168 protein-coding genes, 1 tRNA gene and 3 pseudogenes are annotated in these 175456 nt (G+C 67.9%); 76 read left to right on the forward strand and 96 right to left on the reverse strand.

Annotation, left to right across the window (positions count from 1 at the left end):
* The 5 genes from ACSHSS_RS03725 to ACSHSS_RS03745 form a co-directional block, all read right to left on the reverse strand.
* The coding region (locus ACSHSS_RS03725) for a transposase (RefSeq protein ID WP_445544605.1) at positions 1–308 on the reverse strand (308 nt) is incomplete at its 3' end.
* Between the two features lie 401 nt (positions 309–709).
* The gene (locus ACSHSS_RS03730; RefSeq protein WP_261512221.1) at positions 710–1474 is read right to left on the reverse strand and encodes a ParA family protein; all 765 of its coding nucleotides are present in this window, start codon (positions 1472–1474) and stop codon (positions 710–712) included.
* 49 nt (positions 1475–1523) lie between these two features.
* The gene (locus ACSHSS_RS03735) at positions 1524–1724 is read right to left on the reverse strand and encodes a hypothetical protein (protein ID WP_217060178.1); all 201 of its coding nucleotides are present in this window, start codon (positions 1722–1724) and stop codon (positions 1524–1526) included.
* Positions 1725–2351 carry a DNA-3-methyladenine glycosylase gene (locus ACSHSS_RS03740; RefSeq protein WP_059874660.1) on the reverse strand — a complete coding sequence of 209 codons (627 nt, stop codon included), beginning with the start codon at positions 2349–2351 and terminating at the stop codon, positions 1725–1727.
* Between the two features lie 267 nt (positions 2352–2618).
* Complete coding sequence (locus tag ACSHSS_RS03745; protein WP_146122282.1) at positions 2619–2900, reverse strand: hypothetical protein; 282 nt, start codon at positions 2898–2900, stop codon at positions 2619–2621.
* Here ACSHSS_RS03745 and ACSHSS_RS03750 point away from each other — a divergent pair.
* A complete protein-coding gene (locus ACSHSS_RS03750) occupies positions 2886–3185 on the forward strand; it encodes a hypothetical protein (protein WP_217060176.1) in 300 nt (99 codons plus the stop codon). The two genes, ACSHSS_RS03745 and ACSHSS_RS03750, sit on opposite strands and share 15 nt — an antisense overlap.
* 349 nt (positions 3186–3534) lie before the next feature.
* Here the strand turns inward: ACSHSS_RS03750 and ACSHSS_RS03755 are convergent, their stop codons facing one another.
* A complete protein-coding gene (locus tag ACSHSS_RS03755) occupies positions 3535–4086 on the reverse strand; it encodes a single-stranded DNA-binding protein (RefSeq protein ID WP_059782485.1) in 552 nt (183 codons plus the stop codon).
* A gap of 102 nt (positions 4087–4188) precedes the next feature.
* The gene (locus ACSHSS_RS03760; RefSeq protein WP_261512216.1) at positions 4189–5376 is read right to left on the reverse strand and encodes an MFS transporter; all 1188 of its coding nucleotides are present in this window, start codon (positions 5374–5376) and stop codon (positions 4189–4191) included.
* 278 nt (positions 5377–5654) lie between these two features.
* On the opposite strand from ACSHSS_RS03760, the gene uvrA reads away from it, so the two are divergent.
* Together uvrA and ACSHSS_RS03770 are read left to right on the forward strand one after the other, a co-directional pair.
* The gene (gene uvrA, locus ACSHSS_RS03765) at positions 5655–8540 is read left to right on the forward strand and encodes an excinuclease ABC subunit UvrA (RefSeq protein ID WP_105782017.1); all 2886 of its coding nucleotides are present in this window, start codon (positions 5655–5657) and stop codon (positions 8538–8540) included.
* 260 nt (positions 8541–8800) lie between these two features.
* Entirely contained in the window at positions 8801–9886 is a 1086-nt protein-coding gene (locus ACSHSS_RS03770) for an AI-2E family transporter (RefSeq protein WP_043279192.1), read from the forward strand.
* An 89-nt stretch (positions 9887–9975) separates the two neighbouring features.
* Here the strand turns inward: ACSHSS_RS03770 and purU are convergent, their stop codons facing one another.
* The 5 genes from purU to ACSHSS_RS03795 all read right to left on the reverse strand — a co-directional run bounded on the left by purU (position 9976) and on the right by ACSHSS_RS03795 (position 15079).
* A complete protein-coding gene (purU, locus tag ACSHSS_RS03775; RefSeq protein WP_105846341.1) occupies positions 9976–10860 on the reverse strand; it encodes a formyltetrahydrofolate deformylase in 885 nt (294 codons plus the stop codon).
* A 64-nt stretch (positions 10861–10924) separates the two neighbouring features.
* Complete coding sequence (locus ACSHSS_RS03780; RefSeq protein ID WP_261512211.1) at positions 10925–11782, reverse strand: NUDIX hydrolase; 858 nt, start codon at positions 11780–11782, stop codon at positions 10925–10927.
* Positions 11783–11787: 5 nt separating this feature from the next.
* Positions 11788–12402 (reverse strand): LysE family translocator, encoded by a 615-nt coding sequence (locus tag ACSHSS_RS03785; RefSeq protein WP_006398263.1) that lies wholly within the window; start codon positions 12400–12402, stop codon positions 11788–11790.
* 26 nt (positions 12403–12428) lie between these two features.
* On the reverse strand, positions 12429–12995 hold the full coding sequence (locus ACSHSS_RS03790) for an adenine phosphoribosyltransferase (protein WP_012212706.1): 567 nt from the start codon (positions 12993–12995) through the stop codon (positions 12429–12431).
* 77 nt (positions 12996–13072) lie between these two features.
* Positions 13073–15079 carry a monovalent cation:proton antiporter family protein gene (locus ACSHSS_RS03795; protein WP_006398261.1) on the reverse strand — a complete coding sequence of 669 codons (2007 nt, stop codon included), beginning with the start codon at positions 15077–15079 and terminating at the stop codon, positions 13073–13075.
* Between the two features lie 126 nt (positions 15080–15205).
* Here ACSHSS_RS03795 and kdsD point away from each other — a divergent pair, with 126 nt between their 5' ends.
* The 11 genes from kdsD (at position 15206) to ACSHSS_RS03850 (ending at position 24432) form a co-directional block, all read left to right on the forward strand.
* Entirely contained in the window at positions 15206–16189 is a 984-nt protein-coding gene (gene kdsD, locus ACSHSS_RS03800; protein ID WP_445544606.1) for an arabinose 5-phosphate isomerase KdsD, read from the forward strand.
* Positions 16189–16725 (forward strand): KdsC family phosphatase, encoded by a 537-nt coding sequence (locus ACSHSS_RS03805; RefSeq protein ID WP_006398259.1) that lies wholly within the window; start codon positions 16189–16191, stop codon positions 16723–16725. The genes kdsD and ACSHSS_RS03805 overlap by 1 nt, the downstream gene beginning before the upstream one ends.
* Positions 16726–16728: 3 nt before the next feature.
* Complete coding sequence (gene lptC / locus ACSHSS_RS03810; RefSeq protein WP_006398258.1) at positions 16729–17343, forward strand: LPS export ABC transporter periplasmic protein LptC; 615 nt, start codon at positions 16729–16731, stop codon at positions 17341–17343.
* A gap of 20 nt (positions 17344–17363) precedes the next feature.
* On the forward strand, positions 17364–18029 hold the full coding sequence (gene lptA, locus ACSHSS_RS03815) for a lipopolysaccharide transport periplasmic protein LptA (RefSeq protein WP_006398257.1): 666 nt from the start codon (positions 17364–17366) through the stop codon (positions 18027–18029).
* On the forward strand, positions 18026–18802 hold the full coding sequence (gene lptB / locus ACSHSS_RS03820) for an LPS export ABC transporter ATP-binding protein (RefSeq protein WP_006398256.1): 777 nt from the start codon (positions 18026–18028) through the stop codon (positions 18800–18802). The genes lptA and lptB overlap by 4 nt, the downstream gene beginning before the upstream one ends.
* 152 nt (positions 18803–18954) lie before the next feature.
* Positions 18955–20460 (forward strand): RNA polymerase factor sigma-54, encoded by a 1506-nt coding sequence (locus ACSHSS_RS03825; RefSeq protein ID WP_006398255.1) that lies wholly within the window; start codon positions 18955–18957, stop codon positions 20458–20460.
* A 158-nt stretch (positions 20461–20618) separates the two neighbouring features.
* On the forward strand, positions 20619–20978 hold the full coding sequence (hpf, locus tag ACSHSS_RS03830; RefSeq protein WP_006398254.1) for a ribosome hibernation-promoting factor, HPF/YfiA family: 360 nt from the start codon (positions 20619–20621) through the stop codon (positions 20976–20978).
* 194 nt (positions 20979–21172) lie between these two features.
* Positions 21173–21685, forward strand: a complete 513-nt coding sequence (locus ACSHSS_RS03835) for a PTS sugar transporter subunit IIA (RefSeq protein WP_035488861.1) — start codon at positions 21173–21175, stop codon at positions 21683–21685.
* 128 nt (positions 21686–21813) lie between these two features.
* Positions 21814–22782, forward strand: a complete 969-nt coding sequence (gene hprK / locus ACSHSS_RS03840; protein WP_445544607.1) for an HPr(Ser) kinase/phosphatase — start codon at positions 21814–21816, stop codon at positions 22780–22782.
* Positions 22783–22860: 78 nt separating this feature from the next.
* A complete protein-coding gene (gene rapZ / locus ACSHSS_RS03845; protein ID WP_006409809.1) occupies positions 22861–23769 on the forward strand; it encodes an RNase adapter RapZ in 909 nt (302 codons plus the stop codon).
* A gap of 27 nt (positions 23770–23796) precedes the next feature.
* Positions 23797–24432: an LON peptidase substrate-binding domain-containing protein gene (locus tag ACSHSS_RS03850; RefSeq protein ID WP_253574662.1), complete on the forward strand. Its 636-nt coding sequence runs from the start codon at positions 23797–23799 to the stop codon at positions 24430–24432.
* Positions 24433–24462: 30 nt separating this feature from the next.
* On the opposite strand, the gene mutY is transcribed toward ACSHSS_RS03850, so the two are convergent.
* Both mutY and mutM read right to left on the reverse strand, forming a co-directional pair.
* On the reverse strand, positions 24463–25575 hold the full coding sequence (mutY, locus tag ACSHSS_RS03855; protein ID WP_261512205.1) for an A/G-specific adenine glycosylase: 1113 nt from the start codon (positions 25573–25575) through the stop codon (positions 24463–24465).
* Between the two features lie 25 nt (positions 25576–25600).
* Positions 25601–26428, reverse strand: a complete 828-nt coding sequence (gene mutM, locus ACSHSS_RS03860; protein ID WP_105764406.1) for a bifunctional DNA-formamidopyrimidine glycosylase/DNA-(apurinic or apyrimidinic site) lyase — start codon at positions 26426–26428, stop codon at positions 25601–25603.
* A gap of 88 nt (positions 26429–26516) precedes the next feature.
* Here mutM and ACSHSS_RS03865 point away from each other — a divergent pair, with 88 nt between their 5' ends.
* From ACSHSS_RS03865 to hisC, 8 genes are all read left to right on the forward strand, one after another.
* Positions 26517–28340: a tetratricopeptide repeat protein gene (locus tag ACSHSS_RS03865; RefSeq protein WP_059874646.1), complete on the forward strand. Its 1824-nt coding sequence runs from the start codon at positions 26517–26519 to the stop codon at positions 28338–28340.
* Positions 28340–28960, forward strand: coding sequence for a lipoprotein insertase outer membrane protein LolB (gene lolB, locus ACSHSS_RS03870; RefSeq protein ID WP_006398246.1), 621 nt, complete (start codon positions 28340–28342; stop codon positions 28958–28960). Before ACSHSS_RS03865 ends, lolB begins: the two co-directional genes overlap by 1 nt.
* A gap of 26 nt (positions 28961–28986) precedes the next feature.
* Entirely contained in the window at positions 28987–29868 is an 882-nt protein-coding gene (gene ispE / locus ACSHSS_RS03875) for a 4-(cytidine 5'-diphospho)-2-C-methyl-D-erythritol kinase (RefSeq protein ID WP_445544608.1), read from the forward strand.
* A 52-nt stretch (positions 29869–29920) separates the two neighbouring features.
* A tRNA-Gln gene (locus ACSHSS_RS03880) sits at positions 29921–29997 on the forward strand.
* Positions 29998–30041: 44 nt separating this feature from the next.
* Positions 30042–30998 carry a ribose-phosphate pyrophosphokinase gene (locus ACSHSS_RS03885; RefSeq protein WP_006398244.1) on the forward strand — a complete coding sequence of 319 codons (957 nt, stop codon included), beginning with the start codon at positions 30042–30044 and terminating at the stop codon, positions 30996–30998.
* 161 nt (positions 30999–31159) lie between these two features.
* Positions 31160–31765: a 50S ribosomal protein L25/general stress protein Ctc gene (locus tag ACSHSS_RS03890; protein WP_012212698.1), complete on the forward strand. Its 606-nt coding sequence runs from the start codon at positions 31160–31162 to the stop codon at positions 31763–31765.
* A gap of 108 nt (positions 31766–31873) precedes the next feature.
* A complete protein-coding gene (gene pth, locus ACSHSS_RS03895) occupies positions 31874–32473 on the forward strand; it encodes an aminoacyl-tRNA hydrolase (protein WP_261512201.1) in 600 nt (199 codons plus the stop codon).
* 136 nt (positions 32474–32609) lie between these two features.
* Positions 32610–33677 (forward strand): histidinol-phosphate transaminase, encoded by a 1068-nt coding sequence (gene hisC / locus ACSHSS_RS03900; protein WP_445544609.1) that lies wholly within the window; start codon positions 32610–32612, stop codon positions 33675–33677.
* A gap of 68 nt (positions 33678–33745) precedes the next feature.
* Here the strand turns inward: hisC and ACSHSS_RS03905 are convergent, their stop codons facing one another.
* From ACSHSS_RS03905 to rsmD, 3 genes are all read right to left on the reverse strand, one after another.
* Positions 33746–34009: a YfhL family 4Fe-4S dicluster ferredoxin gene (locus tag ACSHSS_RS03905; protein WP_006406632.1), complete on the reverse strand. Its 264-nt coding sequence runs from the start codon at positions 34007–34009 to the stop codon at positions 33746–33748.
* 321 nt (positions 34010–34330) lie between these two features.
* Positions 34331–34828: a pantetheine-phosphate adenylyltransferase gene (gene coaD, locus ACSHSS_RS03910; RefSeq protein ID WP_006398238.1), complete on the reverse strand. Its 498-nt coding sequence runs from the start codon at positions 34826–34828 to the stop codon at positions 34331–34333.
* A 111-nt stretch (positions 34829–34939) separates the two neighbouring features.
* Positions 34940–35554 carry a 16S rRNA (guanine(966)-N(2))-methyltransferase RsmD gene (gene rsmD / locus ACSHSS_RS03915; RefSeq protein ID WP_261512197.1) on the reverse strand — a complete coding sequence of 205 codons (615 nt, stop codon included), beginning with the start codon at positions 35552–35554 and terminating at the stop codon, positions 34940–34942.
* A gap of 213 nt (positions 35555–35767) precedes the next feature.
* Between rsmD and ftsY the strand changes: the two genes are divergently transcribed.
* Positions 35768–36910 carry a signal recognition particle-docking protein FtsY gene (gene ftsY / locus ACSHSS_RS03920; RefSeq protein ID WP_217262180.1) on the forward strand — a complete coding sequence of 381 codons (1143 nt, stop codon included), beginning with the start codon at positions 35768–35770 and terminating at the stop codon, positions 36908–36910.
* Between the two features lie 70 nt (positions 36911–36980).
* Here ftsY and maiA read toward each other — a convergent pair whose 3' ends face one another.
* Positions 36981–37625, reverse strand: a complete 645-nt coding sequence (gene maiA, locus ACSHSS_RS03925; protein ID WP_261512194.1) for a maleylacetoacetate isomerase — start codon at positions 37623–37625, stop codon at positions 36981–36983.
* A 173-nt stretch (positions 37626–37798) separates the two neighbouring features.
* On the opposite strand from maiA, the gene ybiB reads away from it, so the two are divergent.
* Positions 37799–38770: a DNA-binding protein YbiB gene (gene ybiB, locus ACSHSS_RS03930; protein ID WP_175794570.1), complete on the forward strand. Its 972-nt coding sequence runs from the start codon at positions 37799–37801 to the stop codon at positions 38768–38770.
* A 392-nt stretch (positions 38771–39162) separates the two neighbouring features.
* Entirely contained in the window at positions 39163–40809 is a 1647-nt protein-coding gene (gene leuA / locus ACSHSS_RS03935; protein ID WP_012212682.1) for a 2-isopropylmalate synthase, read from the forward strand.
* A gap of 135 nt (positions 40810–40944) precedes the next feature.
* On the opposite strand, the gene ACSHSS_RS03940 is transcribed toward leuA, so the two are convergent.
* Entirely contained in the window at positions 40945–41328 is a 384-nt protein-coding gene (locus ACSHSS_RS03940; protein WP_006398232.1) for a nuclear transport factor 2 family protein, read from the reverse strand.
* A gap of 45 nt (positions 41329–41373) precedes the next feature.
* Positions 41374–41943, reverse strand: a complete 570-nt coding sequence (locus tag ACSHSS_RS03945; RefSeq protein ID WP_253574675.1) for an acyloxyacyl hydrolase — start codon at positions 41941–41943, stop codon at positions 41374–41376.
* Positions 41944–42299: 356 nt separating this feature from the next.
* Between ACSHSS_RS03945 and rpoH the strand changes: the two genes are divergently transcribed.
* The 5 genes from rpoH to cydX all read left to right on the forward strand — a co-directional run bounded on the left by rpoH (position 42300) and on the right by cydX (position 46722).
* A complete protein-coding gene (rpoH, locus tag ACSHSS_RS03950) occupies positions 42300–43235 on the forward strand; it encodes an RNA polymerase sigma factor RpoH (RefSeq protein WP_006406641.1) in 936 nt (311 codons plus the stop codon).
* Between the two features lie 308 nt (positions 43236–43543).
* Complete coding sequence (gene cydP / locus ACSHSS_RS03955; protein WP_006398227.1) at positions 43544–43801, forward strand: cytochrome oxidase putative small subunit CydP; 258 nt, start codon at positions 43544–43546, stop codon at positions 43799–43801.
* Positions 43791–45371, forward strand: coding sequence for a cytochrome ubiquinol oxidase subunit I (locus ACSHSS_RS03960; protein WP_039220128.1), 1581 nt, complete (start codon positions 43791–43793; stop codon positions 45369–45371). The genes cydP and ACSHSS_RS03960 overlap by 11 nt, the downstream gene beginning before the upstream one ends.
* A gap of 31 nt (positions 45372–45402) precedes the next feature.
* Complete coding sequence (gene cydB, locus ACSHSS_RS03965; RefSeq protein WP_261512193.1) at positions 45403–46539, forward strand: cytochrome d ubiquinol oxidase subunit II; 1137 nt, start codon at positions 45403–45405, stop codon at positions 46537–46539.
* Between the two features lie 60 nt (positions 46540–46599).
* Complete coding sequence (gene cydX / locus ACSHSS_RS03970; protein ID WP_006398224.1) at positions 46600–46722, forward strand: cytochrome bd-I oxidase subunit CydX; 123 nt, start codon at positions 46600–46602, stop codon at positions 46720–46722.
* Positions 46723–46870: 148 nt separating this feature from the next.
* Here cydX and nagE read toward each other — a convergent pair whose 3' ends face one another.
* The 11 genes from nagE to ACSHSS_RS04025 all read right to left on the reverse strand — a co-directional run bounded on the left by nagE (position 46871) and on the right by ACSHSS_RS04025 (position 62917).
* Positions 46871–48661 carry an N-acetylglucosamine-specific PTS transporter subunit IIBC gene (nagE, locus tag ACSHSS_RS03975; protein ID WP_012212677.1) on the reverse strand — a complete coding sequence of 597 codons (1791 nt, stop codon included), beginning with the start codon at positions 48659–48661 and terminating at the stop codon, positions 46871–46873.
* A gap of 79 nt (positions 48662–48740) precedes the next feature.
* A complete protein-coding gene (gene ptsP / locus ACSHSS_RS03980; RefSeq protein ID WP_261512192.1) occupies positions 48741–51323 on the reverse strand; it encodes a phosphoenolpyruvate--protein phosphotransferase in 2583 nt (860 codons plus the stop codon).
* Between the two features lie 15 nt (positions 51324–51338).
* Entirely contained in the window at positions 51339–52346 is a 1008-nt protein-coding gene (locus ACSHSS_RS03985; RefSeq protein WP_039220140.1) for an SIS domain-containing protein, read from the reverse strand.
* Positions 52339–53442 (reverse strand): N-acetylglucosamine-6-phosphate deacetylase, encoded by a 1104-nt coding sequence (gene nagA, locus ACSHSS_RS03990; RefSeq protein WP_006398220.1) that lies wholly within the window; start codon positions 53440–53442, stop codon positions 52339–52341. Before nagA ends, ACSHSS_RS03985 begins: the two co-directional genes overlap by 8 nt.
* Positions 53443–53525: 83 nt before the next feature.
* Complete coding sequence (locus tag ACSHSS_RS03995; RefSeq protein ID WP_261512191.1) at positions 53526–54260, reverse strand: GntR family transcriptional regulator; 735 nt, start codon at positions 54258–54260, stop codon at positions 53526–53528.
* 319 nt (positions 54261–54579) lie between these two features.
* Entirely contained in the window at positions 54580–57795 is a 3216-nt protein-coding gene (locus ACSHSS_RS04000; protein WP_261512190.1) for an error-prone DNA polymerase, read from the reverse strand.
* 6 nt (positions 57796–57801) lie between these two features.
* Entirely contained in the window at positions 57802–59289 is a 1488-nt protein-coding gene (locus ACSHSS_RS04005; RefSeq protein ID WP_060111893.1) for a Y-family DNA polymerase, read from the reverse strand.
* Positions 59222–59929, reverse strand: a complete 708-nt coding sequence (imuA, locus tag ACSHSS_RS04010) for a translesion DNA synthesis-associated protein ImuA (RefSeq protein ID WP_039220701.1) — start codon at positions 59927–59929, stop codon at positions 59222–59224. The genes ACSHSS_RS04005 and imuA overlap by 68 nt, the downstream gene beginning before the upstream one ends.
* 194 nt (positions 59930–60123) lie before the next feature.
* Positions 60124–60918, reverse strand: a complete 795-nt coding sequence (locus tag ACSHSS_RS04015; RefSeq protein ID WP_217104145.1) for an ABC transporter ATP-binding protein — start codon at positions 60916–60918, stop codon at positions 60124–60126.
* 1 nt (position 60919) lies between these two features.
* The gene (locus ACSHSS_RS04020; RefSeq protein WP_445544610.1) at positions 60920–61816 is read right to left on the reverse strand and encodes an ABC transporter permease; all 897 of its coding nucleotides are present in this window, start codon (positions 61814–61816) and stop codon (positions 60920–60922) included.
* Between the two features lie 135 nt (positions 61817–61951).
* Positions 61952–62917 carry an ABC transporter substrate-binding protein gene (locus tag ACSHSS_RS04025; protein WP_261512185.1) on the reverse strand — a complete coding sequence of 322 codons (966 nt, stop codon included), beginning with the start codon at positions 62915–62917 and terminating at the stop codon, positions 61952–61954.
* Between the two features lie 264 nt (positions 62918–63181).
* Here ACSHSS_RS04025 and ACSHSS_RS04030 point away from each other — a divergent pair, with 264 nt between their 5' ends.
* Positions 63182–63508 carry a VF_A0006 family four-cysteine protein gene (locus ACSHSS_RS04030; RefSeq protein ID WP_006407023.1) on the forward strand — a complete coding sequence of 109 codons (327 nt, stop codon included), beginning with the start codon at positions 63182–63184 and terminating at the stop codon, positions 63506–63508.
* 207 nt (positions 63509–63715) lie between these two features.
* Here ACSHSS_RS04030 and ACSHSS_RS04035 read toward each other — a convergent pair whose 3' ends face one another.
* Positions 63716–64531, reverse strand: coding sequence for a MetQ/NlpA family ABC transporter substrate-binding protein (locus tag ACSHSS_RS04035; RefSeq protein ID WP_006398211.1), 816 nt, complete (start codon positions 64529–64531; stop codon positions 63716–63718).
* Positions 64532–64772: 241 nt separating this feature from the next.
* Complete coding sequence (locus ACSHSS_RS04040; RefSeq protein ID WP_445544611.1) at positions 64773–66416, reverse strand: methyl-accepting chemotaxis protein; 1644 nt, start codon at positions 66414–66416, stop codon at positions 64773–64775.
* Positions 66417–66611: 195 nt separating this feature from the next.
* On the opposite strand from ACSHSS_RS04040, the gene ACSHSS_RS04045 reads away from it, so the two are divergent.
* On the forward strand, positions 66612–66902 hold the full coding sequence (locus tag ACSHSS_RS04045; protein WP_006398209.1) for a YciI family protein: 291 nt from the start codon (positions 66612–66614) through the stop codon (positions 66900–66902).
* Between the two features lie 169 nt (positions 66903–67071).
* Here ACSHSS_RS04045 and ACSHSS_RS04050 read toward each other — a convergent pair whose 3' ends face one another.
* Genes ACSHSS_RS04050 through ACSHSS_RS04070 form a run of 5 tightly spaced genes read right to left on the reverse strand, consistent with a single transcriptional unit; the run spans position 67072 to position 71148 of the window.
* The gene (locus tag ACSHSS_RS04050; RefSeq protein ID WP_261512182.1) at positions 67072–67689 is read right to left on the reverse strand and encodes an SCO family protein; all 618 of its coding nucleotides are present in this window, start codon (positions 67687–67689) and stop codon (positions 67072–67074) included.
* A gap of 18 nt (positions 67690–67707) precedes the next feature.
* Positions 67708–68610, reverse strand: a complete 903-nt coding sequence (cyoE, locus tag ACSHSS_RS04055) for a heme o synthase (protein ID WP_012212666.1) — start codon at positions 68608–68610, stop codon at positions 67708–67710.
* 8 nt (positions 68611–68618) lie between these two features.
* A complete protein-coding gene (locus ACSHSS_RS04060) occupies positions 68619–69731 on the reverse strand; it encodes a COX15/CtaA family protein (protein WP_006398206.1) in 1113 nt (370 codons plus the stop codon).
* A 19-nt stretch (positions 69732–69750) separates the two neighbouring features.
* Positions 69751–70377 (reverse strand): SCO family protein, encoded by a 627-nt coding sequence (locus ACSHSS_RS04065; RefSeq protein WP_253604457.1) that lies wholly within the window; start codon positions 70375–70377, stop codon positions 69751–69753.
* Between the two features lie 60 nt (positions 70378–70437).
* A complete protein-coding gene (locus ACSHSS_RS04070) occupies positions 70438–71148 on the reverse strand; it encodes an SURF1 family protein (protein ID WP_261512181.1) in 711 nt (236 codons plus the stop codon).
* 84 nt (positions 71149–71232) lie between these two features.
* On the opposite strand from ACSHSS_RS04070, the gene ACSHSS_RS04075 reads away from it, so the two are divergent.
* Entirely contained in the window at positions 71233–71442 is a 210-nt protein-coding gene (locus ACSHSS_RS04075; RefSeq protein ID WP_006763330.1) for a twin transmembrane helix small protein, read from the forward strand.
* A 170-nt stretch (positions 71443–71612) separates the two neighbouring features.
* Here ACSHSS_RS04075 and ACSHSS_RS04080 read toward each other — a convergent pair whose 3' ends face one another.
* The 8 genes from ACSHSS_RS04080 to ACSHSS_RS04115 all read right to left on the reverse strand — a co-directional run bounded on the left by ACSHSS_RS04080 (position 71613) and on the right by ACSHSS_RS04115 (position 78665).
* Entirely contained in the window at positions 71613–72470 is an 858-nt protein-coding gene (locus ACSHSS_RS04080; RefSeq protein ID WP_006398202.1) for a cytochrome c oxidase subunit 3, read from the reverse strand.
* A 130-nt stretch (positions 72471–72600) separates the two neighbouring features.
* A complete protein-coding gene (locus tag ACSHSS_RS04085; RefSeq protein WP_006398201.1) occupies positions 72601–72801 on the reverse strand; it encodes a DUF2970 domain-containing protein in 201 nt (66 codons plus the stop codon).
* 16 nt (positions 72802–72817) lie between these two features.
* The gene (locus tag ACSHSS_RS04090) at positions 72818–73429 is read right to left on the reverse strand and encodes a cytochrome c oxidase assembly protein (protein ID WP_261512180.1); all 612 of its coding nucleotides are present in this window, start codon (positions 73427–73429) and stop codon (positions 72818–72820) included.
* Between the two features lie 35 nt (positions 73430–73464).
* Positions 73465–73605 (reverse strand): cytochrome oxidase small assembly protein, encoded by a 141-nt coding sequence (locus ACSHSS_RS04095; protein ID WP_006398199.1) that lies wholly within the window; start codon positions 73603–73605, stop codon positions 73465–73467.
* 70 nt (positions 73606–73675) lie between these two features.
* A complete protein-coding gene (gene ctaD, locus ACSHSS_RS04100) occupies positions 73676–75283 on the reverse strand; it encodes a cytochrome c oxidase subunit I (protein WP_006398198.1) in 1608 nt (535 codons plus the stop codon).
* Positions 75284–75326: 43 nt separating this feature from the next.
* The gene (gene coxB, locus ACSHSS_RS04105; protein WP_105840917.1) at positions 75327–76925 is read right to left on the reverse strand and encodes a cytochrome c oxidase subunit II; all 1599 of its coding nucleotides are present in this window, start codon (positions 76923–76925) and stop codon (positions 75327–75329) included.
* Positions 76926–76979: 54 nt separating this feature from the next.
* Complete coding sequence (locus ACSHSS_RS04110) at positions 76980–77504, reverse strand: DUF2244 domain-containing protein (protein ID WP_012467715.1); 525 nt, start codon at positions 77502–77504, stop codon at positions 76980–76982.
* A gap of 195 nt (positions 77505–77699) precedes the next feature.
* Positions 77700–78665: a methyltransferase domain-containing protein gene (locus ACSHSS_RS04115; RefSeq protein ID WP_105781998.1), complete on the reverse strand. Its 966-nt coding sequence runs from the start codon at positions 78663–78665 to the stop codon at positions 77700–77702.
* Between the two features lie 83 nt (positions 78666–78748).
* Here ACSHSS_RS04115 and ACSHSS_RS04120 point away from each other — a divergent pair, with 83 nt between their 5' ends.
* Positions 78749–79522 (forward strand): ComF family protein, encoded by a 774-nt coding sequence (locus ACSHSS_RS04120; RefSeq protein WP_217060169.1) that lies wholly within the window; start codon positions 78749–78751, stop codon positions 79520–79522.
* 110 nt (positions 79523–79632) lie between these two features.
* Entirely contained in the window at positions 79633–80103 is a 471-nt protein-coding gene (trmL, locus tag ACSHSS_RS04125) for a tRNA (uridine(34)/cytosine(34)/5-carboxymethylaminomethyluridine(34)-2'-O)-methyltransferase TrmL (protein WP_006398192.1), read from the forward strand.
* Positions 80104–80125: 22 nt separating this feature from the next.
* Here trmL and ACSHSS_RS04130 read toward each other — a convergent pair whose 3' ends face one another.
* The 5 genes from ACSHSS_RS04130 to ACSHSS_RS04150 form a co-directional block, all read right to left on the reverse strand.
* Positions 80126–80650, reverse strand: a complete 525-nt coding sequence (locus tag ACSHSS_RS04130; protein WP_006398191.1) for an O-acetyl-ADP-ribose deacetylase — start codon at positions 80648–80650, stop codon at positions 80126–80128.
* Between the two features lie 94 nt (positions 80651–80744).
* Positions 80745–81743 carry an NAD(P)H-dependent glycerol-3-phosphate dehydrogenase gene (locus tag ACSHSS_RS04135; protein ID WP_006398190.1) on the reverse strand — a complete coding sequence of 333 codons (999 nt, stop codon included), beginning with the start codon at positions 81741–81743 and terminating at the stop codon, positions 80745–80747.
* Positions 81744–81769: 26 nt separating this feature from the next.
* Entirely contained in the window at positions 81770–82252 is a 483-nt protein-coding gene (secB, locus tag ACSHSS_RS04140) for a protein-export chaperone SecB (RefSeq protein WP_006398189.1), read from the reverse strand.
* 101 nt (positions 82253–82353) lie between these two features.
* The gene (gene grxC, locus ACSHSS_RS04145) at positions 82354–82614 is read right to left on the reverse strand and encodes a glutaredoxin 3 (RefSeq protein WP_006398188.1); all 261 of its coding nucleotides are present in this window, start codon (positions 82612–82614) and stop codon (positions 82354–82356) included.
* On the reverse strand, positions 82611–83033 hold the full coding sequence (locus ACSHSS_RS04150) for a rhodanese-like domain-containing protein (RefSeq protein ID WP_006398187.1): 423 nt from the start codon (positions 83031–83033) through the stop codon (positions 82611–82613). Before ACSHSS_RS04150 ends, grxC begins: the two co-directional genes overlap by 4 nt.
* Positions 83034–83168: 135 nt before the next feature.
* On the opposite strand from ACSHSS_RS04150, the gene gpmA reads away from it, so the two are divergent.
* The 3 genes from gpmA (at position 83169) to ACSHSS_RS04165 (ending at position 86594) form a co-directional block, all read left to right on the forward strand.
* The gene (gene gpmA, locus ACSHSS_RS04155) at positions 83169–83915 is read left to right on the forward strand and encodes a 2,3-diphosphoglycerate-dependent phosphoglycerate mutase (RefSeq protein WP_006398185.1); all 747 of its coding nucleotides are present in this window, start codon (positions 83169–83171) and stop codon (positions 83913–83915) included.
* Positions 83916–84172: 257 nt separating this feature from the next.
* The gene (locus tag ACSHSS_RS04160; RefSeq protein ID WP_006415073.1) at positions 84173–85720 is read left to right on the forward strand and encodes a S41 family peptidase; all 1548 of its coding nucleotides are present in this window, start codon (positions 84173–84175) and stop codon (positions 85718–85720) included.
* Between the two features lie 121 nt (positions 85721–85841).
* A complete protein-coding gene (locus tag ACSHSS_RS04165) occupies positions 85842–86594 on the forward strand; it encodes a HesA/MoeB/ThiF family protein (RefSeq protein WP_105789256.1) in 753 nt (250 codons plus the stop codon).
* A gap of 52 nt (positions 86595–86646) precedes the next feature.
* On the opposite strand, the gene ptsP (ACSHSS_RS04170) is transcribed toward ACSHSS_RS04165, so the two are convergent.
* The 7 genes from ptsP (ACSHSS_RS04170) to ACSHSS_RS04200 all read right to left on the reverse strand — a co-directional run bounded on the left by ptsP (ACSHSS_RS04170) (position 86647) and on the right by ACSHSS_RS04200 (position 94056).
* The gene (gene ptsP, locus ACSHSS_RS04170; RefSeq protein ID WP_006398182.1) at positions 86647–88419 is read right to left on the reverse strand and encodes a phosphoenolpyruvate--protein phosphotransferase; all 1773 of its coding nucleotides are present in this window, start codon (positions 88417–88419) and stop codon (positions 86647–86649) included.
* 202 nt (positions 88420–88621) lie between these two features.
* Positions 88622–88891 carry an HPr family phosphocarrier protein gene (locus ACSHSS_RS04175; protein WP_006398181.1) on the reverse strand — a complete coding sequence of 90 codons (270 nt, stop codon included), beginning with the start codon at positions 88889–88891 and terminating at the stop codon, positions 88622–88624.
* 75 nt (positions 88892–88966) lie between these two features.
* Positions 88967–89437: a PTS sugar transporter subunit IIA gene (locus ACSHSS_RS04180; protein ID WP_006398180.1), complete on the reverse strand. Its 471-nt coding sequence runs from the start codon at positions 89435–89437 to the stop codon at positions 88967–88969.
* A 230-nt stretch (positions 89438–89667) separates the two neighbouring features.
* Entirely contained in the window at positions 89668–90624 is a 957-nt protein-coding gene (gene gshB, locus ACSHSS_RS04185) for a glutathione synthase (protein ID WP_048805638.1), read from the reverse strand.
* Between the two features lie 27 nt (positions 90625–90651).
* Complete coding sequence (gene gshA, locus ACSHSS_RS04190; protein ID WP_006398178.1) at positions 90652–91941, reverse strand: glutamate--cysteine ligase; 1290 nt, start codon at positions 91939–91941, stop codon at positions 90652–90654.
* 241 nt (positions 91942–92182) lie between these two features.
* Complete coding sequence (locus ACSHSS_RS04195) at positions 92183–93685, reverse strand: ammonium transporter (protein ID WP_012212654.1); 1503 nt, start codon at positions 93683–93685, stop codon at positions 92183–92185.
* Between the two features lie 32 nt (positions 93686–93717).
* The gene (locus tag ACSHSS_RS04200; RefSeq protein WP_006398175.1) at positions 93718–94056 is read right to left on the reverse strand and encodes a P-II family nitrogen regulator; all 339 of its coding nucleotides are present in this window, start codon (positions 94054–94056) and stop codon (positions 93718–93720) included.
* A 353-nt stretch (positions 94057–94409) separates the two neighbouring features.
* Between ACSHSS_RS04200 and ACSHSS_RS04205 the strand changes: the two genes are divergently transcribed.
* Together ACSHSS_RS04205 and ACSHSS_RS04210 are read left to right on the forward strand one after the other, a co-directional pair.
* The gene (locus tag ACSHSS_RS04205) at positions 94410–94661 is read left to right on the forward strand and encodes an accessory factor UbiK family protein (protein WP_006398174.1); all 252 of its coding nucleotides are present in this window, start codon (positions 94410–94412) and stop codon (positions 94659–94661) included.
* 220 nt (positions 94662–94881) lie between these two features.
* A complete protein-coding gene (locus tag ACSHSS_RS04210) occupies positions 94882–96498 on the forward strand; it encodes a YifB family Mg chelatase-like AAA ATPase (RefSeq protein WP_261512174.1) in 1617 nt (538 codons plus the stop codon).
* A 322-nt stretch (positions 96499–96820) separates the two neighbouring features.
* Here the strand turns inward: ACSHSS_RS04210 and ACSHSS_RS04215 are convergent, their stop codons facing one another.
* Positions 96821–97396: a hypothetical protein gene (locus ACSHSS_RS04215; RefSeq protein WP_006398171.1), complete on the reverse strand. Its 576-nt coding sequence runs from the start codon at positions 97394–97396 to the stop codon at positions 96821–96823.
* A gap of 159 nt (positions 97397–97555) precedes the next feature.
* Here ACSHSS_RS04215 and ACSHSS_RS04220 point away from each other — a divergent pair, with 159 nt between their 5' ends.
* Complete coding sequence (locus tag ACSHSS_RS04220; RefSeq protein WP_006398170.1) at positions 97556–98095, forward strand: TlpA disulfide reductase family protein; 540 nt, start codon at positions 97556–97558, stop codon at positions 98093–98095.
* A gap of 98 nt (positions 98096–98193) precedes the next feature.
* On the opposite strand, the gene ACSHSS_RS04225 is transcribed toward ACSHSS_RS04220, so the two are convergent.
* The 10 genes from ACSHSS_RS04225 to ACSHSS_RS04270 form a co-directional block, all read right to left on the reverse strand.
* Positions 98194–99546, reverse strand: coding sequence for a sigma-54-dependent transcriptional regulator (locus ACSHSS_RS04225; RefSeq protein ID WP_006407050.1), 1353 nt, complete (start codon positions 99544–99546; stop codon positions 98194–98196).
* Positions 99547–99635: 89 nt separating this feature from the next.
* Positions 99636–101642, reverse strand: coding sequence for a sensor histidine kinase (locus tag ACSHSS_RS04230; protein WP_105840909.1), 2007 nt, complete (start codon positions 101640–101642; stop codon positions 99636–99638).
* Between the two features lie 4 nt (positions 101643–101646).
* The gene (locus ACSHSS_RS04235) at positions 101647–102936 is read right to left on the reverse strand and encodes a dicarboxylate/amino acid:cation symporter (protein WP_105756912.1); all 1290 of its coding nucleotides are present in this window, start codon (positions 102934–102936) and stop codon (positions 101647–101649) included.
* A 368-nt stretch (positions 102937–103304) separates the two neighbouring features.
* Positions 103305–104990, reverse strand: a complete 1686-nt coding sequence (locus tag ACSHSS_RS04240; RefSeq protein ID WP_006398165.1) for a cation acetate symporter — start codon at positions 104988–104990, stop codon at positions 103305–103307.
* A gap of 11 nt (positions 104991–105001) precedes the next feature.
* A complete protein-coding gene (locus ACSHSS_RS04245; RefSeq protein WP_175794545.1) occupies positions 105002–105307 on the reverse strand; it encodes a DUF485 domain-containing protein in 306 nt (101 codons plus the stop codon).
* A gap of 87 nt (positions 105308–105394) precedes the next feature.
* Positions 105395–106600: a CaiB/BaiF CoA transferase family protein gene (locus ACSHSS_RS04250; RefSeq protein WP_006398163.1), complete on the reverse strand. Its 1206-nt coding sequence runs from the start codon at positions 106598–106600 to the stop codon at positions 105395–105397.
* A gap of 28 nt (positions 106601–106628) precedes the next feature.
* The gene (locus ACSHSS_RS04255; RefSeq protein ID WP_261512168.1) at positions 106629–107765 is read right to left on the reverse strand and encodes an acyl-CoA dehydrogenase family protein; all 1137 of its coding nucleotides are present in this window, start codon (positions 107763–107765) and stop codon (positions 106629–106631) included.
* Between the two features lie 15 nt (positions 107766–107780).
* Positions 107781–108983, reverse strand: coding sequence for an acyl-CoA dehydrogenase family protein (locus tag ACSHSS_RS04260; protein WP_261512167.1), 1203 nt, complete (start codon positions 108981–108983; stop codon positions 107781–107783).
* 61 nt (positions 108984–109044) lie between these two features.
* On the reverse strand, positions 109045–111177 hold the full coding sequence (locus ACSHSS_RS04265) for a 3-hydroxyacyl-CoA dehydrogenase NAD-binding domain-containing protein (protein ID WP_006411006.1): 2133 nt from the start codon (positions 111175–111177) through the stop codon (positions 109045–109047).
* Positions 111174–111326 carry a hypothetical protein gene (locus ACSHSS_RS04270; protein ID WP_217101711.1) on the reverse strand — a complete coding sequence of 51 codons (153 nt, stop codon included), beginning with the start codon at positions 111324–111326 and terminating at the stop codon, positions 111174–111176. Before ACSHSS_RS04270 ends, ACSHSS_RS04265 begins: the two co-directional genes overlap by 4 nt.
* A gap of 92 nt (positions 111327–111418) precedes the next feature.
* Here ACSHSS_RS04270 and ACSHSS_RS04275 point away from each other — a divergent pair, with 92 nt between their 5' ends.
* Positions 111419–112345 (forward strand): LysR family transcriptional regulator, encoded by a 927-nt coding sequence (locus ACSHSS_RS04275; RefSeq protein WP_006398158.1) that lies wholly within the window; start codon positions 111419–111421, stop codon positions 112343–112345.
* 78 nt (positions 112346–112423) lie between these two features.
* A complete protein-coding gene (gene ggt / locus ACSHSS_RS04280; RefSeq protein ID WP_261512165.1) occupies positions 112424–114295 on the forward strand; it encodes a gamma-glutamyltransferase in 1872 nt (623 codons plus the stop codon).
* 21 nt (positions 114296–114316) lie between these two features.
* Here ggt and ACSHSS_RS04285 read toward each other — a convergent pair whose 3' ends face one another.
* The 6 genes from ACSHSS_RS04285 to ACSHSS_RS04310 all read right to left on the reverse strand — a co-directional run bounded on the left by ACSHSS_RS04285 (position 114317) and on the right by ACSHSS_RS04310 (position 119525).
* Positions 114317–115282: an ABC transporter permease subunit gene (locus tag ACSHSS_RS04285; protein ID WP_261512164.1), complete on the reverse strand. Its 966-nt coding sequence runs from the start codon at positions 115280–115282 to the stop codon at positions 114317–114319.
* Positions 115282–116079: a taurine ABC transporter ATP-binding protein gene (locus ACSHSS_RS04290; RefSeq protein WP_261512160.1), complete on the reverse strand. Its 798-nt coding sequence runs from the start codon at positions 116077–116079 to the stop codon at positions 115282–115284. Before ACSHSS_RS04290 ends, ACSHSS_RS04285 begins: the two co-directional genes overlap by 1 nt.
* Before the next feature lie 31 nt (positions 116080–116110).
* Positions 116111–117127 carry a taurine ABC transporter substrate-binding protein gene (gene tauA / locus ACSHSS_RS04295; protein WP_261512159.1) on the reverse strand — a complete coding sequence of 339 codons (1017 nt, stop codon included), beginning with the start codon at positions 117125–117127 and terminating at the stop codon, positions 116111–116113.
* A 255-nt stretch (positions 117128–117382) separates the two neighbouring features.
* Complete coding sequence (gene lipA / locus ACSHSS_RS04300) at positions 117383–118375, reverse strand: lipoyl synthase (RefSeq protein WP_006407064.1); 993 nt, start codon at positions 118373–118375, stop codon at positions 117383–117385.
* Positions 118368–119114, reverse strand: a complete 747-nt coding sequence (lipB, locus tag ACSHSS_RS04305) for a lipoyl(octanoyl) transferase LipB (RefSeq protein WP_212160106.1) — start codon at positions 119112–119114, stop codon at positions 118368–118370. The genes lipA and lipB overlap by 8 nt, the downstream gene beginning before the upstream one ends.
* Positions 119115–119198: 84 nt before the next feature.
* Complete coding sequence (locus ACSHSS_RS04310; RefSeq protein ID WP_012212640.1) at positions 119199–119525, reverse strand: DUF2917 domain-containing protein; 327 nt, start codon at positions 119523–119525, stop codon at positions 119199–119201.
* A gap of 102 nt (positions 119526–119627) precedes the next feature.
* Here ACSHSS_RS04310 and ACSHSS_RS04315 point away from each other — a divergent pair, with 102 nt between their 5' ends.
* Positions 119628–120674, forward strand: coding sequence for a transcriptional regulator GcvA (locus ACSHSS_RS04315; RefSeq protein ID WP_445544612.1), 1047 nt, complete (start codon positions 119628–119630; stop codon positions 120672–120674).
* Here the strand turns inward: ACSHSS_RS04315 and ACSHSS_RS04320 are convergent.
* From ACSHSS_RS04320 to ACSHSS_RS04365, 10 genes are all read right to left on the reverse strand, one after another.
* On the reverse strand, positions 120658–120966 hold the full coding sequence (locus tag ACSHSS_RS04320) for an HP0495 family protein (RefSeq protein WP_006398148.1): 309 nt from the start codon (positions 120964–120966) through the stop codon (positions 120658–120660). The genes ACSHSS_RS04315 and ACSHSS_RS04320 overlap by 17 nt on opposite strands.
* Positions 120966–121892 (reverse strand): D-amino acid aminotransferase, encoded by a 927-nt coding sequence (locus tag ACSHSS_RS04325; protein ID WP_212160108.1) that lies wholly within the window; start codon positions 121890–121892, stop codon positions 120966–120968. The genes ACSHSS_RS04320 and ACSHSS_RS04325 overlap by 1 nt, the downstream gene beginning before the upstream one ends.
* A gap of 49 nt (positions 121893–121941) precedes the next feature.
* On the reverse strand, positions 121942–123258 hold the full coding sequence (locus ACSHSS_RS04330) for a D-alanyl-D-alanine carboxypeptidase family protein (RefSeq protein WP_006407069.1): 1317 nt from the start codon (positions 123256–123258) through the stop codon (positions 121942–121944).
* A gap of 609 nt (positions 123259–123867) precedes the next feature.
* Positions 123868–124512 (reverse strand): alpha/beta hydrolase, encoded by a 645-nt coding sequence (locus tag ACSHSS_RS04335; RefSeq protein ID WP_060042244.1) that lies wholly within the window; start codon positions 124510–124512, stop codon positions 123868–123870.
* Positions 124513–124525: 13 nt separating this feature from the next.
* A complete protein-coding gene (locus ACSHSS_RS04340) occupies positions 124526–124843 on the reverse strand; it encodes a (2Fe-2S) ferredoxin domain-containing protein (protein WP_006407072.1) in 318 nt (105 codons plus the stop codon).
* A 191-nt stretch (positions 124844–125034) separates the two neighbouring features.
* Positions 125035–126186 carry a VanZ family protein gene (locus tag ACSHSS_RS04345; RefSeq protein WP_212160112.1) on the reverse strand — a complete coding sequence of 384 codons (1152 nt, stop codon included), beginning with the start codon at positions 126184–126186 and terminating at the stop codon, positions 125035–125037.
* A gap of 19 nt (positions 126187–126205) precedes the next feature.
* Positions 126206–126844: an ABC-type transport auxiliary lipoprotein family protein gene (locus ACSHSS_RS04350; protein WP_404995736.1), complete on the reverse strand. Its 639-nt coding sequence runs from the start codon at positions 126842–126844 to the stop codon at positions 126206–126208.
* 40 nt (positions 126845–126884) lie between these two features.
* Positions 126885–127814: an MlaD family protein gene (locus ACSHSS_RS04355; RefSeq protein ID WP_212160116.1), complete on the reverse strand. Its 930-nt coding sequence runs from the start codon at positions 127812–127814 to the stop codon at positions 126885–126887.
* Between the two features lie 23 nt (positions 127815–127837).
* Complete coding sequence (locus ACSHSS_RS04360; protein WP_212160122.1) at positions 127838–128716, reverse strand: ABC transporter ATP-binding protein; 879 nt, start codon at positions 128714–128716, stop codon at positions 127838–127840.
* On the reverse strand, positions 128713–129837 hold the full coding sequence (locus tag ACSHSS_RS04365; protein WP_012212635.1) for an MlaE family ABC transporter permease: 1125 nt from the start codon (positions 129835–129837) through the stop codon (positions 128713–128715). The genes ACSHSS_RS04360 and ACSHSS_RS04365 overlap by 4 nt, the downstream gene beginning before the upstream one ends.
* 330 nt (positions 129838–130167) lie before the next feature.
* Between ACSHSS_RS04365 and ACSHSS_RS04370 the strand changes: the two genes are divergently transcribed.
* The 5 genes from ACSHSS_RS04370 to ACSHSS_RS04390 all read left to right on the forward strand — a co-directional run bounded on the left by ACSHSS_RS04370 (position 130168) and on the right by ACSHSS_RS04390 (position 135422).
* Positions 130168–132237, forward strand: a complete 2070-nt coding sequence (locus ACSHSS_RS04370; RefSeq protein WP_212160127.1) for a bifunctional 2',3'-cyclic-nucleotide 2'-phosphodiesterase/3'-nucleotidase — start codon at positions 130168–130170, stop codon at positions 132235–132237.
* Positions 132238–132245: 8 nt separating this feature from the next.
* Complete coding sequence (locus ACSHSS_RS04375) at positions 132246–133094, forward strand: tetratricopeptide repeat protein (protein WP_212160131.1); 849 nt, start codon at positions 132246–132248, stop codon at positions 133092–133094.
* A 283-nt stretch (positions 133095–133377) separates the two neighbouring features.
* Positions 133378–134301, forward strand: coding sequence for a biotin--[acetyl-CoA-carboxylase] ligase (locus ACSHSS_RS04380; protein WP_006409904.1), 924 nt, complete (start codon positions 133378–133380; stop codon positions 134299–134301).
* Positions 134298–135086, forward strand: a complete 789-nt coding sequence (locus ACSHSS_RS04385) for a type III pantothenate kinase (protein WP_105796721.1) — start codon at positions 134298–134300, stop codon at positions 135084–135086. Before ACSHSS_RS04380 ends, ACSHSS_RS04385 begins: the two co-directional genes overlap by 4 nt.
* 90 nt (positions 135087–135176) lie before the next feature.
* Positions 135177–135422, forward strand: a complete 246-nt coding sequence (locus ACSHSS_RS04390; RefSeq protein WP_006409905.1) for a hypothetical protein — start codon at positions 135177–135179, stop codon at positions 135420–135422.
* A 10-nt stretch (positions 135423–135432) separates the two neighbouring features.
* Here ACSHSS_RS04390 and rfaE2 read toward each other — a convergent pair whose 3' ends face one another.
* The 6 genes from rfaE2 to ACSHSS_RS04420 all read right to left on the reverse strand — a co-directional run bounded on the left by rfaE2 (position 135433) and on the right by ACSHSS_RS04420 (position 141632).
* Positions 135433–135915: a D-glycero-beta-D-manno-heptose 1-phosphate adenylyltransferase gene (gene rfaE2 / locus ACSHSS_RS04395; RefSeq protein WP_006398130.1), complete on the reverse strand. Its 483-nt coding sequence runs from the start codon at positions 135913–135915 to the stop codon at positions 135433–135435.
* Positions 135916–136090: 175 nt separating this feature from the next.
* The gene (locus ACSHSS_RS04400) at positions 136091–136966 is read right to left on the reverse strand and encodes a ferritin-like domain-containing protein (RefSeq protein ID WP_012212630.1); all 876 of its coding nucleotides are present in this window, start codon (positions 136964–136966) and stop codon (positions 136091–136093) included.
* Positions 136967–137416: 450 nt separating this feature from the next.
* Positions 137417–138808: a patatin-like phospholipase family protein gene (locus tag ACSHSS_RS04405; RefSeq protein WP_212160135.1), complete on the reverse strand. Its 1392-nt coding sequence runs from the start codon at positions 138806–138808 to the stop codon at positions 137417–137419.
* A 21-nt stretch (positions 138809–138829) separates the two neighbouring features.
* On the reverse strand, positions 138830–139618 hold the full coding sequence (locus ACSHSS_RS04410; protein WP_088925175.1) for a PhaM family polyhydroxyalkanoate granule multifunctional regulatory protein: 789 nt from the start codon (positions 139616–139618) through the stop codon (positions 138830–138832).
* Positions 139619–139693: 75 nt separating this feature from the next.
* Positions 139694–140521, reverse strand: coding sequence for an enoyl-CoA hydratase/isomerase family protein (locus ACSHSS_RS04415; RefSeq protein ID WP_006398125.1), 828 nt, complete (start codon positions 140519–140521; stop codon positions 139694–139696).
* 118 nt (positions 140522–140639) lie between these two features.
* Positions 140640–141632 carry a fumarylacetoacetate hydrolase family protein gene (locus ACSHSS_RS04420; protein WP_053296785.1) on the reverse strand — a complete coding sequence of 331 codons (993 nt, stop codon included), beginning with the start codon at positions 141630–141632 and terminating at the stop codon, positions 140640–140642.
* Between the two features lie 127 nt (positions 141633–141759).
* Here ACSHSS_RS04420 and ACSHSS_RS04425 point away from each other — a divergent pair, with 127 nt between their 5' ends.
* From ACSHSS_RS04425 to metH, 5 genes are all read left to right on the forward strand, one after another.
* The gene (locus tag ACSHSS_RS04425) at positions 141760–142626 is read left to right on the forward strand and encodes an IclR family transcriptional regulator (protein WP_012212625.1); all 867 of its coding nucleotides are present in this window, start codon (positions 141760–141762) and stop codon (positions 142624–142626) included.
* A 92-nt stretch (positions 142627–142718) separates the two neighbouring features.
* Positions 142719–143993: a DUF3108 domain-containing protein gene (locus ACSHSS_RS04430; RefSeq protein WP_212160140.1), complete on the forward strand. Its 1275-nt coding sequence runs from the start codon at positions 142719–142721 to the stop codon at positions 143991–143993.
* Positions 143994–144235: 242 nt separating this feature from the next.
* Positions 144236–144493, forward strand: coding sequence for a BTH_I0359 family protein (locus ACSHSS_RS04435; RefSeq protein ID WP_006398119.1), 258 nt, complete (start codon positions 144236–144238; stop codon positions 144491–144493).
* 365 nt (positions 144494–144858) lie between these two features.
* A complete protein-coding gene (locus tag ACSHSS_RS04440) occupies positions 144859–145929 on the forward strand; it encodes a homocysteine S-methyltransferase family protein (protein WP_006398117.1) in 1071 nt (356 codons plus the stop codon).
* A gap of 46 nt (positions 145930–145975) precedes the next feature.
* A complete protein-coding gene (metH, locus tag ACSHSS_RS04445) occupies positions 145976–148693 on the forward strand; it encodes a methionine synthase (RefSeq protein WP_060146529.1) in 2718 nt (905 codons plus the stop codon).
* Positions 148694–148796: 103 nt separating this feature from the next.
* Here metH and ACSHSS_RS04450 read toward each other — a convergent pair whose 3' ends face one another.
* Positions 148797–149120 (reverse strand): DUF1840 domain-containing protein, encoded by a 324-nt coding sequence (locus tag ACSHSS_RS04450; RefSeq protein ID WP_006407093.1) that lies wholly within the window; start codon positions 149118–149120, stop codon positions 148797–148799.
* A gap of 201 nt (positions 149121–149321) precedes the next feature.
* On the opposite strand from ACSHSS_RS04450, the gene argS reads away from it, so the two are divergent.
* The 5 genes from argS (at position 149322) to ACSHSS_RS04475 (ending at position 155626) form a co-directional block, all read left to right on the forward strand.
* Entirely contained in the window at positions 149322–151118 is a 1797-nt protein-coding gene (gene argS / locus ACSHSS_RS04455; RefSeq protein WP_212160142.1) for an arginine--tRNA ligase, read from the forward strand.
* Between the two features lie 138 nt (positions 151119–151256).
* Positions 151257–152138: an SPOR domain-containing protein gene (locus ACSHSS_RS04460; RefSeq protein WP_105778807.1), complete on the forward strand. Its 882-nt coding sequence runs from the start codon at positions 151257–151259 to the stop codon at positions 152136–152138.
* Positions 152139–152207: 69 nt separating this feature from the next.
* Positions 152208–152846, forward strand: coding sequence for a thiol:disulfide interchange protein DsbA/DsbL (locus ACSHSS_RS04465; protein ID WP_006398112.1), 639 nt, complete (start codon positions 152208–152210; stop codon positions 152844–152846).
* A 19-nt stretch (positions 152847–152865) separates the two neighbouring features.
* Positions 152866–153639, forward strand: a complete 774-nt coding sequence (locus ACSHSS_RS04470) for an SDR family oxidoreductase (RefSeq protein ID WP_212160145.1) — start codon at positions 152866–152868, stop codon at positions 153637–153639.
* 391 nt (positions 153640–154030) lie between these two features.
* Positions 154031–155626, forward strand: coding sequence for an ABC transporter substrate-binding protein (locus tag ACSHSS_RS04475; RefSeq protein WP_006398110.1), 1596 nt, complete (start codon positions 154031–154033; stop codon positions 155624–155626).
* 82 nt (positions 155627–155708) lie between these two features.
* Here the strand turns inward: ACSHSS_RS04475 and ACSHSS_RS04480 are convergent, their stop codons facing one another.
* Entirely contained in the window at positions 155709–156788 is a 1080-nt protein-coding gene (locus ACSHSS_RS04480; protein ID WP_212160147.1) for an MBL fold metallo-hydrolase, read from the reverse strand.
* A 315-nt stretch (positions 156789–157103) separates the two neighbouring features.
* Here ACSHSS_RS04480 and aceK point away from each other — a divergent pair, with 315 nt between their 5' ends.
* From aceK to bioB, 9 genes and pseudogenes are all read left to right on the forward strand, one after another.
* Complete coding sequence (gene aceK, locus ACSHSS_RS04485) at positions 157104–158921, forward strand: bifunctional isocitrate dehydrogenase kinase/phosphatase (RefSeq protein WP_012212617.1); 1818 nt, start codon at positions 157104–157106, stop codon at positions 158919–158921.
* Positions 158922–158975: 54 nt separating this feature from the next.
* A complete protein-coding gene (gene can, locus ACSHSS_RS04490; RefSeq protein WP_212160149.1) occupies positions 158976–159743 on the forward strand; it encodes a carbonate dehydratase in 768 nt (255 codons plus the stop codon).
* A 94-nt stretch (positions 159744–159837) separates the two neighbouring features.
* Positions 159838–160515, forward strand: a complete 678-nt coding sequence (locus ACSHSS_RS04495; protein ID WP_212160150.1) for an SDR family oxidoreductase — start codon at positions 159838–159840, stop codon at positions 160513–160515.
* A 39-nt stretch (positions 160516–160554) separates the two neighbouring features.
* A pseudogene (locus ACSHSS_RS04500) lies at positions 160555–160991 on the forward strand (YchJ family protein).
* Between the two features lie 106 nt (positions 160992–161097).
* The gene (locus tag ACSHSS_RS04505; RefSeq protein ID WP_212160155.1) at positions 161098–162369 is read left to right on the forward strand and encodes a dienelactone hydrolase family protein; all 1272 of its coding nucleotides are present in this window, start codon (positions 161098–161100) and stop codon (positions 162367–162369) included.
* A gap of 521 nt (positions 162370–162890) precedes the next feature.
* Complete coding sequence (gene bioA, locus ACSHSS_RS04510) at positions 162891–164237, forward strand: adenosylmethionine--8-amino-7-oxononanoate transaminase (protein ID WP_039220273.1); 1347 nt, start codon at positions 162891–162893, stop codon at positions 164235–164237.
* Entirely contained in the window at positions 164234–165418 is a 1185-nt protein-coding gene (gene bioF / locus ACSHSS_RS04515; RefSeq protein WP_212160159.1) for an 8-amino-7-oxononanoate synthase, read from the forward strand. The genes bioA and bioF overlap by 4 nt, the downstream gene beginning before the upstream one ends.
* Positions 165415–166134, forward strand: a complete 720-nt coding sequence (gene bioD, locus ACSHSS_RS04520) for a dethiobiotin synthase (protein WP_006398099.1) — start codon at positions 165415–165417, stop codon at positions 166132–166134. The genes bioF and bioD overlap by 4 nt, the downstream gene beginning before the upstream one ends.
* Before the next feature lie 40 nt (positions 166135–166174).
* Positions 166175–167194, forward strand: coding sequence for a biotin synthase BioB (gene bioB / locus ACSHSS_RS04525; RefSeq protein ID WP_006407107.1), 1020 nt, complete (start codon positions 166175–166177; stop codon positions 167192–167194).
* A gap of 103 nt (positions 167195–167297) precedes the next feature.
* Here the strand turns inward: bioB and ACSHSS_RS04530 are convergent, their stop codons facing one another.
* Entirely contained in the window at positions 167298–168215 is a 918-nt protein-coding gene (locus tag ACSHSS_RS04530; protein WP_006407108.1) for a LysR family transcriptional regulator, read from the reverse strand.
* 70 nt (positions 168216–168285) lie between these two features.
* On the opposite strand from ACSHSS_RS04530, the gene ACSHSS_RS04535 reads away from it, so the two are divergent.
* The 7 genes from ACSHSS_RS04535 to ACSHSS_RS04565 all read left to right on the forward strand — a co-directional run bounded on the left by ACSHSS_RS04535 (position 168286) and on the right by ACSHSS_RS04565 (position 174460).
* Complete coding sequence (locus ACSHSS_RS04535; RefSeq protein ID WP_175794516.1) at positions 168286–168477, forward strand: hypothetical protein; 192 nt, start codon at positions 168286–168288, stop codon at positions 168475–168477.
* On the forward strand, positions 168474–169256 hold the full coding sequence (locus ACSHSS_RS04540; protein ID WP_059782382.1) for a 5-oxoprolinase subunit PxpA: 783 nt from the start codon (positions 168474–168476) through the stop codon (positions 169254–169256). Before ACSHSS_RS04535 ends, ACSHSS_RS04540 begins: the two co-directional genes overlap by 4 nt.
* A gap of 17 nt (positions 169257–169273) precedes the next feature.
* Entirely contained in the window at positions 169274–169516 is a 243-nt protein-coding gene (locus ACSHSS_RS04545) for an acetyl-CoA carboxylase (RefSeq protein WP_006407110.1), read from the forward strand.
* A 4-nt stretch (positions 169517–169520) separates the two neighbouring features.
* Positions 169521–171011, forward strand: a complete 1491-nt coding sequence (locus ACSHSS_RS04550) for an acetyl-CoA carboxylase biotin carboxylase subunit (protein WP_105756884.1) — start codon at positions 169521–169523, stop codon at positions 171009–171011.
* Entirely contained in the window at positions 171008–171883 is an 876-nt protein-coding gene (locus ACSHSS_RS04555) for a 5-oxoprolinase subunit B family protein (RefSeq protein ID WP_012212608.1), read from the forward strand. Before ACSHSS_RS04550 ends, ACSHSS_RS04555 begins: the two co-directional genes overlap by 4 nt.
* Complete coding sequence (locus tag ACSHSS_RS04560; protein ID WP_212160163.1) at positions 171873–172868, forward strand: 5-oxoprolinase subunit C family protein; 996 nt, start codon at positions 171873–171875, stop codon at positions 172866–172868. The genes ACSHSS_RS04555 and ACSHSS_RS04560 overlap by 11 nt, the downstream gene beginning before the upstream one ends.
* Before the next feature lie 236 nt (positions 172869–173104).
* Positions 173105–174460: a purine-cytosine permease family protein gene (locus ACSHSS_RS04565; RefSeq protein ID WP_212160164.1), complete on the forward strand. Its 1356-nt coding sequence runs from the start codon at positions 173105–173107 to the stop codon at positions 174458–174460.
* A 19-nt stretch (positions 174461–174479) separates the two neighbouring features.
* Here ACSHSS_RS04565 and ACSHSS_RS04570 read toward each other — a convergent pair.
* Positions 174480–174614, reverse strand: a pseudogene (locus ACSHSS_RS04570) (copper homeostasis protein CutC); the annotation flags it as partial.
* A 270-nt stretch (positions 174615–174884) separates the two neighbouring features.
* Between ACSHSS_RS04570 and ACSHSS_RS04575 the strand changes: the two are divergent.
* Complete coding sequence (locus tag ACSHSS_RS04575; RefSeq protein ID WP_006398097.1) at positions 174885–175286, forward strand: hypothetical protein; 402 nt, start codon at positions 174885–174887, stop codon at positions 175284–175286.
* A gap of 38 nt (positions 175287–175324) precedes the next feature.
* Here the strand turns inward: ACSHSS_RS04575 and ACSHSS_RS04580 are convergent.
* A pseudogene (locus ACSHSS_RS04580) lies at positions 175325–175456 on the reverse strand (copper homeostasis protein CutC); the annotation flags it as partial.

Here is a 175456-nt window from a genome sequence, read left to right on the forward strand (position 1 = left end):
GCATCAGGCACGTTCTCGATCGCCAGATCGATGCCGGCGAAGGCTCGCAGCGTGATGCTGTCATACAGCGCGTCTTCCAGTCCTTCGTCCGACAGTCCGTACCACTGTTGCACGAAGTAGATTCGCAGCATCCGCTCAAGGCCAATCGGCGGGCGACCTCGCGTGCCCTTCGGATAGTGCGGTTCGATGGCCGACAGCAAGCGCTGCCACGGAACGACCTTCTCCATCTCTTCCAGGAAGCGTTGGCGCCTCGTCACTCGCTTCTTGCCTGCAATTTCCGCTTCCGCGAAGCCGATCTGCCTCTTCATCGTCGTGGGTCCGTTCCGTGAGCTGTCTTCTAAACGTCCTCGGCTACGTCTGCGATGACCGCCGAGCCGAATAAATCAGCGTTTCCTAAGTGGCATTAATGATAGGTATAAACCCTTACCCACTCATCGAGATCCGTCGATGCCGGTGTTCCGCCCCAGGCTTGGGCCCGCGCCACTACGGGCGGCGCGGCACACTCTTACCTTTTTACTGGGTCAGCCATATGAATATCCAGCAAGTTTTACCCAGTCATTATTTCCACTATTAGAAACAAGTACAGCCATCGAGCGATGAAGCAGTCGCTTATGTAATCGTTTTTTTGGAATTTACATTGAAACCGTTTTCTCGTTTATTAATGAAAGTTTCAATGATCGGATCAAATGACAAATACTTGCCGGTTTATTCAGCCGACTAATTCGCGGTGCAGCGCGCGAAATTCGTGCGCGAGCTTGTGAGTCGGTTCGAGATGGATGAGAGGAGTCGACTGCTGATGCGATTCACCGATTTTCACCGACGACGACAGCCGCGACGCGAGCACCGGCAGCCCTTCTTCCACGAGCTCGTCGACGAGCCGCTGAGGCAGGCTCGCCCGCGGCTGGAACTGGTTGATGACGATCCCTTCGACTTCGAGCGCCGCGTTGTGGTCCTGCCGGATCTCCTTCACGTTCTCGAGCAGCGTATACAGCGCCCGACGCGAAAAGTCGTCGCAGTCGAACGGAATCAGGCAACGCTCGACCGCGATCAGCGCGGAGCGCGTGTAGAAGTTCAGCGCGGGCGGCGTGTCGATGTAGACGGCGTCGTACGCGTGCAGTTCGTTCAGCGCGTCGCGCAGCTTGTAGATCTTGTAGCGCGATTCAAGCTTGCCGTGCAGCGTGTCGAGATCGGGGTGCGCCGGCATGACGTCGAGCTGAGCGAACGGCGTGGGATGAATGAACGACGCGACGTCGACCGGCCGGAAGCTGAACGTGAGCGCGGTGTCGAAGAAGTCCGCGACGCCCGGACGCACGTCGGTCGCTCGTTCGCCGAGGAGATAGCGTGTCGAATTCGCCTGCGCGTCGAGATCGACGACGAGCGTGCGCAGCCCTTCGCTCGCGCTGACCGCCGCGAGATTGCAGACGATCGTCGACTTGCCCACCCCGCCCTTCTGGTTGAATACGACTCGCCGCATCGTGTCCCCTGTCGATCGAGCTATCGAAACGGACAGCATACGCACGCGATTATGGCGATTGCGTGAACGCGGTGCGGGGTGCGGGTTGGGAGATGCTGCCAATGCAGCCGATGACGCGGATGCGGCTGATGAGCGCGATGCCGCCGATGAACCCGACGCCGGTCATGTTGCCTGCAATTGCCGATGTTATACGTGCGCGCTGCATGCGAGTCGCATCGCCGATGCGCGCGGCATGCGCGCCGCGTCCCACCTACCGCTCGACTGCACGCGGTCCCGATACGTAAGGATTGCCCGGCACGCTCCATCGCCACGGCAGCTCCGTGCCGACGCGGATACCGATGCGCGGGCCGCCCTTCGCGCGCGCCGGCGGTGCCGTGCCGTCGTCGACGATCGCGAAGCCGTCGCACGCGCGTACGAGGTCGGCGCCATCCTGCGCACCTGTGATGCCCATCGCCTGCGTGAGCCGCGCCGGGCCGCGACACAGGTCGCGATCGCGCGTCTGCGGCGGACGCGCGGCGCGCATCCGCTCGATGCCGAACAGCGGTTCGAGGGCCCGGATCAGCACGCCGGTGCCGGCGCCGTCCGGGCCGCAGACGCAGTTGCAGCACCAGTGCATGCCGTACGTGAAATACACGTACATGTGCCCGGGCGGCCCGAACATCGTCGCGTTGCGCGGCGTCTTGCCGCGATAGGTATGCGCGGCCGGGTCGATCGCGCCGGCATAGGCTTCAACCTCCACGATCCGCCCTGCACGACCGTCCGCGGACGCGAGAATCTTGTTCAGCAGCAGCGGCGCGACCGTCGGCGCCGCGCGATCGAAGAACGCACGCGGCAGCAGGGTGCCGGGCCAGCCCGGTGTGCGCCTATTTCGCGTCATGAGGTAGCTCCGGTCGATGGCGGCAGCGCCGAGCGCCGCCATGCGAAGCATAAGACAGACATCGATCGACGTGACGGTCGCTCGCGGCGGCCGTCATGTGCGGATTGATTCTGGAGAACAGCATGTCGAGATGCGGGACGATGAGATCGGGCAGTGTGTCGGTCACGTGCCGGACAGGCCGTACAACGCTCGTGGGCCGTCGTCAGGCACCGTGATCGTATCACCGCTCGTGACGCGGAATCGGCATGCTGCCCACGTGCCGGCCGACTATTGCGCTTCGCGTCGGGAGCGGCGAATCAAGTGCCATTCCAGAAACGCGTTGTACGCGAAAAGAATCGTTGTCGTGAACGCCAGCCCTCCCGTCGTGAGCGCGCCGGGCGCAACGACGCAGCTCAGCGCGGCTATCCCGACCGACATGGGCAGCGTTCTGCCGAACGCCCCGAGCAGGATGGCAAACCATCCATCTCCATATTCCTTGCTGAACCGATCGGGATAGATGCCGTACATCAAAAACTTCACAAGCGGTTTTTGCGAATGACGAGTACGCATGAGGACTCCGGACGTCTGAATCCATTGCAAGATGCCGGCGTGCGAGCATCCAAAATGCTCGCACACTGCCGAGCGAAAATTGCCGATCAGGCGTTAGAACCTGCAGATCCAGGCTTGTCCGAGAAAGGCTCCGGCGCCGCTCAACAACGCCGATTGCGGACCACGGGCCGCCCCGATCAGGGCTGCGCCGCCGACTGCAGCCCAGTTGATGGGCGCTGGATTCCGCTGACAGGAAAAGGCACCGCCGACTCGTTGCAGTTCATTTCGATCGAGTACACGCATTGATTCGGTCTCCATAAAAAGTGAGCTATTGCCGGCGACATCGCTCCTCACAGCCACCGCCGACGATTCACTCTATCCGCAAACCCGCAGACGAAAAATATCGAGTTCCTCATGGTTACGGGGAAATTCTCTCGCTGCCACCGGCCGCACGGACATGAAGTCAGACCGCAATGTGGGCGAATGTAAAAAGCAGCCTTCGAACAGGATCTGTCCGAGGTCGAAACACCGTGCCGACCGGCACGGCACGCCGCGGCCAATGACGCGGTTGCCGGGAGTGGAGAAATCGCGGCGACAAAAAGAAAAACCCCACCGAAAGGTGGGGTCGATCGTTACGGTTTCCGTATGCGGGAAATCAGAACGGAATATCGTCGTCCATCTCGTCGAAGCCGCCGCCAGCCGGCGCGCTCGGACGGCTCTGGCCGCCACCGCCACCGCCACGCGCCGCGCCGCTTGCACGACCGCCACCGCCGCCGCGCTCCATCTGCTCGCCGCGACCGCCGCCGCCACCACCACCACCGTAGCCGCCGCCGTAACCGCCTTCGTCACCGCCGCCGCCACCGCCCGAGCCGCCGCGGCCGCCGAGCATCTGCATCTGGTCGGCGACGATTTCGGTCGAATAGCGATCCTGGCCGTCCTGGCCTTGCCACTTGCGCGTGCGGATCCGGCCTTCGATGTAGACCGACGAGCCCTTCTTCAGGTATTCGCTGACGATTTCGGCGAGACGGCCGAAGAATGCGACGCGATGCCACTCGGTCATTTCCTTGAACTCGCCGCTCGCCTTGTCCTTGTAGCGGTCGGTGGTCGCGAGACGGATGTTCGCAACCGCGTCGCCGCTCGGCAGGTAACGGACTTCAGGATCGGCGCCGAGATTGCCGACGAGGATGACCTTGTTGACGGATGCCATGTGTTTCTCCAATAGATTCGATGCCGGGCCGCCCGCGGATCCAGTCGCGAGCGCCCGCCGGGCACGCCGGCAAGCACCGCCCGTGCCCGCCCGGATGAAGGATCAGGCCTTGCGCGGCGGCGCTTTCATGCTGGCCGCGATTATAAGCCACGCTGCGACGAGCCCCGAGCAGGCGTAGAAGACGGTGTCTGCGCCGCCGTGCTTCAGCAGCCAGCCGCCCGCGATGCCGCCGAGCGCGAGCCCGACCGACTGCGTGGTGTTGTACACGCCCGTGGCCGCGCCCTTGCGCGAACCGGGCGCGAGCTTCGACACGAGCGACGGCTGCGATGCTTCCAGGATGTTGAAACCCAGGAAGTACACGAACAGGATCGCCGCCACAATCAGGATGGTATGCGGCGCGCTGCCGAGCAGCAATTGGCCGATCAGGATAGCGAGAATGCCGCCGAGCAGCACCGGTTTCATCTTGCCCCGCTTTTCGGCGACGATGATCGCCGGCACCATCATCACGAACGCGAGCGCCATCACCGGCAGATAGACCTTCCAGTGCGAGGCGACGGGCAGCCCGCCGTCGACGAGCAGGCGCGGCACGACGAGAAACAGCGCCGTCTGCGTCGCATGCAGCACGAGCACGCCGAAGTTCAGGCGCAGCAGTTCGACGTTGTGCAGCACCTCGGCGAACGGCGCGGGCACGTGCACGGGCTTCGCGGCGTCGGGCACGACCCACAGCACGACGCCGATCGCCAGAATCGACAGCACGCCGACGATCGCGAACAGCCCGCTCATGCCGACCCAGTGGAACACGATCGGCGCGCCGACGATCGCGATCGCGAACGACACGCCGATCGAGCCGCCGACCATCGCCATCGCTTTCGTGCGGTTCTGCTCGGAGGTCAGATCGGCGATGAACGCGAGCACCGCCGACGACACGGCGCCCATCCCCTGGATCACGCGGCCGACGATGATCCACGTGATGTCGTGCGCGAACGCGGCGACGAAGCTGCCGAGCGCGAAGATCAGCAGCCCCGTCGCGATCACCGGCTTGCGGCCGAACCGGTCGGACGCCCAGCCGTAGAAGATGTACAGCAACGATTGCGTGACGCCGTACGCGCCGAGCGCGATCCCGACGAGCACCACGTTGTCGCCGCCCGGAATGGTTTTCGCGTAGACCGAGAACACCGGCATGATCATGAACAGCCCGAGCATGCGCAGCGCGAAGATCGCCGCGAGCGACGTGGTCGCGCGCACTTCGGGCGCGCTCATGCGGGAGGACGTGGCGGACGGATTGGACATCTGAATGAATTTCGAATGATCGGAGTGTCCGCCCGGCGGCAGGGGCGGAAAGATCAGGGCCGGGCAATCGGCGGGGCGTGATGCGGCGCCGTGCCGGCCGCCGGAGCGCCGGAGCGCCGGCCGCCGGAACGCCGGCCGCCGGAACCGCGCGGTGCGGCTGCTTTCCCGACGCGGAAGACGCCTTGCTGCCACCTGCTGCAAAGGCCGGAGGCCCCCGACGACGGTCTCGAAAAGCCGTTATAGTAGCAGGTTTGGTTTCCTCCATTTTCGCCAGGTTCATGGAACAGATTCGTATCCGTGGGGCGCGCACCCACAACCTGAAAAACGTCAATCTCGACCTGCCGCGACACAAGCTGATCGTGATTACCGGGTTGTCCGGCTCGGGCAAGTCCTCGCTCGCGTTCGACACCCTTTATGCCGAAGGCCAGCGCCGCTACGTGGAAAGCCTGTCCGCGTACGCCCGCCAGTTCCTGCAGCTGATGGAGAAACCGGACGTCGACCTGATCGAGGGGCTGTCGCCCGCGATCTCGATCGAGCAGAAGGCGACGTCGCACAACCCGCGTTCGACCGTCGGCACGGTCACGGAAATCCACGACTACCTGCGACTTTTGTACGCACGTGTCGGCACGCCGTACTGCCCCGACCACGATATTCCGCTCGAAGCGCAGAGCGTGTCGCAGATGGTCGATGCGGCGCTCGCGCTGCCCGAGGAAACCAAGCTGATGATCCTCGCGCCGGTCGTCGCGAACCGCAAGGGCGAGCACGTCGAGCTGTTCGAGGACATGCAGGCGCAGGGCTTCGTGCGCTTTCGCGTGCGCTCGGGCGGCGGCACCGCGAACGAGGGCGTCGCGAAGATTTACGACGTCGATTCGCTGCCGAAGCTGAAGAAGAACGACAAGCACACGATCGACGTCGTCGTCGATCGCCTGAAGGTGCGCCCCGACATGAAGCAGCGTCTCGCCGAATCGTTCGAGACGGCGCTGCGCCTTGCCGACGGCCGCGCGATCGCGCTCGAAATGGACACCGACCGCGAGCACCTGTTCAGCTCGAAGTTCGCGTGCCCGATCTGCTCGTACTCGCTGCAGGAGCTCGAGCCGCGCCTGTTCTCGTTCAACAACCCGATGGGCGCGTGCCCGGAATGCGACGGCCTCGGCCAGATCACGTTCTTCGATCCGAAGCGCGTCGTCGCGCATCCGTCGCTGTCGCTCGCGGCCGGCGCGGTGAAAGGCTGGGATCGCCGCAACCAGTTCTACTTCCAGATGCTGCAGAGCCTCGCGGCGTTCTACGAGTTCGACATCGACACCGCGTTCGAGGATCTGCCCGAGAAGATCCGCAAGGTGCTGCTGTTCGGCTCCGGCAAGCAGACGATCCCGTTCTCGTACATCAACGAGCGCGGCCGCACGACGGTGCGCGAGCACGTCTTCGAAGGCATCATCCCGAACCTCGAGCGGCGCTACCGCGAGACCGATTCGGTCGCGGTGCGTGAAGAGCTGTCGAAATACCAGAACAACCAGCCGTGCCCGTCGTGCGACGGCACGCGCCTGCGCCGCGAGGCGCGCTTCGTGCGGATCGGCACGGGCGACCACGCGCGGGCGATCTACGAGATCAGCGGCTGGCCGCTGCGCGACGCGCTCGGCTATTTCGACGGGCTGACGCTCGAAGGCGCGAAGCGCGAAATCGCCGACAAGGTGATCAAGGAAATCGTCGCGCGCCTGACGTTCCTGAACAACGTCGGCCTCGACTATCTGTCGCTCGAGCGCAGCGCCGAAACGCTGTCGGGCGGCGAAGCGCAGCGCATCCGGCTCGCGTCGCAGATCGGCTCCGGCCTGACCGGCGTGATGTACGTGCTCGACGAGCCGTCGATCGGTCTGCACCAGCGCGACAACGACCGGCTGATCGCGACGCTCAAGCATCTGCGCGATCTCGGCAATTCGGTGATCGTCGTCGAGCACGACGAGGACATGATCCGCACCGCCGACTACGTCGTCGACATGGGCCCCGGCGCCGGCGAGCACGGCGGCGTGGTCGTCGCCGAAGGCACGCCGAAGCAGGTGCAGGCGAATCCGCAGTCGCTGACGGGCCAGTATCTCGTCGGCGCACGCACGATCGACTATCCGGACGAGCGCATCGCGCCCGATCCCGAGCGCATGCTGCGCATCGTCGACGCGCACGGCAACAACCTGAAGCACGTGAACCTGGATCTGCCGGTCGGCCTGCTGACCTGCATCACCGGCGTGTCGGGCTCCGGCAAGTCGACGCTGATCAACGACACGCTCTATCACGCGGTCGCACGGCACCTCTACGGCTCGTCCGCCGAGCCGGCCGCGCACGAAGCGATCGAAGGGCTCGAGCATTTCGACAAGGTGATCAACGTCGACCAGTCGCCGATCGGCCGCACGCCGCGCTCGAACCCGGCTACCTACACGGGCGTGTTCACGCCGATCCGCGAGCTGTTCGCGGGCGTGCCGACCGCGAAGGAGCGCGGCTACGATCCGGGCCGCTTCTCGTTCAACGTGAAGGGCGGCCGCTGCGAGGCGTGCCAGGGCGACGGCGTGCTGAAGGTGGAAATGCACTTCCTGCCGGACGTCTACGTGCCGTGCGACGTCTGCCACGGCAAGCGCTACAACCGCGAGACGCTCGACGTGCAGTACAAGGGCAAGAACATCAGCGAAGTGCTCGACATGACCGTCGAGCATGCGTACGAGTTCTTCAGCGCGGTGCCGGTCGTCGCGCGCAAGCTGAAGACGCTGCTCGACGTCGGCCTCGGCTACATCCGCCTCGGCCAGTCGGCCACCACGCTGTCGGGCGGCGAAGCGCAGCGCGTCAAGCTGTCGCTCGAGCTGTCGAAGCGCGACACGGGCCGCACGCTGTACATCCTCGACGAGCCGACGACGGGCCTGCATTTCCACGACATCGCGCTGCTGCTCGAAGTGATCCACCGGCTGCGCGACCAGGGCAACACGGTCGTGATCATCGAGCACAACCTCGACGTCATCAAGACGGCCGACTGGGTGATCGACCTCGGCCCCGAAGGCGGCGCCGGCGGCGGGCAGATCATCGCGCAGGGCACGCCCGAGCAGGTCGCGAAGACGAAAGCGAGCTTCACCGGCAAGTACCTCGCGCCGCTGCTCAAGCGCCCGACGCGCAAGGTCGCCGCAGGCTAAGCGCCCCGCTCGCCCGGCGCGCAGCGGCCGGGCAACGCTGGCGCCACGACGGGCGGCCGCCGCGCCGCCCGTCGTCATTTCCGTCTCGTGTCATTCCGCGCACGCCAAACGGCCCGTTCGAGCCCATAATGGCGGCTATACTTTACGGCCGTAAGCTTGGTAATCCGCACCAGGCCGGTGCATCGGCGGCGATCGGCCGCCCGGGATGGCTCGGAGCCGCTGCGCAGCCCGCACGCGCTCCTGCCGACAAGGAATTGACGATGGAGAAGCAACAAGAGCCGGCGCGCGATGCGCAAAGCCGCGAGCCGCACCTGCGCAGCGTGCGGCTCACGAGCGACTTCAGTCTGCCGAAGCTGTCGGCGATCGAGATCGGCAGCTACGTGTTCGCGCTCGCCGCGATGTGGCTCGTCCTCGATCTGAAGCTGCTCGGCGGGCTGCTCGCCGGGCTGCTCGTCTATCAACTGATCCACACGATCGCGCCGGTGATCGAGCGTCACACGACGAGCATGCGCGCGCGCTGGGTCGCGGTCGTGTTGCTCGCGATCGCGATCGTCGGCGCGCTGACCGGCCTGTCGATCGCCGTCGTCGAGCACTTCGAGCATACGGTGCCGAACCTGCAGGCGCTGCTCGGCCAGCTGATGCAGATCGTCGAACAGACGCGCGCGCGCACACCGGCCTGGATCGCGAACGTGCTGCCGGTCGACGTCGAGCAGATGAAGGCGAAAGCCGCGGTGCTGATGACCGCGCACATGGATCAACTGCAGCAAAGCGGCAAGAACGTCGCGCGCGGCTTCGGCCACGTGCTGTTCGGGATGATCATCGGCGCGATGATCGCGATCGGCGTCGAGCACGGCAAGGTGCGCCGGCCGCTGTCGACCGCGCTCGTCACGCGCGTGTCGCGCTTCGCCGACGCGTTCCGCCGGATCGTGTTCGCGCAGATCAAGATCTCGGCGATCAATGCCGCGTTCACGGGCCTCTACCTGCTCGTCGCGCTGCCGATCTTCCACGAGCGGCTGCCTTTGTCGAAAACGCTCGTGCTCCTCACCTTCATCGTCGGGCTGCTGCCCGTGATCGGCAACCTCGTGTCGAACACGCTGATCGTCGCCGTGTCGCTGTCGGTCAGCATGGGCACCGCGATCGCGTCGCTCGCGTTCCTCGTGATCATCCACAAGCTCGAGTATTTCCTGAACGCGAAGATCATCGGCGGCCAGATCGAATCGCGCGCGTGGGAGCTGCTGCTCGCGATGCTGGTCATGGAAGCCGCGTTCGGGCTGCCGGGCATCATCGCCGCGCCGATCTTCTATGCGTACATCAAGCGCGAACTGCAGATGCTGCGGATGATCTGACGCCGCGCCGCACGCAAAAAAAAACGCCGCGCCACCGAATGTCGGGGCGCGGCGTTTCTCGTTTGGGCGACGCGTGCCGAAGCGGCCGCTCAGCGGAACACGACCGTCTTCGTACCGTTGAGCACGATGCGGTGCTCGACGTGCCACTTCACGGCGCGCGCGAGCGTCACGCATTCGACGTCGCGGCCGATCGCGGTCAGCTGGTCCGGCGTCATGCTGTGATCGACGCGCTCGACCTCCTGTTCGATGATCGGCCCTTCGTCGAGATCCGTCGTCACGTAGTGCGCGGTCGCGCCGATCAGCTTCACGCCGCGGTCGAACGCCTGATAGTAAGGCTTCGCGCCCTTGAAGCTCGGCAGGAACGAGTGATGGATGTTGATCGCGCGCCCGGCGAGCCGCTCGCACATGTTCGGCGACAGGATCTGCATGTAGCGCGCGAGCACGACGAGGTCGGCCTGATGCCCGTCGATCACGTCGAGCACGCGCGCTTCCTGCGCGGCCTTCGCTGCGTCGGACGAACCGCCGACCAGCGGGAAGTGATGGAACGGGATGTCGTAGCTCGCCGCGAGCTGGTAGAAGTCCTTGTGGTTCGACACGATCGCCGGAATCTCGATCGGCAGCTGGCCCGTGCGATAGCGGAACAGCAGGTCGTTCAGGCAATGGCCGATCTTCGACACCATGATCACGACGCGCGGTTTCACCGACGCATCGTGCAGTTCCCAACGCATCGCGAACTGCTCGGCGAGCGGCGCGAAATCGTCGCGCAGCGTGTCGAGCGCCGAGGCGGCATCCCGGCCCGCGCCGTCCTGTTCGAAATGCACGCGCATGAAGAACTCGCCGGTGCGGCTGTCGCCGAACTGCGCGGAATCGAGAATGTTGCTGTTGCGCTCGAACAGAAAGCCCGAGACCGCGTGGACGATGCCGTGCCGGTCGGGGCACGACAGTTTCAAGATAAAGCTGTGATCGGTCGACATGACCGTACTCCCTTCGTTTCCGTATTCGTCAAATGGCTCGTGTGCGCCGCGGCCGCGAGCCGCATCAGGCGGCCGGCGCGAACAGCGCATCGAGGCCCGCCGCGTCGGCGGCCGGCAACCAGCCGTGGCGCAGCAGCGTGTCGAGCGTCGCGAGGCTCGCGTCCATCGTCGCGCGCCCGTCGCGCAGCCAGCCGATCACCTCGGGCACGCCGGCCAGCAGATGTTCGGCCACTTCGCCGTCCTGGTTGTGCGGCGCGAAGTCGTGCGGCAACGGCAGGTCGTACACGAAGATCAGTTCGGACTGCGTGCCCTCCGGCAGCGAGCACAGCACCTGCACCGCGCGGCCCGCGATCGCGCGCGCCGCGAGTTCGGCCGGGATGCCGGCCTCTTCCCAGCATTCCTTCACGAGCGTCTCGCGTACGCCGAGCCCCCAGCCGATGCCGCCGGCGACCACGTTGTCCAGCATGCCGGGATCGGTCGCCTTCGTCGCGCTGCGGCGGCCGAGCCACAGCTGCGGCGTGCGCGCCGCGTCGGGCGAAACCGCATATTCTACGATGCCGTTCAGATGCACCGCATAAGTCTGCGTGCCGAAGAAGCGCGACGCCGCGCGCTCGATGTAGGCGAGCGGCGGATCGTCGAAGCGGTTGCGGATCGCGTAGATCTCGTCGCGCCAGCCCGGAATCGCGCCTTCGGCCGCCAGCGCGCCGATCGCGCTCGCGAGCGCCATGCTGCGCGCGTCGACGGTGTCGTAGCGGTCGGACAGCACGACGCGCGCGTCGGACAGTTCGAACACGTCGGGCCAGCGCGCAAGCCGCGCGACGTCGCGGCGGCGAATCCAGCCGACCGCCGCCCCGGCGATTTCGAAGCGCACGTGCGCGGACGGATCGAAGCGGCGCGCGGCCGCGATGCACGGAAAAGTCATCGTCGTCAGTCCTTCAGCGCCACGCGGATGCCGATCGCGATGAAGGTCGCGCCGGCCAGACGGTCGAGCCAGACGCCGGCCTTCGGACGGCGCTTCAGCCACGCGCCGATCGCGCCCGCGCCGACGCCGAACAGCGAGAAGATCGCGGCCGTCTGCAGCATGAAGAGCGCACCGAGTTCGAACATCTGCAGCGTCACGCTCTGCGCGCCGTGCGGATCGACGAACTGCGGCAGGAACACGACGAAGAACAGCGTGACCTTCGGGTTCATCAGATTGCCGATCACGCTCTGCCGGAAAATCGCGCCGAGCGGCTGCGGCGGCCGCGCATGCGCGTTCGCGAGGCCGTGGCTGCGCAGCGCCTTGATGCCGATCCAGACGAGATACGCGGCGCCCGCGAGCTTCAGGATCTGAAACGCGAGCGGCGACGAACGCAGCACGGCCGCGACGCCGAGCGCCGCGAGCGTCGTGTGGAACAGGATGCCGGCCGTGAAGCCGAGCGCGGCGACGAAGCCGGCCGCGCGGCCCTGCGAGATGCCGCGCGCGAGCACCTGCAGGTTGTCGGGACCCGGCGCGAACGTGATCGCGATCGACGTGGCGAGAAACAGCATGAAGTTCGGCATCGTGGCCTCGCTGCGTGAGCCGGCGCTCAGTGGCCGGCGAATTCGGTGACGGTATAGACGGGCAGCCCTGCGTTGCGCAGCAGCGCCGAGCCGCCGAGATCGGGCAGATCGATGATCGCCGCGCCTTCGACGACGACGGCGCCGAGCCGTTCCAGCAGGTTGCGTCCGGCCATCATCGTGCCGCCGGTCGCGATCAGGTCGTCCATGATGATCACGCGGTCGCCCGGCTTGCACGCGTCCTCGTGGATCTCGACGGTCGCGCTGCCGTACTCGAGCTCGTACGATTCCGAACGCGTCTTGTACGGCAGCTTGCCGACCTTGCGGATCGGCACGAAGCCGACGCTGAGCTCGTACGCGACGATCGGCGCGATGATGAAGCCGCGCGCGTCGAGCCCCGCGACGTAGTCGAGCTTCGCGTCGACATAGCGCTCGACGAACAGGTCGACGAGGATGCGCAGCGCCTTCGGGCTCTGCAGCAGCGTCGTGATGTCGCGGAACATCACGCCCGGCTGCGGCCAGTCGGGCACGGTGCGGATCTGGCTGTGAATGAAGGCGACCGGATCGAGCGGTGCGCCCGACGACGAATGCGACATGAAACTCTCCGAAAAAAACGGTGCGCGAAGATCGGGCACCGTTTCGAAAAAATACGGGTCGGGTAATGAATCGCGGCTCACGCGGCCACGGCCGGCGGATCGCGGCGATGGCGCGAGAGCCGCTCCTCCGCGAGCGCGAGCGCCTCGGGCAGCCCGCGCAGCACGACGATGTCGCTCGCACGCAGCTTCGTCTGCGGATCGGGTTCGACGCCGCGAATGCCATGCCGGCGGATCGCGGTGACCTCGAGCCCGAGCGCGTAGAGCCCGAGCTCCTCCAGCGAGCGCCCGACCGCGTCGGCGCGCGCGTCGACCGGCACCGATTGTAGCCGTACCTGCTCGTGATCGTCGTCGTCCGCGTCGTCGGCGCCGTGGAAGTAGCCGCGCAGCAGGCTGTAGCGCTCGTCGCGCATCTCCTCGACGCGCCGCACGACCTTGCGCATCGGCACGCCGACGAGCACCAGCGTATGCGACGCGAGCATCAGGCTGCCTTCGACGATCTCCGGAATCACCTCGGTCGCGCCGGCCGCGAGCAGCTTCTCGAGATCGGCGTCGTCGACGGTGCGCACGATCGCGGGCAGCGTCGGCTCGAGTTCGTGCACGTGGTGCAGCACGCGCAGCGCGGACGGCGTGTTCGCGTACGTGATGGCGACGGCCGCCGCGCGATGGATACCGGCCGCGAGCAGCGACTCGCGGCGCGCGGCGTCGCCGAACACGACCGATTCGCCGGCCGTCGCGGCCGCGCTCACGCGATCGGGGTCGAGGTCGAGCGCGACGTACGAGATGCCTTCCTGTTCGAGCATCCGCGCGAGGTTCTGGCCCGCGCGGCCGTAGCCGCAGATGATCACGTGGCCGCGCTGCTTGAGGCTCTGCGTCGCGATGCGCGTCATCTGCAGCGACTGCTGCATCCATTCGGTCGACGACAGCCGCATCACGATGCGGTCGGCGTTCTGGATCAGGAACGGCGCGGCCAGCATCGACAGCAGCATCGACGCGAGAATCGCCTGCAGCAGCGTCGCGTCGACGAGATGGCGATCGAGGATCAGGTTCAGCAGCACGAAGCCGAATTCGCCGGCCTGCGCAAGCCCGATGCCGGTGCGCATCGCGACGCCGGGCGTCGCGCCGAACAGCCGCGCGAGGCCCGCGATCATCGTCGCCTTGAACAGAATCTGGCCGACGAAAAAGCCGCCGACGAGCAGCGGATGCTCCCAGATCACGCGCGGGTCGAGCAGCATCCCGGTCGTCACGAAGAACAGGCCGAGCAGCACGTCGCGAAACGGCTTGATGTCCTCCTCGACCTGATGACGGAACGGCGTCTCGGCGATCAGCATGCCGGCGATGAATGCGCCGAGCGCGAGCGACAGCCCGAAGCGGTCGGTGATGAACGCGGCGCCGAGCGTGACGAGCAGCAGGTTCAACACGAACAGCTCCTGCGAGCGGCGCCGCGCGACGACGTTGAGCCAGCGCGTCATGAAGCGCTGGCCGATCACGAGCAGCAGCGAGAGCGCGATCACGATCTTGACGGCCGCGAAGCCGAGCGTCAGCGCGAGATCCTTCGACGACTCGGCGCCGAATGCGGCGATCACGATCAGCAGCGGCACCACCGCGAGATCCTGGAACAGCAGCACGCCGAAGATGTTGCGGCCGTGCTCGGTCTCGATCTCGAGCCGCTCGGCGAGCATCTTCGAGACGATCGCCGTCGACGACATCGCAAGCGCGCCGCCGAGCGCGACGCTGCCCTGCCATGTGATGTCGACCCAGCGCTGGAACAGCATGCCGAGCACGACCGCGAGCGCGAGCGTCGCGACCACCTGCATCAGCCCGAGGCCGAACACGAGCCGCTGCATCGCGCGCAGCTTCGCGAGCGAGAACTCGAGGCCGATCGAGAACATCAGGAACACGACGCCGAACTCGGCGAGATGCTCGGCGCGCTCGAGGTCGCCCGCCACGCCGAACGCGTGCGGGCCGACGAGGATGCCGACGGTCAGGTAGCCGAGCATCGGCGGCAGATTCAGCGAGCGAAATACGACGACGCCCACCACCGAGGCCAGCAGCAGCAGCAGGGTCATTTCGAGCGGGGAAATCACGGGCGGAGCGTCCTCGTTCGTCGGGGCCACGGCAAGACGGGCGCGGCAAGTGGCGATGGACCGGCAGCATCGGACACGTCCGAATGGGCCGGCGCGGCGAACAAACGCCTTTGCTATACTCCGCGCATGATAGCGAAAATCAATGATGATCGGGCGCTCGCGCTCGCCCGCGACGTGCTCGACATCGAGGCGGACGCCGTGCGCGCGCTGCGCGACCAGCTCGACGGCAGCTTCGCCCACGCCGTCGCGCTGCTGCTCGGCTGCCGCGGCCGCGTCGTGGTCTCCGGCATCGGCAAATCGGGGCACATCGCCCGCAAGATCGCGGCCACGCTCGCGAGCACCGGCACGCCCGCGTTCTTCGTCCATCCGGCGGAAGCGAGCCACGGCGACCTCGGCATGGTCACGCCGGACGACGTCTTCATCGGCATTTCCTATTCCGGCGAGTCGGAAGAACTCGTCGCGATCCTGCCGCTCGTGAAGCGGATCGGCGCGAAGCTGATCGCGATCACGGGCCGCGCGGAATCGAGCCTCGGCACGCTCGCCGACGTGAACCTGAACGCGGCGGTGTCGAAGGAAGCGTGCCCGCTGAATCTCGCGCCCACCGCGAGCACGACCGCCGCGCTCGCGCTCGGCGACGCGCTCGCCGTCGCGGTGCTCGACGCGCGCGGCTTCGGCTCCGAGGATTTCGCGCGCTCGCATCCGGGCGGCGCACTCGGCCGGCGTCTGCTGACCTACGTGCGCGACGTGATGCGCACCGGCGACGACGTCCCGTATGTCGGGCTCGACGCGACGCTGTCGGACGCGCTGTTCCAGATCACCGCGAAGCGGATGGGCATGACGGCCGTCGTCGACACGAACCGCAAGATCGCGGGCATCTTCACCGACGGCGACCTGCGCCGCGTGCTCGCGCGCGACGGCGATTTCCGCCGCCTGCCGATCGCGGACGTGATGACGCGCGAGCCGCGCACGATCGGCGCAGACCATCTGGCGGTCGAAGCGGTGGAACTGATGGAGCGCCACCGGATCAACCAGATGCTGGTCGTCGACGCCGACGGCGTGCTGATCGGCGCGCTGAACATGCACGACCTGTTTTCGAAGAAGGTGATTTGATGAGCGCTGCGCTGACTGCAGCCGAACGCGCGAGCCGCGTCAAGCTGATGATTTTCGACGTCGACGGCGTGCTGACCGACGGCGGCCTGCTGTTTACCGCTGCGGGCGATGCGATGAAGTCGTTCAATTCGCTGGACGGCCACGGCGTGAAGCTGCTCGGCGAAGCCGGCATCGCGACCGCGATCATCACGGGCCGCCGCTCGGAGATCGTCGCGGCGCGCGCGAAGGAAATGAAGATCACGCACCTGTTCCAGGGCGTCGAGAACAAGCTGAGCGTCTTCACCGATCTGATCGCGTCGCTCGGCATCGCGCCGGACGCGTGCGGCTACATGGGCGACGACTGGCCCGATCTGCCGGTGATGCTGCGCTGCGGCTTCGCGGCTGCGCCGGCGAACGCGCATCCGGAAGTCATCGCGCGCGCGCACTGGGTCGCGGAAGCCCGCGGCGGCGAAGGCGCGGTGCGCGAAGTGTGCGACACGGTGCTGCGCGCGCAGCGCCGCTACGACGCGCTGCTCGCAGCCGCGTGCGGAGCCTGACGGATGAACCCGCATTTCCGCTGGACCCAGCTGCTCCCGCTCGTTGCCGTCGCGGCGCTCGCGGGCATCACGTGGTGGCTGCTGCAGGCGACGCTGCCGCCGCCCGGCGAAGGCGTCGCGCAGCCGAAGCGCCACACGCCCGACTATTTCGCGGACAACTTCTCGGTCACCGAGCTCGACCAGTCCGGCACGACGCAGTACCGGCTGACGGCCGCGAAGCTCGTCCACTACGAAGACACCGAGTCGAGCGACCTGACGATGCCCGCGATGCGCGCGTTCCAGCCCGGCAAGCCGGTCGTCACGACCACCGCGAAGCGCGGCACGGTCAACGGCGACGTGTCGATCGTCGACCTGTACGACGACGCGCGGATCCTGCGCGCGGCCGGCGGCGGCGACCCGCAGATGCAGGCCGATTCGCAGCATTTCCGTATCTTCGTCAATGACGACGTGATCCAGACCGAAAAGCCGGTTAAACTTCAGCGCGGCCTGTCGCTCGTCAACGCGACCGACGGCATGAAGTACAACAACGTCACCCGGGTCATCGAGCTTTACGGCAACGTGCGCGGCACGATCGCCGCGTCGGACGCGTCCGGCGGCTCGAAAGGTCAACCCAAGTGACGCTTCCCTCACGTGACTGCATGAACGAACCGTTCCCTCGACAGAATTCCGGCGGCGCTGCGCGCGCCGTCCGCGCCGCGCTCGCCGCGACGCTCGTCGCCCTGCCCCTCGTCGGCCTGGCGCCGCTCGCCCACGCCGAGAAGGCCGACCAGAACAAGCCGATCAACGTCGAGGCGGACAACCTGACCTATGACGACCTGAAGCAGGTCACCGTCGCCACCGGCAACGTCGTGATCACGAAGGGCACGATCAAGATCACCGGCGATCGCGTCGAAGTGCGCCAGGATCCGGAGGGCTATCAGTACGCGACGTCGTTCGGCAGCGGCAAGAAGCACGCGACGTTCCGCCAGAAGCGCGAAGGTCTCGACGAATACATCGACGGCGACGCCGAGCGCATCGACTACGACGGCAAGCAGGATCTCACCACGCTGACGACCGCCGCGACCGTGCGTCGCCTGCAGGGCACGTCGACGATCGCCGACACCGTGCACGGCAGCGTGATCACGTACGACGGCCAGCACGACTTCTACACCGCGAAGGGCGGCAAGGACGTCGCCGCGCCCGGCAATCCGAACGGTCGCGTGCGCGCGATGCTGTCGCCGAAGAACGGCGGCCCGGGCCCGATGAACGGTGCGCCGGCAAAGCTGTCGCCGTCGACCACGATCCAGGGAGCGCCCGGTCAATGAACGCGCTCCCGAATCGCCAGCCGGCCGGCACCACGAGTTCGCTCGTCGTACGCAACCTGAAGAAGCGCTACGGCTCGCGCACGGTCGTCAAGGACGTCTCGCTCGACGTGAAGAGCGGCGAAGTGGTCGGCCTGCTCGGCCCGAACGGCGCCGGCAAGACGACATCGTTCTACATGATCGTCGGCCTCGTGCCGCTCGACGCGGGCGAGATCTCGCTGAACGGCAGTTCGATCAGCCTGCTGCCGATCCACAAGCGCGCGTCGCTCGGCCTGTCGTATCTGCCGCAGGAAGCGTCGGTGTTCCGCAAGCTGACCGTCGAGGAGAACATCCGCGCGGTGCTCGAGCTGCAGCACGGCGACGACGGCAAGCGGCTGTCGAAGGACGCGATCGCCTCGCGCACCGAAGCGCTGCTCGACGAGCTGCAGATCGGCCATCTGCGCGAGAACCCCGCGCTGTCGCTGTCCGGCGGCGAGCGGCGCCGCGTCGAAATCGCGCGCGCGCTCGCGACGAACCCGAGCTTCATCCTGCTCGACGAACCGTTCGCGGGCGTCGATCCGATCGCGGTGCTCGAGATCCAGAAGATCGTCAAGTTCCTGAAACAGCGCAACATCGGCGTGCTGATCACCGATCACAACGTGCGCGAAACGCTCGGCATCTGCGACCACGCGTACATCATCAGCGACGGCTCCGTGCTTGCGGCCGGCGCACCGAACGAGATCATCGAGAACGAAAGCGTTCGCCGCGTGTATCTCGGCGAACATTTCCGCATGTAACGCGCCGCTGGCAGCGCCCGCCCGGCCGTGCCGCGCGGGGCCGCGCCCAGCCTCGCGGACGTGCCGCCGGCCGGGCGGCGCGCCACGCGTAATCGCGGATGGCTCAATGCGCCTGGGTCGTGGCAAACTGCCGGTATGACTCCCTCTCTGCCATGAAAGCCAGCCTCCAACTCCGCCTGTCGCAACATCTGGCGCTGACGCCCCAGCTACAGCAGTCGATCCGGCTCCTGCAGTTGTCGACGCTCGAATTGCAGCAGGAAGTGGCGATGGCGGTCGCCCAGAACCCGCTGCTCGAGAACGACGACGAATGGATCGCGAGCCCGCTGCGCGTTGCGGCGGACGGCTCGCTGATCGCGCAGACGCCGCCCGTGTCGAACGGCGAGCCGGCCATCGCGAACGGCAACGGCCAGTCGAGCGATCGTGCTGAGCGCGACGAACCGGCCGGCGCCGACGAATACGACGGCTATGCGGCCGGCGACGCAAGCGATGGCCCGCAGTGGAACCTCGACGAATTCGGCCGCGCGAGCGGCGCCTCCGACGACGACGATCTGCCGCCGCTGCAGGTGCAGGAAGCGGCGACGTCGCTGCGCGATCATCTGTCCGCGCAGCTGCGCGTCACGCAGGCGAGCCCGCGCGATCGCGCGCTCGTGATGTTCCTGATCGAGTCGCTCGACGACGACGGCTACCTGACGGCGTCGCTCGACGAGGTGCTCGCCGATCTACCGCCCGAACTCGAAGTCGACTGCGACGAACTGAACGCGGCGCTCGCACTGCTGCACAGCTTCGATCCGGCCGGCGTCGGCGCGCGTTCGGCATCGGAATGTCTGAAGCTGCAGCTGCTGCGGCTCGATCCGTCCCCGACGCGCACGCTCGCGCTCGAGATCGTGTCGCAACATCTGGAACTGCTCGCCGCGCGCGATTTCACGCGGTTGCGCAAGCATCTGAAGGCCACCGACGACGCGCTGCGCGACGCGCACGCGCTGATCCGCTCGCTCGAGCCGTTCCCCGGCGCGGCCTACGGCAAGGCCGAAGCCGACTACGTCGTGCCCGACATCATCGTGAAGAAGGTCGGCCAGGGCTGGCAGGCCGAGCTCAATCCCGAGGTCGTGCCGAAGCTGCGCATCAACAACCTGTACGCGAACATCCTGCGCAACAGCCGCGGCGATCCGTCGGCCGGCTCGCTCAAGCAGCAGCTGCAGGAAGCGCGTTGGCTCATCAAGAACATCCAGCAGCGGTTCGACACGATCCTGCGCGTCGCGCAGGCGATTGTCGAACGTCAGAAGAATTTCTTTGCGCACGGCGAAATTGCCATGCGCCCCTTGGTTTTGCGGGAAATAGCTGATACGCTGGGCCTACACGAGTCGACTGTCAGCCGTGTGACAACGGGCAAGTACATGCTGACCCCGTTCGGGACGCTTGAATTTAAGTACTTCTTCGGATCGCACGTCTCGACCGACACCGGTGGCGCCGCATCGTCGACCGCCATCCGTGCCCTCATCAAGCAACTGATAGGAGCCGAAGACCCCAAATCGCCACTTTCGGACAGCCGCATTGCCGAGCTGCTGGCAGAACAAGGCTTCGTGGTCGCGCGCCGCACGGTTGCGAAATATCGCGAAGCCCTCAGGATCCCGGCAGTGAATCTGCGCAAGTCTCTTTAAGCCTGCTGCCTGCCCGGCGGCAGGCGTGTTCCGGCCACCGCGCACACGGGGAACAGGCCGGGCGACCTGTCCGCGATTCGCCGCCTCGTGCGGGACGGGCAAGTCGACCGGAGCGCCGCCTCGATGCGGCCGGGTGGTCACTCGCTTGGAGAAGCACTATGAACCTGAAGATCAGTGGACATCATCTCGAAGTCACGCCTGCGATTCGCGAATACGTGATCACCAAGCTGGACCGGGTGCTACGGCATAGCGATCAGGTGATCGATGGCACTGTGATCCTCTCGGTCGACAACCACAAGGAAAAGGACAAGCAGCAGCGTGCGGAAATCAATCTGCACCTGAAGGGCAAGGACATCTTCGTCGAAAGTTCGAACGGCAACCTGTATGCAGCGATCGATCTGCTGATCGACAAGCTGGACCGCCAGGTCGTCAAGCACATGGAGCGCCTGCAGACGCACGCGCACGATCCGATCAAGCTGCAGCCGGCCGTCGACCAGATCGAACTGCCGCCGCAATAACCGTTACCGCAACACAGCGCCGCCCGGTTCGCCGGGCGTTTTTTTTGCGGTGCCGCGCAGCGGCGCCGAGGGTCGGCCGCGCTGCACCACGCGCGCGGCTGTGTTCTATAATGCTCCGGTTATCGCCGGGGGGCGTTGATCCGGTCGCCGCGCGTTGCACGCTTCCGATGCCGAACGCCTTGATATCGTCGAACATGGACCATCAGTCTGCCGCCGCAAGGAGACCCCAGGCCGTCCAATCGCCTGCCAACATGAATCGCCTAGCCAAAATCCTGCCCATAGAGAACGTCGTCATCGACCTCTCCGTCACCAGCAAGAAACGCGTTTTCGAACAAGCCGGGCTGATCTTCGAGAATCAGAACGGCATCGCTCGCAGCACCGTCACGGACAATCTGTTCGCGCGCGAGCGCCTCGGCTCGACCGGTCTCGGCGAAGGCGTCGCGATTCCGCACGGACGCATCAAGGGCCTCAAGCATCCGCTCGCGGCATTTGTGCGGCTCGCCGATGCGATCCCGTTCGAGGCCCCCGACGGCCAGCCGGTTTCCCTCCTGATTTTCCTGCTCGTTCCCGAGCAAGCCACACAGCAGCACCTCGAGATCCTGTCCGAAATCGCGCAGCTGCTGTCCGATCGCGACGCGCGCGAGCGTCTGCACAACGAAACGGATCCCGCCGAGTTGCATCGCCTGCTCACTCAGTGGCAACCTTGAGCTGATCCGGGCGGAATATTTTCCCGAACGACGCGGCCGGCGCCGCCGCGCACGGCCACCCGGCGCCGGTCCGGCATCGCGACGCCCGTCGCCGTGCATCGATACCGGCTCATTGGAGTGACGCAGTCATGGATACGTCCAGCATCAACGCCCAGAGCATCTTCGACGACAACGCGGCCACGCTGAAGCTCAGCTGGCTGACGGGGCATGAAGGCTGGGAGCGCGGCTTCTCCGCCGATACCGTCGCGAACGCGACGTCGAGCGCCGACCTCGTCGGCCACCTGAACCTGATCCACCCGAACCGGATCCAGGTGCTCGGCGAAGCCGAGATCGACTATTACCAGCGGCAGACCGACGAAGACCGTTCGCGGCACATGGCCGAACTGATCGCGCTCGAACCGCCGTTCCTCGTCGTCGCCGGCGGCGCCGCGGCGCCGCCCGAACTGGTACTGCGCTGCACGCGTTCCTCCACGCCGCTGTTCACGACGCCGATGTCCGCGGCGGCGGTCATCGACAGTCTGCGTCTCTACATGTCGCGCATCCTCGCGCCGCGCGCGACGCTGCACGGCGTGTTTCTCGACATCCTCGGGATGGGCGTGCTGCTCACGGGCGACTCGGGCCTCGGCAAGAGCGAGCTCGGCCTCGAGCTGATCAGCCGCGGTCACGGGCTCGTCGCCGACGATGCCGTCGATTTCGTCAGACTTGGCCCCGATTTCGTCGAAGGCCGCTGCCCGCCGCTGCTGCAGAACCTGCTGGAAGTGCGCGGCCTCGGCCTGCTCGACATCAAGACGATCTTCGGCGAAACCGCGGTACGGCGGAAGATGAAGCTGAAGCTGATCGTGCAGCTCGTGCGGCGGCCCGACGGCGAATTCCAGCGCCTGCCGCTCGAAAGCCAGACCGTCGACGTGCTCGGCCTGCCGATCAGCAAGGTGACGATTCAGGTGGCGGCCGGCCGCAACCTCGCGGTGCTCGTCGAGGCCGCCGTGCGCAACACGATCCTGCAGCTGCGCGGCATCGACACGTTGCGCGATTTGATGGATCGGCAACGACTCGCGATGCAGGATCCCGAAAGTCAGTTCCCCGGCAAGCTCGTCTAGCGTCGGCGCGCATCGCCGCACACCGCCGCGATGCGCCGAGCCGGTGCTATGATGAAACGTCAGTTTTCCCAGGTTCCCATGCGCATCGTCCTCATCACCGGCATTTCCGGCTCCGGCAAGTCCGTCGCGCTGAACGCGCTCGAAGACGCCGGCTATTATTGCGTCGACAACCTGCCGCCGCATGTGCTGCCCGAGCTCGCCCGCTACCTCGACGAAGCCGGTCAGCGCCGGCTCGCGGTTGCGATCGACGCGCGTTCGAGCGCCTCGCTCGACGAAATGCCCGGCCTGATCCGCTCGCTGTCGCGCGAGCACGACCTGCGCGTGCTGTTCCTGAACGCGAGCACGCAGGCGCTGATCCAGCGCTTCTCCGAAACGCGGCGCCGCCATCCGCTGTCGGGTTCGCCGTCGCACGATGCGAACGTCGGGCTGCTGTCGTCGCTCGAGGAAGCGATCGAGCGCGAACGCGAACTGGTTGCGCCGCTCGCCGAATTCGGCCATCAGATCGATACCAGCACGTTGCGCGCGAACGTATTGCGCACGTGGGTCAAGCGCTTCATCGAACAGAACAGCAACGACCTGATGCTGATGTTCGAATCGTTCGGCTTCAAGCGCGGCGTGCCGCTCGACGCCGACCTGATGTTCGACGTGCGCGCGCTGCCGAATCCGTATTACGACCACGAGCTGCGCCCGCTCACCGGGCTCGACCAGCCGGTCATCGCCTTCCTCGACGCACTGCCGATCGTCCATCAGATGATCGACGACATCCATGCGTTCCTGATGAAATGGCTGCCGCATTTCCGCGAAGACAACCGGAGCTATCTGACCGTCGCCATCGGCTGTACGGGCGGCCAGCACCGGTCGGTGTTCATCGCGGAAACGCTTGCCGCGCGCTTTGCGTCCGCGGCGAACGTGATCGTGCGGCATCGTGACGCGCCGGTGGATGTCGACGCGTCGTCGCGGCTCGTCACCGAGGTCGACCGACCTTAGCGACGCCCGCTCCTCCGTCGGCGCGCCATGTCCTCCCTATCGACCACCCTGATCGACCTGCCGCTGTTTCCGCTGCACACGGTGCTGTTCCCCGGAGGCTTGCTGCCGCTGAAGGTGTTCGAGGCGCGCTATCTCGACATGGCGCGCACCTGCCTGCGCGACGACGCGCCGTTCGGCGTGTGCCTGCTGAAAAGCGGTCCGGAGGTCGCGCAGGACGGCGCGGTGTCGGTGCCCGAGACGATCGGCTGCATGGCGCGCATCACCGAATGCGATACGGGCGAATTCGGGATGCTCTATCTGCAGGCGGTCGGCACGCAACGCTTCGAGCTGCTGTCGTATCGCGTCGAATCGAACGGGCTGCTGGTCGGCATCGCGGAGCCGCTGCCCGACGACATCCCGCTCGAAGGCGAGCAGGCGCTCGCGCAGTTCGGCTCGTGCGCCGAAGTGCTCGAGCGCATCATCAGCGCGCTGCAGAAATCTGAGCCCGGCCGCCTGCCGTTCGCCGAACCGTTCCGCCTCGACGATCCGAGCTGGGTGTCGAACCGCCTCGCGGAACTGCTGCCGCTCGACCTGCGCGCACGGCAAAAGCTCATGGAGTTTCCCGATGTGGGCGCGCGCATCGATGCCGTTCACCACGTGCTCGACCGGCACGGCTGGCTCTGAGCGCGGCCGCGCGCAGCCCGGCTTCGTTCGTTACAGCAGCGGCCCGCTCAGCGCGTCGAGCAGCTTGCGCACCGGCGCCGGCACGCCGTAGGTATCGAGCGCGCTCAGCGGCACCCATGCAGTATCGGCATCCTGTGCCTGTGCAAACGGCACGGCCGCGGCCTCGCTCGCGACATCGCTGAGCCGCGGTTCGATCTCGAGCCGGAAATGCGTAAACGTATGCGTGAGCGGCGCGAGCGGCACCGGGCCGCCGCCGCCGAAACGGCGTGCGAGAGCCGCGAGCTCGGCATCGCCGTCGGCCTGCGGCAAACTCCACAAGCCGCCCCAGATGCCGGCCGGCGGACGCCGCTCGAGCAGCACGGCGTCGCCGTCGCGCAGCACGAGCATCCAGGTCTTGCGCGTCGGCACGGCCTTCTTCGGCCGCGCGGCCGGCAGTTCGCGCTGCCGCCCGGTCGCCTGCGCGACGCAGTCGCCCGCGAACGGACAACGCGCGCAGTCGGGCTTGCCGCGCACGCAGAGCGTCGCGCCGAGATCCATCAATCCCTGCGTGTAGGCGCTCACGTCGTCCGCATGCGCCGCGTCGGGCAACAGCGATTCGGCGAGTGCCCACATGTCGTTTTCGACGCGCTTCTCGCCGGGAAACCCTTCGATGCCGAATACGCGCGCGAGCACGCGCTTCACGTTGCCGTCGAGGATCGTCGCGCGTGCGCCGTAGGCGAACGATGCGATCGCCGCGGCCGTCGAGCGGCCGATGCCCGGCAGTTCGGCGAGCGCATCGGGCGTGGCCGGAAATGCGCCGCCGTGCTCGGCGACGACGACCTGCGCGCAGCGATGCAGGTTGCGCGCACGCGAGTAATAGCCGAGGCCGGCCCACAGCGCCATCACGTCGTCGATCGGTGCGGCCGCAAGCGCGGCGACGTCCGGATAGCGTTCGAGAAAGCGCGTGTAATACGGCACGACGGTCGACACCTGCGTCTGCTGCAGCATGATTTCCGACAGCCAGATCCGGTACGGATCGCGCGTGTTCTGCCACGGCAGGTCGTGGCGGCCGTGCTGGCGCTGCCACGCGATCAGGCGCGGCGCGAACGTGCGATGCAGCGGCGTGACGGGAAAAGGAGCGGGGGCGATGCGGGGCGGCTTCAAGTTTTGGAATCGGCAAAAGGAAGGTTCAACGCTGGCACGTCGGACAGAAGTAAGTCGAGCGCTGGCCCTGCACGATCTGCCGGATCGGCGTGCCGCACACGCGGCACGGCTCGCCCGCGCGATCGTAGACGAAGCAGTCGAGCTGGAAGTAGCCGCTCTCGCCGTTGCTGCCGACGAAATCGCGCAGCGTGCTGCCGCCGCGATCGATCGCGTCCGCGAGCGTCGCGCGCACCGCTTCGGCGAGCCGCTCGTAGCGCGGCAGCGAGACCTTCCCGGCGGCCGTCGTCGGCCGGATGCCCGCGCGAAACAGGCTCTCCGACGCGTAGATGTTGCCGACGCCGACCACGATGTCGCCCGCGAGCAGCGCCTGCTTGACGGAGACCGTGCGGCCGCGCGTGCGCCGATGCAGCAGCGCGCCGTCGAATGCCGGCGAAAACGGCTCGACGCCGAGGCTCGCGAGCAGCGGATGCGCATGCACGTCGCCCGCTTCGCGCGGATGCCACAGCACGGCGCCGAACCGGCGCGGATCGCGAAAGCGCAGCACGAATTCGTCGAAGATCCAGTCGACGTGATCGTGCTTCGCGGCGACGGGCACGCCGCCTGCGGGCAGCACGCGCAGCGTGCCCGTCATGCCGAGATGGACGATGAACCAGCCCGCATCGACCTCGAACAGCAGATACTTGCCGCGACGCTCGACGGCGAGCACCTCGCGCGCACGCAATTGCTCCGCGAGGCCGGCCGGCACGGGCCAGCGCAGCATCGCGGTGCGGACGTCGACACGCTCGACGCGGCGGCCCGCGACAAAGGGCGCAATGCCCCGCCGCGTGACTTCGACTTCTGGCAACTCTGGCATGTTTTGCGGGTCTGAAGCTGGATGATCACGATCGTGCGTGTATTGTAGCGAGCGCGATACAATCGGTTGAAACATCGAACGGATTTCCATGACCCTGCCCTCGAAGCTGCTTCTGAAGCGCCCCGCCGCCGCGGGCGGCACGCGCGCGTTCCCGGTCCGCCGCGCGCTTGGCGCGGCCTTGCTCGCCGTCTGGACCCTCACCGCCTTTCCGGCTCACGCGCAGGATCCGGCATCGGACGACGCGGAGTCGCAGGGTGCGTTCGATCACGTGATGCCGGACGAGAAGAAGGATCTTCCGGCCGTCCCGCTCACGAGCCAGATCGTCTATCAGGTGCTCGCGGCCGAGGTCGCGCTTCAGCGCAATCAGCCGGCGCCCGCGTACCAGACCTATCTCGCGCTCGCGCGCGACACGCGCGATCCGCGCATGGCGCAGCGCGCGACCGAAATCGCGCTCGGCGCGCAGAGCCCGGCCGACGCGTTGTCGGCCGCGAATCTCTGGCGCCAGTACGCGCCCGATTCGAATCGCGCATCGCAAGTCGACGCGGCGCTGCTCGTGCTCGCCGGCAAGCCGGCCGATGCGCAACCGATGCTCGCCCGCGAGCTCGCGCGCGCGACCGGCGACACGCGCGGCCCGGCGATCCTTGCGCTGCAGGCGCTGCTCGCGCGCGGCGCCGACCGCGTCGGCGGCCTCGCGGTGCTGAAGGACATGCTCAAGAACGACATGAACCGGCCCGAGGCGCATCTTGCGATCGCGCGGCAGCAGCTCGCGGTCGACGACAAGGACGGCGCCGCACAGTCGCTGCGACGCGCGCTGCAGATCCGCCCCGACTACCTGCCCGCGGCGCTGATGCTGTCGCAGATGGGGCCGGCGGAGCGTGCGGCCGGCATCGCGTCGTTCGAGAAATACGTTCAGCAGAATCCGAAGTCGCGCGATGCGCGGCTCGCGCTGTCGCAGCTGTACCTGGCTGACGATCGGCTCGACGATGCGCAAAAGCAGTTCGAAACGATGCGCAAGCTCGATTCGAAGGACCCGACGCCGCTGATGGCGCTCGCGCTGATCAAGATCCAGCAGAAAAAGCTCGACGACGCGACGGCCTACCTGAAGCAGTACGTGCAGCTCGGCGCGAAGCAGCCGGATCTCGACGTCGGCCAGGGTTACATCTATCTCGCGCAGATCGCGATCGAACAGGGCAACGAGGCCCAGGCGTCGCAATGGCTCGACAAGGTCGACCAGACGAGCCAGCACTACCTGCCCGCGCAAATCACGCGTGCGCAGCTGCTGCAGAAGCAGGGCAAGACCGACGAGGCGCGCAAGGTGCTCGACGATCTGCCCGTCACCGATCCGCGCGACGCGGCCGTGATCGCGCGCACCGACGCGTCGATCCTGTTCACCGCGAAGCGCTACGCGGAAGCGGAGGCGCGGCTCTCTCGCGCGGTCGACGATTTCCCCGACGATCCGGACCTGCGCTACGACTACGCGATGGCGGCCGAGAAGACGGGCCACTACGCGGCGATGGAAAAGCAGCTGCGCGAGCTGATCCGCACGCAGCCCGACAATCCGCAGGCCTACAACGCGCTCGGCTATTCGCTTGCCGATCGCAACCAGCGACTGCCGGAAGCGAACAAGCTGATCGAGAAGGCGCTGTCGCTCGCGCCGAACGACGCGTACATCATGGACAGCCTCGGCTGGGTCAGGTACCGGATGGGCGATACGGCCGGCGCCGCGAAGATCCTGCGCCGCGCGTACGACCTGCAGCCGAACGCCGAAATCGGCGCGCACCTCGGCGAAGTGCTGTGGAAGAGCGGCGCGCAGGACGACGCACGCTCCGCATGGCGCGCCGCGCAGAAGCTCGAGCCCGACAACGAAACGCTCGTACAGACGCTGAAACGCTTCCAGATCAACGGTCTCTGATGCAGATGTTCCCGATGTTTTCCCTGTCTTCGCGCGCCTGTCGCGCGCTCGCGGCAGCCGGCGCGGCGCTCGCGCTCGCCGGTTGCGCAAGCACGCCGCCGTCCGCGCAGGCGCCTGCCGGCGGCACGCTTCAGACGGCCGCGACGCACGCCTATCACGGCCGCTTCGCGGTGCAGTACTACGACCGGCTCGGCAAGCAGCAGAACGTGTACGGCAATTTCGACTGGCAGGAGCACGGCAACGACGTGTCGCTCGAGCTGCGCAGCCCGCTCGGCCAGACGCTCGCGATCGTGAAGTCGACGCCGCGTGCAGCGTCGCTCGAACTGCCGAATCGCCAGCCGCAATATGCCGCGGACGTCGGCGAGCTGATGCAGAACACGCTCGGCTTCTCGCTGCCGCTCGCGGGCCTGCGCTACTGGCTGCTGCCGACGCCGGCGCCCGCGACACCGGCCGAGACCGAACGCGATCCGGCCGACGGCACGCGCCTGAAGCAGATCCGCCAGGACGGCTGGACGATCGACTACCTCGCCTACGCGGACGCACCGGCCACGGGCGTCAGACGCGTCAACCTCGTGCGCGCGACGCCGCCGCTCGACATCAAGCTCGTGCTCGATCAGTGAGCACGCGCACCCGTTTCGATACCAGCATGACCGATTCGACCCGCTCGCTGCGCAACTGTCTTGCGCCCGCGAAACTCAACCTGTTCCTGCATATCACCGGCCGCCGGCCGAACGGCTATCACGACCTGCAGAGCGTGTTTCAGCTGCTGAACTGGGGCGATATGCTGCACTTCACGCTGCGCGACGACGGCAAGGTCGCGCGTGCGACCGACGTGCCGGGCGTGCCCGAGCAGAGCGATCTCGTCGTACGCGCGGCGAACCTGCTGAAGGCGCACACGGGCACCGCCGCAGGCGTCGACATCGAGATCGACAAATGCCTGCCGATGGGCGCCGGACTCGGCGGCGGCAGCTCCGATGCCGCGACGACGCTGCTCGCGCTGAACCGTCTATGGCAGCTCGATCTGCCGCGCGCGGAATTGCAGTCGCTCGCGGTGAAACTCGGCGCCGACGTGCCATTTTTCATTTTTGGAAAAAATGCGTTCGCAGAGGGTATCGGAGAAGAATTAGCTGAGGTAGAATTGCCGACTCGCTGGTTCCTGGTTGTGACGCCACGCGTTCATGTCCCGACCGCTGAAATTTTTTCAGATGAGTTGTTGACAAGAGATTCGAAGCCAGTCACAATTACGGACTTTCTTGCACAGCAAAGCAGCGATGCGAGATGGCCAGACAGTTTCGGCCGGAACGACATGCAGCAAGTTGTGACAAGCAAGTACGCGGAAGTTGCGCAGGTGGTCAAGTGGTTGTATAATGTGGCCCCCGCGAGGATGACCGGCTCCGGAGCAAGCGTGTTTGCAGCGTTTCAAAGCAAACAGCAGGCAGAAGCGGCGAAAGCCCAGTTGCCCGCCGGCTGGAACGGCGCAGTTGCCGAGAGCCTGAACGAGCATCCGCTCTTCGCTTTCGCGTCATGAAGTTTTACTTTGTCGGATGACCTACCGTCCGGCTGAGTTATCAGTTAAGTGTAGGGGAGTCGCCAAGTTGGTTAAGGCACCGGATTTTGATTCCGGCATGCGAGGGTTCGAGTCCTTCCTCCCCTGCCAAAAATTTTCCCGCATTTCCCGCCCAAGCCCGAAGCAGGTGCACGATGAGCAGCCATGACGGCCTGATGGTTTTTACTGGCAACGCCAATCCCGCGCTTGCTCAGGAAGTCGTCAACATTCTTGGAATTCCCCTCGGCAAGGCAATGGTCAGCCGTTTCTCCGACGGCGAGATCCAGGTCGAGATCCAGGAAAACGTGCGCGGCAAGGACGTCTTCGTCCTGCAATCCACGTGCGCGCCGACGAACGACAACCTGATGGAACTGATGATCATGGTCGATGCGCTGAAGCGCGCATCCGCCGGCCGGATCACCGCCGCCATCCCCTACTTCGGCTATGCCCGCCAGGACCGCCGCCCGCGTTCGGCGCGCGTCGCGATCTCGGCGAAGGTCGTCGCGAACATGCTGGAAATCGCCGGCGTCGAGCGGATCATCACGATGGATCTGCACGCCGACCAGATTCAGGGCTTCTTCGACATTCCCGTCGACAACATCTACGCAACGCCGATCCTGCTGGGCGACCTGCGCAAGCAGAACTACCCGGATCTGCTCGTCGTGTCGCCGGACGTCGGCGGCGTGGTGCGTGCACGGGCACTCGCGAAGCAGCTCAACTGCGATCTCGCGATCATCGACAAGCGTCGCCCGAAGGCGAACGTCTCCGAAGTGATGAACATCATCGGTGAAGTCGAAGGCCGCACCTGCGTGATCATGGACGACATGGTCGATACGGCCGGCACGCTGTGCAAGGCGGCGCAGGTTCTGAAGGAGCGCGGCGCGAAGCAGGTGTTTGCGTACGCGACGCACCCGGTGCTGTCCGGCGGCGCCGCCGAGCGCATCGCCGCCTCGGCGCTCGACGAACTCGTCGTGACCGACACGATTCCGCTGTCGGCCGAATCGCTGGCCTGCTCGAAGATCCGCTCGCTGACGAGCGCGAGCCTGCTGGCCGAAACGTTCTCGCGGATCCGCCGCGGCGATTCGGTGATGTCGCTGTTCGCGGAATCCTGATCGCGCACCGACAAACGAAGCATGCGTAAAAAGCGAAGCGGCAACGCTTCGCTTTTTGCACAATCGGACGGGATAGACGAAACCCCGTCCGTTTCATCGGGGGCCGCCATGTCGTCGGCCCCGTTTTACTGCCTGGTCGCGGGCAGCTATTGGAGAATCACATGAAAGTCGTCGCTTTCGAGCGCAAAGAGCAAGGTACGGGTGCGAGCCGCCGCCTGCGCAACGCCGGTAAGACCACGGGTATCGTCTACGGTGGCGAAGCTGCCCCGCAAATGATCGAACTCGATCACAACGCCCTGTGGCACGCCCTGAAGAAGGAAGCCTTCCACTCGTCGATCCTCGACCTCGAAGTGGCCGGCCAGTCGCAACAAGTTCTGCTGCGCGACGTGCAATACCACCCGTTCAAGCAGCTCGTGCTGCACGTGGACTTCCAGCGCGTCGACGCGAAGAAGAAGCTGCACACGAAGGTGCCGCTGCACTTCCTGAACGCCGAAGTCAGCCCGGCCGTGAAGCTGTCGAGCGCGATCGTGTCGCACGTCGCGACGGAAATCGAAGTCGAGTGCCTGCCGGCTGCGCTGCCGGAGTTCCTCGAAGTCGATCTGTCGAAGATCGAAGCCGGTCAATCGATCCACGCGAAGGACATCGCACTGCCGAAGGGCGTCGCGCTGACGGCTCACGTCGACGCGGAAAACCCGGTCATCGCATCGGCGACGATCCCGGCCGGTGCCGTGTCGGACGCTGCAGAAGGCGAAACGCCGGCTGCGTAAGCGCCTCATCGATCCGTTTCGCGAAACGGTCGACGCAACCCGCCGCGGCATGCCCGGCGGGTTTTTCTTTTTCTGCGCCCAGGCGGCCGACGCCGCCTTCGAAACGTCATGATCAAACTGATCGTCGGCCTCGGCAATCCCGGGGCGGAATACACCGCGACGCGTCACAATGCCGGCTTCTGGCTGATCGACCAGCTCGCCCGTGAAGCCGGTGCGACGCTGCGCGACGAACGCCGCTTCCACGGCTTCTATGCGAAAGCGCGCCTCTACGGCGAAGAAGTGCATCTGCTCGAGCCGCAAACCTACATGAACCGCTCCGGCCAGTCGGTCGTTGCGCTCGCCCATTTCTTCAAGATCCTGCCCGACCAGGTCCTCGTCGCGCACGACGAACTCGACCTGCCGCCCGGCACCGTGAAGCTGAAGCTCGGCGGCGGCAGCGGCGGCCACAACGGGCTGAAGGACATCTCCGCACATCTGTCGTCGCAGCAATACTGGCGCCTGCGGATCGGCATCGGCCATCCGCGCGACCTGATTCCGGAAAGCGCGCGCGCCGGCGCGAAGCCCGACGTCGCGAATTTCGTGCTGAAGCCGCCGCGTCGCGAAGAACAGGACGTGATCGACGCGGCAATCGAGCGCGCGCTCGCCGTGATGCCGATGGTCGTCAAGGGCGAACTCGATCGCGCGACGATGCAGTTGCATCGCAACTGACGCACGGCCGCGCCCCGGCATGGCGCACCGCGGCCGCCGCGCCGGCTGCCGACATGCGCGGCCGCGCTGGGGCCAACGCGCGCCGCGGCGTGCAACATGCGGTACTCTCGTTGTTTTGCCCGTCAGGAGCCAAGCGGTGAGCCGTTACTGGAGCGATGTCGTTCAGCAACTCGTGCCTTATGTGCCGGGCGAGCAGCCCGCGCTCGCACATCCCGTCAAGCTGAACACCAACGAGAATCCCTATCCGCCGTCGCCGCGCGTCGTCGCGGCGATCGCGCGCGAACTCGGCGCGAGCGGCGACACGCTGCGCCGCTACCCCGACCCGCTCGCCCGCGCGCTGCGCGAAACGGTCGCCGCGCACCATCGCCTCCGTCCCGAGCAGATGTTCGTCGGCAACGGCTCCGACGAAGTGCTCGCGCACACGTTCCAGGCGCTGCTGAAGCACGACCGGCCGCTGCGCTTTCCCGACATCACGTACAGCTTCTATCCGACCTATGCGCGGCTGTACGGCGTCGACACCCGCACCGTGCCGCTCGCGGACGACTTCTCGATCCGCGTCGACGACTATCTCGACGACGGCGGCGGCGTGCTGTTTCCGAACCCGAATGCGCCGACCGGCCGCGCGCTGCCGCTCGCGGACATCGAGCGGATCGCGGCGGCCAATCCGTCGTCGGTCGTCGTGATCGACGAAGCGTACGTCGATTTCGGCGCGCAGTCGGCGATTGCGCTGATCGACCGCTATCCGAACCTGCTCGTCGTGCACACGACGTCGAAGGCACGCTCGCTCGCGGGCATGCGCGTCGGCTTCGCGTTCGGCGACGCGGCGCTGATCGAAGCGCTGAACCGCGTGAAGGACAGCTTCAACTCGTACCCGCTCGACCGGCTCGCGCAGGTGGCCGCGCAGGCCGCATACGAAGACGACGCGTACTTCGTGTCGACCTGCGCGCGCGTCGTCGACAGCCGCACGCGGCTCACGCAGGCACTCGGCGCGCTCGGCTTCGACGTCGTGCCGTCGGCCGCGAACTTCGTGTTCGCGCGCCATCCGGCGCACGACGCGGGCACGCTCGCGGCGAAGCTGAAGGAACGGGAAATTTTCGTGCGGCATTTCCGGCTGCCGCGCATCGAGCAGCACTTGCGCATCACCGTCGGCACCGACGCCGAATGCGAGGCGCTCGTGGCCGCCTTGCGCGACCTGCTCGGCTGAAGACCGCGGGCGGCACGGCAACGCCGCCCGGGAGGACGCGGCGCGCACCGGCGCGCCGCTTGCTGCGCTTACTGCGCGTCGCCTGTCGCGGCGATCAGCGCGTGATACTTCGCCATCAGTTGTGCGTGCGACTCGTCATGCTGCGGGTCGCGCGGAATGCATTCGACCGGACACACCTGCTGGCACTGCGGTTCGTCGAAATGGCCGACGCACTCGGTGCATTTGTTCGGATCGATCACGTAGATGTCCGGGCCCATCGAAATCGCGCCGTTCGGGCACTCGGGCTCGCAAACGTCGCAATTGATGCACTCGTCGGTAATCATCAAAGCCATACTGCCACCAGCTTTCCTAGAAAAAACAATGCATTATAGCTTTTCGGCGGGTCGACCGGGATCGCGTGCGACGCGGCGGGAGCGGGGCATCGAGGGGAAATGGAGCCGTTTCGTGCGTTAGCTTAGCGATCGCGACGGCGGCCGTGTCACGACAAGACAAGACATGACGGCCGACGATGCGGAGCATCCGATACGGCGGCGCTCAGGCAGGAAGGCATCCCGATGACGCTGCAAGCGCCGCTGCACCGAGCCGAATGCACCGGCGCCAGCGGCACGGCAGCGCCTACCGGCCGATCTCGCGACGAAACCGGCCGGCCTATATCAAGCGGCGGGGCCGCCCATCGCGGCGACCTTCTCGGTCAGCCACTTCTCCACGGACGGGAACACGAACTTGCTGACATCGCCGCCCAACTGCGCGATTTCACGCACGATCGTGCCCGAAATGAACTGATATTGATCGGACGGCGTCATGAACATCGTCTCGACGTCGGGCAGCAGATAGCGGTTCATCCCGGCCATCTGAAACTCGTATTCGAAATCCGACACCGCGCGCAGCCCGCGCACGATCACGCGCGCGTTGTTCGTGCGCACGAAATCCTTCAGCAGGCCCTTGAAGCCCATCACCTTCACGTTCGGGTAATGGCCGAGCACCTCGTTCGCAATCTTCAGACGTTCTTCGAGCGAGAAGAACGGCTTTTTCGCGCGACTGTCGGCGACGCCGACGACCAGCGTGTCAAAAATGCTCGACGCGCGCCGCACGAGGTCTTCGTGGCCGCGCGTCAGCGGATCGAACGTACCGGGATACACGGCGACTACCATGTCGCTCCTCCTGTCATCACGCAAACGGGGAAGCAGCGGTGCGACGTGCACGCCACTGCACAGATGGACGCGCGTCGCCGTTCGGGCGCGCCGCCTCTTTTGGAACGCGCATTATTCATCATTTTCGCGCCGCAGCAAATGATAGTGGACCGCGCCGGCCTTGCCGTATTTCGCGACCTGCCAGCCCGCGAGCGCGTCGTGCGCGGAAAGGTCGAGCTCGGCGCCGGACTCGACGTACAGTGCGCCGCCGTCGGCGACGAGCGGCGCGGTCAGCGCGATCGCGCGCGCGAGCGCGGCCGCATCGCCGAACGGCGGATCGAGGAACACGACGTCGAACGAGCGCGGCGCGAGCCCGGCCGCGAGCCGCAGCGCATCGGCCTCGGCGATCTCGACCGTGCGCGCGCCAAGCTTGTCCTTGATCGCACGCAGCTGCTGCGCGGCGCGCGGATGGCGTTCGACCATCACGACGTTCGCCGCGCCGCGCGACGCGGCTTCGAAACCGAGCGCGCCGGTGCCCGCGAACAGGTCCAGACAGCGCCGGCCTTCGAGATCCTGGCCGAGCCAGTTGAACAGCGTCTCGCGCACGCGATCGGGCGTCGGACGCAGGCCATCGAGGTCGAGCACCGCGAGCGGCGTGCGTTTCCAGTCGCCGCCGATGATGCGGACCGTATGCGGCTTGCCGCGAGCGGACGAGGCCGCGGAGCGGCCGGAAGAGGAACGGGACATACAGGAATATCGGGACGGGAGAACGGGCATGCGCACCGGCATGCCGGCAAACAGGCGCACGTTACCACAGCGGCGGCGCGTGCTGACGCGAGCGCGTCGCCGCGCCTGATAAAATGCGGCGTTTCGGCCGCGTTGCGCGGCGCTCCGCGAGCGCCGGCGGCTGCCCGGCGCCCCGCGGCTCGCGGCGGCCCGCCCTCTTCCCGACGTCAGACCATGTTCAGCTTCTTCAAACGATTCAAGAAAACGCAGGAGCCCGGCTCCGCGGAATCGCAGCCGGCCGACGCGCCGCAACCCGACGCCCCGTCCGACGCGCACGACGCCGACGTTCCACCCGCACCCGCGCCTGCCGAGCCGGCCGCGCCCGCCGTCGTGATGACGGTCACGCCGAGCGACAACGGCCGCGACGAAGTCGTCGAGACCGTCGAAATCGTGCCGCCGCCCGTGCAGGATGCATCGGCGAAGAAATCGTGGCTCGCGCGCCTGAAGACGGGCCTCGCGAAAACGGGCTCGAGCATCACCGGCGTATTCGTGAACACGAAGATCGACGACGCGCTGTACGAGGAGCTCGAAACCGCGCTGCTGATGTCCGATGCGGGCGTCGACGCGACGGAGTACCTGCTCGGCGCGCTGCGCGAAAAGGTGCGGGCGGGCCGCCTGACCGACCCGCAGCAGGTGAAGAGCGCGCTGCGCGACCTGCTCGTCGAACTGCTGACGCCGCTCGAGAAGTCGCTCGTGCTCGGCCGTGCGCAGCCGCTCGTGATGATGATCGCGGGCGTCAACGGCGCCGGCAAGACGACCAGCATCGGCAAGCTCGCGAAGCATCTGCAGAGCTTCGACCAGTCGGTGCTGCTCGCCGCGGGCGATACGTTCCGCGCCGCGGCGCGCGAACAGCTGACGGTCTGGGGCGAACGCAACAACGTGACCGTCGTGCAGCAGGAAAGCGGCGACCCGGCCGCGGTGATCTTCGACGCGGTGAGCGCCGCGCGCGCGCGCAAGATCGACGTGATGATGGCCGACACGGCCGGCCGCCTGCCGACGCAGCTTCATCTGATGGAAGAGCTGAAGAAGGTGAAGCGCGTGATCGCGAAGGCACACGACGGCGCGCCGCACGAAGTGCTGCTCGTGATCGACGCGAACACCGGTCAGAACGCGCTCACGCAGGTGAAGGCATTCGACGATGCGCTCGGCCTGACGGGCCTCATCGTCACGAAGCTCGACGGCACCGCGAAGGGCGGAATTCTCGCCGCGATCGCGCGGCAGCGGCCGGTGCCCGTGTACTTCATCGGCGTCGGCGAAAAGGTCGAGGATCTGCAGCCGTTCAGCGCCGAAGAATTCGCGGACGCGCTGCTCGGCTGATCGTCGTTCGCCGCACCGCATCGCACGAGGCGCCTTCGGGCGCCTTTTTCGTCGGCGCGGCGCCTGCGCGTCACTCGGCGTCCGGCTGCACGCCCGGTTCGGCCGCCTTGAACGCGTCGAGCGTCGACGCATAGTCGGCGATCCGCTGGATCGTCGGATAGCGCGCCGTATCGATCGAGAAGCGGTTCGCGTTGAACACCTGCGGCACGAGGCAGATGTCGGCGAGCGTCGGCGTATCGCCGAAGCAGAGCTTGCCGGTGCGCGGATCGCTCGCGAGGCGCGTTTCGAGCGACGCGAAGCCCGACTCGATCCAGTGCCGGTACCACGCGTTCTTCGCTTCCTCGGATACCTGCAGCGTGTGCTTCAGGTACTTCAGCACGCGCAGGTTGTCGAGCGGATGGATCTCGCATGCGATCTGCAGCGCGATCGCGCGCACGTACGCTCGATCAACGGGCGCCTTCGGCAGCAGCGCGGGCTCCGGATGCGTTTCGTCGAGATATTCGATGATCGCGAGCGACTGCTGCAGCGTCGCGTCGCCGTCGACGAGCGTCGGCACGAGCGCGTCGGGGTTCAGCGCGCGATACTCGTCCTTCAGTTGCTGGCCGCCGTCGCGCAGCATGTGCACGGGCACGTAGTCGTACGGCAGCCGCTTCAGGTTCAGCGCGATCCGCACGCGGTACGAAGCGGAACTGCGGAAATAGCTGTAGAGCTTCATGGGTCGTCTCTCTTGATGTCGTACTCGGCCGAGGCATGCGCAGGCGCGCCGCCGGGGAACCAGAGTGTAGCGCCGTGCGCAGCCGGTGCGTGCGCAAGCGCGCCCGTGCGATACTCGGTGCATCCGTTACCGAATTCCGCGCGCCGCGCTGCCGGCCGCGCGCCCCACGCCCGATGACCGCTGCCCACGACTCCGCCGCCCCGTTCCCCTGCGCCCGCTTCATCAAGGAAATCGGCCGCGGCCCGCACGGCGCGCGCGCGCTGTCGGCCGCCGACACGTTCGAGCTGTATCGCGCGATGCTCGATGCGCGCGTGTCCGACGTCGAACTCGGCGCGATCCTGATCGCCTACCGGCTGAAAGGCGAAACCGCCGACGAACTGGCCGCGATGCTGGCCGCCGCACAGGCGTCGTTCGAGCCCGTGCACGTACGGGACGCGACGTTCCGGCCCGTCTCGATCCCGAGCTACAACGGCGCACGCAAGCAGCCGAACCTCGTGCCGCTGCTCGCACTGCTGCTCGCGCGCGAAGGCGTGCCGGTGCTCGTGCACGGCGTCGCGCAGGACCCGGGCCGCGTGACGAGCGCGGAGATCTTCGCGGCGCTGTCGATCGCGCCGTCGACGTCGCACGACGCGATCGAGGATACGCTCGCCGAGCGCCGCGTCGCATTCGCGCCGATCGACACGCTCGCGCCGCGCATCGCGCGGCTGCTGTCGATGCGCGCCGTGCTCGGCGTGCGCAATTCGACGCACACGCTCGTGAAGCTGCTGCAGCCGTTCGCGCCGGCCGGGCTGCGGCTCGTCAACTACACGCATCCGCCGTATCGCGACAGTCTCGTCGAGCTGTTCGCCGCGCATCCGGACGCCGCGCTCGGCGGCGCGCTGCTCGCACGCGGCACCGAGGGCGAAGCCGTCGCGGATACGCGGCGCCAGGTGCAGGTCGACTGGCTGCACGACGGCGTCTGCGACACGCTGATCGAGCCGGAGCGCTCGTCGGCCGACGCGCCGCCCGTCGCGCTGCCCGAATCGCGCGACGCGCAAACGACGGCCGCCTGGACCGACGCCGTGCTGCGAGGCGAGATTCCGGTACCCGACACGGTCGCGCGCCAGGTCGCGACGATCGTGCGGATCGCCCGCACGGCGGGCTGAGCGAGGGCGTCGGCGCGGCCCGCGGCACGCCGGCCCGATCGCGCCCATTTGACACGCGCCCGCATCCTGGCATAGAGTTGCCGTCATGCGTTCCTTCCCGAACACCCTCCGAATTACCTCCGGCCGCCTAGCGCGGCCGCTATCGCTACGACTAGCCTAAGGCTGTCGTAGCGCCGTGCGACGTCTGCACGGTCCCTCCCAGCAGTTCCTCGCAGCACCCTTCTCGCAGTTTTTGCAACCCGAAGTCGTCAGCTTTCGTCCGTCTATCCGTCGGTCGAATCGCGAAGATCATCCGCATCCGCAGCGCGATCGCGCGCCACGGTGCGAGGCAGCGTCAACCGTCGCTCATGCCGTCCGTCTTCGCTCGCGACTTGAGACCCGAGGTCAAGAAGATGAAGCGCAACCCGCAAGAAAAGTACCGAGCGTTCGAACCCGTCCGCCTCAACGGCCGCAAGTGGCCGACCCGCACGATCGAGCGGGCGCCGGTGTGGATGAGCACCGACTTGCGCGACGGCAACCAGTCGCTGATCGAACCGATGAGCATCGAGCAGAAGCTCGAGTTCTTCGAGATGCTGGTCGCGATCGGGTTCAAGGAGATCGAAGTCGGTTTTCCGTCGGCGTCGCAAACCGACTTCGATTTCGTGCGCAAGCTGATCGACGAGAAGCGCATCCCCGACGACGTGACGATCGAAGTGCTCGTGCAGTCGCGCGAAGACCTGATCGCCCGCACGTTCGAAGCGCTCGAAGGCGTGCCGCGCGCGATCGTGCATCTGTACAACGCGATCTGCCCGTCGTTCCGCCGCATCGTGTTCGGGATGTCGAAGGACGACGTGAAGGCGCTCGCGGTCGAAGGCACGCGGCTCATCAAGGCATACGCGGCCGCGCGCCCGGACACGCAGTGGACCTACCAGTATTCGCCGGAAACCTTCAGCATGACCGAGCTGACGTTCGCGCGCGAAGTGTGCGACGCGGTCGCGCAAATGTGGCGTCCGACCCGCGACCACAAGATGATCGTCAACCTGCCGGCGACCGTCGAAGCCGCGATGCCGAACGTGTTCGCCGATCAGATCGAATGGATGGACCGCAATCTCGCGTATCGCGACAGCATCGTGCTGTCCGTCCATCCGCATAACGACCGCGGCACCGCGGTCGCGGCCGCCGAACTCGCGCTGCTCGCCGGCGCGGACCGCATCGAGGGTTGCCTGTTCGGCAACGGCGAGCGCACCGGCAACGTCGATCTCGTCACGCTCGCGCTCAATCTGTATACGCAGGGCATCGATCCGGGCCTCGACTTCTCCGACATCGATGCGGTGCGCCGCGTCGTCGAACGCTGCAACCAGATTCCCGTGCATCCGCGCCACCCGTACGCGGGCGACCTCGTCTTCACCGCGTTCTCCGGCTCGCACCAGGACGCGATCCGCAAGGGCTTCGCGCAGCAACGCGCGGACGCGCTGTGGGAAGTGCCGTATCTGCCGATCGACCCGGCCGATCTCGGCCGCAGCTACGACGCGGTGATCCGCGTGAACAGCCAGTCCGGCAAGGGCGGCGCGACGTACCTGCTCGAGCGCGGCATGGGCTTTACGCCGACGCGCCGCGTGCAGATCGAATTCAGCCACGCGGTGCAGACGCTCGCCGACGCGTCGGGCGCCGAAGTCACCGGCGACGCGATCTGCGCGCTCTTTGCCCGCGAATTCCTCGAAACCGACGGCCCGGCCGCGCGGCACGGCAACGGCGCGCGCTGGCAGAACCGCGAGATCGCGGGCGCGTTCGCGGCCGACGCGGCGCCCGAAGCGGCCGTGCAGCGCGCGGCCGCGGCATTCGCGGCGGCCGCCGGCGCGACGATCGACGTCGCGTCGTGCGAGCACGTGCGCACGGCCGACGGGCGCATCGCCGTGTCGGTCGGCTGCCGCGTCGGCGATGCGCCGCTGCGGCACGGCGTCGGCGTCCATGCCGACGCGTCGTGCGCGGCGCTCGATGCGGTCGTCAGCGCGATCAATCGCTCCGCGTGGCAGCACGCGGACCGGCGCGCGGCGGCCTGAACGCACACGACCGCTCGCCTTCGGCGCGAGCGGTGCGCAACCGCCCGTGCGCCGCGCGATCCGCGCCGCACGGGCAACAAAAAGCGGCCCAGAAGGCCGCTTCGGTCGATACATGAAAATGGGCGCGACGCGCGCTCAGGTGTCGGTTGCGCACCGCGTCGCCTGCCACGCCAGCAGGCGCCAGCGGCCCTGCTCCTGCGCCTGGACCGCCGTATAGGCGATTGGGAACACGAGGCCGCCGTTGTTCGTTTCCATCTCGATCAGCGCACGGCCCGTGACGAGGCAGGTGCCGTCGCCGACGGGCAGCACGTCCTGCGACTGAATCTCGATCTGGCGATAGCGGCGGCGGCCGGCGGCAATGGCGTCGATGAACTGCTGCTTGGTTTCCCGCTTGCCGTTCGTGTGCACGTAGAAGACCTTCTCCGACAGCAGCGCGTCGAGCGCCTCGCCATCCCCGTCGACCATCGCCCGGAACCGATCGCGCTCGAGCGCGCGGATCGCATCGACCACCTTCGTCATCGCCTGACTCCTCGGCAACGCGCACGCCGTGCGCGGGCATGCGGATCAGAAGTTGTACTGCACGTAGAACTGGTGGAAATTTACCCCAGGATTGGGCTCTTTGATACCCGCGTTCGACACATGCTGGAAGCGGTAGCCGACCTGGTACTGCTGCCGCTCGCCGAATTGCGCGCCGACGCCGACGACGTCCGCGAACTGAAAGGCGGTCGACATCGAGAAGTTGTCGGAAATCGTCGGGTGCGTGAGCAGCCGCACGCCGGCGCCGGCCTCGATGAACGGCCGGACCTGGCCGGCGCTCTTGATGAAGCGGAACATCGGCGTCGCGCCGAATTCGCCGATATTGGCGTGAATGTTGCCGCCCGTATGCCAGTAACCGACATGGCCTTCCAGCACGAACGCGAAGTGCCATCCGCCGATTTCCCACCAGTTCCAGCCGGGATCCCACACCACCGCCAGATCGGCCTTGTCGATACCGTGGCGATCGGAGAAGCCGCCGCCCGCCTGGATGCCCCAGCGGTCGGCGAAAGCCAGCCCCGACCCGGCGAGCAGGGAGGCCGCGACCGCGGCATGCAGGGCGATCCGGCTACGCGGCCGGCGGTTCTTCTTCTTGTTCATCTGACACTCCAACTTTGTGGGTTGAATGGAGCCGGCCGCGCGGCCGTGCTCGAGCGAACTGAATGGTATGGTAAAGGACTTTTCCGATCGGCATCGCGAAGCGAAATTGTTTGCTTCCAAATCTACAAAAATCGAAACCGTCTGCCGATTCGCGCCGCCGGCCGCCCTGTCGGAACTCCCGACTGCGCCTCCGGTCGAACCCTAGACTATCGACTCGACTATTTTGATAGATAACCGGGAACTCCGATGTCCGCACGGGCTCTAAGGTATTAGCACTCGGCTCCACGGAGTGCTAAGATTGGCCTCGGAATCTAACCCGAGACCAGGGTTCATCCCTGATTCCAAAGGAGTTTTTAGTGAGCAACGCCCTGACCCTCCCGAATACCCTGAGCCCGACGCCGGCCAAGGCCGAATCGGCAGGCTCGCTGGCGCTCGCAACTCATTCGATGTTGCCGGGTCAGCTTGGCAACATCGATGCGTACATCCAGGCCGTCAACCGCATTCCGCTGCTGACCGCCGAAGAGGAACGCCAGTACGCGACCGAATACCGCGAAAACAACAACCTGGAGGCCGCGCGCCGCCTGGTGTTGTCGCACCTGCGCCTGGTCGTGTCGATCGCGCGCAACTATCTCGGCTACGGGCTGCCGCACGGCGACCTGATCCAGGAAGGCAACATCGGTCTGATGAAAGCGGTGAAGCGTTTCGATCCGGCGCAAAACGTGCGCCTGGTGTCGTACGCGATTCACTGGATCAAGGCCGAAATCCACGAGTACATCCTGCGCAACTGGCGGATGGTGAAGGTCGCGACGACGAAGGCGCAGCGCAAGCTGTTCTTCAACCTGCGCAGCCACAAGAAGGGCATGCAGGCGATGACGCCCGAGGAGATCGACGGTCTCGCGCAGGAACTGAACGTGAAGCGCGAAGAAGTGACCGAGATGGAAACGCGCCTGTCGGGCGGCGACATCGCGCTCGAAGGGCAAGTCGAGGACGGCGAGGAATCGTACGCGCCGATCGCCTATCTGGCCGATTCGCACAACGAGCCGACCGCCGTGCTGGCCGCGCGCCAGCGCGACATGCTGCAGACGGACGGCATCGCCCAGGCGCTCGACGCGCTCGACGCGCGCAGCCGCCGCATCATCGAGGCGCGCTGGCTGCATGTCGACGACGACGGCTCGGGCGGCTCGACGCTGCACGATCTCGCGGCCGAATTCGGCGTCTCCGCGGAGCGCATCCGCCAGATCGAAGCGAGCGCGATGAAAAAGATGCGCACGGCACTCGCCGAATACGCATAATCCGACGATCCCGAACGCATCACCGAAAACCGCTGCCAACCGGCAGCGGTTTTTTTTCGTCCATTCGCCGCTTCGGCTTTGCGCGTGCATTTACCCGTTCTCGGGCATGTTCCGCAAAAGCTTGATCTGCCTCAAGTTTTTCAACCGGTTTCGCGACGGTCTGCCGCAGCGCAGCACTCGGCATTGCAAATGCGCGCTTTTAAAATTGGCATGTCCCGCGCAAAAGGATTAAAACAGCTTAACAGCCGTCACATATTCCGCATAAAGTCGCGCCAAAACCGCTTTAAATCGTTTCAGGGGAAACGGCATTGATCTCGATCAATCAGGAACCGGCCCGGCCGCGCGGCTGGCGCGCGCGCGTCGTCGCGTGGGCGCACGGCCCGACCCTCGCCCGCGACATCACGCTCGTGCTGATTCTCAAGCTGATCCTGTTGATGTCGCTCAAATACGCATTCTTCAATCATCCACAGGCTGAACACATGTCGTTGCCGCCTGCCGCCGTCGCCGAGAAGCTGCTCTCGGTACCGGTGCCCGCTTCTACCGAGGGAGACCACCATGATAAGTAGCGAAGTCGTCGATCTGTCACGTCTGCAGTTCGGCATCACGGCGCTCTACCACTTCCTGTTCGTCCCGCTGACGCTCGGCCTGTCCTGGCTGCTCGTCATCATGGAATCCGTCTACGTGATGACCGGCAAGCAGGTCTACAAGGACATGACGCAGTTCTGGGGCAAGCTGTTCGGCATCAACTTCGCGATGGGCGTGACGACCGGCATCACGCTCGAATTCCAGTTCGGCACGAACTGGTCGTATTACTCGCACTACGTCGGCGACATCTTCGGCGTGCCGCTCGCCGTCGAAGGCCTGATGGCGTTCTTCCTCGAATCGACGTTCGTCGGGCTGTTCTTCTTCGGCTGGAACCGCCTGTCGAAGGTGCAGCATCTGATCGTCACGTTCCTCGTCGCGCTCGGCTCGAACCTGTCGGCGCTGTGGATCCTCGTCGCGAACGGCTGGATGAACAATCCGGTCGGCGCCGAATTCAACTACGAGACGATGCGCATGGAGCTGACGAGCCTGTTCGACGTGCTGTTCAACCCGGTCGCGCAGGTGAAGTTCGTGCACACGGTGTCGGCCGGCTACGTGACGGCCGCGATGTTCGTGCTCGGCGTGTCGTCGTGGTATCTGCTGAAAAAGCGCGACGTCGATTTCGCGCTGCGCTCGTTCGCGGTCGCGGCCGGCTTCGGCCTCGCGTCCACGCTCTGCGTGATCGTGCTCGGCGACGAATCGGGCTACACGACCGGCGAAGTGCAGAAGATGAAGCTCGCCGCAATCGAATCGGAATGGGAAACGCAGCCGGCGCCGGCGTCGTTCACGCTGATCGGCATCCCGAACCAGGACGCGCAGCGCACCGACTATGCGGTCAAGATTCCGTATGCGCTCGGCCTGATCGCGACGCGCTCGATCGACGAGCCCGTGATCGGCCTGCGCGAGCTCGCGAAGCGCAGCGAGGCGCACATCCAGAGCGGCATGATCGCGTACGGCGCGCTGCAGAAGCTCAAGGCCGGCGACACGAGCGCCGCGACGCGCGCGCTGTTCGACGCGCACAAGCAGTATCTCGGCTACGGGCTGATGCTCAAGCAGTTCACGCCGAACGTGACCGACGCGACGCCTGCGCAGATCGAAGCGGCGGCGAAGAAGACGATTCCGCCGGTCGCGCCCGTGTTCTTCTCGTTCCGCATCATGGTGTTCCTCGGCTTCCTGTTCCTCGCGACGTTCATCGCCGCGTTCTGGTTCTGCGCGCGCCGCGAACTGCTGCAGGACAACCGCCGCTGGTTCCTGCGCTACGCGGTGTGGGCGATCCCGCTGCCGTGGCTCGCGGCGGAATTCGGCTGGGTCGTCGCCGAGCTCGGCCGACAACCGTGGACGATCGCGGGCGTGCTGCCGACGCATCTGTCGGCGTCGAGCCTCACGCCGACCGACCTGTACCTGAGCCTGGCCGGGTTCATCGTGTTCTACACCGCGCTGTTCGTGATCGAGATCACGCTGATGTTCAAGTACGCGCGCCTCGGCCCGTCGTCGCTGCACACCGGCCGCTATCACCACGAGCTGGCCGCCGCACGCGAACACGCGGCCGCGTGAGCATGCCCCCGCAACGACACAAGGAATCGCTATGGACTATGCAACGCTCAAGCTGATCTGGTGGCTGCTCGTCGGCGTGCTGCTGATCGGCTTCGCCGTCACCGACGGCTTCGACATGGGCGCGACCGCGCTGCTGCCGTTCCTCGGCAAGACCGACGACGAACGCCGGATCATCGTCAACACGGTCGGCGCGACGTGGGAAGGCAACCAGGTGTGGCTGATCACGGCCGGCGGCGCGATGTTCGCCGCGTGGCCGCTCGTCTACGCCGCGTCGTTCTCCGGCTTCTACTTCGCGATGCTGCTCGTGCTGTTCGCGCTGTTCTTCCGCCCGGTCGGCTTCGACTATCGCAGCAAGCGCACGGACCCGCGCTGGCGCGCGGGCTGGGACTGGGGCCTGTTCATCGGCGGCTTCGTGCCGGCGCTCGTGTTCGGCGTCGCGTTCGGCAATCTGCTGCAGGGCGTGCCGTTTCGCTTCGACACCGATCTGCGCGTCAGCTATCACGGCAGCTTCTGGGCGCTGCTGAATCCGTTCGCGCTGCTCTGCGGGCTCGTCAGCCTGACGATGCTCGTCGCGCACGGCGCCGCGTTCATCAAGATGAAGACCGACGGCGTGATCGCGCGCCGTGCATCGGTCGCGCTGCGCGTGTCGTCGTTCGTCGCGGTCGTGCTGTTCGCGCTCGCGGGCGTGCTCGTCGCCGTCTATGTCGACGGCTTCCACATCACGCGTGCCGCGCCCGCCGACACGGTCGCCAATCCGCTGCTGAAGGAGGTCGCGTCCGGCGCCGGGCTGTGGCTCGCGAACTACCGCGGCTATCCGTGGATGATCGCGGCGCCCGTGGTCGGCATCGCGGGCGGGCTGCTCGCGACGCTGCTCGCGGGCTCGCGACGCGAGAAGACCGCGTTCTTCTGCACGGGCCTGATGATCGTCGGCGTGATCCTCACGGCCGGCTTCTCGATGTTCCCGTTCATCATGCCGTCGTCGATGGACCCGACGAGCAGCCTGACGGTCTGGGATTCGACGTCGAGCGAGAAGACGCTGCTCGTGATGCTGTTCGCCGTGATCGTGTTCCTGCCGATCATCCTCGTCTATACGAGCTGGGTCTATCGCGTGATGCGCGGCAAGGTCACGCGTCAGATGCTCGACGAGAACACGCACTCGATGTATTGAACGCGGCCGACGCGCGCAGGCGCGTCGCGGCCGCTCCCCCGTTTCGCAAGGAGTCGGATCATGTGGTATTTCAGCTGGATTCTCGGGATCGGCGTCGCGCTGTCGTTCGGGATCGTCAACGCGATGTGGCTCGAGGCGCGCCAAAAGCAACAGGAAGCGTCGGTGCGCGTGCCGCGCAAGTGACGTCGAGCAGCGGCGGCGGTGGCCGTGGCGGCCAACTGCTGCTGCGCGCCGCGCCAAAAGAAAACGGCTTGCGATCGCATCGCAAGCCGTTTCCGTTTTGCGGGCCGGCCGCCGATCCGCTATGCGGATGCGGGCCGGCGTCGTCGCGTCAGGCCGGCTGCGCGGCCGCGCCGTCGCCGGCCGACGGCAGGCGCGCACCGAGCTGCTGTGCGTAGCGCGCAGCCGCGTTGCCGCAGACGATGTGCAGCGTGTCCGACGACACCCATGCGACGTCGAGCGTGCCGAGGCGCTCGCGATCGACCGCCGACGGATCGCGCACGACGACGCGCAAACGTGTCGTCGCGATCGCGTCGAGCGACACGACGTTCGTCGCGCCGCCGAACACCGCGAGCCAGCGCGCGGGCTCCGGATCGAGCGGGCCGGCTGCCGCGCCTGCGGCAGGCTCCGCGACGGCGCCCGCAGGCGTCGTCGCGTTCACGGCCGCGCCTGCTGCGCCGCCGCCGATCGCCGCGCGCATCTCGTCCGCGATGATGTCGGCCTCGGGCCCGATGATCACCTGCACGCTGTTGCCGCCGCGCTTGAGCACGCCGCGCGCACCGATCGACTTGAGCTCCGGCTCCGATACCTTGGCCGGATCGACGACGGTCAGACGCAGACGCGTCGTGCATGCATCGACGACGCTCAGGTTGCCCGCACCGCCGAGCGCCGCGATATAGCGCTGCGCGCGAGGCGCGGCGGCCGCGGCCGTCGCAGTGCCCGCAGCGCCGGCCGCCGGCGCGACGAAGCCGCCGGACGCATACGATTCGCTCGCCGCATCGGCCGATGCCGGCTCGCGGCCCGGCGTCGCCATGTTGAAGGTGCGGATGAAGAAGCGGAACAGTGCGTAATACGCGATGCCGTATGCGATGCCGAGCGGAATCGCGATCCAGCCCTTCGTCGACAGCCCGTAGTTCAGCACGTAGTCGATCGCGCCGGCCGAGAACGTGAAGCCGAGCTTCACGCCGAGGATCTGGCAGATCGCGAGCGACAGCCCCGTCAGCACCGCGTGGATCACGTACAGCACCGGCGCGAGGAACATGAAGCTGAATTCGATCGGCTCGGTCACGCCCGTGAGGAACGAGGTCAGCGCCATCGAGAACAGCAGGCCGCCGACCATCGCGCGGCGCTCCTTCGGCGCTTCATGCAGCATCGCGAGACATGCGGCCGGCAGGCCGAACATCATGATCGGGAAGAAACCGGCCATGAAGGTGCCCGCGGTCGGATCGCCCGCGAAGAAGCGATGCAGGTCGCCGTGCACGATCTCGCCGCCGGCGGGCGGCGTGAAGTTGCCGAACACGAACCAGGCGAGCGAGTTGATGATGTGGTGCAGCCCCGTGACGAGCAGCAGCCGGTTCAGGAAGCCGAACACGAACGCCCCGATCGCGCCCGCCGTCGTCAGCCACTGGCCGGCCGCGTCGATCGCATGCTGGATCGGCTGCCACACGTACCCGAACACGATGCCGAGCACCACGCATACGAGCCCCGTGATGATCGGCACGAACCGCTTGCCGCCGAAGAACGCGAGGTAGTCGGGCAGCTTGATGTCCTTGTAGCGGTTGTACAGCAGGCCGGCCACGACACCCGCGATGATGCCGGACAGCACGCCCATGTTCAGCTTCGGGTCGATGTCCTTCATGATCGCGGTTTCGATCAGATAGCCGATCGCGCCCGCGAGCGCCGCGACGCCGTTGTTGTCCTTCGCGAAGCCGACCGCCACGCCGATCGCGAACAAGAGCGGCAGGTTGTCGAAGATCGCGCCGCCGGCATCGGCAATCATCTTGATGTTGAACACGTCCGGCTGCCCGAGCCGCAGCAGGATGCCGGCGACCGGCAATACCGCGATCGGCAGCATCAGCGCCCGTCCCAGGCTCTGTATCTTCAGAAACGGATTCCCGTCCATTCAGTCCTCCAGTCCATTGTCTCGTCGTTGACTTGATTGCTTTCGTAGTAAAACGGGCCGCGAGCCCGCCGCCGACGACTCAGTCGAGCGGCCAGATCTCGCGGCTTGCTGCCCTGACCGCGTGCGCCGAATCGAGCGCGAGCAGATCCTGCGCACGCTGACGGCACAACGCGTAATCGAGACGGCGCACGCGCGCCTTGATGCCCGGCACCGATACAGGATCGACCGACAGTTCGGTCACGCCGAGGCCGACGAGGATCGGCACCGCGAGCGGATCGCCGCCGAGCGCGCCGCATACGCCGACCCACTTGCCGTGTTTTTCCGCGCCGCGCACCGCGAGGTCGATCAGGCGCAGCACGGCCGGATGCAGCCCGTCGGCCTGCGCGGCCAGATCGGGCTGGCAGCGGTCCATCGCGAGCGTGTACTGCGTGAGATCGTTGGTGCCGATCGACAGGAAATCCGCATGCTGCGCGAGCTGATCGGCGAGCAGCGCGGCCGACGGCACCTCGATCATCACGCCGACCTCGATCGGCTCGGTGCGGCCCTGCGCGCGCGCGAATTCGTCGATGCGCTTGCGCAGCCGCACCAGTTCGCCCGCATCGGTGACCATCGGCAGCAGGATGCGCACCGCACCGAACGGCTTGACCGCGAGCAGGCCCTGCAACTGATCGTCGAGCAGATCGGGACGCACCTGCGCGAGGCGAATGCCGCGCAGGCCGAGCGCGGGATTCGGTTCCGGCGGCAGCGTCAGGTAGTCGACCTCCTTGTCGGCGCCGACGTCGAGCGTGCGGATGATCGCGGTGCGGCCCTGCAGCGCGTCGACGATCGCCTGATAGCTCTGCTGATGTTCGAGCATCGTCGGCGCAGCCTGGCGGTGGATGAACATCAGTTCGGTGCGTAGCAGGCCGACCGCGTCCGCGCCGTTGTCGACGGCGGTGTTCGCGTCGTCGAGCGTCGCGATGTTCGCGGCCACTTCGATCGCGCGGCCGTCGGCGGTCGCGGCCGCCGCGCCGGCCATCCGGCGGTTCGCTTCGCGCACGCCGGCCAGACGCTCGCGCTCGTGGCGCGCACGTTCGACGTCGAGCGCAGTCGGCGCATGTTCGAGCCGCCCGGCGCTCGCATCGACGACGACCTGCGTGCCGTCCGGAATCGCGTACAGCCCGTCGCCGACCGCGACGAGCGCCGGAATGCCGAGCTGCCGCGCGATGATCGCCGCATGCGAGGTCGCGCCGCCGCGCGCCATCACGAGCGCGGTCACGCGGGCGCGATCGAGCGACGACAGATCGGACGGCGTGAATTCCTCGGCCGCGAGCACGGCCTCGTCGGGCAGCGCGCGTACCGCGCCGCTCGTATGGCCGAGCGCGCGCAGCACGCGCTTCTCGATGTCGCGCAGGTCGGCCGCGCGCTCGGCAAGCAGCGCGTCGTCGAGCTTCGACAGCGTGTCGATCTGCGTGCGGATCGTCGCGCGCCAGGCGAAGCCCGCGCTCTTGCCGAGGCTGATCAGGTCGCGCGCCGCGTCGATCAGCGTCGGATCCTCGAGCAGCACGCGGTGCACCGCGAAGATGCCCGCTTCGCCGACCGCGCCGCGCGCCGATGCGCTGCGCACGGTGCCGTCGAGTTCCGCATCGACCGTCTTCAGCGCCTGATCGAGACGGCGGCTTTCCGCGGCCGGCGTGCCGGCGGCCTGTTCGGGCGGCACGATGTCGGCGTCGTCGAGCCGCACCAGCGTGCCGACCGCGATGCCGGGCGCGGCGCAGACGCCGGCAAGCGTGTTCGGCGCGAGCGGCGCGCCGCTGCGGTTCGCGACCGGCTGCGGCGCCGGCGACGTCAGCCGCGCCGGCTTTTCCTCGGCCTCGCCGTGCGCTTCGCGCAGCAGCTCGGCGGCAACCGCATCGACGGCCTGCTGCGCATGCGCGCCGCGGCCGACCAGCACGACCGTCGCACGTTCGCCCGCGCCGAGACCGAGCAGGCCGACGACGCTTTCGATCGGCGCCTTGCGGCCGTCGAAATGCACTTCGACGTGCGCATCGTGCCCGCGCGCCGCTTCGCGCGCACGCGCGGCCGGCCGCGCATGCAGGCCGCCGGGCTGCGTGAGCACGAGCTCGCGCCGCACTTCGTTCATCGCGGCTGCGCCCGCCTGCGCGGCCTGCGCGGCGGCCTCGCCCTTGCCGCGCAGCGTGAGCAGCGGCGTCTCGCCGGCCGTCGCGAAACCGCTCGCGCGCTCGATCACGTCGAACGCATCGGAATTCGCGATCGCGATCACCGATACCAGCGAATGCGCGGTGCGCGCGACTGCGTCCTGATCGAACTCGATCAGCAGGTCGCCCGCTTCGACGCGCGCGCCGGCTTCGACGCACGCGGTGAAGCCCTGCCCGTTCAGCTCGACGGTGTCGATGCCGATGTGCAGCAGCACTTCCGCGCCGTGCGGCGTCGTGATCGTCACCGCGTGACCCGTGCGCGCGAGATGCGACACGATGCCCGCGCACGGTGCGACCAGCTTGCCGGCAAGCGGATCGATGCCGATGCCGTCGCCGAACATCCCGCCGGAGAACACCGGATCGGGCACGTCGGCCAGTGCGACGATCGGCCCCGTCAGCGGGGCGAGCAGGACGATCTGATCGTGGGTGGAACTCTTCAACTGGGACTCCTCGGCGCGTCTCATCGGCTGTCTCGGCTATCAGTGCGTTTCGGTGACTTTGTTCAGGTGGCGCGGCGTGTCGGGATTGCGGCCGCGCGCGACGGCAAGCTCGGCCGCCATCACGTAGAACGAAAGAATGGCGGCGATCGGGTCGAGCGCCGGATGGGCGGACGAGGCGAGCGGCAGCGTCGCACCCGGCGTGCCGGCGGGCGCGGCGACGAGCACGGCCGCGCCGCGGGCGCGCATGTCGTCGGCGAGCTGCAGCAGGCCGGCCTGCTCGGGGCCGGGCGGCGCGAACACGAGCAGCGGGTAGTCGCGGTCGATCAGCTCCATCGGGCCGTGACGCACCTCCGCGCTCGAGAACGCCTCGGCCTGAATGCCGGACGTTTCCTTCAGCTTCAGCGCGGCTTCCTGCGCGATCGCGAGGCCGAGGCCGCGGCCGATCACGATCATCCGCTCGACGCCGGCGAGCGCGTCGACGGCCGCCGACCAGTCGAGCGTGCCCGCGCGCGCGAGCACGTCGGGCAGCCCGCGCAGCGCCGTCATCAGTGCGGCGTCGCGCTGCCAGAACGCGACGATCTGCGCGGACAGCGACAGCATCGCGATGTAGCTCTTCGTCGCCGCGACCGACAGCTCGGGGCCGGCCAACAGCGGCAACTGGTGCTCGCACGCGTCGGCGAGCGGCGACGGCAGCACGTTGACGGCCGCCACCGTGCGCGCGCCGGCTTCGCGCAGCGCAGTCATCGTATTGACGAGATCGGGACTCTTGCCCGACTGCGAGAACGCGATCGCGAGCTGGTCCTGCACCTTCAGCGGCGCCTGCTGCAGCGTCGCGACCGACATCGGCAGCGACGCGACCGGCACGCCGAGGCGGCTCATCGTCAGGCTCGCGAAATAGCTCGCGGCATGATCGGAGCTGCCGCGTGCGACCGTCAGCGCGACGGCCGGCGGATGATCCATCAGCTGGCCGGCGAGCGCTTCGACGCGCGTCGTGTCGGCAAGCTGCGCGGCGACGACCCGGGCGGACTCGCGCGCTTCGTTAAGCATATTCGACAATCGATTCTCCTTCGACGTAGGTCGCGGTGAGGTTCAGGTCGCGATCGAACACGACGAGGTCGGCCCACGCGCCGCGCTCGAGGCGGCCGCGATCGGCAAGGCCGAGGTAGTCGGCCGCATAGCGCGACATCCGGTTCGACACGTCGGCGATCGGCAGACCGAGCGACACGAGGTTGCGCAAGGCCTGGTCCATCGTCAGCGTGCTGCCGGCGAGCGTGCCGTCGGCGAGCCGCACGCCGCCGAGGCACTTCGTCACGTGCTGGCTGCCGAGCCGGTATTCGCCGTCGGGCATGCCGGTCGCCGACGTGCTGTCGGTGACGACGTACAGCCGCGGAATCGCGCGCAGCGCCGCGCGGATCGCACCCGGATGCACGTGCAGCAGATCGGGAATGATTTCCGCGTATTCGGCGTGCGCGAGCGCCGCGCCGACGAGGCCGGGATTGCGGTGATGGAGCGGCGACATCGCGTTGAACAGATGCGTGAAGCCGCACGCGCCGTGCTTGAGCGCTGCGACGGCATCGTCGTACGTCGCGAGCGAGTGGCCGAGCTGCACGCGCACGCCGCGCGCAGCCATCTCGCCGATGATCTCGATATGGCCGGCGATTTCCGGCGCGAGCGTGACGACGCGGATCGGCGCGATCGACAGATACTTCAGCACTTCGTCGAGCACCGCGGACACGGCCGCGTCCGGCTGCGCACCGAGCTTGCCGGGATTGATGTACGGGCCTTCGAGATGCACGCCGAGCACGCGCGCGCCGCCGGGCGTGCGCGTGCGCGCCGCGGTGCCGAGATTCGCGACGACTTCCATCAGTTCGTCGCGCGGCGCGGTCATCGTCGTCGCGAGCAGGCTCGTCGTGCCGAACTGCGCGTGCGTGCGCGCGATCGTCTCGATCGCGTCGCCGCCTTCCATCACGTCGGCGCCGCCGCCGCCGTGCACGTGCAGATCGATGAAACCGGGCAGGATGTACGGCGCGTCGTTCTTCGCGGGATCGGCGGGCGTGCCGTCGAGGGTGGTGATGCGGCCGTTCTCGCTGTCGAGCGAGCCGTGAATCCAGCCGTCGGGAGTCAGGATGTTGCCAGTCAGCATGACGTTCTCTTGAGGATCGGGTGACGCGGGCATCCGCGTCGTGATGTGCGAATCGGTTGCATGTCGGCGCGCAGTGTCGCGCGTCAGCGTTTCAGTTCGGCGACGAAGTCGTAGTAGTCGTCGCGGCAATACGTTTCGGTCACTTCGATCGCGCGCTGGTCGGCACCGTAGCCGATGCGCGTGATCACGAGCAGCGCGGCGCCCGGCTTCACGGCCATCCACTTCGCGATCTCGCGCGTCGCGTTGACCGCGCGAAAGTGCTGCAGCGCGCGCACCACGTTCATGCCGCGCGCTTCGAGGTATTCGTACAGCGACGCGCCGAGCGCGAGCGGATCGGGCACGACCGCGGCCGGCAGCGTCGAATGCTCGACGGCCATCACGATGCCGTCCGCGCGGCGCAGCCGTTCGAGCCGCGCAACCATCGCGCCCGGCGCGAGGCCGAGATGCGTGAGCTCCGCGCGCGTCGCCGCGCGCAGCCGGCGCTCGAGCCAGACCGAATCGGGCATGAAGCCGCGCTGGCGCATCTTCGCGGTGAAGCCGACGAGCCGCGACAGCGGATCGGCGACGCGCGGCGTGATGAAGCTGCCCGCGCCGCGCGAGCGTCTGATGAGGCCCTGCTCGACCAGCAGCGCGAGCGCACGTCGCGCCGTGATCCGCGAGACGCCGACCGACGCCGACAGCGCGCGCTCCGACGGCAGCGCCTCGCCGGCCCGCCAGGTGCCGCCGTGAATCGCGCCGGCCAGCTTGCGGGCGAGCTGCAGATAGAGCGGCGTATCGCTGAGCGGATCGAGCGCCAGTTCGGACCAGCCGGTTTCCATGTGCCTCCGGGTGTCGGACGACGACCGCGAGCCGTCGAAAGTGAACGCATTATATAACCACCATAATACCAGTCAACGAACTGGTATTAGCGCGTCGAAAATCGCCGGGAGCCTTGTCCGGCAAGCGGTTTAGTTTCCGCAAAGCCTTTGTTTACAACGTAATTCGGGATAGGGATTTACCCGCATCGGTCTGCCTGCGCGCGCATTCCGGGGGCTGGAACGACGCGTTTAGGCCGCAAGAAACGGGACCAGAATAGAACCAGTTCTCGAAACTGGTATGCACCGGCGACGCGTGCCGGCGGGCGGCCGGCACGGTGCCTCAGTGGAACTCGCGCGTCGACGTGCGCAGGCCGCCGAGCAGCGGCGTGAGGTCCTCGAAATGCTGCGCGACGAGATGCCTCACGTCGCTGACGACCTGCCAGACGCCCGACGCGGCGAGCAAGCGCGAATCGAGCGTTTCGCGACGTTGCCGCGCGAGCAGCTCGGGGCGCACGATCACGTTCACGCAGCCCGTTTCGTCCTCGAGCGTCATGAACAGCACGCCTTTCGCGGTGCCCGGCATCTGCCGCGCGATCACGATGCCGCATGCGCGCGCGAGCCGGCCGTCCGGACGATCGCGCAGCTCGGCCGCGGACGACAGCCGCCGCGCGCGCAGCGCGGGCCGCAGCAGCGCGACCGGATGACGGTTCAGCGTGAGGCCGGTCGTGTCGTAGTCGGCGAGAATCTCGTCGGCTTCCGACGGCGCGCCGAGCGCCGGCCGCTCCGCTTCGTCGATCGGCGCGGCCGCGAGCAGATCGCGATCCGGCGCCGCGGCGACGGCCTGCCACAACGCGTCGCGGCGATGGCCGGCGAGCGTCGCGAGCGCGTTCGCGGCAGCCAGCGCTTCGAGATCGCGACGCTCGAGCCGGGCGCGGCGCGCGAGCGCATCGACGTTCTCGAACGGGCCGGCCGCGCGTGCGGCTTCGATGCGCCGCGCGGCCGCCTCGCCGAAGCCGCGCACGAGCGACAGCCCGAGCCGCACCGCGGGATCGCCCTCCGGCGGGGCGGCGCCGGGCAGCGCTTCGAGCGAGGTCTCCCAGTTGCTTTTCGTCACGTCGACCGGAAACACGGTCACGCCGTGACGCCGCGCATCCTGCACGAGTTGCGCGGGCGCATAGAAGCCCATCGGCTGGCTGTTCAGCAGCGCGGCAACGAAGATCGCCGGTTCGTGGCATTTGAGCCAGCTGCTCGCGTACGCGAGTTTCGCGAAGCTCGCCGCGTGGCTCTCGGGAAAGCCGTATTCGCCGAAGCCCTTGATCTGCTCGAAGATCTGCTCGGCGAACTCGCGCGTGTATCCGCGCTCGAGCATCCCGTTGACGATCTGGTCGTGATATTTGCCGAGATCGCCCTTGCGCTTCCATGCGGCCATCGCGCGCCGCAGCGCATCGGCCTCGTCCGGCGTGAAGCCCGCCGCGACGATCGCGATCTGCATCACCTGTTCCTGGAAGATCGGCACGCCGAGGGTGCGTTCGAGCACCGCCTTGAGCGCGTCGCTCGGATACGTGACCTCGCCCTCTTCTTCGCCGGCCACGATCCTGCGCCGCTTCAGATACGGATGCACGGCGCCGCCCTGAATCGGCCCGGGCCGCACGATCGATACCTGGATCACGAGGTCGTAGTATTCGCGCGGCTTCAGGCGCGGCAGCATCGACATCTGCGCGCGCGACTCGATCTGGAACACGCCGACCGTGTCGGCGCGGCAGATCATGTCGTAGGTGTCGTCGTCGTGGCGCGGAATGTGGTCGAACCCGAACGGCTTCCCGTCAGGCTGCAGGCCGCGCCACGCGGTGATCATGTCGAATGCGCGATGCAGCGCCGACAGCATCCCGAGCGCGAGCACGTCGACCTTCAGCAAGCCGAGCGCCTCGAGATCGTCCTTGTCCCACTGGATCACGCGCCGCCCGTCCATCGCGGCATTCTCGACCGGCACGAGCCGCGTGAGCTTGCCGCGGCTGATCACGAAACCGCCCGAGTGCTGCGACAGATGGCGCGGAAAATTGAGCAGCCGCGCGGCGAGCTCCGCCCAGGTGCGGATCAGCGGCGTCGCGGGATCGAGCCCGACCATCTCGAACTGCTGCAGCAGATCGCGACTGCCGTCGAACCATCGATGCCCTTTCGCGACACGATCGACGAGCATCGGATCGACGCCGAGCGCCTTGCCGGTTTCGCGCAGCACGCCGCGCGGCCGATAGGTCGAGACGGCCGCCGCGATCGCCGCGCGATGCTTGCCGTATTTTTCGTAGATGTGCTGAATCACTTCCTCGCGCCGCTGATGCTCGAAGTCGACGTCGATGTCGGGCGGCTCGCCGCGATTCTCGCTGATGAAGCGTTCGAACAGCAGCGTGCTCTGCTCGGGATCCACCTCGGTGATGCCGAGGCAATAACAGACAGCCGAATTCGCCGCCGAACCGCGCCCTTGGCACAGAATGTTGCGGCTGCGCGCGTATTTGACGATGTCGTAGACGGTCAGGAAGAACGGTTCGTAGCTCAGCTTCGCGATCAGATCGAGTTCATGCCGGATCTGTTGTTCCACTTTCTCCGGCACACCCTGCGGATAACGTTCAGCCGCGCCGGCCTTGGTCTCCTGCTCCAGATAACTGGTCGGCGTATGTCCGGGAGGCACGATCTCGTCCGGATACTCGTAGCGCAGCGTATCGAGTTCGAAATGACACGCATCGAGAATCGCACACGTCTGCGCGATCTCGTCCGCCGAAAACAGCTTCGCGATCCGCGCAAGCGAACGCAGATGCTGCTCCGCATTCGGCGCGAGCGCATAGCCGCACTCGGACACCGGCATCCCGAGCCGGATCGCCGTCATCACGTCCTGCAGCGGCTTGCACGAGCGCTTGTGCATCGTCACGTCGCCGAGCGCGACGACACGCACGCCGCGCCGCGCGCCGGCCGCGCGAATCTCTTCGCGCTGCGGGCCGTCCAGCGCACGTTGCAACTGCACGAGCCCGAGCCGCGCACGCTCGCCGAACGTCGCGCGAAACCACGCGACCTGCGCGTCGAGTACATCTGCGCGCACCGGATACACGGGCACGAGAATCGCAAAACAGTCGGGCATCCCGCGCAGATGCGCGAATTCCTCGGGCGGCCTCGACAGCATGCGCGGCGTCAGCTGGTACGTGCCTTTCGGCGCGGCCATCCGTCGCCATGAAATCAGCTCGGACAGGTTGCCGTAGCCTTCGCGATTCTGCGCGAGCAGCACGAGCCCGAATGCGCCGGGCCCCGGGTCGTGACCGGGCGGCGCCTCATCCGGCGTGACCTCGAAGTACGAACCGATGATCAGCGGCAAGCCGGCGGCCCGCGCCGCGACATGCATCCGCGGTGCGCCCGCGAGCGAGCATTCGTCGGTGATCGCGATGCCGCGATAGCGGAGCTTCACGGCGCGCGCGACCAGTTCCTCCGCATGCGATGCGCCATGCAGGAACGAAAAGTTCGAACGGCAGAACAACTCCGCATAAGCGGGCAGCAACCGGGATTCCGCAACCATCGCCGCTCACCCGAACAGGCCGTGCAGAAACCAGTGCGGGTCTGCCTGACTGCTCATTCGTTCCCTGAATATCCAGTAGCACGCGCCCTCTTCGTCTTGCGCCACGTAGTAATCGCGCGCGATCGTTTGACCGTCGAACCAGCCTGCCTCGATCCGCTCGGGCGACGACATCGGCCTGAGCGGCGTATGGAACACCGGCCGGTTCTCGCGCATCAGCAGCGGCAACGGCTCGGGCAGCAACCATACGGGACGCGGCGGCATCGCCGGCGGCGCGCCCGGCGGCTTGCCGGCCTGCGCATCGAGCGGCAGCCAGCGATTCGCGGCTTCGGGCCGATGATCGGCCACCGGCGCCGCGCACAGCACGTTCTCGGCGCCGAGCCGCGCGACCAGCAGTTCGAGCAGCCGCGCGCGCGTTTCCTTCGTGCCGCCCGGCTCGGGAAACAGATCGTCGGCCGGCGGCGCGACCGATTCGACGCGCGTGGCCTTCAGGCGCACCGCGATCACCGCGGCCGGCAATTCGACGCGCGCAAGCCGTTCGCCGAGCAGCCGCATGAAATGCGCTTCGTCGCGCACGGGCGCGGCGAACGCGAGTTCGAGCGACGTGGGCGGCACGGCCTGGCGGCCGCGCTCGTGCTCGAGATCGAACGTCATCGCAGCCAGCGACAACTGCCGCGCGGCGAGCCAGCCGCACAACTGCACGACGAGACGCCGCGCGACGAACAGCACGGCTTCCGCATAGTCGACGCGCTCCGCCAATTCGAGCCGCACGTCGAACACCGGCGGCACCGCCATCCATGCCAGCGGCTCGACCGCGTCGCCATAGGCGCGATCGAGCGCGGCCAGCAGCGCCGGCCCGCAACGGCGCTGCAGCCCCTTGCGCGGCAGCCCGCGCAGATCGGCGAGCGTGCGGCAGCCGAGGCCGTCGAACCAGCCCGCATACGGACGCGCGTCGGGCAGCAGCACGCAGGGCAGCGCGTCGAGCGCGCGAACGAGCGATGCGCGGCGCGCGACGCGGCGCCGGCTGCGCACACGGGCCGACGCGCGCGCCAGCAGCCACGCGCCGCCGGCGGTCGGCGCGGCGGACATGCGTGCCGCATAGCCGAGCGCCGCGAGCGTCGCGCGCACTTGCCGGCACAGCGACGGCAAGCCGCCGAACAGGCGCAGGCTCGGGCCGACGTCGACGACGAGCGTCGCTTCGTCGGCCAGTGCGACGTTCGGCGAAAAGCGCAGCAGCGCGAGCGCGACCGCGCGCAGCGCATCGGCTTCGCGCGCGGGATCGCGTTCGACGAGCTGCGTGTCGGGCGCGAGCGTCAGCACGCCGCCGCGCTTCATGCCCGCGCGCACGCCCTGCCGCCGCGCGGCCGCATCGGCGATCAGCACGACGCCCTGCTCGAGCACCGCACAGCCGGCGCCGCCCGCATCGCCGTCAGACGGCGGCGCGGCGCACACGTCGAGCGGCAGGCGCGGCAGATGGATGCCGAGCAAGACGCGCATAGCGGCTCTCCACGATGGGCGACGGCAGGTCGAGTTCGAGCGGCTCGCTGCGCGCGGGCCCGCGGCGCTTCACGATGTCGAGCGACACGCCGCCCGGCGCCGGATACAGCGCGACGCGCAGCACCGCCGGCGACGGCTGCCGCGCGGCCGACAGCGGACGCAGCATCACGAACAGCGTGTCGCCGGTGCGCGCGGCCGCGAGATGCAGACGCCGCAGCGCGTCGGGCCGCGCATCCTGCCATAGCAGCAGCGCGCCGCAGCAGCCGGTCTTGAGCGCCTGCTCGGCGGCCCACAACGCATCGATGCGGCTGCCGGCGCGCAGCCACAGCAGCGACTCCGGCGGCACGCCGAGCGCGGCGAGCGCGGCCGCATGCGGCCATTGCGGCGGCGCGACGAGCACGAGCGGCCGCCGCGCGCTGACGGTGCGCGCGAGCGCGGGCGCGAGCAGCCGCATCTCGCCGCAGCCCGGCTGCGCGGCCAGCAGCTCGATCAGCCCGCCGACCGGCCAGCCGCCGCCCGGCAACTCGGCGGACAGCGTCGCGAAGCCCGTGTCGATCGTGCGCGGGCCGCCGCGCGCGAGCTGCGAGCCGCGCCAGAGCGACGGATGGAGGGATTCGGGGGACAGGGATGAAGCGGACATCATGCGACTCGATGCTGTATGGATATACAGTATAGAGGATCGCCTTGGGCGCTGTCAGGCCTCAACAAAAAGGGTCATGCAGATTGCCGGAGCCGCCGCCCAGGCGGCTATCCGTCCCCGCAAACGACGCGGGCCGCCGCGGCGACGCGCACGCTGCGCGCCGGCCGCGGCGGCCCGATCGGCCGAGCGGGCGCTCAGCCCAGCAGCAGCGCGTCGTCGTCGAGCTGCTCGTGCCGCACCTTCTCGAACATCTGCAGCAGATCCGGCACGTCGAGCCCCTTGCGCGCGTCGCCCGCCACGTCGAGCACGACCTGCCCCTGATGCAGCATCACCGTGCGATCGCCGTAGTCGAGCGCCTGCCGCATGCTGTGCGTGACCATCATCGTCGTCAGCTTGCTGTCGGCGACGATGCGCGCGGTCAGCTCCAGCACGAACGCCGCCGTCTTCGGATCGAGCGCGGCCGTGTGCTCGTCGAGCAGCAGGATCCGCGACGGCCGCAGCGACGCCATCAGCAGGCTCACCGCCTGACGCTGGCCGCCCGACAGCAGCCCGATCCGGTCGGTCAGCCGGTTCTCGAGGCCGAGGTTCAGCAGCCGCAGCTTGTCGCGGAACAGCTCGCGCGACGCGCGATCGAGCGCCGCGCGAAACCCGCGCCGCGCGCCGCGCGCCATTGCGAGCGCCATGTTCTCCTCGATCGTCAGCGCCTCGCAGGTGCCGGCCATCGGATCCTGGAACACGCGCGCGACGAGATGCGCACGGTCCCATGCGGGCTGGCGCGTGACGTCGGCGCCGTCGATCGCGATGCGGCCCGAATCGACGCGCTGGTCGCCGCTGATCGCATTCAGGAACGTCGACTTGCCGGCGCCGTTCGAGCCGATCACCGCGACGAACTGGCCGTCGGGAATCTCGAGCGACAGCCCGCGCAGCGCGCGCGTCTCGATCGGCGTGCCGGGATTGAACGTGAGTGTGAGGTCTTGTGCGGACAGCATGTCATGCCCCTCCGTTCTTGCGCGCGAACAGCTTCTTGCGCGTCGCCGGCAGCACCAGCGCGATCGTGACGAGCGCGGCCGTCACGAGGTTCAGGTCCTGCGCCTTCAGGCCGATGAATTCGCTGTTCAGCGCAAGCGCGATGAAGAAGCGATAGACGATCGCGCCGAGCACGACCGCGAGCGTCGTCAGCACGAGCCGGCGCGCGGGCAGCAGCGTCTCGCCGATGATCACCGCCGCGAGCCCGATCACGATCGTGCCGATCCCCATCGAGATGTCGGCGCCGCCCTGCGTCTGCGCGAACAGCGCGCCGGCGAGCGCGACGAGCGCGTTCGACAGCGCCATCCCGGCGAGCGTCGCGCGGCCCGTCGCGATGCCTTGCGCGCGCGCCATCCGCGGATTCGCGCCGGTCGCGCGCATCGCGAGACCGAGCTGCGACGAGAAGAACCAGTCGAGGCCGAGCTTCGCGACCACGACCACGAGCGCGAGCAGCGCCGGACGCAGCACGTAGTCGGGCAGCCAGTCGGGCTGCAGCACCGTGAAGACGCTCGGCTCGGTGATCAGCGGCACGTTCGGGCGGCCCATGATCCGCAGGTTCACCGAATAGAGCGCGATCATCATCAGGATGCTGGCGAGCAGATCCATGATCTTGAGGCGCACGTTGAGCCAGCCCGTCACGAACCCGGCGAGCGCGCCCGCGACGATCGCGAGACAGGTCGACGTGAACGGATCGTAGCCGGCGGAGATCAGCGTCGCGGCGACCGCGCCGCCGAGCGGAAAGCTGCCGTCGACGGTCAGGTCGGGGAAGTTGAGGATGCGAAACGAGATCAGCACCCCGAGGGCGACGAGACTGAAGATCAGGCCGATCTCCAGCGCACCCAGAAACGAGAACAGAGACATGATGGAAAATCCTGTTGCCTCCCGGCCGGACGTGTGCGGCCGGGCCAAGCGAACGAGCGGCCCCGGTGGGGGCCGCCCGTCCGGCGGTGTCGAGCAGGCCCCGATCGGGCCTTCGGGCGCAGCCGGGGCTGCGGCTTACTTGATGACCGTCTTCGCTTCCTTCACGAGATCCGGCGAGAGCGTCACGCCCTGCTTCGCGGCCGCGCCCGTGTTCACGAACAGCTCGAGGTTGCTGCTCGTCTCGGAGGCGATCGCGCCCGGCTTCTCGCCCTTCAGGATACGCGCGACGACCTTGCCCGTCTGCCGGCCGAGGTCGCCGTAGTTGATGCCGAGCGCCGCGATGCCGCCGCGCTTCACGCTGTCGGTGTCGCCGGCGACGAGCGGAATCTTCGCCTCGTTCGCGACCTTCACGAGCGCTTCGTACGCGGACACGACGTTGTTGTCGGTATTCGTGTAGATCACGTCGACCTTGCCGATCAGGCTCTTGGCGGCCGGGCCGATGTCGACCGTGCGCGGCGCGGCCGCTTCCTTCAGCGTCATGCCCTGCTTCGCGAGGATCTCCTTGAGCTCCTTCACGACGACGACCGAATTCGCCTCGCCCGGGTTGTAGACCATGCCGACCGTCTTCGCCTTCGGCACGACGCGCTTGATCAGCGCGACCTGGCGATCGAGCGGCAGCTTGTCGGACACGCCCGTCACGTTGGTGCTCGACGGGCCCCAGCCCTTCACGAGTTGCGCGGCGACCGGATCGGTCACGCCCGAATAGACGACCGGCACGCTCTTGGTGGCCGCGACGACCGCCTGCGCGGCCGGCGTCGCGATCGCGACGATCACGTCGGGCTGATCGCCGACGAACTTGCGCGCGATCTGCGCGGCCGTGCCGGTGTTGCCCTGCGCGCTCTGGTATTCCCACTTGAGCTTGTCGTCGCCGTAGCCTTCCGCCTTCAGTTCGGCACGCACGCCATCGCGGATCGCATCGAGTGCCGGGTGATCGACGATCGACAGCACCTTGACGGTTTGCGCGTGCGCAGCGCCGGCGAGCGCGAGTGCGGCCACGCCGGCCGTGATCGAACGGATCGCGAAAGTCTTGAAACGCTTCATGGGTGAGTCTCCCCCGTATTGTCGGTTCTGGATGATGGATTTCGCGCCGCGGCGGGCGCCGTCCGCGCGAAACGGCGGCGGCCGGCCCGCGCGCGTGCCCCGGGAAGGCACGCGGCGGCGAACGCACGAGGATACCATTTCCGCAGACCACCGCCTGACTCCGCGCTTTCGCGCGCCGCGCCGCCGCCGCGGCCCGACGCGGCCCGCCGCGTGCAGCGCTTTACGCTATGCTGTCGGCGGCCCTTTCATGTCATCGGGACGCCCATGCCTCCGGATCTCCGCTCGATCGCGACCGTTGCCGCGATCTCGATCGCCGCCGCGCTGTCGCCGCTGCCGGCCGCCGCATCCGGCCTCGCCGACGGCGACGCGCAATACGATCAGTGCATGCTGCAGGCGCTGCGCGAGAGCCGCAACGGCGCGGCGGCGCAACTGATCCAGCGTTCGTGCGACGCGCTGTACCGCAACAGCGCGATGCTGCTGCCGCGCGAGCGGCGCTATCACGAGTGCATCGTGCAGTCGCTGCCCGGCGTGCGCGACAACTATGCGATCCAGCAGATCATGGCGATCTGCTCGCGGCGCGGCGAGATGTGAGCGCCGTCATGCAGACACGGCCGGCCGCGCGGCGCTTGTCGTTCGCGAAAAGGGCGGCTGCACGAGGCAGGCCCTGTCGTTTCGGCGGCCCTTCGGGCCTTGTCGGCCGCTCCCGATCATGCGTAGCGGACGGGCACGCCCTGCCCGCCGCCGGACGAAAAAAAGGCCTGCACACAGGCAGGCCTTCGTTCGATCGTCCGATCGCGTTCAGAACGACGCGACCATCGAGCCCTTGAACTGCTTCTTGATGAATTCCTTCACCTCCGGCGACTGGTACGCCTTGACCAGCTTCTTCACCCACGGCTGATCCTTGTCCTTCGTGCGCACGGCGATCACGTTCGCGTACGGGCTCGTCAGCGACTCGAGCGCGATCGCGTCCTTCGTCGGCTGCAGGTTCGCGGCGAGCGCGTAGTTCGTGTTGATCACGGCCGCGTCGACGTCCGGCAGCACGCGCGGCAGTTGCGCGGCGTCGAGCTCGGAGATCTTCAGCTTCTTCGGATTGTCGGCGATGTCGAGCACCGTCGCGTTGTTGCCGCCCGTGCCGGCGCCGGCCTTCAGCTTGATCGCGCCCTGCGCCTGCAGCAGCAGCAGCGCGCGGTTCTCGTTCGACGGATCGTTCGGCACCGCGATCTTCGCGCCTTGCGGCAGCTCCTTCAGCGACTTGAACTTCTTCGAATAGACGCCGATCGGCGAGATGTAGGTCAGACCGGCCGTCACGATCTTGTAGCCGCGCTGCTTCACCTGGCTGTCGAGATAAGGCTGGTGCTGGAAGCTGTTCGCGTCGAGATCGCCCGCGTCGAGCGCCGCGTTCGGCTGCACGTAGTCGTTGAACTCGACGACCTTCACGTTCAGGCCTTCCTTCTCCTTCGCCACCTTCTGCACGACCTGCCACACCTCGGCATCCGGACCGGCGACCGTGCCGACCTTGATGACCTTGTCTTCGGCGTGCGCGCCCGCCGACATCGTCAGCGCGGCACCGGCGGCCAGCACGGAAAAGACTTTCAGGAGACTGCGACGCTTCATCTGGTTTCTCGCTTTCTTGCAAACTGGAAATGGGGCGCGATACGGGTATCCCCCGACTCGCAGCAAGGGGCAAATGGTGTCACAGGATCGGCGGGAAGTGAAATACATCCCGCTCATATGGGTATGCACCGCGACGGTGCCGGCGCGGGCCGTGGCGCCGGCCGTTTCGTCGGGGCCGCAGCCCGCCCCGCCGGGCCGTGCCGCCGTGCCCCATATCTCGGTGCGCGTGGCACGCCGCGCGTCAGGCGGCGACCGTCTCGCTGTCGGCGTCGTGCCGCTCGAAGGCCCGCTCGAAGGCCCGCTCGTCGGCGTGCGCACGCGGCGCCGCTTCGGCCGAATCGCCGACACGGAACGCGCCGATCGCATCGCGCAGCCGCCCGGCCTGCTCCTGCAGCGACGCGGCCGCCGCGGCCGCCTGCTCGACGAGCGCCGCATTCTGCTGCGTGACCTGATCCATCTGCGTGACCGCGCGTCCCACCTGCGTGATGCCGCTCGCCTGCTCCTCCGACGCGGCGGCGATCTCGCCCATGATGTCGGTCACGCGCGCGACCGCCTGCAGGATCTCGCCCATCGTCGTGCCGGCCTGGCCGACGAGCGTCGATCCGTTGCGCACGCGCTCGACCGAGTCGACGATCAGTTCGCGGATTTCCTTGGCGGCCGTCGCGCTGCGCTGCGCGAGCGAACGCACTTCGCCGGCCACGACCGCGAAGCCGCGCCCCTGCTCGCCCGCACGCGCCGCCTCGACGGCCGCGTTCAGCGCGAGGATGTTGGTCTGGAACGCGATCCCTTCGATCACGCCGATGATGTCGGCGATCTTGCGCGAGCTGTCGTCGATCTCGCCCATCGTGACGATCACGCGGCTCACGACGTCGTGGCCCGTGCGCGCGATCTCCGATGCGTTGTTCGCGAGCCCGCTCGCCTGCCGCGCGTTGTCCGCGTTCTGCTTCACGGTTGCCGTCAGCTGCTCCATGCTTGCGGCCGTTTCCTCGAGCGACGCAGCCTGCTCCTCGGTACGCTGCGACAGATCGTCGTTGCCGGCCGCGATCTGGCGGCTCGCGGCCGCGATCGACTCGGCCGACTGCCGGATCCCGCCCATCGTCGCCTGCAGCCGCGCCTGCATGTCGCGCATCGCGGCCATCATGCTGGTGCGATCGCCGGCGCGCACCGGCACCGGCTGCGTCAGGTCGCCCTGCGCGATGCGCATCGCGAGCGCGGCGGCCGCATCGGGCTCGCCGCCGAGGCTGCGGCGCACGTTGCGGATGATCACGAGCATCGCGGCGCTGATCAGAACGCCGATCACGAGCACGACGACGAGGTGGCCGGCGAGCGTCCGGTAGTAGACGGTATCGATGTCCTTCACGAACACGCCGCTCGAGATGTTCCAGTCCCACGGCGCGAAACGCGTGACGTAGCTGATCTTCGGCACCGCGGTCTCGCTATGCGGCAGCCGGCCGCGATATTCGGCGAAGCCGCTGCCGGTCGCCTTCGCGGCATTCAGGATCGTCACGAACAGCGGCTTGCCGTCAGGATCGAGATAATCGCCGACCTGCGTGCCGACGAGTTTCGGCAGCGTCGGATGCATCAGCACGACCGGCTTCGAGTCCATCACGAACACGTAGCCCGCGTCGCCGTAGCGCATCGCGGCGAGGCTCGCGAGCGCGTCGCGCTTCGCATCGGCCTCCGGCAGCGTGCCGCTCTGCGCGAGCGCGCAGTACGACTTCACGATGCCGGCCGCCGCGTCGACGAGATTCGTGATCCCTTCCTTGCGCTCGGCAAGCATCGTCGCGCGCGTTTCGTACGCGCTCCACGCGCCAACGCCGAGCAGACCGATCCATACCAGCGCAAGCGCGAGCCATAGCTTGCGATTCAAACTCATTCTGCTCATCGGAGGTGCCCTGTTGTCGATGTCGATGCGCGCGCAGGCCGCCGCGCGCAAACGGTTGCCCCCGTATTTACGGCAGTAGCGCTTACAACTTGAATACGGCGCGGCACCCGGCACGACAGCGAACGCCCGCTGTGCTACAAAGGTCCGCTGACCGGTGCGCGCAATGCGCCGGCGACACTCCGAGGCCATTTCGACATGTACGTCATCGACATCCACTACACCGCGTCGCTCGAGCGCATCGACGACGCGCTCGAACGCCACCGCGCGTATCTGCAGCCGCTGCTCGACAAGGGCATCTTCATCGCGGCCGGGCCGAAGGTGCCGCGTGCAGGCGGCGTGATCCTCGCGGCGCGCATCGATCGCGACGCGCTGGAAGCGATACTGCAGACCGATCCGTTCGTCACCGAAGGGCTCGCGACCTATCGCGTGACGGAATTCCGCATCACGCGCGCGGCGACCGGCTTCAACGTGCCGGCGCTGCCGTAACGCGATACGGGCGATGCGCGCCGGCACCACCCTGCATGTACGGCGCGCACGCGCCGACAAGGGCGATGAGCAAAAAGGCGGGAGAAAAAGAAGGAACGCGTGACGGCGGCTCGCGGCCGTCACGCGCCTGCCGGGTCGAACGCCCGGACAGGCACGGCATGCCGGCCGCTCAGCCGATCAGCAGCTTCAGGTCGTGCACCCACGGGCCGGGGCCCTGACCGTCGCGCACGAACAGGCGCAGCTTGCCGTCCGGATCGAACACGTAGCTCGCGGCCGTGTGATCCATCGTGTAGCTGCCCGGCGTCTTGCCGGGCACTTTCGCATAATAGACGCGGAAATCCTTCGTCACCTTCTTCAGCTGCGCGTCGTCGGCCGGACGCAGCCCGATGAACGACGGATCGAACGCGGGCACATACTGGCCGAGCAGCGCGGGCGTATCGCGCTCGGGATCGACCGTCACGAACAGCACCTGCACGCGCTTCGCGGCATCGGGCCCGAGCTGCTTCAGCGCTTCGGACAATTCGGCCATCGTCGTCGGACACACGTCCGGGCAGCGCGTATAGCCGAAGAACATCACGACGGCCTTGCCCTTGAAGTCGGCGAGCGTGCGCACCTTGCCGCTCGTGTCGGGCAACGCGAAATCGCTGCCGAACTGCGTGTTGCCGGTGATGTCGAGATTCTGGAATTTCGGCGCGTTGTCGCAGGCGGCGAGCAGCAGCGCCGCCGCGAATGCGCAGACGAGCGCCCAGCGCTGGCGCGCGCGGCGCCCGAACCATGAGTGGAGCATTGCGTTCAAACCGTGCGGTTACACGCCGAGCAGCGGGCGCGCGTAGTGATCGGCGAGCAGCGCGGCAAACAGCAGCGACAGATAGACGATCGAATAACGGAAGGCCTTGCGGGCGAGTTCGTCCGAATAGTCGCGGTAGATCTTCCACGCATACGCGAGGAACACCGCGCCGAGCAGCACCGCGCTCGTCAGGTAGACGGCGCCGCTCATCCCCGAGATGAACGGCATCATCGTGACCGCGAACAGGATCACCGTGTAGAGCAGGATGTGCAGCCGCGTGAACTTCTCGCCGTGCGTGACGGGCAGCATCGGCAGGCCGGCGTTCTCGTAATCCTTGCGGCGATACAGCGCGAGCACCCAGAAATGCGGCGGCGTCCACACGAAGATGATCAGCACGAGGATCCACGCGTCGCCCGGCACGGCGCCCGTGACCGCCGCCCAGCCGAGCGCGGGCGGCATCGCGCCCGACGCGCCGCCGATCACGATGTTCTGCGGCGTCATCGGCTTGAGCAGCAGCGTGTAGATCACCGCGTAGCCGACGAAGGTCGCGATCGTCAGCCACATCGTCAGCGCATTCGTGAACGTGTAGAGCGTCCATGCGCCGAGGCTGCCGAGCACGGCCGAGAACAGCAGGATCTGCGGCGTCGTGATCTCGCCGCGCGCGGACGGGCGCCACGCGGTGCGGCGCATCATCGCGTCGACCTTCTGTTCGACGAGGCAGTTGATCGCGAATGCGGCGCCGGCCAGCAGCCAGATGCCGACCGTGCCGCCGATCAGCACATGCCACGGCACCATGCCCGGCGTCGCGAGGAACATGCCGATCACCGCGCAGAACACCGCAAGCTGCGTGACACGCGGCTTCGTCAGCGCCATGTACTGGGAAAAGCGGCTACCGGGCGATTGGGAGAGGGTGCTTTGCATGGGGACGGTCACGCCGCGGCGGCGTCGCGCGCAGGCTGCACGACACGGCCGGGGCGGCTTGAAAGGATGCGAAAGTTTAACATGACGACGAGCAGCAGCAGGATCGCGGCGCCGCCGTTGTGCGCGACCGCGACCGGCAGCGGCCACTGCAGCACGATGTTGGTCAGGCCGGTCACGAACTGCAGCACGACGACCAGCAGCACGCCGTTCGCGGGCCGCCGCAGCGACTCGAAGCGGCGCATCTTCAGCGCGAACGCGATCAGATACGCGACGACGACGAACGCGAACGTCCGGTGCGTCCAGTGAATCGCGACGAGCGCGTCCTGCGTGATCGCCTCGCCGTCGCGCGTCATCCCGAGCGCGCGCCACAGATGGAAGCCCTGCTCGAAGTTCATCGGCGGAATCCACTGGCCGTTGCAGGTCGGGAAGTCGGTGCAGGCGAGCACCGCGTAGTTCGTGCTGACCCAGCCGCCGAGCGCGATCTGCACGACGAGCAGCACGAGCGCCGCGAGCGCGGCCGCGCGATAGCGGCCGGCTTCCGGGTCGTGCGCGGGCAGCGGCGTCTGGCGCGCGGCGAGCCAGCCGAGCGTGCCGAGCAGCGTGAGCCCGAGCAGCAGGTGCGTCGTGACGATCACCGGCTGCAGCTTCATCGTGACCGTCCACGCCCCGAAGATGCCCTGCACGACGATCAGCAGCAGCAGGCTCGTCGGCCACCACGGCGACACGTGCAGCGGCCGGCGGCGCAGCTTCGCCGACCACGCGATCACGACCTGCGCGATGATCAGCACGCCGATCGCCATCGCGAAATAGCGGTGGATCATCTCGATCCACGCCTTCGTCATGCTGACGGGGCCGGTCGGCATCGCCTGGTGCGCGGCCGTGATCGCCGCATGCGCGATGAACGGCGACGACGTGCCGTAGCAGCCGGGCCAGTCCGGGCAGCCGAGGCCCGAATCGGTCAGCCGCGTGAAGCCGCCGAACATCACGAGGTCGAGCGTCAGGAAGGTCGTGACCCACACGAGCTTGCGGAACTTGTCGTCGTCGGCCTTCACCCATACGTACGACAGCGGCAGCAGCGCGATGCAGATGCCGATCAGGCCGAGTTGCAGCAAATAGGACATGGTGCCTCGTCGTGTCGAGTTAACCGATGCTCGACCACTTCAGCAGCTTCGTGACGTCCGTCTTGATCTTGCTGGGGTTCGGGTCTTTCGGGAAACGCATCATCAGATTGCCGTTCGGGTCGACCAGGTACAGATGGTCGGTATCCTGCGTGCCGCTATCGGCCGGCAGCCACGCGGCGACCGCGGCCGGATCGGCGACGAGGCGCCGCGTATCCGGATAGGCCTCGAGCACCTTCTGCGGGACCGCGCCCGCATCGCTGCGCAGCCACACCATCGTGATCCGGTGCCGCTCGCCCGCCTGCGTGACGCGGATCTGCCGCATGAAATAGAGCTTCTTCACGCACGCTTCGTCGCAGGCGCTGCGATCGGTCATCACGAACAGCCACACGCCGCGCAGCGATGCCAGCGGCACCTGCTTGCCGGCCTCGTCGGTCACGACGAGGTTCGCCGGAATCGGCCGCTGCGGCTCGATCAGCGTGCCGTAGTTGGTCGAGCCGCCCTTCGGCTTGATCACGTAGTAGGTGAAGTAGGACGCGAGCATCGGCGCCGCACAGACGAGCCCGAGCAGCACGAGCATCCAGCGGCCGCGCTTGCGGGCCGCCGGCGAAACCGGCGTCGCCGCCGGATCCCGACGGGAAGATTGGATCGACAAATCAGACCTCTCGAAACGAACGCGCGGCGCAGGCGCCGCGTTGGGGCATCGCGCTCACGCGCCGGCCGATTTCTTCGCCGCACGCCGCGCCGCGTACAGGCCGAAACCGAGCGCGGCCGCCGCCATGCCCCACCACTGAAACATGTAACCGTAATTGCGCTCGACGCCGGTCGTCGCCGCCGGCCAGTCGCGCACGAGCTTGTCGCCGTCGTCGCTCGTCTGCTGGATCACGAACGGCTGCAGCGGCAGCCCCGTTTCCTTCGCATACGCGGCGACGTCCAGGTTCTGCCGGATCTTCTGATGCGGCGCGGAACCGCCTTCGCCGAGCTCGAACGCGCGCGTTGCGTCGGCGCGCGCGATGCCTTCGATCTCGATGTCGCCGACCGGCGTGGCGAACGGCTCGATCGCGGTGCGATCCGCGATGTTGCGCGGCAGCCAGCCGCGGTTGACCAGCACGTAGCCGCCGCCCGTGAGTTTAAACGGCATCACGACGTAAAAACCCGGCTGGTCGTTATACGGCCGATTGTCGAGGAACACCGCTTGCTCGGGGATGAAGCGGCCCTTCGCGCGGACGCGGTGAAACTCGATCGCCGCGAGCGGAATCGGCTGCGCGCCGATGTCGACGGGCGCCGCGTGCTCGTAGCGCACGATGTTCGCCTGCAGCGCTTCCTTCTGGTGTGCGCGGTCGCGCTGCCAGAAGCCGAGCCGGATCGTGACCGCGACGACGGCGAGAATCAGCAGCGCAGGCAGCCAGCGGATCTTCATCGCACCGCCCGCGGGGCGCACGCGCAAAAGCGAAGTGCGATAATTATCCTCTTCCTTTCGAATTGCCGTCGTCCGGTTCGTGTCATGCACATACTCGTTCCCATCGCCTTCGTCCTCATCATTGCCAGCATGGGCTCGGCGCTCTATTTCATGATGCACGACCGCGGCCATACGAAGCGCATGGTCTGGTCGCTTGCCACCCGCGTCGGGCTGTCGATCTCGCTGTTCCTGTTCATCCTGTTCGCGAACTGGATGGGCTGGATCCATTCGACCGGGCTGCCGATCGGACGTTGATGCCGCGCGGCCGCTGTGGCATTTCGCCGCACCGCCGCGCCGCCAAGCAAAAGCGCCGCCTGACTGAGTCGCGGCGGCGCCGGGGCGGTGCTGGTCGCCGGCAGCCAGCCGCTGCCCCGTCCGCACCAATGAAAACGGCCCGCGCATCGCTGCGCGGGCCGTTCGTCCATTTACAGCCAGTAGACGACGACGTACAGGCCGAGCCAGACGACGTCGACGAAGTGCCAGTACCACGCGGCGCCTTCGAACGCGAAGTGGTGATCGGGCTTGAAGTGGCCGCGGATCATCCGCACCAGCACGACCGCGAGCATCGTGCCGCCGAGGAACACGTGGAAGCCGTGGAAGCCCGTCAGCAGGAAGAACGTCGAGCCGTAGATGCCCGAGCCGAGCGTCAGGTTCAGTTCGTTGTACGCGTGGAAGTACTCGAAGCCCTGCAGAAACAGGAAGCAGACGCCGAGCACGAGCGTTGCCGCGAGCCACGCGATCGCCTTCTTGCGGTGATCGTCGCGCAGCGCGTGGTGCGACACCGTCAGCGTCGCGCCCGACGACAGCAGCAGCGCGGTGTTCAGCGTCGGGATCGGCCACGGGCCCATCGTCTTGAAGTGACCGGCGAGCGCGGCCGGCCCTTCGTTCGGCCACACGGCGGAGAAATCCGGCCAGATCAGCTTGTAGTCGAGGCTGCCGAGCTGATGCAGCGCGATTTCGCGTGCATAGAACAGCGCGCCGAAGAACGCGCCGAAGAACATGACTTCCGAGAAGATGAACCAGCTCATGCTCCAGCGGTACGACTTGTCGACGTTCTTGCCGTAGTGCCCGCCTTCGGACTCGGCGATCGAATCGCCGAACCAGTGGTACAGCGTGAAGAGCAGCCACAGCAGGCCGAGCAGCGCCGTGTACGGTGCCCAGTCATGACCGTTGATCCACAGCGCCACCGACCCGAGCATGACCAGCAGGCCGACGGCCGCGCTGATCGGATGCTGCGACGGATGCGGCACGAAATAGTACGGGGTCTGGTTTTGACCGCTCATGCTTGATTCTCCACTTCAGTCCAATTTGTGTACCGGAAACCGCTCCGGCTTTATTTCTTGCGCGGCGCGACCGCCGCCGCTCTTTCCTGCACGCGGCGCCGTGGCACCGCGCATTGCATTGTTCCGTCCGTCAGCCGACCACCGCGCGCACGATCAGGATCAGCACGCCGATGAACGCGGCCGCGGCGAGCAGCGCGACGATCAGCACGTGCAGCGGATTGAGCTGCGTCGCGTCGGCTTCGAGATCGCGCCGCTTGCGCACGCCGAAAAACGACCACAGCACCGCTCTGAGCGCCTGGCCGAACCCGCCGCTGCGCGTGGGCTCCGTCATCGTCCCGCCTCCGTCGTCATGCATCCGGCTTCGCCGCCGCACGCTGCGCGGACGTTCCGGGCGCGGCCGGCGCTGCGACTGCCGGCGTATTCAGTTCGAAGAACGTGTACGACAAGGTGATCGTCTTCACGTCCTTCGGCAACTTCGGATCGATCACGAACACCACCGGCATCTTGCGCGACTCGTTCGCGGCCAGCGTCTGCTGCGTGAAGCAAAAGCACTCGATCTTCTTGAAGAACTCCGTCGCCTGCTTCGGCGCGTAGCTCGGAATCGCCTGCGCGACGACCGGCCGGCTCTGCCCGTTCGTCACGTCGTACACGATCGTCGTCAGCTCGCCCGGATGCACGTCGAGGCTGTTGTGCTCGGGCTTGAAGCCGAGCGGCCCGCGTGCATTCGCGTCGAACTCGACCGACACCGTCCGGCTCGTGTCGACCTGCGTATTCTTCGCCTCGCGCTCGCTGACGTCGCGCTGCAACAGATTGTTGATGCCCGTGATCTGGCAGATCGCGCGATACATCGGAATCAGTGCGAAGCCGAACCCGAACATCAGCGCGGCGACGACGAACAGCTTCACCAGCATCGAACGGTTGAACGCGCGATCGGCGGCGCCCGCTTCCGGCTTCGACATACGACAACTTCCTCGCTACTGCATCGGTTTCTGCGTCAGTGAGTGGACAGCCACCACTGCTTGATCACGACACCCACAAAAAAGACGGCGACGATCACGAGCAGGATCAGGCCGAGCCGCTTGTTGCCCGCGCGGATCTGCTCGGGCGTACGTCTTTGTTGTGGATTCCGGGTCATCTGATACTTCGGTTCGGGCGTCCGCCGCGCCTGCCTGCGCGGCAGGCAGCGGCGGAACGCGCGGTGAAACTTATTCGACGTGCGGCGGTTGCTCGAACGTGTGGAACGGAGCCGGGCTCGGCACCGTCCATTCGAGGCCGGTCGCGCCGTCCCACGGCTTGTCCGACGCCTTCTCCAGCTCGCCGCCGCCACGGTAGGCCGGCAGCACGACCGCGAACAGGAAGTACACCTGCGCGAGGCCGAAGCCGAATGCGCCGATCGTCGCGACCTGGTTGAAGTCCGTGAACTGCGCCGGGTAGTCCGCATAGCGGCGCGGCATGCCCGCGAGACCGACGAAGTGCATCGGGAAGAACGTCAGGTTGAAGAAGATCATCGACGCCCAGAAGTGGATCTTGCCGCGCGTCTCGTTGTACATCCAGCCCGTCCACTTCGGCGACCAGTAGTACCAGCCCGAGAACAGCGCGAACAGCGAACCCGCGACCAGCACGTAGTGGAAGTGCGCGACCACGAAGTAGGTGCCGTGATACTGGATGTCGAGCGGCGCCATCGCGAGCATCAGGCCCGTCAGGCCGCCGAACGTGAACACGAACAGGAAGCCGATCGCGAACAGCATCGGCGTTTCGAACGTCATCGAACCGCGCCACATCGTCGCGAGCCAGTTGAACACCTTCACGCCGGTCGGCACCGCGATCAGCATCGTCGCGTACATGAAGAACAGCTGGCCGGTGACCGGCATGCCGGTCGCGAACATGTGGTGCGCCCAGACCATGAACGACAGGATCGCGATCGAGGCCGTCGCGTACACCATCGAGCTATAGCCGAACAGCGTCTTGCGCGAGAACGCCGGGATCACCTGCGACACGATCCCGAACGCCGGCAGAATCATGATGTACACCTCGGGGTGGCCGAAGAACCAGAAGATGTGCTGGTACATGACCGGGTCGCCGCCGCCTGCCGCGTTGAAGAACGACGTGCCGAAGTGACGGTCGAACAGCACCATCGTGATCGCGCCCGCCAGAACCGGCATCACGGCGATCAGCAGGTACGCGGTGATCAGCCAGGTCCATGCGAACATCGGCATCTTCATCAGCGTCATGCCCGGCGCGCGCATGTTCAGGATCGTCACGACGATGTTGATGCCGCCCATGATCGACGACGCGCCCATGATGTGCACCGCGAAGATCGCGAAGTCCATGCCCGGGCCCATCTGCGTCGACAGCGGCGCGTAGAGCGTCCAGCCCGCGGCCGTCGCGCCGCCCGGCGCGAAGAACGAGCCGACCAGCAGCACCGCCGCGACCGGCAGCAGCCAGAAGCTGAAGTTGTTCATCCGCGCGAACGCCATGTCGGATGCGCCGATCTGCAGCGGAATCATCCAGTTCGCGAAGCCGACGAACGCCGGCATGATCGCGCCGAACACCATGATCAGGCCGTGCATCGTCGTGAGTTCGTTGAAGAACTCCGGACGCATGATCTGCAGGCCGGGCTGGAACAGCTCGGCACGGATGCCGAGCGCCATCACGCCGCCCGACAGGAACATGATGAACGAGAACAGCAGGTACAGCGTACCGATGTCCTTGTGGTTAGTGGCGAACAGCCAGCGCCGCCAGCCGTGCGGCGTTTCGTGCGCGTGGTCGTCGTGCGCGTGGCCCGCGGCTACGTCGTGCCCGATGCTAGACATGAGAATCTCCTAATGCGAATACGTCGACAAACTCGGCGACACGTCAAGCCGCCGGCCCGATCTCGACCCGCCGGGCTTCCTTCGCGTCTGCCCCGCCCGTGATCGTTTCCGGCTTTTTGAGAATGATGCGGTCTTCCGCCACGCCCGCCGCCTTCAGCGCGTCGCGCACGGCCTGCGCCCGATGCTTGGCCAGTTCGGCGTTCGCGTCGGCCGAGCCCGTCTTGTCGGTGAAGCCCGACAGCGTGAGCTTCGCGTCCGGATGCGCGTTCGCATAGTCGGCCGCTGCGGCGATTGCCGCTTTCGCGTCGGCCGGCAGCGCGCTCTTGCCCGTCTCGAAGTAGATCGTCGACAGCGCAGCCGATGCCGCCGGCTGTTGCGCTGCGCCCGACGCGGCCTGCGCCGGCGCCGAAGCCGCTTCGGCCGGCGCCGATGCGGTCGCTGCGCCACCCGCGGTGTCTTCCGGCATCTTGCCGTTGCGCGCGTCGGCCACTTGCTTCGGCTGCAGCAGATCGTTCTTGTGGTTACCCCACGAATTGCGCTCGTACGTGACGACCGATGCGATGTCGAGATCCGACAGCGACGCCCACGACGGCATCGCGCCCTTGCCGTGCAGCACGCGCTCGAGGTGGCCGGCGATCGGGCCGTTCACGATCGGGCTGCCGTCCATCGCCGGGAAGGCGCCGAGGCCCTTGCCGTTCACCTGGTGGCATGCCGCGCAGTTCGCCTTGTAGACGTCCTCGCCGTGCGAGACGAGTTCGGCCATCGTATAGACCTTGTTCGGATCGACCGCCGCGCCGGCGAGCTTCGCCTTCTGCGCGCTGACCCACTTCGCGTAGTCGTCGTCCGACAGCACTTCGACGACGACCGGCATGTACGCGTGCTCCTTGCCGCACAGTTCGGTACAGAAGCCGCGGAACGTGCCGACCTTGTCGGCCTTGAACCAGGTGTCGCGCACGAAGCCCGGAATCGCATCCTGCTTCACGCCGAACGCGGGCACGTACCACGAGTGCACGACGTCGTTCGCGGTCGTGATGATGCGGATCTTCTTGTTGACCGGCACGACGAGCGGGTTGTCGACTTCCTGCAGATAGGTTTCGGTGATCGGCTTCTTGCCCATCACTTCGTCGCGCGGGGTCGTGAGCGTCGACAGGAAGCTGATGCCCTCGCCCGGGCCCTTCACGTAGTCGTAACCCCACTTCCACTGATAACCGGTGACCTTGATCGTCAGGTCGGCGTTGGTCGTGTCCTTCATCGCGACGACGGCCTTCGTGGCCGGCAGCGCCATCAGCACGACGATGATGAACGGCACGATCGTCCAGATGATTTCGACGGTCGTGCTTTCATGGAAATTGGCGGCCTTGTGGCCCTTGGATTTGCGGTGCGCGAAGATCGAATAGAACATCACGCCGAACACGCCGACGAAGATCACCGTACAGAGGATCAGCATCATCGTGTGGAGATCGTAGAGCTCCTCGGCGATCTTCGTGACGGGCGGCTGCAGGTTGATCTCGTTGACGCGGGGGCCGCCCGGGCTGTCACCGACCGCCAGAGCGGCACCGGCAAAGAGCAATCCGCTGCATGCCAGCACGCCCGTGAGGGCTCGCTTGATTGTTTTCATAGCATCCTTACCCAAAATTTCCATTCAAACCCTCCCCCGTCGCAAGCCGCCTGCGGTTGCCTCCCGGCGAGCGCTTCATCAGCCGCAGCGCCGGAGCGCTACGCGCAGTTCGTCGGCGAACTGCGCACGCTTGTACTGCGCGAGATGCTGCCCGATTACGACGGTCTGCCCGCGCGACACCAGCCGAATCGGATCGCGTGGCGTCGCGCCCGGTTCGACCCGCACCCAGCGCGGGTTGAATTCGATCTGCGTGAACCGCTCCGCATCCATCCGCTCGATCACGAGCCGGTGCGGAAACAGCCTGATGCGCTCGTAATCGACCGCATGGCGGGCGTAGATCGCAAACGCGACGCCCACGACCAGCAACTCGATTCCGGTGAAGGGCATGACGAGCCATACCCCACGCCACATCAGCAATGCCGCAATCGCCAGCGAGAAGCATGCGAGCGACGCGTAAAACAGCACGAACTGGCGCGGCGACACCGAACAGTTGCGCTTCATGAGCCAGTCCTTCAGGACCGGTTCGCCATTCGCCGTCTCCGCCAACACCCTCGCTGCTTCCATCGCCGCCTCACGCGAATGGCATGCGATGCATGCCTGCATCGGACTCGCCGCCCCGTATTGCGGGGACCCCGGGACGACAAGCTGACGCATTATAGGCGGGTTCAATGGCATCCACAAGCAAGCGCCTATCGGCCCGCGAGCCAAGCGCGACAAGCTTTCCGGCCATTTCCGGCCTCAATTCGACCCCGCTTCGCGCCGCTAATTTCAGACATAACAAAACCCCTCTTTACCGCCTTACCGATTCTTCGGACGCCCCTTTCCGATGTCCTCGATACGCACGATCCCGTGCCCTTCCGGCGTCGTGCGCGGCACCGCCTTCCAGGCGTGGCCGTAGATCACTTCGAACGTCAGCGGGATCGTGCCGTCCGCGCGGCGGCGCGCTTCCAGCGCGTTCGCGAGCGCGTCGCGAAAGCGCCGCGACGCGTGCAGCGGCGCCGTGCGCGCAAACGGATAGGCGCCCCAGCGGCGCACGTCGGCGAGCAGCGACTCGGCAGACTTGTACGTGACGGTCAGCACTTCCTGGTCCATCACCGGGATCTCGAAGCCGCTTTCGACGAGCATGTCGCCGAGATCGTGCATGTCGACGAAATCGATCACGCGTGCGGCCGCGGGCGCGATGCCGAGCGCCGCTTCCGCGTCGGCGCAGGCGGCGCGCAGTTCGCGCAGCGTGTCGGGGCCGAGCGTGCTGAACATCAGCAGGCCGTTCACGCGCAGCACGCGCTGCCATTCGGGGAACACCGTGTCGGGACGCGAATGCCAGTGGAGCGCGAGATTCGACCAGACCAGCTCGAATCCGCCGTCCGCGAACGGCAGCGCCGAGAAATCGGCCTGCGCGACGCGCGGCCCGCGCTGTCCGAGCGCCCGGCCGAGCGATGCAGGCAGCCAGCGGCGCCAGCTCGTCTGCTCGAGCTCGCGCTGCGCGGCGCGCGCGAGCATCGCATGCGACAGGTCGACGCCGAACACCGGCGCCTCCGGGAACCGCGCGCGCAGCGCCGGCAGGTCGTCGCCCGAGCCGCAACCCGCGTCGAGCACGGCCGTCGGATTCACCTTGATGTATTCGAGGCGTTCGCACATGCGCTGCGCGATCTCGCGCGGCAGGAACGCGACCGCGTCGAACGCGGCGGCACGGCGGTCGAAGATCCGCCGCAGGCGCCGTGCGTCATTGGCCGGACGGCCGGTTGGAGTCGAAGCTGGGGACATGTCGGGCACACTGGCGAAGAGCCCGAAGTATACTCGCTCGCCCTGCACGCTTCAGCGAAGCCGGGCCGCAAGGAGTGTTCGCGATGGTCCGCCGTTCCGTTCCACATCCGCTGCGCGTCGTTTTGTCGCAGGTCGGTCAGCTCGCCGTGCGCATCGCCGCGGCTGCGCTGCCGAACCGCTGCGCGCTGTGCGGCAATTTGTCACATGCCGTGATATGCGCCGCCTGCGACGCCGCGTACTGGAACGAAGCGCGGCTGCGCTGCGCCGTCTGCGCGATGCCGCTCGGTGCCGGACGGCCGCGTTCGCGCGGCGCGCACGCGTATCGGTGCGACGCGTGCCGCAATGCGGCGCCGCCGTTCGATGCGACGCTCGCGCTCGCCGACTATCGGCCGCCGCTCGACCGGCTCGCGCGCGATCTGAAGTTCCATGCACGGCTCGCGCTCGGCACGGAATTCGCGGCGCGGCTCGCGCGGCTGATCGACGACACGCCCGGCGCCGGCACGATCGACGTCGTCGCGCCGGTGCCGCTGTCGCGCAGCCGGCTCGTGCGGCGCGGCTACAACCAGGCCTGGGCGATCGCGCGGCCGCTCGCGCGGCGGCTCGGCGTGCGCGCCGACGCCGCGCTGCTCGTGCGTGTGGCCGACACCGCGCCGCAGTCGCGGCTCGACCGGCGCGCGCGGCGCGACAATGTCGCCGCCGCGTTCGCGGTCTGCGGCGATGTCGCGGGCCGCCACGTCGCGCTCGTCGACGACGTGATGACGTCCGGCGCGACGCTCGCGGCGAGCGCCCACGCGCTGAAGGCCGCCGGCGCCGCGCGCGTGACGAATCTGGTCGCGTTGCGCACGGCGCGAGATTGACTGGATTGCAGATACGAATGCCGCCCGCCTCACGCGCGGGCGGCCGTGATGAACCGGCCGTATGGCGCGGGCGTACGCGCCCGGGCCGTACGGCACAGCCGAACCCGAACATGTTCAACGTCGTCCTCGTCGCTCCCGAAATTCCGCCGAACACCGGCAACGTGATCCGTCTGTGCGCCAATACGGGCGCGCGCCTGCATCTGATCGAGCCGCTCGGCTTCCCGCTCGACGACGCGAAAATGCGCCGCGCGGGGCTCGACTATCACGAATACGCGCAGATGCGCGTCCACCGCGACTGGGACGCGTTCGTCGCGGCCGAATCGCCCGATCCCGCACGGATCTTCGCGTTCACGACGCGCGGTTCGAGCCGCTTCCACGATCGCGCGTTCCTGCCGGGCGACTGGTTCGTGTTCGGTTCGGAAACGCGCGGGCTGCCGGCCGAACTGCTCGAGCGCTTCCCCGCCGAGCAACGCGTGCGGCTGCCGATGCGGCCGGGCAACCGCAGCATGAACCTGTCGAATACGGTCGCCGTGGTCGTGTTCGAAGCTTGGCGCCAGGCCGGCTTCGAAGGCGGCGCATGACGCGGCGCGCGCGCGGGCGCCGCTACGCGCGTGCGAGCCGTGCGCGATACAGGTCGTAAATGTCGGGAGAAAAGCACGCGAATATCACGCGCGTGATGCCGGGCGCCTGCGGCAGCATCTCGACGACCGTGCCGACCGCGATGTCGACCGCGCGGTCGGCCGGATAGCGGTAGATCCCGCAGCTGATCGCCGGAAACGCGATCGACGTGGCGCCCGCTTCGTCGGCCAGCTCGATCGCGCGCCGGTAGCACGATGCGAGCAGACGCGGCTCGCCGCGATCGCCGCCGTGCCATACGGGCCCGACCGCGTGGATCACGTAGCGCGCCGGCAGCCGATGTCCGCGCGTGAGTTTCGCATCGCCGGTATCGCAGCCGCCGAGCGTGCGGCATTCGGCGAGCAGGCCCGGGCCGGCCGCCCGATGGATGGCGCCGTCGACGCCGCCGCCACCGAGCAGCGAGCCGTTCGCGGCATTGACGATCGCGTCGACCTCGAGCGTCGTAATGTCGACGCATTGCGCGTCGAGCGTGGTGGAACCGATCTGCAGCATGACACCCTCCCGAAAACGCCGAAGACGGTTCAAGCGTAGTGCGCATTCGCGCGCCGTGCGCCAATGCGCGTCGGCGCGCGTTGCGCCGTAGACATTACTCGGCGCGCGCGTCCCGCCGCAGCAGCCCGCTGACCGCGTCGCGCGGCGCGACGCCGTCGAACAGCACGCCGCAGACGGCTTCGGTGATCGGCATTTCGATCGACTGCGCACGCGCGAGCGCGAGCACGGCCTGCGCGCACCGTACGCCTTCGGCGACGTGGCCGAGTGCACCGAGGATGTCGCTCAGCGAGCGCCCGGCGGCCAGCTGCAGCCCGACCGTGCGGTTGCGGGACAGGTCGCCGGTCGCGGTCAGGATCAGATCGCCGAGGCCCGTGAGCCCCGTGAAGGTTTCGGTGCGCCCGCCGAGCGCCGCGCCGAGCCGCGACATTTCGGCGAGGCCGCGCGTGATCAGCGCCGCGCGCGCGTTCAGCCCGAGACCGAGGCCGTCCGCGATGCCGGTCGCGATCGCAAGCACGTTCTTCACCGCGCCGCCGACCTCGACGCCGATCACGTCGTCGCCTGTATAGATACGCATCGCGCCGTGGTGGAACGCGGCCAGCGTGCGGTCGCGACACGCGGCCGACGCACTCGCGACCGTCAGCGCGACCGGCAGCCCCTGCCCGACCTCGCGCGCGAAGCTCGGCCCCGACAGCACGCCGTTGCTGAGCTGCTCGGGCAGTTCGGCCGCGATCACCTGATGCGGCAGCAGATGCGTGTCGGCCTCGAAGCCCTTGCACACCCACACGATGTGCGCCGGCACGCAGCCGGCATCGCGCATCGCGCGGCACAGCGTGCGCAGCCCCGCAACCGGCGCGGCGATCACGCATAGCGCGTCGTCCGCGGCGCCGTGCGCGAGCGCGGCACCGAGATCGGCGTCGTAGCGCAGCGCATCGGGCAGCGCGATGCCGTCCAGATAGCGGGAATTTTCGTGCCGGGCCTGCAGCCCGGCGATCAGCGCGGCGTCGCGCGCCCAGAGAAGCGTGTCGTGCCGCGCGGCCAGATGGCCCGCAAGCGCGGTGCCCCAGGCGCCGGCGCCGAGGACGGCTACTTTCATACCCAGCACCGGTCGGTCGTGGCGTGTCAGTTCAGCGCGGTGCCGTTCGGTGCGCCCGCGGCGCCGGCCTGCTGCTGCTGAAGCTGGGCGAGACGCTGCTCGTACAGCGCCTGGAAGTTGATCTCCGCGAGGTGGATCGGCGGGAAGCCCGCACGCGTGATCGCGTCGGCGATGTTCGAACGCAGATACGGGAACAGGATCGTCGGGCAGGCGATGCCGACGAGCGGGTCGAGCTGTTCGTCCGGGATGTTGCGAATGTCGAAAATGCCGGCCTGCTTCGCCTCGATCAGGAACGCGACCTTGTCCTTCACCTTCGCGGTGACGGTACCCGACACGACGACTTCGAACACGCTCTCCGCCAGGCGCTCGGCCTTCACGTCGACTTCGACTTCGACGGACGGCATGTCCTGCTCGAGGAAGATCGCCGGCGAATTCGGCTGCTCGAGCGACATATCCTTCAGGTAGACGCGCTGGATATTGAAGAACGGTTGGTTTTCGACGTCGGACATGGTGTTTCCCTAAAAGTGGTAACGGGCCGCACGGCGCATGCCGGCAGCCCCGGATGGATCCTGCGCGGGCCGCGGCGCAGCCGGCGGCCATTCTGCCCTAATCAGGCCGCTTGCAGAAGCGGCACGAGGCCGCCTTCGCGGTCGAGCTTCGACAGATCGTCGTAACCGCCGACGTGCGTCTCGCCGATGTAGATCTGCGGCACCGTGCGGCGGCCCGTGCGGGCCATCATTTCCTCGCGGCGCGCCGGGTCGCGGTCGATCAGCACCTTCTCGATCTGCTCGACGCCGCGCAGTTTCAGCAGGCGCTCGGCCTGCATGCAATACGGACACACTTGCGTGCTGTACATCAGAACCTTGTTCACTTCGCCACTCCTTGTTTGACGACCGGCATGCCGGCCTGCTGCCAGGCGGCGACGCCGCCGTCGAGCACATGCACTTCGGCGTAGCCCGCCGCCTGCACTTCGCGCGCGGCCTTCTGCGACTGCTGGCCGTTCTGGCAGACGAGCAGCACCGGCGTGCTCTTGTTCTTCGCGACTTGCGCAATTTTCGCGCCGAGCTCGCCGGCCGCGACCTGGCGCGCGGACGGCAGGTGGCCGGCCGCGAATTCGGCCGGCGCGCGCAGGTCGATCACGACCGCGTTGCGGCGGTTGATGAGCTGCGTCGCCTCGGCAGCCGACACCCCGCCGCGGCCGCGGCGCAGCGCGGGCCACGCGAGCAGGCCGCCGGAGACGAGCAGGATCGCGATGAGGGCCAGGTTCGTGTAATCGGTAAAGAACGTCACGGAATTCCACCGAAAAAAGAGAAATCGGAAAAGGGCAATCCCGCCATTATAAAATAACCGTCTTGCGCGATGGCGGACCCGGCTGCGGGCCCCGCGCGACGCGCACCGCTTCCTTCACTACCGACCGCAAGATCCATGTACAAACTCGTTCTCATCCGCCACGGCGAATCGACGTGGAACAAGGAAAACCGCTTCACCGGCTGGGTCGACGTCGACCTCACCGAACAGGGTCGCAACGAGGCCTACCAGGCCGGCGAACTGCTCAAGGAAGCCGGCTACACGTTCGACATCGCGTACACGTCGGTGCTCAAGCGCGCGATCCGCACGCTGTGGCACGTGCAGGACCGGATGGATCTCATGTATCTGCCGGTCGTCCATTCGTGGCGGCTGAACGAGCGCCACTACGGGGCGCTGTCGGGCCTGAACAAGGCCGAAACGGCCGCGAAGTTCGGCGACGACCAGGTGCTCGTCTGGCGCCGCAGCTACGACACGCCGCCGCCCGCGCTCGAGCCGACCGACGAGCGCGCGCCGTACAACGATCCGCGCTACGCGAAGGTGCCGCGCGAGCAGCTGCCGCTCACCGAGTGCCTGAAGGACACGGTCGCCCGCGTGCTGCCGCTCTGGAACGAGTCGATCGCGCCGGCGATCCGTGCGGGCAAGCAGGTGCTGATCGCCGCGCACGGCAATTCGCTGCGCGCGCTCATCAAGTACCTCGACGGCATCTCGGACAGCGACATCGTCGGCCTGAACATCCCGAACGGCGTGCCGCTCGTCTACGAACTCGACGAGAACCTGAAGCCGATCAAGCACTATTACCTCGGCGACCAGGAAGCGATCGCGAAGGCGCAGGCCGCGGTCGCGAAGCAGGGCAAGGCGGGCTGACGCCCGTCGCGTCGCGCCGGCCTCCCCGGCGCGGCGTTTCACGGCCGCGCGAACCTTCGCGGGCCGCGCGCTGTCGAATCCGCTTTCGAAGCCGTCGCGCGCGCTACCCGTGCGCGCGGCCGGCGCGAGCTGCCCGGCCAGCCGTCCGAGCCCCGAGCCGTTTCGCGCCGTTCCCCCTGACCTGTCGGACGAACAGTTATACTTGTCCGCTACATCCCCGCTACCGCCACGCGCTTCCCGACCGCACCAGACTCTCTATGCGAATCAAATTGAAGAACATCGGCCTGATTGCCGCGGGCCTCGCCACTGGCGTGTTCGCCACGCTGCAGATTTCCGCATCGGCCGAGCAGACCGTCACGGCGCCGCTTCCCCTCGACCAGCTCCGCCTGTTCGCGGAAGTCTTCGGCCAGATCAAGCGCGAGTACGTCGAGCCGGTCGACGACAAGAAGCTGCTGACGGCGGCGATCAAGGGCATGGTGTCGAGCCTCGACCCGCACTCGTCGTTCCTCGACAAGACCGACTATGACGAGCTGCAGGAGCAGACGAAGGGCCGCTTCGCCGGTCTCGGCATCGAGATCTCGCAGGAAGACGGGCTCGTCAAGGTGATCTCGCCGATCGAAGACACGCCTGCATTCCGCGCCGGCATCCGTCCGGGAGACCTGATCACGCGCATCAACGACAAGCCGGTGCGCGGCATGACGCTCGACAAGGCCGTCAAGCAGATGCGCGGCGAGCCGGGCACGAAGGTCACGCTGACGATCTTCCGCAAGAGCGACGACCGCACGTTCCCGGTCACGGTCACGCGCGCGATCATCAAGGTTCAGAGCGTCAAGATGAAGATGCTCGATCCGGGTTACGCGTACATCCGCATCACGAGCTTCCAGGAGCGCACGACGCCCGATCTCGCCGCGAAGCTGCAGGACATCGCGCGCCAGCAGCCGAACCTGAAGGGCCTGATCCTCGACCTGCGCAACAACGGCGGCGGCCTGCTGCAGAGCGCGGTCGGCGTCGCCGGCGCGTTCCTGCCGCCCGACTCCGTCGTCGTGTCGACCAACGGCCAGATTCCGGATTCGAAGCAGGTCTATCGCGACACCTACGACAACTACCGGCTGCCGTCCTTCGACGGCGATCCGCTGAAGAGCCTGCCGCCGATCTTCAAGACGGTGCCGATGGTCGTGCTGACGAACGCGTATTCGGCGTCCGCGTCGGAAATCGTCGCCGGCGCGCTGCAGGATTCGAAGCGCGCGCTGATCATGGGCAAGACGACGTTCGGCAAGGGCTCGGTGCAGACGGTCCGCCCGATGACGGCCGACACCGCGCTGCGCCTGACCACGGCGTACTACTACACGCCGAGCGGCCGTTCGATCCAGAACAAGGGCATCACGCCCGATCTGCCGGTCGATCAGTACGCCGACGGCGATCCGGACGACGTGCTCGTCACGCGCGAAGTCGACTATTCGAACCACCTCGCGAACACGCAGGATCCGAACGAGAAGAAGGAACAGGAAGAGCGCGAGCAGCGCCGCATGGATCAGCTGCGCATCCTCGAGGAGCAGAACGACAAGAAGACGCCGGAGCAGCGCCAGAAGGATCGCGATCGCAAGCCAATCGAGTTCGGCAGCGCCGACGACTTCATGATGCAGCAGGCGCTCAACAAGCTCGAAGGCAAGCCGGTCCAGGAATCGAAGTCGCTGCTCGCCGAGAGCACGAAGACCGCGGCGGGCAAGCCGGCTGCGGCAGCCAAGGCATCGGGCGCCGCCGCGAAGCCGGCCGCCGCACCGAAGCCCGCGTCGGCGCCGCAGTAAGCGTCGGCCGACATCGGACGGGCCATCGCGGGAAGACCGCGATGGCCCGTTTTTCATGCGCGCCTAGAATAGACCGGTACGCCCGCGCCCGCTCGCGCGGCGGCATCGCTGACGACACACCATGAACGACGATCAACTCCTTCGCTATTCCCGCCACATCCTCGTCGACGAAATCGGCATCGAGGCGCAGCAGCGCTTTCTCGACGCGCATGCGATCGTCGTGGGCGCCGGCGGCCTCGGCTCGCCCGCGGCGATGTATCTGGCGGCGTCGGGCGTCGGCACGATCACGCTCGTCGACGCCGACACGGTCGATCTGACGAACCTGCAGCGGCAGATCCTGCACGCCACCGCGTCGGTGGGCCGCAGCAAGGTCGAATCGGCACGCGACACGCTCGCGCGGCTGAACCCGGACGTCGTCGTGCAGGCGGTCGCGCAGCGCGTCGACGACGCATGGCTCGACGCGCACGTGCCGAACGCGACGGTCGTGCTCGACTGCACCGACAACTTCGCGACGCGCCATGCGATCAACCGCGCCTGCGTCGCGCACGGCGTGCCGCTCGTATCGGGCGCCGCGCTGCGCTTCGACGGGCAGATCAGCACGTTCGACTTCCGCGATGCGGCCGCGCCCTGCTACGCGTGCGTGTTTCCGGAGGATCAGCCGTTCGAGGAAGTCGCGTGCGCGACGATGGGCGTGTTCGCGCCGACGGTCGGCATCATCGGCGCGATGCAGGCCGCCGAAGCGCTACGCGTGATCGGCGCGATCGGCACGACGCTGAACGGCCGGCTGATGATGCTCGATTCGCTGCGCATGGAATGGACGACGATGAAGATCGCGCGCCAGCCCGACTGCCCGGTATGCGGCAAGCGGCACTGACGCGCTTGTGCGCGCACCGATCGTCATGATCGTCGAGGACTAGTCGTCGCGATTATGCAGCGGCGTCCGCACGCGGTTCGGCGACTGCGAGGCGCTTCAACGCCGCCTGCACTTCCTCGGGCTCGAATGCGGCGAGCACGTCGGCCGTCGGCTTTTCGAGCGACTTCAGATGCGCGCGCAGGATCTCCTGCTTCACGACGAGCAACTGGCTCGGATGCATCGAGAATTCGGTGAGCCCCATGCCGAGCAATAGCCGCGTGAGCGCCGGGTCGCCTGCCATTTCGCCGCACACCGACACCGGCACGCCCGCGCGCTTCGCTTCGCGCAGCGTGTAGGCGATCAGGTGCAGCACGGCCGGATGCAGCGGATCGTACAGATGCGCGACCGCGTTGTCGGCGCGGTCGATCGCGAGCGTGTACTGGATCAGGTCGTTCGTGCCGATCGACAGGAAATCGAAGCGCTTCAGGAACAGCGGCAGCGCGATCGCGGCGGCCGGAATCTCGATCATCGCGCCGACGCGCACGTTCGGATCGTACGCGAGCCCCGCGTCGTCGAGCTGGCGCTTCGCTTCGCGAATCAGGTCGAGCGTCTGGTCGATCTCCTGCGCATGCGCGAGCATCGGGATCAGGATCTTCACCTGACCGAACGCCGACGCGCGCAGGATCGCGCGCAACTGCGTGAGGAACATCTGCGGCTCGGACAGGCTCCAGCGAATCGCGCGCAGCCCGAGCGCCGGGTTCGGCGCGGTTTCGTAGCCTTCGTCGAGCGCTTCGAGAGGCTTGTCCGCGCCGACGTCGATCGTGCGGATCGTGACGGGCATGCCCTTCATCCACTCGACCGCACGCTTGTACGCGGCGAACTGCTCCTCCTCTTCCGGCATCTCCTTCTGATGCATGAACAGGAATTCGGAGCGAAACAGCCCGACGCCGACGGCGCCCGCATCGACCGCCGCCTTCGCGTCGTCGGGCAGCTCGATGTTCGCGTACAGCGCGATCGGCGTGCCGCACAAGGTCTGCGTCGGCGAGAACTTCAGGCGCTGCAGCTTGCGCTGCTCGAGCAGCTTCTCCGACTGGCGGTACGAGTATTCCTCGAGCACGATCGGCGCCGGATCGACGATCACGATGCCCTGATCGCCGTCGACGATGATGAGATCGTCCTGACGGATCAGCGCGCTCGCGTGCTGCACGCCGACCGCGGCCGGAATGCCGAGGCTGCGCGCGACGATCGCCGTATGCGACGTGCGGCCGCCGAGATCGGTGACGAACGCCTGGAACGACTGCGTCTTGAACTGCATCATGTCGGCCGGCGCGATGTCGTGCGCGACGACGATCATCTCGCTCGTGCCGTTCGCCGCTGCGCCGTCGAGCGCCTGGGCGGCCGACGGTGCGCCCGCGAGCGCCTTCAGCACGCGCTCGACCACTTGCTCGATGTCGGCCTTGCGCTCGCGCAGGTATTCGTCCTCGATGTCGTCGAAGTGGCGCGTGAGCAGATCGAGCTGTTCGGTCAGCGCCCATTCGACGTTGTAGCGGCGCGTGCGGATCAGGTCGATCGTTTCCTGGACGAGCATCGCGTCGCCGAGGATCATCGCGTGCACGTCGATGAATGCGCCGACTTCGGACGGCGTGTCGTCGGTCAGGTCGGCGCGCAGTGCTTCGAGCTCGCGATGCACGGCATCGAGCGCCGTGCGAAAGCGCTCGACCTCGGCGTCGATCCGGTTCGCCTCGATCAGGTAATGGGCGACGTCGAGCGCCGCCGGCGCGATCAGATACGCTCGCCCGATCGCGATACCACGTGAGACGGGAATGCCATGCAGCGTGAAGGACACGCGCACCTCCTCTGTACATGAAAAGCCGCGGCACACTGCTGCGATGCGCTTATGACCCCGGATAGCGATTATAAATTCCGCGCGTGTCCGCTGACTGCATGCAGCGCAGCATTGCGCGTTTCGCATCAATGCTGCCGGCGAAAAAAAAGCCGCGGAATCCGCGGCATTCTGACTGGAATCGGAAACGATCCCGTGCGTCGGTTTACTGGCCTTCGCCGAACTTGTCGGCGATCAGCTTCAGCAGCGCATCCATCGCTTCCTTCTCGTCGGGGCCGTCGGTCTCGATCGTGATCGTGCTGCCGATGCCGGCCGCGAGCATCATCACGCCCATGATGCTCTTCGCATTGATCTTGCGCCCGTTGCGCGACATCCAGACTTCCGACTGGAAATTGCCGGCCAGTTGCGTGAGCTTGGCCGATGCGCGTGCATGGAGCCCCAGTTTGTTGACGATGGTGGTTTCTTGTTGAAGCATGATGATCGGTCGGGTCGGTCGAGGCCGCCGGCGGCGCACGCCGGCTGCACGGTCTAAAACGAAAGCGGATAACGGTCAGTGCGATTCGGTGCGCGGCTGCGGCTCCGGCGGAATCGGCGCGCACTGCCCGCAACCGACTTCCGACGGCGGCGGCGGCGTGCCGGCCGCCACCTCGTGTACGCCCTTCGCGCCGCCGGACAGCGCCTTGTCGACGAGCTTGTCGAGCGGCATCGTCCGATAGCACACGGCGCGCACCAGCATCGGCAGGTTCACGCCCGCGAGCACGCGCACGTCGGCGATCTTCGCGAGCTGGCCCGCGATGTTCGCCGGCGTCGCGCCGTACATGTCGGTCAGCACGACCGCGCCGTTCTCTTCCTTCAGGCGCGCAAGCTCCGCATGCGCGAACGCCATCACCTGGGCGGGATCGCTGTCCGCCTGCACGTCGATGCAGCCGATGCGGGCGGGCACGCCGCCGTAGATGTGCGCGATGCAGTCCCGCAGCGCGGTGGCGAGCGGGGCGTGCGCGATGATCAGAATCCCGGCCATGTCAGACCGCTCCCGGCCGCCCCTGGCGGACCGACAGCCCGCGGCGGGGCAGCGGGCGTAGCGAATGAGGGGATCGTTTCATGTTCAGCCTTGCAACAGTGTCGGCCCGACCGCCGGGCCTTCGGCGCGCCGATCGCGGCGCCGGACGAGCGGGCATTGTAGCAGGCCGGTCATGCCGATCCGGCGGCGGCGGGCCTGCGCGGCCGCCGCCGGTGTGACGCGGCGGGTGCCTACGCGGCCGCCCGCTCCAGCGCGTCGATGAACATCGCGGCGACGTCGAAGCCCGTCTGCTCCATGATTTCGCGGAAGCAGGTCGGGCTCGTCACGTTCACCTCCGTGAGCCAGTCGCCGATCGCGTCGAGGCCGACGAGCAGCAGCCCGCGCGCGGCGAGCACCGGGCCCAGCGTCTCGGCGATCTCGCGGTCGCGCGGCGTCAGCGGCTGCGCGACGCCAAGGCCGCCGGCCGCGAGATTGCCGCGCACCTCGCTGCCCTGCGGAATCCGCGCCAGCGAATACGGCACCGGCTCGCCGCCGATCAGCAGAATGCGCTTGTCGCCGGCCTTGATCTCGGGAATGAACTTCTGCGCCATCACCGAGCGCGTGCCGTCGTGGCTCAGCATCTCGATGATCGAACCGAGGTTCATGCCGTCCGGCTTCACGCGGAACACGCCCATGCCGCCCATCCCGTCGAGCGGCTTCAGGATCACGTCGCCGTGCTCGGCATGGAATGCGCGCAGCCGTTTCGCGTCGCGCGTGACGAGCGTCGGCGCGACGAACTGCGGGAACTCGCCGATCGCGAGCTTTTCCGAATGGTCGCGGATCGACTGCGCGCGGTTGAACACGCGCGCGCCCGCGCGCTCGGCCAGTTCGAGCAGCCACGTCGACGTCACGTATTCCATGTCGAACGGCGGATCCTTGCGCATCAGCACCGCGCCGAACGACTCGAGGCGCCGCGCGTCGACGGGCCCCGCCTCGTACCAGGTCTCGCGATGCAAATCGTCCAGTTCGCCGACGAACGTGATGCGCCGCACGTCGGCCTCGACCGCCGAGCCCGTCCAGGCGAGCTCGCGCGGCTCGCACGCGTAGATCGCATGGCCGCGCCGCGCGGCCTCGGCCATCATCGCGTAGGTCGAATCCTTGTAGATCTTGAAGCGCTCGAGCGGGTCGGCGATAAAGAGAATGTCCATGCGGGTCCTGTACGTAGCGAAGCCCGGTTACACCTGAATGGCTTCGGGATCGGTCTTTTCGAGTTCGATCGACGATGCGATCAGCGACAGGCGCGCGACGACGCCGTACATGTAAAAACGGTTCGGCGGCGCGGCGCCGGGCTTCGCGCCGGCATCGGGCAGCGCGGTGTGCTCGAAGCCGAGCGGCACGTAGTGCATGCCCGGTGCGTTCAGGTTCTGGTCGCGCTCGCGGCCGCCGTGCGTGCGATAGAAGCCGCCGACGACGTAGCGGTCGATCATGTAGACGACGGGCTCCGCAACTTCGTCGCCGACGCGCTCGAACGTATACACGCCTTCCTGCACGATCACGTCGCGCACCGCGAGGCCGGCCTTCGACTCGGCCATCTGCGCGCGTTCGGCCTTCGACATCCGGCCGATCTCGGCCGCATCGTGCACGGTCATCACGCCGCGCCCGGCGGTGCCCGCATCGGCCTTCACGACGACGTACGGCTTTTCGCTGATGCCGTATTCGCGATACTTGCGCGCGATCTTCTTCAACACGCCGTCGATCGCGTCGGCGAGCGCCTGCTCGCCTTCATGCGCCTGCCAGTCGACGCCTTCGACGTGCGCGAAATACGGATTCACCATCCACGGATCGACGCCGACCATCTTCGCGAACTTCTTCGCGACGTCGTCGTAGCACGAGAAGTGCGTCGACTTGCGGCGCACGGCCCAGCCCGCATGCAGCGGCGGCAGCAGATACTGCTCGTGCAGGTTTTCGAGCACCGACGGAATGCCGGCCGACAAGTCGTTGTTCAGCAGGATCGAGCACGGATCGAAGTTCTTCAGGCCGAGACGGCGCTGCGAACGCTCGAGCGGTTCGAGCACGATCTTCTGGCCGTCGGCCAGCGTGATCGGCGTGATGTCGGTGATGCTCGGATCGAGCGAGCCGAAACGGACGTTCAGGCCGGCCTGGCGCATGATCGTCGCGAGCCGCGCGACGTTTTCCAGATAGAACGCGTTGCGCGTCGGCAGCTCGGGAATCACGAGCAGGTTTTTCGCGTCCGGGCAGATCTTCTCGATCGCGGCCATCGCCGCCTGCACGGCAAGCGGCAGCACTTCGGACGGCAGATTGTTGAACGCGCCGGGGAACAGGTTCGCGTCGACGGGCGCCAGCTTGAAGCCGGCGTTGCGCAGGTCCACCGAACAATAGAACGGCGGCGTATGTTCCTGCCATTCGAGCCTGAACCAGCGTTCGATCGCAGGCGTCGCGTCGAGGATCTTCTGCTCGAGCTCGAGCAGCGGACCGTTCAACGCGGTAACGAGGTGGGGAACCATGAATCACTCGCGAGCGGGAGAATGAAGATTGTAGAGCAATTGCCTTGCCCATTTGGGGATTGCGCCCGCTTTCACAAGGATTTGGAGAAAGTTTGTCGCTATTGACCCGATAGTGTGAAGGGTTATCCGTCCCGTTCGCGACCGTGCGGAGAAAAAAAGCCCGCCGGAAGGCGGGCCGAAGTCGCTGCGCTCATCGTGTGCGGCGGGCCGCCGTCGCGGCGCCCCGCCGGATTGGGTGCGCTTATTCGACGTGTTCGCCGTGCAGGATCACGTCGAGGCCTTCGCGCTCTTCCTCTTCGGTCACGCGCAGGCCGATCGTCAGGTCGATCAGCTTCAGCAGCACGAAGCTCAGCACGCCGCTGTAGACGAGCGTGATCAGCACGCCCTTCGCCTGCAGCAGCAGGCTGCCGTCGAAGCCGCCGATGTCCTTGACCGCGAACACGCCCGTCAGCAGTGCGCCGAGAATCCCGCCCACGCCGTGCACGCCGAACGCGTCGAGCGAATCGTCGTAGCCGAGCTTCGACTTCAGCCAGGTCGCCGACCAGAAGCAGACGACGCCCGCGGCGATGCCGATCACGAGTGCACCCGCCACGCCGACGAAGCCGGCCGCCGGCGTGATCGCGACGAGCCCCGCGACCGCGCCCGACACGATGCCGAGCACCGAAGGTTTACCCTTCGCGATCCATTCGGCAAACATCCAGCCGAGCGCCGCGCACGCCGTTGCGACCTGCGTCGTCAGCATCGCGAAGCCGGCACGGCCGTCGGCGGCAACCGCCGAGCCCGCGTTGAAACCGAACCAGCCGACCCACAGCATCGAGCCGCCGATCATCGTCAGCACCAGGTTGTGCGGCGCCATCGATTCGCGGCCGTAGCCGACGCGCTTGCCGAGCACGAGGCACGACATCAGGCCCGCGATACCGGCGTTGATGTGCACCACGGTGCCGCCCGCGAAGTCGAGCACGCCGTCGGCCGACAGCCAGCCGGTCGGCTCCCACACCATGTGTGCGATCGGCACATAGACGATCAGCGACCAGAGCGTCATGAACACGAGCATCGCCGAGAACTTCATGCGGTCCGCGAATGCGCCGCAGATCAGCGCCGGCGTGATGATCGCGAAGGTCATCTGGTAGACGAAATAGACCGATTCCGGGATCGTCGACGCGAGGTGGCTGACGGTCAGCGTCGTCGCCTTGTCGCCCTTGATGTAGTTCATCCCGTGCAGGAACACGCGCGACAGGCCGCCGATGAAGCCGTTGCCTGGCGTGAACGCGAGGCTGTAGCCGATGACGGTCCACAGCACCGTGATCAGCGCGGTGATCGCGAAGCTCTGCATCACGGTCGCCAGCACGTTCTTCTTGCGCACCATGCCCGCGTAGAACAGCGCGAGGCCGGGGATCGTCATGAACAGCACGAGTGCGGTGGAGGTCAGCATCCACGCGGTGTCGCCCGCGCTGATCTTCGACGAATCGACCGAGAACGGCGCGGTCGGCGCCGCGGGAGCGGCGGCGGCCGATGCATCGGCCGGAGCCGAAGCGGCGGCCGAAGCCGGCGCGGCTGCGGCGGCGGACGCGTCGGGCGCGGCGGAGGCCGTGGCCGCGGGTGCGGCGGCAGCCGACGCATCGGGCGCCGAAGCGGCGGGCGCGGAAGCAGCCGCAGCGGACGCCGCGTCGTCCGCGAGCGCGGGGCCGACACCGGCCGCGATCAGCGAGCCGGCCATCAGCAGGGACATCAGAACTTTGCGCATCTTAGGTTTCCTCTTGTCGCTCGTCTTGTTTGTTACAGCGCGTCGGCGCCCGTCTCGCCGGTGCGAATCCGGATCACCTGCTCGATCGGCGTGACGAAGATCTTCCCGTCGCCGATCTTGCCGGTGCGCGCCGCGCGCTCGATCGCCTCGACGGCCTGGTCGACCAGATCGTCGGACACGGCCGCCTCGATCTTCATCTTCGGCAGAAAATCGACCACGTATTCGGCGCCGCGATACAGCTCGGTGTGCCCCTTCTGGCGCCCGAACCCCTTGACCTCGGTCACCGTGATGCCCGAGACGCCGAGGGCCGACAGCGCCTCGCGCGTCTCATCGAGCTTGAACGGCTTGATGATTGCGGTAATGAGTTTCATGAAGTCCTCTCGCTGGTTTCCCGTCGAATGATTTGGATGCTTGGCGCGTTCTCCTCAGCAACTCGCATGCCATGTGCACGCGAACGCCGTCGCAGGCGGTTTCGAACGAGGGTCGTATCGAACGGCGAAAGGCGCGCAAAGCCCGGCCGAACGGCCAACATCGGCCGGCTTTGCTGGCGCCGTGAAAGGATCGTTGCTAGAGTGCAGGCACGTTCCGGCTCACCGGAGCTTTCACCCATGCGGGCGCCATGCCCGGAATCCGCGCGACGGGCGCACCAATTCCGGTCATGCGTGCATCATGGGCACGTACGCAACTGAAGATGCACATTTTTTGTGCAAGGAAGGGGAATCACATGAAGCAACCCAGCGACGTTTTCAACGATCTGCAGTCGCGCGTCAGCGACCTGCTGAAAAACTCGCCGGCCAAGGACGTCGAGCGCAACGTGAAGGCCATGCTGTCGCAAGGCTTCTCGAAGCTCGATCTCGTCACGCGCGAAGAATTCGACACGCAGGCCCAGGTGCTCGCCCGCACCCGCGTGCGTCTCGAGGAGCTCGAAAAGCGCGTCGCGGAACTCGAGCAGAAACTCGCCGCGTCCCAGGCCTGACACCCCACCCCGACCGACAGGTCCGGGCGCGGGCCGCACGCTGCGGCTCGCGCCCGCCGCCCCGAAGCCGTCGCGTCGTTCGTCGCAGTCCGTCGTTCCGTCTTCACCGTTTTTTATCGTTGTTCCCCGCGCCACGCCGGCAAGCGCGCTCCGATCGTTCCGTTTCCCGCGGCATGCGGCCCCGTACGGCCGTCGCCCGACCGTTTACAGGAGCCTCGCCATGTCGCTCGCCGTGGTGCGCAGCCGTGCGCCGGCGGCCGGCCGTGCGCCGGACGTCACCGTCGAAGTCCATCTCGCCAACGGGTTGCCGTCGTTCTCGATCGTCGGCCTGCCCGATCTCGAAGTCCGTGAAAGCCGCGAGCGCGTGCGCGCCGCGCTGCAGAACTGCGGATTCGAATTCCCCGTCCGACGCATCACCGTCAATCTCGCGCCGGCCGATCTGCCGAAGGAGTCGGGCCGCTTCGATCTGCCGATCGCGCTCGGCATCCTCGCGGCCAACGGGCAGATTCCCGTCGATGCGCTGGCGGGCCGCGAATTCGCCGGCGAGCTGTCGCTCACCGGCGCGCTGCGGCCGATGCGCGGCGCATTCGCGATGGCGTGCGGCCTCGCGCGCGACGCGCAGCCGGGCGGCGCCGACGGCGACATCGCGCACGACGCGCAGGTCGGCGGCGGCGCCGAGCCCCGCGCAGCGTGCGCCCCGGCCGGTGCATCGCGCATGCCGGAGCTGTACCTGCCGCTCGCGAGTGCGGCCGAGGCGGCGCTCGTGCCGGGCGTGACCGTGTTCGGCGCGCCGGACCTGCCGGCGCTCTGCGCGCACCTTGCCGGTGCGCCGGACGGCCGGCTGTCGCCCGTCGATGCGCCCTGCCTCGACGGCCTGGCGGCGCCCGCGGCGCCCGATCTCGCCGACGTCGTCGGCCAGCGCGCCGCGCGGCGCGCGCTCGAAGTCGCGGCCGCGGGCGGCCACCACATGCTGATGGTCGGCCCGCCCGGCGCCGGCAAGTCGATGCTGGCCGCGCGGCTGCCGGGGCTGCTGCCGCCGCTCACCGACGACGAGGCGCTGACCTCGGCCGCGCTGCTGTCGGCGAGCCGCATCGGCTTCTCGCCGGCGCAGTGGCGCCGCCGGCCGTTTCGGTCGCCGCACCATTCGTCGAGCGCCGCCGCGCTGGTCGGCGGACGCAATCCGCCGCAGCCGGGCGAGATCACGCTCGCGCACCTCGGCGTCCTGTTTCTCGACGAACTGCCCGAATTCGATCGCCACGTGCTCGAAATGCTGCGCGAACCGCTCGAAGCGGGCCGCATCACGATTTCGCGCGCCGCGCAGCAGGCGGACTTCCCGGCCGCATGCCAGCTGATCGCGGCGATGAATCCGTGCCCGTGCGGCTGGCTCGGCGATCCATCCGGCCGCTGCCGCTGCTCGCCGGATGTCGCCGCGCGCTATCTGCGCAAGCTGTCCGGGCCGCTGCTCGACCGGATCGACATCCAGATCGACCTGCCGGCGCTGTCGCCGGCCGAACTCGCCGCGCGCGCATCGACGCCGGGCGAGTCGAGCGCCGCGGTGGCCGCGCGCGTCGCGCAGGCGCGCGCGCTGCAACTGGCGCGGCAGGGCAAGACCAACCACATGCTGAGCGGGCGCGAAACCGACGACCTGTGCCGGCCCACCGACGAAGGCGAGCGGCTGTTGCGCGAGGCCGGCGAGCGCTTCGGGTGGTCGGCGCGCGCGTACTACCGCGTACTGAAGGTCGCGCGCACGATCGCCGATCTGGCCGGCGAGCCGCTGCCGACCGCGTCCCACATCGCGGAAGCGATCCGCTATCGGCGCGCGCTCGCCGCCCTCTGAGGACAAAATCCGCGTGTCAAGACTTGACTTATGCACAATTCCACGCATCCAGCCCCGATCGAGGCTGCGTGCGCAGGCGCGCGACGCCGGATCTGTATGTCCTTGTTTTTATTAACTTTTCAGAAAACGCCGGCGTGCACCAAAATCGGCCGGAAGGCCGTCCGGCGCGGCTGAGCGGGCAATCGCGCGAACTTTTCAACAAAGTTATCCACATCCGCTGTGGATAGCCGAAAAAGCCTCGCAAAATCCGGCGATTAGCGGAGAAAGCTGCGAATGAACTTTCAGTTGGCGAGGGCAGTCTGAAGCGCCCTCGCCGGCCTCGTCAGTCGAGCTTGAACGACCCGAAAAACTGGTCGAGTTGCTCCTGCTGCAGCGGGCGGTCGGCGATCACGACCGCCTGATAGGCATGGCGCCCGCGCGCGACGAGCCGCGCGACGATCGTCTTGCGCGCCGTGTCGTCGCCGCCGGCCGCCGTGCCGGCGACGCGCAGCTCGAGGCCGTTGACCGCGCCGCCGGCCGCGAGCGGCACCGGCACGGCGGCCGTCTGCGGCGCGCCGGCCAGATTGCGCGACAGGCCGGCGCGCAGGAACTCGAGCGCCGCGCGGCGCGTGTCGTCGCGGTCGTCCGGCAACGTCAGCGTGCCGACCGCGAAGACCGCACCGTCGACGTGCGCGGCCTGCATCCGCATCGGCATCGGCGTGCCGCCGACGGCCACCGCGTGCTCGTCGACAGTCGGCTTCGCAGGCAGATCGATCGTGTAGCCCGCATCGTTGTGCAGCGTGCGCCAGTCGTACGACGGCGAACACGCGGCCAGCGCGGCGCTCGCGCACAGGAGCGCGACGAAGTGTCGCAGCGGGCGAAAAAGGTGACGAAACGAGTCGGCAAGGGGCTTCGGCATCGCGGACGTTGGCACGGGAAAACCGCCATTATCCGTCGAACGGCAATGTCGGGATGCGCGGCGGCCGGCGATGCACGCCCCGCATTCGCGCTAAAATGAGCGCCGAATTTCGACGTCCCGCACCGATGGGTGCGACCGACCGACTCCGAGAGCCCGCAGATGAATACCACGCCTTCCGCGCCGCGCCGCCGCGCCGGCCCCGCCCGCTACATCGTCGCCGCCGTCGTCGTCGCGGCGATCGCCGTCGCGGGCTTTTTCGCGTTCAACGGCAAGTCGAGCGCGCCGGATGCGACGTTCACGCTGCTGTCCGGCCAGAAGATCTCGACGGCCGGCGACCTGAAGGGCAAGGTCTATCTGGTCAACTTCTGGGCGACGAGCTGCGCGACCTGCATGCAGGAAATGCCGCAAATGGTCGAGACCTATAACCGCTTCAAGGGACAAGGGCTCGAATTCGTCGCGGTCGCGATGAACTACGATCCGCCGATGTACGTCGCGAACTACGCGCAGACGCGTCAGCTGCCGTTCAAGGTCGCGCTCGACGACGGCAGCGTCGCCAAGCAGTTCGGCAACGTGCAGCTCACGCCGACCACGTTCGTCGTCGACAAGGACGGCAAGATCCTGAAGCGCTACGTCGGCGCGCCGCAATTCGCGGAGCTCGACGCGCTGCTGAAGAAGGCGCTCGACGGCAACGCGGCGTAAGCGCCGCCGCCCGACGCGGCACGCTGGCCGCGCGCCGCTCGCCGCGCCGCACACGGACCGCATCGCCGGCACAGCCGGTTCCGCGGTCCGTTTTCATTTCAGCGCTCCGATTCGCCTTTCGCGGATAGCCCGTAGCGCTTCATCTTCTCGTACAGCGTCGCCTTGCCGACGTGCAGCCGGTCGGCGGTCGCCGCGACGGCGCCGCCCGTCTGGTTCAGCGCCTCGGCGATCACCGCACGCTCGAACTGCTCGACGCGCTCCTTCAGCGTCTGCTCGCTCGCCGCATCGCCCGCCACGTCGGCCTCGGCCGGCATCTCGGCGACGCCCAGCACGAAGCGGTCGGCCGCGTTGCGCAGCTCGCGCACGTTGCCGGGCCAGTCGCGCTGCATCAGGCTCGCGCGCTGCCGGTCGCTCAGCACCGGCGCGGGCCGGCCGTAGCGCACGGCCGCATCGAGCATGAAGTGCTCGAACAGCGGCACGATGTCCTCGCGGCGCTCGGCGAGCGGCGGCAGCGCGATCGTCACGACGTTCAGCCGATACAGCAGGTCGCGGCGGAACGTGCCGGCCGCGACGAGCTCGCTCATGTCGCCCTTCGCCGCCGCGACGACACGGCAATTCACGCGGATCGGCTGGTTCGAGCCGAGCCGCTCGAGCACGCCGTCCTGCAGCACGCGCAGCAGCTTTACCTGCAGCGCGAGCGGCATGCTCTCGATTTCGTCGAGAAACAGCGTGCCGCCGGACGCGTATTCGAGCTTGCCGATCCGGCGCTTCGCGGCGCCGGTGAATGCGCCGGGCTCGTAGCCGAACATCTCGGACTCGAACATCGGCTCGGGCAGCGCGCCGCAGTTCACCGCGATGAACGGCTTGTCGCGGCGCGGCGACAGCTCGTGCAGGCTGCGTGCGATCAGCTCCTTGCCGGCGCCCGTGTCGCCGTTGATCAGCACCGACGCGTCGGTCGGCGCGATGTTGGCGATCAGCTTGCGCACCTGCTCGATCGCCGGGCTGCGGCCGATGATGCGCGGCGCGACGACGTTCTGGCCGGCCAGTTCGCGCCGCAGCGCGTGATTCTCGAGCACGAGCTCGCGCCGCTCGAGCGCGCGCCGCACGGTCTCGATCAGCCGCTCGGCCGCGAACGGCTTCTCGATGAAGTCGTATGCGCCGTCGCGCATCGCCTGCACGGCCATCGAGATGTCGCCGTGACCGGTGACGAGGATCACCGGCACGTCGGGCACGCGCGCGCGGCATTGCGCAAGCAGGTCGAGCCCGCTCGCGCCGGGCAGCCGGATGTCGCTGACGATCACGCCGGCGTTGTCGGCGACGATCGCCTTGTCGGCCGCCTCGGCCGATTCGAAGCCGGCGACGTCGAAGCCCGCGAGTTGCAGGCTCTGCACGCTCGCCCGGCGAACGAGCGCGTCGTCTTCGATGTAGATCACTTGCAGCCGGTTGGCCATCGTACTCACTCACTCCTCGCGCAGCACGCGCCGTCGCGCGCGCGGCGTCGTTGATGCCGCCGGGCGCCGGACGCGCAGCGCGCACGCGCTCACTGCAGGCCGGCCGGCTCGGACACGGAGTCCGGATGATGCGTGTGCGCGCGCCGCAGCGTCAAGACGAACAGCGCGCCGCCCGAGGGCGCATTGCGCGCGGTCAGCGAGCCGCCCGCGTCGCTCGCGATCGACGACGAGATCGCGAGCCCGAGACCGAGCCCGCTGCCCATCTCCTTCGTCGTGAAAAACGGTTCGAACAGGCGCGGCAGCAGCTCGGGCGGAATGCCGGGGCCGTTGTCGCGCACCTCGATCGCGACGGTCGCGCTCGACACCGCGACCGTCACCTCGATCGCGGGCGCCGCGACGGTCGCGACCGCGTCGAGCGCGTTGCCGAGCAGGTTGATCAGCACCTGCTCGAGGCGCAGGTCCTCGCAGCGCGCGACGAGTTCCGGATGGTCGTGCGCGATGTCGAGCGGCGCATCGCGCGCGGGCGATACGGTCGCGTCCTGCAGCGTGAGCGTCAGCGCGACGCCGCGCAGCCGTTCGCCGAGCAGCGCGAGCACGCCGCGCAGTGCGCGCACGACGAGCGCGCGCTCGTTGCGCGGACGCGCGCGGCCGACGAACAGCTTCAGCTGGTTCGTGATCTTGCCCATGCGCTCGGTCAGCGCGGCGATCGCCTCGAGATTCTCGCGTGCGGCCGCCTGTTCGCCGCGATCGAGCAGCACGCGCGTGTTGTCGGAGAAGCTGCGCAGCGCGGCGAGCGGCTGGTTCAGCTCGTGCGTGATGCCGGCCGCCATCTGGCCGAGCGCCGCGAGCTTGCTCGCCTGGATCAGTTCGTCGTGCGCGGCGCGCAGCTCCTGCTCCGCGCGGATCCGGTCGCCGACTTCCTTCTGCAGCTGCTCGTTCGCCTCCGACAGGTCGGCCGTGCGTTCCTCGACGCGCCGGTTCAGTTCCGCGTACGCCTGCTGCAGCAGCGCGCGGCTGCGGATCATCTCGCGCACGCGCGCGCGGCGCATGCGCCAGTAGAACGCGAGCAGCGCGACCGACACGAAGCCGAAGCCGGTCACGATCGTCGCGTTGCGCGCGTCGGCGTCGACGGGCGCGATCGGCGCGAGCGTGACGAGCTGCCAGTCGGGCTCGCCGATGCGGCGCCGCGTCGCGAGAAAGCGCGGCGCACGACGGCCCGAGCCGACGCGCACGATCTCCGCATCGCCGCCGAGCACCTGCTCGACGCGCATCGGCAACGGCGTGACGGGCTGCTGCGCATACTGGCGCGTCTCGAAGATCGAGGCGGCGACGGGCTCCGTCAGCGGCTTCAGCGTGTGGTATTTCCACGCAGGCACCGACGACAGGAACACGACGCCGTGCTCGTCCGCGACGACGAGCGGCTCGGACGCATCGGCGCCCTGGAACCATTCGAGATTGAGCTTCACGACGACGACGCCCGCGATCCCGCCGTCGCGCCAGACGGGCTGCGAGATGTAGTAGCCGGGGTCGCGCGAGATCGTGCCGATGCCGAAGAAGCGGCCGACGCGGCCGTGCATCGCGTCGATGAAATACGGACGGAAGCGGTATTCGATCCCGACGAAGCTGTCGGGCGCGCGCCAGTTGCTCGCGGCGACACAGAGGCCGTCCGCGCCGATCACGTAGGTGACGGTCGCATGCGCGTGTTCGTTGAGGTCTTCGAGGTAGCGGTTCGTGCGCGCGACGTAATCGGCGCGCTTCGGTGCGGCGAGCAGCTCCTGCACGTACGGATGGCTGCCGAGCAGATAGGGCAGCGATTCGTAGCGATCGAGCGTGCTCTTCAGTGCGTTGGTCGTGCGGTCGACGCGTACGGCGGCGTTGCGCTGCAGCTCGGCGACGCCGCGCCGCCACGTGACGGTCCACGTCAGCGCGCAGGCTGCCGCGAGCATCGCGGCGAGCACGGCGAGGACGAGCAGGCGGCGCTTCACGGTCGGGACTTCCTGGCGATGCGGATCGCCTATTGTGTCATACGCGTACCGATCGCGATCGCCGCCGCGCGGCGCGGCGCGCGCGGACGGCGCGGCCGCCTGCCCGTTCATCGCATCAGACGCCGGCCGTCTCGGTCGCCGCGACTTCGCCGCCGCCCTTCAGCGCCTGGCGCAGCTTCGCACGATCGAGTTCCTTTTCCCATGCCGACACGACGACGGTCGCGACGCCGTTGCCGACGATGTTCGTCAGCGCGCGGCATTCGCTCATGAAGCGGTCGATGCCGAGGATCAGCACCATGCCCGACAGCGGAATCGTCGGCACGACGGCAAGCGTCGCGGCGAGCGTGATGAAGCCCGCGCCCGTGACGCCGCTCGCGCCCTTCGAGGTCAGCATCGCGACCGCGAGCAGCGTGAGCTGCTGCATCCACGTCAGCTCGATGTTGGTCGCCTGCGCGATGAACAGCACGGCCATCGTCATGTAGATGTTGGTGCCGTCGAGGTTGAACGAATAGCCGGTCGGCACGACGAGGCCGACGACCGAACGCGAGCAGCCGGCCTTCTCGAGCTTTTCCATCAGCTGCGGCAGCGCGGCTTCCGACGAGCTCGTGCCGAGCACGATCAGCAGCTCTTCCTTGATGTAGGACACGAAGCGGATGATCGAGAAGCCGGTGAAGCGCGCGATCGCGCCGAGCACGACGAGCACGAACACGACCGAGGTCAGGTAGAACGTGCCGATCAGCTTCAGCAGCGGCACCAGCGAGCCGACGCCGTACTTGCCGATCGTGAACGCCATCGCGCCGAACGCGCCGATCGGTGCGAGCTTCGTGACGATGTGCACGATGCCGAACAGCACGCGCGTGAGGCCGTCGATGAAGTCCGTGACGACCTTGCCGCGCTCGCCGAGGTGCGCGAGCACGCTGCCGAACAGCAGCGCGATCAGCAGGATCTGCAGGATCTCGCCCTGCGCGAACGCGTCGACCATCGTGTTCGGGATGATGTGCATCAGGAAGTCGACCGTCGACTGGCCGTGCGCCTTCGCCGCGTACGACGCGACGGCCTTGCCGTCGAGCGTCGCCGGATCGATGTTGAAGCCGACGCCCGGACGCAGGATGTGCGTCGCCGCGAGACCGAGCACGAGCGCGAACGTCGACACGATCTCGAAGTACAGCAGCGCCTTGCCGCCGACGCGGCCGACCTTCTTCATGTCCTCCATCCCGGCGATGCCGGTGACGACCGTACAGAAGATGATCGGACCGATCACCATCTTGATCAGCTTGATGAACCCGTCGCCGAGCGGTTTCATCTCGGTGGCGAGCGACGGATAGTAGTGACCGAGGATCACGCCGACGATGATGGCGAAGATCACCTGCACATAAAGCACTTTGTAGAAGGGTTTCTTCTTCACGATGGTTCCTGCTGAAGTAGATGAGCCGGGGGAAACGGCGTCACGCGCGCGGAAAGGGACGAGGACGGAGGGCAATACCCGCCGCGGCACGCGCCCGCGCGGCTGCCATGCCGCAACAAGCGATGCCTCAGGACATCCGAAGGGGGAGGAAGGCGTCGGTCATCGATTGTCTCCTTGGTTTAATCGTCGGGCCCGGGGAAGGCCGTGCGTTTTTTATTGCAAGGTCGATGCCAGGCTTTCGCAAGCCTGCAAGCCGTTGTTTTCGTTGGGTTTCCCGCTCCGCGCGCGGCGCGCGGAATCCAGGATTCCGGAAATCCGGAAAGCATCCGTCCGGCGATCCGGACGGATGCGGCGATTCATCGGACGAATCAGTGGTGCACCGCCGGGCCGGCCAGCACGCCCGTCTGCGCGTAGAACTCCTGCTGTGTGAATGCCTCGCGCTCGCGCCGCGCACGCTCGCTGCGATCCAAGAGCGAGCCGACGACGATCGCCACGAACGCGAGCGGCACCGACACGAGCGCCGGGTTGTCGAGGAACACCGGCGCGTGCGCATGGTGCAGCACGTCGACCCACACCGACTTCGACAGCACGGTCAGCACGACGGCCGACACGAGGCCGAGGCCGCCGCCGAGCACCGCGCCGCGCGTCGTCATCCCGCGCCAGAAGATCGACATCGCGAGCACCGGGAAATTCGCGCTCGCCGCGACCGCCGCGACGAGCCCGACCATGAACGCGACGTTGACATGCTCGAACAGGATCGACAGCCCGATCGCGAGCGCGGACAGCACGATCGTCGCCGCGCGCGAGATGCGCATCTCGAGCCGCTCGTCGGGCTTGCCGCGCGCCCACATCTGCGCGTACAGGTCGTGCGAGATCGTCGTCGCGCCGGCGAGCGTGAGCCCCGCGACGACGGCGAGGATCGTCGCGAACGTGACGGCCGCGATGAAGCCGTAGAAGACGTTGCCGCCCACCGCCTGCGCGAGCTTCACGGCCACCATGTTCGAGCCGCCGAGCAGGTCGTGCGTGAGGTTGAACGTGCCGTTCGCGGCGACGCGGAAGAACTCGGGATGCTGCGCGAGCAGCACGATCGCCGAGAAGCCGATCACGAACGTCAGCAGGTAGAAATAGCCGATGAAGCCGGTCGCATACAGCACCGACTTGCGCGCCTCCTTCGCGTTCGGCACCGTAAAGAAGCGCATCAGGATATGCGGGAAGCCGGCCGTGCCGAACATCAGCGCGATGCCGAGCGAGAGCGCGTTGGCCGGATCGCGGATCAGCTTGCCGGGCCCCATGATCGAGAGCGCGCCCGGATGCACGGCCACGGCGCGGCGGAACATCTCGTCGACGCTGAAGCCGAATTCGGCAAGCGCGAGCCACGCGAGCAGCGACGCGCCGGCGAGCAGCAGCACGGCCTTGATCACCTGCACCCAGGTCGTCGCGGTCATTCCGCCGAAGAACACGTAGACGACCATCAGCACGCCGACGATCAGCTCCGCGCTGCCGTACGACAGCCCGAACAGCAGCTGGATCAGCTTGCCCGCACCGACCATCTGCACGACCAGATACAGCACCACGATCGTCAGCGCGTTCGCGGACGTCAGCAGCCGGATCGGGCGCTGCGCGAAGCGGTACGCGACGACGTCGACGAACGTGAACTTGCCGAGATTGCGCAGCGGCTCGGCGATCAGGAACATCACGAACGGCCAGCCGACGAGAAAGCCGATCGAGTAGATGAGCCCGTCGAAGCCGAACATGAACACCATCCCCGACAGCCCGAGGAACGAGGCGGCCGACATGTAGTCGCCCGCGATCGCAAGGCCGTTCTGCAGCCCCGTGATGCCGCCGCCGGCCGTGTAGAAGTCGCGCGTCGAGCGCGTGCGGCGCGCGGCCCACCGCGTGAGCGCGAGCGTCGCGAACACGAACGCGAAGAACATCGCGATCGCGACCGGGTTCAGCTCGACCTTGTCCGGCATCGGGCCGGCGACCGATACCGCATGCGCGGCAGACGAAACGAAGACGGACAGCGCGCCGAGCGCGATCGATGAGCGTCGCATCGCAGCCTCCCTCACCAACGGCCGAGCAGCGCGTCGACGCGGCGGTCGAACGCGCGGTTCGCACGCAGCACGTAGCACGCGGTCAGCGCGACGGCGATCGCGATGATCGCGACGCCGGCGGCAATGCCGACCGTCGTCGTCGCACCGCGGTACAGCGGCGCGGCGAGCACCTGCGGCGCGAGCGCGACGAGCAGGATGAAACCGTAGTAGGTGGCGATCATCAGCGCCGTCAGCGCGAAGCTGAAGCGGCGCCGCGCGCGCACGAGCTGCTGATAGTCACGGCGCGCCGTGACCGATTCGATGACGGAAAGCTCCATGGTGTCTCCTGTGCGTCGTCTCGCGACGCTGTCTTGTCGATGACCGGCGCGTGAACCGAGCCGCCCGCGCCGCGGCGGCATGATCGGTTACACGACGCGGTCCGCGCGCAGCCGCGCGACGTCGTCGGCGGAGAGCCCGAGCCAGCTGCCGAGCACCGCATCGGTATCGGCGCCGAGCACCGGCGGCGCACCGCGCACCGGCAATCGCGCGCCGTCGAAGCGGTACGGCGGCGCGAGCACGTGCACGCCGCCCGCGACCGGATGCGGCTGCCGCGTGACGAGCCCCGCGCGCGTCGCGCGCTCGGACGTCAGCGCCTCGTGCAACCCGAGCACCTCGCCACACGGGATCCCGGCGTCGGCGAGCGCGGTGAGCAGCGCCGCGCGCGGCCGGCGCGCGAGCTCGCGGCGCAGTTCGGGCAGCAGATCCGCGCGATTCTCCGAGCGGCCGAGATTGGTGCGATAGCGCGGATCGACAGCGAGATCGGGCCGTTCGAGCACGTCGCAAAAGCGCGCGAACTGCGTGTTGTTGCCGACCGTGATCACGAGCGGGCCGTCGGCCGCATCGAACACGCCGTACGGCACGATCGACGGATGCGCGTTGCCGTAGCGCGGCGGGTCCTTCTCCATCAGCAGCGCGTCGAGCCCGTAGTACGCCGTGATCATCAGCCCGCAGTCGAACAGCGCCATCTCGATACGCCGCCCGCGCCCGGTCGCGTGCCGCTCGTACAGCGCGGCGAGAATCGCCTGCGCCGAATACATGCCGGTGAACAGGTCGACCGCCGCGACGCCGAACTTCAGCGGCGGCTGGCCCGCTTCGCCGTTCAGCGCCATCAGCCCCGCCTCGCCCTGCACGACGAGGTCGTAGCCGGGGCGAGCGGCTTCCGGGCCCGAGCGGTCGTAGCCCGAAATCGCGCAATGCACGAGGCGCGGATTGCGTTCGGCAAGCGTCTCGTAGCCGAGCCCGAGCTTTTCCGCGCCGCCGAGCTTGAAGTTGTGAATCAGCACGTCGGCCTGCGCGGCGAGGTCCTGCGCGATCCGCTGCCCGGCCTCCGTCTGCAGGTCGATGCAGAGCGAGCGCTTGCTGCGGTTCACGCTGTTGAAATACGTGGTTTCGGTGTCGCCGATCCGGATGCCCCAGTCGCGCGTATCGTCGCCGCGCGCGGGATGCTCGACCTTCACGACTTCCGCGCCGAAATCGGCGAGCACCATCGCGCACCACGGGCCCGCGAGCACGCGCGACACGTCGAGCACCTTGACGCCGGCAAGCGGCAGCGCACGCGGTTCGTTCGTCATGTTCGTCTCCTCCATTTGCGATCGCGCGTTATCGTTTCGACAGCGCGATATAGCGCGCGAGATGATGATCCTCGTCGCCGAGCTGGTGATCGATCATCACGAGCCGCTTCGCGTAGTGCGACAGCGGCAGCTCCCACGTCATCCCGATCCCGCCGTGCAGCTGGATGCTCTCCTCCGCGACGCGCGTGCCGATCCGGCCGATCGTGTATTTCGCGGCGGCGAGCGCGCGCTCGCGCACGTCGCGCGGCGCGTCGAGCTGCGCGGCCGCATTGATCACGGCCGAGCGCGCCTGCTCGACTTCGAGCAGCAGGTCGGCCATCCGGTGCTGCAGCGCCTGAAAGCTGCCGATCGGCATGCCGAACTGCTTGCGCGTGCGCAGATAGTCGAGCGTGTGCGCCTTCGCGACGTCCATCGCGCCGAGCGCTTCCGCGGACAGCGCGAGCAGCCCGTACCCGAGCACGCGCTCGAGCAGCGCCGCGCCCTGCTCGCCGTCGTGATCTCCGAGTGCCGCATCGGCCGGCAGCGCGACGCGCTCGAAGCGCACCTCGGCCGCGCGGCCGCCGTCGATCTTGCGATAATCGCGCAGCGACACGCCCGCCGCGTTTGCCGGCACGACGAACAGGGCGATGCCGGCCGCGTCGTCGTCGCGACCCGCGACGCGCGCGCTGACGACGAAGAACGTCGCCTGCGCGGCCTGGTCGACGACGCCCTTTGCGCCCGTCAATACCCAGCCGTCGCCGGTGCGCTCGGCACGCGTGCGCACCGTCGTCAGTTCGTAGTGCGAGCCCGGCTCGTCGTGCGCGAATGCGGCGCTCGCACTGCCGTCGATCAGCGCGGCCAGCATCGCGCGATGCGCGTCGCCGCCCGCGAGCGACAGTGCGCGCCCCGCGAGCAGCGTGCCGAGGAACGGCTCGACGACGAGCCCGCGTCCGAGGCATTCGAATACCACCGCGATGTCGAAGCCCGCGCCGCCGAACCCGCCGTCGGCTTCGGGAAACAACGCGCCGACCGCACCGAGTTCGGCAAAGCGCCGCCACATCGTGCGGTCGAAACCGTCGGCCGACTGCGCGATGCGGTCGCGCACCGCGAACGGATACTGCTCGGCGATGAAGCGGTTCAACGTGTCCGCCAGCATCCGGCGGTCTTCTGTGTGCTGGAAATCCATCGTCGCGTTCCCTCGTTACAGCCCGAGCATCATCTTCGCGATGATGTTCTTCTGGATCTCGTTCGAGCCGCCGAAGATCGACAGCTTGCGGTTGTTGAAGTACTGCTGTGCGGCGCGCGCGGCACCGTCCGGGCCGATCGGCTCGGCGCCGTCGCCGTCGTCCGCGTCGAGCGCGTCGTCGACGAACGGCTGCGCGTACGGCCCCATCGCGCGGCGCATCAGCGACGTGATTTCCTGGCGGATCTGCGTGCCGCGGATCTTCAGCATCGAGCTTTCCGCGCCCGGCGCGCCGCCGCCGGCGACCGCGGCCAGCACGCGCAGGTTCGTCGTGCGCATGTTCTCGAGCTCGATCTCGACGCGCGCGATGCGCGCCGCGAAGAACGGATCGTCGGCGAGCGGCCGGCCGTTCTTCTCGACCTTCGCGGCGACCGCGCGCAGCCGGTCGAGCGCGGCCGTCGAAAAGCCGACGCCCGCGATGTTGGTGCGCTCGTAGGTGAGCAGGTATTTCGCGTAGGTCCAGCCGTGGTTCTCCTCGCCGACGAGGTTCTCGACCGGCACGCGCACGTCGGTGAAGAACACCTCGTTCACTTCGTGCTCGCCGTCGAGCGTGATGATCGGCCGCACCTCGACGCCCGGCGTGTTCATGTCGATCAGCAGGAAGCTGATGCCTTCCTGCTTGCGCACGTCGGTCGCCGTACGCACGAGGCAGAAGATCATGTTCGCGTAGTGGCCGAGCGTGGTCCACGTCTTCTGCCCGTTCACGACGTAGTGATCGCCGACGCGCACGGCGCTCGTCTTCACCGACGCGAGATCCGATCCCGCGCCGGGCTCCGAATAGCCCTGGCACCACCAGTCGGTACCGTCGAGGATGCGCGGCAGCCAGTGGCGCTTCTGCGCTTCGCTGCCGTACTTGATCAGCACGGGCCCGAGCATGTTGACGCCGAACGGCACGATGCGCGGCGCGCCGGCCAGCGCGCATTCGTTGTCGAACAGGAACTTCTGCGCGACGCTCCAGCCGGGGCCGCCGTATTCGCGCGGCCAGTGGCTCGCGAGCCAGCCGCGCGCGTTCAGGATCGCGTGCCATTCCTGCAGGTCGTCGCGCGTCAGCGGCAGGCCGTGCTTGACCTTGTGCGCGGTGCGCTCGGGCAGCTCGGTTCGCAGGAAGCGCTGCACGTCCGCGCGAAACGCTTCCTCTTCAGGCGTGAAATTGAGGTCCATCGTGAATCCGTGTCCAATCCAAGGGGTGTGCGCGTCCGGGTACGGACGCGTGCGAAAGCATTCAGTCGATGCGGTTCAGGCTCGCGAAATTCGCGCCGCGCTCGACGAGTTCGACGAGCAGCGGCGACGGCTTCCAGAACAGCGGGTCTTCTTCGGCGAACGCGCGGATGTCGGCGAGCACGTTCGCGAGGCCCACCGTGTCCGCGTAGTGCATCGGGCCGCCGCGATAGCGCGGAAAGCCGTAGCCGTGCAGGAATACCGCGTCGACGTCGAGCGGCCGCAGCGCGATCTTCTCGTGCACGACGTTCGCGCCTTCGTTGATCATCGCGGCGAGATAGCGGCGCAGAATCTCGTCGTCGGTGAACGCGCGCGGCACGATGCCCTTCTTCGCGCGCTCCTGCTCCACGATCGCTTCGACTTCCGGATCGGGCGTGCCGACGCGCGCGCCGTCCGGATACAGGTAGTAGCCGCGGCCGGTCTTCTGGCCGAACCAGCCGCGCTCGCAGAGCCGGTCGGAAATCTCGACGTAGCGTGCGCGCGGGTCGCGCGTCGCCGCGCGGCGCTTGCGCGTCGCCCATCCGATGTCGCCGCCGGCGAGGTCGACGACCTGGAACGGCCCCATCGGAAAGCCGAATTCGCGCACCGCGCGATCGATCTGGTACGGCGACGCGCCGTCTTCCATCAGGTAGTCGGCAGCGGTGCGATACACGGCGAGAATGCGGTTGCCGATGAAACCGTCGCAGACGCCCGCGCGCACCGGCATCTTCTTCAGCTGGCGCGCGAGCGCGAACGCGGTCGCGACGACGTCCGCGCTCGCGCGGGCCGGCACGACGATTTCGAGCAGCTTCATCACGTTGGCCGGCGAGAAGAAATGCAGGCCGATCACGTCGGCGGGGCGATCGATGCTGGCCGCGAGCGCGTCGATGTCGAGATACGACGTGTTGGTCGCGAGCACCGCGCCCGGCTTGCACACGCGTGCGAGTTCCGCGAACACGGCCTGCTTCACGGCCATGTCCTCGAACACGGCTTCGATCACGACGTCGACCTGCGCAAGCGCGTCGTACGACGTGCTGCCCTTCAGCCGCGCGATGCGTGCGGCCTGCGCGGCGGGCGTCATCCGCCCTTTCGCGACGAGCGCGTCGTAGACCTTCTCGACATGCGCGCGGCCGCGTGCGAGCGCGGCTTCGTCGCGCTCGATCATCGTGACGGGCAGCCCGGCGTCGAGCGCCGCGATCGCGATCCCCGCCCCCATCGTTCCGCCGCCGACCACGCCGATCCGCTCGATCGGCCGCGCGGTGCCGCGGCGCGCCTCGGGCACCTTCGCGGCTTCGCGTTCGGCGAAGAACGCGTGCACGAGGCCCGCGCGCTGCGGGCTGTCGATGCATTGCAGGAACAGGCTGCGCTCGAGTTTCATTCCCGCGTCGAACGGCTGCGCCAGCGCGGCTTCGACCGCGTCGACGATCTTCGCCGGCGAGAACAGCCCGCGCGACTTCTTCGGCAGCTCCGCACGCGCGGCGTCGATCGCGGCCTGCGCGGCCGCGCGATCCGCCAGCGCCTGCGCGTCGCGCGTGCGCCGGGCCGGCGCGCCGAGCGACACCAGCTCCTGCGCGTAGGCAAGCCCTTCGGCGAGCGTGTCGTCGCTATGCGCGAGGCGATCGACGAGGCCGAGCGCGAGCGCTTCCTCCGCGCTCGCGTGGCGGCCCGTCAGCATCAGGTCGAGCGCCGCCTTCGCGCCGATCAGCCGCGGCGTGCGCTGCGTGCCGCCCGCGCCCGGCAGCAGCCCGAGCGTGACTTCGGGCAGCCCGAGCTTCGCGCCCGGCACCGCGAGCCGGTAATGCGCGGCGAGCGCGACTTCGAGGCCGCCGCCGAGCGTCGCGCCGTGCAGCGCGACGACGACCGGCTTCGCGCTCGACTCGATGCGCGCGCACACGTCGGGCAGCGACGGCGGCACCGGCGGCTTGCCGAATTCGCGGATGTCCGCGCCGGCGATGAAGTTGCGGCCGGCGCCGACGATCAGCACGGCGCGGATCGCGTCGTCGGCCTGCGCGGCGTCGAGCGCGTCCGCGAGGCCGCGGCGCACGTCGGCCGACAGCGCGTTGACGGGCGGATGATCGATCGTGACGACGAGCACCTTGTCGCGCCGTTCGCGCGTGACGGTGCCGTTGGACGGGGCGGAAAAAGCGGGCGAGTTCATCGTGTCTCCTTGATGCGGCGGCCGGCGTCGCGGCGGCCGGCGCGCGGCCGGGCCGGGACGCCCGCTCCGATCCCGCGCATCGCGCGATGGCGGGACAGATCCGGCGGCATGCCGGGGCATGACTCGATTCTCGATTGATCGAGATTCATTGACAATTCCAGCGAGCTTTTACAAGCTGTCAAGTCTGACTTGACATTGAACGTTTGCCGGCCCGTATGCGAGCCGGTACGGAGACGCCCGGATGGACCTGAACGCGCTGACGCTGCTCGTCGAGATCCTCGACGCCGGCAATCTGAGCAAGGCCGCGCAGCGGCTGAAGATGAGCCGCGCGAACGTCAGCTATCGGCTGAACCAGCTCGAGCGCTCGATCGGTCAGCAGCTCGTTCGGCGCACGACACGACGCATCGAGCCCACCGAGATCGGGCTGAAGCTGTACGAGCATGGCCGGCGCATCCGCAACGAACTGCTCGCCGCGCAGGAATCGGTGACGACGCTCGGGCAGGACCTGCAGGGCCGCGTACGGCTGTCGGTACCGAGCGGCTACGGGCAGATGGTGATGGCCGACTGGCTGCTCGCGTTCAAGCGGCTGCATCCGGGCATCGTGCTCGACGTCGTGTTCGAGAACCGCGTCGAGGATCTGATGCGCGACGAGATCGACATCGCGGTGCGCGTGATGCCCGAGCCGCCGCCGAATCTCGTCGCGCGCGACATGGGCGCGGTGCGCTACGTCGCCTGCGCGTCGGCCGCCTACGCGGCCGCGCACGGGATGCCGGCGAGCCTCGACGCGCTGTCGGCCGGCCCGGTCGTCACCGCGACGGTGATGGGCCGGCAGTTGCGCATTGCCGCGTATCTCGGCGACGAACGTCACGAGGTGCTGCTCGAGCCGACGCTGGTATCGGAGAACTTCCTGTTCCTGCGCCAGGCGATCCTCGCGGGCATCGGCGTCGGCATCGTGCCCGACTACGTCGTGCAGGACGACATGCGGCGCGGCGCCATCGTGACGTCGCTCGACGCGTATCGGCTCAGCATCTTCGGCACGCACATGTACATGCTCTACATGCCGAACCGTCATCACACGCGCGCGACCTCGACCTTCATAGAGTTCATCCTCGAACAGGCCGGAAAGACCGGCCGGCGCGGGCCCGACGCGCTGCGTCAGGGTTCCTGACGGATGACAATCGGCGCGCCGCGCGGCGACAATAGCGCGCCCGCCGCCTCCTTCGACTTCATTGCTGCAGAGGGTTCCATGTTCGACCGGCTTCGTCCGTCTTCGCGTCCGTGGACGCTGATCGCCGCCATCGCGCTCGTCGCGTTCAATGCCGCCTGCACGTCGCCTGCCACGCCGCCCGCCGCGGTCGTGCCCGTTGCCGCCTCGGGCGCCGCCGCGCCGCTGCCCGGCATGCACGCGCCCGAACTCGCGACCGGCTGGACCGACAAGCCGGGCTGGACCGCGCAGCACTACATGATCGCGGCCGCCAATCCGCTCGCGACGCAGGCCGGCTACGAGATGCTGAAGGCCGGCGGCACCGCCGTCGATGCGGCGATCGCGACGCAGATGGTGCTCGCGCTCGTCGAGCCGCAGTCGTCCGGCATCGGCGGCGGCGCGTTCATGCTGTACTTCGACGGCAAGACGACGCAGGCGTACGACGGCCGCGAAACGGCGCCGGCCGCCGCGACCGACCACCTGTTCTACGGCCCGACCGGCCAGCCGATGAGTTTCTACGAAGGCGTCGTCGGCGGGCGCTCGGTCGGCACGCCCGGTGTGCTGCGCATGCTCGAGGCCGCGCATCGTGCAAACGGCAAGCTGCCGTGGCGGCGGCTGTTCCAGCCGGCGATCCGGCTCGCCGAGCATGGTTTCACGATCAGCCCGCGGCTCGCGACGCTGATCGCGAACGATCGCTATCTCATGAACGATCCGGCCGCGCGCGCGTACTTCTACAACAAGGACGGCACGCCGAAGGCGGCCGGCACCGTGCTGAAGAACCCCGCGCTCGCGGTCGTGCTGCGCCAGGTCGCCGATCGCGGCGCGAACGCGTTCTATACCGGCGCGATCGCGCGCGACATCGTCGCGAAGGTGCGCAAGCACCCGACCAATCCCGGGCTGCTGTCGATGCAGGATCTCGCGCGCTACAAGGCGAAGGTGCGCGCGCCGCTGTGCGCCGACTACCGGCGCTCGATCGTCTGCGGGATGCCGCCGCCGTCGTCGGGCGGGCTCGCGATCGCGCAGATGCTCGGCATCCTCGAGGCGATGCCCGACTGGCAGCAGATCGGCGCGCAGAAGCCGGTGCGCAACGAGGTCGGCTACGAGCCGACGCCGTTCGCCGCGCACGTGTTCAGCGAAGCCGGGCGGCTCGCGTATGCGGATCGCGCGCGCTACGTCGCCGATCCCGACTTCGTGCCGCTGCCGGGCGGCAACTGGGCGAGCCTGATCGACAAGTCCTATCTCGCGCAGCGCGCGCAGCTGATCGGCGACAACAGCATGGGCGTCGCGCAGGCCGGCACGCCGCAGGGCGCGACGCTCGCGATGGCCGACGATCGCAGCCCGGAGCTGCCGTCGACGTCCGACATCGCGATCATCGACCGCTACGGTCACGCGCTATCGATGACGACGAGCATCGAAGATGCGTTCGGCTCGCGGCTGATGGTGCGCGGCTTCCTGCTCAACAACCAGCTCACCGACTTCTCGTTCGTGTCGACCGAGAACGGCCGGCCGGTCGCGAATCGCGTGCAGCCCGGCAAGCGGCCGCGCTCGGCGATGTCGCCGGAACTCGTGTTCGACAAGAAGACGAAGCAGGTGACGCTGATCGTCGGCTCGGCCGGCGGCCCCGCGATCATCAATCATGTCGCGAAGGCGCTGGTCGGCGTGCTCGACTGGGGGATGACGATGCAGCAGGCGATCGCGCTGCCGAATTTCGGCTCGATGAACGGGCCGACGCAGCTCGAACGCGGCCGCGTGTCGGACGCGCTCGTCGAAGGGCTCAAAGGCCGCGGGCACGACGTGCAGCTCGTCCAGATGAATTCCGGGCTGCAGGGCATTCAGCGGTTGAACGTGCAGGGGCAGACGGTGTGGTTCGGCGGCGCCGATCCGCGGCGGGAAGGGGTTGCGATGGGCGAGTGAGCGGCCGCGCCGCAGCGACGCTTACGCCCGCCCCTTCCACGGCACCACGCGCCGCTCCATCCAGCGCATCGCGAGATCGAACAGCCACGCGATCGCACCGATGATCAGGATGCCCATCACGACGATGTCGGTGCGCAGAAAACTCGACGCGTTCAATACCATCTGCCCGAGCCCGGCCGTCGCCGCGACCATCTCGGCCGCGACGAGCGTCGTCCAGCCGAAGCCGATCGCGATCCGCAGCCCCGTCAGAATCTCGGGCAGCGCGGCCGGCAGCACGACGTGGCGCACGATCTGCGCGAAACTGCCGCCGAGCGAATACGCGGCATTGATCTGCTCGACGGTCGCCGCTCGCACGCCGGCGCGGGCCGCCATCGCGATCGGCGCGAAGCAGGCGAGAAAGATCACGACGAGCTTCGCGGTCTCGTCGATGCCGAACCAGATCACGACGAGCGGCAGATACGCGAGCGGCGGCAGCGGCCGGTAGAACTCGAGCAGCGGATCGAGCACGCCGCGCGCGATGCGGCTCACGCCCATCAGGATGCCGGCCGGCACGCCGATCGCGGTCGCGAGCAAGAACGCCCCGAATACGCGCGCGGCGCTCCATAGCAGATGCTCGGACAGCGGCAGCCCGCCCTGGATGCGACCGTGCCATGCGTCGACGAACGCAGTCCATACGGCTTCGGGCGCAGGCAGGAACAACGGCGGCAGCCACTGCCGATGCGTCGCGACCCACCAGAGCACGGCGAGCGCCGCGACCGTCGCCGCGCTGAGCACGGCCGTGTTGCCGTGCCCCGGCAGCCGATAGCGGTGCGACGTGCGCGCGGTGCGCGATACGCGGCGCGACGGCGCCGCGCCCGCGTGTCGGTCGAGTCTCGCAGCCGCGCGATCGGCCGCCCAGGAATCGTGAGTGCTCATGCTGTCCTGCCTGTCCAAGATGCCGATTCGGCCGCGGCCGACGGCGGTGCCGTGCCGTGCGAGCTCGCCCATCACGCGACCTCGCCGAGCGTTTCGTCGCGATGCAGATAGGCGATCAGGCGCTCGCGCCATGCGATGAATTCCGGCGACGACTTCACCGCGCGCGCATCGCGCGATTCGACATAGCGGCGCGCGAACGGCAGCTCGAAGGTTTCCGCGATCCGGCCGGGGCCGGGCGTCATCACGACGAGGCGCGTCGCGAGGAACAGCGCCTCCTCGACGTCGTGCGTGATGAAGAACACCGTCTTGCCGGTGCACGCCCACACGTCGAGCACGAGCGCCTGCATCGTGCCGCGCGTCAGTGCATCGAGCGCGCCCATCGGCTCGTCCATCAGCAGCACGCGCGGATCGCTCGCGAGCGCACGCGCGATGCCGACGCGCTGCTGCATCCCGCCCGACAGCTCGTAGACACGCGCATGCGCGTGATGCTCGAGCCCGACGAGCGCGAGCATGTCGCGCGCACGCGCTTCGCGCTCGGCCTTCGGCACGCGTGCGAAGCGCAGCCCGAGCGCAACGTTGCCGAGCACGTCGAGCCACGGCAGCAGCGCGTATTTCTGGAACACGACGCCGCGATCGGCGCCGGGCCCCTCGATCGGCACGCCGTCGACGCGCACCTCGCCCGTCGTCGGCGCGACGAAGCCGGCCATGCAGTTCAGCAGCGTCGTCTTCCCGCACCCGGACGCGCCGAGCGCGACGACGAATTCGCCGGATTCGATGCGCAGGTCGACGTGCGCGAGCGCCTGCGTCGATGCGCGCCCGCGCTCGCCCGGATAGGCGACCGACAGCTGACGGACTTCGAGTGTGCTCATGATGTCGACGGCTCCGCGATCGGCGCCGCGCTCAGCGCGCGGCCTTCTGCACGAACTGCGGATCGACGCCGACCGAATAGTCGGACAGCACCGTCTGGATCGTGCCTTGCGATTTCAGGAATGCGGCCGTGGCCGCGAGCGATTTCGCGGCGCCCGACTGCGCGCCGCCGCCGAGCCACGTCGACGATGCCTGTTCGGCCGGCGTCGGGAATGCGTACAGCGCGAGGCTGGCGGGCACGTCCTGCGCATTCGCGCCCGACACCTTCGCGACGGCCGCGACCTGCGGCGAGCCGACCTTCCATGCGGCCGTGTGCGCGCGGTAGTCGGCATCGGCCGCGGCGAGCACCTTGACGAAGCGCGTGACGAACTCCGGGTTCTCACGCGCGAACTTGCGGTTCACGACGAAGCCGTCGAAGGTCGCCTTGCCGCTTTCCTTCGCGACCCGGCCCGACGTCGTCAGCACCGTGCCCGACTGCTTGACCTTCGCGAGCACCGGATCCCAGATGTAGGTCGCGTCGATGTCGCCGCGCGTCCATGCGGCCGCGACTTCGGGCGGACGCAGGTTGACGATCTTCACGTCGTTCGGATTGACGCCCGCGGCCTGCAGCGCGACGAGCGTGTGGAAGTGCGACGTCGACACGAACGGCACGCCGATTTTCTTGCCCTTGAGCGCCGCGATACTCGTTACGCCCGAGCCGTTGCGCGCGACGAGCGCCTCCGCGTCGTTGATGTTGTCGAGCACCCAGATCAGCGAAATGTCGAGCCCCTGCGACAGGCCGGCCGCGATCGGGCTCGACCCTGCTTCGCCGAGCTGCACCGAGCCCGACGCGAGCGCACGGATCACGTCGGCGCCGCTGTCGAGCTTGCGGAACGTGACCTTGTAGCCGGTCGCCTTTTCGACTTCACCGCTCGCCTGCGCATAGCGCCACGGCACGACCATGTCCTGATACGCGATCACGACTTCGCGCGATTCGGCGTGTGCCGCGCCGAGCGCGGCGAAGGCGGTCAGCGCGACGACGGCGCGGCGGACGAAGCTGAAACGGGACATGCGGCTCTCCTTCGGAATGCGGGTGTTGCGGCGGAGAGCCGACTATAGGAGGTTTGCGCGCAGTGGGAGCGAACTTATCCTGCGAAGCTATCGACGGCGCTTCAGCTTTGCTTTTCACGCTGAATTGGATCGCGCGTCCGGTCGAATGGCGATTGTCGTGCGAATACGCGCTTGGCGGCCGCACCAATGAAAAAGCCCGCATCGCTGCGGGCTTTTCGGTTGCACGACTTCATGCAGAACAGGCAGCGCGGACGCTCAAACCACCCCCGCCCCATGCGCCTGCAGATCGGCGTGATAGCTCGAGCGCACCATCGCGCCGACGGCCGCGTGCGTGAAGCCCATCTTGTACGCCTCTTCCTCGTACATCTTGAACGTATCGGGATGCACGTACGCCCGCACCGGCAGGTGGTGCTCGGACGGCTGCAGATACTGGCCGATCGTCAGCATGTCGACGTCGTGCGCGCGCAGATCGCGCATGACCTGCAGGATTTCCTCTTCGGTCTCGCCGAGGCCGACCATCAGCCCCGACTTCGTCGCGACGTCCGGATGCAGCGCCTTGAAGTCCTTCAGCAGCTTCAGCGAGTGCGCATAGTCCGAACCGGGGCGCGCTTCCTTGTACAGGCGCGGCACCGTTTCGAGGTTGTGGTTCATCACGTCGGGCGGCGCCGCGTTCAGGATCGACAGCGCGCGGTCGAGGCGGCCGCGGAAGTCCGGCGTCAGGATTTCGATGCGCGTTTCCGGCGACTGCTCGCGCACTTCGCGGATGCACTCGACGAAGTGGGCCGCGCCGCCGTCGCGCAGGTCGTCGCGGTCGACGCTCGTGATCACCACGTACTTCAGCTTCAACGCGGCGATCGTGCGCGCGAGGTTCTTCGGTTCGTCGGCGTCAAGCGGATCGGGACGGCCGTGGCCGACGTCGCAGAACGGGCAGCGGCGCGTGCACTTGTCGCCCATGATCATGAACGTCGCGGTGCCCTTGCCGAAGCATTCGCCGATGTTCGGGCAGCTCGCTTCCTCGCACACGGTGTGCAGGTTGTGCTCGCGCAGGATCGTCTTGATCTCGTTGAAGCGCGAGCTGCCGGTGGCCGCCTTCACGCGGATCCACTCGGGCTTCTTCAGCTTCTCGATCGGCACGACCTTGATCGGAATGCGCGCCGTCTTCGCCTGCGCCTTCTGCTTGGCGGTCGGGTCGTACGCAGGGGTCGCGGCCGAATCGGCCGGTGCGGGAGAAGCGGTAACGTCAGTCATTCGAATGTTCCAGTGCGTGCGGCGTGTCGGCGGCCGCGGATTCGCCGTCGAGGTTGGCGATCAGACGCCGCACCAGCGTGCGGGCCACGTCGTTCCAGTCGGCGGCAACCTCGAGGCTCGCCATGTCGACGGTTTCCAGTCCGGCATAGCCGCACGGATTGATCGCGAGAAACGGGCGCAGATCCATCTTCACGTTCAGGCTCAGCCCGTGATAGCTGCAGCCGTTGCGGATCTTCAGGCCGAGGGCGGCGATCTTCGCGCCCTCGTGCACGCCGGATGCCACGTAGATCCCCGGCGCGCCCGCCTTGCGGACCGAAGCGAGATTATACGCCGCGAGGGTTTCGATCACGGCCTCCTCGATCTTCGTCACCAAGGTGCGCACCATCAGCTTGCGGCGGCGCAAGTCGAGCAGCAGGTAGGCGACGATCTGGCCGGGGCCGTGATAGGTGATTTGCCCGCCGCGGTCGACCTTCACGAGCGGAATGCCGCCGTCGGCCACCAGCAGATGGGCCGGATCGCCGGCCTGGCCGAGCGTGTAGACGGGCGGATGTTCGACGATCCAGATCTCGTCGACGGTGTCGGCCGTGCGCGCGTCGGTGAATGCGCGCATCGCGTCGAAGCTCGTCTCGTACGGCTCGACGCCGCGCCAGCGCACGACGACCGGCGGGACCGCGAGGGCGGCGGACGATTCGGGAGCGGCGACGGGCGTGGACACAATGGCAACCGGCGAGACGGACATGGGCGGTAGTTTACCGAAAACCCATGGGTCTCGCCGGCCGCGGAAAGGGACGGATCGCGGCGATCCGTCCGACGAAAGCGCGCGTCAGACGGTTCGCCAGCCGTCGTGAAACAGCGCGCTCACGCGTTCGCGCAGCCGTGCGAGTCCGCCGAGCGCGACGTCCTTCGCGGGCCGCGACACCGAGAACGCGACGCACGCGCTCTGCCCGCCTTCCGCACTGAGCCACAGCCGCTCGCCGCGACGCAGCCGCAGCGTCTCGCCGTCGACGAGGAAGTAGTCGTCGACATCGTTGCTGCGCGTCGCCCACACCGGCCCGCACTGGACCGTCAGCCGCGTGCTGCGCTGCACCTTCATCGGCACCGTTTCGCCGGGGGGAATCTCGAACGTGACGCTTGTGGAAATTTCTTGCATGATCGACTCCGCCAAAAAACGCTTCGATGGCTACAATCGTAGTCATTGCGACACGTCCGACCAAACGACCAATTTTCACGTCGATGTGAGGAAAATTAGCAAATGGACCTGCGCCAGCTGCCCGCGCTGAACGCGATTCGCGCGTTCGAAGCCGCTGCCCGGCACGAGAATTTCTCGCGCGCCGCCGACGAACTGTTCGTCACGCACGGCGCGGTCAGCCATCAGGTGCGCGCGCTCGAAGACGAACTCGGCGTGAAGCTGTTCACGCGCAACGGCAAGCGGCTGTGCCTGACCGACGCCGGGATGCGCTACGCGCAGCAGGTCCGCACCGCGCTGATGATGCTCGCCGACGCGACGCGCCAGGTGCGCGCGAGCGACCGCGATCGCCGGCTCGTCGTGTCGATGCTGTCGTCGTTCGCCGCGCGCTTCGTCACGCCGCGGATCGGCACGTTCATCGAACGCCATCCGGAAATCGACGTCGAGCTGCAGTCGACGAATGCGCTGACCGACTTCGCGCGCGACGACGTCGATCTCGCGATCCGCTTCGGCTTCGGCAGTTATCCGGGGCTGTATGTCGAGCCGCTGCTCGACGAGGCGTTCTTTCCGGCGTGCGCGCCGACGCTGAACGGCGGCAAGCTGCCGCAGACGCCCGCCGATCTCGTCCATTACAACCTGCTGCGCTCGGACGACGAGCTGTGGCGCCCGTGGTTCGACGCGGCGGGCCTCGATACGCTGACGGAACCGAAGCGCGGCATTCTCTATCAGGACTCGTCGAATCTGCTGCAGGCCGCGATCGAGGGTCAGGGCATCGCGCTCGTGCGCCGCTCGCTCGCGCTGCACGATCTGCTCGACGGCCGGCTCGTGCGGCTGTTCGACATCGACGGGCCGAGCCCGTGGCATTACTTCTTCGTGTGCCCGCCGCCGCTGCTCGGCACGCCGCGCGTGCAGGCATTCAGGACGTGGATTCTTCAGGAAGTCGCGCAGTTCAAGCTGCTCTGCGACGAACTCGATGCGCGGCGTGCGGCCGGCAAGTGTCCGCAGGAGTGTGCGCGAGAAGGGGGATGGAAGGGGATTGCCGCCCGTTCCGCCGGCACCGGCGGAACGGAGGACGAAACGCACGCGGCAACGACCGTTACAGCACGACCTTGACCATCGGATGGCCGGTCAGCGCGCGGTAGATGTTATCGAGCTGTTCCTGGCTCGTCGCGCGCACCGTGACGGTCAGCCCCGTATAGTTGCCGCCGCTCGACGCGCGCTCCTCGATCTTCTCGAGGTCGATCTCGTTGTCGTGAACGCTCACGACCTTGAAGATCGTGTCCTTGAACTCGGGGTGCGCCTTGCCCATGATCTTGATCGGGAAGTCGCACGGGAACTCCAGCAGCGACTCCTTCGGCGTTTCGATCGCGCCGGTCACCTCGACGGTTTTGGTCGGTTCGCTCATCACTTCCTCCGGGAAAGGTCAAACTGTTCAAACTCGCGCGCTTTCGCGCGCTGGTACGCGTCGTACAACGCCGCGAATACCGGGCCCGGCTTGCCGCCCTGTACGGGCAGATCGTCGAGCGACGTCACCGGCAGCACTTCCTTCGTCGCCGATGTAATCAGGATTTCGTCCGCCGCGCGCAGTTCGCTTTCGCTGATCTCGCGCGCGATGAAGCGGATGCCGCATTCGTCGGCGAGCTCCTCGAGCAGCGCATAGCGGATCCCTTCGAGGATCTTGTTGCTGCGCGGCGGCGCATACAGCTCGCCGTTCTTCACGACCCAGACGTTCGACGACGATCCTTCGGTCAGATTGCCGTCGCGCAGCTGCACCGTTTCGAACGCGTCGCGCTCGGCCGCATGCTGCGCCATCAGCACGTTGCCGAGCAGCGACGTCGACTTGATGTCGCAATGCAGCCAGCGCCGATCTTCGGCCGTCACGCAGCGCACACCCTTCGCGCGCTCCTCCGCGGACGGCAGCCGCAGCGGGCTCGTCATCGCGAATACGGTCGGCACCGCGTTGGCCGGAAACGCATGGCCGCGCTTCGCGACGCCGCGCGTGACCTGCAGGTACACGAGCGCGTGGCTCTCGCCGAGCGCCTGCGCATTCGCGTCGACGACGCGCTCGATCAGCGCGCGCCAGCCGGCCGCATCGTGCGGATTGTCGATGCCGATCTTCTTCAGGCTGCGCTCGAGCCGCTCCAGATGCTGTGCGATCCGGAACGGCACGTGCGCGCCGTCGTGCGCATAGACGGGGACGACTTCATACACGCCGTCGCCGAAGATGAATCCGCGATCGAGCACCGGCACGCGCGCTTGCGACAGCGGCACCATTTCTTCTTGAGACGCTACGCTCAGATAGACGATCGGTTCGAATTCGGTTGGGCTCATGGCTATACCAGATGGGGATGAAGTCGTCGAAAGAAAGACCCGCCGCGCGTTACTTCTTCTTGCTGAACATCAGCAGGATCGAGTCCCAGATACGGCCGAAGATACCCGCTTCCGGCACGGCCTGCAGCGCGACGACCGGGAATTCGGACAGCGTCTTGCCGTCGGCGACGACCTTCACGGTGCCGACCTGCTGCCCTTGCGCGAGCGGCGCGATCAGCGGCGCGTTGACGTCGACTTCCGGCTTGACCTTGTCGCCGAGGCCGCGCGGCACGGTCACCCACTGGTCGCTCGCGACGCCGACCTGCACGGTGTTCTCCTTGCCCTTGTAGAGGCGCGGCGTCGAGATCGCCTGGCCGCCCTTGAACAGGCGCACCGCGTCGAACGCGCTATAGCCGTAGTTCAGCATCTTCATGCTGTCCTGCGTGCGGTCGCTCTCCTTCGGCTCGCCCATCATCACGGCGACCAGACGGCGCTGCGCGTCCGAAGCGCCCGGAATCGGCCGCTTCGCCGACGAGATCAGGCAGAAGCCGGCCGCCTGCGTGTGGCCGGTCTTCAGGCCGTCGACGGTCGGATCGAGCCACAGCAGACGGTTGCGGTTGCCCTGGCGGATGTTGTTGTACTTGAATTCCTTCTCCGAGAAGATGCCGTAGTACTGCGGAAAATCGCGGATCAGGTGCGCGGACAGCTTCGCGAGGTCGCCGGCCGTCGTGTAGTGGTTCGGGTCGGGCATGCCGTTCACGTCGGCGAAGTGCGTGCCCTTCATGCCGAGGCGCTGCGCCTCGTCGTTCATCATCGTGACGAACTGCGCTTCGCTGCCGCCGACCAGTTCGGCCAGCGCGATCGCCGCGTCGTTGCCCGACTGGATGATCATCCCGTATACGAGGTCGTGCACGGACACCGGCTTGTTCGCCTCGATGAACATCCGCGACTCGTCGCGGCCGACACGGCGCACGGCCTCGCTCGGCGTGACGATCTGCTCCATCGAGATCTTCTTCTTGTCGAGCGCCTCGAACACGAGGTACGCGGTCATCAGCTTCGTCAGCGACGCCGGCTCCACACGCTCGTCCGCATTGCCCGATGCGAGCACCGTGTTGCTCGTCGCGTCGACGAGCACCCACGAGCGCGCGTTCACGCCCGGCGGCGGCACTGCGCCCGGCATGAAGGTCGCCGGTGCGCCGGTCGACTGCTCGGCGGCGGCCGGCGCCGCATGCGCGGCCTTGGCCTTGGCGGCCGGCTTCGCCTCGGCGACGACGATCGTCGACGCGAGCGCGACGGGCAGCATCACGCCGAGCGCGACGTTGCGCGCGGCGGTGCCGAAGGCGATGGAAGAAGCGAGGGACTTGAGGCCTTGGGAAGACAGACGCATGATCGATTCAGGCTGATGGCAGAAAGTGCGGCGCGAAACGCGCACGGTTGAACGGCAAGGCGGCAGGCGTTTCGGGCACTCGCCCGACACCTCGGACGACGCGAAACGCGCCGGTTGGACTCGTGCGGACGCGTTCGGTTCGCGGCCGTCGCGAGCGGACGGACAGGCAGCGAAACGAGCGCCGCATGCGCCCGACCGGGCCGCGGGCGACGCGAAATGCGGCCATTATACGTGGCCGCGAAACGCGTTTTCGCGAAGCGGAGGATGAAAGGTCGTGCATGCGGTCGGCGGGCATCGTGCGGCCGCGTTGCGCGACAACTCGGCGGAGATGCCGTTTGCAGCGCGACTCGACCGACCCGCGAGTAAGCCGCCGTGAATGCGCTTACAGGTTTTTATAGGCGCATCCGAGCGGCCGGAAGCTTGTCCCATCAGGACCGCGGCAGCGGAAGATAGAGCATGACGGACGGCACGACAGAGAGGGAGCGGCGATCGAAAAAGGAACGAAATCGCCGCCTCGGGCACGTCGCTTCGCTCGGCTGCCGTGCCTTCGAGCGCGACACGATGTCGCTCGAAGCACGGCGCGCTTTCGAATGCAGGCCGCTATACCGTCTACCGCCACGCATCGATGACGATGCGCTTCAGCACATGCAGCTTGCGATGGAAGAAATGCTCGGCGCCCGGGATCACGACCACCGGCAGCTCCTGCGGGCGCGCCCAGTCGTACACGGACGCGATCGGCACCGTGTCGTCGAGTTCGCCGTGAATGACGAGCGTGTTCTCCGGCACGTCGGCCACTTGCCAGCGGCTCGCGGCCGTGCCGACGAACACCATCCGCTCGATCGCCTCGCCCGCGTCGCGCAGCCGCTTCGCCACATGCGACAGCACAAAGGTGCCGAACGAAAAGCCCGCGAGCACGAGCGGCAGATCCGCATACGCGGGCTGCGCGCGCATGTGCGCGACCACCGCAAGCAGATCGTCGGCCTCGCCGATGCCGTTGTCGTGCACGCCTTCGGTCGCGCCGACGCCGCGGAAGTTCGACCGGTAGACCACATAGTCGAGCTGCACGAGCGTGCGCGCGAGCGTCTGCGCGACCTTGTTGTCCATCGTGCCGCCGAACAGCGGATGCGGGTGCGCGACGAGCGCGATCCCGCGCGGTGCGGCGCTGCCTTCGCGCACCGCGTCGGGCATGTCGACCGCGATTTCGATCTGCCCGATCGGGCCGGCGATCAGCGATTTCTGCGTATGTACGTTCATGACGCCGGCCCGCTCAGATCTTCAGGCGCTCGACGATCTTGCCGTCGCGCAGATGCGATTCGACGATCTCGTCGATGTCGGCCTTGTCGACGTACGTGTACCACGTGCCTTCCGGATACACGACCATCACGGGCCCTTCCTCGCAGCGGTCGAGGCAGCCGGCCTTGTTGATGCGGACCTTGCCGGCGCCGGCGAGGCCCAGTTCCTTCACGCGCTTTTTCGCGTATTCCTGCATCGTCTGCGCGTCGCATTGCGCGCAGCTCGGGCGGTCGGCGCCGGGCTCGCGCTGATTCAGGCAGAAGAAGACGTGGTGCTGGTAGTAGGAATCCATGGTGATGACGACGAGCGGCCCGGCGATGCCGGACGGATGGTGGGCGGAACGCCGTTTGCGCGGCGCTCGGACGGTGCGGACGATTATAACGAGCGGCGCGCGCCGCTGCCTGCACCGCTGTCCGCCCGACTGCCCGCGCACCGCCCGTCACCGGCGAAGGCTGCCCGCCCCGCTGCCCGCCCCGCCGCCCGTCACCGGCGCGCGAAGGCCGGCAGCCACGCTCGCTCGACGCGCTGGCCGAGCCAGATCAGCGCCGCGTACGGCCAGATCCACGCGAGCCAGCGCGCGAGGCTGTTGAAGTGCACGTAGCGCCCCTGCCGCCAGCCGGACAGCGTGAAATCGAAGAACGGATTGACGGGCAGCAGGTTGACGAGCGCGATGCCTGCGAGCAGCGCAACGGCCGCGAGCGCCGCGCGCCACGTCGCCGGCACGCGCAGCGCGACGAGCGCCGCCGCGAAGCCGAGTTCGATGCCGAGCCGCGCGCCGGGCGTCGCCCAGACGACGACGAGCCCCGTCGCCGACTGCATGAACGTCGCGGCCGCCTTCAGCACGAGCGCCGCGCCGAGGAAGGCAGCCAGCAGCCGGATCCGCGGCGCCTGCGCCCGCATCGCGAGCGATGCGACGGCGAGTGCGGCGAACAGCATCAGCCCGCCGATCACGGCCTCCCACGCGGAATCGGACAGCCAGCCGTCGACGCGCTCCGGCCATTCGCCGACGTGCCACGCGGCGGGCAGCCACGCGAGCAGCGCGTCCTGCATCGATGCATCCGCACGCGCCCACAGCGCGGCCGGCCAGTCGCCGATACCGAACAGGAACGGCGACGGAAACAGGATCGCGAACGGCCACACCGCGGCGAGCAGCAGCGGCGTCGCGCCGTCGGCCTCGAACCACGCGGTGCGCAGCCGCCGCAACGCGCCGCGGTCGAGCAGCGCGCCCGTGGCCGGCGCGACGAGCGCCGCGCCGAGCAGCGCGCCGAGCGCATTGGCGCCGAGATCGAGATTCGACGCGACACGCGTCGGCAGATAGGTTTGCAGCGCTTCCATCGCGCCCGACAGCAGCACGCCGAGCACGCCCGCGATCAGCGTCGCGACGATGCCGCGATGCCGCGGATGCAGCGCGAGCACCGCGAGTGCGCCGAACGGCATGTAGCCGAGCACGTTGGTGACCACGTCGAAGGCGGTCACATAGCGCTGCATCGGCGCGAACAGATAGTCGAACGGACCGATGCCGAACGACACCCAGCCTTCGAACGGATACAGCGACGCGTAGACGACGAGCGCCGCATACGCGGCAAACGCCTGCCGCGCGAGCGACGACGCGCGATGCGTGCCGGGCGCGTTCATCGCCGCCGCGCGTCGCACGTCATGGCGTGCCTGCGTAGGCCTGCACGCCGACCCATGCGGCGATCTGCGACACGAGTTCGTCGCTCGCCGCGGCGAGCGCACGCGCGCCGCCCGCCGCATCGGGCGTGCTCGACGGCGCGCGCGCGACGAACGTGCGCTGGCCGAGCACCTTGCCGTCCTGCATCAGCGTCGCGCGCGCGGTGACGGCGCCGTGGCTCTGCGACTGTCCGTCGAACACCTGCTCGAACTCGCTCAGGTCGACCTTCAGCGTCGGCGCACGCACGCCGTCCGAGCCCTCGAGCACCGCGCCGCGCGCGGACAGCGCGCCGCGCAGCCGCTGCGTGAGCAGTTGCGCGGGCGGCGCGATCCAGCGGCTGTCGCGATAGACGGCCATGCGCTGCGCATCCGCGTAGGCAAGGCGATAGACGAACTTGTCGGAGTCGAACGCTTCGGGCGCCGACACGTCGAGCACCTTCAGCGCGGGACCGCTGCCGACCGAGCCGACCGGCGTGGCCGGCCCGAGGTCGTAGCGGATGTTCGACAGCGCCGCGCGGTCGGCCGCGCAGCCGGCGGCGAGCACGAGCGTCAGCACCGCGAGCGCGGTCGCGGCCGGGCGCAGCGCGCGATCAAGGAGTCGGGACATGGCGTATTCCTGCATCAATCGAATGGTCGGTTGCAAAGCGCGGCACGGCCGCGCGTCAATGGCCGGCGGTCGCGCCGGGCCACACGAAGCCCGATTCGCCGGGGCCCGGTGCGGGGCCGGGCGAACCGAACAGCAGACTGCTCGGATTGCGGCCGAGTTCACCGGCGACGTCCTTGAATTGCCGCGACGCATCGCCGACGCTGCCCGCGAGCGCATTGAAGCGCGGCAGCGTGTCGTACTGCACGCGCGCGTTCAGGTCGTTCAGCGCGGTACCGACCTGCTCGGCGGCCGTGCCGGCCTTGTTCAGGTTCGCGACGAGCGGCCCGTTCGGCTGCAGCAGCCGGTTCGCCGACGCCATCGTGCGGTTCACCTCGGTCATCGTCTCGGGCAGCGCGGTCACGGCCGGGCCGAGCTGCTTCGACAGCGTCGTCACGCCGTCGGCCGCGTGCTGCAGGCTTTCGGCGGTCGCGCGCAGCTGCTCGCGCATCTCCGGCGACATCAGCTCGTTCACGCTCTTCGCGGCGAGCTCGAGCTGCCGCAGCAGCACGTCGCCGCGCGACTGAAGCTGGTCGAACAGGCTCGGGCGCATCGGAATCTGCGCGATCGCCTTCGGCGACGACGGCAGCGGCGACAAATCGCGGCCCGTGTCCTCGAGCTGCACGAACGCGATGCCGGTCACGCCCTGAAAACCGAGGCTGCCGTACGTCGACTGCGTGATCGGCGCGTCGTGATCGACGAGAATCCGGATCCGGATCTGCCCCGGATGCGAGCGGTCGAAGCCGATCGACTGCACCTTGCCGACGTCGAGGCCGCGAAAGCGCACGGCGGCGTCCGGGAACAGCCCCGTCACGTTGGTGCGCGCGATCAGGTCGTACGGCACGCGTACCGTACGGTCGACGTTGAACCAGAACACGGCCCCCACGATCGTGAGCGTCAGCAGGATCGTGAACAGGCCGGCCCAGAACGCATGTGATTTGTTTTCCATTCGCGGGTTCCTTGCGGGTTCCGTTACAGCTCGACGCTCGACAGCGCCGGTTCGAGGGCCGCCTTCGGCAGCTTCGCGCGCCGCTCGGGCGGCAAGGCCTGCAGCGCGCGGCGTCCGCGCAGCCCCAGGAAATATTCGTGGATGAACGGATGATCGACGTTGGCGGCCTCCTCGACCGGCGCGGCGACCAGCACCTTGCGATCGGCCAGCACCGCGACGCGCGTCGACAGCGCGACCATCGTGTCGAGATCGTGCGTGACCATCACGACGGTCAGCCCGAGCGTGCGGTGCAGCGTCGCGATCAGCTCGACGAATTCGTCGGACGCCTGCGGATCGAGGCCCGCCGTCGGCTCGTCGAGAAACAGCAGCTCGGGCTCGAGCGCGATCGCGCGCGCGATGCCGACGCGCTTGACCATCCCGCCCGACAGCGCCGCCGGCATCTTCGATGCGTGCTTGCACGGCAGCCCGACCATCTCGAGCTTGAGCATCACGATGTCGTGCAGCAAGTCCGGCGGTACGCGGCCGAGCTCGCGCAGCGGCTGCGCGACGTTGTCGAACACCGTCATCGACGAGAACAGCGCGCCGTGCTGGAACAGCATGCCGGAACGCGTGCGCATCAGCCGCGCGCTCGCCGCGTCGATCGTCGACGTGTCCTGGCCGAACACCTTGATCGTGCCCGACGTCGGCCGCTCGAGGCCGAGGATCTGCCGCACGAGCGTCGTCTTGCCGGAGCCCGAGCCGCCGACGATCGACACGATCTCGCCGCGCCGCACGTCGAAGTCGAGCCTCTGGTGAACGATGTTGCGCCCGTAGCGCTTGGTCAGGTTGCGCACCTCGATCACGCGATCGCCGTGCGCGTCGGCCACGGCGGAAGGCGAAGCCGGTTCGTTCGATGCGCTCATCCGAGCCCCACGTTCTGGAACAGGATCGCGAACACCGCGTCCGCGAGGATCACGACCGTGATCGACGTGACCACGGAGGTCGTCGTGCCTTCGCCGAGGCTCTGCGAGTTCGCCTTGATCCGGAAGCCGAAATGGCACGCGACGAGCGCGATCAGCATGCCGAACACGACGCCCTTGCCGAGACCGATATACAGGTTCGCGATCGGCACGACGCCCGGCAGCGAGCGCACGAAGTAGTTCACGTCGATGCCGAGCACCATCTTCGCGGCAAGCGCGCCGCCCGTCAGCGCGACGATGTTGGTCCACATCACGAGCAGCGGCATCGCGACACCGAGCGCGAGCACGCGCGGCAGGATCAGCCGCAGCCCGTGCGGAATGCCCATCACGCGCATCGCGTCGAGCTCCTCGGTCACGCGCATCACGCCGATCTGCGCGGTGATCGCCGAGCCCGAGCGGCCCGCGACGAGAATCGCCGACAGCACCGGGCCGAGCTCGCGAATCACCGCGAGGCCGAGGATGTTCACGATGTAGCGGTTCGCGCCGAACATCTGCAACTGCTGCGCGGACAGATAGCTGAGCACGATGCCGATCAGGAACGCGACAAGCGCCGTGATCGGCAGCGCCTGCGCGCCCGCGCTGTAGATGTTCGCCGACGTTTCCTTCCACGGCATCGTCTGCGGGCGGCGCAGCACCGACAGCGCGTCGAGGATCACACGGCCGAACATCGCGATGCCGCCGTGCAGATGCTCGGCGAACGCGAACAGCATCAGCCCGAGCCGCGTGACGGGCCCGACGCGCACGATGCGCTCGGGCGCCTCGCGCTGACTGTCGAGCCGTTCGATGCGCTCGAAGATCGTGCGCTGCGTGGCCGTGAGCGCGATGCCCGGCGGCAGCTTGCGGCCCCATACGCGCCACAGCGCCTGGCCGCCGACGTGGTCGAGCCGCCCGATGCCGGACAAGTCCCATTCGCTCACGCTGCCTGTGGCGACGCTCTCGGCGCGGCGCACCACCGCACCGCGATTGCGGGCGAGGGCGAGCGCGGTCCACTGGCCGGTCAGGCGCACGGTCTGGCCCTGGCCGCCGGCGTCGACCGACAGGCCGGGAGGGGTCTCGAAGTCCAAGGGCGGTTTGTTTGCAAATGAATGACAGCGGCCATTGTAGCGAACCGTCCGGCGCCGCGACGTGAGGATTTCCGCGCGCCGACGCGCGCCCGGATTGCCGGCGTCGGCGCGGGCGGGATGCCGGGCCGGGGCCGCCGCATCGCGGCGCAATGCGTTCCGACACGGCGCAGGGACCGGCGGCACCGATTCGAGCGCCGATTCGACGGCGCCTTTCATTCTGCCGTCACGTTCGCTTTCGATACTCTCACGCGCCGCACCTCAGGCCGTCGGCGCCCGCGCCGCCATCTCGTTGCGCACCTCGTCACGATAAAACACCCAACAGGACATTCGATGCGATTCCCCGCGCTTCCCCGCCGTCGCGTGCCGGCCGCCGCCGCGCTCGCGAGCGTCGCGTTCACCCTCGCCGCATGCGGCGGCGACGACGTCACGTCGCCGCCCGCGTCGCAGCAGCCGGCGCAGGCGCCGGCCGGCACGACCGCGACGCTGGCCGTGCTCGAGACGACCGACCTGCACACCAACGTGCTGTCGTACGACTACTTCAAGCTCGCCGCCGACAACTCGCTCGGCTTCGAGCGCGTGTCGACGCTGATCGCGCAGGCGCGTGCGCAGTATCCGAACACGCTGCTGCTCGACAACGGCGACACGATTCAGGGTACCGCGCTGTCCGACTATCAGGCGCTCGTGAAGCCGATCGGCTGCGATCAGACGCTCGCGATCTACAAGGTGATGAACGCGGCCAAATTCGACGGCGGCGGGATCGGCAATCACGAATTCAACTACGGGCTGCCGTATCTGTCGCAGGTGACCGGCAGCACGTTCGACGTCGACGGGCTGCCTGCCCCCGCACAGCAGAAGAAGTGCGCGGGGCCGAACTTCCCGCAGGTGCTCGCGAACGTGATCAGCGCGAAGACCGGCGAGCCGCTGTTCGCGCCGTACACGATCCTCACGCGCACGCTGACGGCGACCACGCCCGACGGCAAGACCGTCAACGCGCCGGTGAAGGTCGGCATCATCGGCTTCACGCCGCCCGCGATCATGAACTGGGACAAGCGCTGGCTCGACGGCAAGGTCTACACAACGGGGCTGAAGGAAGCCGCGCAGAAGTACATCCCCGAGATGCGCGCGAAGGGCGCCGAGCTGATCGTCGCAATCTCGCACGGCGGCCTCGACAATTCCGCCTATTCGCCGACGATGGAAAACGGCAGCTGGTGGCTGTCGACCGTGCCCGGCATCGACGCGATGCTGATCGGCCACTCGCACCAGGTGTTCCCCGACGCAACGAGCACCGTGCCGCAGTTCAACCTGCCCGGCGTCGACAAGGTGAAGGGCACCGTCAACGGCGTGCCGACCGTGATGGCGAACTACTGGGGCAAGCACCTCGGCGTGATCAAGCTCGGCCTGAAGTTCGACGGCAAGACGTGGACCGTCGACAAGTCGCAGACGACCGTCGAGGCACGCCCGATCCAGAACGCGGACAAGAGCTACGTCGCCGCCGATCCGTCGGTATCGGCCGCGATCGCAGCCGAACATCAGGCGACCATCGACTACGTGAAGACGCCGATCGGCTCGACCGACTACCGGATGAACACGTATTTCGCGGACGTCGGCGATCCGGGCGCGATCCAGATCGTCAACGACGCGCAGGCCGACTACGTCGCGCGCTACGTGCAGGCGAACCTGCCGCAATACGCGGCGCTGCCGGTATTGTCGGTCAGCGCGCCGTTCAAGAGCGGCTTCGGCGGCGGCAGCGACTACACCGACGTCGCGCCGGGCGCGCTCGCGATCAACAACGCGGCCGACCTCTACCTCTATCCGAATACGGTGTACGCGGTGAAGGTAAACGGCGCCGACGTGAAGAACTGGCTCGAGACGGCCGCGAAGCGCTTCAACACGATCGATCCCACCCAGGCGACCGTGCAGCCGCTCGTCAGCAGCTTCCCCGGCTACAACTTCGACATGTTCACGTCGACGGACCTCAAGTACGAGATCGACGTCACGCAGCCGGTCGGCAGCCGGATCCGGAACCTGACGTACAAGGGCGCACCGATCGATCCGAACGCCGAGTTCATCGTCGCGACGAACAACTACCGCGCGAGCGGCGGCGGCAACTTTCCGGGTCTCGACGGCAGCAAGACGATCTTTGCGTCGCCGGACGCGAACCGCGACGTGCTGATCGCGTACATCAAGCAGCGCGGCACGATCGCGCGCGCGACCGACGGCTCGCATCGCAGTTGGCGCTTCACGAAGCTCGCGAGCTCGGTCGCGCACGTGCGGTTCGCATCGGCGCCGAACCGCGTCGCGGACGCCACCGCGGCCGGCCTGACCGGCATCACGCAGGTTGCGGCCGACGACGGCTCCGGCAAGAACCTGGCGACCTACGAGATCGACCTGACGCAATGAGGCACGCGATGCAACCGATCCGGACGATGCGGCCGGCCGAATCCGGCTTCGCCCCCGCGGCACGGCGCCTGCTGCGCGTGAAGCTGCCGCCCGCCGCGCTGCTCGCGGCGGCCGCAGCAACCGTCGCCATCGCGGTCGCGGCCGCCGGCTGGCGCGGCACGACCGCCCTCACGCCGAGCGCCGCGCAACTCGACGAATGGCAGGCGATGGTCGCGCAGGCCGCCGAGCCGCATGCGCTCGCGCGTTTGCGCGATCTCGCCCGCGCGGGTTCGGGCGCCGCGCAGGCGGCACTCGGCATCGCGCTCGTCGACGCGCGCGAAGCGGGGCTGCGCGACGAAGGGCGCGGCTGGCTGGAAACGGCCGCGCAGGCGCAAGGCGCCGATAACGCACCGGCCGCGCGGCGCGCGCAGTTGGCGCTCGGCAAGGCGCTGCTGCTCGGCAGCGGCGACATGCCGAAGGACTATGCACGCGCCCGCGCGCTGCTCGGCGCCGCGGCCGAGCACGGCGACGCGGCCGCCGCGTACTACCTCGGCCTGATCTATCGCAGCGGCTACGGCACGGCGGCCGATCCCGTGCAGGCCGCGCGCTGGTTCGAAATCGCGTCGCAAGCGGAAATCCCGGCCGCGGATTTCATGCTCGCGAACGCCTATCGCGACGGCAGCGGCGTGCCGCGCGACGAAGCGCGCGCGCTCGCGCTCTATCGGCGCGCGGCCGAGCACGAGCTGCCGGAGGCCGTGCAGACGCTCGCGATGGCCTATCGCAACGGCGAACTGGGGCTGCGGCCCGATGCGGACGCGTTCCATGCGCAGTGGATCGAGACCGCGCATGCGTTGAAGCATCCGGTAGTGGGGCCGTAAGCGGTTAGCGCGGCGGCGCTGTGACAAGGCGCGCGGCGCATCGGGCGAGTCGATTGGCGCCGCGCCGCGCGCCGATCGCGCCGCAACGCCGACTGCGCTGATTCGAATGCGTGTCGCGCGATCGGTCGATCCTCCGCTGGTCCCGCAAATGAAAGCGAGCCCGATTCCATGATCGCCTTTCGCCGAAATCACGACGAACGGCGATGCCGGCTCTCGAGAAGGCGAAGCGGATGCGCAGTCGGCTCCCGCCGGCAATCCGCCGCTGGTCGCTACAATAAGCGCCATGAACACCCCCACCTCCCCCGACACGCCCGACACCGACGGCGCACACATCGCGCGCAGCCGGCTCGACGCGCACCTGGACGCCGCGCCGCGCGCGTGGCCGCTCGACATCGTCGCCGCGACCGGCTCGACCAACGCCGACCTCGCCGCCCGCCTGAAGACGCTGCCGCGCACCGCGCACGCACTGCCCGCGCCGCTCGTGCGCGTCGCGTTCGAGCAGACGGCCGGCCGCGGCCGCCAAGGCCGGCCGTGGTTCGCGCAACCGGGCAATGCGCTGCTGTGTTCGGTCGGCTGCATCGTCCCGCGCCCCGTCGAGGCGCTCGGCGGCCTCAGCATCGCGATCGGCGTCGCGCTCGCGGAAGGTCTCGCGACGCTGCCGCTCGACGCACGCTCGCGCGTCGCGCTCAAATGGCCGAACGACCTGCTGCTGACGGCCGCCGACGACGGCGGCACGTCGCGCATCGTCGGCAAGCTCGCCGGGATCCTGATCGAAACCGTGTGGACCACCGCCGACGCCACCGCCGTCGTGATCGGCTTCGGCATCAACGTGCGCGGCGCGGAAGCCGTCGCCGCGCAGGTCGACGCACTGCGCGCGCGCGAAGCCGCATTGGCGAGCGGACTGCCGCCGGCCGCCCTGTCGATGGCGTGCGCAAGCGCAAACCTCACCGATACGCTCGCCGCGTCGCTGAACGCGCTCACGCCCGCACTCGCGCAGTTCGCGACCGACGGGCTCGCGCCGTTCCTGCCGCGCTGGCATGCGCTGCACGCATACGCGGGCCGCGAAGTCGTGCTGCTCGAACAGGGCGTCGAACGCGCGCGCGGCATCGCGACCGGCATCGATGCGGCCGGCCAGCTGCTGCTCGACACGCCGAACGGCATTCAGGCGATCGCGGCGGGCGACGTGTCGCTGCGCGAAGCGCAATGAGCGAACCGCATCTGCTGATCGATGCCGGCAACAGCCGCATCAAATGGGCGCTCGCCGATGCGCAGCGCACGCTGGTGCGCACCGGCGCGTTCGGCCATACGCGCGACGGCGGCGCCGATCCCGACTGGGCCGACCTGCCGCGTCCGCGCGGCGCATGGATCTCGAACGTGGCGGGCGCCGATGTCGGCGCGCGGCTCGACGCGCTGCTCGATGCCCGCTGGCCGGGGCTGCCGCGCACGACGATCCGGTCGCAGTCCGCGCAATGCGGCGTGACGAACGGCTACACGACGCCGGAACAGCTCGGCAGCGATCGCTGGGCCGGCTTGATCGGCGCACGCGCCGCGTTTCCGGACGAACATCTGCTGATCGCGACGTTCGGCACCGCGACGACGCTCGAGGCGCTGCGCGCGGACGGCCGTTTCACCGGCGGACTGATCGCGCCGGGCTGGGCGCTGATGATGCGCGCGCTCGGCACGCATACCGCGCAGTTGCCGACGCTGACGACCGACATCGCGAGCGGCCTGCTCGCCGATGCACAGGCGCAGCCGTTCCAGGTCGACACGCCGCGCTCGCTGTCGGCCGGCTGCCTCTACGCGCAGGCGGGGCTGATCGAGCGCGCGTGGCGCGATCTCGCGGCGGCCTGGCAGGCACCGGTGCGGCTCGTGCTGGCGGGCGGCGCGGCCGACGAGATCGCGCGCGCGCTGACGCTGCCGCATACGCGGCACGACGCGCTGATCCTGTCCGGCCTCGCACTGATTGCCGCCGAAGCGAGCGCGCAGGACTGACGGGCCGCGTACGCGTGCCGCAGCCGCGACGCGGACGAAAACCGGCCGCACGGGGCCGCTTCAACTGAATGACGACAGGGAGTTTCGACGATGCTGCGCTGGCTGATCGCTGTTCTCTTTCTCGCCAACCTGATCGCGTTCGCGCTCGCGACCGAGATGGTCGGGCCGCGGCCGGCCGCCGGCGCGCGCGAACCGGGCGTAGTCGCGCGCCAGGTACGCGCCGATGCGCTGCGCGCGACACCGCTTGCGCAAGCGACCGATCAACCGGTCGTCGGCGGGCCGATCGCGCCGCCGGCCGTGGCGACGGAGCCGCTGGCCGCGTCGTCGCCGCGCTAGCGCGCGGGCGTCACTGTTGCGCGCGCACCTTCTTCAACAGCGCGGTCGTCGAGCGATCGTGCTCGAACGGAATCGCGAGCGCGCGGCCGCCCCAGCCGCGCACGAGCGCCGATTCGGGCAGCGCGTCCATGTCGTAGTCGCCGCCCTTCACGAGGATGTCCGGATGAACCGCTTCGATCAGCGACACCGGCGTCTTTTCCTCGAACTTCACGACCCAGTCGACGCTTTCCAGCGCCGCGAGCAGCGCCATCCGGTCGTCTTCGCGGTTGATCGGGCGGTCGTCGCCCTTGCCGAGCATGCGCACCGACGCGTCGCTGTTCACGCCGACGATCAGGCACGCGCCGAGCGCCTTCGCATCGGCGAGATAGGTGACGTGGCCGCGATGCAGGATGTCGAACACGCCGTTCGTGAAGACGACGGGCGACGGCAGCGATGCGCGCAGCGCGACGAGTGCGTCGCGGGTGATCAGCTTGCGTTCGAAGGAAGCGGGCATGATGAAAGTCGGGCGGATGGGATGGAACGGATCGAGCGGGACGTCCTGCGCGCGGCAGACGGGAGCGGCCCGCGCGATGCCAGAGAAAAAGCCCGTCGGGCAGGCCGGACGGGCTTCGGATCGCGGGCGCCGCGCGGGCCGAGCGGATGCGCCCGCTGCCGCGCCGCGACGGCCGTCAGGCCGGTTGCGCGGACGACGAACCGCTTTCCGACTGCAGACGGTTCGTGACTTCCTTGCGGTAACGGTTCAGTTCCTGCGCGGTCGCGAACGTGCGCTCGAACAGGATCGACAGGTTGTGCAGGATGCGGTCGACGACCTTCTTCTCCCACTCGCCGTCGAAGCGGATCTGCTCGTCGAGCCAGCGCTCGAGCCATTCCGGATCGGGCAGACGCGACTGCACGGTGTCGCGCGGGAACAGCGCCTGGTTCACGTGCAGGTTCGTCGGGTGCAGCGGCTTCTCGGTGCGGCGCGCCGACGCCATCAGCACGCCGATCTTCGCGAACGCCGCGCGCGCGACGTCGCCGCAGTTGTTCAGCGCCTTCTTCATGTAGCGCAGATACGCGCCGCCGTGACGCGCTTCGTCGCGCGAGATCGTCTCGTAGATGTGCTTGATCACGGGTTCGGTGTGCCAGTCGGCCGCGCAGCGATACCAGTGGTTCAGGCGGATTTCGCCGCAGAAGTGCAGCATCAGCGTCTCGAGCGGCGGCGCCGGGTCGAACTCGAAGCGCACCGCGTGCAGTTCTTCCTCGGTCGGCACGAGCTCCGGCTTGAAGCGGCGCAGGTATTCCATCAGCACGAGCGAATGCTTTTGTTCCTCGAAGAACCACACGCTCATGAACGCGGAAAAATCGCTGTCGTGCTGGTTGTCGCGCAGGAACATTTCCGTCGCCGGCAGCGCCGACCACTCGGTGATCGCGTTCATCTTGATCGTCTTCGCCTGCTCGTCGGTGAGCAGCGAGGCGTCAAACTTGTCCCAAGGAATGTCTTTCTCCATGTCCCAGCGGACAGCTTCGAGCGATCGGTAAAGTTCCGGATAAAGCATGGTGTTCATGATGGTCCCACCCCTGTTCTGCGCAATGCGACTTCTTTCAACGTGACTGATGCCGCGCGGGCGCATGCGCGCCTTGTGCAGCCAAGACTCAAATTTTACGCGGGAAACCGGCCTCCCGGACGCTGCTTGCGCGTCCGGCAGCCGGGCGGCCGCGTGCCGCCGTGGTACACGCCGCCGCCACGCTCCGCTCGAACGGAACCGGCCGCGCGTGCCTGAATTGGGGGGCCGGCGCTGGCCGGCTCGCTGGCGAACCCGCGCCCGTTCCGGTCGCCCGAACGGGCTCCCCGTACGGCTGCCGGCGCGGCGGGCTGCTCGATATGGTGTATTCGGCGGCGGCCATGATAGCACGCACGCATGACCGTTCCGCGACGCGCGGGGCACCGCGTCGAGCGGCGCGCAGGTGCGGCGATCGGTCGCGGTGGCGCGTCGCGAATCCGCAACCGTGACGTGTCAGACCCGCATTTCGCCGGCCGCACGATCGTCGCCGACGCGGGCGTCGGGCGCCGTCGCGCTGGTGTCGCGTGTTGCGGCGGCGGGCACGCCGGAGGGCGCATCGCCGCGGACCGCCGAGCTGCCGACCACCGAGCCGCCGACCGTCGAGCCGCCGACCGCGGAGCCGCCGACTACCGAGCCGCCGCCCGCCACCGCACCGCCCGCCATGCCGCCGTTCCCCATTCCGCCGCCATCCGCCGCGGCGATCCACGCCGCAAGCGTGTCGCGCTGCGCGCGCCCGTCGCGGTAGCCGAGCTCGATCAGCTCGCGCGTGAACGGCTCCTCGAACAGCAGATAGCTCGCGAACGACGCACCGGCCGGCTGGCTGCCGCCGATCGCGCCGAGCAGCCCGCGCATCGTCGCCGGCATCTGCTTCAGGTGCTTCGCGGCGATCAGCTCGATGCGCTCGGACGGCGCGATCGCGAGCACGTCGACGTGCCGCCAGCCGCTGTCGACTTCGACCTGATGCGGCAGGTGCTCGATCATCCGGTTGATGTGCTCGATCCGTTCGATGTCCGAGCCGATCGAGTCGAGGAACACGCTCGCGAGCACCTGCTGGCCGATTTGCGCGAGCGTCGGATAGCCGCGCACGCGGCCCGCACCGTTCGCGGCGGGGATTTCCGGGCGCGGATCGGCAGCGCCGACGACGACGATGCGCTGCGCGCCGAAATGGATCGCAGGAGACAGCGGTGCGATCTGCCGGATCGAGCCGTCGCCGAAGTATTCGATCTGGCCGTCGAGCACGAGCGGCACGGCGGGGAACACGAACGGAATCGCCGACGAGGCGAGCAGGTGCGATGCCGACAGATCGACGAGCCGTGCGGTGCGCTGCGCGCGCCGCCATGCCTGGATCGGCTCGGCCGCCTGGTAGAAGGTCAGGTGGCGGCCGCTCGAATAGCTGAGCGCCGTCACCGCGAGCGCGTGCAGCAGGCGCGCTTCGAGCATCTGCTCGATCCGGTGGAAGCTGAGCTCGCGCTGCAGCAGATGCGCGAGCGGCGTGTTGTCGAGCAGCCCGCGCGGCGAGCGGTGCGCGGCCCAGCCGAACGTCATCGTCGCGAGCCAGCGTGCGCCGGCCGCCGCGATGCCGAGCCAGTCGGTGCGATACACGTAGTCGGCGCGCAGATGCTCCCAGAACTCGAGCAATCGCCGCACGCCGTGCGAAAAGTCGTCCGCGTGACTCGCGATCGACGTCGCGTTGATCGCGCCGGCCGACGATCCGCACACGACCGCGAACGGCAGCGTATGCCGATGCGGATCGGCCTCGCGCGCGATCTCGGCCAGTGCCTTCAGCACGCCGACCTGATACGCGGCGCGCGCGCCGCCTCCCATCAGAACGAGCGCGAGTCGCATGATCGGCCTGCTAGTCGCGCATCACGTCGCGCGTTTCGGCGGACGCGTTTCGGGCGACGAAGCGGCTGCCGCGCGCGCCGCAGCCGAGCCGGCCGGCTTCGCGCGCTTCGCCGCCGGCTTGCGCGGCGCGGCCGCGGGCGCGGGCTCGGGTGTGGACTCCGGTGCGTCGCCCGGCTCCTCGGCGCCTTCCGCGGCGGCCGCGCCATCGGGCGACGCCGCACCGGGCGCCATTCCGGGCTGCGCCATCGCGAGGCTCGCGAGTTGATTGAACTGCGCCTGCAGCAGGTTCCACCAGCCGGCCGGATCGAACGACTGATTCGGCTGCTGCGCGGCGTCGCGCTCCGGCGGCGCCTCGGCGCCGGCCGACGCGTCGCCCGCCTGCGGCTTCGGCTGCGCGGTCTCGCCGAGCGGTGCGGTCGCGGCCTTGGCGGCCGCGACGGCCGCATCCTCGGCCGCCGACATCGAACTCTGCGCGAACGCACCGAACGCCCGCAGCGTCGCGAGCGTCGCGCGCTGCACTTCGAGCGCCTGGATCGCGGACTGCAGCATCCCGAGGTTCAGCTTCAGCCATTGCTCGACCGCGCGCAGATCGGTGATCCGCTTGTCGAGCTCCTCGACGTTCGTGAGCGGCGCCATCATGTCGGACATGCTCGACAGCGACGGCGGCAGCCCGGACGCGGCACCCGGAAACGGCGCCATCGCGCCGAACGGCGACATCCGCATCATGTCCCACATGCGCTCGAGCATGTCGGCGGGCTTGAAGCCGGCAAAGCCGGCGAAGGGGTTGGAGCCGGGGGCATCGGTCGTCATACGGGCATCCTGATTGGACTGGGGAGCACGCGGCCGGCATCCGAGCGCGATCGCGTGTTTCGATCATAGCGCGCGTCAGAACGGCGCGTCGCCGGGAAACGCGGGCGGGCGCCGCTCGCGCAGCGAACGAAGGCCCTCCTGCACGTCGGGCCCCGAAAAGCCCATGAATTCCAGCGCGAGCGACGTATCGAAGGTCGGCCCGGCCGTGCGCAGCCAGTTGTTGAGCGCGTACTTCGTCCAGCGGATCGCCGACTGCGACCCGTTCGCGAGCCGCTCGGCCACTTCGTAGGCCTTCGGCAACAGATCGGCCGGCTCGACCGCGAGCGACACGAGGCCGATGCGCTCCGCCTCTTCGCCGCTCACGGGCTCGCAGAGCATCAGGTAGTACTTCGCCTTCGCCATCCCGCACAGCAGCGGCCAGACGATCGCCGCGTGATCGCCGGCCGCGACGCCGAGCCGCGTATGGCCGTCGATGATCCGCGCATCCTTCGCGGCGATCGAGATGTCGGCGAGCAGGCCCGCGACGAGCCCCGCGCCGACCGCCGGGCCGTGCATCGCGGACACGATCGGCTTGCTGCAGTTGATCACGTTGTAGACGAGGTCGCGCGCTTCGCGCCACACGCGGGCGCGCACGTCGTAGTCGTTGGCCATCGCTTCGACGAGCGCGAGATCGCCGCCCGCCGAGAAGCCCTTGCCTTCGCCGCGAATCACGGCGACGCGCGTGTCGGGATCGCGATCGACGTCGCGCCAGATGTCCGCGAGCTCGCGATGCATCTGCGCGTTCGCGGTCGCGAGGCCGCTGCGATTCGCGCCCTCGCCGCTCATCACGATGTCGAGCACGCCGTGTTCGCGGCGCGTCACCTTCAATGCTTGATAACCGCCGTACGCGGCGAGATCGGCCATGCGCTGCTCCTGGGTCGAGGCTGTGGAATCGAGTGTAGCCAAGCCCGCGCGTGCAAACATCGGGCGAAACCCGGCGCGGGCCGGCCCGGCGACCGTGCGTCGCCGGAAACGGCATGCGTCACGCGACGCCGTCGGGCGGCGCGACCGATTGCTCGATCGCACCGAAGATCGACTTGCCGGCCGGATCGAACATCTCGATGCGCACGGTGTCGCCGTAGCGCATGAATTCCGTCTGCGGCGCGCCGTGCTCGATCGTCTCGAGGCAGCGCTTCTCGGCGATGCAGCAGTAGCCGCGCTTCGCGTCCTTGTTCGATACGGTGCCGGAGCCGACGATCGAGCCCGCACGCAGATTGCGCGTCTTCGCCGCGTGCGCGATCAGCTGGCCGAAATGAAACACCATGTCGGTGCCCGCGTCGGGCTGGCCGACCTTCTTGCCGTTCCAGTGGACGATCATCGGCCGGTGCACGCGGCCGTCGCTCCACGCGTCGCCGAGTTCGTCCGGCGTCACCGCGACCGGCGCGAACGCGGTCGCGGGCTTGCTCTGGAAGAAGCCGAATCCCTTCGCGAGCTCGGCCGGAATCAGGTTGCGCAGCGACACGTCGTTCACGAGCGTGACGAGCCGCACGGCCTTCAACGCCTCGTCCGGCGAGGCGCTCATCGGCACGTCGCCCGTGATCACCGCGACTTCCGCTTCGAAATCGATGCCCCACGCTTCGGACGGACACACGATGTCGTCGCGCGCACCGAGGAAATCGTCGCTGCCGCCCTGGTACATCAGCGGGTCGGTCCAGAACTCGGGCGGCATCTCGGCGCCGCGCGCGCGACGCACGAGCTCGACGTGGTTCACGTACGCGGAGCCGTCCGCCCACTGGAACGCGCGCGGCAGCGGCGCCATGCAGTGAGCGGGATCGAACGGAAACGCGCGGCGCGCGCGGCCGTGATTCAGCGCGTCGTACAGCTCGCGCAGCTGCGGCGCGTAGAACGCCCAGTCGTCGAGGACGCGCTGCAGCGTCGGCGCGATCGTGTCGGCGATCGCCGCGGTGTGCAGGTCGCGCGACACGACGATCAGCTGGCCGTCGCGCGTGCCGTCCTTCAGCGAAGCAAGTTTCATAAGGGGAATCTGCCGTTGTAGTGACGATGGAGGGAATCTATTTTACGATGGTGAATCCGCGCGGCGCGGGAGCCTATCGCGCGCCGCTTCCGTCCCGATCCTTGCCGCGTTTCCGCGCCCTGCTTCCATGTCCGCCAGCCCGCTTCCCGACGACGATCTCGCCGATTCCGACACCGACGACACCGCAGCCGGCGAGCACGGCGAGAAGGTGCGTTCCGGCATCCAGTCGATCGAGGTCGGCTTCCGGCTGCTCGACGTGCTGACGAGCGAGCCGCGCGCGATGATGCTGCGCGATCTCGCGCAGCGCGCGGGCATGAGCCCTGCGAAGGCGCACCGCTATCTCGTGAGCTTCCTGCGGCTCGGCGTCGTGTCGCAGGACCCTGTGTCGGGCCGCTACGAGCTCGGCGGCTTCGCGCTGCAGATGGGGCTCGCGCGGCTCGCGCGCGTCGACGGCGTGAAGCTCGCGCGTATCGCGCTGACCGAATTCCGCGATCGGCTCGACCAGACGGTCGGCATCGCCGTATGGGGCAATCAGGGGCCGACGATCGTGCACTGGATGGAATCGAGCCATCCGGCCAAGGCGTCGCTGAAGCTCGGCGACGTGATGCCGCTGCTCGGCTCCGCGACGGGCCTGCTGTTCGCTGCGTATCTGCCGCGCAGCAAGACCGCCGCGATGCTCGAGCGCGAACTCGCCGACACGCGGCGCTCGCCGCATCACGGCGGGCCGCGCACGCTCGACGAGGTCGAAGCGATGCTCGCGGACGTGCGCGCGCACGAGGCCGCACGCGTCGAAGGCATGCTGCTGCCGACCATTCACGCGTTCTGCATGCCGGTGTTCGATGCGGTCGGCGAACTCGCGCTCGGGATCGTCGCACTCGGCCACGAAGGCACGTTCGACATCGCGTGGGGCGGCGAGATCGACACCGCGCTGCGCGCATGCGCGCGCAAGCTGTCGTACGAACTCGGCTATAGTCCGGTCGCGCGCGACGCCTGATGCGCGCGACGCGCCGCGAACGCGCGGCGCATCCGACGGTCCGACATGCGATGACGCGCGCGTCGCGCGCCCCAACCCCGTTCTGACTGCCGATGCCGCACGCCGACACCCGTCCTCGTCCCGCTTCGCTCCGCCGCTGGCGGCGCGTGGGCGTCGCGCTCGTCGTCGCGCTCGTGCTGCACGCGCTCGCCGCGCTGTGGCTCGCGCGCAACCGCGAGTCGTTCACGCCGACGCCGCCGGCCGACGTGCCGGTCCAGGTCGAATTGCTGAAAACGCAGCCGATCGAGCGCGCGCCCGCGCCGCAGCCGCCTGCGCACGCGGCGCCTACGCAAGCCGCGCCTGAGCCGGCCGCGCCCAAGCCGGCACCCGCAGCGGCGCAGGAGCAGGTCTTGACGTCGACGCAGACCGACGCGCACGGCGCCCCGCCGGCCGCCGCTTCGGCCGCGAGCGGCGTACCCGGCGCATCGTCGGCGCAGCCCGCATCGGCTCCCGCGGGCGCAAGCAGCGCGGCCACGCCCGGCCCCGCGTCGCACGGCGTGAAGTTTGCGGTGCCGCCGTCCGGCGACCTGCAATACGACACGTTCTACAACGGGATGCAAAACATGATCGGTACGATCCACTGGCGCACCGACGGACGCACGTACGATCTGTCGGTGTCGATGCCCGTGCCGTTCATCGGGCCGTTCGACTATCGCAGCGAGGGCCGCATCGACGCCTTCGGCCTCGCGCCCGACCGCTACGTCGAAAAGCGCGGCCGACGGCCCGAGGACATCGCGGTCTTCAATCGCGAGCAGCATCAGGTCGTATTCACGCGCACGCCGAACAACGCGCCGCTGCCCGACGGCGTGCAGGACCGCTTCAGCATGCTGATCCAGCTGTCGAGCCTCGTGCGCGGCAATCCGTCCGCGTACAAGCCGGGCGTCACGCAGCAGTTCTTCGTGATCGACAACAACAGCGGCGAGAACTGGCCGATCGCCGTGATCGGCGACGAATCGGTGCAGACGCAGGCCGGCGTCGTGCAGGCGCGACATTTCATGCGGCTGCCGCGCCGCGACGGCGACACGCGGCGCATCGACATGTGGCTCGCGCCGTCGGTCGGCTGGTTGCCGGTGCGGCTCGTGCAGACCGAGCCGAACGGCGCGCAGATCGAACTGCTGTGGCACGGCCCGCTCGCACCGCCCGACAAGCCCGCCGACGCGGCACCGGCCGCCGCGGCATCGGCCGCCGCAATGAACGCGCCTGCGGCCGCGACGCCGCCGGAGCCGGCGACGGCCGACGCATCGACGCCTGTCGCGTCTGCAACGGTGCCCGCGCAACCGCCGCCCGCGCCGGCCGAGCCGGTCGCGTCGGCACCCGGCACGCCCTAAAACGACGCGAAATCGGCAATTTCGACCGATTAAAGATCGTCGTGAAATGGCCGATGACATTCTTTAACAACTATTTCAGTGCACCGGCCGACAATAGGAAACGTTTGATAAGTATCGGTTTCTAACCGAGACACCCCGCAACACGGGAACGGGGTGTGCAGCACAAGCCCCTTGAAACCGGCGAAGGCTGCCCCACGTAGGGGACAACAAGGCCAGATGCCACTGCGAAGAGGAGTGCCGCCATGCAAATGATCTACAACAGCCCCAACTACTGCGTCGTCGAATTTGCGCCGCAGGCCGGCCACCATCTGATGAATGCCGGTGGATACGAAATCGTCGACAAGAACGCGCAGCGCGAGATTTTCATCGACGGCGAACTGGCCGAGCGGTTCCGCGAGCACGTGAAGCAGCTGATCGAGGAAGAGCCGACGCTCGATGAAGTCGACGAATTCCTCGGACAGTTCGACAGCCTGATGATGATGCCCGTCGTCCTCCACTGACGACCCACGGCCCGGCGCGTTGCGCGACCGGGCCATTTGCCGCGCATCGCGCGGCGTGCGAGCACTCCGATCATGCCCCTGCCCGGTTCGCCGGGCCGGGGCTTTTCGTTTGATGGCCGCCCGGCGCATCGGTTGCGCGGGCAACACATCGCGCGTCGCACGCCGCCGTCGAACGCGTGACCGCGCGGTTTCGGCCCGCCCCGCCTCGTGAGCCGCGCCGGTCGGGCGCCACGCCACGCCACGCACCACGCACCACGCACCATACGCCCAGCGCCCACGCACCGCCCGCCGCGCCGCGCGAGGCCGGGCGGGCGCGCGGCGCACCGGCTACAATGTCGGTTTCCCGTCTTCGCCGCTCTTTCGCCATGTCCGCGACTCCTACCGCCGCTTCCGCCGCCCCGCTCGACGCGTCCTACACGCGCGGCGCCGAACTGCCCGCGCTGCTGAAATCGCGGATCCTGATCCTCGACGGCGCGATGGGCACGATGATCCAGCGCTACAAGCTCGACGAAGCCGCGTATCGCGGCGAGCGCTTCAAGGATTTCCCGCGCGACGTGAAGGGCAACAACGAGCTGCTGTCGATCACGCAGCCGCAGGTGATCCGCGAGATCCACGACCAGTACTTCGCGGCGGGCGCCGACATCGTCGAAACCAATACGTTCGGCGCGACGACGGTCGCGCAGGCCGACTACGGGATGGAAGACCTCGTCGTCGAGATGAACGTCGAATCGGCGAAGCTCGCGCGTGCGTCGGCCGCGCAGTACGCGACGCCGGACAAGCCGCGCTTCGTCGCCGGCGCGATCGGCCCGACGCCGAAGACGGCGAGCATCTCGCCCGACGTCAACGATCCGGGCGCGCGCAACGTGACGTTCGACGAGCTGCGCGACGCGTACTACATGCAGGCGAAGGCGCTGCTCGACGGCGGCGTCGATCTGTTCCTCGTCGAGACGATCTTCGACACGCTGAACGCGAAGGCCGCGCTGTTCGCGCTCGACCAGCTGTTCGAGGACACCGGCGAGCGTCTGCCGATCATGATCTCGGGCACCGTGACCGACGCGTCGGGCCGCATCCTGTCAGGCCAGACGGTCGAGGCGTTCTGGAATTCGCTGCGCCACGCGAAGCCGCTCACGTTCGGCCTGAACTGCGCACTCGGCGCGGCGCTGATGCGCCCGTACATCGCCGAGCTCGCGAAGCTCTGCGACACGTTCGTCTCGTGCTATCCGAATGCGGGCCTGCCGAACCCGATGGCCGAAACCGGCTTCGACGAGACGCCCGACGTCACGTCGGGGCTGCTGCGCGAGTTCGCGCAGGCCGGCCTCGTGAACCTCGCCGGCGGCTGCTGCGGCACGACGCCCGAGCACATCGCCGAGATCGCGAAGGCGCTCGCCGACGTGAAGCCGCGCCGCTGGCCGAGCCAGTACAGCGAAGCCGCCTGATCCGACTGCCCGAAGCACGCCCCTCATTACACGAATTCGCACCGCCATGACCGATCACACGATGCGCCTTGCCGGCCTCGAGCCGTTCAACGTCACGTCCGGAACGCTCTTCATCAACGTCGGCGAACGCACCAACGTCACCGGCTCGAAGGCGTTCGCCCGGATGATCCTCAACGGCCAGTTCGACGAGGCGCTCGCGGTCGCGCGCCAGCAGGTCGAAAACGGCGCGCAGGTGATCGACGTCAACATGGACGAGGCGATGCTCGATTCGAAGGCGGCGATGGTGCGCTTCCTGAACCTGATCGCATCGGAGCCGGACATCGCGCGCGTGCCGATCATGATCGACTCGTCGAAGTGGGACGTGATCGAGGCCGGTCTCAAGTGCGTGCAGGGCAAGGCGATCGTGAACTCGATCTCGCTGAAGGAAGGCGAGGACGCGTTCGTCCATCACGCGAAGCTGATCCGCCGCTACGGCGCGGCGGCCGTCGTGATGGCATTCGACGAGCAGGGCCAGGCCGACACGTTCGCGCGCAAGACCGAAATCTGCCGGCGTTCCTACGACGTGCTCGTGAACCGCTGCGGCTTTCCGCCCGAGGACATCATCTTCGATCCGAACATCTTCGCGGTCGCGACCGGCATCGAGGAGCACAACAACTACGCGGTCGACTTCATCGAAGCGACGCGCTGGATCAAGCAGAACCTGCCGTACGCGAAGGTGAGCGGCGGCGTGTCGAACGTGTCGTTCTCGTTCCGCGGCAACGATCCGGTGCGCGAGGCGATCCACACGGTGTTCCTCTACCACGCGATTCAGGCCGGGATGGACATGGGGATCGTCAACGCGGGCCAGCTCGGCGTGTATGCGGATCTCGATCCGGAGCTGCGCGAGCGCGTCGAGGACGTGATCCTGAACCGCCGCCCCGACTCCACCGACCGGCTGCTCGAGATCGCCGACAAGTTCAAGACCGGCGCCGCGAAGAAGGAAGAGAACCTCGAGTGGCGCAACCAGCCGGTCGAGAAGCGGCTTGCGCACGCGCTCGTGCACGGCATCACGAACTTCATCGTCGAGGATACCGAGGAAGCGCGCGTGAAGATCGCCGCGGCCGGCGGCCGCCCGATCAACGTGATCGAAGGGCCGCTGATGGACGGCATGAACATCGTCGGCGACCTGTTCGGCCAGGGCAAGATGTTCCTGCCGCAGGTCGTGAAGTCCGCGCGCGTGATGAAGCAGGCGGTCGCTCACCTGATCCCGTTCATCGAGGAAGAAAAGCGGCTGCTCGCGGAAGCAGGCGGCGACGTGCGCGCGAAGGGCAAGATCGTGATCGCGACCGTCAAGGGCGACGTGCACGACATCGGCAAGAACATCGTGTCGGTCGTGCTCCAGTGCAACAACTTCGAGGTCGTCAACATGGGCGTGATGGTGCCGTGCAACGAGATCCTCGCGAAGGCGAAGGTCGAAGGCGCGGACATCATCGGGCTGTCCGGCCTGATCACGCCGAGCCTCGAGGAAATGGCCTACGTCGCGTCCGAAATGCAGCGCGACGACTATTTCCGCGTGAAGAAGATTCCGCTGCTGATCGGCGGCGCGACGACGTCGCGCGTGCACACGGCCGTGAAGATCGCGCCGAACTACGAAGGCCCGGTCGTCTACGTGCCCGATGCGTCGCGCTCGGTGTCGGTCGCATCGAGCCTGCTGTCCGACGAAGGTGCGACGAAGTACCTCGACGAACTGAAGGCCGACTACGAGCGGATCCGCGATCAGCACGCGAACCGCAAGGCGCAGCCGATGGTGACGCTCGCCGAGGCGCGCGCGAACAAGACGAAGATCGACTGGGCGAACTACACGCCGGTGAAGCCGAAATTCATCGGCCGCCGCGTATTCAGGAACTACGACCTGAACGAACTCGCGAACTTCATCGACTGGGGTCCGTTCTTCCAGACCTGGGATCTCGCGGGCCCGTACCCGGCGATCCTGAACGACGAGATCGTCGGCGAATCGGCGCGCCGCGTGTTCTCCGACGCGAAGTCGATGCTCGCGCGGCTGATCCAGGGCCGCTGGCTGACCGCGAACGGCGTGATCGCGCTGCTGCCGGCGAATAGCGTCAACGACGACGACATCGAGATCTACACCGACGAATCGCGCACCGACGTGCTGCTCACGTGGCGCAACCTGCGTCAGCAGAGCGTGCGTCCCGTCGTCGACGGCGTGATGCGGCCGAACCGCTCGCTCGCCGACTTCATCGCGCCGAAGGCATCGGGCGTCGCCGACTACATCGGGATGTTCGCGGTGACGGCCGGCCTCGGCGTCGATGTGAAGGAAAAGCAGTTCGAAGCCGATCACGACGACTACAGCGCGATCATGCTGAAGGCGCTCGCGGACCGCTTCGCGGAAGCGTTCGCCGAAGCGATGCACGCGCGCGTGCGCCGCGAGCTGTGGGGCTATGCGAGCGACGAGACGCTCGACAACGACGCGCTGATCGCCGAAAAGTACACGGGCATCCGCCCGGCGCCCGGCTATCCGGCATGCCCCGACCACCTCGTCAAACGCGACATGTTCGCCGCGCTGCACGCGGACGAGATCGGCATGAGCGTCACCGATTCGCTGGCGATGCTGCCGGCCGCGAGCGTGTCGGGTTTCTATCTCGCGCATCCGGACAGCCGCTACTTCTCGGTCGGGAAAATCGGTCAGGATCAGCTCGAGGACTACGCGCGCCGGATGGCGCTGTCGCTCGACGACGCGCGCCGCGCGCTCGCGCCGCAACTCTGAGCGCGGCCGCGCGCCGCGGCCGTTTCGTCAGACAAAAAAAGCCCGCGCGAACGCGGGCTTTTTGCTTCGTTGCGGCTCGTGCCGGCGGCGGTCGCCGTGGCGCTCAGAAGCCCCAGTGCACGTCGGCCTGAGCGGCCTTCGCTTCGCGCAGCATCGCGAGGAACGGCGCGACGCGCTGCGCGAGGCTCGGCGGCACTTCGTGGTGCGCGTGGTCGGCGTCGTCTTCATGGAAATGGCCGGCGTGCTCGGCGCGCTCCTGCTTCGCCTGCGCGACCGCGTCTTCCAGCTTCGCGATCGCGTGATCGAGTTCGTCGTGCGTAATCACGCCGCGTTCGCCGAGTTGCTTGCCGACGAGGCCCAGCACGTACACGGCGAAATCCTTCAGCACGTCGAGATCCTGTGCCGCCTTGCTCTTGAACGTAATCATGACAATTCCCTTTTCATCTTGTTGTGCCTGCGGGGCGCGCGTTGCGGAACGCCGGCAGACCGGCGTCCGGCCTCGCGGACGCGGGGCGCCTGAGCGGCATATTAGCACCTGTTAAAATTCTGCGATCCCTGAAACGCGCGCCGCTGCGGCGCGCCGGCGGGCCGGCCCGGCCGTCCGCCACCAACGAAGCCTCCTATCAGCATGCTGCCAGCACAAAAACAGACCCTCGAAGCCCTGCTCGCGGATAGCGTTCAGCAGGTCGCACACGCGCTGAAAGGCGCCGACGCGGCAAACGCCGGCGTCGCGTTCGTCGCCCCCGCGATCACGCTCGAACGACCGAAGGTTGCCGCGCACGGCGACGTCGCATGCAACGTCGCGATGCAGCTCGCGAAGCCGCTCGGCACGAATCCGCGCCAGCTCGCCGAAAAGATCGTCGCGGCGCTGACCGCGCAGCCGGGCGCGCAAGGCCTCGTCGAGAGCGCCGAGATCGCCGGTCCCGGCTTCATCAACCTGCGGCTCAGCGCCGCGGCCAAGCAGGCCGTGATCGGCGCGGTGCTCGCGCAGGGCCGCGCGTTCGGCACGTCCGATCGCGAAAAGGGCAAGCGCGTGCTGCTCGAATTCGTGTCGGCGAACCCGACCGGCCCGCTGCACGTCGGCCACGGCCGTCAGGCGGCGCTCGGCGACGCGCTCGCGAACGTGATCGCGAGCCAGGGCTATGCGGTGCACCGCGAGTTCTACTACAACGACGCGGGCGTGCAGATCGGCAACCTCGCTATCTCGACGCAGGCGCGCGCGCTCGGGCTGAAGCCCGGCGACGCCGGCTGGCCGGAAGCCGCCTACAACGGCGAATACATCGCCGACATCGCGCGCGACTACATGAACGGCGAGACGGTCGCCGCGAAGGACGGCGAGCCCGTGAAGGGCGCCGGCGACGTCGACGATCTCGACGCGATCCGCAAGTTCGCGGTCGCATATCTGCGTCGCGAGCAGGACATGGATCTGCAGGCGTTCGGCGTGAAGTTCGACCAGTACTACCTCGAATCGTCGCTGTACAGCGAGGGCCGCGTCGAGAAGACGGTCGACGCACTGATCAAGGCCGGCATGACCTACGAGCAGGACGGCGCGCTGTGGCTGCGCACGACCGACGAAGGCGACGACAAGGACCGCGTGATGCGCAAGTCGGACGGCACGTATACGTACTTCGTGCCGGACGTCGCGTATCACGTGACGAAGTGGGAACGCGGCTTCACGAAGGTCATCAACATCCAGGGCTCCGACCACCACGGCACGATCGCGCGCGTGCGCGCGGGCCTGCAGGGGCTGCACATCGGCATCCCGAAGGGCTACCCCGACTACGTGCTGCACAAGATGGTCACCGTGATGCGCGACGGCCAGGAAGTGAAGATCTCGAAGCGCGCGGGCAGCTACGTGACGGTGCGCGACCTGATCGAATGGTCGGGCGGCGCGGCGCCGGGCCAGGAAGCGGCGCCCGACCTGATCGACGAAGCGACCATCACGCGCGGCCGCGACGCGGTGCGCTTCTTCCTGATCTCGCGCAAGGCCGATACCGAGTTCGTGTTCGACATCGATCTCGCGCTGAAACAGAACGACGAAAACCCGGTCTACTACGTGCAGTACGCGCATGCGCGGATCTGCTCGGTGCTCAACGAGTGGAAGTCGCGCTACAACGGCGAACTCGCGCAACTGCCGCAGGCGGACCTGTCGCAGCTCACGAGCCCGCAGGCCGCGTCGCTGATGCAGAAGCTCGCCGAGTATCCGGACATGCTCACGCACGCGGCGAACGAACTCGCGCCGCACGCGGTCGCGTTCTACCTGCGCGATCTCGCTGGCGAATTCCACTCGTTCTACAATGCGGAGCGCGTGCTGGTCGACGACGAAGCGCCGCGCAACGCGCGCGCCGCGCTGCTCGCGGCCACGCGGCAGGTGCTCGAGAACGGGCTGGCGATGCTCGGCGTGTCCGCGCCCGAGAAGATGTAAGCGGCCCGCCGCGGCCGGCGAACGGCCGCGGCAGCGCCCGCGGCGCGCACGCGCCGCATGCGTGCCTCCGGCAGGCACGCGTGCGCAGGTGTACGTGCCGCGACCTTTTCACGATTCTTTTTGCAGGTGACTCAAGCAATGGCACAACCACGCCGCACGTCGAAGCAATCGAAACAAGCCGGAGGAACATTTCTGGGCATCGTGCTGGGCCTGATCGTCGGCCTCGCGATCGCCGTGGTGGTGGCGCTCTATATCACGCGTTCGCCGTCGCCGTTCGTGTCGAAGGTCGCGCCGCCGCCCGCCGACAACGGCGCGAGCCAGGCGCAGCCGTTCGATCCGAACCGCGCGCTGCAAGGCAAGACGCCGGGCCAGCCGGTCCCGCAAGCCGCGCAGCCGGCGCCGCCGAACACCGCGCCGGGTCAGGCCGCGAACCAGACGCAAGGCGGGCTGCTGCCCGAGCCGCAGATCGTCGAAGTGCCGCCGTCGGGCAACACCGGCAGCACCGGTTCGAGCGGTACGACGGCGTCGAACAACGGGTCGAACAACGGTGTCGCGGTCCCGCCGAAGACCGCCGACAATCCGCCGCCGAAGAAGCCGCAGCCGCCCGCGGCCGACGACGACCTCGGACGTTTCGCCGCACAAAAGCAGGCGCAGCAGCAGGCCGCCGCGCAGAAGCAACAGCAACAACAGCAGGCAGCGAACACGGCGAAGCCGACGTCGCCGACCTCGTCGACCTCGTCGACCACCGCTGCGGCGAAGCCGCCGACCGCGAACGACGCGAACACCGGCTACTTCCTGCAGGTCGGCGCTTACAAGACCGAAAGCGACGCCGAGCAGCAGCGCGCGCGTCTCGGCTTCCAGGGCTTCGAATCGAAGGTGTCGAAGCGCGACGTCAGCGGCGTCACGTATTTCCGCGTGCGTGTCGGCCCGTTCTCGAAGTTCGAGGATATGAACTCGGCCCGTCAGCGCCTGTCCGACGCTGGTGTCGACACGGCAGTGATCCGTTTCACGAAGCAGTAAGCATCCGGCCGCGCCCACGCAGAACCCGTTACGTTTCGTAACCCGAACAACCGATTCGACGTACACAACATGAAAAAACTGCTTAGCACGCTTCTTCTGTCCCTGGGCCTCGCGGCCGGCTTCGCGCAGGCGTCGCCGGCGGCGCCCGTCGCCGGCAAGGACTTCGAGGTGATGAAGTCGCCGCAGCCGGTGTCCGCGCCGGCCGGCAAGGTCGAAGTGATCGAGTTCTTCTGGTACGGCTGCCCGCACTGCTACGAGTTCGAGCCGACGATCGAAGCGTGGGTGAAGAAGCAAGGCGGCAACATCGAGTTCAAGCGCGTTCCGGTCGCGTTCCGCGACGATTTCGTCCCGCACTCGCGGCTCTATTACGCGGTGTCCGCGCTCGGCATCGCCGAGAAGGTCACGCCGGCGATCTTCAACGCGATCCACAAGCAGAAGAACTATCTGCTGACGCCGCAGGCACAGGCCGACTTCCTCGCGACGCAAGGCGTCGACAAGAAGCAGTTCATGGATGCGTACAACTCGTTCAGCGTCCAAGGCCAGGTCAAGCAATCGGCCGAGCTGCTGAAGAACTACGCGATCGACGGCGTGCCGACGATCGTCGTCCAGGGCAAGTACAAGACGGGCCCCGCCTACACGAACAGCATTCCGGGTACCGCGCAGGTGCTCGACTTCCTCGTGAAGCAGGTTCAGGACAAGAAGCTCTGATCCCCGCCCGCGCGCCGGCATGACTACTCCGCTGAAGGTCTTCATCACCGGCGCGTCGAGCGGCCTCGGCCTCGCGATGGCCGAGGAATACGCCCGCCAGGGCGCCGTCCTCGCCCTCGTCGCGCGACGCACCGACGTACTCGATGCATTCGCGCGACGCTTTCCGACACTCTCCGTTTCCGTCTACCGCGCCGACGTGCGCGATGCCGACGCGCTCGCCGCCGCGGCCGCGTCGTTCATCGCCGCGCACGGCTGCCCGGACGTCGTGATCGCGAACGCCGGCATCAGCCAGGGCGCGGTGACGGGCCAGGGCGATCTCGCCGCGTTCCGCGACGTGATGGACATCAACTACTACGGGATGGTCGCGACGTTCGAGCCGTTCGTCGGCCCGATGACGGCCGCGCGCCACGGCACGCTGGTCGGCGTCGCGAGCGTTGCCGGCGTGCGCGGGCTGCCGGGCTCCGGCGCGTACAGCGCGTCGAAATCGGCGGCGATCAAGTATCTCGAGGCACTGCGCGTCGAACTGCGCCCGGCCGGCGTCGCGGTCGTGACGATCGCGCCCGGCTACATCCGCACGCCGATGACGACGCACAACCCGTATCCGATGCCGTTCCTGATGGACGCCGACCGGTTCGCCGCCCAGGCGGCCCGCGCGATCGCGCGCAAGCACGCGTTCCGCGTGATTCCGTGGCAGATGGGCATCGTCGCGAAGGTGCTGCACGTGCTGCCGCGCTGGCTGTACGACCGTCTGTTCGAAAAGGCGCCGCGCAAGCCGAGAGCCGGCGCGCACTGAGTTCGCGCCGCTCGGCGTGCGCGCCTTCGGCCAACGCGCGTCGAACGCGGGCGCGCAACGGCGGTGTCGGCCGCTCACGCTCGCCTTCCTCCTGCCGAATCGCATCTGGCCGCACACTGCCGTGTGATCGCTTTTCCGCTGTTCGCAACGGCCCTGCGCCACCGCTACTCGCTCCGCTGTTCGCACCGCTGCCCACTGCTCTTTCGCCGCCCTGGCAGCCGTTCCGTCGTCAACGCAGCCGTATTCTCGCCAATTCGCCGCGTTCGGTCGCCTTTTTTCACGCCGCGCGCGCTTTGACGGTATGCTATCCGGCAGCCGCGCCGGCCCGCCGCCGTTATCGCGCGCCGGCCATTCGTCATCCGCAGAACGCACAAGTCACGAGGGAGATTCCATGCAGGTCAAGCTGTTCGCCGCGGCCGCCGTCGCCGCCGCACTCGCCGCCCCCGGCCTCGTCGCGGCCAAGCCGCTCACCGTCTGCACCGAGTCGAGCCCGGACGGCTTCGACGTCGTCCAGTACAACTCGCTCGTCACGACCAATGCGTCGGCCGACGTGATCTTCAACACGCTCGTGTCCTACGACGAAGCCGCGAAGAAGGTCGCGCCGGCGCTCGCCGACAAGTGGGAAGCGAGCGCGGACGGCCTCACGTACACGTTCCATCTGCGTCCGAACGTCGCGTTCCAGACGACCGACTACTTCAAGCCGAGCCGCCCGCTCAACGCCGACGACGTCGTGTTCACGTTCAGCCGGATGCTCGACGACGCGAATCCGTGGCACAAGGTCGCCGGCGCGAGCGGCTTCCCGCACGCGCAGTCGATGGGGCTCGCGAAGCTCGTGAAGTCGGTCTCGAAGGTCGACGATCTCACGGTGAAGTTCGTGCTGAACGAACCGAACGCGACCTTCGTGCCGATCCTGACGATGGGCTTCGCGTCGATCTACTCGGCCGAATACGCGGACCAGCTGCTGAAGGCCGGCAAGCAGGTCGACCTGAACGCGAAGCCGATCGGCACCGGCCCGTTCGTGCTGAAGAGCTACACGAAAGACGCGCTGATCCGCTACGACGTGAATCCGTCGTACTGGGGCGCGAAGCCGAAGGTCGACCGGCTGATCTACGCGATCACGCCCGATCCGTCGGTTCGCCTGCAGAAGTTGAAGGCCGGCGAATGCCAGATCGCGCTGTCGCCGAAGCCGCAGGACGTGCTCGCCGCGAAGGGCGAAAGCGCGCTGAAGGTCGTGCAGACGCCCGCGTTCATGACGGCGTTCGTTGCGCTGAACACGCAGAAGAAGCCGCTCGACAACGCGAAGGTGCGCGAAGCGCTGAACCTCGCGTTCGATCGCGCGACCTACCTGAAGGTCGTGTTCGACAACACCGCGACGGCCGCCAACAACCCGTATCCGCCGAACACGTGGAGCTACGCGAAGGACGTCGCGCCGTATCCGTACGATCCCGCGAAGGCGAAGCAGCTGCTCGCGCAGGCCGGCTTCGCGAACGGCTTCTCGACGACGATCTGGACGCGTCCGACCGGCAGCGTGCTGAATCCGAATCCGAAGGCGGGCGCGGAGCTGCTGCAGGCCGACCTCGCGAAGATCGGCGTGAAGGCCGACGTGAAGGTGATCGAATGGGGCGAACTGATCAAGCAGGCGAAGCTCGGCCAGCATGACATGCTGTTCATGGGCTGGGCCGGCGACAACGGCGATCCGGACAACTATCTGACGCCGCTGTTCAGCTGCAACGCGGTGAAGTCGGGCATCAACTTCGCGCGCTTCTGCGATGCGCAGCTCGACAAACTGATCGCCGACGGCAAGGCGACGGCCGATCAGGGCAAGCGCGCCAAGCTGTACGAATCCGCGCAGAAGATCATCCACGATCAGGCGCTGTGGATTCCGCTCGGCTATCCGACCGCCGCCGCCCTCACGCGCGCGAACGTCAGCGGCTATCGCGTGAGTCCGTTCGGACGGCAGAACTTCGCGACGGTCGCGGTGCAGTAACGCCGCGGCGCGCGCGGGCAGCGGCACTCGCCGCTGCAGCGCGACGCAGCCCGTGCACGCGTGACCCGCGAAGCGCGCTCGCTCAGCGCGCGATGCGGAACCGCAGCACGCCGTCGTCGCCCTGCTCGCGTACGAGTTCGCCGGCCAGCCACAGCAGGTTCAGGTGGGCGATCGCTTCGCCGAGCGCGAACGTCATCTGATGGATGTCGAGCTCGCGGCGGCGGAACATGATCGGCACGATGTCGGCCGCGCTCATCGGCTGTTCCGCGCACGCGACGCGCACTTCGTCGAGCCGCGCGTCGTGATGCGCGCGCAGCTGCGCGATGCGCGTGCGCACGCCGCGAAACGGCTTGCCGTGCGACGGCAGCACGAGCGTGTCGGGCGCCATCGTCTCGTAGCGGCCGAGCGACTGCAGATAGAGCGCGAGCGGGTTCGCTTCCGGCTCCAGATCGAACACCGACACGTTCGTCGAGATCCGCGGCAGCACCATGTCGCCGGAGATCAGCACGCCGTCCGCTTCGCTGTGCAGCGCGCAATGTTCAGGCGAATGGCCGTAGCCCGTCACGACGCGCCACGTGCGCGTGCCGATCGTCACGGCGTCGCCGTCGCGCAGGCGCCGGTAGCGCGGCGGCACGGCCGGCACGAGGTCCGAGTAATAGCCGCGGCGATTGCGCAGCTTGTCGAGCGACGCGGCGTCCGTCAGCCCGTGGCGCGCGAAATGGTCGGCCGCAGCCGCGCCGCCTGCGTTCGATCCGTTGCCGGCCGCCATCAGGCAGCCGAACATGTATTCGCCGAGCGTCATCCATAGCCGCACGTTCCAGCGCCGCTTGTCGCCGCCTTCGCAGAGCCAGTTCGCGAGACCGAAGTGATCGGGATGGCAGTGCGTGACGATCACGCGCAGCACCGGCAGGCCGTCGAGGTGCGCATCGAAGATCTGTTCCCAGTGCGTGCGGATCGCGTCCGATGCGATCCCGCAGTCGACCACGGTCCAGCCGGCCTGCCCGTCGATCTCGTCGCGCAGCAGCCACAGGTTGATGTGATCGAGCGAAAACGGCAGCGGCATGCGCAGCCAGCGCACGCCGGGCGCGACCTCGAACGTGTCGCCCGCGGCGGGCAGCGTGTCGGCGAACGGATAGTCGAGTTGGTGTTCCAGTGCGTTCATCGGTGGGGCGTCTCGTCGTTATGTCGGTGCGAAGCGCGGACGGGCAAGCCGCCGCGGGCGTTGCGTCGATTCTATCGCTGCGGCGCAAAAGCCGTCGCCGGCGCCGCGCCGACGCACGAAAAAAGTTCGTGCCGGAATCGGCTCAGTAGCGGCATCATTGCGCGAAGATGCCCCGAACGGCGCCGAACGGCCGCCAACATGCCGATTCGCGCACGCCGGCGTGCCGCGCCGGATCTCATGGAAACGGCGACTTGGGCGCTAAAATGGCGCCTGGAGCGAACAGTCCCCCGCCCCTTTTGAGCGAGCCTGCACGCAATGAATCACTTCCCCAAACTGCTGTCGTCGCAGATCGGCTTCGACGTCGCACAGTCGATGCTCGAGTACTTCGACCGCCACTACCGGATCTTCCGCGAAGCGGCCGTCGAAGCGAAGGCGCTGTTCGAGCGCGCCGACTGGCATGGGCTGCAGCGGCTCGCGCGCGAGCGGATCACCTCGTACGACGAGCGCGTGCAGGAGTGCGTCGAGGTGCTGCAGGACGAATACGACGCGGAGAGCATCGACGACGAAGTCTGGCAGCAGATCAAGCTCCATTACATCGGCCTGCTGACCTCGCACCGCCAGCCCGAGTGCGCGGAAACCTTCTTCAATTCGGTGTGCTGCAAGATCCTGCACCGGTCGTATTTCAACAACGACTTCATCTTCGTGCGCCCCGCGATCTCGACCGAATACCTCGAGAACGACGAGCCGGCCGCGAAGCCGACGTATCGCGCGTACTATCCGGGCACCGACGGCCTCGCGGTCACGCTCGAGCGGATCGTCACGAACTTCCAGCTCGAGCCGCCGTTCGAGGATCTCGCGCGCGATATCGCGTGCGTGATGCAGGCGATCCACGACGAATTCGGCCGTTTCGACGAAGCGCCGAATTTCCAGATCCACGTGCTGTCGTCGCTGTTCTTCCGCAACAAGAGCGCGTACATCGTCGGCCGCATCATCAACGCCGATCGCGTGCTGCCGTTCGCGGTGCCGATCCGCCACGTGAGGCCCGGCCTGCTCGCGCTCGACACCGTGCTGCTGCGCCGCGACCTGCTGCAGATCATCTTCAGCTTCTCGCACTCGTACTTCCTCGTCGACATGGACGTGCCGTCCGCGTACGTCGATTTCCTCTGCACGATCATGCCCGGCAAGCCGAAGGCCGAGATCTACACGTCGGTCGGGCTGCAGAAGCAGGGCAAGAACCTGTTCTACCGCGACCTGCTGCATCACCTGTCGCATTCGAGCGACCGCTTCATCGTCGCGCCGGGGATCAAGGGCCTCGTGATGCTCGTGTTCACGCTGCCGTCGTTCCCGTACGTGTTCAAGATCATCAAGGATCACTTCCCGCCGCCGAAGGAAACGACGCGCCGGCAGATCATGGAGAAGTATCTGCTCGTGAAGCGCCACGACCGGCTCGGACGCATGGCCGACACGCTCGAATATTCGAGCGTCGCGCTGCCGCTCGCGCGGCTCGATCACGCGCTGGTGCGCGAACTCGAGAAGGAAGTCCCGTCGCTGCTCGAGTACGAGGGCGACAATCTCGTGATCAAGCATCTCTACATCGAGCGCCGGATGACGCCGCTGAACCTCTATCTGCAGAACGGCACCGACGCGGAAGTCGAGCACGGCGTGAAGGAATACGGCAACGCGGTGAAGGAGTTGATGAAGGCCAACATCTTCCCCGGCGACATGCTGTACAAGAATTTCGGCGTCACGCGCCACGGCCGCGTCGTGTTCTACGACTACGACGAGATCGAGTATCTGACCGACTGCAACGTGCGCCGCGTGCCGCCGCCGCGCAACGAGGAAGACGAGCTGTCCGGCGAACCGTGGTATACCGTCGGCCCGCACGACATCTTTCCCGAGACTTACGGTCCGTTCCTGCTCGGCGATCCGCGCGTGCGCGCCGCGTTCCTCAAGCATCACGCGGATTTCTTCGATCCGGCGCTGTGGCAGGCGAGCAAGGACAAGCTGCTGCAGGGCGAACTGCCCGATTTCTTTCCGTACGATGCGTCGCTGCGCTTCTGCGTACGCTATCCGGAGCGCTTTCGCGCGACGGACGAGCGTGCGCCGGCGCGCGGCGCGCAGCGTGCGGCCTGATGTGTTTCACCCGAACCCGATATCGAACGATTCACGATGACGGACACCACCACGATGAATACCCAAGATCACCCGCTCTCCCACCTGTTCGACAACAACGACGCCTGGGTCAAGCGCCAACTCGCCGACGATCCGCAGTTCTTCGCGCGCCTCGCCGATCAGCAGGCGCCGGAATACCTGTGGATCGGCTGTTCCGACTCGCGCGTGCCGGCGAACCAGATCATCGGCCTGCCGCCGGGCGAAGTGTTCGTCCACCGCAACATCGCGAACGTCGTCGTCCACACCGACCTGAACTGCCTGTCGGTGATCCAGTTCGCGGTCGACATCCTGCGCGTGAAGCACATCATGGTGGTCGGCCACTACGGCTGCTCCGGCGTGAACGCGGCGCTGCACAACCGCCGCGTCGGCCTCGCCGACAACTGGCTGCACCACGTGCAGGACGTGCGCGAGCGCCACGCGGCGCTGCTCGACGAATGGCCGGTCGGCGAAGCGCGCTATCGCCGCCTGATCGAGCTGAACGCGATCGAGCAAGTCGTCAACGTCTGCCGCACGACGATCGTCAACGACGCATGGGCGCGCGGCCAGTCGCTGACTGTGCACGCGCTCGTGTACGGCGTGCACGACGGCCGGATGCGCAACCTCGGGATGGCCGTGTCGAACTTCGATTCGCTCGAGGAGACGTATCGGCGCTGCGTCGCGTCGCTGACCGCGCGCGGCGAACACGCGCCGGACAACGACATCATCGCGGCCGACGCCGCGCGGCTCGATGCGGTCGCGCACTCGGTCGCCGATACGCTGAAGCACGGCGACGGCAACTGCTGAGCGCCGAACGCGCGCGTCGCGACGCACCCATCGCGTCGCGCGCCGCGATCGTCCCGCGACGCGCCGGCATCGCACCGTAAAAGGAGCGGCGAACATGAAAACCGTACTGATCGTCGGCGCATCGCGCGGCCTCGGCCGCGAATTCGTCCGGCAATACCGGCGCGACGGCTGGAACGTGATCGCGACCGCGCGCGACGACGCGTCGCTCGCGGCGCTGCGCGCGCTCGGCGCGCACGCGCATGCGCTCGACGTCACGCAGCCCGAGCAGATTGCCGCGCTCGGCTGGAAACTCGACGGCGAACGGCTCGACGTGGCCGTCGTCGTATCGGGCGTCTACGGGCCGCGCACCGAAGGCGTCGAAACGATCGCCTCCGACGATTTCGATACCGTCATGCATACGAACGTGCGCGGGCCGATGCAGTTGCTGCCGATCCTGCTGCCGCTCGTCGAGGACGCGCGCGGCGTGCTCGCCGTCGTGTCGAGCCGGATGGGCAGCATCTCGGAGGCGACCGGCACGACGGGCTGGCTCTATCGCGCGAGCAAGGCCGCACTGAACGACGTGCTGCGCATCGCGTCGCTGCAGACGCGCCATGCCGCCTGCATTTCGCTGCACCCGGGCTGGGTGCGCACCGACATGGGCGGCGCGCAGGCCGCGATCGATCCGGCGACGAGCGTGACCGGCATGCGCCGCGTCATTGCCGAGGCCGGCGCCGACGTCTCGCAGTCGAACGGCCGATTCTTCCAGTACGACGGCGTAGAGCTGAGCTGGTGATCGCCATTCACAACGCCTCGTCGTTAATTCCTGTTACGCATGATTCCGAGCCGACCTGATGCCTGCCCGTGCGGCGGCGCGTTCCCTGCAGCGGCCGGCAAAGCCGCGCCGCCGCGCTATGCGGACTGCTGCGGCCGCTTCATCGACGGCGGCGCGCCCGCGCCGAGCGCACTCGAGTTGATGCGTTCGCGGTATACCGCCTACGTACTCGGCGCGATCGACTACCTGCGCGCGACCTGGGACGCGCGCACCTGCCCGCCGGATCTCGACATCGACCCCGATGCGCCCGACGCGCCGCGCTGGCTCGGCCTCGCGATCAAACGCCACGCGGCGCTCGACGAAACGCACGCCGAGGTCGAGTTCGTGGCCCGCTACAAGGTGGGCGGCCGCGGTACCGGCTGCACGAGACGAGCCGCTTCACGCGCGACGAACACGGGTTCTGGCGCTATGTCGACGGCGATGTAAGCGAGCGCTGACAAATACTTGCTGTGTCAGACGCCGGGTAATTCCTGCATTGCACAACCTGAATTTGTCGGGCTAGGATGGCCTTCGATCGGGTCTGTTGCATGGCAGGGCTTACGAATGGCGTTCAGCAAGGTAGTGGTGGGATGGATGGCGGCGTGCGCGCTGTCGGCCGCTCAGGCCGGTACGCTGCCGAACGCAAATGCCGATGCGGGCGCGGCCGGTAAGTCGCTCGCCCATGCCGAGCGCTTCGATTACGGCGACTCGGGCCTGCCGCAGGTCGCGGCCGATCTCAACGAGCGCATTCTGCGCATCCCGGCCGACGCGTCGGGCACGGTCACGCTCGAAGCGACGCTGTTCAAGCCGGACGGCCCCGGCCCGTTCCCGCTTGTCGTCTTCAATCACGGCAAGAACACCGGCGATCTCCATCAGCAGCCGCGCAGCCGCCCGCTCGCGTTCGCGCGCGAATTCGTGCGCCGCGGCTACGCGGTGATCGCGCCGAACCGCCAGGGCTTCGCGGGCTCCGGCGGCACCTATCGGCAGGAAGGCTGCAACGTCGAGAAAAACGGCCTCGCGCAGGCCGCCGACGTCGCCGCGACGATCCGCTACATGTCGCAGCAGTCGTACGTCGACGCATCGCGCATCGTCGTCGCGGGCACGTCGCACGGCGGCCTCGTGTCGGTCGCGTACGGCACCGAAGCGGCGCCCGGCGTGCGCGGCATCATCAATTTCTCCGGCGGGCTGCGCCAGGATCTCTGCGACGGCTGGCAGAAGAACCTCGTCGACGCATTCGACCAGTACGGCGCCCACACGGCCGTGCGCTCGCTCTGGCTTTACGGCGACAACGATTCGGTGTGGACGCCCGCACTCGTGTCGCAAATGCACGATGCATACGTGGCGCACGGCACGCAGGCGCAGTTCATCGATTTCGGCCGCTACAAGGACGATGCGCACCGGCTGATCGTCGATCGCGACGGCGTGCCCGTCTGGTGGCCGGCCGTGCATGCGTTCCTCGCGGAACTGAATCTGCCGACCGCCGTGCGCTATGCGGTCGCGAGCCCGCACGAACCGAAGGCGACCGGCTACGCGTCGATCGACGCCGTCGATGCGGTGCCCTATGTCGACGAAGCGGGCCGCGAAGGCTATCGCCACTTTTTGAACCAGCATCCGAGCCGCGCGTTCGCGGTGTCGTCCGAAGGCGCATGGTCGTGGGCCGAAGGCGGTGACGATCCGATGGCGCTCGCGCTCGACAACTGCGCCAAGCAGGGCGCCGGCCCGTGCCGGCTGTATGCGGTGAACGATCGCGTCGTATGGAACGCGAACACGCAGACGGCCGACAACGACGATACCGGCGCGCACGGCGCCGATACGCGCGCGCTCGCGTCGCGCTGACGCGCGCTTTCTTCCCCCTTCCCTTTCGTTTCGTTTTCGACGGCGCGCGCCAGCGTACGCGATACGTGGCGTGCCGTGCTGCGCCGCGCGCGTGTCCGCCGCCGTCGCCGCCGTCGTCTTCGATCGCACACCGTCGCTTGACGCGCACTCGCGATAACCGTCGTAGCCCGCTTCGCCGTCGCTGCTTCCACCGCCGTTTCCTAATCGTTCCCCTTATTCCCGCACGCCGCGGCACCGTGTCGCCCACGATTTTTTTCTGTCGGGGGGTGTCACTCGAACGTCGTCATCTGCGGCCATTTCGGGCCATCTCGAGCGTACCGTCGCGAGCCGTTCCGATCTGCGCCGAACTCCCGTCCCACAAGGCTTTGCGGCGTTTGTAACCGCTAGTGCAAGGGGCCGCGGAACACGCTAATCTCTGCGCGTTTTCGTGTCGTGCGCGCCGTCGGCCGCACGATGGCTGTCCCCGTGTGCGCGCCGCGTCCGACGATGCCGCGCGCCGCCGTTTTACCCCCGGAGTCGCCTTGAGTACGTCAGCCCCCGACGACTGGGTCGCGCGCAGCCTGCGCGCGGTCTGGCATCCCTGCACCCAGATGAAGCACCACGAGCGCCTGCCGCTCGTCCCCGTCGCGCGCGGCGCGGGCGTATGGCTGTACGACCGCGACGGGCGCCGCTACTTCGACGCGATCAGCTCGTGGTGGGTCAATCTGTTCGGCCATGCGAATCCCGACATCAACGCCGCACTGAAGGACCAGCTCGATACGCTCGAACACGCGATGCTCGCCGGCTGCACGCACGAGCCCGCGATCGAGCTCGCCGAGCGGCTGCATGCGCTGACCGCGAACACGCTCGGCCATGCGTTCTTCGCGTCGGACGGCGCATCGGCCGTCGAAATCGCGCTGAAGATGAGCTTTCACGCGTGGCGCAACCGCGGCCGCGCCGACAAGCGCGAATTCGCGTGCGTCGCGAACGGCTATCACGGCGAAACGATCGGCGCGCTCGGCGTGACCGACGTCGCGCTGTTCAAGGACGCGTACGATCCGCTGATCCGCCACGCGCACGTCGTCGCGTCGCCCGACGCGCGCGGCGCGCTGCCCGGCGAAACGGCCGCCGACGTCGCGGGCCGTGCGCTCGCCGACGTGCGCCGCCTGTTCGTCGAACGCGGCGAACGGATCGCCGCACTGATCGTCGAGCCGCTCGTGCAGTGCGCGGCCGGGATGGCGATGCACGATCCGTCGTACGTGCGCGGCCTGCGCGCGCTCTGCGACGAATTCGACGTGCATCTGATCGCCGACGAGATCGCGGTCGGCTGCGGTCGCACCGGCACGTTCTTCGCCTCCGAGCAGGCCGGCGTGTGGCCCGACTTCCTGTGCCTGTCGAAAGGCATCAGCGGCGGCTATCTGCCGTTGTCGCTCGTGCTGACGCGCGACGACGTGTTCGCCGCGTTCTACGACGACGACACGACGCGCGGCTTCCTGCACTCGCATTCGTACACCGGCAATCCGCTCGCCTGCCGCGCGGCGGTCGCGACGCTCGACCTGTTTGCGCGCGACGACGTGCTCGCGAGCAACGCGCGCAAGTCGGCCGCGCTGCGCGCCGCGCTCGCGCCGCTCGCCGCCCATCCGGAGGTGCGCCACCTGCGCGAGCGCGGCACGCTGTTCGCGTTCGACGTCGCACTCGACGGCGACGCGGCACGCGGCTTCTCGCGCCGCTTCTTCGAGCGCGCGCTCGAGCGCGAACTGCTGCTGCGGCCGATCGGCACGACCGTCTACCTGATGCCGCCGTACGTGATGAGCGACGACGACATCGCCTGGCTCGCGCAGCGCACGCGCGACACGCTCGAGGCCACGCTCGCGGAGATTGCACGATGAACCTGCTCGATACGCTGCAGCGCGGCCTCGCCGATCTCGACGCGCAAGGGCTGCGCCGTGTGCGCCGCACGGCCGACAGCGCCTGCGACGCGCACATGACCGTGAACGGCCGCGAGATCGTCGGGTTCGCGAGCAACGACTACCTCGGCCTCGCCGCGCATCCGGCGCTCGTCGCCGCGTTCGCCGAAGGCGCGCAGCGCTACGGCTCCGGCAGCGGCGGCTCGCATCTGCTCGGCGGCCACTCGCGTGCGCACGCGAAGCTCGAGGACGAACTCGCGGGCTTCGCGGGCGGCTTCTCCGACGCGCCGCGCGCGTTGTACTTCAGCACCGGCTACATGGCGAACCTCGCGGCGGTCACCGCGCTCGCCGGCAAGGACGCGACGATCTTCTCCGACGCGCTAAACCACGCGTCGCTGATCGACGGCACGCGGCTGTCGCGCGCGACCGTGCAGGTCTATCCGCATGCCGATACGGCCGCGCTCGGCGCGTTGCTCGAGGCGTGCACGTCGCAGACGAAGCTGATCGTCACCGATACGGTGTTCAGCATGGACGGCGACATCGCGCCGCTCGCCGAACTCCTTGCGCTCGCCGAACGCCACGGCGCATGGCTCGTCGTCGACGACGCGCACGGCTTCGGCGTGCTCGGCCCGCAAGGCCGCGGCGCGCTCGCGGCGGCCGCGCTGCGCTCGCCGCATCTCGTCTATGTCGGCACGCTCGGCAAGGCGGCCGGCGTCGCCGGCGCATTCGTCGTCGCGCACGAGACGGTGATCGAGTGGCTGATCCAGCGCGCGCGCAGCTACATCTTCACGACGGCCGCACCGCCGGCCGTCGCGCATGCGGTGTCGGCGAGCCTGAAGGTGATCGCCGGCGACGAAGGCGATGCGCGGCGCGCGCACCTCGCCGCGCTGATCGAACGCACGCGCGTCCTGCTGCGCCGCACGCGCTGGCAGCCGGTCGACTCGCACACGGCCGTGCAGCCGCTCGTGATCGGCAGCAACGAGGCGACGCTCGCTGCGATGCGCGCGCTCGACGCGCACGGCCTGTGGGTGCCCGCGATCCGGCCGCCGACGGTGCCGGCCGGCACCTCGCGGCTGCGCATCTCGTTGTCGGCCGCGCATTCGTTCGACGATCTCGCGCGGCTCGAAACCGCGCTGCTGCGCGCAAGCGAGGAGGCCGCATGAGCACACCGCTTTCGCTGTTCGTCACGGGCACCGACACCGAGATCGGCAAGACTTTCGTGTCGGCCGCGCTGCTGCACGGCTTCGCACGGCACGGGCTACGCGCGGCCGCGATGAAGCCGGTCGCGGCCGGCGCCTATGAGCGCGACGGCGTGTGGCGCAACGAAGACGCCGATCAGCTCGATGCGGCCGCGAGCGTCGTGCTGCCGCCCGAGCTGCGCACGCCGTTCCTGCTGAAGGCGCCTGCCGCGCCGCACATCGTCGCCGCGCACGAGCACGTGACGCTCGACATCGACACGATCGTCGCATGCCATCGCGACGCGCTGACGCGTGCGGATATCGTCGTCGTCGAAGGCGTCGGCGGCTTTCGCGTGCCGCTGAACGACACGCAGGACACCGCCGATCTCGCGGTCGCGCTCGGCCTGCCGGTCGTGCTCGTGGTCGGCATGCGGCTCGGCTGCATCAGCCACGCGCTGCTGACGGCCGACGCGATCGCGGCGCGCGGGCTCACGCTTGCCGGTTGGGTCGCGAACCACGTCGATCCGGCGATGACGTACGCCGACGAGAACGTCGCGACGATCCGCGACTGGCTCGCGCGCGAGCATCGCGCACCGCTCCTCGGCCGCATCGCCCACATGGCGCCGGCCGACCCCGAATCCGCCGCGGCGACGCTCGACATCGCCGCGCTCGTCGACACGTTGCGCGCCGCGCAGCGTTGACTCCCCGATCTCACCCCTCCAGTCAGGACAGGAAAACGAAATGACCCAAGCCCAGACCGCCGCCGCGCAACCCGACGCGATTCCCGTGGCAGCGCCGTCGCCGCAGCGCTGGCGCGTCGCCGACGTCGTCGCGCTGTTCGAGCTGCCGTTCAACGATCTGATCTTCCGTGCGCAGCAGGTGCATCGCGAGCACTTCGACGCGAATGCCGTGCAGCTGTCGACGCTGCTGTCGATCAAGACCGGCGGCTGCGAGGAAGACTGCGGCTATTGCTCGCAGTCCGCGCATCACGACACGGGCCTGAAGGCCGAGAAGCTGATGGACGTCGACGCGGTGCTCGACGCCGCGCGCGCCGCGAAGGCGAACGGCGCGAGCCGCTTCTGCATGGGCGCCGCATGGCGCAACCCGAAGGAGCGCCACATGCCTGCGCTGACCGAGATGGTGCGCGGCGTGAAGGCGCTCGGCCTCGAGACCTGCATGACGCTCGGGATGCTCGAGGACGAGCAGGCGAAGCAGCTCGCCGACGCGGGCCTCGACTACTACAATCACAACCTCGACACGTCGCCGGAGTTCTACGGGCAGGTGATCTCGACGCGCACGTACCAGGACCGCCTCGACACGCTCGACCGCGTGCGCGACGCCGGTATCAACGTGTGCTGCGGCGGCATCATCGGGATGGGCGAATCGCGCCGCGAACGCGCGGGGTTGATCTCGCAGCTCGCGAACCTGAATCCGTATCCGGAATCGGTGCCGATCAACAATCTGGTCGCGATCGAAGGCACGCCGCTCGCCGGCACCGCGCCGCTCGATCCGTTCGAATTCGTGCGCACGATCGCCGTTGCGCGCATCACCATGCCGAAGGCGGTCGTGCGTCTGTCGGCCGGCCGCGAACAGCTCGACGACGGCCTGCAGGCGCTCTGCTTCCTCGCCGGCGCGAATTCCATGTTCTACGGCGACCAGCTGCTGACGACGAGCAACCCGCAGACGCAGAAGGATCGCGCGCTGTTCGAGCGTCTCGGGATTCGCGCGAGCGAGGCCGATGCGATGTCGGCCGACGCGTAGGCGCGCCGCGCACCGCGGGTTCGCCCGCCCGACGAAAAAGCCGGGATGCGTCCCGGCTTTTTCGCTGCCGTACGGTTCGCATACCTGCACGGCACGGCGGCACTCACGCGCCGCCGCCGATCGTCCTCGGCTCCATGAACGTGTGCCGGAAATAGTCGCGCACCGCATGCATCGCGGGACTCAGCTCGATGTTCTTGCGCCACGCGAGGCCGACGCTCATCGGCGGTACCGGGTCGCGCAGCAGGATCGTCTCGATGCGCCGCCCTTCCAGCGACCACGGCCGATACACCATGTCGGACAGCACCGCGACGCCGGTGCCGTTCGCGACCATGCTGCGCACGGCCTCGACCGACGACGTGCGCAGGATCACGTTCGGCCGATACGGTGTCTCGTTCCAGTAGCGCATCGCCGTCTGCCCGGCCTCGTCGACCGTCAGCATCACGAACGGTTCGCGCGCGACCTCGGCGAACGTGACGCTCTCGCGCCTGAGCAGCGGATGGTGCGCGCCGACCCACAGCCGGCGCACCGAATGGATCACCGGCTCGAGTACGAGTTCGGGGTTCGACACGTTCGAGGTCAGCAGCACGGCCATGTCATAGCGGCCCGCGATCAGCCCTTCCTCGATCGACTCGCGGTTCAGTTCGTGCAGATGGATCGTCAACCGCGGATAGAGCGTGTTCAGGCGCAGCACGTGATGCGGCAGGAAGTAGCCGAGCACCGTGTAGCTCGCGGCGATCGCGAGCGTACCCGTCAGCGTGCTTTCGAGGTTCGGGATCCGCATCGCCTCGTCGACCGACGAGAGGATCGCGTACGCGTGATTCAGGAAGCGCCGCCCCGTATCGGTCAGCGTGACGCCTGCCGACGTGCGCAGGAACAGCTGCGTGCCGAGGCTGTCCTCCAGTTCCTTGATCGCGCTCGTCACCGCGGACTGCGAGATCGTCAGCTGGATCGCGGCCTGCGAGATCTGACCGAGCTCCGCGGTCGCGACGAAGTACTTGAGCTGTCTGAGGGTCAGGGCCATGGTCGACGGAAAACTGATGGAGGCGCGATAAACATCATATCAACCGTGCCGCGACGCAGAGGCGGGCCTCGTGAAAACCCTGCCGCGCCCGCTGCGGCGGCCCTCGCGGCGCTTTTTCGGCGATATCGAAAAAATCGATACGCCGGCATATAAAAATAGAACTATTTTGACTCGCTGCGCGCGGCTAACCTCGGTTCAACACGGTTTCGACAGGCGTACCGACGCCGGCGAACCGGAGAACCTGGAGGAACACACCGTATGAGGAAGCACAGCGTCGACCTGAATTCCGACATGGGCGAAGGCTTCGGCCCGTGGACGATCGGCGACGGCGTCGACGAGCAGATCATGCCGCTGATCAGCTCGGCGAACATCGCCACCGGCTTTCATGCCGGCGACCCGAACATCATGGCGCGCACGGTGCAGCTCGCGCGCGACGCCGGCGTCGGCATCGGCGCGCACCCCGGCTTTCGCGACCTGGTCGGCTTCGGTCGCCGCACGATCGCCGAATCGCCGCAGGCGCTCGTCAACGACATCGTGTATCAGCTCGGCGCGCTGCGCGAGTTCGCGCGGCTGAACGGCGTGAGCCTGCAGCACGTGAAGCCGCACGGCGCGCTGTACATGCACGCGGCCGCCAGCGAGACGTTCTCGCGGCTGCTGATCGAAACGCTGCAGCGCGTCGATCCGGGCCTGTTGCTGTACTGCATGGAAGCGTCGGCCACGTACCGCGTCGCCGCCGAATACGGCCAGCCGGTGGTGCGCGAGTTCTATGCGGACCGCGACTACGACCGCAGCGGCTCGATCGTCTTTACGCGCCGCGTCGGCCGGCTCGATGCGCGCCAGGTCGCCGACAAGGTGCTGCGCGCCTGCGTCGACGGCAAAGTGCGCACGGTCGACGGCGACGACATCGACATCGATTTCGATTCGGTCTGCATCCACAGCGACACGCCGGGCGCACTCGCGCTCGTGCGCGAGACGCGCGACGCGCTGACCCGCGAAGGCATCCGCACCGCCGGCCCGCGGCCGCTCGCCGCCCAACACTGATTCAAGGAGACACAGAGATGGCATTGCACGACATCGTCAGCCCGCTGCCGGGCACCTTCTACCGGCGCCCGTCGCCCGATGCGGACTACTACGTCGCGCTCGATGCGACGGTGGCCGCCGGCGCGGTCGTCGGCCTCGTCGAAGTGATGAAGCAGTTCACCGAGATCGAGTCCGAGGTGCCGGGGCGCGTCGTCGAGTTGCTCGTCGAAGACGGCGAGCCCGTCGACGCGGGGCAGGTGCTGATGCGGATCGAGGGGTGACGCGATGAATCGGGCAATTTCCTGCGACGCGTTCTATCGCCCGTCGCGCATCCGCACCGTGCTGGTCGCGAACCGCGGCGAAATCGCGGTGCGCGTGATTCGCGCCGCGCACGAGCTCGGAATGCGCGCGGTCGCCGTGGTCAGCGATGCGGACCGCGACAGCCTCGCCGCGCGCATGGCCGACGAAGCAATCCACATCGGCTCCTCGCACGCGGCGAAGAGCTACCTGAATCCGGCCGCGATCCTCGACGCCGCACGGCAATGCGGCGCGGATGCGATCCATCCGGGCTACGGCTTCCTCTCCGAGAACGCCGCATTCGCCGCGCAGGTCGAAGCGGCCGGCCTCGTCTTCGTCGGCCCGGACGCGCAGGTGATCGCGACGATGGGCGACAAGGCGCGTGCACGCGACACCGCGCGGCGCGCGAACGTGCCGACGGTGCCCGGCAGCGACGGCGTCGTGCAGTCGCTCGACGCCGCGCGCGAGGTGGCCGCGCGCATCGGCTATCCGGTCATGATCAAGGCGGCCGCCGGCGGCGGCGGGCGCGGCATTCGCGTCGCGCACGACGCGGCGCAGCTCGAGGCCGAACTGCCGCTCGCGCAGCGCGAGGCGCAGGCCGCGTTCGGCGACGGCGGCGTCTATCTGGAGCGCTTCATCGCGCGCGCGCGGCACATCGAAGTGCAGGTGCTCGGCGACGGGCGCGACGTCGTCCATCTGTTCGAACGCGAATGCTCGTTGCAGCGCCGCCGCCAGAAGATTCTCGAGGAAGCGCCGTCGCCCTCGCTGACGCCGGCGCTGCGCGCCGAGCTGTGCGCATCGGCGACACGTCTCGCGCGCGAAGTCGGCTATCGCAGTGCGGGCACGCTCGAATACCTGTTCGACGACACGCGCGGCGAGTTCTACTTCATCGAGATGAACACGCGCATCCAGGTCGAGCATCCGGTGACCGAAGCGATCACCGGCATCGACCTCGTGCGCGAAACGCTGCGCATCGCCGACGGCGAGCCGCTGCGCTTCGCACAGCAGGACATCGCGATGCGCGGCGCGGCGCTCGAATGCCGGATCAATGCGGAAGACCCGCTGCAGGACTTCCGCCCGAATCCCGGCCGGATCGATGCGCTCGTGTGGCCGACCGGCCCCGGCGTGCGTGTCGACTCGCTGCTCTATCCGGGCTGCGTCGTGCCGCCGTTCTACGACTCGCTGCTCGCAAAGCTGATCGTGCACGACGAGAGCCGGGCGGCGGCGCTGCAGCGTCTGTCGCGCGCGCTCGGCGAACTGCAGGTCGGCGGCATGAAGACCACCGCGCCGCTGCACGCCGCGCTGCTCGCGGACGCCGACGTCCGCGCCGGCCGCTATCACACGAATTTCCTCGAGGCCTGGATGCCGCGATGGCGTGCGGCGCTCGACGCAGCGGCCGCCACCGCGAGCCGGTCCGACTCCGAATCCGCAAACCTCAACGTAAACGCAGACGCGACACGCGTCGGGGAGGCGCTGTGACGACCCGCTATACGTTCGGCGGCGACGAGTTCGTGTTCGTCGAGATCAGCGAAGCGATGTCGCTCGACGCCTTCTTCAAGGGCACCGCGATCACGCGCGAGCTGCAGCGCCGCGCGGTGCCCGGCATCACCGAGATCTGCCCGGCCAACGCGTCCTACCAGGTGCGCTACGACCCGGACACGATCGCGCCCGACGCGCTCGTCGCGCTGCTGAAGTCGATCGAAGCCGACGTCGGCGAAGCGTCGCTCGACCTCGACACGCGCATCGTCGAGGTGCCGGTGCTCTACAACGATCCGTGGACGCACGAGACGATGATGCGGTTCCGCGAGCGTCATCAGGATCCGTCGTCGACCGATCTCGAATACGCGGCGCGCATCAACGGCAAGCGCGACGTCGACGACTTCATCGCCGCGCACTCGGGCGCGCCGTGGTTCGTGTCGATGGTCGGCTTCGTCGCGGGCCTGCCGTTCATGTACCAGATGGTCGAACGCGAACGCCAGCTCGAAGTGCCGAAATACCTGCGGCCGCGCACCGACACGCCGAAGCTGACGGTCGGCCATGGCGGCTGCTTCGGCTGCATCTACTCGGTGCGCGGCGCCGGCGGCTACCAGATGTTCGGCGTGACGCCGGCGCCGATCTTCGATCCCGAACAGCGGCTCGACTATCTGCGCGACTTCATGGTGTTCTTCCGCCCCGGCGACATCGTGAAGTTCCAGCCGATCGATCGCGCCGCGTACGACGCGGCCGTCGCGGCCGTCGAAGCGGGCACGTTCTCGCTGCGCGTGCGCCCCGTGAAATTCTCGCTCGACGCATTCCGGCGCGATCCCGATGCGTACAACCGTTCTCTCGTCGAGGTGCTGTATGCAAGCTGACGCGCACAAGCTGATCGAGGTCGTGAAGCCCGGCCTCGCGACCTCGGTCCAGGATATGGGCCGGCAAGGCCACTACCACGTCGGCATTCCGCCGTCGGGCTCGCTCGACCAGTACGCATCGCGCGCGGCAAACCTGCTGGTCGGCAATCCCGAGCAGGCCGCCGTGCTCGAATGCACGCTGCTCGGCCCCGAGCTGCTGTTCCACACCGACGCGCTGATCGCCGTGACCGGCGCGGAGATGACGCCGAAAATCGACGGCGTCGGCCAGCGCTGCAACGTGGCGCTGCGCATCCGCGCGGGCAGCGTGCTGTCGTTCAACTACGTGAAGGGCGGCGCGCGTGCGTATCTCGCCGTCGCGGGCGGCATCGACGTGCCGGTCGTACTCGGCAGCCGCTCGACGTATGCGCTCGGCGCGATCGGCGGCCACGCGGGCCGGCGTCTGCAGAAAGGCGACCGGCTGCCGGTCGGCGCGGCGCGCGAGCCGGGCCGCGAAGGCCGCGAGCTGCCGTCCGCCGTGTGCCGGCCGCTCGACAGCCAGGTCGAGCTGCGCGTGCTGACCGGCCTCTACCACTACCGTCTCAGCGACGAATCGGCGCATACGTTCTTCGACGACGAATGGACCGTCGCGCCCGAGGCGGACCGCATCGGCTATCGCTACAAGAACGGCCGCCCGCTGCAGTTCCGGCCGCGCGAGCAGCCGTTCGGCGCGGGCGCCGATCCGTCGAACATCGTCGACGCGTGCTATCCGATCGGCTCGATCCAGGTGCCGGCCGGGCTCGAGCCGATCATCCTGCATCGCGACGCGGTGTCGGGTGGCGGCTACGCGACGATCGGCACCGTGATCAGCGCCGACATGGACCTGATCGGCCAGATGCAGCCCAACCATCGCGCGCGCTTCGTGCGCGTCACGATGGCCGACGCGCTCGCCGCGCGCCGCGAGTACCAGCGACGCCTCGCGCTGCTGCGCGCCATGCTGCAGGACTGAACGCAGGACGCCCGGCCCCGTGCCGGGCCCCCGCGGCGCGGCACGGCCGCCCGCGCGGTTCGTTTTCCGACTTCGCATTCCGTTTCCCGCCCGCGCGACCGCGCGGCGCGCGGCGGGGACGCTTGCGCGTCGTTTCTGCCGGACCGGTTGCCCGCCCGACGTCGGGGCAACCCTGCGGAGCGCATGCACCGCAGCCGCGACGTCGTTCGCCGTTTCGCTCACCAAGGAGCACGCTCATGGCCAACCTGGCTCAGGCCCGCACCGACGAGGATCTCGATCTGTCGACGCTCGCCATTCCCGATCACGCGCGCATGCCGCCCTTCTCGCTGACGATGGCGTGGTGGGCCGTGTGCAGCGCGGTGTTCTACATCGTGGTCGGCGCGACGCTCGCGCTCACCTACGGCGCGCGCAACGCGCTGATCGGCATGGCGCTGTCGGTGGTGTCGTACGGCTCCGTCAACACGATCATCAGCCGCTACGCGATCCGCACCGGGCTATCGGTCGCGCTGTTCTCGCGCGTGCTGTTCGGCAGCGCGGGCGCAGCGCTCGCGACGCTGATTTTCTTCGCGACGGCCATCTACTACGCGGTGTTCGAAGGCTCGGTGATCGCGATTGCCGCGCATCACCTGTTTCCGGCGCTCGACTACAAATGGGCCGCGCTGCTCGTCGTCGGCTACAGCGTGCCGCTCGTGTTCGGCAGCGTGCAGCACTGGCTCGACAAGTTCAACGGCGTGTTGCTGCCGTTCTACCTGCTCGGGCTGCTCGCGGCGGTCGGGCTCGCGACGGCGGAATACGGCTATCACGCCGCGTGGCTCGACATCGGCCCGACCGGCGGCGCGCCGGCCGGCGGATGGTGGCACTGCTTCGTCTACTACATGGGCGTCTGGGTGTTGATGATGTTCACGTTCGACTACGCGCGCTTCGGCCGCAGGCAGGACGCGCGCTATCACGGCCGCTTCAACTTCGGGATGCCGTTCTACCTCGTCACGTTCCTGCTGAACGGCGCGGCCGGTATTTATCTGGTCGGCACGATTCCGGGGCTCGGCACGCTATCCGAAGTGTCGGTCGTGCTCGCGCTGCTGAAGCTGATGGGGTTGTGGGGCCTGCTGTTCGTCTGGGTCACGCAGTCGCGCATCAACACCGCGAACTACTACCTCGCGACGGTCAACATGCAGGCGTTCTTCCAGAAGGTGGCCGGCCTGCGTGCGCCGAAATTCGTATGGGCGCTCGTGGTCGGTGCGGTCGTCTATGCGCTGATGATGGCCGACGTCTTCTCGCGGATCCTGCAGGCGCTCGCGTATCAGGGCATCTTCGTGGTCGCGTGGGTCGGCGTCGCGCTCGCACATATCCTGTCCGCGCGCTACGGCGAGCTCGTCGGCGACGACGTCGAATGCCGCGACGCGCATGTGCCGACCTTCAATCCGGGCGGGCTCGCGGCATGGTTCGCGGGCGCGTTCGCCGGGCTCGCACTGAACCACGCGAGCGGGTTTGCCGCGTCGCTGTCGGCGCCGGCAACCTTCGCCGTGTCGTGGATCGTCTATCGCGCGCTGCTCGCGAGCGCGAAGCGGACCTGGTTCGTGCGGAACACGTGACGGCGCGGGAACGATCGCTTCACCCGTTCCGGGCCGCGCCATCGATCGCCGCCCGCACTTTCGCAACGAGCCGCTCGTCGATCGGCGCGAGCACCTCGCCGCTCGGCCGTACGCCCGAGCCGAAATGCACGGCGCGCACGCCGGTCGTCCGCACGCATTCCGTATCCGGAATCGGCGCTGTTCGAGCGTCTCGGGATTCGCGCGAGCGAGGCCGATGCCCTGGCGGAACACGCATGAGCGTCGCACGCTGCGCCGCATGACGAAAGCCGGGACACGTCCCGGCTTTTTTCATTGGCGCGGCGGGGCGAAGCACGTGCATCGGCGCCGCGTCCGCACTAACATGTGCGCTTCGCCGCGATCGCCGGGCGCTGCGCGCGTCGGCCTCGTCGGCGGTTCCATCATCACGTTACGGGGATAACCAACGATGAAGCACATCGCCGTCGCGGTGCTCGGCATCGCCGCCGCTACCGCACATGCCGCCGAACCGAAATGTTCGTCGCAGACGCTGAACGGCCACACCACCGAGCTCTGCGTGGTCAGCATTCCGTTCCAACACGACTACTACACGCTGAAGGTCGACCGCGCGCTGATCTTCACGCTGCCCGACGACTACGTCGAAGACGTCGCACTCACGCATACGATTCCGCAGGATGCAGCGATCGAGTTCCCGCTGTCACGGCAAGGCACGCCGACGGTGAAGATTGCCGGTGGCTGCACGCCTGTCAGCGAAACACGCGACGGGACCGCGGTCGAGGTCGGCCGCCGCTGCGCGTTCAAGTGGGGCAATGTCGACATCCTGAAGGACCTGACGATCCGCTACGACTGACGCACGCGGCGCCGGACGTCGATGCGGCCGATACACGCTTACGCCTGCGTCGCGCGATCCAGTACCGCCCGCACTTTCGCAACGAGCCGCTCGTCGAGCGGCGCCAGTACCTCGCCGCGCGGCCGTACGCCCGAGCCGAAATGCACGGCGCGCACGCCGGTCGTCCGCAC

It is taken from the genome of Burkholderia sp. BC1 (assembly GCF_052683555.1).

Coding starts and splice junctions, on each gene's coding strand:
- ACSHSS_RS03730 (WP_261512221.1), bottom strand. CDS start 1,474: ATGCGGCGAGTCGTATTCAACCAGAAGGGCGGGGTGGGCAAGTCGACG.
- ACSHSS_RS03740 (WP_059874660.1), bottom strand. CDS start 2,351: ATGACGCGAAATAGGCGCACACCGGGCTGGCCCGGCACCCTGCTGCCG.
- ACSHSS_RS03750 (WP_217060176.1), top strand. CDS start 2,886: ATGACGAGTACGCATGAGGACTCCGGACGTCTGAATCCATTGCAAGAT.
- ACSHSS_RS03745 (WP_146122282.1), bottom strand. CDS start 2,900: ATGCGTACTCGTCATTCGCAAAAACCGCTTGTGAAGTTTTTGATGTAC.
- ACSHSS_RS03755 (WP_059782485.1), bottom strand. CDS start 4,086: ATGGCATCCGTCAACAAGGTCATCCTCGTCGGCAATCTCGGCGCCGAT.
- ACSHSS_RS03760 (WP_261512216.1), bottom strand. CDS start 5,376: ATGTCCAATCCGTCCGCCACGTCCTCCCGCATGAGCGCGCCCGAAGTG.
- uvrA (WP_105782017.1), top strand. CDS start 5,655: ATGGAACAGATTCGTATCCGTGGGGCGCGCACCCACAACCTGAAAAAC.
- ACSHSS_RS03770 (WP_043279192.1), top strand. CDS start 8,801: ATGGAGAAGCAACAAGAGCCGGCGCGCGATGCGCAAAGCCGCGAGCCG.
- purU (WP_105846341.1), bottom strand. CDS start 10,860: ATGTCGACCGATCACAGCTTTATCTTGAAACTGTCGTGCCCCGACCGG.
- ACSHSS_RS03780 (WP_261512211.1), bottom strand. CDS start 11,782: ATGACTTTTCCGTGCATCGCGGCCGCGCGCCGCTTCGATCCGTCCGCG.
- ACSHSS_RS03785 (WP_006398263.1), bottom strand. CDS start 12,402: ATGCCGAACTTCATGCTGTTTCTCGCCACGTCGATCGCGATCACGTTC.
- ACSHSS_RS03790 (WP_012212706.1), bottom strand. CDS start 12,995: ATGTCGCATTCGTCGTCGGGCGCACCGCTCGATCCGGTCGCCTTCATT.
- kdsD (WP_445544606.1), top strand. CDS start 15,206: ATGATAGCGAAAATCAATGATGATCGGGCGCTCGCGCTCGCCCGCGAC.
- ACSHSS_RS03805 (WP_006398259.1), top strand. CDS start 16,189: ATGAGCGCTGCGCTGACTGCAGCCGAACGCGCGAGCCGCGTCAAGCTG.
- lptC (WP_006398258.1), top strand. CDS start 16,729: ATGAACCCGCATTTCCGCTGGACCCAGCTGCTCCCGCTCGTTGCCGTC.
- lptA (WP_006398257.1), top strand. CDS start 17,364: ATGAACGAACCGTTCCCTCGACAGAATTCCGGCGGCGCTGCGCGCGCC.
- lptB (WP_006398256.1), top strand. CDS start 18,026: ATGAACGCGCTCCCGAATCGCCAGCCGGCCGGCACCACGAGTTCGCTC.
- ACSHSS_RS03825 (WP_006398255.1), top strand. CDS start 18,955: ATGAAAGCCAGCCTCCAACTCCGCCTGTCGCAACATCTGGCGCTGACG.
- hpf (WP_006398254.1), top strand. CDS start 20,619: ATGAACCTGAAGATCAGTGGACATCATCTCGAAGTCACGCCTGCGATT.
- ACSHSS_RS03835 (WP_035488861.1), top strand. CDS start 21,173: ATGGACCATCAGTCTGCCGCCGCAAGGAGACCCCAGGCCGTCCAATCG.
- hprK (WP_445544607.1), top strand. CDS start 21,814: ATGGATACGTCCAGCATCAACGCCCAGAGCATCTTCGACGACAACGCG.
- rapZ (WP_006409809.1), top strand. CDS start 22,861: ATGCGCATCGTCCTCATCACCGGCATTTCCGGCTCCGGCAAGTCCGTC.
- ACSHSS_RS03850 (WP_253574662.1), top strand. CDS start 23,797: ATGTCCTCCCTATCGACCACCCTGATCGACCTGCCGCTGTTTCCGCTG.
- mutM (WP_105764406.1), bottom strand. CDS start 26,428: ATGCCAGAGTTGCCAGAAGTCGAAGTCACGCGGCGGGGCATTGCGCCC.
- ACSHSS_RS03865 (WP_059874646.1), top strand. CDS start 26,517: ATGACCCTGCCCTCGAAGCTGCTTCTGAAGCGCCCCGCCGCCGCGGGC.
- lolB (WP_006398246.1), top strand. CDS start 28,340: ATGCAGATGTTCCCGATGTTTTCCCTGTCTTCGCGCGCCTGTCGCGCG.
- ispE (WP_445544608.1), top strand. CDS start 28,987: ATGACCGATTCGACCCGCTCGCTGCGCAACTGTCTTGCGCCCGCGAAA.
- ACSHSS_RS03885 (WP_006398244.1), top strand. CDS start 30,042: ATGAGCAGCCATGACGGCCTGATGGTTTTTACTGGCAACGCCAATCCC.
- ACSHSS_RS03890 (WP_012212698.1), top strand. CDS start 31,160: ATGAAAGTCGTCGCTTTCGAGCGCAAAGAGCAAGGTACGGGTGCGAGC.
- pth (WP_261512201.1), top strand. CDS start 31,874: ATGATCAAACTGATCGTCGGCCTCGGCAATCCCGGGGCGGAATACACC.
- ACSHSS_RS03905 (WP_006406632.1), bottom strand. CDS start 34,009: ATGGCTTTGATGATTACCGACGAGTGCATCAATTGCGACGTTTGCGAG.
- coaD (WP_006398238.1), bottom strand. CDS start 34,828: ATGGTAGTCGCCGTGTATCCCGGTACGTTCGATCCGCTGACGCGCGGC.
- rsmD (WP_261512197.1), bottom strand. CDS start 35,554: ATGTCCCGTTCCTCTTCCGGCCGCTCCGCGGCCTCGTCCGCTCGCGGC.
- ftsY (WP_217262180.1), top strand. CDS start 35,768: ATGTTCAGCTTCTTCAAACGATTCAAGAAAACGCAGGAGCCCGGCTCC.
- maiA (WP_261512194.1), bottom strand. CDS start 37,625: ATGAAGCTCTACAGCTATTTCCGCAGTTCCGCTTCGTACCGCGTGCGG.
- ybiB (WP_175794570.1), top strand. CDS start 37,799: ATGACCGCTGCCCACGACTCCGCCGCCCCGTTCCCCTGCGCCCGCTTC.
- leuA (WP_012212682.1), top strand. CDS start 39,163: ATGAAGCGCAACCCGCAAGAAAAGTACCGAGCGTTCGAACCCGTCCGC.
- ACSHSS_RS03940 (WP_006398232.1), bottom strand. CDS start 41,328: ATGACGAAGGTGGTCGATGCGATCCGCGCGCTCGAGCGCGATCGGTTC.
- ACSHSS_RS03945 (WP_253574675.1), bottom strand. CDS start 41,943: ATGAACAAGAAGAAGAACCGCCGGCCGCGTAGCCGGATCGCCCTGCAT.
- ACSHSS_RS03960 (WP_039220128.1), top strand. CDS start 43,791: ATGATAAGTAGCGAAGTCGTCGATCTGTCACGTCTGCAGTTCGGCATC.
- cydB (WP_261512193.1), top strand. CDS start 45,403: ATGGACTATGCAACGCTCAAGCTGATCTGGTGGCTGCTCGTCGGCGTG.
- cydX (WP_006398224.1), top strand. CDS start 46,600: ATGTGGTATTTCAGCTGGATTCTCGGGATCGGCGTCGCGCTGTCGTTC.
- nagE (WP_012212677.1), bottom strand. CDS start 48,661: ATGGACGGGAATCCGTTTCTGAAGATACAGAGCCTGGGACGGGCGCTG.
- ptsP (WP_261512192.1), bottom strand. CDS start 51,323: ATGAGACGCGCCGAGGAGTCCCAGTTGAAGAGTTCCACCCACGATCAG.
- ACSHSS_RS03985 (WP_039220140.1), bottom strand. CDS start 52,346: ATGCTTAACGAAGCGCGCGAGTCCGCCCGGGTCGTCGCCGCGCAGCTT.
- nagA (WP_006398220.1), bottom strand. CDS start 53,442: ATGCTGACTGGCAACATCCTGACTCCCGACGGCTGGATTCACGGCTCG.
- ACSHSS_RS03995 (WP_261512191.1), bottom strand. CDS start 54,260: ATGGAAACCGGCTGGTCCGAACTGGCGCTCGATCCGCTCAGCGATACG.
- ACSHSS_RS04000 (WP_261512190.1), bottom strand. CDS start 57,795: ATGGTTGCGGAATCCCGGTTGCTGCCCGCTTATGCGGAGTTGTTCTGC.
- ACSHSS_RS04005 (WP_060111893.1), bottom strand. CDS start 59,289: ATGCGCGTCTTGCTCGGCATCCATCTGCCGCGCCTGCCGCTCGACGTG.
- imuA (WP_039220701.1), bottom strand. CDS start 59,929: ATGTCCGCTTCATCCCTGTCCCCCGAATCCCTCCATCCGTCGCTCTGG.
- ACSHSS_RS04015 (WP_217104145.1), bottom strand. CDS start 60,918: ATGCTGTCCGCACAAGACCTCACACTCACGTTCAATCCCGGCACGCCG.
- ACSHSS_RS04020 (WP_445544610.1), bottom strand. CDS start 61,816: ATGTCTCTGTTCTCGTTTCTGGGTGCGCTGGAGATCGGCCTGATCTTC.
- ACSHSS_RS04025 (WP_261512185.1), bottom strand. CDS start 62,917: ATGAAGCGTTTCAAGACTTTCGCGATCCGTTCGATCACGGCCGGCGTG.
- ACSHSS_RS04030 (WP_006407023.1), top strand. CDS start 63,182: ATGCCTCCGGATCTCCGCTCGATCGCGACCGTTGCCGCGATCTCGATC.
- ACSHSS_RS04035 (WP_006398211.1), bottom strand. CDS start 64,531: ATGAAGCGTCGCAGTCTCCTGAAAGTCTTTTCCGTGCTGGCCGCCGGT.
- ACSHSS_RS04040 (WP_445544611.1), bottom strand. CDS start 66,416: ATGAGCAGAATGAGTTTGAATCGCAAGCTATGGCTCGCGCTTGCGCTG.
- ACSHSS_RS04045 (WP_006398209.1), top strand. CDS start 66,612: ATGTACGTCATCGACATCCACTACACCGCGTCGCTCGAGCGCATCGAC.
- ACSHSS_RS04050 (WP_261512182.1), bottom strand. CDS start 67,689: ATGCTCCACTCATGGTTCGGGCGCCGCGCGCGCCAGCGCTGGGCGCTC.
- cyoE (WP_012212666.1), bottom strand. CDS start 68,610: ATGCAAAGCACCCTCTCCCAATCGCCCGGTAGCCGCTTTTCCCAGTAC.
- ACSHSS_RS04060 (WP_006398206.1), bottom strand. CDS start 69,731: ATGTCCTATTTGCTGCAACTCGGCCTGATCGGCATCTGCATCGCGCTG.
- ACSHSS_RS04070 (WP_261512181.1), bottom strand. CDS start 71,148: ATGAAGATCCGCTGGCTGCCTGCGCTGCTGATTCTCGCCGTCGTCGCG.
- ACSHSS_RS04075 (WP_006763330.1), top strand. CDS start 71,233: ATGCACATACTCGTTCCCATCGCCTTCGTCCTCATCATTGCCAGCATG.
- ACSHSS_RS04080 (WP_006398202.1), bottom strand. CDS start 72,470: ATGAGCGGTCAAAACCAGACCCCGTACTATTTCGTGCCGCATCCGTCG.
- ACSHSS_RS04085 (WP_006398201.1), bottom strand. CDS start 72,801: ATGACGGAGCCCACGCGCAGCGGCGGGTTCGGCCAGGCGCTCAGAGCG.
- ACSHSS_RS04090 (WP_261512180.1), bottom strand. CDS start 73,429: ATGTCGAAGCCGGAAGCGGGCGCCGCCGATCGCGCGTTCAACCGTTCG.
- ACSHSS_RS04095 (WP_006398199.1), bottom strand. CDS start 73,605: ATGACCCGGAATCCACAACAAAGACGTACGCCCGAGCAGATCCGCGCG.
- ctaD (WP_006398198.1), bottom strand. CDS start 75,283: ATGTCTAGCATCGGGCACGACGTAGCCGCGGGCCACGCGCACGACGAC.
- coxB (WP_105840917.1), bottom strand. CDS start 76,925: ATGGAAATTTTGGGTAAGGATGCTATGAAAACAATCAAGCGAGCCCTC.
- ACSHSS_RS04110 (WP_012467715.1), bottom strand. CDS start 77,504: ATGCAGGCATGCATCGCATGCCATTCGCGTGAGGCGGCGATGGAAGCA.
- ACSHSS_RS04115 (WP_105781998.1), bottom strand. CDS start 78,665: ATGTCCCCAGCTTCGACTCCAACCGGCCGTCCGGCCAATGACGCACGG.
- ACSHSS_RS04120 (WP_217060169.1), top strand. CDS start 78,749: ATGGTCCGCCGTTCCGTTCCACATCCGCTGCGCGTCGTTTTGTCGCAG.
- trmL (WP_006398192.1), top strand. CDS start 79,633: ATGTTCAACGTCGTCCTCGTCGCTCCCGAAATTCCGCCGAACACCGGC.
- ACSHSS_RS04130 (WP_006398191.1), bottom strand. CDS start 80,650: ATGCTGCAGATCGGTTCCACCACGCTCGACGCGCAATGCGTCGACATT.
- ACSHSS_RS04135 (WP_006398190.1), bottom strand. CDS start 81,743: ATGAAAGTAGCCGTCCTCGGCGCCGGCGCCTGGGGCACCGCGCTTGCG.
- secB (WP_006398189.1), bottom strand. CDS start 82,252: ATGTCCGACGTCGAAAACCAACCGTTCTTCAATATCCAGCGCGTCTAC.
- gpmA (WP_006398185.1), top strand. CDS start 83,169: ATGTACAAACTCGTTCTCATCCGCCACGGCGAATCGACGTGGAACAAG.
- ACSHSS_RS04160 (WP_006415073.1), top strand. CDS start 84,173: ATGCGAATCAAATTGAAGAACATCGGCCTGATTGCCGCGGGCCTCGCC.
- ACSHSS_RS04165 (WP_105789256.1), top strand. CDS start 85,842: ATGAACGACGATCAACTCCTTCGCTATTCCCGCCACATCCTCGTCGAC.
- ACSHSS_RS04175 (WP_006398181.1), bottom strand. CDS start 88,891: ATGCTTCAACAAGAAACCACCATCGTCAACAAACTGGGGCTCCATGCA.
- ACSHSS_RS04180 (WP_006398180.1), bottom strand. CDS start 89,437: ATGGCCGGGATTCTGATCATCGCGCACGCCCCGCTCGCCACCGCGCTG.
- gshB (WP_048805638.1), bottom strand. CDS start 90,624: ATGGACATTCTCTTTATCGCCGACCCGCTCGAGCGCTTCAAGATCTAC.
- gshA (WP_006398178.1), bottom strand. CDS start 91,941: ATGGTTCCCCACCTCGTTACCGCGTTGAACGGTCCGCTGCTCGAGCTC.
- ACSHSS_RS04195 (WP_012212654.1), bottom strand. CDS start 93,685: ATGCGCAAAGTTCTGATGTCCCTGCTGATGGCCGGCTCGCTGATCGCG.
- ACSHSS_RS04200 (WP_006398175.1), bottom strand. CDS start 94,056: ATGAAACTCATTACCGCAATCATCAAGCCGTTCAAGCTCGATGAGACG.
- ACSHSS_RS04205 (WP_006398174.1), top strand. CDS start 94,410: ATGAAGCAACCCAGCGACGTTTTCAACGATCTGCAGTCGCGCGTCAGC.
- ACSHSS_RS04210 (WP_261512174.1), top strand. CDS start 94,882: ATGTCGCTCGCCGTGGTGCGCAGCCGTGCGCCGGCGGCCGGCCGTGCG.
- ACSHSS_RS04215 (WP_006398171.1), bottom strand. CDS start 97,396: ATGCCGAAGCCCCTTGCCGACTCGTTTCGTCACCTTTTTCGCCCGCTG.
- ACSHSS_RS04220 (WP_006398170.1), top strand. CDS start 97,556: ATGAATACCACGCCTTCCGCGCCGCGCCGCCGCGCCGGCCCCGCCCGC.
- ACSHSS_RS04225 (WP_006407050.1), bottom strand. CDS start 99,546: ATGGCCAACCGGCTGCAAGTGATCTACATCGAAGACGACGCGCTCGTT.
- ACSHSS_RS04230 (WP_105840909.1), bottom strand. CDS start 101,642: ATGAACGGGCAGGCGGCCGCGCCGTCCGCGCGCGCCGCGCCGCGCGGC.
- ACSHSS_RS04240 (WP_006398165.1), bottom strand. CDS start 104,990: ATGCGACGCTCATCGATCGCGCTCGGCGCGCTGTCCGTCTTCGTTTCG.
- ACSHSS_RS04245 (WP_175794545.1), bottom strand. CDS start 105,307: ATGGAGCTTTCCGTCATCGAATCGGTCACGGCGCGCCGTGACTATCAG.
- ACSHSS_RS04250 (WP_006398163.1), bottom strand. CDS start 106,600: ATGACGAACGAACCGCGTGCGCTGCCGCTTGCCGGCGTCAAGGTGCTC.
- ACSHSS_RS04255 (WP_261512168.1), bottom strand. CDS start 107,765: ATGGATTTCCAGCACACAGAAGACCGCCGGATGCTGGCGGACACGTTG.
- ACSHSS_RS04260 (WP_261512167.1), bottom strand. CDS start 108,983: ATGGACCTCAATTTCACGCCTGAAGAGGAAGCGTTTCGCGCGGACGTG.
- ACSHSS_RS04265 (WP_006411006.1), bottom strand. CDS start 111,177: ATGAACTCGCCCGCTTTTTCCGCCCCGTCCAACGGCACCGTCACGCGC.
- ACSHSS_RS04270 (WP_217101711.1), bottom strand. CDS start 111,326: ATGAATCTCGATCAATCGAGAATCGAGTCATGCCCCGGCATGCCGCCG.
- ACSHSS_RS04275 (WP_006398158.1), top strand. CDS start 111,419: ATGGACCTGAACGCGCTGACGCTGCTCGTCGAGATCCTCGACGCCGGC.
- ggt (WP_261512165.1), top strand. CDS start 112,424: ATGTTCGACCGGCTTCGTCCGTCTTCGCGTCCGTGGACGCTGATCGCC.
- ACSHSS_RS04285 (WP_261512164.1), bottom strand. CDS start 115,282: ATGGGCGAGCTCGCACGGCACGGCACCGCCGTCGGCCGCGGCCGAATC.
- ACSHSS_RS04290 (WP_261512160.1), bottom strand. CDS start 116,079: ATGAGCACACTCGAAGTCCGTCAGCTGTCGGTCGCCTATCCGGGCGAG.
- tauA (WP_261512159.1), bottom strand. CDS start 117,127: ATGTCCCGTTTCAGCTTCGTCCGCCGCGCCGTCGTCGCGCTGACCGCC.
- lipA (WP_006407064.1), bottom strand. CDS start 118,375: ATGACTGACGTTACCGCTTCTCCCGCACCGGCCGATTCGGCCGCGACC.
- lipB (WP_212160106.1), bottom strand. CDS start 119,114: ATGTCCGTCTCGCCGGTTGCCATTGTGTCCACGCCCGTCGCCGCTCCC.
- ACSHSS_RS04310 (WP_012212640.1), bottom strand. CDS start 119,525: ATGCAAGAAATTTCCACAAGCGTCACGTTCGAGATTCCCCCCGGCGAA.
- ACSHSS_RS04315 (WP_445544612.1), top strand. CDS start 119,628: ATGGACCTGCGCCAGCTGCCCGCGCTGAACGCGATTCGCGCGTTCGAA.
- ACSHSS_RS04320 (WP_006398148.1), bottom strand. CDS start 120,966: ATGAGCGAACCGACCAAAACCGTCGAGGTGACCGGCGCGATCGAAACG.
- ACSHSS_RS04325 (WP_212160108.1), bottom strand. CDS start 121,892: ATGAGCCCAACCGAATTCGAACCGATCGTCTATCTGAGCGTAGCGTCT.
- ACSHSS_RS04330 (WP_006407069.1), bottom strand. CDS start 123,258: ATGCGTCTGTCTTCCCAAGGCCTCAAGTCCCTCGCTTCTTCCATCGCC.
- ACSHSS_RS04335 (WP_060042244.1), bottom strand. CDS start 124,512: ATGAACGTACATACGCAGAAATCGCTGATCGCCGGCCCGATCGGGCAG.
- ACSHSS_RS04340 (WP_006407072.1), bottom strand. CDS start 124,843: ATGGATTCCTACTACCAGCACCACGTCTTCTTCTGCCTGAATCAGCGC.
- ACSHSS_RS04345 (WP_212160112.1), bottom strand. CDS start 126,186: ATGAACGCGCCCGGCACGCATCGCGCGTCGTCGCTCGCGCGGCAGGCG.
- ACSHSS_RS04350 (WP_404995736.1), bottom strand. CDS start 126,844: ATGCAGGAATACGCCATGTCCCGACTCCTTGATCGCGCGCTGCGCCCG.
- ACSHSS_RS04355 (WP_212160116.1), bottom strand. CDS start 127,814: ATGGAAAACAAATCACATGCGTTCTGGGCCGGCCTGTTCACGATCCTG.
- ACSHSS_RS04360 (WP_212160122.1), bottom strand. CDS start 128,716: ATGAGCGCATCGAACGAACCGGCTTCGCCTTCCGCCGTGGCCGACGCG.
- ACSHSS_RS04370 (WP_212160127.1), top strand. CDS start 130,168: ATGCGATTCCCCGCGCTTCCCCGCCGTCGCGTGCCGGCCGCCGCCGCG.
- ACSHSS_RS04375 (WP_212160131.1), top strand. CDS start 132,246: ATGCAACCGATCCGGACGATGCGGCCGGCCGAATCCGGCTTCGCCCCC.
- ACSHSS_RS04380 (WP_006409904.1), top strand. CDS start 133,378: ATGAACACCCCCACCTCCCCCGACACGCCCGACACCGACGGCGCACAC.
- ACSHSS_RS04385 (WP_105796721.1), top strand. CDS start 134,298: ATGAGCGAACCGCATCTGCTGATCGATGCCGGCAACAGCCGCATCAAA.
- ACSHSS_RS04390 (WP_006409905.1), top strand. CDS start 135,177: ATGCTGCGCTGGCTGATCGCTGTTCTCTTTCTCGCCAACCTGATCGCG.
- rfaE2 (WP_006398130.1), bottom strand. CDS start 135,915: ATGCCCGCTTCCTTCGAACGCAAGCTGATCACCCGCGACGCACTCGTC.
- ACSHSS_RS04400 (WP_012212630.1), bottom strand. CDS start 136,966: ATGAACACCATGCTTTATCCGGAACTTTACCGATCGCTCGAAGCTGTC.
- ACSHSS_RS04405 (WP_212160135.1), bottom strand. CDS start 138,808: ATGCGACTCGCGCTCGTTCTGATGGGAGGCGGCGCGCGCGCCGCGTAT.
- ACSHSS_RS04410 (WP_088925175.1), bottom strand. CDS start 139,618: ATGACGACCGATGCCCCCGGCTCCAACCCCTTCGCCGGCTTTGCCGGC.
- ACSHSS_RS04415 (WP_006398125.1), bottom strand. CDS start 140,521: ATGGCCGATCTCGCCGCGTACGGCGGTTATCAAGCATTGAAGGTGACG.
- ACSHSS_RS04420 (WP_053296785.1), bottom strand. CDS start 141,632: ATGAAACTTGCTTCGCTGAAGGACGGCACGCGCGACGGCCAGCTGATC.
- ACSHSS_RS04425 (WP_012212625.1), top strand. CDS start 141,760: ATGTCCGCCAGCCCGCTTCCCGACGACGATCTCGCCGATTCCGACACC.
- ACSHSS_RS04430 (WP_212160140.1), top strand. CDS start 142,719: ATGCCGCACGCCGACACCCGTCCTCGTCCCGCTTCGCTCCGCCGCTGG.
- ACSHSS_RS04435 (WP_006398119.1), top strand. CDS start 144,236: ATGCAAATGATCTACAACAGCCCCAACTACTGCGTCGTCGAATTTGCG.
- ACSHSS_RS04440 (WP_006398117.1), top strand. CDS start 144,859: ATGTCCGCGACTCCTACCGCCGCTTCCGCCGCCCCGCTCGACGCGTCC.
- metH (WP_060146529.1), top strand. CDS start 145,976: ATGACCGATCACACGATGCGCCTTGCCGGCCTCGAGCCGTTCAACGTC.
- ACSHSS_RS04450 (WP_006407093.1), bottom strand. CDS start 149,120: ATGATTACGTTCAAGAGCAAGGCGGCACAGGATCTCGACGTGCTGAAG.
- argS (WP_212160142.1), top strand. CDS start 149,322: ATGCTGCCAGCACAAAAACAGACCCTCGAAGCCCTGCTCGCGGATAGC.
- ACSHSS_RS04460 (WP_105778807.1), top strand. CDS start 151,257: ATGGCACAACCACGCCGCACGTCGAAGCAATCGAAACAAGCCGGAGGA.
- ACSHSS_RS04465 (WP_006398112.1), top strand. CDS start 152,208: ATGAAAAAACTGCTTAGCACGCTTCTTCTGTCCCTGGGCCTCGCGGCC.
- ACSHSS_RS04470 (WP_212160145.1), top strand. CDS start 152,866: ATGACTACTCCGCTGAAGGTCTTCATCACCGGCGCGTCGAGCGGCCTC.
- ACSHSS_RS04475 (WP_006398110.1), top strand. CDS start 154,031: ATGCAGGTCAAGCTGTTCGCCGCGGCCGCCGTCGCCGCCGCACTCGCC.
- ACSHSS_RS04480 (WP_212160147.1), bottom strand. CDS start 156,788: ATGAACGCACTGGAACACCAACTCGACTATCCGTTCGCCGACACGCTG.
- aceK (WP_012212617.1), top strand. CDS start 157,104: ATGAATCACTTCCCCAAACTGCTGTCGTCGCAGATCGGCTTCGACGTC.
- can (WP_212160149.1), top strand. CDS start 158,976: ATGAATACCCAAGATCACCCGCTCTCCCACCTGTTCGACAACAACGAC.
- ACSHSS_RS04495 (WP_212160150.1), top strand. CDS start 159,838: ATGAAAACCGTACTGATCGTCGGCGCATCGCGCGGCCTCGGCCGCGAA.
- ACSHSS_RS04505 (WP_212160155.1), top strand. CDS start 161,098: ATGGCGTTCAGCAAGGTAGTGGTGGGATGGATGGCGGCGTGCGCGCTG.
- bioF (WP_212160159.1), top strand. CDS start 164,234: ATGAACCTGCTCGATACGCTGCAGCGCGGCCTCGCCGATCTCGACGCG.
- bioD (WP_006398099.1), top strand. CDS start 165,415: ATGAGCACACCGCTTTCGCTGTTCGTCACGGGCACCGACACCGAGATC.
- bioB (WP_006407107.1), top strand. CDS start 166,175: ATGACCCAAGCCCAGACCGCCGCCGCGCAACCCGACGCGATTCCCGTG.
- ACSHSS_RS04530 (WP_006407108.1), bottom strand. CDS start 168,215: ATGGCCCTGACCCTCAGACAGCTCAAGTACTTCGTCGCGACCGCGGAG.
- ACSHSS_RS04540 (WP_059782382.1), top strand. CDS start 168,474: ATGAGGAAGCACAGCGTCGACCTGAATTCCGACATGGGCGAAGGCTTC.
- ACSHSS_RS04545 (WP_006407110.1), top strand. CDS start 169,274: ATGGCATTGCACGACATCGTCAGCCCGCTGCCGGGCACCTTCTACCGG.
- ACSHSS_RS04550 (WP_105756884.1), top strand. CDS start 169,521: ATGAATCGGGCAATTTCCTGCGACGCGTTCTATCGCCCGTCGCGCATC.
- ACSHSS_RS04560 (WP_212160163.1), top strand. CDS start 171,873: ATGCAAGCTGACGCGCACAAGCTGATCGAGGTCGTGAAGCCCGGCCTC.
- ACSHSS_RS04565 (WP_212160164.1), top strand. CDS start 173,105: ATGGCCAACCTGGCTCAGGCCCGCACCGACGAGGATCTCGATCTGTCG.
- ACSHSS_RS04575 (WP_006398097.1), top strand. CDS start 174,885: ATGAAGCACATCGCCGTCGCGGTGCTCGGCATCGCCGCCGCTACCGCA.